The following is a 228,472-nucleotide window of genomic DNA, read 5'->3' on the forward strand; positions in this document are numbered from 1 at the left end:
TCGGGAATGGCCTGAAGCACGCCAGCCACCGCCGGGAACAGGCCCAGCAGCACCAGCATCAGGGCGATCGACAGGCCGATATGGCGGCTGGCGATGCCGGTCAGCTGAATCACGCCGTTGTTTTGCGCGAAGACTGAGCTGGGGAAGGTGTTGAACAGGCCCGCCAGCAGGGAGTTGGCGCCGTTCACCAGCACGCCGCCCTTGATCCGTTGCATCCAGAGCGGACCTTCTACCGGCTGGTGCGACACCTTGCTGGTGGCGGTAACGTCGCCGATGGCTTCGAGCGAGGTGACCAGGTAGATCACCAGCATGGGTACGAACAGCGACCAGGAGAAGCCCAGGCCGAAGTGCAGTGGCACCGGCACCTGCACCAGCGGCGCATCGTGCAGGCCGTTGAAGTCGAGGCGACCCAGCCAGGCGGCCAGGGCGTAGCCCGCCAGCAGCGCGATGACGATGGCGCAGCTGCGCATCCACACCAGCGGAATGCGGTTGAGCAGCAGGATCACCCCCAGCACGGTGCCGGACAGCAGCAGGTTCTCGCCGTTGGCGAAGGTGCCGTTAGCCATGGCGCCAAAGCCACCGCCCATGCTGATCAGGCCCACCTTGATCAGGGTCAGGCCGATCATCAGCACCACGATGCCAGTCACCAGGGGATTGATCAGCCGTTTGACGAAGGGCAGTACGCGGGAAATGCCCATCTCGACGACGGCACCGGCCATCACTACACCGAAGATGGCGGCCATCACGGCTTCCACCGGCGTGCCCTGCTTGACCATCAGGGCGCCGCCGGCGATCAGCGGGCCGACGAAGTTGAAGCTGGTGCCCTGGACGATCAGCAGCCCCGCGCCAAAGGGTCCGAAGCGTTTGCATTGCACGAAGGTGGCGATGCCGGAAACGACCAGGGACATCGACACGATCAGGTTGGTGTCACGGGCGGATACGCCCAGTGCCTGGCAGATCAGCAGGCCGGGCGTGACGATGGGGACGATGATGGCCAGCAGGTGCTGCAGTGCTGCGAGCATGGCCGCCAGCGGGCGTGGCTTGTCTTCAAGGCCGTAGAGCAGCTCGCTACGAGCCTCAAGGACGGGGGGCTTTTCCAGTGAAGTCATGGGAATCGACCGCAAAAAAGCGGCGATTCTACCTGAGTGGTCAGGTTTGGTGAGGGTGCCGGCTGTGCGGTCGGGTGCCTGGTCCTGTTGGGCTTCGCTTCGCTCTGCGCCAACCTTGTATCTCGACTACCACCCTCTCAAGGGGTGATAGTCCCCGACTGATCATCGGGGGAGAGCCAGGAAGCCGTGTCCACCCTTAGGCCTCGAGCCCGACCCGTAGATAGTGCCCTGGCCCTCCACACTCACTCAGATAGCTCGAACGGTATCTAGAGCCCACTTCAAGTGAGAGCTCGCATTCACAAGGCCGGGCCGGGTGCAGTGATGATCACTCTGGATGGATTGAGGAGGTTGCATGTCCAGCATCGTCGGCATTGACATTGCCAAGCACAGTTTCGATATCGCCACCCTGCAGGCCAACGGCAAGTACCGCAGCAAGGCCAAGCTGATCAACGCCGCAGAGGGCTTTCAGGTGTTGCAGGAGTGGTTGAACAAGCACAGCGAACCTGGGGCCTGGATCGTGATGGAGGCGACGGGTACCTACCACGAGGCGCTGGCTGAGCACTTTTACGCGCTGGGCTACCGGATTTGCGTGATGAATCCTGCGCAGATTGCCTATTACGCGCGAAGCCAGTTGCAACGGGTCAAGACGGATCAGGTCGACGCCAAGCTGATTGCCAGCTACGGCGAGCACCATCAAGATGAGCTGCGCGCCTGGCAACCCGAGCCTGCCGCGATCCGCCGTCTGCGTGCCCTGGTGCGGCGCCTGCAGGATCTCAAGGAGATCGAGCAGATGGAGCGCAATCGTCTGGGGGTGGCCGATGCCAGCGTGCAAGAGTCGATTCACTCAGTGCTGCAGCGTGTCGAAGAGCAGATTGCCGAGACCCTGAAAACCATCCGCGACCATATCGATGATGATCCAGACCTGCGGGGTAAACGCGATCTGCTGACCAGCATCGATGGTATCGGCGAGCAGACTGCCGCCCTGCTCCTGGCGGAACTGGGTGATCCGCTGCAGTTCGAGAGCGCGCGAGCGATCACTGCCTTTGCCGGGCTGAATCCGAAGCTACAGGATTCGGGTAAGCATAAAGGGCACGTACGCATTTCCCGTGTGGGCTCAGCGCGGCTACGCGCGGGCCTGTACATGCCGGCGATCACCTCGATGACCCACAACCCCGCGATCAATGCCCTGGCACAGCGCCTGCGCGCCCGCGGTAAGGCCGGAAAGCAGATCGTCTGCGCGGCCATGCGCAAGCTGTTGCATATCGCCTATGGCGTACTGAAATCCGGCCAGCCATTCGATGCCCAACTGGCCCTTGCCCGGGGCTAAACAAGACGGTATCTACGGGGTTTCTGCGCAGTCCTTTCGCCAATGAATTCGCTTCCACAAAAGGAAAGCCCGGCGCAGGGCCGGGCTTCTGGACTGCCGGGACTATCAGTGGTCGAGCATCGCCTTGTTGCGCACCGCGCCCTTGTCGGCGCTGGTGGCCAGCAGGGCGTAGGCCTTCAGGGCGGTGGTCACCTTGCGCGCGCGCGGGGCGGCGGGTTTCCAGCCCTTCTTGTCCTGGGCGTGACGGCGGTGCGACAGCTCTTCATCGCTGACCAGTAGCTGGATGGTGCGATTGTGGATGTCGATGTGGATCCTGTCGCCGTCTTCCACCAGGCCGATGGCGCCGCCGGCGGCGGCTTCCGGCGAAGCATGGCCGATGGACAGGCCCGAGGTGCCGCCGGAGAAACGGCCGTCGGTGAGCAGGGCGCACTGTTTGCCCAGTCCCTTGGACTTCAGGTAGCTGGTCGGGTAGAGCATTTCCTGCATGCCCGGGCCACCTTTCGGGCCTTCGTAGCGAATGATCACCACATCGCCGGCCTTGACCTCGTCGGCGAGGATGCCTTTCACGGCGGCGTCCTGGCTCTCGAAGATCTTCGCGGTGCCTTCGAACACGTGGATCGACTCATCCACGCCGGCGGTCTTCACCACGCAGCCGTCCAGGGCGATGTTGCCGTACAGGACAGCCAGGCCGCCTTCCTGGGAGTAGGCGTGCTCGACGCTGCGGATGCAGCCTTCGGCGCGGTCGTCGTCCAGGGTGTCCCAGCGTGTGGACTGGCTGAATGCAACCTGGGTGGGGATGCCGGCCGGGCCTGCCTTGAAGAAGGTGTGGACGGCTTCATCCCGGGTCTGGGTGATGTCCCACCGGGCGATGGCGTCGGCCATGCTCGGGCTGTGCACGGTGGCCACGTCGGTGTGCAGCAGGCCGCCACGGGCCAGCTCGCCGAGGATGCTGAAGATGCCACCGGCGCGGTGCACGTCTTCCATGTGGTACTTCTGGATGTTCGGCGCCACCTTGCACAGCTGCGGCACCTTGCGCGACAGGCGATCGATGTCGCGCAGGTCGAAATCGATCTCCGCTTCCTGGGCCGCGGCCAGCAGGTGCAGGATGGTGTTGGTGGAACCGCCCATGGCGATGTCCAGGGTCATGGCGTTCTCGAACGCCTTGAAGTTGGCGATGTTGCGCGGCAGCACGCTGTCATCGCCTTCGCCGTAGTAACGCTGGCAGAGCTCGACGGCCAGGCGGCCGGCGCGCAGGAACAGTTGCTCGCGGTCGGCGTGGGTGGCCAGTGTGGAACCGTTGCCCGGCAGCGACAGGCCGAGGGCCTCGGTCAGGCAGTTCATCGAGTTGGCGGTGAACATGCCGGAGCAGGAACCGCAGGTGGGGCAGGCGCTGCGCTCGTACTCGGCGACCTTCTCGTCGGAGCAGGATTCATCGGCGGCGGCGACCATGGCATCGACCAGGTCCAGGCCGTGGCTGGCCAGCTTGGTCTTGCCGGCTTCCATCGGGCCGCCGGAAACGAAGACCACCGGGATGTTCAGGCGCAGGGCGGCCATCAGCATGCCGGGGGTGATCTTGTCGCAGTTGGAGATGCAGACGATGGCGTCGGCGCAGTGGGCGTTGACCATGTATTCCACGGAGTCGGCGATGATCTCGCGGCTCGGCAGGGAATAGAGCATGCCGTCGTGGCCCATGGCGATGCCGTCGTCGACGGCGATGGTGTTGAATTCCTTCGCCACGCCGCCGTGCTTCTCGATCTCGCGGGCCACCAGTTGCCCCAGGTCCTTCAGGTGCACGTGACCGGGCACGAACTGGGTGAAGGAGTTGGCGATGGCGATGATCGGTTTCTTGAAGTCTTCGTCCTTCATCCCGGTGGCGCGCCAGAGGGCGCGGGCGCCGGCCATGTTGCGGCCGTGGGTGGAGGTTTTCGAGCGATAGTCGGGCATGGGGGTTCCTGCGGCTAATACGGTTGCGAGTCCTGCACGACTCGCTGGTAGGAGTCTTGTGCGTATGGAGCCCGGGGCGCGTGCAGGCGCGCTGATGGATGCGCCTGCCGCGTTGCCGGGGTAGCGGGGTCTCCGCGTGCCCGGCAGGGGGCTCGTTCGGCCTGCCGAAGGGTAACTGGCGAGGGATGCCCGATTCTAACCCCGGCCGCTCGGCACTGGAAAGGCGCGGGCGCCCGCCGCTCAGCGGCTGGCGAGGGTGCGCAGGCGTTCCAGCTCGCTGGCCCTGAGGGCGATCCCTTCACTCTCGGCGCGTTCGCGCTGGCGATAACGCCGGTCTCCGGGCTGGCGTTCCTGGCCGGCTTCCACCATGCGCGTGATCAGGGCTTCGCAACGTTCGGCAAAGGGACGAGTGGCGCCGCGGTCGGGGTTGATGAGAATCAGCAACTGGCCGGTCCAGGGTGTTTGCGCACCGGGGTGGCCGGACCAGTCGAACTCGAAGGAGAAGTGGCCGCCGGTCAGCGCCGCAGCCAGCAGCTCCACCATCATCGACAGCGCCGAGCCCTTGTAGCCGCCAAAGGAGAGCAGGGCGCCGCCCTCGAGGACGGCCTTGGGGTCGCGGGTGGGCTGGCCCTGGGCATCCACGCCGTAGCCCTCCGGCAGGGTATGGCCCTCGCGCGCGGCGATCTGCACGTCGCCGTGGGCGATGGCGCTGGTGGCCAGGTCGAACACCAGTGGCTGGCCGTTGCTGCGTGGCGCGGCGAAGGCGATGGGGTTGGTGCCGAACAGTGCGCGGTGGCCGCCGTGGGGCACCACGCAGGTCATGCTGTTGACGAAGCTGAGGGCCACCAGGCCTTCGCGGGCGAAGGGCTCGACGTCGGGCCAGAGCGCGGCGAAGTGGTGGGAGTTGCGGATCGCCAGCAGCGCCATGCCGCTCGTCCGCACCTTCTCCATTACCAGGCTGCGGGCCGCTTCCAGGGCCGGCTGGGCGAAGCCGCCAGCGGCGTCCACGCGCACGAAGGAGGGGCCGACATCTTCCACCACGGGTTCGGCCTGGCCATTGACCCAGCCGCTGGCAAGCGATGACAGGTAGCCGGGGATGCGGAACACCCCGTGGCTGTCCGAGCCGTCGCGCTGGGCCGAGGCGCAGTTCTCGGCGAGGATGACGGCGGTCTTCGCCGAGGTGCCATGACGCTCGAAGATGCGCGCAAGCAAATCGCGCAGCTCGGTGAAGGACAGGTGGACCGTGTCGCTGGAGGCGTTCTGCATGGCGGTGCTCTTGTGGGTGGTCAGTGGTCTCGCATCATAAGAATTGCAAGTTATCTGTCAAATGTTGACTTGATGACAGAAAACAATCATTTTTCTCGCAACCGGAGGTCCTCATGAATCAGTCCCTGAAAGAACGCCTGGAAGTCAGTCTGTCCGCCCGCACCGCGTCGTCGCGGGCGATCGCCAACTACATGCTGGCCAACCTGCAGGACCTGCCGTTCGAGACCTCCGCCGCCGTCGCCGAGAAGCTCGGCATCAGTGAATCTACGGTTGGCCGTTTTTGCCGTGCCCTCGGCTACGCCCATTTCAAGGCGCTGAAGGCCGACCTCAAGGACGACCTGGGTGACAGCCCCTGGCTGATCGGCGACCGCCTGAAGGAGTTCCGCCAGCAGGACGTGGCAGGCGAGGACGCCCTGTCGGTCGGCCTGCAGCGCGAGATGGCCGCCCTGGTGCGGGTCTACGAGCACAGCCGCACGCCCCAGTGGCGCACCGTGTGCGAGCGTCTGGCGAGCATTCCGCGTGTCTATGCGGCCGGCTTCCAGACCGAACGCGGCATCTCCCTGTCCTTCGTCCACCTGCTGCAGTACCTGCGCGATGGCGTGCACCTGGTGGACGGCGCCTCCGGCTACTTCGGCGACGTGCTGCTGTCCGCTCCGGGCCAGGCGGCGCTGGTGGTCTTCGAGGCGCGGCGCTATTCGCGCCATGCCCTGACCCTCTGCCGCCATGCGCGCGAGGCGGGCATCCCGGTGACCCTGGTCACCGACGATTACTGCGACTGGGCCGAGCAGAACGCGGACGAGGTCTTCCGCGTGCCGACGGACCTCAACCTGTTCTGGGAGTCCACCGGCCCCATGCTCAGCCTGGTCAACCTGTTGCTCAACGACGTGTTCAAGTGCCTCGGCCCCGATGTCGAACAGCGCCTGGAGTCCGTCGCCGCCCTGCACAACGAGTTTGTTGGCTACACCTCCTCACCCGGTTCACCCCGCTAGAACAACCCTAATAAGAGGCAGCACCGATGAAACGACTCACCCGTCTGGCACTGGCATCCCTGGCTCTCTGCGGCGTCGTCGCGACCGCCCAGGCCGAAACCCTGCGCATCGCCACCGAGGGCGCCTATCCGCCCTTCAACTACGTGGATTCGAACAACCAGCTGCACGGCTTCGACGTCGACATCGCCAATGCCCTGTGCGCGAAGATGCAGGTGGAGTGCCAGCTGGTGGCCCAGGACTGGGACGGCATCATCCCGGCGCTGCTGGCGAAGAAGTACGACGCGGTGGTCGCTTCCATGGTGATTACCGAGGAGCGCCAGAAGAAGGTGTCCTTCACCGACCGCTACTACCGCACCAAGCTGGCGGTGGCCGTGGCCAGGGGGTCAGAGCTGAAGGACACCCAACCGGAAAGCCTCAAGGGCCGGGTGGTCGGTGCCCAGTCCTCCACCACTCAGGGCATGTACGCCGAGGACATCTACGGTGCCGCCGGGGCCGAGGTGAAGCTCTACCCGTCCCAGGACGAAGCCAACGCCGATCTCAACACCGGCCGTCTCGATGCACTGGTCCACGACAAGTTCCCGCTGCTCGACTGGCTGGCCAAGGACGGTAAGGACTGCTGCACCCTGCTCGGTGACATCCAGGGCACCGACGACGAGGTCGCCATCGCCGTGCGCCAGGAAGACAACGCCCTGCGCGAGCGCCTGAACAAGGCCCTGGCCGAGATCATCAAGGACGGCACCTACCAGCAGATCGCCAGCCGCTACTTCCCCTTCGACATCTACTGATCGATCGCCGCGTGCCCGGCGTCCGCCGGGCACCCCGATGCGAGGCCTGAATCATGTTCGAGCAGTTGGCTCTTCTTTCCCTGGGCGAGGGCGGCTGGGGCATGGCCCTGTTGGCCGGCGCCCTGGTCACCCTGTCCCTGGCGCTGGCCTGCCTGCCGCTGGGGTTGTCGCTGGGCCTGGTGGTGGCGCTCGGCGCCCGTTCCCGGCATGGCACCCGCCGCGCCCTGGCTTCGGCCTTCGCCACCGTGTTCCGTGGCCTGCCGGAGCTGCTGACGTTGCTGATCGTCTACTACGGTTGCCAGATCGGCGTGCAGAAGCTGCTGGCGCATTTCGGCCACACCACCGAAGTCACCATCAACGCCTTCCTCGCCGCGATGGTCGCCTTCAGCCTGGTTTTCGCCGCCTTCTCCAGCCAGGTCTGGCTGGGCGCCTTCAAGGTGATCGGCAAGGGGCAGTACGAGGCAGCCCAGGTGCTTGGCCTGTCGCGCGCCACGGCTTTCTTCAAGGTGATCCTGCCGCAGCTGACCCGGGTCGCGTTGCCGGGCCTGTCGAACAACTGGCTGAGCCTGCTCAAGGACACCTCGCTGGTGTCCACCATCTCCCTGGTGGACGTGATGCGCCAGACCAACCTGGCGGTCAGCGCGACCAAGGAACCGATGCTGTTCTATGGCTGCGCCTGCCTGATCTACCTGTTCTTCTCCGCCCTTTCCGGCCGTGTCTTCAGCTATGCCGAGAAGCGCTACAGCCTCGGCTACCGGAGTCAGCGCGCATGAGCGAGTTCCTGCATTTCTTCGTCGATCCCGAGCTGTTCGAGCGCTACGGCCTGCGCCTGCTCGACGGCCTGCTGGTGACCGCCAAACTGGTGGCCATCTCCTTCAGTCTCGGCCTGCTGCTGGGCCTGCTACTGGCACTGGCACGCAACTCCGGCAACCGCCTGTTGCGCGGCTTCAGTGGGGGCTACATCTACCTGTTCCGCGGTTCGCCGTTGCTGGCGCAGCTGTTCCTGCTCTACTACGGCGTCGGTTCCTTCCGCGAGTTCTGGCAGGACGTCGGCCTCTGGTGGTTCTTCCGCGATGCCTGGTACTGCGCGTTGCTGGCCTTCACCCTGAACACGGCCGCCTACCAGGCGGAGATCTTCCGTGGCAGCCTGCTGGCCATCGCTCCCGGCCAGTACGAAGCCGCCTCGGCGCTGGGCCTGTCGCGCACCACGACCTTCTTCAAGGTGGTGTTGCCGCAGTCGCTGCTGGTGGCCATCGCGCCGCTGGGCAACGAGCTGATCCTGATGATCAAGGCCAGCGCCATCGCCTCCCTGGTGACCATCCACGACCTGATGGGCGTGGCCAAGGCCGGTTTCTCCCGCACCTTCGACTTCCAGCTCTACCTCTGGGCGGCGGTCCTCTACCTGGTGCTGGTGGAGCTTATCCGTCGTGGCCTGCTGCTGGCCGAGGGGCGCCTGGGTCGTCACCTGCACTAGATCACCCCCAATCCAAGCACCGTCAGAGTGCCTTTCGAAGGATCCTTCCATGGACTGCGACATCCTTGTCCTGGGCGCCGGCATCGTCGGCGTCTCCACTGCCCTTCACCTCCAGGCGCGCGGCCGTGACGTGTGCCTGGTGGACCGTGCCGAGCCGGGCTCCGGCACCAGCCACGGCAACGCCGGCCTGATCGAGCGTTCCAGCGTGGTGCCCTACGCCTTCCCGCGGAATTTCGCGGCGCTGCTGCGCTACGGCCTGAACCAGCAGCCGGACGTACGCTACAGCCCGAGCTACCTGCCCAAGCTCGCGCCCTGGCTGGCGTCCTACTGGCACCATTCCGCGGCCCGCCGACTGGAAGAGGCCTCGCGCGCCATGCTGCCGCTGGTGGAGCGCTGCGTGGAGGAGCACGACCAACTGGTGGCGGAGGCTGGTCTTGGCCACCTGATCCGCGCGCAGGGCTGGTTGGACGTCTACCGCAGTCGCGCGGCCCTTGATCAGGCGGCTGCCGAGGCCCGTGCGCTCGACCGCTTCGGCCTGCGTTTCGATGTGATGGACGGCGCCACCCTGCGCCAGCGCGAGCCGCACCTGGGTTCGGTCGCCGCCGGTGGCATCCACTGGCATGACCCGAAGACGGTGCTTGACCCCGGCGCCCTGGTGCGCGGCTACGCCGAACTCTTCGTGCGGCGTGGCGGCCGCGTGCTGCAGGGCGATGCCGCGACCCTGCGTCAGCAGGCCGGTGGCTGGAGCGTGTGCGCCGCTGGCCGTGAACTGCAGGCTCGCGAGGCGGTGGTGGCGCTGGGGCCGCAATCGGGCGCGCTGTTCCGTGACCTGGGCTACCGCATCCCGCTGGCGCTCAAGCGCGGCTACCACATGCACTACGCGGCAGCCGAAGGCGCCGAGCTCTGCCACTCGGTCTGCGACGCCCAGAGCGGCTACGTGCTGGCGCCCATGGCGCGCGGCATCCGCCTGACCACCGGCATCGAGTTCGCCCACCCGGACGATCCGGCCAACGAGATCCAGCTGCGCCGTGCCGAACGCCTGGCCCGCGAGCTGTTCCCCCTCGGACGTCGCCTGGACGCCGAACCCTGGCTGGGCCGCCGTCCCTGCCTGCCGGACATGCGCCCGGTGATCGGCGCTGCGCCGCAGCATCCGGGCCTCTGGTTCAACTTCGGTCATGCCCACCACGGCCTGACCCTGGGGCCGGTCAGCGGCCGCCTGCTGGCGGAGCTGATGACCGGCGCCCAACCCTTCACCGACCCGACTCCCTACAGCGCCCAGCGTTTCCGCTGAACGCCTCGGGGAACACCGACTTGCCGATACGCAACAAAGAGGACAACAAGATGTTATCGAGCATGAAAGCCACACCCAGCCAATCGCCCCACCTCAGTGCCGTGCCGCCAGCCCCGGCGGTGGTGCTCGAGGGCCTGGAAAAGCAGTACGGGGACTTCTCCGTGCTCAAGGGCATCGACCTGGTGGTGCGGCCGGGCGAGCGCATCGTCCTCTGCGGGCCGTCGGGCTCCGGCAAGTCGACCCTGATCCGCTGCATCAATCGCCTGGAGGGCGCCAGCGGCGGACGCATCAAGGTCAACGGCTGCGACCTGATGGCCGATCCACGCCGGGGTGCGGAGGTGCTGCGCGACGTCGGCATGGTGTTCCAGCACTTCAACCTGTTCCCGCACATGAGCGTGCTGGACAACTGCATCCTGGCACCGATGTCGGTGCGCGGCCTGTCCCGCGCCCAGGCCGAGGAGCGGGCCCGCGAGTACTTGCGCAAGGTGGGCATCGAGAGCCATGCGCACAAGTACCCGAGCCAACTCTCCGGTGGCCAGCAGCAGCGCGTGGCCATCGCCCGCGCGCTGTGCATGGAGCCGAAGATCATGCTGTTCGACGAGCCAACCTCGGCGCTGGACCCGGAGATGGTCGGCGAGGTGCTGGACGTGATGGTGAAGCTGGCCGGCAGCGGCATGACCATGCTCTGCGTGACCCACGAGATGGGATTCGCACGGCAGGTGGCGGAACGGGTGCTGTTCCTCGAGGGCGGACGGATCGTCGAAGACAGCCCGCCGGAAACCTTCTTCAGCGCGCCGAAAAGCGAGCGGGCCAGGGCTTTCCTCGCGCAGATCCTGCATTGATCTGTGGGAGCGAATTCATTCGCGAATGAATTCGCATACGGGACCCGACGCCCAAGAATGGGCTTCAGCCAAGGGTGGACCACGCTTCACCGGTCCACCATTCGAGGCTCGGCATAGCGTCGCTGGTGGGTGGAAAAGCGCCATCCATCCTACGAGAGCTGCGGCGTTGACCTGGAGTCTCTCGCAGAGGCCCGGCGAACCTGCCGTCAGGCGTTGGGCAGCAGGCGGCAGGTCAGGCTCTTGATGTAGCGGGTCTCGGCAATGGCCGGATGCACCGGGTGGTCCGGGCCCTGGCCGCCGCGCTCCAGCAGCTGGATGTTGCGGTCCAAGTGGCGGGCGCTGCCGAGCAGGATGTTTTGCAGGTCGTCTTCCGGCAGGTGCATGGAGCAGGAGGCGCTGACCAGGATGCCGTCCTTGTTCAACAGGCGCATGGCCTGCTCGTTGAGGCGGCGGTAGGCGGCCTCACCGTTCTTCAGGTCCTTCTTGCGCTTGATGAAGGCCGGCGGGTCGGCGACGACCACGTCGAAGCGCTCTTCGGCGGCTTTCAGCTCCTTCAGGGCCTCGAACACGTCACCTTCGACGCAGGTGACCTGCTCGGCAACGCCGTTGAGGGTAGCATTGCGCTCCACGCCGTCGAGGGCGAAGCCGGATGCGTCGACGCAGAACACCTCGGTCGCGCCGAAGGCCGCAGCCTGCACGCCCCAGCCACCGATGTAGCTGAACAGGTCGAGTACGCGCTTGCCCTTCACATAGGGCGCCAGGCGCGCGCGGTTCATGCGGTGGTCGTAGAACCAGCCGGTCTTCTGCCCTTCCATCACCGGGGCTTCGAACTTCACGCCGTTCTCTTCCAGGGCGACCCACTCGGGCACTACGCCGAAGGCGGTGTCCACGTAACGCTCCAGGCCTTCGGCCTCGCGGGCGCTGGAGTCGTTCTTCCAGAGCACGCCGCGCGGTTTCAGCACCTGTACCAGGGCGTCGAGCACGGCGTCCTTGTTGCGCTCCATGGCGGCGGAGGCGAGCTGCACCACCAAGTGATCGCCGAAGCGATCCACCACCAGGCCTGGCAGCAGGTCGGAGTCACCGTAGACCAGGCGGTAGAAGGGCTTGTCGAAGAGACGCTCGCGCAAACTCAGGGCGACATTGATGCGATGCACCAGGAGGGACTTGTCGAGGGTGTGCTTGGTGTCACGGGACACCAGGCGGGCGCAGATCAGGTTGTTCGGAGAGAGCGCGACCACGCCCAGCGGCTTGCCGCCGGCCGCTTCGAGAATGGCCTGATCGCCCGGCTGGAAGAGGTTCAGCGGGGTGGCGACCACGTCCACCTCGTTGCTGTAGACCCACAGGTGGCCGGCGCGCAGGCGTCGATCGGCGTTGGCTTTGAGGCGCAGGCTGGGCAGGGACATGTGTCACTCTCCGGAAAAAAGGCGGGGATTATACCCTAGCCGGCACCCACTCCGGGGGCCGCCCGGCGGCGCTTGCGGCGACTTGGCACGGTGGTTGGAAAATCGCTGGAAATCCTGCGCAACTGGCGGATGCAACCGGGTAGACTGTCGCCTCGGTCAGACTTTTCCCTTATTTCCCATGGCTCAAGAACTTTCCGCAGATCAGATTCGTCAGGTCCTGCAAGGCATCAGTGTGCCGCCGCAACCGCAAATCATGGTCGACCTGCAAATGGAGCAGGTCATGCCGTCCCCGGACCTCAAGTCCATCGCTCGCCTCATCAGCCAGGACCCGGGCCTGTCGGGCGCGCTGTTGAAAATCGTCAATTCGCCTTTCTTCGGCCTGACCAATCGCATTGCCTCGATCCAGCAGGCGGTCAACCTGCTGGGCTGCAATACCGTGATCAACCTGATCAACGCGCAGTCGATCAAGGGTGAGATGAGCGATGAAACCATCGTCACCCTGAACCGCTTCTGGGACACCGCCCAGGACGTGGCCATGACCTGCCTGACCCTGGCCAAGCGCATCGGCTACCAGTCCGCCGACGAGGCCTATGCCCTGGGGCTGTTCCACAATTGCGGCATCCCGTTGATGCTCAAGCGCTTCCCGGACTACATGATGGTGCTGGAAGAGGCCTACGCCAGCGCCGGGCCCGAGCGTCGCGTGGTCGACACCGAGAACCGCCTGCTGAACACCAACCACGCCGTGGTCGGTTACTTCACCGCACGCTCCTGGCGCCTGCCGGAGCATCTGTGCGAGGCCATCGCCAACCATCACAACGCCCTGTCCATCTTTACCGACGATTCCGGCCGCGATGCCCAGCTCAAGACGCTGCTGGCGATCCTCAAGATGGCCGAGCATGTCTGCGCCTCGCATCTGGTACTGGGCAACCAGGCCGAAGACTACGAGTGGCAGAGCATTCGTAGCCAGGTGCTGGACTATGTGGGCCTCTCGGAGTACGACTTCGAGAACCTCAAGGAAAGCATTCGCGAGCTTGGCGTGAGCTGAGTACCGAGATACCGATGCCCGAATTGCCTGAAGTCGAAACCACCCGCCGCGGCATCGCGCCCTTCCTCGAAGGCCAACGCGTCAGCCGGGTGATCGTGCGTGAACGGCGCCTGCGCTGGCCAATCCCCGAGGACCTGGATGTGCGCCTGTCCGGCCAGCGCATCCTGCATGTGGAGCGCCGGGCCAAGTACCTGCTGCTGGGGGCCGAGGCCGGCACCCTGATCAGCCACCTCGGCATGTCCGGTAGCCTGCGTCTGGTGGAAGCTGACCTGGCCGCGGCCAAGCACGAGCATGTGGATATCGAGCTGGAGTCGGGACTGGCCCTGCGCTACACCGACCCGCGCCGCTTCGGCGCGCTGCTCTGGAGCGATGACCCGCTGAATCACGAGCTGCTGCGCCACCTGGGCCCGGAGCCGCTGACCGACCTGTTCGACGGTGAGCGCCTGTTCCAGTTGTCCCGTGGGCGCAGCATGGCGGTCAAGCCGTTCATCATGGATAACGCCGTGGTGGTGGGCGTCGGCAACATCTACGCCAGCGAGGCGCTGTTCGCCGCTGGCATCGATCCGCGCCGCGAGGCGGGTTCGATCTCGCGGGCGCGCTACCTGGCCCTGGCCATGGAGATCAAGCGCATCCTCGCCCAGGCCATCGAATGCGGCGGCACCACCCTGCGCGACTTCGTCGGTGGCGACGGCAAGCCGGGCTACTTCCAGCAGGAACTGTTCGTCTACGGCCGTGGCGGGGAGTTCTGCAAGCACTGCGGCTCGACCTTGCGGGAGGTCCGCCTGGGCCAGCGCGCCAGCGTCTATTGTCCGCGCTGCCAGCGCTGATCTCGTGCCGGGCCGCCAGGCTCGGCGCCTGTGCCCCTTTCACCCCATAACGACAAGAAAGAAGACCTGTTCCATGGGCGGGCGATGGGCAGGCCGACCTGCGCCAGTTGCTGGCCTTCTACCGGCCCTGCGTGCCGAAAAAACCGACTACGCTTTCAATGGCGATTGAAGGCCGTCACGCCGCCAATCCACCCCGCGCTGATATAGTTTTCGCACATTCATAGCTGAAGGATCGCTCGCATGAACCTGTTTCGCACAACCGCTGCTGTCCTGGCGCTGACCACTGGCCTGCTGGCGCTGCCGGCCCACGCGGAAGTGGTGCAGGAGAATGCCAGCGGCGACCCCATGTACACCGCTGACGCCCCCAGCGGCTACCGCATGGCCGGGGATATCATCATTGCCCGGCCGCTGCTGCTGGGCGCCACCATTATCGGTACTGGCCTGTTCATCATCAGCTTGCCGTTCTCCGCCCTGGGCGGGAATGTCGGTGAGGCTGCCCAGGAACTGGTGGTCGTGCCCGCCAAGGAAACCTTCGTGCGCTGCCTGGGCTGCACCATCAGTGGCTACAAGCACGACTGAGTCCTTCCTCCGGTTCCAGCGCGACGGCCCCTATTCGGGGCCGTCGGCGTTTCCGGGCACCGTGCGGGTTGCCGGGCGGCCATCGCTTCGGGTATTAGCTGGACCTTCCCTGGTGAAGGAATACCGCCTGTGAAGCCTTACACCCGCATCGTCCTGCTCGTCCTGGCCGCCGTCGGGCTGGCTTGCAGTTTCTGGTTCAGTGCCGGCTGGCTGGAGTTGTGCGCGGGCCTCGCGCTCTTCCTGTTCGGCATGCAGTGCCTGGAGGAGGGGTTGCGCCAGCTGGCCGGCGGCAAGCTGGAAGAGTTGCTGGCACGCAGTACCGCCACGTCGTTCAAGGGCCTGATGTTTGGTATCTGCGGCACGCTGTTGTTGCAGTCCAGCACCCTGGTGTCGCTGCTCACCATCGCGTTCATCAGCGCCGGACTGATCCAGCTGGCCGGTGGCATCGCCATCCTGTTTGGTGCCAACCTGGGCGCCACCAGCGGCATCTGGCTGCTGGCTATGGCAGGGCAGAACCTCAGCCTGAGCCCGCTGGCCCTGCCGCTGCTGGTGTTCGGGGTGCTTGGCGGGTTCCTTGGCGAAAGGAGCAAGGCGGCGGGGCGCATCGTCCTTGGCATCGCCTTCATCTTCTTCGGCATCGATCAGATCAAGGAAGGCTTCTCCAGCTTCGGTGATGGTCTCGATCTCACCGCGTATCAGGCTGACGGGCTGGCTGGCAGCCTGCTGTTCGCCCTGATCGGCCTGCTGGTGACGGTGGTGCTGCAGTCCAGCCACGCGACCCTGATGCTGACCCTCGCGGCCCTGGCCGGCGGCCAGCTGGACCTGGCCCAGGGCTTCGCCATCGCCATCGGCTCCAACGTCGGCAGCAGCGTCACCACCGCCTTTGTCGGTTCGCTTGGCGGCAATCGCAGCGGCCAGCGTCTGGCTTTGGCCCATGTGCTGTTCAACGTGGTCACCTGCACCCTGGCGTTCATCCTGCTCGAGCCGTTGAGCTGGCTGGTGGACCGGATCGCTGCACTCACCGGCCTGGGCGAGAACCCACTGATCCAGCTGGCGATGTTCCACAGCCTGATCAACGCCATGGGCGTGCTGTTGTTCTGGCCGTTGCAGTCGCATCTCGCCCAGTGGCTGGTGCGGTGGTTGCCGGAGCGCGAGGAGCCTCAGGTGCTGATCACCGAACTGGTGGCCGGGCCTGAGGTTCCGCCGCGTACCCAGGCGCGCTACCTCAACGAGCGTGCCCTGGATTCGGTGGACGCCGCCGCCAGCGCGGTGGTGCGTGAGTTGCGCCACCTCGGCCGCCTGAGCCTGGAGGTGATCTGTCACGCGCTCTACCTGCCGGTGGACCAACTCGCCAGGGCCCAGGCCGACGAGCGTCTGCTGCGGGCGCGGCCGGAGCGTCATCAGCTGGATGCCGAGGCGCTATACCAGCGGCATATCAAGGGCGTGTATGGCGATTTGCTCAGCTTCATGGGGCGCCTGGACCTGCCGCTGGATGAGGCCCACCAGCAATTCTGGGTCAGCAGCCAATTGGCTGCGCTGCAACTGGTGGACGCGGTGAAGGATGCCAAGCACCTGCAGAAGAATCTCGGTCGCTTCCTGGACCAGGACCCGTCGCCGATCCGCGACGCCTACGTGGACTTGCGCCGCCATCTGCTGTCGATGCTCCACGAGCTGCGTGAGCTGGGCCGCTCCGACCTGCCGGAAGAGCCCTGGAACGAGCGCCTGAGCGGGTTGGACGGGAAAGCCGCGGCCTTCGATAGCGCCTTCCGCTCGCGCCTGTTCAATGCCGTGCGCAGCGGCGACCTGGACGGCCTTCAGACCAGTTCGCTGATGAACGACCTGGGCTACGCCAGCCGCATTTTCCAGAGCCTGCGCAACGTCCTGATGCTGGGCGAAGGGCAGTTGCTGTTCCGCGAATTGCGGCGGCTGGAGCAGGACGACGAATCGCTGATCGTCCTTTAGCGAGAGAAGAGATCTCCCGTAGGGTGCGCTGTGTGTGCGCACCGCTCTCCGCGCGGGGTACTTGGTGCGCACGGCACACCCCACCCGCATGATCTGTAGCGGCGTAGGGTGGATGGCGCTTTTCCATCCACCACCGTGGGAGTGGCCGGTAGGTTGGCCTATTGTGGGAGCGAATTCATTCGCGATTGACCTTCTCGACTTCGAGCACTTCGGACAGGCCCAGGCCGCGCGGGTCGCTGGCGGCTTTTAGGCTGCCCTTGGCCTTGTTCCAGTACAGCACCTGCTGGTTGCCGTAGTTGCGTTCCAGGGGCTTGAGGCTGTAACCCCGGGCGCGCAGGTCAGCGCTTTCGCTGCTGCTGAAGGCACCCGGCTCGTGCTCGATCTGGTCCGGCAGGTACTGGTGGTGATAGCGCGCGACTGCGGGCCAGCGGCTCACCGGCTGGCCATCCAGATACTCCAGTACCGAGAGCAGCACCATGCTGGGAATCCGGCTGCCGCCCGGCGTACCGAAAGCCGCGAACTCCTGCTCGCTCTCGATGAAGGTGGGGCTCATGGAGGACAGCGGGCGCTTGCCCGCCCCCACCGCGTTGGCCTGGCTGGCGGCCAGGCCGTAAGCGTTGGCGCCGGTCGGGTTGGCGGCGAAGTCGTCCATCTCGTCGTTCAGCAGCACGCCGGTGCCGGGCACAGTGAAGGCGGCGCCGAACGGCAGGTTGATCGACAGCGTGGCGGCCACTGCGTTGCCATGCTTGTCGATCACGGCGAAGTGCGTGGTGTGGTCGCCCTCGCGCCATGGCGGTGATGGCGGCAGGCTGCTGCTGGGCGTTGCGCGGCGGGCATCAATGCCGGCGGCGAGGTTCTTCAGGTAACCGGCATCGAGCAGCCTGGCCTGCGGTACGGCAACGAAGTCCGGGTCGCCCAGCAGGCCGCGGTCGCGGTAGGCGCGGCGCAGGGCCTCGACAACGTAATGGGTGCGCTGCACGCGGTCGGCCTCGCGCCAGGGCAGTTCCTGCAGCATGGCCAGGCTCTGGGCCAGGGCTATGCCGCCTGCCGAAGGCGGTGGCGCGCTGATCAGCTCGCGCCCCTCGGCCAGCCGGAAGCGGATGGGCTGGCGCTCGACGGTGCGGTACTCGGCCAGGTCGCGCAGACTCCAGATACCGCCGGCGGTGTTCACGCCCTGTACCAGTTTCTCGGCGGTGGGACCGCTGTAGAAGCCGGACTTGCCGTAGCGGGCAATGCGTTCGAGGGTGTTGGCCAGTTCAGGCTGGCGCAACAGGCTGAACTCTTCCGGAATCTCGCCTTTGTGGTCGAGGAACAGGCGCGCCGTTTCACGGTCGTCGCGCATGGACGACAAGCGCCAGGAGGCGCGTTCACGGTAGATGCGATCCACCGAGATGCCATCGCGAGCCAGGCGGATGGCCGGGGTCAGGCTGTCGGCCAGCGGCAGGCGGCCATAGCGGCTGGCGAGATCCGCCAGGGCAGCTGGCAGGCCGGGGATGGCGGCGGCCAGGGCACCATCCAGGGACAGTGCCGGGTCGACCTTGCCGTCACGCACGTAGAGCTGTGGGTGGGCCGCCAGGGGCGCACGCTCGCGGGCGTCGAGGAAGCGGTAGACCGGCTTGTCGCCGCCTTGGCGAAGCAGGAAGAAACCGCCGCCGCCCAGGCCAGAGCCATAGGGCTCGGCCACTGCCAGGGCGGCGCTGATGGCCACCGCGGCGTCGAAGGCGTTGCCGCCCTGGGCCAGGGTTTCCAGGCCAGCCACCGTGGCTGACGGATGGGGGGTGGCGACTGCCGCGCGGCCTGGCTCAGCGGCGTGGGTGATGCCCGCGAGCAGGAGCAGCGTCGCGAGTAGCGCGCCACGGTAGGAGCCGCGTAGCGGGCGGCCCATGGGTCAGGCTTTGCCGGTGAGCTTCAGGTATTTCTGCATCAGCTCATCCTTGCTTTCGACATGGGTTTCGTCGAGGGGGATGCAATCGACGGGGCAGACCTGCTGGCACTGGGGTTCGTCGTAGTGGCCAACGCATTCAGTGCACAGGTTCGGGTCGATCACGTAGATCTCCTCGCCTTGGGAAATCGCGCCGTTCGGGCACTCGGGTTCGCAGACGTCGCAGTTGATGCAGTCGTCGGTGATCTTGAGGGACATGGGAACAACTCCTGCCGTCGCCAGGCAGCGGCGGCCTTGTACAGAAATTAGCGGAATTGTGCCGGATTGCCGCGATCGACGCACGCGCCGATCGCGGCGGGGCCGTCCCCTGTGGCCAGATTTACGATCTCGCCGCTATTCCGACGCGCAGCAGATCGCAGGTACTCAGCGTTTGAAGCGCTCGGCTAGCGCTTCAGCCACAGCAGGGTGGACGAACTTACTGATGTCGCCGCCCAGCGCGGCTATTTCGCGCACCAGGGTGGAGGAGATGAAGGAGTACTTTTCCGACGGGGTGAGGAACATGCTTTCCACGTCCGGTGCCAGTTGCCGGTTCATGTTGGCCAGCTGGAATTCGTACTCGAAGTCGGACACGGCGCGCAGGCCACGCAGGAAGACATTGGCCTTCTGCTCCTTGACGAAATGCGCCAGCAGGGTGGAAAAGCCCACCACTTCGACGTTCGGCAGGTGTTTGGTGACTTCGCGGGCCAATTCCACACGCTCTTCCAGGGTGAAAAGCGGATTTTTCTTCGGGCTCGCGGCTACGGCGATGATCACGGTATCGAACAGGCGCGAGGCGCGTTCGATCAGATCGCCGTGACCCTTGGTGATAGGGTCGAAAGTGCCCGGATACAACACTCGGTTCATCGCGACGTCCTGGCAGGGGACCGAAAGGGAATCGGATGGTAGCGCAGCGAAACCCGGCGGCCAAGATTGGGTAGCGTGCGCGGCCGCGTGGCCGGTGCTGTCACGCCTTGCCCAGCCGCTCGGCCAGGCCGCTGGCCAGCTTGGCCGAGAGGCCATAGACCGAAAGCTGCGGGTTGGCGCCGATACTGGTGGGGAATAGCGAGCCATCGTGGATCGACAGGTTGGCGAGCTGATGGTGGCGACCCAGGCTGTCGGTTACTGCCTGCTTCGGGTCTTCGCCCATGGCACAGCCGCCCATCACGTGGGCGCTGCCAAGGCGGGCGCGGTAGAGCGCCATTGGCAGGCTGTCGATCAGGCTGCGGGCTTCGTCCAGGGTCTTCACGTAGTCAGCGTCGTTGTGCATGGGCAGCACGGCGCGGGCGCCTGCCGCAAACTGGATTTCGGCCATGACGTGGAAGGCCCGGCGGATGCCGTCCCAGGTGTAATCGGTCATGCGGTAGTCGAGCACCGGGCTGCCGTCGCCGCGCAGCTCTACCGTGCCTTCGGCGCTGTCCGGGTGGAAGCCGTCGCGCATCAGCGCCAGCATCACGTTGGTGTGTGGCAATTGCTCCATGCGCAGGGCGTTGTCGACGCCGAAGCGGCCCAGCAGGGTGGAGGTGAGCGCGGGATGCAGCGGCGGGACTTCCAGTTTGTAGGACATGCGCCCGGTGGCGCCGTCGTCCCACTGGAAGTGATCGGAATAGATGGATTGCGGCGCGCCGTAGAACGGGTTGATCAACCGGTCGAACTGCGCGGCGGAGAAGTTCACCACATGCAGGAAGGTGCGCTTGCCGGTGCGATCGTGCGGGTCCGGCGCGTTGGAGCGCAGGAGCAGGCCGGGGGTGTTGATACCGCCGCCGGACAGCACATAGTGGCGCGCCTTGACGGTGACCTTGCGGCCATTGGGCGCCACGCAGCGCTCGTCCAGGCCGAGGCATTCGATGCCGGTGACCTTGTCGCCTTCGATCAGGAGCTTTTCGGCGCGGGCCAGGTAAAGCAGCTCGCCACCTTTTTCCAGGGTGGCGGGAATGGTGGTGACCAGCATCGACTGCTTGGCGTTGGTCGGGCAGCCCATGCCGCAGTAACCGAGGTTCCAGCAGCCGCGCACGTTGCGCGGGATCACCTTCCAGTGCAACCCGAGCTTCTCGCAGCCCAGGCGGATCACGTCATTGTTCGGGTTTGGCGGAATCGCCCAGGGCACGACGCCGAGGCGCTGCTCCATCTTCTCGAACCAGGGTGCCATCTCGGCCGCCGACATGCCCTTCACACCGTGCTCGCGGGCCCAGTGTTCCAGCGTCGGGTCCGGGGTGCGGAAGCTGGAGGTCCAGTTGACCAGGGTAGTACCGCCTACGGCGCGGCCCTGGAGGATGGTGACGGCGCCATCCTTGGTCATGCGGCCGATGCCTTCCTGGTAGAGGCTGGGGTAAGCCTCGGCCTCCTGCATCTTGAAGTCGGAACTGGTCTTGAGCGGGCCTTCTTCGATCAGCAGAACCTTGAAGCCGGCGGCGCTGAGGATTTCAGCGGTGGTACCGCCGCCTGCGCCGCTGCCAACGATGGCGATGTCCGCTTCCAGGGTCAGGTCGTTTTCCAGGCGCGAGCCGTTGTGGGTTTTCCAGCCACGGGCCAAGCCCTCGGCAAACAGATCGGGTACAGGCATGTCAGGGTCTCGGGCGAGTTCTTGTCGTTGTCTTGGCTTGCGAAACACCGCGTAGGAGCGAGCTCTGCTCGCGAATGGGTGCTGATCGCGAGCAGAGCTCGCTCCTACGGAATAGGGCCGTGTGAATCAAATGGCAGGCGGGCCGGGATAGCCACAGTGCGCCCAGGATTCCGGGCGTCCATACCAGGCCATCATCACCAGTTGCAGTAGCGAGGCATGGCCCATCTTCAAGAGACCGATGGAACTGTTCTCCCAGCGTTCCAGGAACTCGCGGACAGATTGTGCGCTGGCATTCTCCCAACGGCCCCAGATGCCCGTCAGCGGGCCGCGGGTGATCGGCAGGGCGAGCACGTCGAAGAGTTGCAGGGTCAGCTTGAGCATCTCCGGCGACAGGCGATGCAGGGCGTAATCCAGGCTCTGCAGGGTGCCGTCCACGGCTTGGGCCATCTTCTCGCCGGATACGGCGCCCTCGAGCATTACCGGCACCAGGGCGCGGAGGAAGGGCATGTCGGAGTCGCGCAGCACGGCGAAACCACCGGCCGGCACACTAGCCGAGCAGCCGGTGAGGCTGGCCGTGACCCCGGCGGTAGAAAGGAAGGCCGAGCCGAACAGGCCGACCTTGAGCAGGTTGCGTCGGGAAAGGCCCGGCGTGTCGAGAGTGGTTTCGCTCATTCTTGTTATCTGCCTGCGAAAGCCCGGCTCAGCGGACGAAGAGTTTGTAGACCAGCTTCTGGATGGCCTTGCCGTAGGGCGGGTAGATCATCTTCGCGGCATTGAAGCGCTGCTTGATGAACACGCCCTTGGCCTTGCTGAAGGTCAGGAAACCTTCATGTCCATGATAGTGGCCCATGCCGGAGGGGCCGACGCCGCCGAAGGGCATGTCGTCCTGGGCCACGTGCAGCAGGGTGTCGTTCAGGCACACGCCGCCCGAGTGGGTTTCGTGCAGGACGCGTTGCTGCTCGGCCTTGCCATAGCCGAAGTAGTAAAGGGCCAACGGGCGCGGACGGTCGTTGATGTAGGCAAAGGCGTCATCGATACGGCGGTACGGAATGATCGGCAGCAAGGGGCCGAAGATTTCCTCCTGCATCAGCTTCATGTCGTCCGTGGCATTCAACACCAGGGTATGCGGCAGGCGGCGGTCCTGAGCCTCGGGGAACAGCGGCACCAGATGCGCGCCCTTGGCCTGGGCGTCGGTCAGGTAGCTGTTCAGGCGGCCCAGCTGGCGCTCGTTGATGATGGCGGTGTAGTCCGGGTTGTCGGTGAGCTGCGGGTAGAAGGTCTTCACCGCCTGGCGATAGGCCTCGACGAAGCCTTCGACACGGCCTTCCGGCACCAGCACGTAGTCCGGTGCCACGCAGGTCTGGCCGGCGTTGAGTGTCTTGCCGAAGGCGATGCGCTCGGCGGCGTCGGCCAGGGGGACGTCCGCCGAGACGATGGCCGGCGACTTGCCGCCCAGTTCCAGGGTGACCGGCGTCAGGTTCTCGGCGGCGGCGCGCATCACGTGCTTGCCGATACTGGTGGCGCCGGTGAACAGCAGGTGATCGAAGGGCAGTCGGGAGAAGGCGACGCCTACGTCAGCCTCGCCCAGGGCGACGGCTACCAGGTCCTCGGGGAAGATGCGCGCGAGCAGTTCCTTGACGAGTTGGGACGTGGCCGGGGTGGATTCGCTCATTTTGATCATCACCCGGTTGCCCGCCGCCAAGGCCCCCACCAGCGGACCGACGGCCAGAAACAGCGGGTAGTTCCAGGGCACGATCACGCCGACGACCCCCAGCGGCTGGTAGACCACCTTGGCCGAAGCTGGCTGGAAGGCCATGCCGACGCCGCGGCGGGAGGGTTTCATCCATTTGCGCAGGCGCTTGGCGGCGTAATGGATGCCGTGGAGGCTGGGCATGATCTCGGCGAGCAGGGTTTCATCCGCCGAACGGTTGCTGAAGTCGTGGGAGATGGCGGCGATCAACGCGTCCTGCTCGGCGAACAGCAGCTCGCGCAGGGACTGCAACCATTGGATGCGCTGCTCGGCACTGGGCATGGGGTTGGCGCGGAAGGCCTCGCGCTGGCGCTGGAAGAGGGTTTCCAGCTGGCTGATCTGCTGCTGGGTCTGTTGCAGGTAGGCAATGTCGGCGACCATGACGCGATTCCTCGGAAGCTCCGGGAGAGTTGTCCGTACCCGTTGAGCGGGGGCGGCGGACCTCTGTTGTTGTGTCGCTGGATTTCTAGAGTAATTGCTCTAATTTGTCAAATAGCTTGCCTGCCGGACCGCCCGGCGGCAGCCCAACGAAAAGCTGGGCAACCGGATTCGGGTAACACCGGGTGTTTCCTGGTGTCCGAGCGGTGTACCTTTGCCGTGCCCCACCGATTGCAGGAATTACCGCTCCGATGGCCCAACGACCCAAGACCCGCGACCGAATCGTTCTGGAGAGCCTTGCGCTGTTCAACACCCAGGGCGAGCGCAATGTGACGACCAACCACATCGCTGCGCACCTGGGCATGTCGCCGGGCAACCTCTACTACCACTTTCGTAACAAGCAGGAGATCATCGCCGGGCTGTTCGGCCTTTACGAGGCGCGGGTCGACAGCTTCCTGCGCCTGCCGGAAGGGCGCGACGTGACGGTGGAAGACAAGACCTTCTATCTGGAGTCACTGCTGGCGGCGATGTGGGACTTCCGCTTCCTGCACCGCGACCTGGAACACCTGCTGGAGTCGGACTCGGAACTGGCCGCGCGCTACCGCCTGTTCGCCCAGCGTTGCCTGGACCACGCCCAGGCGATCTATCGCGGTTTCGTCAGCGCCGGAATCCTGCGCATGAACCCCGCCCAGGTCGAAGCCCTGACCCTCAACAGCTGGATTATCGTCACCTCCTGGGTACGCTTCCTCTGCACGACTCGCGGCGATGCTGGCGATCTCAGCCAGGAGTTGCTGCGCCGCGGCATTTACCAGGTGCTGGCGCTGGAAGGGGGCTACCTGGCGCCTGAGGTACAGCCGGCGGTCAAGGCGCTCTACGAGAAGCTGTATGTGCCGCTGGAGCAGGTAGTCCCGAACTAGCGGCAGCTCCCCAGCCAATCCGGAATCCGCCGTTCCAGGTAATACGCGGGTTTCTGTGGTGATCCTTCGATGAAGCCCACGTGCCCGCCCCGGTCATGGAGTTCCATGCGGGTGGTGGCGGAGAGTTCGTGGGCATCCGGCAGGCTGTGGCGGAACACGAAGGGGTCGTCGGCGGCCTGGATCAGCAGGGTGGGCACGCGGATGCCGCCCAGGTAGTAGCGGCTGGATGCGCGCCGGTAGTAGTCATGGGCGTCATTGAAACCATGCAGCGGTGCGGTGATGCGGCCGTCGAAGTCCCAGAAGGTACGCATGTTTTCCAGTGAGCCCAGGCGCGAGAGGGTCGAAAGGTGTTCCGTGTGGCCGTGATGGGCAAAGTGGCGTTGCTTGCCCTTCACATAGGCGACCATCTCGCGCATGAAGTGCGCCTGATAGACCCGCGAGAAGCCAATGCCGATGCGGTCGGCGCACTGGTCCAGGCGGTAGGGCACCGAGACGGCGGCCGCCGCTTGCAACCCGCAGTCGTCGCCCGTCTCTCCCAGGTGCTTGAGCAGCACGTTGCCTCCCAGCGAATAACCCACCGCATAGAGCGGCGCCAGCGGCCGGCTGGCGCGCAGGTGGCGGATGGTGGTCGCCAGGTCTTCGCTGACGCCCGAGTGGTAGCCGCGGGGGAGCAGGTTGGGTTCGCCCGAGCAGCCGCGCCAGTTGATGGCCACGCTGGCCCAGCCGCGTCCGGCCAGTTCTTTCTGCAGGCCCAGCACGTAGAGCGAACTGGAGGAGCCGGTCAGGCCATGCAGGACCAGCACCAGTGGCGCGCTGGCCTCATGCGGGCCGTGCCAGTCCAGGTCGAGGAAGTCGCCGTCCTCCATCCAGAGACGCTCGCGCTGCCGTTCCAGGTGCGGCGGCGTGCGGCAGAAAGGCGACCAGAGTGTCTGCAGGTGCGGGCCGGGCAACCACCAGGCGGGCTGGAAGCTGGTGCGGATGGTCACCGGAGTGTGGAACGCGTTCATCGGCGTGGCCGTTGCTCAGGAGGCGGGACTTTCCCCCACCGAACGCTGCCATAGGGCGTAGTACACCTGCCCGGTCTTCTTCTCCCGGTGCAGGCGCCAGTTGCCCGGCAGGCCCAGCGTCGAAGGCGGGGTCTCGCTTTCGGTATAGACCCAGGCGCGGGGGGTTAGCCAGCCGCGTGTTTCCAGCAGGTTGCAGACAGGTTGCAGCAGCCCTTGGTTGAAGGGCGGATCGAGGAACACCAGGTCGAAGGTGCCAGCTGACTGGGCGTTCAGATAACGCAGTGCATCGCTCTGCAGCAATTGGCCCCGTCCGCAGCGCAGCACATCCAGATGGCTGCGCAGGGCGGCGACCGAGTCGGGGTTCAGATCCAGCGCCAGGGCCTCGGCGGCACCGCGGGACAGTGCCTCCAGATAGAGCGCACCGCTTCCGGCGAAGGGGTCCAGCACCCGCGCGCCCTCCACATAGGGTGCCAGCCAGTTGAACAGTGTTTCGCGCACCCGGTCGGGCGTCGGGCGCAGGCCGGGCCCGTCGGGGAAGGCAAAGCGCCGCGAGCGCCATTCGCCGCCGATGATGCGGAGCTGGCCCTGGCCGCCGTGGCCCGGCTTGGCGGGTTTGGGGTTTGGCTTGCGCATCAGTGCTCCGGTACGCCGCTGGGCATTTCGGCGGGTTTGTCGGTGGGGGGCGGCAGGTCCTTCTGGGGGACGGTCGGGCCTGCGGTGACGATGACGAACTGGTCGGGATTCAGGTGCCTGGCCATGGCGGCCTTGACCTGGGCAACGTCCAGCGCCTGGACCTTCTGCATGAAGTCTTCCAGGTAGTTCAGCGGCAGGCCGTAGAACCCGATGGCGCCCAGCTGGCCGACGATATCGGCGTTGCTCGCGGTGGACAGCGGGAAGCTGCCGGCGAGTTCGCGCTTGGCGTCGTCCAGTTCTTTCTGGGTCGGGCCTTCGGCCAGGTACTGGCGGATGATGTCCTGGATCAGCTTGAGGGTGCCCTGGCTCATCTCGGCGCGGGTCTGCAGGCCGATCATGAACGGACCGCGCACCTGCATGGCGGTGAAGCCGGAGCTGATGCCGTAGGTCAGGCCGCGCTTTTCACGCACCTCTTCCATCAGCCGGGTGCCGAAGCCGCCACCGCCGAGAATCTGGTTGCCCAGGTAGAGCGCGGCGTAGTCCGGGTCGTTCCGGTCGATGCCGAGCTGGGCCAGCATCAGGTGAGTCTGCTTGGACGGAAACTCGATGTGATTCAGGCCGGGCTTCGGCATCTCGGGTTCGGGCAGCTTGGCCAGTGCCGGGCCTTTGGGCAGGGCCCTGGACACCTGGTTGGCGATGGCTTCGGCATCGGCGCGGGAAAGATCGCCGACCAGGGCGATCACCACGTTGCCGGCGGCGTAGGTCTTCTGATGGAAGGCGCGCAGCTGGGCGGCGCTGATGCCGGGGATGGACTGCTCGGTGCCTTCGCTGGGGTGGGCGTAAGGGTGCTTGCCATAGAGCTTGTCGAAGAGTTCCAGGCCGGCGAGCTTGCCGGGGTTCTGCTTCTGGTACTCGAAGCCGGCGAGCATCTGGTTTTTGATCCGCGCGAGGGAATCTTCGGGGAAGGTCGGCGCACCGATGACCTGGGTGAACAGGTCCAGGGCGGGCTGGCGCTGCTCGGTGGCGGTCAGGCTGCGGAGGCTGGCGACGGCCATGTCGCGATAGGCGCCATTACCGAACTCCGCGCCGAGGCCTTCGAAGCCCTCGGCGATGGCGGTGACGTCCTTGCCGGCCACGCCCTCGTTGAGCATGGCGTTGGTCAGGGTGGCCAGACCGGGGATGTCACCATCCTGGCTGCTGCCAGCGGCGAAGGTCAGGCGCAGGTCGAACATCGGCAGCTCGGGGGCGCTCACGAACAGCACTTTGGCGCCTTCGGCGGTCGTCCAGTTCTGGATGTCCAGGGTACGCCGGCTGGGTGCCTTGCTGTCGAGCTCCGCCAGGGATTGCAGGCCCCTCGTCGGCGCCAGGATGGCGGTTTCGGCGATGGCGGTGCTGGCTGGACGACTGACGATGAAACCCAGTACGCCGAGCAGGGCGATCAGGGCCAGGCCGAGCAGGCCATAACGCAGGCCGTTGCGCTCACTCATTGCGGGCCTCCTCGGGCAGGACGTGGGCGACGCTCAAGCGGTCGCGGGTGAAGTAGGTCTTGGCGGCGGCCTGGATATCGGCAGGGGTCACGGCTTCCAGTGCAGCCAGGTCCTGGTCCATCAGCTTCCACGACAGGCCCACCGTTTCCAGTTGGCCGATGGTGGTGGCCTGGCTGGTGATGGAGTCGCGCTGGTAGACCAGGTCGGCGATGGCCTGGGCGCGCACGCGCTTGAGCTCCTCGGCGCTGGGCGGGGTGTTCTTCAGGTCTTCCAGCTGGCGCCAGATGCCGGCCTCGGTCTGCTCCAGGGTCTTGCCCTTCTGCACGTTGGGGGTGGCGCTGATGACGAACAGGCTGTCGCCACGGGGGAAGCCGTCGTACCAGGCGGAGGCGCCGCTGACGAGCTCCTCGCCGCGCTCCAGCCGGCTCGCGAGGCGCGCGCTGTAGCCGCCGTCGAGCAGGGTGGAGATCAGGCGCAGGGCGTGAACCTGGCGGGCGTCCTTGGCGGTGGCCAGGCCCGGCACGTTGAAGCCCATGATCAGGCTCGGCAGCTGGGTGCGTACGTGCAGGGTCAGGCGGCGCTCGCCGGGGGCGGAGAGCTCCAGGGGTTTCTTCGCGGGCGGCACCGCGCGTTTCGGAATACCGGCGAAATAGCGCTCGGCGAGGCCCTTGACCTCGTCCGGGGTGACGTCGCCCACGACCACCAGAGTGGCGTTGTTCGGCGCGTACCAGGACTCGTACCAGTGGCGCAGTTCCTCCACCTTCATGCGGTTGAGGTCGGCCATCCAGCCGATGGTGGGGATGTGGTAGCCGCTGGCCGGGTAGGCCATCGCCTTGAAGCGCTCGAAGGCCTTGGCAGTCGGCTTGTCGTCAGTGCGCAGGCGGCGTTCTTCCTTGATTACCTCGATTTCGCGGGTGAATTCTTCAGGAGGCAGCTTGAGGCTGGCGAGCCGGTCGGCTTCCAGTTCGAAGGCGACGCCCAGGCGGTCGCGGGCCAGCACCTGGTAGTAGGCGGTGTAGTCATCGCTGGTGAAGGCGTTTTCCTCGGCGCCGAGTTCCCGGAGGATGCGCGAGGCCTCGCCGGGACCGAGCTTGCGGCTGCCCTTGAACATCATGTGTTCGAGGGCGTGGGAGAGGCCGGTCTGGCCGGATGTCTCGTAACTCGAACCGACCTTGTACCAGAGCTGGGACACCACCACGGGGGCGCGGTGGTCTTCGCGGACCACGACCTTCAGGCCGTTGTCGAGGGTGAATTCATGGGTTGGCTGATTGTCTGCAGCGAGGGCCAGAGCGGGCAGACAGAGAGCGCAATACAGCAAGCCGGCGGCTTGTCGGGAAATGGCTTTCATCGATGATCTTGACCTGTCGGACGGCCCCGGCGGTCGTACCGCCTGCGGGCGAAGAGGTGCTAGGATACCCCATCCTTTCCCGGGGCGGCGAAGCTGGCCGGCATAGAGCCAGTACGGCCGCTCCCTTGAGATGCAATCGACTCATGTTTGGTTCCAACGACGACAAGAAAGCTCCGGCCCAGGCCGGGGAAAAGAAATCCTTGTTCGGCTGGCTGCGCAAGAAGCCTCAGGAGACCGCTCCCCTCGAGCCGGTGGCTCCGGTCGAGGCTGAGGCGCCGGCCGTCCCCGCGGCCGAGTCCGCGCCAGCAGCCGAACCCCTGGCGGAGAAGGTTGCCGAGCCAAGCCTGGCTCCCGCCCCCGAGGCTGTCCCTGCTCTCGTAGCCGCCCCGGTTGTGGCCGACGCTGCCGAGCCGCTGGTTGAACCTGCACCCGCGCCGGTGATTGCCGAAGCGCCCATGGCAGTCGAGCCTGCTGCACCTGCACCTGCACCTGCACCTGCACCTGTCGTGGCGCAGCCGGTTCCCGCTGCTGAGCCCGAGCCGGCTGCAGTCGCCGTCGCCGTTGCGGCTGCGGCAGGGCCTGCCAAGGGCAGTTTCTTCGCTCGTCTCAAGCAGGGCCTGTCGAAGACCAGCGCCAGCCTTGGCGAAGGCATGGCCAGCCTGTTCCTCGGGCGCAAGGTCATCGATGACGATCTGCTGGATGAAATCGAAACCCGCCTGCTGACCGCCGACGTCGGTGTCGAGGCCACCAGCGCCATCGTCCAGAGCCTGACCCAGAAGGTCGCGCGTAAGCAGCTCGCCGACGCCGACGCCCTCTACAAAGCCCTGCAAGACGAGCTGGCCGCGCTGCTGCGCCCGGTCGAGCAGCCGCTGCAGATCGACGGCAGTCAAGCACCCTATGTGATTCTCGTGGTCGGTGTGAACGGTGTGGGCAAGACCACCACCATCGGCAAACTGGCCAAGAAGCTGCAGCTGGATGGCAAGAAAGTGATGCTGGCCGCCGGCGACACCTTCCGCGCTGCCGCTGTCGAGCAGCTCCAGATCTGGGGTGAGCGCAACAACATCGCGGTGATCGCCCAGCACACCGGTGCCGACTCCGCGTCCGTGATCTTCGACGCCGTTCAGGCCGCGAAGGCGCGGGGTGTCGATGTGCTGATCGCCGACACCGCCGGCCGTTTGCACACCAAGGACAACCTGATGGAAGAGCTGAAGAAGGTGCGCCGCGTGATCGGCAAGCTGGACGAGTCGGCTCCTCACGAAGTGCTGCTGGTGCTGGACGCCGGTACCGGGCAGAACGCCATCAACCAGGCCAAGCAGTTCCACCAGGCGGTCAATCTGTCCGGCCTGGCGTTGACCAAGCTGGACGGCACGGCCAAGGGGGGGGTGATCTTCGCCCTGGCCAAGCAGTTCAGCCTGCCGATCCGCTACATTGGCGTGGGTGAAGGCATCGACGACCTGCGTACCTTCGAAGCCGACGCCTTCGTCAAGGCCCTCTTCGCCGAGCGGGAGTCCGCATGATTCGATTCGAGCAGGTCGGTAAACGCTACCCCAATGGCCACGTTGGCCTGCACGAACTGAGCTTCCGCGTCCGGCGCGGCGAGTTCCTCTTCGTCACCGGTCACTCCGGTGCCGGCAAGAGCACCCTCCTGCGCCTGCTCCTGGCGATGGAGCGCCCAACCACCGGCAAGTTGCTGTTGGCAGGGCAGGACCTTTCGACGATCACCAATTCGCAGATTCCTTTCTTGCGCCGCCAGATCGGCGTGGTCTTCCAGAACCACCAGCTGCTGTTCGATCGCAGCGTGTTCGACAACGTCGCCCTGCCACTGCAGATCCACGGCCTCTCCAAGGCCGAGATCGCCAAGCGAGTGAGCGTGGCGCTGGAGCGCGTGTCCCTGGCGGACAAGGCCGAACTCTACCCGGCCGACCTGTCCACTGGTCAGCAACAGCGCGTGGGCATCGCCCGCGCCGTGGTCCACCGCCCGGCCTTGCTGCTGGCGGACGAACCCACGGGTAACCTGGACCCGCGCCTGGCCGCCGAGATCATGGGCGTATTCGAGGACATCAATCGCTTGGGCACCACAGTGCTGATCGCCAGCCACGACCTGGCGCTGATCGCGCGCATGCGCCATCGCCTGCTCACCTTGCAACGCGGTCGCCTGATCGGCGACGGGGAGGCGGTCTGATGAGCGCCAAGCAGATGCCGCCACCCAAGCCCGCCGAGCGGGTTGGTGCGTCGCCCCGCCACGTCGAGTCGCCGGACAAGGGTGACGAAGGCCCGGATTTCCGCACCCTGCTGCACGCCTGGCTGGAGAGCCATCGCGCCAGCCTGGTGGATAGCTTGCGCCGCCTGGGACGCCAGCCTATCGGCAGCTTCTTTACCTGCCTGGTGATGGCCATCGCCCTCAGCCTGCCCATGGCCTTGTCGCTGCTGCTCAGCAACGTCGAGCGCCTGGGTGGTTCCTGGCAGCGCGCCGCACAGATTTCCCTGTTCATGAAGCTGGACGCCAGTGAGGCCCAGGGGCAGAAGTTGCGCGACGAAATCGCCGGCATGCCGGACGTCGCCGAAGCCGAGTGGATCAGCCGCGAGCAAGCTCTGGCCGAGTTGCAGCAGCAGTCGGGCCTTGGCGAAGCGCTCAAGGACCTGCCGCAGAACCCGCTGCCCGGCGTGGTTCTGGTGACGCCGAGGGAAGTCGACAAGGCCGGCCTGGAAGCGCTGCGCCAGCGCCTTTCGGAGCTGCCCGGCATCGAGCAGGCGCAGTTGGACCTGGTCTGGGTCGAGCGCCTATCGGCGATCCTCAAGCTGGGCGAGCGCTTCGTCTTTGGTCTGGCGGTGTTGCTGATCCTGGCGCTGCTGCTGGTGATCGGTAATACCATTCGTCTGCATATCGAGAACCGCCGTACCGAAATCGAGGTGATCAAGCTGGTGGGCGGGACCGACAGCTACGTGCGCCGTCCTTTCCTTTATATGGGCGCGCTCTACGGCACTGGTGCCGGCCTGCTGGCCTGGCTGGTGCTGGCCTTCGGCCTCGACTGGCTGAACGACGCGGTCGTACGCCTTGCGGGCCTCTATGGTAGCGACTTCGCCCTGGCCGGCGTGCCATTGGCCGATGGTCTATCCCTGCTTCTGGGCGCCGTCCTGCTGGGGTACATTGGCGCCTGGCTGGCCGTCGCCCGCCACCTGAGCGAGCTGGCGCCACGCTAGAAGCGTCAGTATTCGCGGGCCTTGCATTGGGTGTAACGAAACTTTTACGCCCTCTTGCAGTCATATTGGCCAGTGCTACACTGCGCGAGCTTTAGTGAATCGGAGGATTCGCATGACCACTTCCCTGCAACCTGTCTATGCCCTGGCCCCCGGTGCGAACCTGGAGGCTTACGTGCATGCGGTCAACGGCATTCCGCTGCTGTCCGTCGAGCAGGAGCGCGAACTGGCCGAACGCCTCTTCTATGAACAAGATCTGGAAGCGGCACGGCAAATGGTGTTGGCGCACCTGCGCTTCGTCGTGCACATCGCCAAGAGTTATTCCGGCTACGGCCTGGCCCAGGCCGACCTGATCCAGGAAGGCAACGTGGGCCTGATGAAGGCCGTCAAGCGTTTCAACCCCGAGATGGGCGTGCGCCTGGTGTCCTTCGCGGTGCACTGGATCAAGGCCGAGATCCACGAATTCATCCTGCGCAACTGGCGCATCGTCAAGGTTGCGACCACCAAGGCGCAGCGCAAGCTGTTCTTCAACCTGCGCAGCCAGAAGAAGCGTCTGACCTGGCTGAACAACGATGAAGTCCATGCGGTTGCCAATACCCTTGGCGTCGAACCTCATGAAGTGCGTGAGATGGAGAGCCGGCTGACCGGCCAGGATATGGCCTTCGATCCGGCGGCGGATGCCGACGACGATACCGCCTTCCAGGCTCCGGCCCACTATCTGGAAGATCATCGCTACGACCCGGCGCGCCAACTGGAAGAAGCGGACTGGAGCGACAGCTCCACCGCCAACCTGCATGAGGCGCTGGACGGTCTGGATGAGCGCAGCCGCGACATCCTTTACCAGCGCTGGCTTGCCGAGGAGAAGGCGACGCTGCACGACCTGGCGGCCAAGTACAATGTTTCCGCCGAGCGTATTCGCCAGTTGGAGAAGAACGCCATGAACAAGCTCAAGGGCTTCATTCAGGCGTGACGCTGAAACCCCAAGAAAGCCGCACCTCGGTGCGGCTTTTTTCTGTCTGGAGAAAACCATCATGCCCCTGCCGTCTTTGCGCTCCAGCCATTTGTTGCTGTTCGCTGCAGTCGCTGTGCTGTTCTTTTCCATGGCGCTGTGGATGAGCAGGCAGTCGGACCGCGCCGAGCCCTTGCCCTGGCTGGTAGGCTGGCAGGCGGTGGTCATCGAGCCATTGGCGGAAGAGAGCCTGACCTTGCGGCAACTGGCCGAGCAGGCGCCTGGCGAACTCTGGCTGCAGCCGCGCACCGAAGGTCCGCGCCTGGTCTATCGCTCCGAGCAGACGCGCGAGGAGGGCACCTGGCGCCTGGAGGCAGAGCTGCAACTCAGCGACAGCGAGCATGACAGCCTGGCGAACGTCCTGGGCAAGAGCACCGATGAGCAGCCGCTGAGTGGGGAGATGATGGAGCAGTTGGGCGACCACCGCGTGTCGGTGCTGAACATGGTGCCCATGGACGAAGTGTCGGCGGCGCGCCTGGCTGCCAGCATCGGCCCGCCCCGGCTGCGCCTGCGTACAGGAGAGGGAGAGGCCTGGGTCTATCCCCAGCAAGGCTTGAGCGTGCATATGGTGGATGGCCAGGTGCAGTTGCTGCACCTGGTGCCTCGCACGGCGATGAAACAATGATTCGGGCTTTCGTTGCCCCTACTACGGCAAGTCACCGGCTTCAGAGTTGCTGCAGGTAACTGCTGCCGCCCAACTGATTCATCTGCCGACGAATCCAGCCAGCGCGAGTGGCGACATAACCGCTTGGCCGCGAAGGGCTCCATTTGCGCGGGTTGGGCAGTACCGCTGCCAGCAGGGCCGCCTGCTGGCGTGACAGGCGTGCGGCGGAAACGCCGAAGTGCTGGCGAGCCGCGGCTTCGGCGCCGAACACACCGTTACCCCATTCGACACTGTTCAGGTAGACCTCGAGAATGCGTTGCTTCGGCCAGAACAGCTCGATCAGTCCGGTGAACCAGACCTCCAGCCCCTTGCGCAGCCAGTTGCGGCCAGACCAGAGGAACAGGTTCTTGGCCACCTGCTGACTGAGGGTGCTGGCGCCGCGGATCGAACCGCCGCGCTCATTGTGAGCCAGGGCCTTGCGGATGGCGGGGATGTCGAAACCCCAGTGCTCAGCGAATTTCTGGTCTTCGGCGGCGATTACCGCGATCTTGAGGTCGTTCGGTAGCTCAACCCAGGGCACCCAGTCACGCTTGACGTCGATCGGCTTGCCGTCGAACCAGGACTCGATCTTGCGCTCGACCATCACCATCGAGCCCGGTGGCGGTACCCAGCGGAACAGGATCACCAGCAGCACGGACGCCGCCGCGAACCAGAGCAGCAGTTTGAACAGGCGGCGGCGAATGGTACGGAGCATGCTGGCTTGGCCCGGGGAAATTTGCGCGCCATTATAGCGGCCGTCCGTCCTCTGTCTGGAGTCCCCATGGCGCGCCTGTTCCTGCTGCTTTCCGCATTTGCCGGTTTTACCGGCGTAGCACTCGGGGCTTTTGCGGCCCACGGACTGAAGAGCAAGCTCACCCCCGAGTATCTGGCCGTGTTCCAGACCGGTACCCATTACCAGCTGATCCACGCCCTTGCCCTGTTCGGCGTGGCCCTGCTGGCGCTGCACGCGCCGGGGCGACTGGTGAACCTGGCGGGCGGCTTCTTCGCCCTCGGCATCCTGCTGTTCTCCGGCAGCCTTTACCTGCTGACCCTGTCCGGCATCGGCGAGCTCGGCATCATCACCCCCTTCGGCGGCCTGACCTTCCTCGCCGGCTGGCTGTGCCTGGGCATGGCTGCCTGGAGCTCGCTGCCACGCTAACTTGACCGTGGCGTCAAATTGCGGGACGAATGGCGTCCTTTTGCCTTGGTCCCGCGAGGCGATCGGGCTAGAATGCCGTCCCCTTTTCCAGTTGTGACTGATCCGTCATGCGCATTCAGTTGAACGGCGAATCCTTCGAGTTGCCCGATGGCCAGACCGTCGCGGACCTCATTTCCCGCCTGGATCTTACCGGTCGCCGCCTCGCGGTCGAACTCAACCTCGACATCGTGCCGCGTAGCCAGCACGCCGCCACCGCCCTCTCCGAAGGCGACCGCGTCGAGGTCGTGCATGCTATAGGCGGCGGCTAGCCGCGCGGGGCCGAACCCCGTTCAGTACCCGCAGCCGCCGTATCCGTTCCGCGCTTCGCGATTTCCCCTCTGCCCGCAGGAGTCCAGCATGAGCCACACGCCGATCGACAAGCCCTTCACCCTTGCGGGCCGCACCTATGAGTCGCGTCTGCTGGTGGGCACCGGCAAGTACAAGGACCTCGAAGAGACTCGCGTCGCCATCGAGGCCTCCGGTGCCGAAATCGTCACCGTGGCTGTGCGCCGGACCAACATCGGCCAGAACCCTGGCGAGCCAAACCTGCTGGACGTGATTTCCCCGGACAAATACACCATCCTGCCGAACACCGCAGGCTGCTATGACGCTGAAGAGGCGGTGCGCACCTGCCGCCTGGCGCGTGAGCTACTGGATGGCCACAACCTGGTCAAGCTGGAAGTGCTGGCTGACCAGAAGACCCTCTTCCCCAACGTCGTCGAAACCCTCAAAGCTGCCGAACAGCTGGTCAAGGACGGTTTCGACGTCATGGTCTACACCAGCGACGACCCCATCATCGCTCGTCAACTGGCCGAAATGGGCTGCATCGCCGTGATGCCACTGGCCGGCCTGATCGGCTCGGGCATGGGCATCTGCAACCCCTGGAACCTGCGCATCATCCTTGAGGAAGCCAAGGTTCCGGTGCTGGTGGACGCGGGCGTGGGCACCGCCTCCGACGCGACCATCGCCATGGAACTGGGCTGCGAGGCCGTGCTGATGAACACCGCCATCGCCCACGCGCAGAACCCGGTAATGATGGCCGAGGCCATGAAGCACGCCATCGTCGCTGGCCGTCTCGCCTACCTGGCCGGCCGCATGCCCCGCAAGCTTTACGCCAGTGCATCTTCACCGCTGGATGGTCTGATCCGCTGAGAACCGGCTCACGATCAGCTGCGCGTCGGCCCTGCAGCGTTAAAAACAGGCTGGAGCGCCAGCCCGGTCGGAATGCTCATTTACAGCTGTAAACTCCGCTTCCTCGCCTGTTTTTGCCTTGCATAGCGCTAGCTCGCAAGATCGTGAACAGGTTCTGCAAGTTTCACTGACAGGTTTTCGCAATGATTGAAGAACAGGGCTCGCCGGCCGCCGACGAAACGCGCCATCACCGCACCATCAAGAGTTTCGTGATGCGTGCCGGGCGCATGACCGAAGGCCAGCAACGGGGGCTCGACCAGGGCTGGCCGAAGTTCGGCCTGGAGCTGGCTGACGGTGCGCAGGACTTCGATGCCCTGTTCGGCCGTAGCGCGCCGCGCACCTTCGAGATCGGCTTCGGCATGGGGCACGCTACCCTGGAAATGGCTGCGGCCGCGCCTGAGCAGGATTTCATCGGCGTCGAGGTGCATCGTCCCGGTGTCGGCGCGCTACTGAACGGCGCCCTGACCCAGGGCCTGTCGAACATTCGCGTCTACAGCTGCGATGCCCTGGAGGTGCTGCGCGACTGCGTAGCCGACGCCAGCCTGGAGCGCGTCCTGCTGTTCTTCCCCGATCCCTGGCACAAGTCCCGCCACCACAAGCGGCGTATCGTGCAGCCGGCCTTCGCCGAGCTGGTGCGGCAGAAGCTCAAGGTCGGCGGTGTGCTGCACATGGCCACCGACTGGGAGCACTACGCCGAGCACATGCTGGAAGTGATGAGCGTCGCGCCGGGTTACCGCAACCTGGCCGAGGACGGTCGTTACGTCCCGCGCCCGGACGAGCGCCCGGTGACCAAGTTCGAGCGCCGCGGCGAACGCCTCGGCCACGGCGTTTGGGACCTCAAGTTCCAGCGTATCGATTGACCGTGCGCCGCCCTGCGGCGCACCGGTACACCAGACTAGACCGGGACCAACCGGCACCTCACCTGATCCGACGATAGCAACGCCTGCCTAATCAGCGGGCGGCATAAGAATAAGAGCGACGTAGGGCCAACTACGTCGTGAGGAGAAGGCTGTGTTGTTGAAAACATTCGGATATCTATTCCTGGCCGGCTGCGCGTTGCAGGCCCAGGCCAAGGTCGACACTACCCAGGCCGCTCGTCTCGGGCAGGACCTCACTCCCCTGGGCGGCGAGCGCGCCGGCAATGCCGCCGGCACCATCCCGGCCTGGGATGGCGGCCTCGCCACCCCGCCGGCCGGTTACGAGCCGGGCATGCACCACCCCGATCCCTATGCCGGCGAAGCGCCGCGCTTCGTCGTCGACGGCAAGAACCTTGGCCAGTACGAACAACTGCTGACTCCGGGGCAAAAGGCGCTGTTGCAGGGACACCCGGACTACAGGCTGCGGGTTTTTCCGACTCACCGAAGCGCAGCGGCTCCGCAACGCATCTACGACGCCACCCGTTTCAATGCCGTGAACGGCACGCTGATCGCGGGCGGCAATGGTGTGGAAGGCGTGGCTGCGGGCGTTCCGTTCCCGATTCCGGCCAATGGTCTTGAAGCCATCTGGAACCACATCCTGCGTTACCGCGGCGAGCAGGTTCACTTCACCACCAATCAGGCGGCAGTGCTCGCCAACGGCAGCTACAACCTGCTGAAACTGGAGCGGGACATTTTCTTCGTCTACGGTCGCGAGGGCATGACCCCAGGCAACCTCGAGAACACGCTGTTCTATTACAAGTACCGTGTCGTCGCGCCGGCCAAGTTGTCCGGCTCGGCCCTGGTGGTACAGGAAACCCTCGATCAGGTGCTGTCGATCCGCAAGGCCTGGCGCTTCAACCGGGGTGAGCGCCGCGTCCGCCGCCTGCCGATGCTGGCGTACGACACCCTGCAGCCCGACACCAACGGCCTGGCCACCGCCGACGTGGTGGACGCCTACAATGGCGCGCCGGACCGCTACGAGTGGCAATTGATGGGCAAGCAGGAAATGCTGGTGCCCTACAACAGCTACGCCGTGCACCAGAAAGGCATTCCCTACGAGCAGATCCTCAAGGCCAGCTACGTCAACCCCGACCTGCTGCGTTATGAGCAGCATCGCGTCTGGGTGGTGGAGGCGACCCTGCGCAAGGGCTTCAGCCATCCGTATGCCAAGCGCCGCTTCTACCTCGACGAGGACAGCTGGCAGATCCTTGCCGTCGACCTCTACGACAAGGACGGTCGACTCAGTGGCATGCAGGAAAGCCATCCGATCAGCTACTACGATGTGCCCATGTTCGGCAGTACGCTGGAAACCATCTACGATTTCGCGGGTAACCGTTACTTCGTCGATGGCCTCGACAACAACGAACCCATGTATGATTTCAAAGCCCCGCTCAGCCCAAGGGACTTCACGCCCCAGGCGCTACGGCGCGAAGGCAACTGATTCCGGCCTGCCTGGCCATCCCAGCCGCCCCTCGGGGCGGCTTTTTAATGGGTGGGTGTTTTGGGTGGGGGTAACGCCATCGCGAATGAATTCGCTCCCACAAGGTGGTATGGCGTTTCGTAGACCGGCCCGACCATTTCCTCAGTTGATCAACTCGGCCCCGGTCAGGGTCGCCTCCGGCAGGGTCGGCGGTGCGGGGCTGACTTGCAGGTACTTGATGCTTTCCCGCGGAATCAGCAACAGGTCGCCGTCCACTTCGATGCTGAGGAAGGGTGATTCCAGCTGGCGGCGCAGGCTGCGGGCAACTTCAACCGGGTCGGCGGATTGCTGGGGGAAGCGCAGCGCCAGGCGCTGGCCATCCTGGAAGTACAGGTAGAGGTGCTTGATCGGCTTCATGGGCGTGCTCCCGAGGTTGGCGGCCGGGAGCCGCCGATCCTAGTTGCGATCAGCGATCACGCCGATCACAAAGAAGACTAGTAGCAGGACGGGTGCGAGGGTGTAGTTGTTGAAGTAGCCCAGCCCTTTGGCCAGCCAGGGCGTCAGGTAGATCATCGCCAGGCCGTATCCCACCGCGCAGAGCAGCACGAAGAGCAGGGTGCGGAAGAGGAAGTTGAGGCTGCCGATACGCTGCTGCACCCAGGCGTTCAGCGAAGGGCCGAACAGCACCAGAACGGTAGCCATGATGGCCAGGGCAATATCGTGCAAATGGCCACGGCTCCAGCGCGAGAGGGTGGCGATCAGGTCCAGTACGACGTCCATCCAGGGTCCTTAGCGATGTGGTTCGGGGGCAGACGATTCCAAATCCGCAGCCCCTTCGTCAAGGCAGGAAATGCTGCAGCAGGTCGTTGAGGAATAACTGGCCTTCGGCAGTGGCTGCCAGCCGTTGCGGGTCCTTCAGCAGCAGGCCACGGGCCTCGGCTTCGGTGCGCGCGGCGGCGAGGCTGGCCAGCGGCAGGCCGGTGCGCTGAGTGAACAGCTCCGCGGGCACGCCGTCCGTGAGGCGCAGCACATTCATGAGGAATTCGAAGGGCAGTTCGTCCTGGTCCAGGTGGCGTTCACCGGCCTGGAAGCGCTTGGACGGGTCCAGGTAGTCCTTCGGCAGCCGGGTCTTCCAGCTGCGGATGATGCGGCCCTCCGGGCTGCTCAGCTTGGCGTGGGCACCGGCACCGATACCGAGGAAGTCGCCAAACGTCCAGTAGTTGATGTTGTGCCGCGCGCGCAAACCGTTGCGGGCATAGGCGGACACCTCGTACTGGGCGTAGCCCTGTTCGGCGAGCAGGGCCAGGCCGGCTTCCTGGATGTCCCAGAGGGTATCGTCCTCGGGAAGCGTGGGCGGCTGGCTCCAGAACACCGTGTTCGGCTCCATGGTCAGCTGGTACCAGGACAGGTGTGTCGGCCCCTGGGCGATGGCGGTGCGCAGGTCGTCAAGGGCGTCCTCGATCGACTGGTCTGGCAAGCCGTGCATCAGGTCGAGGTTGAAGTTGTCGAAACCGGCCTTGCGCACCATGTCGGCGGCGCGAACCGCTTCCTCGCCGTTGTGGATGCGTCCCAGGGCCTTGAGTTTGGCTTCCTGGAAGCTCTGCACGCCAATGGACAGGCGGTTGATGCCCAGTTGGCGGTAGGCGGCGAACTTGGCCTGCTCGAAGGTGCCAGGGTTGGCTTCGAGGGTGATTTCGATGTCGCGGGCAAAGGGAATGCGCTGCTCCACGCCGTCGAGCAGTCGGCCGATGGCGTTGGCGCTGAACAGGCTGGGGGTGCCGCCGCCGAAGAAGATCGAGGTCAGCTCGCGGCCATGCACATGCCCCAGATCCTGCTCGAGGTCGGCGATCAGGGCATCGATATAGGCTTCTTCAGGCAGCTCCGGGCCCGCGGCGTGGGAGTTGAAGTCGCAGTAGGGGCACTTGCGCACGCACCAGGGAATGTGGACGTAGAGCGCCAGGGGGGGCAGCTGGAAGCCGATGGCCTGGCTTCCCGCCTCCGGGTGCGAGCCAGTGCCTTTCATATCCCCAGCCGCTGCTTGAGCAGGGCCATGGCGCGGGCACGGTGGCTGAGCTGGTTCTTGTCGACAGGAGCGAGTTCGGCGCTGGAGCACTCGCATTCGGGAACCCAGAACAGCGGGTCGTAGCCGAAACCCTGCTCGCCACGGGCCTCGAACAGGATGCGGCCGCGCCACACGCCTTCACAGAGGATCGGCAACGGGTCGTCGGCATGGCGCATCAACGCCAGGCTGCAGATGAACTGCGCGCCGCGTTCGGCCTCGGGCACATCGCACAGGGCCGCCAGCAGCTTGGCGTTGTTCGCCGCGTCGCCCTTGCCGTCGGCGTAGCGTGCCGAATAGATGCCAGGCGCACCGCCGAGGAAGTCCACGGCAAGGCCCGAATCGTCGGCCAGCGCCGGCAGGCCGGACACACGCGCCGCGTTGCGGGCTTTGAGGATGGCGTTCTCGACGAAGGACAGGCCGGTTTCTTCGGGCTCGACTTCGCTGAATTCGGCGATCGAGCGCACTTTCACGCTGCCGCCGAGCATGGCCTGGAGTTCCTTGAGCTTGCCGGCGTTGTGACTGGCCAGCACCAGTTCTTTGAAGGGCATCATTCGTCGGGGAAGAATTCCTGGTCGAAGCTGAAGCTGTGGGGCGCTTCGTCTCCGCGTTGCACATTGAGGGTGAAGTTCAGCATTTCACGCTCGCTGAAAGGGAACTGGGCCAGGTAGTAGATGGCCTCGCCCTCGCTCACCTGTTTGAACTGCAGCGAGATGACCTGGCCGAGCAGGTTCTTCACCTGGCCGCTGACCTGGGCGGTGCTGGCCTTGCCGGCCTTGAGCACGGCGACGTTGACCACGCCCTGGGTCTTGCTGCGGGTCAGGCCCACGGCAGCGGCGATGTCTGGCTGCAAAAAGCTGGAGTTGAAGGCGTTGTAGTGCACGTCCAGATCGCCATAGGTCTGCTTGCGCTCGGCGGCAGCCGGCAGGGCCAGGCAAAGGGCGAAAAGGAACAGGGCTAGACGACGCATGGTGAGTCTCCTCTGGTTCAGACGGCGACGCGGTGGTCGGTAAGGCCTGGTCCGCTGACGCGATAGATACCGATCTCACCCAACAGATTAGGCCAAACCCGGCTGGGCAGGTTGTGCCGGTGCTCATGGTCCACGGCCAGGCGGTCGAGAACTTTCACCTGCATTTCGCGGCACAGCGCCTCGAAGTCCTTGAAGGTGCAGAAGTGGATGTTCGGCGTGTTGTACCAGGTGTAGGGCAAGAATTCCGACACCGGCATGCGCCCGTAGCGCGCCAGGTACCAGCGACAGCGCCAGTGACCGAAGTTGGGGAAGGTGATGATGCACTCGCGGCCGACCCGCAGCATTTCCTGGAGGATGCGGTCGGGGTAGTGCACGGCCTGCAGCGCCTGGGTCATCACCACTACGTCGAAGCTGTTGCTGGCGAAGTTGCCCAGGCCCTTGTCCAGGTCCTGCTCGATCACGTTCACGCCACGGTCGATGCAGTGGGCGATGTTTTCCGGGTCGATTTCCAGGCCATAGCCGGAGACCTGCTTGTTGTCGCGCAACCAGGCCAGCAGTTCGCCTCGGCCGCAGCCGAGATCGAGCACCCGGCTGCCGGCGGGAATCCAGTCCTGGATGATGTCTAGGTCGGCACGCATGGGTTACACCGCAATCCTGTTCATGTAGCTGCTGAAGGCATGGAGATAACGCGGGATCGGTATGAGGAAGGCGTCGTGGCCCTGGGGTGCATCGATTTCCAGGTAGCAGACATTCTTCCGCGCGGCAGTCAGGGCATCGACGATTTCCCGCGAACGGGCCGGGGAGAAGCGCCAGTCGGTGGTGAAGGACATCACGCAGAAGTCCGCCTTGGCCACCGCCAGGGTTCGCGCCAGGTCGCCGTCATGGGCGGCGGCCGGGTCGAAATAGTCCAGGGCCTTGGTCATCAGCAGGTAGGTGTTGGCGTCAAAGCGCCCCGAGAACTCTTCACCCTGGTAGCGCAGGTAGCTTTCTACCTGGAACTCCACGCTGTGAAAGTCGTAGTTGAGCTTCTCGCTCTTGAGGCCGCGGCCGAATTTCTCGCCCATGGCGTCGTCCGACAGGTAGGTGATGTGGCCCACCATGCGCGCCAGCATCAGCCCGCGCTTGGGAATCACGCCCTGCTCCTGGAAGTGGCCGCCATGGAACTCGGGGTCGGTGAGGATGGCTTGGCGCGCCACCTCGTTGAAGGCGATGTTCTGGGCCGAGAGCTTGGGTGCCGAGGCGATGGCCAGGCAATGCCGAACGCGCTCCGGATAGCTGATGGTCCACTGCATGGCCTGCATGCCGCCGAGGCTGCCGCCTACCACGGCAGCCCATTGCTGGATGCCGAGGACATCAGCCAGGCGTGCCTGGCTGTTGACCCAGTCTTCCACCGTCATCACCGGGAAGTCGGCACCGAACGGCGCACCTGTGGCCGGGTTGAGGCTGGAAGGGCCGGTGGAGCCGTTGCAGCCGCCGAGGTTGTTCAGGCTGACGACGAAGAACTTCAGGGTGTCGATCGCCTTTCCGGGGCCGATGCAACTGTCCCACCAGCCCGGTTTGCGGTCTTCCATGCTGTGGTAGCCGGCGGCGTGATGGTGGCCGGACAGCGCGTGGCAGATCAGTACCGCGTTGCTGCGGGCTTCATTCAGCTCGCCGTAGGTTTCATAGACCAGTTCGTAGTCAGCCAGGCTGCGGCCGCAGGCCAGCGCCAGCGGCTCGCTGAAGCGCTGCACCTGGGGGCTGACCAGGCCGACGGAATCTGCGGGAATGGCGGTGGGCATTGCGACCCTGCTCTTAATCTGGGAAGGGCGCCAGTCTAAAGAGCGCCGCCCCCTGCGGCAAGCGCAGGGGGCGGCGGCTAAAACGTTGAATATTCAGGCGCTACGGGCGTTCAGGCGGACTCGCCACCCCGCTGTTTGCGAGCGACCACCGGCAGGTTGACGACTTTGCCCATGCGCTGCATCGGGGAGGGGCGGCGGAAGGTGCGGAGCATCTCGTTGGCCTCGGCGATCTGCTGCTCCAGTTCCCCGGTGTAGTGCTCCAGCTGTCGCCCGCGCTGGCGGGTGAGCTGGGTTTCCTGGGCCAGTGCCTTCAGCCGCAGCATGTGGGTTTCCAGCAACTGCTTGTGCTCCAGGGTGTGCTGCATCAGGGGCATCAGTGCATCGCCGGCCCACTGCGCGACTTCCAGTCGCAGGCGCTGGTGCATGCCGATGACTTCCTGCACCAGGGTTTCGAAGAAGCGCTTGCCGAGCTGGCGCTGCTCGGTCAACAGCGTCTTGGGATGCAGGCGGAACTGATCGGCCTTGGCGCGCAGCTGGCTGACTTCGCGCAGGTAGCGCTGGACGTTGAACTGCGGCGCGTCGACGCCATTCAGCGGGTTTTCTTCGTTATGTCGGCGGTAGATGGCGTCGACCATCTTGTTCGCCATTTCGGCTTCGTGCTCCAGGCTGCGCAGGTCGTGTTCCACCGAGCGGAAGAAATGCAGGATGCTCTGGTTGATGCCGACAGTGGTCCAGCTACCCGTGAGCTCGCGGCGCAGGCGTGCCAGGTGTTCTTCCAGGCGCTCCGCACGGGCCGCGCTCCGCAGCGCGTCGCCCTGGCGCTTGAGCAGGCGCTGGTTGGTTTTCAGGCCAAGCAGGCGGCGGTGGTGCTGCGCGTGGTCTTCCTTGGTGCGCGCGGTCAGCTCGAAGAGCATCTGGCCGTTGTCCTGCTGGTGGCTGTCGAGCATCGATTGCTGCTCGCGGACCTTGTCCAGGCGTAGGTTGAGCACATGCAGGCTGTTCTGCAGCAGGGCCATCATCTGATGGGCCACGTGATCTTCGATCAGGCGTTCCTTCTGGGTCACGATCCGATCGCAGAGCAGCTCCTCCAGCGCGGTGATCTGGCTGCGGGCGAGTAATTCGCCGTCGTTGCGTACCTTGGCCAGCAATGCCTGCTTGGCCGAGAGCGGCAGCACCTCGTCGCTGCGAATGCCCAGCTGGCGAGCGGTGGTTTCCTGGATACGGCGGATGGCGGTCTGCACGAAGTTCTCGCCGGCGAGGTCGTCCCAGAGCACGTCGATCTTGTTCAGCACGGCGAAGAGATGGGACTGGGTGTCCTCGTCGAGCTGGCGGATATGCTGCTGCCAGACATTCATGTCGCTGGCCGTGACGCCGGTATCGGCCGAGAGCAGGAAAATAATGGCCTGCGCGCTTGGCAGCATCGACAGGGTCAGCTCCGGCTCGCTGCCGAGGGCATTCAGGCCAGGCGTGTCGAGGATGCGCAGGCCCTGGCGCAGCAGCGGATGGTCGAAGTTGACCATGGCGTGGCGCCAGGCGGGCACCAGTACTTCGCCGGGGCGCCCGGTCGGGTCGAGCATGTCCGGGTGGAAGCCGAGCTGGATGGCCTGCTCCACTGGCATCGGCTTGGTCCGCGCCACCTGGGTGAAGGCCTGGATCATGTTGTTCGGGTCGCTTGGGTCCAGTGGAATGTTCACCCAGTGCCGTGGGGCGCGCTTGAACTGCGCCACGCTGGCATCAGCCATGCGCGACTCGATGGGCAGCAGGCGGATGTAGGAACGCTCGGAGCGGGGGTCGTAGAACAGCTCGGTGGGGCACATGGTGGTGCGCCCGGCTTGGGACGGCAGCATGCGCTGGCCGAACTCGGAGAAGAACAGGCTGTTGATCAGTTCGGTCTTGCCGCGTGAGAACTCGCCGACGAAGGCCAGGGTGATGTGGTCGGTGCGGAGCAGGCGCTGGGTTCGTTCCAGCTTGGTGGAGAGCGCGTCGGAATTGAGCCGGTTGTGTTCCAGCCAGCTTCTGTAGCGGGTGATCTCCCGCAGCAGCTCACGTTTCCATGCAACGTAGGCGTCGACTTGCTGACTGAGACGCTCCATGCCCATTCAGGCTCTCCTCGCGATCACGCATCCTGCGTACGGGATTGGACGAACTTCGAATCGAGTTGCCGACGGCGCCGTAGGTCGCAGCACGCCGCCCGGGATTATGCCCCGGAGCGAGGTAAAGGCAGAATGCCAGCCGGTCATTGCTCGGCATTATGCGCCTTGGGGGATGGCCGTCAATTGCCGGACAGGCGACGCCCGCCTTAAGGTCGGTCAGGGCTGCCGAGCGGTCAGTCCGGGCAGATCGGGGAGGGTTCGCGGACGCTGGATGCGCACGCGCTTCTGGCGGTTCAGCTCTCCGCTTTCCAGGCTGACCTGGCTCTTGGCGACGCCGAAGGCAACGGCCAGGAAGGCCATCAGGTGGGCGTTGGCCTTGCCTTCCACCGGCGGCGCGGTGAGCCGGATCTTCAGACGCTCGCCGTGCAGCCCGGCGAACTCGTCACGGCTCGCCTTGGGCTGCAGATGGCAGTCGAGGATCAGGTCCTCGCCTGCCCAGCGGTACCAGGTCATGAGGGGATCAGAGGAAGGGGCTGAGGATCTGAGGCATGCCGGTCATGGCGGCCAGGTTGCCGATTACCAGCATGTCCAGCAGTTTCAGGGCAATAAACGCGAAGATCGGGGAAATATCCAGGCCGCCCAGGTTCGGCAGCAGCTTGCGGATTGGCATCAGCAGCGGCTCGCAGATCTGGTTCACCAACTGGGCGCCGGGGTTGTAGCTGCCGGGTGCGACCCAGGACAGGATCACGCTGACGATCAGTGCGAAGAAGAACACCTTCAGGAACAGCGAGGTGACGCCAATGATCGACCAGATCAGCAGCTGCAGCAGGTAGCCGCCGACGCCGTAGCCCATCAGAGTCAGGGTGACGACCATCAGCAGCAGCTGCACGAGGATGGCCAGCGCCAGGGAGGCCAGATCCAGGCCACCGAAGCCGGGGATGATCTTGCGCAGCGGGTTGAGCAGCGGCTTGGTGGCGCGCACCACGAACTGGCTAAGCGGGTTGTAGAAGTCGGCGCGTACCAGTTGCAGGATGAAGCGCAGCAGGACAATCAGCAGGTAGAGGCTGCCGAGGGTCTGGATCACGTAGATGGCAGCGGTGTTGAGTCCGGTCATCGATTACTCCTTATTGGCCCAGTTGTTCGGCCAGTTCAGCCGAACGCCGGTCGGCGGCGTTCAGGGCCTGTTGCACCAGGGCTTCGAAGCCTCCGGCCTGGAAAGTCTTGATCGCCGCTTCGGTAGTGCCATTGGGCGAGGTCACGCGGCGGCGCAGTTCGGCGGCGTCCACGTCGCTGGACACGGCCATGCGTGCAGCGCCAAGGGCGGTCTGCAGGGTCAGTTGCTCGGCGGTGGTGCGGGGTAGGCCAAGCTTCTCACCAGCTGCGGTCATGGCTTCCATCAGCAGGAAGAAGTAGGCCGGGCCGCTGCCGGATACGGCGGTCACGGCGTCGATCAGCCGCTCTTCTTCCAGCCAGAGGGCGATGCCCACGGCCGATAGCAGTTGCTCGGCCTGCTCGCGCTGGGCGGCGCTGACCTCGGTGTTGGCGTACAGGCCGCTAACGCCCTGGCGCAGCAACGCCGGGGTGTTGGGCATGCAGCGCACGATCGGGCGCGGGCCGAGCCAGGCGGCCAGGCTGGCGCAGGTGATGCCGGCGGCAATGGAAACCACCAGTTGGCCATCCTTCAGGCTGGGCGCCAGGGCCTGGCAGACGCTCTTCATGACTTGCGGTTTGGTCGCCAGGACCACCACGTCGGCACCGTCCACGGAGTCGGCGTTGCTTTCGACCACTGTGATGCCGTGTTCGGCGGCGATTTTCGCGCGTTGTTCGACGCCTGGGTCGCTGGCGCGGATATGGTCGGCGGCGACGCCTTGGGCGCGCAGGCCGCCGATCAGGCTGGCGGCCATGTTACCGGCGCCGATGAATGCAATGCGGGGAGTGCTCATGAATGCTTCCTTATCAATGCGGGGGCTGGCCGTAGTCGCGGGCACCGAACAGCGCGGTACCGATGCGTACCCAGGTGGCGCCTTCGGCGATGGCCGCTTCGAGGTCGTGGCTCATGCCCATGGACAGGGTGTCCGGGGAGGGGTTCAGTGCCGCCAGCAACTGGCGCAGGCGTGCGAAGGCGGCGTGTTGCTCCGCCGGGTCTTCCGTCGGTTCGGGGATGGCCATCAGACCGCGCAGGCGCAGGTTCGGCAGCTTGGCCACGGCGGCGGCCAGGGCCGGCAGTTCCTCAGGGGTGCAGCCGGATTTGCTGGCTTCACCGCTGACGTTCACCTGCAGGCACAGGTTCAGCGGCGGCAGATGCGCGGGGCGCTGGGCGGAGAGGCGTTCGGCGATCTTCAGCCGGTCCACTGAGTGCACCCAGTGGAAATGTTCGGCAATGGATTTGGTCTTGTTCGACTGGATCGGACCAATGAAGTGCCAGGTCAGCGCGAGGTCCTGGAGCTCGACTTGCTTGCTCAGCGCTTCTTGCAGGTAGTTCTCGCCGAAATCGGCCACGCCGGCAGCGAAGGCTTCGCGGATGGCAGCAGCGGGTTTGGTCTTGCTCACGGCCAGCAGGCCAATGCTCGAAAATTCTCGCCCAGAGGCTTGCGCCGCCTCACGGATACGCGCGCGAACCTTTGCAATATTGTCTGCTATCGTGGACATTACCTGCGCTCTACAGCCCGGCCTGAGTGGGGTCTGCGGCATTCTAACTGCCGCCGGAAAATGTAGCGAGCGACGGCCAGGCTGATCGGCTTCCATCGCCACGCGGCCCGGTGCAGTGATAATTCAGCGGTCTGCGAACCGTTTGCCTGGAATTGGGGAGCCCCATGGACATTACTGAGCTGCTTGCGTTCAGCGCCAAGCAGGGCGCGTCGGACCTGCATCTCTCGGCCGGCCTGCCGCCCATGATTCGCGTCGATGGCGACGTGCGCCGGATCAACTTGCCGGCCCTGGACCACAAGCAGGTCCACGCGCTGATCTACGACATCATGAACGACAAGCAGCGCAAGGATTACGAGGAATTCCTCGAAACCGACTTCTCCTTCGAAGTCCCTGGCGTCGCGCGTTTCCGGGTCAACGCCTTCAACCAGAACCGCGGCTCCGGCGCCGTGTTCCGGACCATTCCTTCCAAGGTGCTGACCATGGAAGACCTGGGGATGGGCGAGATCTTCAAGAAGATCTCCGATGTGCCCCGTGGCCTGGTGCTGGTCACCGGCCCGACCGGTTCGGGCAAGTCCACCACCCTGGCGGCGATGCTCGACTACCTGAACAGCACCAAGTACCACCACATCCTCACCGTGGAAGACCCGATCGAATTCGTCCACGAATCGAAAAAGTGCCTGATCAACCAGCGGGAAGTGCACCGTGACACCCTGGGCTTCAACGAAGCCCTGCGCTCGGCCCTGCGTGAGGACCCGGACATCATCCTGGTGGGCGAGATGCGTGACCTGGAAACCATTCGCCTGGCGCTGACCGCCGCGGAAACCGGTCACCTGGTGTTCGGCACCCTGCACACCACCTCTGCGGCCAAGACCATCGACCGGGTGGTCGACGTGTTCCCCGCCGAGGAAAAGTCCATGGTCCGCTCCATGCTGTCCGAGTCCCTCCAGTCGGTGATCTCCCAGACCCTGCTGAAGAAGATCGGCGGCGGCCGGGTGGCGGCCCACGAGATCATGATCGGCACGCCGGCCATCCGTAACCTGATTCGCGAAGACAAGGTGGCGCAGATGTACTCCGCCATCCAGACCGGCGGCTCGCTCGGCATGCAGACCCTCGACATGTGCCTCAAGGGCCTGGTCGCCAAGGGGCTGGTCAGCCGCGAGAGCGCTCGGGAAAAGGCCAAGAGCCCGGAAAACTTCTGATCCGCCTGAACGGCGTCGGACCCTCACTGCGAGAACGTCATGGAATTCGAGAAACTGCTGCGCCTGATGGTGGAAAAAGGTGGTTCCGACCTCTTCATCACCGCAGGCGTGCCGCCGTCGATGAAGGTCAACGGCAAGATCATGCCGGTGACCAAGAACGCGATGTCCCCGGAAATGACGCGGGAAACCGTGCTCGGTGTGATGAACGAGCAGCAGCGCCGCGACTTTGCCGAAAACCACGAGTGCAACTTCGCCATCAGTGCGCGGGGCATCGGCCGTTTCCGCGTCAGCGCCTTTTACCAGCGCAACCTGGTGGGTATGGTGCTGCGCCGGATCGAAACCACCATCCCCACCATCGATGAGCTGAAGCTGCCGGAAATCCTCAAGAAGCTGTCGCTGACCAAGCGCGGCCTGGTGCTCTTCGTCGGTGCCACCGGTACCGGCAAGTCCACGTCCCTGGCGGCGATGATCGGCCACCGCAACAAGAACAGCAGCGGCCACATCATCTCCATCGAAGACCCGATCGAATTCATCCACCAGCACCAGAGCTGCATTGTCACGCAGCGCGAAGTGGGCATCGACACCGAGTCCTTCGAAGTGGCGCTGAAGAACACCCTGCGCCAGGCGCCGGACGTGATCCTGATTGGCGAGGTGCGAACCCGCGAGACCATGGACCACGCCGTCGCCTTCGCCGAAACCGGTCACCTGTGCCTGGCCACCCTGCACGCCAACAACGCCAACCAGGCGCTGGACCGCATCATCAACTTCTTCCCCGCCGACCGGCAGCAGCAGGTGTGGATGGACCTGTCGCTGAACCTCAAGGCCATCGTCGCCCAGCAGCTGGTGCCAACCCCGGATGGCAAGGGCCGCCGTGCAGTGATCGAAGTGCTGCTGAACACACCGCTGGCCGCCGACCTGATCCGCAAGGGTGAGGTGCATGAGCTCAAGGCCCTGATGAAGCGCTCCACCGAGCACGGCATGCAGACCTTCGACCAGGCGCTCTACAACCTTTATTCCCAGGGCGAGATCACCTACGAAGATGCCTTGCTCTACGCCGACTCGGCCAACGACCTGCGCCTGTTGATCAAGCTGGGTTCAGAGACCGACGGCGAACACCTGCAGCACATGAGCGACGGCCTGTCGCTACAGGTCTCGGAAGAAGACCCGGGTCGCCGCTTCCGTTAAGCTCGCGCCCGCAAAGAAGCCCGCCTCGGCGGGCTTCTTCATGTCCGCACACATTCGCACCCTGCAGGAGGCAACATGAACTCAACCCAGGACACCCACAGCAAGGCCATCGGTTACCTGCTCTGGATCTTCGGATTCCTCGGCTCCCACCGTTTCTACTACGGCAAGCCGATCACCGGGACGCTCTGGTTCTTCACCCTGGGCCTGTTCTTCATCGGCTGGATCATCGACCTGTTCCTGATCCCATCCATGGACCGCGAGGCGTCACTGCGTTTCAACGCCGGCCAGTACGACTACAACGTCGCCTGGATCCTGCTGACCTTCCTTGGCGTGTTCGGCGTGCACCGCATGTACCAGGGCAAGTGGATCAGCGGCATCCTCTACCTGTTCACCGGCGGCTTCTTCCTCATCGGCGTGCTCTACGATTTCTGGACACTGAACACCCAGGTTTCCGTGCTCAACGCGCGCTGAGCCGAGCATTTCCTTGTGGGGGCGAATTCATTGACTGACTGGACCGCCAGGGCGGGCCTGCGATGCCCTTCGCGAATGAATTCGCTCCCACAGGATCAATTCCCCTCGGTTTGACCCCTTCGTCGGAACCCATGGCGGGTCTCCGGCTCGCGGCCTATGTTCCAGCGTGGGGCGCCTGCTTCGCCCCTGCCTGGTCGCGCAAGGAGGTGACGCCATGAACAGAGTCAAAGATGTCCGTCCCGCGGTGCTCGACCTGATCGGCAACACCCCGCTGGTGCGGGTCACCCGCTTCGACACGGGTCTCTGCACCCTCTTTCTCAAGCTCGAATCCCAGAACCCCGGCGGCTCCATCAAGGATCGCATCGGTGTCGCCATGATCAACAGCGCCGAGCGTGACGGCCGGCTCAAGCCGGGCGGGACCATCGTCGAAGCCACCGCCGGCAACACCGGCCTGGGCCTGGCGCTGGTCGGCCGCGCCAAGGGTTACCGGGTGGTGCTGGTGGTGCCGGACAAGATGTCCACCGAGAAGGTGCTGCACCTCAAGGCCATGGGCGCCGAAGTGCATATCACCCGCTCCGATGTCGGCAAGGGCCACCCTGAGTATTACCAAGACCTGGCGGGTCGCCTGGCGGCGGAGATTCCCGACGCGTTCTTCGCCGACCAGTTCAACAACCCGGCCAACCCACTGGCCCACGAATGCACCACCGGCCCGGAAATCTGGCAGCAGACCGGCCAGGACGTGGACGCCATTGTGGTCGGCGTTGGTTCCGCCGGCACCTTGACCGGCCTGACCCGTTACTTCCGCCGGGTGCAGCCGGCGCTTGAAATGGTCCTCGCCGACCCGGTGGGCTCCATCGTCGCCGAGTACACCCGCAGCGGCACCCTCGGCACGCCGGGCGCCTGGGCGGTGGAGGGCATTGGCGAAGACTTCATCCCCGGCATCGCCGATCTGTCCAGCGTGCGCTGCGCCTATTCCATCAGCGACGAAGAAAGCTTCGGCCACGCCCGCGAGTTGTTGCGCAACGAAGGCATCCTCGGCGGCTCCTCTACGGGCACCTTACTCGCAGCGGCGCTGCGCTACTGTCGCGAGCAGAAGACGCCGAAACGCGTGGTCAGCTTCGTCTGCGATACCGGCACCCGCTACCTGTCCAAGGTCTACAACGACCAGTGGATGACCGACCAGGGCCTGCTGGCGCGCAAGCGCTATGGCGATCTGCGTGACATCATCGCGCGTCGCTACGAGGACGGTCGGGTGATCAGCGTGGGGCCCGACGACACCCTGCTCACCGCTTTTCAGCGCATGCGCCTGGCGGATGTCTCGCAGCTGCCGGTGCTTCGGGACGGGCAACTGGCGGGGGTGGTGGACGAGTCCGACATCCTGCTCGGCGTGCATTCCGACGCCACGCACTTCCGCCAGCCGGTGGCGAGCGTCATGACCACCCGCCTGGAAACCCTGGCGCCGGATGCCAGCCTGGCCGAGCTGCAGGCCGAACTCGACCGCGGCCTGGTCGCCATCATTGCCGACGCCTCCGGCTTCCATGGCCTGATCACCCGTTCCGACCTGCTCAACCACCTGCGGAGGACCCTCGCATGAGTCAGCAGGACGACACATTCCCTCGCGCCTTCGCCACCCGCGTGATCCACGCTGGGCAGGCCCCCGACCCGTCCACCGGGGCCATCATGCCGCCGATCTATGCCAACTCCACCTATGCCCAGCAAAGCCCAGGCGTACACAAGGGGCTGGACTACGGCCGTTCCCACAATCCCACGCGCTGGGCCTTGGAACGCTGCGTCGCGGACCTGGAAGGCGGCGCCCAGGCCTTCGCTTTCGCGTCCGGGCTGGCGGCCATCTCCACGGTGCTGGAGCTGCTCGACAGCGGCTCCCACATCGTTGCCAGCAACGACCTCTACGGCGGCACCTTCCGCCTCTTCGAGCGGGTGCGCCGCGTAAGCGCCGGGCACCACTTCAGCTTCGTCGACTTCAGCGACATCGGCGCGATCGGTGCGGCGCTGACCGACGACACCCGCATGCTCTGGGTGGAAACCCCGAGCAATCCGCTGCTGCGCCTGGCCGACCTCAGTGCCATCGTGGCGCTCTGCCGGGGGCGCGGCATCATCCTGGTGGCCGACAACACTTTCGCCAGCCCCTGGGTGCAGCGGCCGCTGGACCTGGGCTTCGACCTGGTGGTGCATTCCACCACCAAGTACCTCAACGGCCACTCCGACGTGATCGGTGGCATCGCCATCGTCTCCGGTGACATCCGCTGCGAGCCGCTGCGCGAGCGCCTGGGCTTCCTGCAGAACGCAGTGGGTGCCATCGCCGGGCCCTTCGACGCCTTCCTCACCCTGCGTGGGGTGAAGACCCTGGCGTTGCGCATGGAGCGCCACTGCAGCAATGCCCTGGAGCTGGCCCGCTGGCTGGAGCGCCAGCCACAAGTGGCGCGGGTTTACTACCCCGGCCTGGAGTCGCATCCGCAGCACGTGCTGGCGCAGCGGCAGATGCACGGTTTCGGCGGGATGATCTCCCTGGACCTGGCCAGCGACCTGACGGGCACCCGGCGCTTCCTCGAAGCGGTACGCATCTTCACCCTGGCCGAGAGCCTGGGCGGGGTGGAGAGCCTGATCGAACACCCGGCGATCATGACCCACGCCAGCATCCCGGCGGAGATCCGCGCGCAGCTGGGTATCGGCGATTCCCTGGTGCGGCTGTCGGTGGGCGTGGAAGACGTGGAAGACCTGCGCGCGGATTTGGCGCAGGCGTTGGGGAAGGTTTGAAGGCGGCAATCCAGGATCGACCCCGCGCTGGTTGATGGCTTTCCCCCTCGCCCCAACCCTCTCCCTCATGGAGAGGGGGCAGTTTGGCGCGCGTTGGTCGCCTGGATGCAATCCGGGGGCGGCGCTTCAGGAAAACACCGACCTTGCCGGCGTGAGTCACCCCTCTCCCTTCAGGGGCGAAGAGGCACGCCTTTGGAAGCACTGCTTCCGGTGTCGATGAGCGCCTTAGCGCGAAGCGCTAAGGCCGGGGCGCAGAGCGGGGGGCGGGGGTGAGGGCCTCAGCTCCCAGGCACCAGTGTCAGCACCTCACGGCTATTGGCCTTCACTTCATCCTCGGCGAAGTGCATCGGCACGTACTCGCCACGCATGTAGGCCTCGGCCTGGTCCTTGTAGTGGCGGTCGAAGGGCACGCCGCTCTGGCCCACCGGGTTGATGCCCAGCGCATGTCCGGCGTCGGCCATGTCCACCAGGCGACGGGTGGAGGGGCCGTGGAACACTTCCCAAGGGGCCGGGCCGACGCGGTGGGAGAGGTTGTTGGGCACCTCGTGACCACCCGGCGCGGCGAAGGGCCCGACGTTGAACAGCAGGTTCAGCGGCTTCTGCTGGCCCAGCGGATGGCCGTGGGTCAGGGTGTGGCCCTTGCCCCACTGCCATTTAGAACTGTCCTCGCCCAGGGTCTCTTTCAGGTGCGCCAGGCTCGCCTTCCAGGCGGCCTTGACCACTTCCGCGCGGTTTTCCTTTTGCGGCGTATCGCGCTTGTCCCACCAGGGCGAGGTCGGGTCGCCGGTCAGGCGCGGCAGGGCGGCGTCGAGAATGCGCGTCTGCAGCAGGCTGTCGAAGAACGAATCGCCCAGCTCGTCGCGCATCAGTGCATTGGCCAGCTCGTACGTGAGCTGGTTGAACAGCGTGGCGGCGGTGGACTCCAGCGGATGGTCGCCTTGCCAGCTGGCGAGCTGCTCCACCAGGGCGCGCTCGGTGTCGTCCGCCGCTGCCGCACGCAGGTCGCCGAGAATCGGCGCGAGCAGGCGCGGGCCATAGCCGGTGGTGGTATCCAGTTGCAGCGCCTGGCTGTTTTGTACATCCCATTTCACACCGGGTTCGGCCAGGCGCTGGTTCAGGCGCACGCCGCGATCCGGCAGGTTGTAGTAGCCCGGAATGGCCACGCCCGTGGGTGACAACGGCTGGTAGTTGGCCGATACGATGTAGCCGCGCTCCGGGTTTTCTTCATGGGGGTTGGCGCTGAAGGGCAGGTAGCCGGGCTTGTCCGCCTCGCCTGTGCTGCCGTCAAGGATGAAGTACGGGTTCACGCCGTCAGGGCGCTGCGGCAGCTTCGCCGACGCCCACCAGCCGATGTCGCCGCTGGCGTTGACCCAGATCACGTTGAGGCCGGGCGAGTGGATTTTCTCGGCGGCAGTGCGGGCCTTGTCCAGGCTGTCGGCGCGGTTGAGCTGGTAGAAGGCGTCGAGGATCGGGTTCTCGGTTTCCAGGAAGGCCCACCACATGGCAATGGGCGTCTTGCCAGCGGCTGCGCCCAGGGCGTCGTTGATGACGGGGCCGTGGGGCGAGCGGCGCAGGGTCAGCTTGACCGGCTCGCCGTCCTTGACCTGGAGGGTTTCTTCGCGGCTCTCCAGATCCACCCACTTGCCCTGGTACCAGACCTGGTTGGGATTGTCGGGGTTGCTCTTCTCGGCGATCAGGTCGAGGTCGTCATTCTGGAACATGGTCAGGCTCCAGGCGAACTGACGGTTGTGCCCCAGGGAGGCGACCGGGTTCAGGGCCTGGTGGTGGCCGTAGAGTTCGAAGCCCGGATAGCTCAGCTGCGCCTCGTACCACACCGCCGGTACGGCGAAACGGATATGCGGGTCGCCGGCCAGCAATGGCTTGCCGCTGGCGGTGCGGCTGCCGGACACGGCCCAGGCGTTGCTGCCCTCGAATTGTGGCAGTCCGGCGTCGACCAGCGCCTGCTGGCTGAGTTGGGCGAGGCGGCTGAGGTCCTGCCAGTCGCCCTGGGCGAGTGGCTGGCCGATGACGCCTTCGGGGTGCCAGTCGAGGTCGAAGGCCTTGAGATAATCGGCCCCCAGTTCATCGCGCACGTAGGTGATGGCGGGCTCGGTGCGGAAGGCGGCGGCGAAGCTGTAGGCCATGTAGCCGGCCACCGACAGAGTGTCGGCGACGGTGAAGGGGCGCTTCTCGATGCCCAGCAGGTCGAACTCCACCGGTGCCGGGCGGCTGTCCTGGTACTGGTTGATGCCGTCGAGATAGGCCTGCAGGGCCTTGGTGGCCGGGCTGTCCTTGTCCATCTTGCGGGCGTATTCGTCGGCGTGGGCGCGAATCCCCAGGGTGCGGAACAGGCGATCGGTGTCCACCAGACGGGCGCCGAGGATTTCGGCAAGCTCGCCACGGGCCAGGCGGCGCAGCATTTCCATCTGGAACAGGCGGTCCTGGGCATGGACGAAGCCCAGGGCCCGGTACAGGTCGGCTTCGTTGGCGGCCTGGATATGCGGCACGCCACGCTCGTCGTAGCGCACCGTCACCGGGGCCTGGAGATGGGCCAGGGCCAGCTCGCCGTCGCGCAGCGGTTTCTTGCTCTCGCTGTACCAGGCGGCGCCAGCAGCGGCCGAGGCGATGATCACGGCCAGGGCGGTCAGGGTGCGTTTCATGCACGGAACTCCTTGTTGTTAGGGTCGCGGCATTCTCCTCAGCCGGGCCCTGGCAGGCATTGACCAAATACTTGCGAACTGAAAGTCTTCGGTCAATTCCGTGGAGCCTGCCATGACCGATCCCGCCACCTTCGCTCCACTCACCCATTCCGCGACCCTGCGCCGCTTGCTCTACGAGGCGTTGGCGGACCTGGGGCAGGACCCCGGACAGATCTATTTCGGCGTCAGCCAGCATCGGCGCCTGGGGCCGCCGACGCTGGAAGGCCGTCTGCGCCATGACGACGCTCCACAGTTCTGGCTGAGCGCCGATACGCTGATCGGCGACCCCGACATCGGCCTGCACCTGGGGGAGGTGATGAAACCGCGCCTGCTTGATGTCGTCGGCTATCTGCTGCTGGCCAGTCGCGACCTTGGCGAGGCACTGACGAGCTTCCTGCGCTTCCAGCACATCCTGTCCGGCGGTTTCGTTGCCCAGCTGCGGACCGAGGGGCCGCAGGCGCGGCTGGTGATTGACCTCAACTACCTGGGTTTTTCGTCCTTGCGCCAGCAGATGGAGTGCCTGGCGCTCCTGTTCACCAAGCTGCTGGGCTTCATTACCGACGACGAGTTCCGCCTGGAGGGCGTTCAGTTCCGCCATCCCCGGCCGGCACGGGTGAGCGAGCACGTGCGGCTGTTCGGCCTGTTGCCGGCGTTCGGCTGTGAACACGATGCGCTGCTGTTTCCGGCCGCGCTGTTGAAGCGCCCGTCACGTACGGCCAACCCGGACTTGCATCAGGTGCTCTGGCAGCACGCCGAGGCGCAGTTGACGGCACTGGCGGGTAATGACCTGCTCAATCGGCTGCGCTATCTGCTGGGTGTCCGCCTGGGCCGGGCCGACTGCTCGATGGACGCCTGTGCCGCCGAGCTGGGCATGAGCGCCGGAGCCTTGCAGCGCGCCCTGGCCGAGCAGGGCAGCAACTTGCGGCGCATACGCGAGGCAGTGCAACAGGTGCGGGCGGTGGAGCTGCTGCGGGACGGCAAGGCGCTGCGCGAGGTGGCGCGGGACTGTGGCTTCTCAGAGCTGTCGCCGTTTTATCGGGCCTTCCGGCGCTGGTATGGCATGCCGCCGGAGGTCTATCGGGAGCGCATTCGAATCAGCTAGGACGGCTCTCGCCAGGCACAGAAACAGCCCGCCGCCAGCGTGCTGCCGGCGCTGACCGTGCGGTTGCCGATCAGGGCTTCGAGAATCGGCTCGATGAAGCTGTTGGCCGAGTTGCATACGGCGCCCTCGCTGTAGGGGCCGAAGTAGGCCAGGCGACCGTCGCGGTCCCAGATGCCCACGGCAGGCACCGCGGGCAGCTGCTCGGCACCGGGTACCTCGCTCAATGGTTGCAGCGCCTCCAGGCCGGGCGGTAGCTGGCCCTTGCTGCCGGCTTTTTGCAGGGCATAGAAGGCGACGCCCTGCGCGGCGAAGCGCTGGATCAGTTCGGCCAGATGCTGCTGGTTGCCGGCATTGCAGGGGCAGGCAGGGTCCCAGAAATGCACCAGACGAATCGGCCCCGCCCCGGCGAGATTGTCCGGGAGACGCAGTTGCTCACCGGAAAAGACCGTGGCCTGGGCATTGAAGGGGCGGATGTAGCGCGACTCATACCAGCGCAGGGCCAGCAGGATGGCGCTGGCGCAGGCGAGCAGGACGAGGCCGGTGATGAAGGTATTGGGTCTGGGGGCGCGCATGATGGAGGGCCTGTGCGGGGCGCGTAGCTTGCCACGTTGCGCCGGGCAGCAGAATATTGGCAGCCGGCCAGGGACCCAGGCGGTCCTGTGGATATCTTTGCTCCATCCAGGGAAAGCCCGATGCCAGACCCGTTACAGCCCGACCTCCTGCGCTCCCTGTTGCGACCCTTGGCCGCAGGCGCTGCGGACTTGCGCCAGGCGCAGAGCTATCGCGCGTTCTACCGGCTGGATTTCGCTGTGCGCTACCCGGGCCTTTACACCCGCCTGGGTTGTGTCGAGGCGGCTGGGTACACGCTGGTCACGCAGCTCTGGCTGCCGCCCGCGCCGCGCGCCAGCCTGGTGATGCTGCACGGTTACTACGACCATATGGGCCTCTACGGCCATCTGGTGGATTGGGCGCTGGGCATGGGATTCGCGGTCATTGCGTGCGACCTGCCCGGCCACGGGCTCTCCAGCGGCGCACGAGCCAGCATCGGTGACTTCGCCGAGTACCAGTCTGCGCTCGATGCATTGCTGGGCGAGGCCGCCTCCCTCGATCTGCCGAAGCCCTGGCACCTGGCCGGGCAAAGTACCGGCGGCGCCATCCTGCTCGATTACCTGCTGAATGGGACGCCGTGCCCGGGGCTGGGCGAGACGCTGCTCTTCGCCCCGCTGGTACGGCCACGCGCCTGGGGCTGGTCGAAGTTCAGCTACCAGTTGATGCGGCACTTCGTCGAAGTCATTCCCCGGCGTTTCAGCGTCAACTCTGGCGATGCCGGGTTCATCGAGTTCGTCCACCACCAGGACCCCCTGCAGCCGCAGACCCTGCCCACTGCCTGGGTCGGCGCCCTGGCGCGCTGGGTGCCGCGTATCGAGAAGGCGCAGCGCTGCAACCGCCGGCCCCTGGTCATCCAGGGAGATGGCGACATGACGGTGGACTGGCGGCACAACCTCGGGGTGCTGGCCGAGAAGTTCGACCAGCCGGAGGTGCTGATGCTGGAAGGCGCCGGGCACCACCTGGTGAATGAGCTGCCGGCGTATCGGGAGCGGTACTTCGGGTTCTTGCGGGAGCGGCTGGGCTAGATCCGAAGGTTGGTGCCGAGCCCGCGAGGCCCAACAGGCTATGGCCAGGCCGCAACGTGAACTTTACGCAGCCCTGTTGGGCTTCGCTCAGCGCCAACCTACGGTCGATCGAGGGCTTGGTACCGTTCACATTCCTTGCTGCGCCGGCGCCAGGATGGAAGCGTCCTGGCCTACCGCAAGGCCGGCGCGTATGGCGGCCAGGGCTGCCTGGTAATAGGCCTTGCCGTCGGCGGACTGGGCGAAGGTGACGAACTCTTCCAGCTCCGGATCGGACAGCTCGCGATAGACGTAGAGCAGGGTGTTATCCAGGTCGTTGCCGATCTGTTCCATCAGGCGCTGGCGCTGGCCATCGATCATGCCTTGGGCCTGTCCGCCGCCCAGCAGGCCGGGAAGCATCTGGCTCAGGCTGTCGGCGGCGACGCCGGCCAGGGCCAGGCTGACTTCGGCGCCGGCTTCGCGGGCCGGGAGCGCCTGGGCCAGGTGGCGAATCAGCAACCGCCGGGTGGCATCGGCTTCGATGCGGGGCAGGCCGTTGGCGTGCTTTGCCAGTTGGTCGCGGCGAGTGGCCAGGGTTTCGGCCGCGATGATCTTGCGCCCCAGTGCCGACTGGAAGAAGGCCAGGGCGGGGCGCGGGTCGTTCAACTGGCCACGCAGGGCGGTCTGGGCGCGCTGGTCGATGGCCTGGGGCTGGAAGCGCCGGTTGCTGTTGTCCACCAGGGCCTGGTAGACCGCCGGCGGCAGGGTTTTCTGGTAGCGCTGCTGGGCCGCCGTGAGGGCGTCGTTGAAGTGCGCACGCTGCTCCGGCCAACCGGCCGCCTGGTAAAGGTTGGCGTGATCGTCGGCCAGGGCGGGCAAACCGAAGAGGAGGAGGGTGACGGCGAAGAGCAGGCGCATGAAATCTCCTTGATGACGCAGTCCGCTGTTCATATCGGACCCACGCGTACGGCATCGGTTCGGCGGGGGAAAGCGGTGGCGGGCGGGTAGAGCGGGGTTGAGCGTGCGGCTATTCTCTGCGGACTCGGGCTTTATTGTCGAGGTGTCGGAAACTTCGTTAGTCGGTATAAGAAGGTTCTTGTTCGCTGGTAAGATTTCGCAACCATGCACCTACCCGCGACCGCCCCTTTGCTCACCCCCATTCCTGATGACCTGGCCCGCCAGGGCTGGTCCCACCAGCGCTTCGCACTGCCTGCCGAACTCACCGCCGCGTTGGCCGAGGAGTGCCGGGCCCGCGCCGCCTCCGGGCGCCTGGCGCAGGCATCCGTGGGCCGCGGCGAAGGGCAGCAGATCCGCGAAGGGGTACGGGGCGACCGCATCCATTGGCTGGAGCCCGGCCAGTCGTGTGCCAGCGATACCTTTCTGGCGCTGATGGACGAGCTGCGCCAGCAGCTCAATCGCGAGCTGTTCCTTGGGCTGGAAGACTTCGAGTGCCACTTCGCCCTCTATCCGCCAGGCGCTTTTTATCAGAAGCACCTGGACCGTTTCCGTGATGACGATCGCCGTGCAGTGTCGGTGGTGACCTACCTGAATGCCGACTGGCAGCCGGAGCAGGGCGGCGCCCTGCGTCTGCATCTGGACGAGGGCGAGCGAGACATTCCGCCCGAAGGCGGCAGTGTAGTGGCATTCCTGTCTGCGGAACTGCCCCACGAGGTACTGCCGGCCAGTCGCGAGCGGCTGTCTCTGGCAGGGTGGTTCCGGCGGCGCGGTGGCGCGTTCTGACGTCCGGGGCTCAGTGGCCCCAGACTCGGAAATTTCCGCGTAAATCGGTGATGTCGCGGATTTCCAGGCTGCCGAGCCTGCTGTCGCCGATGTGCATGTCGGCCGCCACCCGTACGCGGATGCGCTGGGCTGGAATGAAGCTGGCCTGCAGTTGTTCGTTGATGGTCGTCAGGTCGGGCAGTTCCAGGCGGATTTGCTGGGTGCCCGAAGCGGACTTGACCACATCCAGCTTGAGGGTCGGCTGGTCGGCGCCCAGTGCCGGCACGGTCAGGCCCAGTTGTGCCGGGCCGAGGGCAAAGCTGCCGCCGCTGCCGTTGGGGCAGTCACCGGGTTTGATGCAGCCGTTGTCGACGCGAACGTTGCGTAGCGACAGGCTGCCGCCATCGTCGGTCCAGCGGATGCTGTCGATGCGCGCCATGACATCCAGGCGCAGGTTGATCCCGGCCTGGCCGCTGATCTGGCTGAGGGCCTGGTTGTCCAGGGATTCCAGGGCCGCCTGGCTGGTACCGCTGAGCAGGGCGGTGCCGCAGGCCAGTGCGAGGCGGAGGTTGTTTGTTGTTCTGGGCATGGCACGCTCCTGTGCGGTTGGCGCACAGAGTCTGGCGGGCGGCATGGCCGTCAGCCAGTGGCACTGGGCGTTTCCCGCCTAAGGATGGGGACGGCCGTCGACGTCCTTTGCGACTGGCCTGGCAGTTTTCCGACCGGCGCCCTACCTTCGATCAGGCCTCGGTTCGCGCCGACGTCCGAGGTGTTACTCGGGGTGCCGGGTTCGGTGCCCCTTTGGAGAGCAAGATGCAGAAGATCCTGGTCAGCCGTTGCCTGCTCGGACAGCGGGTGCGATATGACGGCGGTGCCCACGGGCCGTTCGACCTGCTGGAGCGCTGGCAGGCAGAGGGCCGCATCGTGCCGCTTTGCCCGGAAGTGGCTGGTGGCCTGCCGACGCCACGGCCCCCTGCGGAAATTCCCGGTGGCCGGGGCGCGGGTGTGCTAGATGGCGAGCTGCCGGTTCGCACCGACGAGGGGCAGGATGTGACCGAAGCGTTCCTCGCCGGAGCGCGTATTGCCCTTGATCTGGTGGCCGCCCACGGCATCCGTATTGCCCTGCTCAAGGCGCGCAGCCCGTCCTGCGGCAACCGCGAGAACTACGACGGCACCTTCAGCGGTATCCGCATCGCCGGGGAGGGCGTGACCGCTGCGGCATTGCGTCGTGCCGGGGTCGAGGTGTTCAGCGAGGAGGAGCTGGCCGAGGCGGCGGCGCGCCTGGCCGAGCTGGGCGACGATTGAGGTTTAGCGCGAGGCTGCAACCGGTGGTTGGCTGAGGTCCTTGCCCAGCCACTGCTCCGACAGCGAGCCCAGTCGGCTTTCGGCCTTGAGCTTGGCCAGGGCGCGATTGAGGCTGTCGCGGAAGGCCGGGTTGCCCTTCTGGAAGGGAATGGCGAGCGGTTGGACCACGCCGTTATCGCCTTCGGCCTCAGCCAGCGGGAAGGCATAGGGTTCGCTGTACTCCAGGCTGGCGTGCGCGTCACCCTGGGGCGCTTGGCTGAACTGATCCAGCGCGATGTCGTAGCGGCCGGTTTCCAGGCCGTCGAGCAGTTTGCCGTCCTCGTCCACCACGAAGTCCGCTTCTACATTCAGCTCTGCCGCCAGGGCACGTCCCAGTTCCACTTCGAAGCCGGTCAGCTTGCCGTCCTGGCGGTAGCTGTAGGGCGGGCTGTTATCCTCCAGGGCGATGCGCAGGCTGCCGCGTTCCCAGACGTCGTCGAGCAGTTCCGCCTGGGCCAGAGGGGTTAGCAGGGCGATCAGGGCGGGCAGGCAGTACAGCGGACGCATGGGGGACTTCCTCGTTTCGTTATGGTTTCTTCGGCTGGCGCAGGTGGAGCGCCTTGCTCGGACAGCAAGTGAACCGCTCTGGTTGCATCGAGTCTGGTGCGTGGCTCACAAAAACAGGGAGAGGTATTGCGAAGGTTGCAGCTTGTCCAGACCTTGGCGCGTGGGCTGTCCGCGAGCCGGCTGAACGTCAAGTAAAGACGCTGGACACGAAAAAGGGAGGCCGAGGCCTCCCTTTTCCCAACGCAGTATCGCCGACGCGCAGCAGCCCCGTCTTAGAAGAGGACGCGGCTGCGGATCGTGCCATGCACGTGCTGCAGCTTTTCGAGGGCAAGGTCCGAGTAATCGGCATCGACATCGATCACCACGTAGCCGACTTTTTCGTCGGTCTGCAGGTACTGGCCGGAGATGTTGATGCCGTTGTCGGCAAACACCTTGTTGATCTCGCTCATCACGCCCGGCACGTTCTCGTGGATGTGCAGCAGGCGGTGTTTGCCCGGGTGGGACGGCAGGGCCACTTCCGGGAAGTTCACGGAGGAGACTGAGGTGCCGTTGTCGCTGTACTTGACCAGCTTCTCGGCCACTTCCAGGCCGATGTTGGCCTGGGCCTCGGCGGTGGAACCACCGATGTGCGGGGTCAGGATCACGCGGTCCAGGCCACGCAGCGGGCTCTCGAACTCTTCGTCGTTGGACTTGGGCTCGACCGGGAACACGTCGATGGCGGCGCCGATCAGGTGCTCATCCTTGATGGCTTCGGCCAGGGCGTCCAGCTTGACCACGGTGCCGCGCGCGGCGTTGATCAGGATGCCGCCCGGCTTGATGGCGCGGATTTCCTTCTCGCCGATCATCCACTGGGTGGAGGGCAGCTCGGGCACGTGCAGGGACACGATGTCGGACATGCCCAGCAGCTCGTGCAGGTTGCCCACCTGGGTGGCGTTGCCCAGCGGCAGCTTGGTCACGGTGTCATAGAAGAACACCTGCATGCCCAGCGCTTCGGCCAGGACGGACAGTTGGGTGCCGATGGAGCCGTAGCCGACGATGCCCAGCTTCTTACCGCGGATTTCGAAGGAGTTGGCAGCGGACTTGATCCAGCCACCGCGGTGGCAGGACGCGTTTTTCTCCGGAATCCCGCGCAGTAGCAGGATGGCCTCGGCCAGTACCAGCTCGGCGACCGAGCGGGTGTTGGAATAGGGCGCGTTGAACACCGCGATACCGCGCTCGCGGGCGGCACTGAGGTTGACCTGGTTGGTACCGATGCAGAAGCAGCCGACGGCGATGAGCTTCTTGGCGCAGTCGAACACCTCGTCGGTGAGCTGAGTGCGCGAGCGGATGCCGATGAAATGCACGTCGGCGATCTTTTCCTTCAGTTCGTCACCCGAGAGCGCGCCCTTGAGGTACTCGATGTTGGTGTAACCGGCGGCCTTCAGGGTGTCCACGGCGTTCTGGTGGACGCCTTCGAGGAGAAGGAACTTGATCTTGCTCTTTTCGAGAGAGGTCTTGCTCATCTGCGTACCTATGTATCCCGGTAAAAATGACAGAAGCGGGCCGTGGGGGGACTTGGCTGCTACCCGGAAAATCGGCTGGAGAGCGCGATTCGCGGGGTGCGTATGCTAGCATGATCTCCTTTTTCCTTGCTCGGTTGCGACCTGAATCGTTCTCAGGGCGACCATGAATGATTTGAGAGTTCCGCTGATGACCAACGTTGCCCTGATCGAAGAGCTGAAGACCCTGGTTGAGCCCGGCAAGGTCCTGACCGACGCCGCCTCGCTGGACGCCTATGGCAAGGACTGGACCAAGCATTTCGCCCCAGCGCCCAGCGCCATCGTCTTCCCCAAGAGCATCGAGCAGGTGCAGGCCATCGTGCGTTGGGCCAACCAGCACAAGGTGGCGCTGGTCCCGTCCGGCGGCCGTACCGGCCTATCCGCTGCGGCGGTAGCGGCCAATGGCGAAGTGGTCGTCGCCTTCGACTACATGAACCAGATTCTCGAATTCAACGAGTTCGACCGCACCGTGGTTTGCCAGCCGGGGGTGATCACCGAGCAGCTGCAGAATTTCGCCGAGGAAAAGGGCCTGTACTACCCGGTGGATTTCGCGTCCGCAGGTTCCAGCCAGCTCGGCGGCAATATCGGCACGAATGCCGGCGGTATCAAGGTGATTCGCTACGGAATGACCCGTAACTGGGTAGCCGGCCTGAAAGTGGTCACCGGCGCTGGCGACCTGCTGGAGCTGAACAAGGACCTGATCAAGAACGCCACCGGCTACGACATGCGCCAGCTGTTCATCGGCGCCGAAGGCACCCTGGGCTTCGTGGTCGAAGCCACCATGCGTCTGGACCGCGCGCCGAAGAACCTCACCGCGATGGTGCTGGGCTCGCCGGACCTGGATTCCATCATGCCGGTGCTGCATGCCTTCCAGAGCAAGCTGGACCTGACCGCTTTCGAGTTCTTCTCCGACAAGGCCATGGCCAAGGTCCTGGCCCGAGGCGACGTGCCAGCGCCCTTCGAGACCGAGTGCCCCTTCTATGCGCTGCTGGAGTTCGAGGCTGCCAGCGAAGAGATCGCCAACGACGCCCTGGCCACCTTCGAACACTGCGTCGAGCAGGGCTGGGTGCTGGACGGCGTGATGAGCCAGAGCGAGCAGCAGCTGCAGAACCTGTGGAAACTGCGCGAGTACATCTCCGAGACCATCTCCCACTGGACGCCGTATAAGAACGACATCTCGGTCACCGTTTCCAGGGTGCCGGCCTTCCTGCACGACATCGACGCCATCGTCGAAGCCAACTACCCGGACTTCGAAGTGGTCTGGTTCGGCCACATTGGTGACGGCAACCTGCACCTGAATATCCTCAAGCCGGACAAGCTGTCCAAGGACGAGTTCTTCGCCAAGTGCGCCACCGTGAACAAGTGGGTGTTCGAGACCGTGCAGAAGTACAACGGCTCCATCTCCGCCGAGCATGGCGTGGGCATGACCAAGCGCGATTATCTCGGCTACAGCCGCTCGGAGCCGGAGATCGCGGTGATGAAGGCGATCAAGGCGGTGTTCGATCCCAACGGCATCATGAACCCCGGAAAGATTTTTAGTTGAGCAAACAGGCGGTGGAGCGATCCACCGCCTGTTTCGTATGGATACCGTTCAGGAGTCGGTCAATGAGCTACCAGCACCAGTATGTCGATGGCACCCCGATCCACTTTTCCCTAGGCAAGGTGGTTTGCGTCGGCCGCAACTACGCCGAGCACGCCAAGGAATTGAACAACCCCGTGCCCACCGAACCGCTGCTGTTCATCAAGCCGGGTTCCTGCGTGGTACCGCTGGCCGACGGCTTCAGCATTCCGCTGGATCGTGGTGCGGTGCACTACGAGGCAGAGATCGCCGTGCTGATCGGCAAGCCGCTGTCCCGCCACCCGGATGCGGAAGAAGTACGTGATGCCATCTCCGGCTTCGCACCGGCCCTGGACCTGACCCTGCGCGATGTGCAGGCGAAGCTGAAGGAAAAGGGCCTGCCCTGGGAAATCTCCAAGAGCTTCGACGGTGCCTGTGTGCTGGCGCCCTTCGTGCCGGGCGACGCACCGGAAAGCCTCGACGATCTCGGCATCCGCCTGACCATCAACGGCGAGGTTCGCCAGGACGGCAACAGCCGTGACATGCTTAACGCCATCCTGCCGCTGATCCAGCACATGGCTGGCCACTTCAGCCTGCAGCCGGGCGACGTCATCCTCACCGGCACCCCGGTGGGCGTCGGCCCGCTGAACCAGGGCGATGACCTGGTCCTGGAGCTGGTGGGCCACAGCAGTTTCGAAAGTCGGGTCATCTGATCCGACCGACCGGTGGTGAACCATTTCACGGAACTTTCACTGGCACATGGCTATCTCTTAGCCACCCCATCGTCGAGTAGAACCCGATGCTGTTCCGCTTCCCGCAGTTCGTCCGTCGCCGCTGGCTGATGGTGGGATTGGTCGCCGCCGTCGCCGGCACTACCGCACTCACCCGTTACATGCACTGGGATGACCGCGCCCTGGTCTGGCTGGCCGAGCAGCAGCTGACCCAGGAGCAGCGCGCCGACAGCATCTGGCTACCGGGCTACAAGGCCGTGCTGCAAGGCAAGCCGCTGGCTGGCCTGGAGAACGACGAAACCTCCGACCTGGCCTACAACCCCGTTACCGGTACCCTGTTCACCGTCACCGGCAAGTCCCCGACTCTGGTGGAGCTGAGCCGCGAGGGCGAGGTGCTGCGCAAGATACCGCTGAAAGGCTTCTCCAATCCCGAAGGCGTCGCCGTGCTGGAAGGCGGCCATGTCGCCGTGACCGACGAACGCCGCCGCACCCTGTCGATCTTCGAGCTGGACCCGGAAACCCGCGAGCTGAGCGCCGGGAGCACGCCGGAGTTCGACCTGGGCTTCCCGGATTCCGGCAACAAGGGCTTCGAAGGCATCGCCTGGGACCCGGCCAAGGGTCGGCTGATCCTCGGCAAGGAGCGTGGTCCCGTTGCCCTGTTCAGTCTCGGCAGCGATGGCAACGATGCCCTGGATGAAATGCTGCGCCCGCTGCCGAGCTACGGCCTGGGCATGCGCAACCTGTCAGCCCTCAGCATCGATCCGCGCACCGGCCACCTGCTGGTGCTCTCCGCCCAGTCCAACTTGTTGCTGGAACTGGACGAGCAGGGCGAGCCCGTCAGCTTCATCAGTCTGCTCGGCGGCATGAATGGCCTGGAACACGGCATTCCCCGTGCCGAAGGCGTCGCCATGGACGAGACCGGCGACATCTACGTCGTCAGCGAGCCGAACCTGTTCTACGTGTTCCGCAAGGAGCTGGTCGTCAGCGCCGAGAAGGGTTGAGTAGTTCCGGTAGGGTGCGCCGCGCGCACCAAAACCCCGGCATGAGGTCGTTGGTGCGCATGGCGCACACCCGGGCAGTGTCGGTTCTCGCCGTTAAGCTTCGCTTAAGCCGCTTTTAAGCCTCGAAAGTGGAGATTGACGATGAAGACTGGCCGCCCATGTCCATCGATGACAAGGCCACCGTCAAGCTGACCGGCGAAGTGGATCGCGACCTGATGGGCCGCGAAGTGGATGTGGAATTCGTCGAGCGGGTGAACTGAGTCCCGTGATAAACCCTTGTGGGGGCGAATTTCCCCCCTGCACAAGGCCGCCCCCTTTCGCCTGGTCTGGACCGTAGGGTGCGCTGTGTGTTCAGCCGGGATCGGCTTCGGCACCAGGTCAAACCGCCGGTGCGCACGGCGCACCCTACCGGATCGGCTTCATCCTGCCAGCCCGGGCATTCGCATCGTCACAGGCAGAGCCGGTGACTCATGACCACGTCCGCAGGACGTGGTTTCCCAAGCTCAAATGAATTCGCCCCCACATCTGTCTCTCTTGGCGGCCCTCACGCCACGCTATCGAACCCCTGCAGCACATTGATCGCGTTGATGCCGATCTCCTCCACCGCATAACCCCCTTCCATCACGAAGAGCGTCTGCAGGCCGAGCTTGCCGATGATCTCACCCATGCGCAGGTAGTCCGGGCTGTCCAGCTTGAACTGTGAGATGGGGTCTTCCTTGAAGGTATCCACCCCCAGCGACACCACCAGCGCGTCCGGCGCGTACTCGGCGATCTGCCGGCAGGCGTCGGCGAGCGCCAGGCTCCAGACGGACCAGTCGATGCCCGAAGCCAGCGGGTAGTTGAAGTTGAAACCTTCGCCCGCCCCCACGCCTTTTTCGTCTGCGAAGCCCAGGTAGTACGGATACTCGAAGCGCGGATCGCCGTGGATCGAGGTGAAGAGCACGTCGACGCGGTCGTAGAAGATGTCCTGGGTGCCGTTGCCGTGGTGGTAGTCCACGTCCAGCACCGCGACGCGTTTGGCGCCGGCATCCAGCATGGCCTGCACGGCAATGGCCGCGTTGTTCAGGTAGCAGTAGCCGCCCATGTAGTCGGCAGCGGCATGGTGGCCCGGCGGTCGGCACAGGGAGAAGATGCCGCGGGCGCCTTTGCGCAGCTCGGCCTGGCCGCTGAGTGCGACGTTGGCCGAGCTGGTGATGGCTTGCCAGGTGCCGGCGGTGATGGGCGCACCGGCGTCGAAGGAGTAATAGCCCAGACGACCGTCGATATCGGTGGGCTCCACCTGGCGCAGGCGCCGGGTTGGCCAGGCGATGGGCAGCATGTCGTGGCTGCGGCCCTTGGCCTGCCAGTCGCTCCAGGCGTTCTTCAGGAAATTGACGAAACCCTCGCTGTGCACCCGCAGGATGGGCGACAGGCCGAAGTCGACCGGCGCCTGGATGGCGCCCAGGTTCACCGCCCTGGCGCGGTCCAGCACCATGTCGGCACGGCTCGGTTTCTCGAAGCAGGGCGTGAACTGGCCACCGATCAGCTCGTGCTTGCCGTGGTGCAGGTGGTGGTCGTCGGAATAGATCGTCAGCATCAGCGTCTCCTTTCGGCTAGCGGCTCGTTGGACTTACTCGAACTCGGAAAACTGCACCTGCGGTGCCTTGCGGCGGAAACCGCCGGTCAGCACCGCCAGGTAAGCCAGGCCCACGGCGAACCAGCCGAGGCCAATGGCCAGGGTCAGGCCCGACAGGCTGGTCCAGAGCCAGGCGATCAGCGCGAAGCCAATGGCCGGGATCAGGCCGTAGCGCGGCAGGTCGCCCGGCTGGCGCGGGCGGCCATCGAACAGGTGGGTGCGGATCACTGCCAGGTTCACGGCGGAGAAGGCCACCAGGGCGCCAAAGCTGATCATCGAGGCCAGGGTTGCGAGGTCGATGACCACCGCCAGCAACGACACCAGGGACACGATCAGGATGGCGAGGGTCGGCGTCTGGAAACGTCCCGACAGCGTGCCGAACAGGCGACGCGGCAGGATGCCGTCGCGGCCCATGCTGTAGAGGATGCGCGACACCGACGCCTGTGACGCCAGGGCCGAACCGGCGGCACCGGCCACGTAGGTGGCGGTGAAGAAGGCGGCGAGGAACTGGCCGCCGGCCTTGAACATGACTTCATTGGCGGCGGCGTCCACGTCCTGGAAGCTGCTGCCGGGGAACACCAGTTGGGCGACCAGTGCCAGCACGAAGAACAGCACGCCGGCCCCCAGGGTGGTGATGACGATGGCGCGTGGAATGTCGCGTTTCGGGTCACGGGCCTCTTCAGCCAGGGTCGATACCGCGTCGAAGCCGAGGAACGACAGGCAGAGCACCGCCGCGCCGGCCATCAACGGCGCCAGGCCAGGCTGGCTGCCGTCGCCGATGAAGGGTGCGGTGAAGTCGATGGGGGCACCGAACAGGCTCTTGCCGGCCATGGCCAGGAACACCAGGACGAAGATCACCTGCGCGATCACGATCAGGTTGCTCATGCCCGACACCGAGCTGATGCCCAGGACGTTCAGCACGGTAACCAGGCTGATGGCGCTGACCACGAAGACCCAGGCTGGCACTTCGGGGAAGGCGATGTTGAGGAACAGGCCGATCACCAGGTAGTTGATCATCGGCAGGAACAGGTAATCGAGCAGCAGCGACCAGCCGGCAAGGAAGCCCACGCAGGGGCCGAAACTGAGGCTGGCGTAGGAATAGGCCGAGCCGGCAATCGGGTAGCGGCGGACCATGAAACTGTACGAGAGGGCGGTGAAGATCATCGCCAGCAGGGTGGCCACATAGGCGAAGGCGGTGCGCCCGCCGGTCATCTCCGTCACCACGCCGTAGGTGGTGAAGATGGTCAGCGGCACCATGTAGACCAGGCCGAAGAACACCAGGGCGGGCAGCCCGAGTATTCGGCGCAGGGCTGTGCCCTGGGCGCTGTGGGTGTATTCGTTGGGCAGGCTGCCGCTGCTGTCGAGGTTGGCGGAAGGGGTGGTCATTATTCTTTTCTCCAATCTACTGAGCGCCGCTGGGCGGCGCCTGGGTCGCTGTGCGAGCCATCCATACGCGTGCGAGGCCGGGTCCGTTGCGCATCCGGCTGTGCGCGGGCAGTCAGTAAGGGTGGAGGCGGGGTGTCCGCTGGAAGGACGGAGGAAGGGCGGTGTGAAGCGCAAGCGCACGGGACATCTTCATATCTCTCTAGCCATTGTTCTTGTTGGATCGGCACCCGTCTGTGGGGCGCCCGCTAGTTGAATGCGCTTCGATTCTGTCAGTGGAATACCGGGGGCAGAACCCCGCAAAGGGTCAAAAAGGGATCGAGGTGGCCAACATCAATGGCCAGCTGATGGGGTAGGGTGCGCCGTGCGCACCGTGGATTGCGCGCGAACCGACTGGGGCGCGCGGAGCACCCTACTGGCGGGAGGTTATTTCTTCAGCTTGGTCCAGACCTTGCTGCGCAGGCTCAGGGCCTTGGGCGAGCAGAGCTTGAAGGTGCGCAGGCGGTCGAGCTCGTCCTGCGGGGTGTTGATGGCCGGGTCGTCGAAGAGTTCCTTCTCCATGAACTTGTCGGAGCCCTCGATGGTGTTGTTGTACTTGGCGAAGTTGGAGGCGGCGGCGATGTTCTCCGGCAGCATCATCCAGTTGATGAAGGTATGAGCTTCCTCGACGTTCACCGCGTCCTTGGGAATCACCAGGTTGTCGATGAAGACATGGATGCCTTCCTTCGGATAGACGTAGACGAGGCTGTCACGCTGGGCGTGGGCGCGATGGAACGCGCCGTTCCACTGCATGTGCATGGTCACTTCGCCGGCCGCCATGCGCTCGATGGTGCCGTCGCTGTTGTACATGGCCAGCAGCGGCTTCTGAGCCAGCAGCAGGTCCTGGATCTTCTTGGCTTCCTTCGGGTCCTCGGTGCACTGGTCGATGGACAGGTAGTGGGAGGCGGCGATGTAGAGGTCTTCGATCGAGTTCAGTGCCACGACCTTGCCCTTCAGCTCGGCCGGCGGCTCGAAGAAGGGCTTCCAGCTTTCATCCAGCTTGCCGCCCGGAACCTGCTTGCTGTCGTAGCTGTAGCCGGTGGTGCCCCAGAGGTAGGGCACGCTGTAGTCGTGGCCGGGGTCGTAGTCGAGGGTCTGGAAGTTGGCCTTGAGGTTCTTCAGGTTGGGCAGCTTGCTCTTGTCTAATTTCTGCAGCAGTCCGTCGCCGGCCATGATCTGGATGAAACTGTCGGACGGCACCACCACGTCGTAGGCGCCGCCACCGGCCTTGAGCTTGGCCAGCAGGGTTTCGTTGCTGTCGTAGGCATCCAGCGTCGCCTTGATGCCGGTGTCCTTCTCGAACTTCTTCAACAGTTCCGGCGGGTAGTAGTCCGACCAGTTGGCGAAGTGCAGGGTCCCTGCAGCCTGGGCCGAGCCGGCAAGGCCGGAGGCGAGCAGTACGGCGAGTGCGAGCGGGGTACGACGGGTCATGGTCAAGCTCCTTGCTGGTCGAGGACGGGTCAGCGCTTGCGCTGCCCGACGTAGTAGGACAATGCAACGAAGGCTATGGAAATCACGAGGATGATCGAGGAGATCGCATTGATCTTCGGCGAAATGCCCATCCGTATCGAGCTGAAGATGTACACCGGCAGGGTGGTGGCCCCGGCTCCGGCGACGAAGTAGGTGATGACGAAGTCGTCCATGGAAATGATGAAGGCCAGCATGGCGCCGGAGAGGATGCCGGGCATCAGCAGCGGGAAGGTCACTTTCCAGAAGGCCTTCCAGGGCGAGGCGTAGAGGTCGGCGGCGGCTTCGGCCAGGCGCGGGTCCATGCCTTCCAGGCGGGCGCGGATCGGCAGGTAGGCGAAGGGGATGCAGAACACCACATGGGCGATGAGGATGGTGAAGAGCGAAAGCTTGAGCCCGATGAAGGCGAAGAACATCAGGGTGGCGACGGCCGTGACGATCTCCGGCACCAGCAGCGGCAGGCCCAGTACCCCGCTCATCAGCGTCTGCCCACGGAAGGCGCGGCCGCGCATGCCTAGGGCGGCGAGGGTGGCCAGGGCGGTGGAGATCAGGGTGGCGAAGGTGGCGACGATCAGCGAGTTCTTTGCCGCGCGGACGATCTCCGGGTCGTTGGCCACCACCGAATACCACTTGAGGCTGAAGCTTTCCCAGATGGTCGCCGACTGCCCGCCGTTGAAGCTCAGCGCCACCAGCACCAGGATCGGCACATAGAGGAAGGCGAAGAACAGCCAGGCGGTGGGGCGCACACCGGTGAAGCGCCAGAGCGGGTTCTGCATGTTCATGGATGGCCTCCCCCGGCGGCCTGCTTGAAGCGCAGGCTGTAGAGCAGCATCGCCAGCAGCACGAAGCCGAGCAGGGCGAAGGACAGCGCTGCGCCCAGCGGCCAGTTGTGCGATGCGCCGAACTGCAGCTGGATCAGGTTGCCGATCATCAGCGACTTACCGCCCCCCAGCAGCTCGGGAATGATGTAGTTGCCCAGCGACGGGATGAACACCAGGATCGCGCCCGCGACTATGCCTGGCATGGCCAGCGGCACGATGATCCGGCGCAGGGCCTGGATGCGGTTGGCGCCGAGGTCGAACGCGGCTTCCACCAGGCGCCAGTCGAGCTTTTCCAGGCTGGTGTAGATGGGCAGCACCATGAACGGCAGGAAGGTGTAGAGCAGGCCGATCACCACCGCGACATCGGTGTAGAGCAAGCCAAGCGCACCGTCCGACAACCCGAAGACGCCGAGCCCGCTGTCCATCAGGCCGCCATTGCGCAGCAGCAGGATCCACGCATAGACCCGTACCAGCAGGTTGGTCCAGAAGGGCACGGTGACCAGGAACAGCAGCAGGTTGCGTTTGCGCTCGCTCTGCAGCGCCAGGTAGAGCGCGGTGGGGAAACCGATCAGCAGGCAGCCGACGGTGGTCAGCACGGAAAGCCAGAAGGAGCGCTGGAAGATCTGCAGGTAGTCGGTGTTGAACACCAGGCTGTCGTCCAGGTCGCGCTCGTAGAGAAAGTTGATGTACGCCTCCAGTGAGTACTGGTCCCACTTCACACCGCCGTAGTCGCCTGGCGCCAGGACCGACACCAGGAACATGATCCCGAGCGGCAGCACCAGGAACACCAGCAGGGCGAGCATGGCCGGGCTGGTCAGCAGCAGGCGCCGGCGCAGCTGGCGGCTCTCGGCCTGGGCGCGCAGGGTGCTCATTCGACCAGCACCCGGATGGCTTCGCCCGGTACCAGCACCCGCACCTTCTCGCCGGCGGAGTAGCCGTTCAGCGCACCGTTGCGGTTCTGCTGGCGTACGCGGAACCCGCTCTGCCCGGCGATGTTGAGGTGATAGACGGTGTCGGTGCCGACATAGACCACGTTCTCGATTTCGCCGGCCAGGTTGCCCTGCTCGTCGAGGCAGGTGCGCTCCGGCCGGATCGCCAGGGTCACAGGGCCACGACGCGGACTGAAGGCGCTGAGCAGCTGGCCGTCGGGCAGCAGGACGCCACGCTCCAGGGCTTCGCCTTCGAGGAAGTTGGTTTCACCGATGAAGTCCGCCACCGTGCGGTTCAGTGGCGCTTCGTAGATTTCCGTCGGGGTGCCGACCTGGAGGATGCGACCCTTGCTCATCACCGCGATGCGGTCGGACATGGTCAGGGCTTCTTCCTGGTCATGGGTGACGAAGATGAAGGTGATGCCGGTCTCGTGCTGCAGGCGCTTGAGCTCGATCTGCATGTCCTTGCGCAGCTTCTGATCCAGCGCCGAAAGGGACTCGTCCAGCAGCAGCACCTTGGGCTTGTTGGCCAGGGCGCGGGCCAGGGCGATGCGCTGTTGCTGGCCGCCGGAAAGTTGGTCGGCGCGGCGTTTTCCCACGTCCGGCAGCTTCACCAGTTCCAGCATGCGTTGCACCGTCTGCTCGATATCGCTGCGGGATAGCCCTCGCATCTCCAGGCCGAAGGCGATGTTCTGCGCCACCGTCATGTGCGGGAACAGGGCGTAGCTCTGGAACACGGTGTTGACCGGCCGGCGGAAGGGCGGCAGGCCCTGCATGGGCTCACCATAGAGGCGAATGACCCCGGAGCTGGGCTGCTCGAATCCGGCGATGAGCCGCAGGAGGGTTGTCTTGCCGCAGCCGGATGGGCCGAGGAGGGTGAAGAACTCGTTGGCGCGGATTTCCAGGGAAACATCGTCTAGGGCCTTCACGCCCTGCCCCGGATTGCCGAACTCCATGCACACACGGTCGACACTGATCGCGCTAGTCATGCTGATCACAAGCTCTAAGGGTTTGTTCTTATTGGGCTTTTCTTTTTCTGCGGGTGCAGCAGCCCTTGTTTGTCCCGATTCTGTCAGCAGCCTAGTAGGTGCAGAACGATAGATCAGGTCAAAAGGGGATATTTTCGGTCAACTTGTGGGGCGTGATAGAGCGGCGCTGGGCGCCTGCCTGTAGGGGGGATTTCAATCGCCAAGCAGTCCGCAGGTCTGCCCTGCAAGGTCAGCCGGGACAGCTGCGCTGTCCTTGGCGAATGAATTCGCCCCTACAGAAGAGCAGGTCGGAGAGATCGCTAGCGCCGATACAGGCTCGGCGACTGCCCGCTCCAACGCTGGAAGGCATGGCGGAAGCTGGCGGTTTCGCTGTAGCCGAGCTGTTCGGCGATCAGGTAGATGGGCAGGTCGGTCTGTACCAGCAGCTGGCGCGCCTTGTCGTAGCGCACCTCGTCCAGCAGGCGCTGGAAGCTGGTGTTCAGCCGCTGCAGGTGGCGGCGCAGGGTGCGCTCGGAGCGGTGCAGCTGGCGTGCCACGCTGTCCAGGTCGCAGGTCTCGCGCAGGTTGCCGGCCAGGTGCTGGCGGATCTGGTCGAGCACGTCGTGGCGGCTGTTGAGCTGGGCATCCAGCTTCAGGCACTGCTGCTGGCCATAGTGGCAGGTCACCGGGTCGGCCAGCGGCAGGGGCCGGTCGAGCAGGGTGCGGTCGAAGCAGAGGGCGTTGCGGGAGGCGCCGAACTCCACCGTACAGCCGAGTATCTGTTCGTAGGTGGTGGCATGCAGGGGAGGTCGGTAGCTCAGACAGAGGCGGGTCGGCCGGATGCCGGTGCCGAGCAGGTCCTGCACCACGGTGAGGAGCGAGGTCAGGCAAAGTTCACTGTTGAACACCGTCAGCTCCGGCGCATAGCGGTAGCCAATGGCAACCAGGCGGGCTTCCCGGCCATCCTCCTCCAGGCTCAGTTTGAAGTAGGTGCCCAGCAGCGCCGAATGGCCGATGGCGAGGGTCAGGGCATCGCGCAGGGTGCGGCTGGCGAGCATGGTGTAGCCGAGAATGCCGTAGGCCGAAACGTGCATGCGCAGGCCAAGGGACAAGCCCAGGGCTGGGTCCCGGGTACAGGCCAGGGCGTTGGCGAAAACCCGCAGCTCCTGCGCATGGGTGATCAGTTTGTCGGGGGTGTCGAGGTCGGCGCAGGCCACGCCGCTGCCTTCCAGCAGCCGTTCGCGCGCCGTTCCGCTGCTGGCCAGGGTCGCCACCGCCAGGGCGATGGTGTGCAAGGTGGTGAGCGCACGTTCTTCCGGTAGCAGTGAGGTGGCCATTTCCGTCCCCTTTTGTAACGCCTGTCTCGCCCAATGTGCGGGCGTTAAGCTTCAATTCAGGCAGTAGCCCGGTACGCTCTGTATCCTTCGCCGCGTCCTGAACTCCTGAGTCCTTGTCGATGCGCTCTCTTCTGACCCCGTGGCGGCTGGCGGCCGCTCTTTTGCTGCTGGTGCTGCTCCTGCTCGGTATTGCTGCCCAGCAGTTCCGGCTCTTCGAACGGGGCCTGTTCGTCCTGCAAGAATGGCGCCACGCCTCGGAATGGCGGGAACGCTCCATCTGGCTGCCGGACTACCGGGTTGCCATCGAGGCCAAGCCTATCGAGGGGCTGGCCGACGATGTATCCGCGCTGACCTACGACCCTGACCGCCACAGTCTCTTCACCGTTACCAACCAGCATCCGGAAATCATCGAGTTGTCCCTGGATGGCAACCTGATCCGGCGCATCCAGTTGGTGGGGTTCGGCGATCCGGAGGCTATCGAGTACATCAGCAAGGGCGTCTACGTGATTACCGACGAGCGCCTCCAGCGCCTGATCAAGGTGCGTGTCGACGAGGACACCACCTCCATCGATGCCAGCCAATCCCAGCAGCTCTCGCTGGGTATCGGCCTGTCCGGCAACAAAGGCTTCGAGGGGCTGGCCTACGACACGGTTGGCCAGCGCTTGTTCGTGGCCAAGGAGCGCGACCCGGTACGTATCTACGAAATCCATGGCTTCCCCCACACCAACCCGGACAAACCCTTCGCCGTGCACGTGGTCGACGACCCGAAGCGCGATGCCCGCCTCTTCGTCCGCGACTTGTCCAGCCTGCAATACGACGACCGCAGCGGCCACCTGCTGGCGCTCTCGGATGAATCGCGGCTGGTGCTGGAGCTGAACGCCGATGGCCGGCCGATCAGCACCCTGTCGCTGTTTCGCGGCATGCATGGCCTGCAGCGGGCGGTGCCGCAGGCCGAAGGGGTTGCCATGGACAACGATGGCAACCTCTATCTGGTCAGCGAGCCGAACCTGTTCTACGCGTTCCGCAAACAGGCGCGCGAATGATCAGCTCTCGTCGTTGAGGGTGGCGCCGGGGGCGTTGTTCTTCACCGAGTCGATGCCCGCGCTGGCGCTGGCGGCGCTGGCGTACATCTGGCTTTGGCCGATGACCTGGCCGTTGGTGGCCTTGAGCACGAAGTAGAACTTGCCGTTGCTGGCTGTCTTGCTTTCGAAGGCGCCGTCGCGAACGGCGTTCTTGCGCACGGAGTCGATGCCGTTCAAGGCAGAGTCCTTGGCCTTGTACAGCTCGCTGGTGAGGATGGTCTCGCCGTTGCCGGCGTTCAGGTTGAAATGGAACTGGCCATCATTGGCTTTCTTCAGGTGGAATTTCCCGGCCATGGGTCGTCTCCCGGTTCGGTGGCGGTGGACGGCGCCGAAGAGGCGCCCTAGCCATCAAATCTAGACGGTTTGTCAAAGTCCGCAGGCCGGGAGTCCACCGTCAGGCAGTCAGGCTCTTCACGCCGTCCTTGGTGCCGAGCAGCAGCAGGTCGGCCGGGCGGGCGGCGAACAGACCGTTGGTGACCACGCCGACGATGTTGTTGATCTGCTCTTCCAGTTGCACCGGGCTGTCGATGCGCAGGTTATGCACGTCGAGGATGATGTTGCCATTGTCGGTCAGCACGCCTTCGCGGTAGACCGGGTCGCCGCCCAGTTTCACCAGCTGGCGGGCCACGTGGCTGCGCGCCATGGGGATGACTTCCACCGGCAGCGGGAAGGTACCCAGGAGGGGGACCAGTTTGCTTTCGTCGGCGATGCAGATGAAGGTCTTGGCCACCGCCGCAACGATCTTCTCGCGGGTCAGGGCCGCGCCACCTCCCTTGATCAGCTCCAGTCGCTCATTGCTCTCATCGGCGCCGTCGACGTAGAACTCGAGGTCGCTGACACTGTTCAGGTCGTAGACCGGGATGCCGTGGCCCTTCAAGCGCTGGGCGGTGGCTTCGGAGCTGGCCACTGCGCCGTCGAAAGCCATCTTGTGCCGGGCCAGCAGGTCGATGAAGAAGTTTGCGGTGGAGCCAGTGCCGACACCGATGATGCTCTTCTCATCGAGCTTGGGGAGGATGACGTCGATGGCGGCCTGGGCGACGGCCTGCTTGAGCTGGTCCTGGGTCATGCTGTGGAGTCCGAATGGAGGAGTGTCGAGGGCGCGAATTATAGCCGGTCGGCGGGGCAAAACCCCGCATTCTCTGTGGTCGCCCGACGAATCCCTGCGGTAGACTCGGTCCTCCCGTGAAATACCCGCCAGTGAATCCGCGATGCTCGAAGAATACGTGAAGAAGACCCTGACCTCGCGCGTCTACGACGTTGCCGTGGAAACCCCCCTGCAGCCGGCCCGCCAGCTCACCGAGCGCCTGGGCAACCAGATTCTCCTCAAGCGCGAGGACCTGCAGCCGGTCTATTCCTTCAAGATTCGCGGCGCCTACAACAAGATGGCCCAGCTGTCCCGCGAGGAGCTGGCGCGCGGCGTGGTCACTGCCTCGGCTGGCAACCATGCCCAGGGCGTTGCGCTGGCGGCCCGCGAACTGGGCATCAAGGCCACCATCGTGATGCCGCGCACCACCCCCGAGCTGAAAGTGCAGGGGGTGCGCGCCCGCGGCGGCAAGGTGGTACTGCATGGCGACGCCTTCCCCGAGGCCCTGGCCCATTCGCTGAAGCTGGTGGAAGAGAAGGGCTACGTCTACATCCACCCGTACGACGATCCGGAAGTGATCGCGGGCCAGGGCACCGTGGCGATGGAAATTCTCCGCCAGCACCCCGGCCGCCTCGACGCCATCTTCGTGCCGGTGGGCGGCGGTGGCCTGGTGGCGGGTATCGCTGCCTTCGTCAAATACCTGCGCCCCGAGGTGAAGGTCATCGGCGTCGAGCCGGACGATTCCAACTGTCTGCAGGCCGCCATGGCCGCTGGCGAACGTGTGGTGCTGGGCCAGGTCGGGCTGTTCGCCGACGGCGTCGCGGTGGCGCAGATCGGCCAGCACACCTTCGACATCTGCAAGCAGCACGTGGATGAGGTGATCACTGTCAGCACCGACGAGATCTGCGCGGCGATCAAGGACATCTACGACGACACCCGTTCGATCACCGAGCCCGCCGGTGCGCTGGCTGTGGCCGGTATCAAGAAGTACGTCGAGCGTGAAGGCGTGCGCGACCATACCCTGGTGGCCATCGACTCCGGTGCCAACATCAACTTCGACCGCCTGCGCCATGTGGCCGAACGCGCCGAACTGGGCGAGAAGCGCGAAGCCATCATCGCCGTGACCATCCCGGAACGCCCGGGCAGCTTCAAGGCTTTCTGCGAGGCCATCGGCAAGCGGCAGATCACCGAGTTCAACTACCGCTACAACACGGACGCCGAGGCGCACATCTTCGTCGGCGTTCAGACCCATCCGGAAACCGATCCGCGCGCCGTCCTGGTGGAAGCCCTGCGCAGCCAGGGTTTCCCGGTGCTGGACCTGACCGATAACGAGCTAGCCAAGCTGCACATCCGTCACATGGTGGGTGGTCACGCCGCGCGCATCAGCGACGAGCTGGTGTTCCGCTTCGAATTCCCCGAGCGTCCGGGCGCGCTGTTCAACTTCCTCAACAAGTTGGGCGGGCGCTGGAACATCACCATGTTCCACTACCGCAACCACGGCGCTGCCGACGGCCGCGTGGTCGCCGGCCTGCAGGTGCCGGCAGAGGAGCGCGCCCTGGTGCATGCCGCCCTGGACGAGATCGGCTACCCCTACTGGGATGAAAGCGAGAATCCGGCTTATCAGCTCTTCCTGGGCTAATGCAGGCCGGGGTGCTGGACCGGGCGGCTGCTAGGCTTTGTACGAAAAGTCGTCGAGCGAAGGTCAGGCAAGGCGAAATCGGCCGAAGAAGCGCAGTTTACGCGTTGTAAATGAGCATTCTGAGGTCGATTTCAACGCAGCATCACCGAGCGCAGGCACTTTTCGTATAGAGCCTAGGCTTTGACTCAGTCGCCCACGCTGACAAGGACCCGTTCCATGGAAAACTACCTCGTATTCCGCATCCTCCACGGCCTGGCTACCCTGCTGTTCTTCGGCGGGCTGGTGGGGCTGGCCTGGTACGGCTGGCACAATTTCCGCTCCGGCGATGCCTCCGTCATTGGCCGGAGCCTTCGGCGCATCCTGCTGATCGGGGTGCCGATGCTGATCCTCGCCGCCGTATCGCTGCCGGTCAGCGGCTGGTGGATGGTGAACCTGGCAGGGTTGCCACTGGGCCAGACCTGGCTGTTGGGCGGCGCCACCCTCTATCTGTTCGGTTGCATCGCCTGGCTGTTGCTGTTCGGGCGCGTCGCACGACTGCGGGAGCAGTTCCTGGTCGAAGGCGGGCCGGCTTCCGCTCCTGTTCTGCGCAGCCTCAAGTTTGGCGCCGCCTATGGGCTCGTTGGCCTGCTGCTGTTCCTTGCCGTGCTGGCGCTGATGCTGGTCAAGCCACTCTGATGCGTTGCCCGTGCCCGGCATGATCCTGTATTTCCTGCTCAAGATTGCCCACGGCCTGTTGGCTTCCGTGCTGTTCGGTACGGTACTGGGTGGGCTGTTCTTTGCCATTCGGGCCGCCAGGAGCGGCGATGCCGGGCAGATCGCATCCACTTACGCGTCGCTGATGCGCCTTGAACTCTGGTTCATCGCAAGCTCCGCCATCCTGCTGCCGGTGAGCGGCCTGGCTCTTGCCAAGGTGGGCGGCTGGCCGTTGGGGCAGCTCTGGTTGCTGTGGAGTGCAGGGCTCTACCTGCTGGCGGCGCTCTGCTGGTTGCCCCTGCTCTGGCTGCAGATGCGCATCCGCAATCTGGCGCGCCAGGCGCTGAGAGATGGCAAACCTCTCGCACCGCAGGTGATCAGCCATGTGGTACTTCGCAGTGGGCTGGCGGTGGCGGCGCTGGCGCTGTTGGTGGCGGTGTATGTGCTGATGGTGATCAAGCCGCTTTGACCGGCTCGCGCTGGCTTTTCTCGTAGGGTGCGCTGTGCGCACCGAAACCACGGTACGAGGTCGTTGGTGCGCATGGTGTTCCCTACTGTTTCGCCCTAGCGCAGGGATATTACCGGCCAGCCGCGCTGCTCGGCTTCGGTACGCAGCTTCGGGTCTGGGTCTACGGCGATCGGACGGGTCACCTGTTCCAGCAGGGGCAGGTCGTTCAGCGAGTCGCTGTAGAAGCTGCTGTCTTCCAGGTTGAATCCGGTTTCTTCGAGCCAGCGGGCGAGGCGGGTCACCTTGCCTTCGCGGAAGCAGGGCACGTCGGTGGTGCGGCCAGTGTAGCGGCCATCGGCCATTTCGCACTCGGTGGCCAGCAGGGTTTCGACGCCCAGGCGGCTGGCGATCGGCGCGGTGACGAAGCGGTTGGTGGCGGTGATGATCAGCAGCTTGTCGCCGGCTGCCCGGTGCTCGGCCAGCAGGGCTTCGGCCTTGGGCAGGATGATCGGCTCGATGCAGTCGCGCATGAACTCGCGGTGCCACTGGTCGAGTTGCACCCTGTCGGTACGTCCGAGGATTTCCAGGCTGAAGTTCAGGTAGTCCTGAATGTTCAGGCGGCCGGCCAGGTAGTCCTGATAGAACTCATCGTTGCGCGCTTTGTAGGCAATCCCGTCGAGAATGCCGCGTTCGCAGAGGTAATCCCCCCAGGCGTGGTCGCTGTCGCCAGCCAGCAGGGTATTGTCGAGGTCGAAAAGAGCCAGGCGCACGTCGTTATTCCTTGCATCGAAGCGTCGAAGGGCGGCCAGAATAGCCGCTTTGAGCGGAGCTGCCCATCGCGCTAAAGGCTCGCATTGCTGCATTTACGGGCTTTATGGAACAATGCCGTAACATGCGTTTGCGAGGTTGAGTGCCGTGATCGATTCCGATGGTTTTCGCCCGAATGTCGGCATCATTCTCGCCAATGATGCCGGGCAGGTGCTTTGGGCCCGGCGTATCAACCAGGATGCCTGGCAGTTCCCGCAAGGCGGGATCAATCCGCGGGAGACGCCAGAAGAGGCGCTTTACCGGGAGTTGAATGAAGAAGTTGGCCTGGAACAGCAGGATGTGAAGATTCTTGCCTGCACCCGTGGCTGGTTGCGCTATCGTCTGCCCCAGCGCCTGGTGCGCACCAACAGCCAGCCGCTGTGTATTGGCCAGAAACAGAAGTGGTTCCTGCTGCGTTTGCAGTCGGACGAGAACAAGGTACGGATGGACCTGACCGGCAAGCCCGAGTTCGATGGCTGGCGCTGGGTCAGTTACTGGTACCCGTTGGGGCAGGTGGTGACCTTCAAGCGTGAAGTCTATCGCCGAGCCCTCAAGGAACTAGCACCGCGCCTCCTGGCGCAAGACTGACCCGGAGAAAGGCTGCCTAGCCATGCTCAACACGCTGCGCAAGATCGTCCAGGAAGTGAACGCCGCCAAGGATCTGAAGGCGGCGTTGGCGATCATTGTGCAACGGGTAAAGGAGGCCATGGGCAGCCAGGTCTGCTCGGTCTATCTGATGGACCCGGAGTCCAACCGCTTCGTGCTCATGGCCACCGAGGGCCTGAACAAACGCTCCATCGGCAAGGTCAGCATGGCCCCCAACGAAGGCCTCGTGGGGCTGGTGGGCACCCGCGAGGAACCGCTGAACCTCGAACACGCCGCCGATCACCCCCGTTACCGCTACTTCGCCGAAACCGGTGAAGAGCGCTTCGCCTCCTTCCTTGGTGCCCCGATCATCCACCACCGCCGGGTGATGGGCGTACTCGTGGTGCAGCAAAAGGAGCGCCGTCAGTTCGACGAAGGCGAGGAAGCCTTCCTCGTCACCATGAGCGCGCAGCTCGCCGGCGTTATCGCCCATGCCGAGGCCACCGGCTCCATCCGCGGCCTGGGCCGCCAGGGCAAGGGTACCCAGGAAGCCAAGTTCGTGGGTGTGCCTGGTGCGCCTGGCGCGGCGGTGGGCAAGGCCGTGGTGGTGTTGCCGCCTGCCGATCTGGAAGTGGTGCCCGATCGCGCGGTGGATGACATCGAAGCCGAGGTCGAGCGCTTCAAGCAGGCCCTGGAGGCAGTGCGCGAAGACATGCGCCGGCTCTCCAGCAAGCTGGAAACCCAGTTGCGTCCCGAGGAGCGCGCCCTCTTCGATGTTTACCTGATGATGCTCGACGACGCCTCCATCGGCATGGAGGTGAAACGCGTGATCCGCACCGGCCAGTGGGCCCAGGGCGCGCTGCGCCAGGTGGTGATGGAGCACGTGACCCGTTTCGAACTGATGGACGATGCCTACCTGCGCGAGCGTGCGTCCGACGTCAAGGACCTCGGTCGCCGCCTGCTCGCCTACCTGCAGGAAGAGCGCAAGCAGAACCTGGTCTACCAGGAGAACACCATCCTGGTCAGCGAGGAGCTGTCCCCGGCCATGCTCGGCGAAGTGCCGGAAGGCAAGCTGGTGGGCCTGGTCTCGGTGCTGGGTTCGGGTAACTCCCACGTCGCCATCCTTGCCCGCGCCATGGGCATTCCCACCGTTATGGGCGTGGTCGACCTGCCGTATTCCAAGGTCGACGGCATCGAGATGATCGTCGACGGCTACCACGGCGAAGTCTTCACCAACCCGTCGGCCGAACTGCGCAAGCAGTACAGCGACGTGGTGGAAGAGGACCGCCAGCTGGTCAAGGGCCTGGATGCCCTGCGCAGCCTGCCCTGCGAAACCCTGGACGGCCAGCGCATGCCGTTGTGGGTCAACACGGGCCTGCTCGCCGACGTGACCCGTGCCCAGGAGCGCGGCGCCGAAGGCGTCGGCCTGTATCGCACCGAAGTGCCGTTCATGATCAACGAGCGCTTCCCCAGCGAAAAAGAGCAGCTCGCCATTTACCGCGAGCAGCTCGCTGCCTTCCATCCGTTGCCGGTGACCATGCGTACCCTGGACATCGGCGGCGACAAGGCCCTGTCCTATTTCCCGATCAAAGAAAGCAACCCGTTCCTCGGCTGGCGGGGCATACGCGTAACCCTCGACCACCCGGAAATCTTCCTGGTCCAGGTGCGCGCCATGCTCAAGGCCAGCGAAGGCCTGGACAACCTGCGCATCCTGCTGCCGATGATTTCCGGCACCCATGAGCTGGAAGAGGCCCTGCATCTTATCCACCGTGCCTGGGGCGAGGTGCGTGACGAGGGCGTGGACATCCCGATGCCGCCGGTTGGCGTGATGATCGAGATCCCCGCTGCCGTGTACCAGACCAAAGAACTTTCGCGCCAGGTGGACTTCCTTTCGGTGGGTTCCAACGACCTGACCCAGTACCTGCTGGCGGTGGACCGCAACAATCCGCGCGTGGCGGACCTCTACGACTACCTGCATCCGGCCGTGCTGCAAGCGCTGAAGAAGGTGGTGGACGACGCCCATGCCGAAGGCAAGCCGGTGAGCATCTGCGGCGAGATGGCGGGCGATCCGGCTGCCGCCGTGCTGTTGCTGGCCATGGGCTTTGACAGCCTGTCGATGAACGCCACCAACCTGCCCAAGGTGAAGTGGCTGCTGCGCCAGGTCACCATGACCAAGGCCAAGGAATTGCTGGCGCAACTGTTGGCCATCGACAACCCGCAGGTTATCCACAGCTCGCTGCATCTCGCCCTGCGCAACCTGGGTCTCGGTCGGGTGATCAACCCGGCCTCGACCATCCAGACCTGAGGCGCGGCGTAGCGATGCACGCCAGATAGGGTATCGAGTCATTGCTGAAACGTCTGGACGATGGCCTTTACCAGGCCAAGCAGTGGCGTAATTGCATCGCGCCCTGCTGAGTCGTCTTTCGTTCAGCGTTACCCTGAGCAGCACCCGGAATGAAAACGCCCGCCAATCGGCGGGCGTTTTCATGTCGTGTGCATCAACTCTGGAAGATGATTCGGCCGTCCACCAGGGTGTAGCGCACCTGGCCCGGCAGGCAGTGGCCGATGAAGGGGCAGTTGTCGCCCTTGGATTTCCAGGTCTCGCCCGCCAGCGTGGAGGCTTGCGGGTCGAACAACACCAGGTCTGCCGGAGCGCCCACGGCCAGGCGGCCGGCAGGCAAGCGCAGGGCGCGGGCCGGGCCGGCGGTCAGGCGGGCGAGCAGCGTCGGCAGATCGAGCAGGCCGTCCTGCACCAGCGTCATGGCCAGCGGCAGCAGCAGTTCCACACTGCTGATGCCCGGCTCGGTGGCGCCGAATGGCGCGAGCTTGGCATCCGGCTCATGCGGCTGGTGGTGGCTGGCAATGGCCGAGATCACGCCGCTCTTCACCGCTTCGCGCAGGCCGTCGCGGTCGGCACGGGCGCGCAGCGGCGGCTGCACGTGGTAGAGGCTGGAAAAATCGATCAGCGCTTCGTCGGTAAGGATCAGCTGGTACATGGCCACATCGGCGGTCACCGGCAGGCCACGGGCCTGGGCCTGGGCGATCATCTCGGCACCACGGGCGCTGGTGATCTGGCTGAAGTGCGCGCGCACGCCGCTTTGCTCCACCAACAGCAGGTCGCGGGCCAAGGCCACGGTCTCGGCGGTTTCCGGAATCCCGGCCAGGCCCAGGAAGCTGGCGGTCGGGCCTTCATGGGCGAGGCCGCCCTCGGCCAGGGAGGCGTCCAGGGAGTGGAAGACCACAGTGAGGTCGAAGGTAGCGGCGTATTCCAGGGCGCGGCGCTGGACACGGTTGCTGGCGAAGGTGGCCAGGCCGTTGCCGAAGGCCACGCAGCCGACGTCGCGCAGGGCCACCAGTTCGGACAGCTGTTCGCCAGCCAGGCCCTTGGTCAGTGCGCCGATGGGGAAAACCTTGGCGTTACCGGCTTCCTGGGCGCGGTCAAGGATCAGCTCGGCCACGGCCGGGGTATCCAGCACCGGCCGGGTCAGGGGCGGGCAGCAGAGGCTGGTGACGCCACCGCTCACGGCGGCCAGGGTTTCGCTGGCGATGCTACCTTTGCGGCTGTAGCCCGGCTCGCGCAGGGCAACGGAGAGGTCCACCAGGCCAGGGGCGGCCACCAGGCCCGCGGCATCGAGGGTCTTGTCCGCCTGGAAGCCGGCCGGCGCTTGGCCGAGGGCGGCGACCTTGCCGCCTTCGAGGAAGAGGTCGGTGACCTGGTCGTGGCCGCTGGCCGGGTCGATCAGGCGGGCGCCGAGGATGTGGGTACGCATCAGTTCAGCTCCTCGGCGTCCTGGTTGAGTTGGCGTTGCGCGGCCTGTCCGCTCATGGCCATGGAGAGCACCGCCATCCGCACGGCGATGCCGTAGGTGACCTGGTTGAGGATCACCGATTGGGCGCCGTCGGCCACGGCGGACTCGATTTCGACGCCGCGGTTGATCGGGCCGGGGTGCATGACGATGGCGTCCGGCTTTGCCAGTGCCAGGCGCTGGGTGCTGAGGCCGTAGAGCTTGTAGAACTCGCCCTCACTGGGCAGCAGGCCGCCCTGCATGCGCTCGCGTTGCAGGCGCAGCATGATGACCACGTCCACATCCTTCAGGCCTGCGGCGAGGTCGGTATAGACCTTCACGCCATACTGCTCCACGCCCACCGGGATCAGGGTTTTCGGCCCGATCACGCGAATGTCCGGGCAGCCGAGGGTGCGCAGGGCGAGCATGTTCGAGCGGGCTACGCGCGAGTGCAGGATGTCACCGACTATGGCCACCGAGAGGTTCTCGAAGCTGCCCTTGTGGCGACGGATGGTGAGCATATCGAGCATGCCCTGGGTCGGGTGCGCGTGGCGGCCGTCACCGCCGTTGATGATGGCCACGTCCGGGCACACGTGCTCGGCGATGAAGTGGGCGGCGCCGGAGTCGGCGTGGCGCACCACGAACATGTCGGCCGCCATGGCCTCCAGGTTGCGCAGGGTGTCGAACAGCGTTTCGCCTTTGCTGGTGGAGGAGGTGGAGACGTTGAGCGTGATGACGTCGGCGGACAGGCGTTGGGCTGCCAGCTCGAAGGTTGTGCGGGTGCGGGTGGAGTTCTCGAAGAACACGTTGCACACCGTCTTGCCACGCAACAGCGGGACTTTCTTCACCGCGCGGGCGCCGACTTCGAGGAAGGAGTCGGCGGTGTCGAGGATTTCCGTCAGCAGCTCGCGGGGCAGACCGTCGAGCGAGAGGAAGTGGCGCAGCTGGCCCTGGTCGTTGAGCTGCAGCGGGCGCTTGGCGTCTGTCGGCATGGGGCAGGCCCTGAAAGGTTACGAGAATTCGGAAGGGTCAGGCGTGTGAAGCGAGGTCCTGACGCTTGAGGGTGAGCGGCGTGGGGCCGAGCAATTTTACCCGTTCCGTGGCGCCCAGGGACAGGGTTGCACCGACCACGTCGGGGCGGACCGGCAGCTCGCGGGCATTGAGGTCGAGCAGGCAGACCAGCGTCACGCTGGCCGGGCGGCCGTAGTCGAAGAGCTCATTGAGGGCGGCACGTACGGTACGGCCGCTCATGAGCACGTCATCGATCAGCACCAAGTGCTGGCCTTCGACTTCGAACGGTAGCGCGGAGGGGCGCACCTGCGGGTGCAGGCCGCTCTGGGTGAAGTCATCGCGATAGAACGACACGTCCAGGGTGCCCATCGGGCCGGACTCGCCCAGCTGTTCCAGCAGCGCCTGGGCGACCCACACGCCGCCCGTGCGGATACCGATGTAGCGTGGTTCGGCGATGTTGCGGGACTTCAGGTGGGCTTTCAGGTCGCTGGCCATCCTCGGCAGCAGCTCGGCGGGGTTGGGCAGGGTCATCGGCGGTCCTCGCGTTCTGGAATCAGGAAGTTGCGGAGTTTTCGGCCAGCCAGCCTTCCAGCAGCAGGGCGGCGGCCAGGGCGTCCACCGGGCGCTCGCGGTAGCCGTCGCGCTGCCCCTGGGCCAGTCGCTGGCCTTTGGCCTCGAAGGTGGTCAGGCGCTCGTCGTGGGTGAATACCGGGAGATTGAAGCGGCCGTTCAGGCGCCGGGCGAATTTTTCCGCGCGGGCGCTCATCTCGCTGGGGGTGCCGTCCATGTTCAATGGCAGACCGACGACGATGGCATCGGGCTGCCATTCGCGGATCAGGGCTTCGACCTGCTGCCAGTCCGGCACGCCGTTCTGGGCCTTCAGGACTTTCAGCTCGCGGGCCTGGCCGGTTACGGCCTGGCCGACGGCGACGCCGATCTGTCGGGTGCCGTAATCGAAGCCGAGCAGCAGGCGCAGGGGCTTGGGCTCAGCCATCAGGCGTGCCCGGCCTGGGCGGTGAGCAAGCTGAGGTTCACGCCCAGGCGCGCGGCAGCGGCGGCGAGGCGCTGTTCGGACGGGGTGTCGAAGAGAATGGACAGGTCCGCCGGGCAGGTCAGCCAGGCGTTGTCGCTCAGTTCGGCCTCCAGCTGGCCGGCGTCCCAGCCCGCGTAGCCGAGGGCGACCAGGCTTCTCTGCGGGCCGCCGCCATCGGCGATGGCAAAGAGCGCGTCCTGGGAGGTGGAGAGGGCCAGTTCGCCGAGTTCCAGGGTGGCCTGGAAGCTGTGGCCGGTGGGGTGCAGGACGAAACCGCGATCAGTCTGTACCGGGCCGCCGGCGTAGATGGGCAGGCCCTGGCAGCGCGCCGGCGGGGTGATTTCCGGACGCAGCTGCTCCAGCACGTCGCTCAGGCTGAGGCCGTTGGGGCGGTTGATCACCAGGCCCATGGCGCCCTGCTCGTTGTGCTCCACCAGATAGGTGAGGGTCTGGGCGAAGTTCGGATCGGCCATGTGCGGCATGGCGATCAGGAAGTGGTGCTTGAGGTAGCTGGGTGCGCTTTTCATGTCAGCTAGTTTCAGGCTTAAGACGGCAGGCTTCAAGCGGCAAGGCTGCGGCGTGATCACGCGCGTCGCGGGGGCCTTGTTGAAAGCCTAGAGCCTATCCCGGCTCGCCGCTTTCAGTTGCTCGACAGGCGGTCGCCGCGCTCGAAACGCCAGGTGCGAATGATTTCCAGGCGGTCGATGTCCGCCAGGTCGCCGGTGAAGGGGGCGAAGGGGGCGGCGAGCCGGACGATACGCATGGCGCCCTGGTCCAGCACCGGCTGGCCGGAGGACTCCAGTACCTGCACTTCATACAGGGTGCCATCCCGGTTGATCGATACCAGCAGTCGCAGGTTGCCGTAGATGCGCTGGCGGCGGGCTTCATCCGGGTAGTTGAGGTTGCCGACGCGTTCGATCTTCTTGCGCCACTCTTCCTTGTACCAGGCGCCCTTGTCGCGCATGGTCGAGGCCGCGTTGAGGCGATGGATGCGCGGACGCTTGGCGTAGAGCTGGCGCTCCTTGTCCAGTTCGGCTTCCAGGCTGGCGATCTCGGCGGACAGCTGCGAACTGTCGAAGGTCAGCGCCGGCTTACTCTCGGGCTGCGGCTTGGTCTGCTCGCGCTTGATCGTGGTTTTCTGGGGTTGCGGGCTCTTGGTTGCCACCGCGGCCTTGGGTGCCTCCTTCTTCGGCGCCTGGGGCGGCGCGGTGGGCGGCGTGGTCTTGCGGATTTCCTTGTCCTGGAACGGCGCCTGCTCAGTGGTCTTGGGCGTCGCCTTGTGCTCCAGCGTGCCGCTGCCCTGCTGGTTGGCCTGGGCCAGGAAGTCGGCCTTCTTCGGCTTTTCCTCGCTCTTGAAGGTGGCCAGGGTGATTTCCAGTGTCTTGCTGATCTGCTGAGGGTCGGCGACGGTGAAGCCGACTCCGAGGATCAGGGCGACATGCAGCACGGCGGCGACGAACAGGGTAAAGCCCAGCCGATCCGCCGGGCGTACGTCGGCGGACGGTAGGGTGGAGGTATTCACGGCTGCGTTCATCGACAGTCAGCTTGCTTCAGATAGCGGCGCAGTCTGCCGAGCGCCCGCATAAAAGTCTATGAAGCACTCCGCGCCTCGAGCTTGATGGCGATCGCATCCATCAGGCGCTCGCCGATGCGCGTGCCATAGGCGTTATCGATCTCGCGGATGCAGGTGGGGCTGGTGACGTTGATTTCGGTGAGGTGCTCGCCGATCACGTCCAGGCCGACGAACAGCAGGCCTTTTTCCCGCAGGGTCGGTCCGACGATGGCGGCGATCTCGCGGTCGCGTTCGCTCAGCGGGCGAGCCTCGCCCCGACCGCCAGCGGCGAGGTTGCCACGTGTCTCGCCTGCCGCGGGAATGCGAGCCAGGCAATAGGGCACCGGTTCACCATCGATCATCAGGATGCGCTTGTCGCCGTCCTTGATCGCCGGCAGGTAGCCCTGCGCCATGATCTGCTGGTTGCCGTGGGCAGTCAGGGTCTCGAGGATCACCGAGAGGTTCGGGTCGCCGGCGCGGTGGCGGAAGATCGAGGAACCGCCCATGCCATCAAGGGGTTTGAGAATGATGTCACGCTGTTCTTCGGCAAACTCGCGCAGAATGTCCGCTCGTCGGCTGACTACGGTCGGCGGTGTGCACTGGGGGAACAGGGTGGCGAAGAACTTCTCGTTGCAGTCGCGAAGGCTCTGCGGGCGATTGACCACCAGCACGCCGGCACGTTCGGCTTGTTCCAGCAGGTAGGTGGAGTAGACGAACTCGTTGTCGAAGGGCGGGTCCTTGCGCATCAGGATCACGTCCAGTTCCGCCAGCGGGGTGTCGGCTTCGGCTTCCAGCTCGAACCAGTGCCCGGGGTCGAGGAATACCTTCAGTGGGCGCATGCGCGCGCGAGCTTCACCGTTTTTCTGGTATAGGTCCTGCTGCTCCATATAGAACAGTGACCAGCCGCGCTCCTGGGCGGCCAGCAGCATGGCCAGGGAGCTGTCCTTCTTGAAGGAGATTTGCGCAATGGGGTCCATGACGATTCCGAGGCGAACGCTCATGGGGGGTCTCCGCAACAGGTTTCAAGGGGCTCGCGGAACGCGGCGGGCCGGTTGGATAAGGCGCTCAGGGTGGCGCCGGCATTGATTGTGGTCAAGGAAAAAACCTTCCCGAGATTGGGGAGAATCGCAGATGCGGAGGCCGTGTAGCTTGCGTCTGGAGACTGTGCTAAAAAGGCCCGACGATTGGGTCGCAGCCCGTCGGTTGCAGGGCCTCAGGCACATATATAAAGCAGAATAACGACTCACCGAGGCGATGATAGGGCGAACATGGAACAGCATTCCGAGGGTTTGAAAGTCATGGTGATCGACGACTCGAAAACGATTCGTCGCACGGCCGAGACTCTGCTCAAGAAGGTGGGGTGCGAGGTCATCACCGCAGTCGACGGTTTCGATGCCCTGGCCAAGATTGCCGATTCCCACCCGAACATCATCTTCGTCGACATCATGATGCCGCGCCTGGACGGGTATCAGACCTGCGCCCTGATCAAGAACAACAGTGCTTTCAAATCCACCCCGGTGATCATGCTGTCCTCCAAGGACGGCCTGTTCGACAAGGCCAAGGGTCGCATCGTCGGTTCCGATCAGTACCTCACCAAGCCTTTCAGCAAGGAAGAGCTGCTCGGCGCGATCAAGACTCACGTCCCCGATTTCACCCCGGTGGAGCAAGCCTCCTGAAGTCCGGCCTGATGGCCGGTGAAGCCTTTCCGTATGGGGAACACTATGGCTCGTATTCTGATTGTTGATGACTCGCCGACCGAGATGTACAAGCTGACTGCCATGCTCGAGAAGCACGGTCACCAGGTACTCAAGGCCGAGAATGGCGCCGATGGGGTGGCCCTGGCGCGCCAGGAGAAGCCGGACGCCGTCCTGATGGATATCGTGATGCCCGGCCTCAATGGTTTCCAGGCGACCCGTCAACTGACCAAGGACGCCGACACCAGCCACATTCCGGTGATCATCGTCACCACCAAGGACCAGGAAACCGACAAGGTCTGGGGCAAGCGCCAAGGCGCCAAGGACTACCTGACCAAACCGATCGAAGAAGACACCCTGATCAAGACCCTGAATGCGGTACTGGCCGGCTGAATGCCACGCCGGTTGCCGGACGCATAATTATTAGAAACAGGCCAAGGCCGGTCGCCATGTCGGATTCGCAGACTCCCTTCCAGCTCCTATTCGAAATCGACCAGCGCTGTCGCGCGCTGGCGGCGGGTCTGCCTGCGCAAAAGCAGGTGGTGCAGAGCTGGAGCGGCATCGGTTTCCGCATGGGCGAGCGCTTGTTCGTGGCGCCCATGGGCGAGGTCAGCGAAGTGCTGCACGAGCCGCGGCACACCTCGTTGCCGGGTGTGAAAACCTGGGTCAAGGGGGTGTCCAACGTGCGTGGGCGCCTGTTGCCCGTCATGGACTTGTGCGGCTTCTTCGGCAGCGAACTGTCGCCGCTGCGCAAGCAACGCCGTGTCCTGGTGGTGGACTACCAGGAGATCTTTGCCGGCCTGATCGTCGACGAAGTCTTCGGCATGCAGCATTTTCTGGTCGATGCCTTCAGCGAGGCGTTGCCTCCGCTGGAAGCCAGCATCCAGCCCTTCATCCACGGTGTTTTCCATCGCGAGCAGCCCTGGCTGGTGTTCAGCCCGCACGCGCTGGCCCAGCACCAGGCGTTTCTCGAGGTGGCTGTCTAGATTCGACGCGAAGCGCCTGACGCTTCGCGCTGGTCACCGGGACAGCGTTCCCGGGGCCGAGGCTTCAAGGTTGGGCCGGCTCTGCCGGCCCTTTGGCGTTACATGGGAATACAGTGGTTGGTCCAGGCGGGGGCCCGATAATGAAAAGACTGAACGCAGGCAATCTGTTTTCCGGGGTGCGCAGTACGTCGTTGATCGCCGGACTCTTCGTGGTCCTGATCATCGCCATCGTGCTGCTGTTCGCGAACTTCGCGTACCTCAACACCCAGGCTAACTACGACAAGGAATACATCAGCCACGCAGGTGAGCTGCGCGTGCTGTCCCAGCGTATTGCCAAGAACTCCAGTGAATCCGCAGCGGGCAAGGCCGAAGCCTTCGCCCTGCTGAAGGACGCGCGTAACGACTTCGAGACGCGCTGGAACCACCTGGTCAAGGGCGACGCCGCCACCGGCCTGCCTGCCGCACCGGTCGCCGTGAAGGGCGAGATGGATGCCGTGCAGAAAGACTGGGACAGCCTGCGCAAGAACGCCGACGCCATCCTGGCCAGCGAACAGACCGTACTTTCCCTGCACCAGGTAGCCGCTACCCTGGCCGAAACTATTCCGCAGCTGCAGGTCGAGTACGAGGAAGTGGTCGACATCCTCCTCGAAAGCGGCGCGCCCGCCAGCCAGGTTTCCGTGGCCCAGCGCCAGTCGCTGCTGGCCGAACGTATCCTTGGCTCGGTGAACAAGGTGCTGGCCGGTGACGAAGACTCCGTGCAGGCCGCCGACATGTTCGGCCGCGACGCCAGCCTGTTCGGCCGCGTACTGAACGCGATGCTCGAAGGCAACGCGGCGATGGAGATTTCCAAGGTCACCAACACCGAGGCGCTGGAGCGCCTGCAGGAGATTTCCGAACTCTTCGAATTCGTGTCCGGCTCGGTGGACGAGATTCTCGAAACCTCGCCTGAACTCTTCCAGGTCCGTGAGTCCGCCAACACTATCTTCACCGGTTCCCAGACCTTGCTGGACAAGGCTTCCGGGCTGACCAGCGGCTTCGAGAACCTGGCCTCCGGCCGTGGCCTGAACACCCTGGCCGGCTACGTGCTGGGCGCCCTGGCCCTCGGCTCGATCATCCTGATCGGCCTGGTGATGGTGCAGAGCACCCGCAACCGCCTGGCCGAAACCGCTGCGAAGAACGAACGTAACCAGGCTGCGATTCTGCGTCTGCTCGACGAAATCGCCGACCTCGCCGACGGTGACCTGACGGTAGCCGCGACCGTAACCGAGGACTTCACCGGTGCGATCGCGGACTCCATCAACTACTCCATCGACCAGCTCCGCGAGCTGGTGGAAACCATCAACCTGACCGCCGTGCAGGTGGCCGCCGCCGCCCAGGAAACCCAGGCCACCGCCATGCACCTGGCCGAGGCTTCCGAGCACCAGGCCCAGGAAATCGCCGGCGCCTCCGCCGCGATCAACGAAATGGCCGTGTCCATTGACCAGGTATCGGCGAACGCCTCCGAGTCCTCTGCGGTAGCGGAACGTTCCGTAGCCATCGCCAACAAGGGCAACGAAGTGGTGCACAACACCATCACCGGCATGGACAACATCCGTGAGCAGATCCAGGACACCTCGAAGCGAATCAAGCGCCTCGGTGAATCGTCCCAGGAGATCGGTGACATCGTGAGCCTGATCAACGACATTGCCGACCAGACCAACATCCTCGCCCTTAACGCTGCGATCCAGGCCTCCATGGCCGGTGACGCGGGCCGCGGCTTCGCCGTGGTAGCGGACGAGGTACAGCGCCTCGCAGAACGTTCCTCCGCCGCGACCAAGCAGATCGAGGCCCTGGTGAAGACCATTCAGACCGACACCAACGAAGCGGTTATCTCCATGGAGCAGACCACTTCCGAAGTGGTCCGCGGTGCCCGCTTGGCCCAGGACGCCGGTGTGGCCCTGGAAGAGATCGAGAAGGTATCCAAGACGCTCGCGGCACTCATCCAGAACATCTCCAACGCCGCTCGTCAGCAAGCGTCCTCGGCTGGCCATATCTCCAACACCATGAACGTGATCCAGGAGATCACGTCGCAGACCTCGGCGGGTACCACCGCCACTGCGAAGAGCATCGGTAACCTGGCGAAGATGGCAAGCGAGATGCGCAAGTCGGTTTCCGGCTTCAAGCTGCCGGAAACCGAGGAAATAGCCTGACCAGGGGAGGCGCCGCGGCCTGAGGCTGCGGCACGATGGCCATGAATCAAGGGCACGACAGCATGCAGCCAGGCGGCGTCTGGGCCTTGAAACCCCTGGCCGACATGACGACAGCGGAATTCCACGATTGGCAGAAGCTGCTCGAGGAACGCACCGGCGTGGTGGTCAACGAGCAGCGCCGCTCCTTCCTGCAGGCCAATCTCAGTGCGCGCATGCGCGAATTGGACGTGCAGGACTACGCCAGCTACTACCGCCAGGTCACCGACGGCCCGCGGGGCGCGGTGGAATGGTCGACCCTGCTGGACCGCCTGACGGTGCAGGAGACCCGATTCTTTCGTCATGGGCCTTCCTTCGAGCACCTTGCCCACTACTTGCGCGGGCGCGTCGAAGCAGGCCTGGAACGTCCCCTGGAAATCTGGAGCGTGGGCTGCTCCAGCGGTGAAGAACCTTATTCCCTGGCCATGGTGGCGGCCGAGGCGCTTGCCGATACCTGGCAGCCGGATTGCTTCGGCGTGACCGGTACCGATATCAGCCTCAACGCCCTGGCCAAGGCCCGTGAGGGCCTGTATGGCGCCCGGCGCCTGGAACAGCTGGAGGCGCGACTCGCCAAACGCTATTTCCAGGCCCAGGACGATGGCCGTTACAAGGTAGTGCCGAGCCTGGCCGCACGCGTGTGCTGTGCCCGGCTCAATGTGCTGGAACTGGCGAAGGCGCCAATGTCCGGCATGGACGTAATTTTCTGTCAGAACCTGTTGATCTACTTCCGCCGCTGGCGCCGCCGGGACATCCTCAATCGCCTGGCCGAGCGCCTGGCGCCAGGAGGCCTGATGGTGCTGGGTGTGGGCGAAGTAGTGGGTTGGCAGCATCCGGACCTCGAACCGGTGCCCAATGAACAGATTCTGGCATTCACCCGGAAGGGATAGCAGACGGCTATGACTGATCGGCACGACTACGTCGCCCTCGAGTGGGTCAAGGGCGAGATCGCGGAAACCCTGAAGCAGGCACGGCAGGCTCTCGAGGCCTTTGTCGAAAACCCGCAGGACCCGACGCGCATGCGTTTCTGCCTGACCTATATCCACCAGGTCCAGGGCACGCTGCAGATGGTCGAGTTCTACGGCGCGGCTCTGCTCGCCGAGGAAATGGAGCGTCTGGCCCAGGCCCTGATGGAAGGCCGGGCGGCCAACCGGGGCGAGGCCCTGGAAGTGCTGATGCAGGCCATCCTGCAGCTGCCGCCCTACCTGGATCGCATCCAGAGCGCGCGCCGGGACCTGCCGATGGTCCTGCTGCCGCTGCTCAACGACCTGCGCGCCGCCCGCGGCGACAACCTGCTGTCGGAAACCAGCCTGTTCGCGCCGGACCTGTCCAGCGTGATGCCGGCGCTGTCCATGGACAGCCTGGCGCGCATGCGTACGGCCGAGCTGCCGGTGCTGCTGCGCAAGCTGCGGCAAATGCTGCAGACCGCCCTGGTAGGCGTGATCCGTAACCAGGACCTGGCGACCAACCTAGGCTACATGGCGCGAGTCTTCGCTCGCCTCGAATCCCTCTGTCAGGACGCGCCGCTTGGTCCGCTCTGGCAGATCGCCTCCGGTCTCGTGGAAGGCCTGGCCAACGGCAGCGTGGTCAACGGCTCCTCAGTGCGCAACCTACTGCGTCAGGTGGACAAGGAACTCAAGCGCCTGCTGGATCAGAGCGCTGACGGGTTCAACCAGGCCGCCCCGGAAGACCTGGTGAAGAACCTGCTCTTCTACATCGCCAAGGCCCCGGCGCAGTCGCCGCGCATCCGCGCCCTCAAGGAACGCTACCGCCTCGATGAAGCCCTGCCGGACACCGCCGTGGTGGACGAGGAACGCGCCCGTCTGGCCGGCCCCGACCGCGATGCCATGCGTTCCGTGGTCACCGCGCTGTGCGAAGAGCTGGTGCGGGTCAAGGACAGCCTGGACCTCTTCGTGCGCAGCGACCGCAGTGGCGTTGCCGAACTGGACTCCCTGTTGCCGCCGCTCAAGCAGATTGCCGACACCCTGGCGGTGCTGGGTTTCGGCCAGCCGCGCAAGGTCATCCTCGACCAGATTGACGTGATCCACAGCCTGTCCCTCGGCCAGCGTGAGCCGAGTGACGCGGTGCTGATGGACGTGGCCGGCGCGCTGCTTTACGTGGAAGCCACCCTGGCCGGCATGGTCGGCCCGGCGGCGGAGGGCGCGGCCGAAGAAAGCCACCTGCCCACCACCGATGTGGCGCAGATTCACCAACTGGTGATCAAAGAGGCGCGCAACGGCCTGGAGCAGGCCAAGGACGCCATCATCGAGTTCATTGCCTCGCAGTGGAACCACGAACACCTGGCCCGTGTGCCGGAACTGCTGACCCAGGCCCGAGGCGGCCTGGCGATGATCCCGCTGCCGCGCGCCGCTGCCCTGCTGGAAGCGTGCAACCGCTATATCCAGGAGCAACTGCTGGCCCGCAAGGCCGTGCCCAACTGGCAGAGCCTGGACACCCTGGCCGACGCCATCACCAGCGTCGAGTACTACCTTGAACGCCTTTCCGAGGACCACGCCGCCCAGGGCGACCTGATCCTCGACGTGGCCGAGGAAAGCCTGGACGCGCTGGGTTATCCGCTGCAGGAAAAACCCTCCATCCTCGATCGCGAGGACGAGGAAGAACCCCTGGCGCCCCTGGCCGATCCCCTGCAGGAAATCGAAGTCCTGGCCGCTGAAGAGTCGGAACTGAGCCAGCACCTGGATCTGGATGACGCCCCCGAAGCTGCCTTGCCGCAGGCCGAGATGCTGTCCTTCGAAGATATCCCGGCCCTGAGCGAAACTGCGCCGGCCGCCGAAAGCGAGTTGCTGGTGGCCGATGACAACTGGACCCTGGGCGAGCTGGAAGCCGAGCCCGCGTCCGACAGCATCGATTTCAGCCTCGATGCCCCGTTGGAGCTGGCCGCCGTCGCGCCGCAAGTGGAGATCGAGCGGGAACTGCTGGTCTCCGATGACAACTGGAGCCTGGGTGAACTGGAGGCCGAGCCTGCCGCCGAAAGCATCGACCTCAGCCTCGACGCACCGTTGGAGCTGAGCGCGCCGGTCATGCAACTTGCCGAAGGCGAGCCCTTGCCGAGCCTGGACCTGACCGAACTGGACAGCCTGCCGGCCGAGACCGACGTGCCGGTGGCCGGCGATGACGAGCTGCTGGACTTCAGTCTCGACGCGCCGCTGGAGTTCGGCGATGGCCAGCCGCTGCCGAGCTTCGACCTGGCCGATCTGGAAGAGCTGCCGCCAGCGTTGCCGGGGGATCCGGTTGGCCTCGATATGCCGCTGGAGAGCGCCGAAGCGCTGCCGAGCCTGGACCTGGACGAACTGGAAGTTCTGCCCGCCGCCGATCCGGTGGCCGAGCTGGACGCACTGAACCTCGAAGACCTGCCGGCGCCGCTGGAGTGGGACGAAGCTGCCCTGGCAGAGCTTGGTCTGCCGGAAGTGGAACTGCCCAGCGCCCCGGAAACGGCGCCGGTGGAAGCCGCAGCCGCCGAGCGCCCGATGTCCCTGGCCGAAGTCATGTCCGCGCCGATGCCCGCATTCAACCCGCCGGCCCGTGAGGTGCCGCCGAGTCTGTTGCCGCCGCCCGCCGACGAAGAACCCGTGGAAGACGAGTTGCAGGAAGTCTTCATCGAAGAAGCCGGCGAAGTGCTGGAAACCCTGGCCATCTACCTGCCGCGCTGGTATGCCGACAGCCACGACCGTGATGCCCTGGGTGAAGTGCGCCGTGCCTTCCATACCCTGAAAGGCAGCGGTCGCATGGTTCGTGCCCTGGTGATCGGGGAGCTGAGCTGGTCGATCGAGAACCTGTTGAACCGCGTACTGGATCGCAGCATCGAAGCTGGAACGCCCGTGCAGAACGTGGTGCAGGACGTGGTCGACCTGCTGCCCGCGCTGGTCGAGGAGTACGCTGCCAAGGCCCAGCGCCAGCGCGACGACGTCGACCTGCTGGCTGCGACCGCCCATGCCCTGGCCAAAGGGCAAAACCTCCCAAAAACTGACGCCCCGGGTTCAGAGCAGGCCGTCGAGCCCGTGGGCGAGTCGCACGATCCTGTCATCACCGAGTCGGGTGAGGCGCTGGACCCGCAGCTCCTGGAGATATTCCGCAACGAAGCGGAACTCCACCTGGAAACTCTGGCCAGCTTCATCAGGGCCTGCGAACAGGAGCTGCCCCAGTCGGTCAACGACGATCTCCAGCGCGCCTTGCACACCCTCAAGGGCAGCGCGCACATGGCCGGCATCCTGCCGATCGCCGAGATCGCCACGCCGCTGGAGAAGCTGGCCAAGGAGTACAAGACCAACCTCCTCAGCATCGATCTCTCCGAGACTGAGTTGCTGCGCGAGGCGATGAGCCTGCTGCAGCAGGGCGTGGCCCAACTGGACAGCGCGCCGCTGGCGCCCATTCCGGGTACCGAAGCGCTGCTGGAACGCATCCACCGACTGCACCAGGGTCGCCTGGACGCGGCCCATGCCGCGCGCCGTGACGACAAGGGCGAAGCGCGCGACCCGCAGATGATTTCCCTGTTCCTCGCCGAGGGCATGGACATCCTGCTGGATGCCGAGGACTTGCTGCGCCGCTGGCGCGAGCATCCGTCCGAGCGCCAGGAACTGGGCGCGCTGCTGGAAGAGCTGAGCACCCTGGGCCGTGGCGCCGAGATGGCCGAGCTGCCGCAGATCGAAGAACTCTGCGAAGCCCTGCTGGACGTCTATGGTGCGGTGGACGAAGGCAGCCTGCCGGTCAGTGAGCGCTTCTTCAGCGAAGCCGAGGCGGCCCACGAAGCCCTGATCGGCATGATGGATCAGGTGGCCGCGGCCATGGAGGTCAGTCCCTGCCCCGAGCGGGCGCAGGCGCTGCGCAACCTGCTGCAGGAAGTGGTCGACCCCCTCGCCCTGGCGCTGCTGGAGCCCGGCGGCGCCGCCGACCTGGACATCGATGAACTGGATGCCGGCGACGTCGACTGGGCGCTAGCCGAGGACCGTCCGCCGCTGCCTGAGCTGCAGGAAGAGCCGCTGGCCCTGCGGGAGGTCGCGTTGGCGGAACTGGCGGCGTTCGATCCTGAACAGGAACCGGATGCCGCGCCGCTGGACGCGGTCCCGGCTGAGCTGGATGAGGAAATGGTCGCCATCTTCCTCGAAGAAGCGGTGGACATCCTCGATAGCGCCGGCAAGGCGCTGGAGCGCTGGCTCGGCGAGCCGGGCAACAATCCGGCGCTGCTGGCTTTGCAACGTGACTTGCACACCCTGAAGGGTGGGGCCCGTATGGCCGAGATTCGCCCTATTGGCGATCTCGCCCATGAACTCGAGTCCCTTTACGAGGGCTTGGTGGACCGCCGCTACAGCCATTCGCCACGCCTGGCCAAGCTGTTGGAGACGAGCCACGACTGCCTCGCCGGCCTGTTGGAACAACTGCAGGCGCGCCGGGTTCTGATCGATCCGCTGCAGCTGATCCAGGACATTCGCGGCTTCCGCCAGGGCGGCGCGCAAAGCCTTTCGGCCGCCGTTGTGCAGCCGTTGCCGGATCTCGACGCCTTCGATGACGAACTGCTCCAAGACGAAGGGATCGAGCAGGAGGCGGCCATCGAGCTGAACACCCCGTTCGACGCCGCCAACGACGAGCTGGCGGACGAGGTTATCGCAGTGGATCCTGTTGCCGCGCAATCCATAGCCACGGAACCCAATGCCGAAACGTCGCTGGCCGCGTTGCTGGATATCAGCACCGCCGAAGCGTCGGTCGTCCAGGCTGCGCCAGAAGTGCACGCGTTCGACAGCGACCAGGATCCGGAGCTGGTGGAAATCTTCCTCGAAGAAGGTTTCGATATTCTCGACAGCGCCGGCGCCGCCTTGCAGCGCTGGATCGAAGCCCCGGACAACAGCCTCGAAGTCGAGGCCCTGCAACGTGACTTGCACACCCTCAAGGGCGGTGCGCGCATGGCCGAGATCAGCCCCATCGGCGACCTCGCCCATGAACTGGAATTCCTCTACGAAGGCCTTTGTGGCGGCCGTCTGCGTGCCAGCCCGGCGCTCTTTGGCCTGCTTCAGGCCTGCCAGGATCGCCTGAGCGAAATGCTCGAAGCGGTGCGCGCGCGCCGTTCGCTGCCCGATGGCTGCGCGCTGATCGAAGCCATCCAGCGCTGGCGCGCCAACCCCGATGAACAGCTGAGCATGCCCAGCAGCGTGCGCCTGCAGCCGGCCGTGGAAGACAACCTGGAGGCTGTGGCCGAGGCGGATATCCTCGACATCTTCCTGGAAGAGGCCGACGACCTGCTGGAGTCCATGGATGCCGCCATTGGTCGCTGGGAAGAAGAGCGCGGGGAAAATAGCCACTTCGACGAGCTGCTGCGTGTCCTGCACACCCTCAAGGGCGGCGCGCGGCTGGCCGGGCAGAAACGTCTGGGCGATCTTACCCATGACCTGGAACAACACCTGATCGAGGCCCAGCAGCAGGGGGCGCCCTGGCCGGAAAGCCTGTTCCTCGATGTGCAGTCCGGCTACGAAGGCCTTCAGGCCGAACTGGAGGAACTGCGCCAGCAGCTCGATCAGAGCCTGGTAGAAGACCTGCCGGCTGCGGCTCCGGTGCCGAGCCCGGTGGACATGCCGCAGCTCAACAGCCCGATCGTGGCCGCCAGCGTGCAGCCGCAGGCGCTCAGCGAAGAGCGTGTGCTGCCCTTCGTGCTGCGCGCCCGGGAAGCCGCCCAGGAGGCTGCCGCGCGCCGCGCGCCTCAGGAGTTGGTGAAAGTGCCGGCGGAGCTGCTGGAGGGTCTGGTCAACCTGGCGGGCGAAACCTCGATCTTCCGTGGTCGGGTCGAGCAGCAGGTCAGCGACTTCAGCTTCACCCTGAGCGAGATGGAAGCCACCATCGAGCGGGTGCGCGACCAGTTGCGCCGACTCGACACCGAGACCCAGGCGCAGATTCTCAGCCGCTACCAGGCTGAGGCCGAGCGCGCGGGCTACGAGGAGTTCGACCCGCTGGAAATGGACCGCCACTCCCAGTTGCAGCAGCTGTCGCGTGCCTTGTTCGAGTCTGCGTCCGACTTGCTCGACCTGAAGGAAACCCTGGCGGCGAAGAACCGCGACGCGGAAACCCTGCTGCTGCAACAGGCGCGGGTGAACACCGAGTTGCAGGAAGGCCTGATGCGCACCCGCATGGTGCCCTTCGACCGTCTGGTACCGCGCCTGCGCCGGATCGTCCGGCAGGTGGCCAGTGAACTCGACAAGCAAGTCGAATTCATCGTCGGCAACGCCGAGGGTGAAATGGACCGCACCGTGCTCGAACGCATGGTGGCGCCGCTGGAACACATGCTGCGCAACGCCGTCGACCACGGTATCGAACATGCTGAAGCGCGCCGTGCCAACGGCAAGCCGGACACCGGCACCATCCGCCTGAACCTCGGGCGCGAGGGTGGCGACATCGTGCTGACCCTGGCTGACGACGGTGCCGGCATCAAGCTCGACGCGGTGCGCCGCAAGGCCATCGAGCGCGGCATGATGGACTCCGAGTCCGATCTGTCGGACCACGAGGTGCTGCAGTTCATCCTCGAGCCGGGCTTCTCCACCGCCGACAAGGTCACGCAGATTTCCGGCCGTGGTGTCGGTATGGACGTGGTGCATTCCGAGGTGAAACAACTCGGCGGCACCATGAGCATCGACTCCGCGCCGGGCGAGGGCAGCCGCTTCCTTATCCGCCTGCCTTTCACAGTGTCGGTCAACCGCGCGTTGATGGTGCTCTCCGGCGAAGACCTCTACGCCATCCCGCTGAACACCATCGAAGGTATCGTGCGGGTTTCGCCCTACGAGCTGGAAGCCTACTACCAGCCGGATGCGCCGCGCTTCGAATACGCCGGGCAGAACTACGAGCTGAAGTACCTGGGCGACCTGCTGGACAATGGCCAGCAACCCAAACTGGTCGGGCAAAGCCTGCCACTGCCGGTGATCCTCGTGCGTTCCAGCGAGCACGCCGTGGCGGTGCAGGTGGACGCCTTGGTGGGCTCCCGCGAAATCGTGGTGAAGAGCCTCGGTCCGCAGTTCGCCGGGGTCCATGGCATCTCCGGTGCGACCATCCTCGGCGACGGCCGCGTGGTGGTGATTCTCGACCTGCTGGCGACCATTCGTTCGCGCCATGCGCACCTGGTATTGCCCCAACTGCGTTCGGCCAGCGCCAACCTGCTGCCGGTCGATGTGGACGTCGAGCGTCCGCCGCTGGTGATGGTGGTGGACGACTCGGTGACCGTACGCAAGGTCACCAGCCGCCTGCTGGAGCGCAACGGCATGAACGTGCTCACCGCCAAGGACGGGGTGGACGCTATCGCCCTGCTGCAGGAGCAGCGTCCGGACATCATGCTGCTGGACATCGAAATGCCGCGCATGGACGGCTTCGAGGTGGCCACGCTGGTGCGCCACGATGAGCGCCTGAAGGACCTGCCGATCATCATGATCACCTCGCGTACCGGCGAGAAACACCGTGAGCGCGCCATGGCCATCGGCGTCAACGACTATCTGGGCAAGCCCTATCAGGAATCGCTGCTGCTCGAAACCATCCAGCATCTGGTCAAACGGACATGACAGAGAAGACTTCTGCACGCATCGCCGTGCTCGCCGATACCTCGCTGCAGCGCCATGTGCTGCAGCAGGCGCTGACCGGAAATGGCTACCAGGTGGTGCTCAACAGCGACCCCGCCCGTCTCGATGAAGAGGCCCTGGCCGCCTGCGCGGCGGACCTCTGGCTGGTGGACCTGGCGCTTTCCGAAGATTCGCCCCTGGTAGACAGCCTGCTGGAGCACGCCAGCGCACCGGTGCTGTTTGGCGAGGGCCATGCGCCGGAACGTCATTCCGAGCACTACCCACGCTGGGAGCGGCGGCTGTTCGGCAAGCTGAAAAACCTGGTGGGCGATCCGGCGGTGGCGGTAGGCCCGAGCCTGCAAACTCTGCTGGCCGAAGCCCAGCGTCCGGCACGCCTGGAGCTGCCCAAGGCCCTGGCCGACACCCCGCTGGTGGCCGGCGAGCCAGCGCGCCAGGTCTGGCTGCTGGCGGCCTCCATGGGCGGGCCGGCGGCAGTCAAGGCGTTCCTCGATGCCTTGCCGGGTGGCCTGCCGATCGGTTTTCTCTACGCCCAGCACATCGACCCCAGTTTCGAAAGCGTGCTGCCCCAGGCGGTCGGCCGCCACAGCCAGTGGCACGTGAATCCGGCGCGTCCCGGCGACGCCGTGCGTTGCGGCGAGGTGGTGGTTGTGCCGATCAGCCGCGAACTGAATTTCTCCGACGATGGCAGCATGTTGGCCTGCGACCGCCCCTGGCCGGAGCCCTACAGCCCCTCCATCGATCAGGTGATGCTCAACCTGGCCCAGCATTACGGCGCCCAATGTGGCGTCATCGCCTTCAGCGGCATGGGTAGCGATGGCAGTGCCGCCGCCGCCTACCTGCGCCGCCAGGGTGGACTGATCTGGACCCAGAGCGCCGCCAGTTGCGCCTGCCCGAGCATGCCGGACAGCCTGCGCGAAGGCGGCTACAGCAGCTTCAGCGGCGAGCCGCGTGAACTGGCGGCAGCGCTGGTCGAACATCTGGCCGCACAGTGCGGCTAACCCAGGAATTCCCATGAGCGAAGTCGCTACCACCCAGAACACCAGCAACAGCCTTACCGGGCTGTTATTGCCATTGTCCGACCGTACGCTGCTGGTGCCCAACGTGGCACTGGCCGAACTCATTCCCTACCGCGCACCCCAGGCCGCGCAGGGGCTGCCGAGCTGGTTGCTGGGTCAGGTGGCCTGGCGCGACCTGCGCCTGCCGCTGTTGTCCTTCGAAGCCGCTGCCGGCGGCGAGGCCAAGGTCGGCACCGGTGCCCGGGTGGCCGTGCTCAATGCGCTGGGCGGCCGTCCCCATGTGAAGTTCATTGCGCTGCTGCTGCAGGGCATTCCGCGCTCGCTGAAGCTGGAAGCCGACCTCCCACGTGCCGACGCGCCCCTCTCGGTGCTGGAGCTGGAAGCGGTGCAACTGGGCACCGACGTGGCGAAGATCCCTGATCTGATGGCGCTGGAGCAGATGCTGGCAGACGCCGGCCTGATCTGAATGCCGTAGGTTGGTCCGAGCGCAGCGAGGCCCAACATTTCTCCGGTCATCCCGCTCGTTGGGCTTCGCGTAGCTCAGACCAACCTACGGCAGCTAGAAATCGCCCCACAGCTGCTGCGCCACGCTGAGCGCCACGATGGGTGCCGTTTCGGTGCGCAACACCCGTGGCCCAAGGCGCGCGGCGTGGAAGCCTGCCGCCTTCGCCGCCTCCACCTCGGCCTTGGACAGGCCGCCCTCGGGGCCGATCAGGAATGCCAGGGTGCCGGGTCTGGCATGGCTGGCCAGGGGTTCGGCCACCGGATGCAGGACCAGTTTGAGGTCCGCTTCTACCTGGCGCTGCCAGTCGGCCAGGGTCACTGGGGAGTGGATCACCGGCAGCACCGAGCGACCGCACTGTTCGCAGGCACTGATGGCCACCTGGCGCCAGTGGGCCAGGCGTTTGTCGGCACGCTCGTCCTTCAGGCGCACCTCGCAACGCTCGCTGACGATGGGGCTGATCTCGGCCACGCCCAGTTCGGTGGCCTTCTGGATGGCCCAGTCCATTCGCTCCCCACGCGACAAGCCCTGGCCCAGATGCACCCGCAGGGGCGACTCGGCCTGGCCTGCGATGGTTTCGCGCAACTCCACGCGCACCGCCTTCTTGCCCACGTCGACCAGCTCGCCCAGGTACTCCTGGCCGGAACCGTCGAACAGCTGCACGGCGTCGCCGGAGACAAGGCGCAGCACGCGGCCGATGTAGTGGGCCTGGGCTTCGGGCAGCTCGTGCTGGCCGAGGGAGAGCGGGGCGTCGATGAAGAAGCGGGAGAGGCGCATGGGTGTTCGGGGCCAGGGAGGACAGGCGCGCAGTTTAAGGCCTGGCGGCGATGCCGTGTAGGTTGGTGCTGAGCGCAGCGAAGCCCAACAAACGAGTTTTCAGACTGGATCGTTGGGCCTCGCTTAGCTCGGCCCAACCTACGAGAAGGCAGCGCTTAGCCCGGATCGCGGTGGTTAGGGTGCAGGTCGCCGGCCACCTGTACGCTCACCGATTCGCGGGTGGCAATGTCGATGCCTTCGCTGGCCACCTCGGCGAGGAAGTCGATCTGTTCCTCGGTGATCACGTAGGGCGGCAGGAAGTACACCACGTTGCCAAGTGGGCGCAGCAGGGCGCCACGTTCCAGGGCGTGCTGGAAGACCTTCAGGCCACGGCGCTCCTGCCAGGGGTAGGGCGTCTTGCTGGCCTTGTCCTGAACCATCTCGATGGCCAGCACCATGCCGGTCTGGCGTACTTCGGACACCTTCGGATGGCCGGCCAGGTGCGCGGTGGCCGTGGCCATGCGCATTGCCAGCTTGCGGTTGGCCTCGATCACCCGGTCCTCTTCGAAGATATCCAGGGTCGCCAGCGCGGCGGCGCAGGCCAGCGGGTTACCGGTGTAGGTGTGGGAGTGGAGGAAGGCGCGCAGGGTCTGGTAGTCGTCGTAGAAGCCCTGGTAGACGGCATCGGACGTGAGCACCGCCGCCATGGGCAGGTAGCCGCCGGTCAGGGCCTTGGACAGCACCAGGAAGTCCGGGGCGATGCCGGCCTGCTCGCAGGCGAACATCGTGCCGGTGCGGCCGAAGCCGACGGCGATCTCGTCGTGGATCAGGTGCACACCGTAGCGGTCGCAGGCTTCGCGCAGCAGCTTGAGGTACACCGGGTGGTACATGCGCATGCCGCCGGCGCCCTGGATCAGCGGCTCGACGATCACGGCGGCGACCTCGTCATGGTGCTCGGCCAGGGTGCGCTCCATGTGGGCGAACATGGCGCGGGAGTGTTCTTCCCAGCACATGCCTTCGGGGCGCAGGTAGCAGTCGGGGCTGGGTACTTTGAGGGTGTCCAGCAGCAGTGACTTGTAGGTTTCGGTGAACAGCGCCACGTCGCCCACCGACATCGCCGCCACGGTTTCTCCGTGGTAGCTGTTGGTCAGGGTGACGAAGCGCTTCTTGCGTTCCAGGCCCTGATTGCGCCAGAAGTGGTAGCTCATCTTCAGCGCCACTTCGATACCGGAGGAGCCGTTGTCGGCATAGAACACCCGGTCCAGGCCCTTGGGTGTGATCTTCACCAGGCGCTCGGACAGCTCTACCACAGGCGCGTGGCTGAATCCCGCTAGGATCACGTGTTCCAGTTGGTCCACCTGGTCCTTGATGCGCTGGTTGATGCGCGGGTTGGCGTGGCCGAAGACGTTGACCCACCACGAACTGACGGCGTCCAGATAGCGTTTGCCCTCGAAGTCTTCCAGCCAGACACCTTCGCCGCGGCGGATCGGCACCACGGGCAGCCGTTCGTGATCTTTCATCTGGGTGCAGGGGTGCCAGAGCACGGAAAGGTCGCGTTTCATCCAGTCGGCATTGAGGCCCATGAGTCGTTCTCCTGTAGCGATCGGCGAAGCCTATGCAATGCCTTCGCCCTGGACAAGCAGGACGCCGCCTGCTGCCTGGAAGGCACGTCTGTTCCGGCCGACGGGGCTGGCGTATCCTGCGCGCCAATTCAGAATGACGCTGTTTCACCGGGGGAGATTTTCATGCCTGCAGCCTGGCGCGCCTTGGCGCTGATCGTATTGGGAGGGCTCAGCGCAACGGCGCTGGCCAAGGACAAACCGCCGACGGCCATCATCATCGGTGGCGGCATGGCTGGCCTGACCTCGGCCTATGAGCTGCAGCACAAAGGCTGGCAAGTGACCGTGCTGGAGGCCAAACCGAGCATCGGCGGGCGTTCCGGCCTGGCCGCCAGTGAGTGGGTCGGCAGCGCCAAGCTGCAACCCGCCCTGTACCGCTACCTGGACCTGTTCAAACTCAAGGCCGTTCCTGCGCCGGACTACGTGCGCACCCCGGGTTATCTGGTGAGCGGCCGCTACTTCTCCGAGGCTGACCTACTCAAGGAGGCGCCCAGCACCGTCGAGGGCCTGAAGCGCTTCGACAAGAGCCTGGACGACCTGGCCGCCTCCATCGACGATCCGATGAAGCCGCTGGCCAACCACACCCTGCAAACCCTGGACTCCATCTCCGTCGCCCGCTGGCTGGAGAAGCTGAGCCTGCCACCGACGGCCAAGGCCCTGGTCGACCAGCGTATTCGCTCGCGCTACGACGAACCTTCGCGCCTGTCGCTGCTCTACCTCGCGCAGCAGGCCCGTGTGTACCGTGGCTTGCCAGATACCGAGATGCGTGCCGCACGTCTGCCGGGCGGCAGCCAGGGCCTGGCCCAGGCAATGGCCAAGCAGATCAAGACCATCAAGACCAATGCCCGCGTCTCGGCCATCGTCCAGGAGAAGGACGGCGTCACCGTCAAGGTCGGCGGTACCGGCTACAGCGCAGACTACGTGGTGCTGGCCGTGCCGCTGCCGGCGCTGGGCAAGATCAGCCTTACCCCCTCGCTTTCGGCCCTGCAACTGCGCGCCCTGAAGGACATCAACTATGGCTGGCGCGACCAGATGCTGCTGCAGTTCAAGAAGCCGGTGTGGGGCAAGAGCCGGCTTTCCGGTGAGGTCTACAGCGATCAAGGCCTGGGCATGCTCTGGGTCGAACCGGCCCTCAAGGGCGGCGCCAACCTCCTGATCAACCTGTCCGGCGACAATGCCCGCCTGATGCATTCCTTCGGCGACCGGCAGATGGTCGACCAGGTGCTGATCCGCTTCGACCGGCTCTATCCGGGTGCCCGCGAGCAGTTCAAGGGCTTCGAGCTTCGTCGTTATGGCAAGGACGCCCTGGCAGGCGGCGCGTACCTGGCCTACGGTCCGGGTGAGATCAGCCTTTACTGGCGCATGTGGGAGAAGCCCCTGGGCCGCGTGGTGTTCGCCGGCGAGCACACCGACGTGCTCTACCCGGGCACCCTGGAAGGGGCCCTGCGCAGCGGCCAGCGTGCCGCCACCCAGGTGATCGACCTCAAGGCCGGCAAGGCGGTGGGCCCGGTTGAAACCGTGGCCGAGGCCAAACCGGAAGCGGCGCCCAAGGCGTCCAGCAAGGAAGAAAAGAAAGGTTTCTTCTCCCGCCTGTTCAACTGAGTTGCACCTCCGGCGGCGAACCTCCTCGCCGCCGGTCCCCTTCGCCGCACCGTTCGGCCGTGGCTGACGAACTTTCAGGGCTTTCCTTCGACAAACGCCGGCAAAGTCCCATTTGCTGTAAAGATCGTATTACTCGATATTTCAGAGCGAAATTTTCCACTTTAATTCGATAGATTTGCCGCTAGGCTTTATCAACCGCGTTTTCCAGCCTGCGTTGTTCCCAAGGATGTTTCTTCATGCAATGGCGTAATACCCCCTCCCGCTTCGGCCTGGTCAGCATCTTCATGCACTGGGGAGTGGCCCTGGTCTTCTTCGGCCTGTTTGCACTGGGACTTTGGATGGTCGGCCTGAACTACTACAGCAGCTGGTACAAGACCGCTCCGGATATCCACAAGGGCATCGGCATCCTGCTGTTCCTGGTCATGCTGGCGCGCCTGGCCTGGCGCTTCATCAGTCCACCACCGCCGGCCCTGCCCAGCCACGGCGCGATGACCCGCCTGGGTTCTAAGGTCGGCCACCTGGTGCTGTACGCCGGCCTGTTCGCCCTGATGATATCCGGCTACCTGATTTCCACTGCCGAAGGCCGTGGCATCGCCGTATTCGGCCTGTTCGAGGTGCCGGCTACCCTGACGTCCATACCCGACCAGGAAGACGTTGCCGGTGCGATTCACGAATACCTCGCCTGGGGCTTGCTGATTTTCGCCGGTGTCCATGCGCTGGCCGCCCTCAAACACCACTTCATCGATCGCGACGCAACCCTGACCCGCATGCTCGGTCGCGCCGCCAAATAAAGCTGCAACCTCTAAACAAGGAGATTCACCCATGCTGAAGAAAACCTTCGCTGCGCTGACCCTCGGTACCTCGCTCTTCGCTGGCCAGGCCATGGCCGCCGACTATGTGATCGACAAGGAAGGCCAGCATGCCTTCGTCAACTTCGAGATCGGCCACCTGGGTTACAGCTACATCTACGGCACCTTCAAGGACTTCGATGGCAACTTCAGCTTCGACGAGAAGAACCCCGAGGCCAGCAAGATCAAAGTGACCCTGAAGACTGCCAGCGTCGACACCAACCACGCCGAGCGCGACAAGCACATCAAGAGCGGCGACTTCCTGAACGTCAGCAAGAACCCCACTGCCACCTTCGAGTCCACCTCGGTCAAGTCCACCGGTCAGGGTACTGCCGACGTGGCCGGCAACCTGACCCTGAACGGTGTGACCAAGCCGGTGGTTATCCAGGCCAAGTTCGTGGGTGAAGGTGACGACCCCTGGGGCGGCTACCGCGCAGGCTTCAAAGGCACCACCACCATCAAGCTGAAGGACTTCGCCATCCAGAAGGACCTTGGCCCGGCTTCCCAGGAAGCCCAGTTGATCATCTCCTTCGAGGGCGTGCGTTCCTGAACACGCTTTCCCGCTCCAGCAAAACGCCGGCTTCCAGCCGGCGTTTTGCTGTCCGGCCCGGCGTTCGGGACGTGGCGGGCGGACTTCGGGACGTTCGGCCTTGACCGTCGCCGGGGCGAGGCTCAGGGGTAGCGACGTCACGCGTAGCCAGCCCTGGAATATCTCGGCATCGGCAGTGTCAAAAAAAGAAACTGCGGGGGCCATATGCGCTCAATCGATGATGAACGTGCGCGCGGCATACGTTCTCTGGAAATCTGAACGAACTATCCAGACGTTCAACCAGGTCTCTACACAGGATCTCCCGCCCATCAACAAGGAGATTCACCCATGCTGAAGAATACCTTCTCTGCGCTGACTCTCGGCGCCGCGCTGCTCGCCAGCCAGGCCATGGCCGCCGATTACATGATCGACAGGGAAGGCCAGCACGCCTTCGTCAACTTCAAGATCGGCCACCTGGGCTACAGCTACATCTACGGCACTTTCAAGGACTTTGACGGTTCCTTCAGCTTCGACGAGAAGAACCCCGAGGCGAGCAAGATCAAGGTGATCCTGAAGACCGCCAGCGTCGACACCAACCATGCCGAGCGCGACAAGCACATCAAGAGCGTCCTCCTCAACGTCAGCAAGAACCCCACCGCCACCTTCGAGTCCACTTCGGTCAAGTCTACCGGCCAGGGCACTGCCGACGTGGCCGGCAACCTGACCCTGAACGGCGTGACCAGGCCGGTGGTGATCAAGGCCAAGTTCGTTGGCGAGGGCGACGACCCGTGGGGCGGCTACCGCGCCGGCTTCGAAGGTACCACCACCATCAAGCTGAAGGACTTCGCCATCCAGAAGGACCTCGGCCCGGCCTCCCAGGAAGTCGAGCTGATCATCTCCTTCGAGGGCGTGCGTTCCTGAGCACGATTCGATGCGGTAACAGAACGCCGGCCCAGTGCCGGCGTTTTGCTTTCCGTCCAGTGGGGTGCGCAGTGCACCCTACGGCCGATACCCATTGGGCAACAACGAAAACGCCGGCACGAGGCCGGCGCTTTCATGAGCGGGTGAAACTTAGCGGTTGCGGGTCAGCAAGGCCGGTTTCTCGCCACGCGGGCGGTTGCTCTGCTGCAGTTCGTCCAGTTGCTCCGGCGTCGGGAAACGGTCGGTGCGGGACTCCTTCATGATGATTTTCGGTGCCGGCTTGTTGGACCGTGGGTCCTGCACGGCTGGCTCATCACGGCCTCGGGACTGTTGCGAATCATCACGGCGTGGCTCATTGCTACGGCCCTTGGCAGGCTTGCCCTGGCGCTGCTGGCCCGACTTCTGGCCACCCTGTTTCTGGCCCGGATTGCCGCCCTGGCCGCGACCTTGGCCGCTACGGCCCTGACCCTGACCTGAACCCTGGCTCGCCCCTTGTCCCTGGCGCTGACCCTGGCCCTGGCCTTGAGGTTTGCCTTGGCCTTGACCCTGGCCACCGCCGCGGCGCTGGTTCCGGCCCTGGCCCTTGGGTGGATAGGGGCTGATATAGTCGACGCGGTTACCGAAGTTATCCACGTCATCGTCGAGGAACTCTTCGGGGTCACGATTCTGTGCCTGCTGCGGCGCACGCGCCTGCTTGGCCGGTTGCTGCGGTTGCTGCGGTTGCTGCTGTGGACGTTGGCCGCTGGCCTGCTGGCCTGGTTCCTGGCCTTGGCCTTTGCCCTTGCCGCGACGACGGTTGCGACTCTTGCGCGGCTTGCCCTCGGCGCCTTCGACGGTGGCGTCCTTGGCCTCGACAGACGCCTGGGGCGCAGGGGCCTTGCCTTCGCGCTTGGGCTTGTCGGCACGTGGCTGACGCTCGGGGCGCGGCGGACGTGCTTCGGGGCGTTCGACCTCGACGGTGGCCGGGTCGAAGCCCTGGGCATTACCGTCGGGGATATTCTGCTTGGTCAGGCGCTCGATGGCCTTCAGCAGTTTCTCTTCATCTGGAGCTACCAGAGAGATCGCCTCGCCACTACGACCGGCACGACCGGTACGGCCGATGCGGTGTACGTAATCTTCTTCGACGTTGGGCAGCTCGAAGTTGACCACATGCGGCAGTTGGTCGATGTCCAGGCCTCGGGCGGCGATGTCAGTGGCGACCAGGATGCGCACGTCATTGGTCTTGAAGTCCGCCAGTGCCTTGGTGCGCGCGTTCTGACTCTTGTTGCCGTGAATGGCGGCAGCGGCCAGGCCATGCTTGGCGAGGTACTCGGCGAGACGGTTGGCGCCGTGCTTGGTACGGGTGAATACCAGCACCTGTTCCCAGGCACCGACCGTGATCAGATGCGCCAGCAAGGCGCGCTTGTGGCTGGCGGGGAGGCGGAACACGCGCTGCTCGATGCGCTCCACCGTGGTATTTGGCGGAGTCACTTCGATGCGTTCGGGATCGTGGAGCAGCTTGTTGGCGAGGTCGACGATGTCTTTCGAGAAGGTCGCCGAAAACAGCAGGTTCTGGCGCTTGGGCGGCAGCTTGGCAAGGACCTTCTTCACATCGTGGATGAAGCCCATGTCGAGCATCCGGTCGGCTTCGTCGAGCACGAGGATTTCCACGTGGGAGAGGTCGACTTTGCCCTGGCCGGCCAGGTCGAGCAGGCGGCCGGGGCAGGCCACCAGCAGGTCCACGCCCTTGGACAGGGCCTGGACCTGGGGATTCATGCCGACACCGCCGAAGATGCAGGCGCTGGTCAGGCTGAGGTCACGGGCGTAGAGCTTGAAGCTGTCGTGTACCTGGGCCGCCAGTTCGCGGGTCGGGGTCAGGACCAGTACGCGCGCCTGACGCGGGCCATGGCGCTGGGATTTGTCGTGGTGACCGTTAGGGAACAGCAGTTCCAGGACGGGCAGCGCGAAACCGGCGGTCTTGCCGGTACCAGTCTGGGCCGCAACCATCAGGTCGCGACCTTGCAACACGGCGGGAATGGCCCGCTGTTGCACGGGGGTGGGCTGGGCGTAGCCGGCAGCTTCGACGGCGCCGACCAATGCCTCGGAGAGACCGAGGGAAGCAAAGGACATGGGAGATCCTGTGTAGTTCTAAGGGGCTGGCCCGATAGGGTGATCGTGTCTGGCTCGAATCGCGGCGATGGCACGCGATCCCGACCGGTCCTGCTGGCCGAAGGGATGGCTCAGCGTCCGGGCGTATGCCTGACGGAAAGCCGAGTATAACAGCTCCTCGGCAATGTACAGCCATCCCGGCGCTCAACGGTTGCTGGCGCTCGCTTCGATCGGGTCGCGGTAGCGCGCTTCGAGCTGGGCATATTGCGGCTCCTGCTTGAAGCGTCGCAACTCGGCGCTGAAACGTTCGGCCAGGCCTTCCAGGTGCGGCCGGCGACGAAATGCCAGGTACAGGCGGTCGCGGCTTACCACGCGCGAGTGCTGGGCCACCTGCCCGTCGAGCCCCAGCTGCCGGAGCAGGAAATGGCCGGCGCGGCGGTCGTTCACTATCAGGTCGACACGGTCGCGCACCAGCTTGCCGAGGTTGGCTTCATGGGTGGGCGCCGGTTCGCGGATGAACAGGGGCGAGGTGCGGAAAGCCTTGTCGGCGTACCAGTAACCGGGCGAAACGCCGACCTTCAGACCCTGCAGATCGGCCAGGCGCCGGAAGGGGTAGGGGCGTTGTCGCGCGTAGAACAGCACGAATTCGATTTCCGACAGCGGCTCTTTCGGGAAGACCATCTGCGTTTCCCGCTCGTCGGTGTGGAAAATATCCAGCACGGCATCGGCCAGGCCGCTCTCCATCTCCACCAGGCAGCGCTTCCACGGCATCAGGCTCCACTGGACCTCGATGCCCAAGCGCTTGAAGACAATGGCGCTGGCCTCGTAATCCAGACCGCGGGGCTGGCCGTTCTCCTCGAACACATACGGGGCCCAGGGCTCGCTGACAATGCGCAGGGGCTCGGCCCGGGCGGCGAGGTCGAGGCAGGCAAGCAGGACGATGGCGAGGGTTCGGAATGCTGGCATGTAGCCAGATTACGTGGCTGCGGAGGTGATGGGTAGTGCGCTGAAAGTCCAACGCCTTGGGCTGTGACGGCCTTCGCCTCGCTAGAGGCGCAGGCCGTGGAGTCTGCTCGAAGAGTGGGGAGCGCGTTGCGCTTGTGGGGCGGAAAAGGAAAGGCCGGGCGAATGCCCGGCCTGTTCGCCTTCTACGCAGAACTCAACGTGGCAGGTTGAGGTTCTTCCAGATCGCCAGACTCGGTTCGGCCTGGTTCAGGGTGTAGAAGTGCAGGCCGGGGGCCCCGCCTTGGAGCAGGCTTTCGCACATTTCGGTGATCACCTGCTCGCCGAAGGCCTGGATGCTTTGTACGTCATCGCCGTAGGCCTCCAGTTGCTTGCGGACCCAGCGCGGGATTTCCGCGCCGCAGGCGTCGGAGAAGCGGGCCAGTTTGCTGTAGTTGGTGATTGGCATGATGCCGGGCACCACGGGGACATCCACACCCAGCTTGCGCACGCGCTCGACGAAGTAGAAGTAGCTGTCGGCGTTGAAGAAATACTGGGTGATCGCGCTGCTGGCCCCGGCGTTGACCTTGCGCACGAAGTTCGCGAGGTCGGACTCGTAGCTGCGTGCCTGGGGATGCACTTCCGGGTAGGCGGCGACTTCGATGTGGAAATGGTCGCCGGTTTCGCTGCGGATGAACTCCACCAGCTCATTGGCGAAGCGCAATTCGCCGCTGGCGATGCCCATGCCGGAGGGCAGGTCGCCGCGCAGGGCGACGATGCGCCGGATGCCGGCGTCCTTGTAGTGGGCCAGCAGGGCGCGTAGTTCGGCCTTGCTGTCGCCGACGCAGGACAGGTGCGGTGCAGTGGGGATCATCACCTCGCCGTCCAGCTGCAGCACGGTCTGCAGGGTGCGGTCGCGGGTGGAGCCGCCGGCACCGTAGGTGCAGGAGAAAAAGTCCGGCTTGTAGCTGGCCAGGCTGCGAGCAGTGGCCATGAGTTTTTCGTGGCCGGCTTCAGTCTTGGCGGGGAAGAACTCGAAGCTGTAACGGCGTTCTTGCGACATAGGTCTTTCCAGGCTCGAGAGCAGCGGGCGGAAGGCCGCATGCCTTCCGACAGGCGGAAACGGGGGAGGACAAGCCCTGGGGCTCGCCCTCCCGGCACATCAGTAGCGGTAGGTGTCCGGCTTGAACGGGCCTTCCACGGTCACGCCGATGTAGTCGGCCTGCTGCGTGGTCAGCTGGGTGACCACGCCACCGAAGCCCTTGACCATCTCCAGCGCCACTTCCTCGTCCAGCTTCTTCGGCAGCACTTCGACGGTCAGGCGGGCGGCCTTGTCGGCAGCCGACAGGTCGGCGAACTTCTGCTCGAAGAGGTGGATCTGCGCCAGTACCTGGTTGGCGAAGGAGCCGTCCATGATCCGGCTCGGGTGGCCAGTGGCGTTGCCCAGGTTCACCAGGCGGCCTTCGGCCAGCAGGATCAGGTAGTCGTCATTGAGCGGGTCGTAGCCATCGTTGCCGGTGCGGTGAATCTTGTGCACCTGCGGCTTCACTTCTTCCCATGCCCAGGTCTTGCGCATGAAGGCGGTGTCGATCTCGTTGTCGAAGTGGCCGATGTTGCAGACCACGGCGCGCTTCTTCAGCGCCTTCAGCATGCCAGCGTCGCAGACGTTGACGTTGCCGGTGGTGGTGACGATCAGGTCGATCTTGCCCAGCAGCGCAGCGTCGACGCTGGCTTCGGTGCCGTCGTTCAGGCCGTTCTTGTACGGGGAAACGACTTCGAAGCCGTCCATGCAGGCCTGCATGGCGCAGATCGGGTCGACTTCGGAAACCTTGACGATCATGCCTTCCTGGCGCAGGGACTGGGCGGAGCCCTTGCCCACGTCGCCGTAACCGATCACCAGGGCCTGCTTGCCGGACATCAGGTGGTCGGTGCCGCGCTTGATGGCGTCGTTCAGGCTGTGACGGCAGCCGTACTTGTTGTCGTTCTTGCTCTTGGTCACCGAGTCGTTGACGTTGATCGCCGGGACTTTCAGGGTGCCGGCCTTGAGCATGTCGAGCAGACGGTGCACACCGGTGGTGGTTTCCTCGGTGATGCCGTGGATCTTCTCCAGCATCTGCGGGTATTTCTTGTGCAGGATTTCGGTCAGGTCACCGCCGTCGTCCAGCACCATGTTGGCGTCCCACGGCTGGCCGTCCTTGAGGATGGTCTGCTCGATGCACCACTCGTACTCCTGCTCGGTTTCGCCTTTCCAGGCGAAGACCGGAATGCCGGCGGCGGCGATGGCGGCAGCGGCCTGGTCCTGGGTGGAGAAGATGTTGCAGGAGGACCAGCGTACTTCGGCGCCCAGGGCGGTCAGGGTTTCGATCAGCACGCCGGTCTGGATGGTCATGTGGATGCAGCCGAGGATCTTCGCGCCTTTCAGCGGTTGCTGGCCGGCGTACTTGCGGCGCAGGGCCATCAGGGCCGGCATTTCGGATTCCGCGATGATCAGTTCGCGGCGGCCCCAGGCGGCCAGGGAAATGTCGGCGACCTTGTAGTCGTTGAAATCGGCAGGCGTCATGACAGCGCTCATGCGTGAGTCTCCATTCGTAGTGTGCGAATGGGCGCCGTTGATGCGTTTGTCGATCGGCGGGTTGCTGACCGGGTCTACGCCCCTTCCGAGCCTGACAGGCGGAGCCTGATTCGAATCTGGTCGAGTGCCGCAGAAATACTCTGAGGCTCGCAAGATTCGAAACAGGCACCACTTGCTGCAGCGCCCCTCGGACGGGTGGCGGGAAACGGTCGGACTGCGCCGGCCGTTTGAAAAAACCTGCGGATTATAGCGACGCCGACGGGCTAGCCCAAGGTTTTCCGTCGCCCCGGCAGTGCCTATGGGCCCGATTGAGCACCTTGTCGCGACAAGCGGCGGCTCGCCGGTCATGATCTTGCCCTCTCACACCAGGAGAACGCTGCATGAATTTCCATACGCGCAAATGGATCAAGCCCGAAGACCTCAACCCCAACGGCACCCTGTTCGGCGGTAGCCTGCTGAAGTGGATCGACGAAGAAGCCGCCATCTACGCCATCATCCAGCTCGGCAATCAGCGCGTCGTCACCAAGTTCATCTCCGAGATCAACTTCGTCAGCTCGGCCCGGCAGAGCGACATCATTGAACTGGGCATCACTGCCACCGAGTTCGGTCGCACCTCCATCACCCTGTGCTGCGAAGTGCGCAACAAGATCACCCGCAAGAGCATCCTCACCATCGACAAGATGGTCTTCGTCAACATTGGCGAAGACGGACTGCCGGCGCCCCATGGCAAGTCGGAGATCACCTACATCAAGGACCGCTTCAAGGAGTGATCCAGCCGGTCCGGACGGTCAGGGCGATACTCGCAAGCAGGGTCGACGGGGACAGGGGATACGACTGTTCATCGGATTTTCTTCCAGGTGAAATGACGCCGTTCTGGCGGGAAACGCAGGCTGGCGCGGGGTTGATCAGGCCTTCATCGGTCTGCGACAAACTGTCGCCTGGCTTGGCAATTGCCGGGCGGCAGGGAGTACCCTGTCGCCCGCCTTCAGCCTGCCCCGTGATCCTGCCGATGAACGCCAAGAAGTTTTTCATCCTTGCTGCCGCCTGTCTGAGTCTTGCCGCCTGCGGTGGCGTGGACCCCAATTCGCCGCTGGGCAAGCGCCAGGTGATCTTCAAGGAAATGCTGCGCACCAGTGAAGACCTCGGCGGCATGCTGCGTGGCCGCATCAGCTTCGATGAGCAGCGCTTCGCCACGGGAGCGGCCAAGCTCGATCAACTCTCCCGCCAGCCCTGGCAGCATTTCCCGCAGGCCCAGGAAGGCGATGACGACAGCGCCGCGCGCGATGAAGTCTGGCAGCGCCAGGAGCGCTTCCAGCAACTGGTGCGCGAGCTCGAGGCCAGCACCGGCCAGCTTGCCAGTGCCACTCAGGCCCGCCCGCTGACCGCCCAGGGCATGGCGTCCCTGGTGCAGAAGGTGGAAGACAGCTGCGAAGCCTGCCACAAGGAATTCCGCGCTTACTGAGGCGCCCCGAAGCCTGCCACCCCTTCGGCCTGAAGCCGCTCCGCCAGCACCCGTACCTCCGGGTGCTGGAAGAACGCCGCAAGCTGTTCGGCCCTGGCCGGGCCCAGGCCTTCCATCTGTTGCCAATCCGCCGCCGTCCGGCTGCTCAGGCTCGACCAGTCACCTTCCAGCTTTGCCGAGCCTGTCGGCGGAATCCCCAGGGCCTTGAGCCATCGCGCAAAGGGCCTATTTCGGGCTTCGTCGAAGCGTTGCGCCAGTGCCGTTGCGCGGGCAGCGCCGATTCCCGGCCGGGCCGCCAGTCCGGGTGCGTCCAGTGCCAGCCAGTCGAGCAGGCCGTCCAGCGCAAGGCTGGCCCAGGTGCCGCGGCCCACGCCGGCCAATGCCAGGCCTCCGGGTCCGCCCAGCCAGTCCAGGCGTGCGAGGAACTGCGCCTCGCAGCCGGGGCTGCGGCGAAAGCAGCTCAGCGCGTGGTACTGGCGACTGTCGGGCGCCTCCACGGGCAGGCGTTCGGCGGCGCGCAGTACCACTGATTCCAGCCTTGGGATGGTGAGGCCGGCCAGGGCAATGGCCACCTGGTCGCCTGGGCGAACATCCAGTTGCCGCCAGCGTTGCAGGGAGCCGAGCCCGACCCGCTGGATGCGGCGGTCATCCAGCGTCACCGGCTCCAGCTGGAGCAGGGGCGTGACCCGGCCCGTGCGGCCCACCTTGAACTCCACGGCGCGTACTTCCGCCAGTGCCTTGGCGAAGGGGTACTTCCAGGCGATGGCCCAGTTCGGCGGTTGCGGCTTCCACCGTCGTGCCGCAGGCCGGGTGCCCTGGCGAATGACGATACCGTCGCTGGCAAACGGTAGCGGCGACCGGTACCAGTGATCTCGCCAGTGGGCGATTTCGTCGGCGCTTGCGACGGGACGGGTCAGCGCCTCGGCATCGGTGAAACCCATGGCCTGCAGGCCTTGCAGGCGCATTTCCATCTGCACCGGCCCATCCGGCCAGTCCCAGATGAAGAGGCCGATGCCACTGGCATCGCGTCTGGTCAGCTTGCGTCGATTGAGCAGGCCGGCCACCTTTCCGCGTGCCCCTTGGCCGCCACGCTCTGCCTGAACGTGATCTGGCAGGTGCCAGAAAAGTTCGCCCTGCAGCACGCCGTCGCCAATGCCGGCCAGCTTCTGGGGAACTGCCGCGATGCGTCCTGCATGCGGGGTCCAGTCCTGTCCGTGACGGCCATCCCCGCGGCTGATGACTTGCACCAGTCGGCTTTCGCGGTACACCAGCGTCACGGCCACCCCGTCCACCTTGGGCTGTACCCAGAGGTCGCGCCGCTGACCCATCCAGCGGCGCAGTTCGTTTATGTCGCGCAACTTGTCCAGACCGGTCTGGGCCGCGGGATGGCGGACCTTGCCGTCGCTCCCGGCCAGGGGATCGCGAACCGGCAATGCCGCGACGGGAAAGCAGCTGCTCAACCGCGCAAGGCGGGCGCGGGCCTGGTCGTAGAGTTCGTCGTCCACCGCCGAGTGCCCCTCGTGGTGATAGGCGAAGTCCCAGTCGGCGATGCGCCTGGTGAGAGCGTCGAGTTCGGCGTTGGCTCGGTCTGCCGGCCAGTCGGGGCAGGCGTTGGCCAGGGCGAGGCAGGGCAGGAGTAATGGAGCGGAAATCCAGGCTTTCATGGCGAGCCTCCATGCTCGTGGGGGAGGCAGCCAGTCTAGGAACTGGGCGAATAGACGGGCGCTGAATCCCTTGTCCGTTTCGGCGTGGTTCGTTGTGGGGAATGGGGATTGCCGAAGTGCGCCCAACAAAAAGCCCCGCACGAGGCGGGGCTTTCTGCCGATCGGTCAGGGCTTAGAGGCCAGCGGCAATGCGCAGGGCTTCGGCCTTGTCGGTCTTTTCCCAGGTGAACGTGGTGAAGGTGTCGTCACCGTAGGTCATTTCATAGGGATTGCGACCGAAGTGGCCGTAGGCCGCAGTCGGCTGGTACATCGGGTGCAGCAGGTCGAGCATCTTGGTGATCGCGTATGGACGCAGGTCGAAGTGCTCGCGAACCAGCTGCACGATCTTCTCGTCGCTGATCTTGCCGGTGCCGAAGGTGTTGATCGAGATGGAGGTCGGCAGGGCCACGCCGATGGCGTAGGACACCTGGATCTCGCAGCGCTCGGCCAGGCCAGCGGCGACGATGTTCTTGGCCACGTAGCGGCCGGCGTAGGCAGCGGAGCGGTCAACCTTGGACGGGTCCTTGCCGGAGAACGCGCCGCCACCGTGACGGGCCATGCCGCCGTAGGAGTCGACGATGATCTTGCGACCGGTCAGGCCGCAGTCGCCCACCGGGCCGCCGATCACGAAGTTGCCGGTCGGGTTGATGTGGAACTGGGTGTCCTTGTGCAGCAGCTCGGCCGGCAGCACGTGCTTGACGATCAGTTCCATCACGCCTTCGCGCAGGTCGGAGTACTTCACGTCCGGGTTGTGCTGGGTGGACAGTACGATAGCGTCGATGCCGACGACCTTGCCGTTCTCGTAGCGGCAGGTGACCTGGCTCTTGGCGTCCGGACGCAGCCACGGCAGCAGGCCGGACTTGCGGGCTTCGGCCTGGCGCTCCACCAGACGGTGGGAGAAGCAGATCGGGGCGGGCATCAGCACGTCGGTTTCGTTGCTGGCATAGCCGAACATCAGGCCCTGGTCACCGGCGCCCTGGTCTTCCGGCTTGGAGCGGTCGACGCCCTGGTTGATGTCCGGGGACTGCTTGCCAATGATGTTCAGGATGCCGCAGGTGGCACCGTCGAAGCCGACGTCGGAGCTGTTGTAGCCAATGTCGATGATGACCTTGCGCACCAGCTCTTCCAGGTCGACCCAGGCGGAGGTGGTGACTTCACCGGCGATGATCGCAACGCCGGTCTTGACCAGGGTTTCGCAGGCAACGCGGGCGTGCTTGTCCTGGGCGATGATGGCGTCGAGGACGGCATCGGAAATCTGGTCGGCGATCTTGTCCGGATGGCCTTCGGACACGGATTCGGAGGTAAACAGGGAGTATTCGCTCATCTATCGGTTTTCCTATTCGTTACCGGTGGGTGAGTTCGCTTCGTGAGTCCGGTTTGGCGAAGTGCCGCACCTGAATCTGAAAGCCGTTTCGCAAGCCAATGTAGAGGCTCTCGCCGGGCGTGAGCCCCGCGGCATTGGCCCAACGGGCCAGGTCGTCCTGTTCGAAGCCCAACCATAGATCGCCGCAGGCCTCCCTGGCCCAACTCTGGTTGTGGCTGCACAACTCGGTCACCAGCAGTGCGCCGCCTGGCTGCACTCGCTGGGCCAATTGTTTCATCGCATCGGCCGGCGCCGCGAAATGGTGCAGGACCATGTTCAGCACCACGCAGTCGGCGGCCGCCTGCTCGTCATTCAGGGCATCGGTCAGTCGCAGCTCGACGTTGTCGAGGCCTTCTTCGTTGCAACGCATGCGCGCCAGTTCCAGCATGGCCGGGCTGTTGTCCAGCGCCGTGACCTGGCTGAAGCGCCGCGCCAGGTCCGGCAGGAACCCGCCGTCGCCGGGGCCGACCTCCAGTGCAGTGGCGCCGGATTCGAAACCCAGTGCGTCGAGCAATGCCAGCACGCTGTCACGGTATTGCGGCAATCCTGCGATGAGGTCTTGCTGCGCCTGGAATTTTTCCGCCGCACGGGCGAAGAAGTCGCGGCTGACCGCTTCGCGCTGGGCGTGCACTTCGGCAATGCGCCCGGCGATATCGGCCGGCAGCTCCAGGTCGTCCACTTCGGCCAGCAGGGCCGCGTGCAAGATGCCGCCGACCCGTTCGTTCTGCGCCAGGGCGCGGCGGTAGAAGATCGCGTTGCCTTCGCGCCGGGTGGCCACCAGGCCCGCCTGGGACAGCACCTTGAGGTGGTGACTCATGCCGGACTGGCCGGTGGCGAAAATCTGTGTCAGCTCCAGCACGCCGAACGAGTCGTTGGCCAGTACCCGCAGCACGTTCAGGCGCAGCGGATCGCCGCCGGCTTTGCACAGGGCGGCCAGCTCGTCGCTGTCGTCATGGCGGATCTGGGGTACGCGCAGGCTCATAGGTGGCGCAGTCTAGCCCCCGGTCCCGGCCGTCGCAATGCCAATATCAAAAAGTTTTGATATTGGGTGATCGGCGGTCAGCCGGGCTTTTGCGCAACTGACCGGTGAAACTGCGACCATCTGTGATTGCCCGCGACCTGCCGGCTGGGCGAAAATAGCGGCCTTTTTTCGATTAGCCGTCTATTCAGACCTGCAGGAGATAAGCGATGCCCAGCCGTCGTGAGCGTGCCAATGCCATTCGTGCCCTGAGCATGGATGCTGTGCAGAAAGCCAACAGCGGCCACCCCGGCGCCCCCATGGGAATGGCCGATATCGCCGAAGTGCTCTGGCGGGATTACCTGCAGCACAACCCGAACAACCCCGAATGGCCCAACCGTGATCGCTTCGTGCTGTCCAACGGCCACGGCTCGATGCTGAACTACTCGCTGCTGCACCTGAGCGGCTACGACCTCACCATCGAAGACCTGAAGAGCTTCCGCCAGCTCGGCAGCCGCACCCCGGGTCACCCGGAATACGGCTACACCGCCGGCGTGGAAACCACCACGGGTCCGCTGGGGCAGGGCCTCGCCAACGCCGTTGGCTTCGCCATCGCCGAAAAGACCCTGGCTGCCCAGTTCAACCGCGAAGGCCACAACATCGTCGATCACAACACCTACGTGTTCCTCGGCGATGGCTGCATGATGGAAGGCATTTCCCACGAAGTCTGCGCCCTGGCCGGTACCCTCGGCCTGGGCAAGCTGGTTGCCTTCTACGACGACAACGGCATTTCCATCGATGGCGAAGTCCATGGCTGGTTCACTGACGACACCCCGAAGCGCTTCGAAGCCTACGGCTGGCAGGTGATCCGCAACGTCGACGGCCATGATGCCGACGAGATCAAGACCGCTATCGAGACCGCGCGCAAGTCCAGCGACCGTCCGACCCTGATCTGCTGCAAGACCGTGATCGGCTTCGGCTCGCCGAACAAGCAGGGCAAGGAAGAGTGCCACGGCGCGCCGCTGGGCAACGACGAAATCGCCCTGACCCGCGCTGCCTTGGGCTGGAACCACGCACCCTTCGAAGTCCCGGCCGACATCTATGCCGAGTGGGACGCCACGGCCGCCGGCGCCGCCCGTGAGGCCGAGTGGAACGAGCGTTTCGCCGCCTACGCCGCCGCTCACCCGGAACTGGCCGCCGAGTTCCAGCGCCGTATCAAGGGCCAGCTGCCGGCCGACTTCTCCGCCAAGGCCGATGCCTACATCGCTGAAGTTGCCGCCAAGGGCGAAACCATCGCCAGCCGCAAGGCCAGCCAGAACGCCCTGAACGCCTTCGGCCCGCTGCTGCCGGAATTCCTCGGCGGTTCGGCTGACCTGGCCGGTTCCAACCTGACCCTGTGGAAGGGCTGCAAGGGTGTGTCCGCCGAGGATGCTTCCGGCAACTACCTGTTCTACGGCGTTCGTGAGTTCGGCATGAGCGCCATCATGAACGGTATCGCCCTGCACGGCGGCTTCATTCCCTATGGCGCCACCTTCCTGGTGTTCATGGAATACGCCTGCAACGCGGTGCGCATGGCCGCGCTGATGAAGAAGCGCGTGCTGTTCGTCTACACCCACGACTCCATCGGCCTTGGCGAAGACGGCCCGACCCACCAGCCGGTGGAGCAGTTGGCCAGCCTGCGCTGCACCCCGAACCTGAACACCTGGCGTCCGGCCGACGCGGTGGAATCCGCCGTGGCCTGGAAGTCTTCCATCGAGCGCAACGACGGCCCGAGCGCGCTGATCTTCTCCCGCCAGAACCTGCCCCACCAGGCTCGTGACGCCGCCCAGGTGGCGAACATCGCCCGTGGCGGCTACGTGCTGAAGGACTGCGACGGCGAACCGGAGCTGATCCTGATCGCCACCGGCTCCGAAGTGGGTCTGGCTGTCCAGGCCTTCGAGGCGATGACCGCAGCCGGCAGCAAGGTGCGCGTGGTGTCCATGCCGTCCACCAGCCTGTTCGACCAGCAAGACGCCGCCTACAAGCAGGCCGTGCTGCCGGTACAGGTTGGCGCGCGGATTGCCATCGAGGCCGCCCACGCCGACTTCTGGTACAAGTACGTCGGCCTGGAAGGCCGCGTGATCGGCATGACCACCTTCGGTGAGTCGGCCCCGGCTGCCGCGCTGTTCGAGCACTTCGGCTTCACCGTCGACAACATCGTCGCCACCGCCGAAGAACTGCTGGACGTCTGACCCGTTCGTAGGAGCGAGCGCTGCTCGCGAAGCTTTTTGCTTCGCGCAGGGTTCGCGAGCAAAGCTCGCTCCTACAGGGTTTCCTACCCCCAGCCTTGCGAGCGCCCCATGCCTAGCAATCGCCCCTTCAAAGTCGCCCTCAATGGCTACGGCCGCATTGGCCGTTGCGTGCTGCGCGCGCTTCATGAGCGCAGTGGCGGAGCGAGTTTCGAGATCGTTGCGCTCAATGACCTGGCCGACCAGGCCAGCATCGAGTACCTGACCCGCTTCGACTCCACCCATGGCCGCTTCCCCGGTGAAGTGCGTGTGGATGGCGATTGCCTGCATATCAATGGCGACTGCGTGAAAGTGCTGCGCCACGCCGAGCCGGAGGGTATCGACTGGGCCGCCCTGGATGTGGATCTGGTGCTGGAGTGCTCCGGCCAGTACACCCATCGCCAGCAGGCCGAGCGATTCCTGGCTGCCGGCGCGCCCCGGGTGCTGCTGTCGCAGCCAATGAGCAGCGAGGCGGACATCGATGCCACCATCGTCTTTGGCGTCAACCAGGACAGCCTGACCGGCACCGAGAAACTGGTGTCCAACGCGTCCTGCACCACCAACTGTGGTGTGCCGCTGCTGAAACTTCTCAACGAGTCCGTGGGTCTGGAATACGTCTCCATTACCACCATCCACTCGGCGATGAACGACCAGCCCGTGATCGATGCCTACCACCACGAAGACTTGCGCCGCACCCGTTCTGCGTTCCAGTCGGTGATTCCGGTGTCCACCGGCCTTGCGCGGGGCATCGAGCGCCTGCTGCCCGAGCTCACCGGGCGCATCCAGGCCAAGGCCGTTCGCGTGCCCACGGTGAATGTGTCCTGCCTGGACATCACCCTGCAGACCGCCCGCGACACGTCGGCCGCCGAAATCAATCGCGTGCTCCGCGAGGCTGCCGAAAGTGGTCCGCTGAAGGGCCTCCTGGCCTACACCGAGCTGCCCCACGCCAGCTGCGATTTCAACCACGACCCTCATTCCGCCATCGTCGACGGCAGCCAGACCCGCGTGTCCGGCCCACGCCTGGTCAACCTGCTGGCCTGGTTCGACAACGAATGGGGCTTCGCCAACCGTATGCTCGACACCGCGGACCACTATCTGCGCGTTTCCGCTGCTTCTCGTTAACAACCAGCCCCCGTGAAGGACTGACCCCATGACCGTGTTGAAAATGACCGACCTCGACCTCCAGGGTAAGCGCGTGCTGATCCGTGAGGATCTCAACGTGCCGGTGAAGGACGGCGTCGTGAAAAGCGACGCGCGCATCCTCGCTTCCCTGCCGACCATCAAGCTGGCACTGGAGAAGGGCGCGGCGGTAATGGTCTGCTCCCACCTGGGCCGTCCCACCGAGGGTGAGTTCTCCGAAGAGAACAGCCTGAAACCGGTGGCCGACTACCTGAGCAAGGCCCTGGGCCGTGAAGTGCCGCTGTTGGCCGACTACCTGGGTGGCGTCGACGTCGCCCCCGGCCAGGTGGTGCTGTTCGAGAACGTGCGCTTCAACAAGGGCGAGAAGAAGAACGCCGATGAGCTGGCCCAGCAGTACGCCGCCCTGTGCGACGTCTTCGTGATGGACGCCTTCGGTACCGCCCATCGCGCCGAGGGTTCCACCCACGGCGTGGCCAAGTTCGCCAAGGTCGCTGCTGCCGGCCCGCTGCTGGCGGCCGAGCTGGACGCCCTGGGTAAGGCCCTGGGTAACCCGGCCCGTCCGATGGCCGCCATCGTGGCCGGTTCCAAGGTGTCCACCAAGCTGGACGTACTGAATTCCCTGTCGCAGATCTGCGACCAGCTGATCGTCGGCGGCGGCATCGCCAACACCTTCCTCGCAGCTGCGGGCTACAAGGTCGGCAAATCCCTGTACGAGGCTGATCTGGTCGACACCGCCAAGGCCATCGCCGCCAAGGTCAGCGTGCCACTGCCGGTGGACGTGGTAGTTGCCAAGGAGTTTGCCGAAAGCGCCGCGGCTACCGTCAAGGCCATTGCCGACGTAGCGGACGACGACATGATCCTGGATATCGGTCCGCAGACCGCTGCCCAGTTCGCCGAGCTGCTGAAGTCCTCGAAGACCATCCTCTGGAACGGCCCGGTGGGCGTATTCGAGTTCGACCAGTTCGGCAACGGCACCAAGGTCCTGGCCCTGGCCATCGCCGAAAGCCCGGCCTTCTCCATCGCGGGCGGTGGCGACACCCTGGCGGCGATCGACAAGTACGGCGTGGGCGAGCAAATCTCCTACATCTCCACCGGTGGTGGCGCTTTCCTCGAGTTCGTCGAGGGCAAGGTGCTGCCGGCCGTGGAAGTACTGGAACAACGCGCCAAGGCATGAATCACCGGGGGCGTCGCTGCTCCCGGGTGCAGGGAAGGAGATTCGTATGAGAGCCGTATTTGCCCTTGCCGCGATGGCCCTGGTGGCCGGTTGTGCCGGTCAGCAGGCGCCGAGTGATGACTGGACTCGCTGGGTCTGCGACAGCCAGACCGAAGTGCTCTGGCGCTTCGCCGATGCAGGCAAGGAGAGCGTCGACCTGCGCCTGGGCGGTGGCGACATCGTCCACCGCCTGAGGCAGGAGCCCTCCGGCTCCGGCCTGCTCTACAGCGACGGCAGTCTGGCCTTCCACACCAAGGGTGACGAAGGTCTGGTGTACTGGGTGGCGACCGACGATCTGATCGGTCGCGGCTGCAAGGCACCTTGAACGATCTGCTGCGCGTCGGAATAGCGGCGTTGAAAATGGCTTCGGAAAGCCGCTTGCGGCTAACGCGCTTTAGCGCGGCCCGAAGGGCGAGCGGAGCGAGTAATGCTCATTTACAACTTGTAAACTCCGCTTCCTCAGCCATTTTCGCCTTGCTCTTCTCTAGCTCGCGAGATCGTGAGCGGGCACTCTGAAACAGATTGATTCTTCCGGGGCGGATGACCGCTCCTCTCCGGGAACTTGAACCCGGCCTGCCCCTGCGGCAGGCTTTGCAATTTGACAGCCCACCCAATCGGGAGACTGAAACACCATGGCACTCATCAGCATGCGCCAGATGCTGGATCACGCCGCCGAATTCGGCTACGGCGTACCGGCTTTCAACGTCAACAACCTGGAACAGATGCGCGCCATCATGGAAGCGGCCGACAAGACCGATTCCCCGGTGATCGTGCAGGCCTCCGCCGGTGCCCGCAAATATGCCGGCGCCCCCTTCCTGCGCCACTTGATCCTGGCTGCCATCGAAGAATTCCCGCACATCCCGGTGTGCATGCACCAGGACCACGGCACCAGCCCCGACGTCTGCCAGCGCTCCATCCAGCTGGGCTTCTCCTCCGTGATGATGGACGGCTCCCTGCGTGAAGACGGCAAGACCCCGTCCGACTACGAATACAACGTCCGCGTCACCCAGCAGACCGTTGCCTTTGCCCACGCCTGCGGCGTATCGGTGGAAGGCGAACTGGGTTGCCTGGGCTCCCTGGAAACCGGCCAGGCCGGTGAAGAAGACGGCGTTGGCGCCGAAGGCATCCTGGACCACAGCCAGATGCTGACCGACCCGGAAGAGGCCGCCGACTTTGTCAAGAAGACCCAGGTGGACGCCCTGGCCATCGCCATCGGCACCAGCCACGGCGCCTACAAGTTCACCAAGCCGCCGACCGGCGACATCCTCGCCATCGATCGCATCAAGGAAATCCACAAGCGCATTCCCAACACTCACCTGGTGATGCACGGTTCGTCCTCCGTACCGCAGGACTGGCTGGCCATCATCAACGAGTTCGGTGGCGAGATTAAGGAAACCTACGGCGTTCCGGTCGAGGAAATCGTCGAAGGCATCAAGCACGGCGTGCGCAAGGTGAACATCGACACCGACCTGCGCCTGGCATCCACCGGTGCCATCCGCAGCTTCCTGGCCAAGAATCCGGCCGAGTTCGATCCGCGCAAATACTTCGCCAAGACCGTCGAAGCCATGCGTGACATCTGCATCGCCCGCTATGAAGCCTTCGGCACCGCCGGCAACGCCTCCAAGATCAAGCCGATCTCCCTGGATGGCATGTACGCGCGTTACGCCAAGGGTGAGCTGACCGCCAAGGTCAACTGATCCCGTACCGCTTCACGAGGAGCCCCGCAATGCGGGGCTCTTTCGTATCCGGCATAAGGAGTTCCCGATGCGCCTGCCCCTGATGATGGGTATCACCCTGCTGCTCGCAGGCTGTGCCGGCCAAGCGCCGGTGGCACCTGCGCCGCCGCCCGAGCCGATGTCCAGTGATCCGCAGCAGTGCCTGGATCGCACCGACTGCACCACCAAGACCTCCCGCACCTTGATGTTCGTCTTCGACTATGCCGAGGCGGGAGGGGCCCTGGTGCAGCGCAAGGGTGCCTGGCTGTTCACGCCGTCGGCGGCAAAACCGTCCGGTTGGCCGTCGTTGAAGATCCGTCTGGCCGACCCGCCCACCGGGCGCTTCGAGTTCGCCAGCCAGTGCCCGGCGGGGGATTGCCGGATCAGCGAGGGGGACCTGCTCAAGGTGTATCGCAGCTATCTGGGCGGTGATCCCTGCTCGTTGCTCGATCCCAAGGCTCTGGCGCGCTGTGTCGAGCCCGTTACCCTCTCCCCCAGCCCCTCTCCCTGAAGGGCGAGGGGAACTAAACCGTGCCACGATTGAGTGCCTGCCCCAGAAACCACTCCGAACTTGCGGCAGATACAAAAGCTCCAGGCGCGAGTCACCCCTCTCCATCAGGGAGAGGAGCCGGGGGTGAGGGGCTTAGGGTGCCCGATGCTCGATCTTCAGGCTGTAGAAGGTCGCCGCTCCTGCTTCCGTCTCATACCCCTCGTTGTCCTGCGCATACACCCCGGCCTTGAAGTACAGCGGCTTCGGCGCCCAGGCCGTGGAGAGCTGCTGGCTCCACAGGCTGCCGTTGACCATCACGCTGAGCAGGCCCTGCGGTGACAGGTCGATCACGTAGCTGAAACGCTGGTTCAGAGGAATGCTGCTGAGCAACGGGATTACCACGCTGGTTTCGTCGTTGGGTGAGTTGCGCACCTTGGCGACGATATTGGCCGTCTGCGTCTTGGTCTTGAACTGGTACTCCAGCTTGAGCATGGGGCTGCTGCTGCCGTAAGCGTGGATCTGGCCAATCACCAGCTTGCCGGTGGAGGGCACCTGGCTGACAGCGAGGTTGGCGCTGAGCAGGTTGTCGGCGCTGGGGTACGTCCAGTTGCGCAGCGTGCCGTCGGCCCAGGTTTCGCGCAGTTCGCTGCGTGGGTAGATCGCGTTGGCGGTGGTGGTGCCATTGACCGGTACCCAGAAGCGGACGGTGGTACTGTCGTTCTGGAAGTAATAGTCGCGGTAGCCACCCACCAGCAGGGGCGTCTCGATGGTGACGGCGGGCACGCCAACGGGGAGTGTCAGGTTCCAGGTGGAAAGGTCGATCATGACGGAGTTCTCAAGAGGAACTTCCAGTCGGGCGCTGCGAATCCACGTCGCTCTCTGGAGTGGGCGGCATTCCGGCCGGTGGCGCTCGAACCAAAAGTGAGGGTTGCCAGATGGCAGTTGCCTGCCGTGTCGTCCGAAGGCGTTGTGGCCGTCTCGCGAGCGCTTTATACGAAGGTGCTCAGGGCTTGTCAGTTACCGGCCGTCGGCATGTTGACGTCAAAAATATGCCAACAATGCCGATGGCCAGTATTGCGCCATTTCGCCCGATAGCCTGCGGGTGTGCGGCCGGAAATGACTGGCGTTGATCGATAAGGAATTTTTCTCGGGAGGCTGTGCCGGTTTTTTGAAACGCTCTGGCCGGTGCCGCTGGACCTGGCTGCTACGAGCCGACGAAAGGACATGCCGGAAACCTGAACTGGATCTCAATGCGCTGGGCCAGAGGCGTGGCATCGCGATCACGAGCTGGCAAGGCTGCGCTCGGGTAGACTGTCGCCCTTTTCCGCTCCGTGCGTTCCGTCATGTCCCCTCTCAAGTACCTTCGCGGCTACCCGGCCAGCCTCCAGGAACAGATAGCCCAGATGATTGCCGCCGGGCGCCTGGGTGAGTACCTGGAACGCCGTTATCCCGGGCGTCATGAAGTGCAGAGCGACAAGGCGCTGTACACCTACGCCATGTCCCTGAAACAGGAGCACCTGCGCAATGCGCCGGCACCCGACAAGGTGTTGTACGACAACAAGCTCGATGTGGTGCACAAGGCCCTTGGTCTGAACACGGCAATCTCGCGGGTGCAGGGCGGCAAGCTCAAGGCGAAGAAGGAAATCCGCGTCGCCTCGCTGTTCAAGGAGGCCGCGCCGGAGTTTCTGCGGATGATCCTGGTCCACGAGTTGGCGCACCTGAAGGAGCGCGATCACAGCAAGGCGTTCTACCAGCTTTGCGAGCACATGCTGCCCGGCTACCACCAACTGGAGTTCGACCTGCGGGTGTACCTCACCTGGCGCGAGCTGCCGGCCTGAGCTGGCCGTCCCGCGGTCACGCTTCATCGATCCGGCATCGGCGTTTGGCTCGAGCGCGCGGTGGACATGAAAAGCGATGTCCATCCGACTAGGCTCAGGTAAGTAGTCGACCGAGGTCCGCGGACATGCGTCCGAGTTTCCGCACCCTCAGCGTCATTCTCTGGGTGCTGGGCCTGGTCCCCTTCGCCGATGGCCGTGACTTGCTCGCGGTCGGCACCGAGTTCCCTGGCCTCTACGTTCTCGATGCGAAAGGTGAAGCCAGCGGACTGGGCGTTGACGTGATGCGTGCGATCGCCAGCGACCTCGGCGACCAGGTGCGCTTCGAGAGCTACCCGTGGGCCCGTGCGCAGAAGCTGGTGGAGGAGGGCCGCGCCGATGTGCTGATCGGCCCCTATCGCACCGTCGCGCGGGAACGGCGCTTCCAGTTCGCCGAGCCCGGCTTCTATCGCGACAGCGTGGTTTTCTATGCCCGCAGCGACGCGTCCCCTGCCTGGGATGGCAGCCTGGCCAGCCTGATGGGGCAGCGCATCGCGATCATCCATGGCTGGAGCTACGGCGAACGCTTCGACGCCATGCGTGGCCAGCTCGACTTGCACGTCGCGCCGTCGGTGGAGCTGGCGTTCAAACTGCTGATGGCCAACCGTGTAGACCTGGCGGCGAGCAACGAGCGGGATTCCCGGCCGCGTATCGAGGCGCTGGGCATCGCCAGCCAGGTGCGCCGGCTGGAGCCGGTCATCGATACCCAGGTCGGCTACTTCGCACTACCCAGGGGCGAGTCCCACCGCCAACTGCGCGATGACATCGGCCGGGTATTGCGCCAGATGCGTACCGATGGTCGGTTGAAAAAGCTTGCCAGAACCTATGCTGTGCCGCTGCCCTGAGCAGCCCATCCGAATAGATTGACGCGCCCATGGGCGCGGGCGCGGGGCATGGTTACACTGCTGCCACAAAAATGGGGGGGGGAAGCGGATTGAGCGCGCCAGTGTCGGATTACTCGATCTACCGCAAGGTGGTCACGCAGCTGATGAATGGCGAGGAGCAATTGCCCAGCCTGCCGATGATCACCCTGGATATCCGCCGCGCCCTGGCTGATCCGAACGTCACCGTCGTCCGGCTGAAGCAGGTCATCAGCAAGGACCCGGCCCTCAGTGCGCTGCTGATGAAGCACGCCTCCAGCATCATGTTCCGCTCCAGCACGCCGCCCAGGACGCTGGAAGACGTGATCCGACTGCTCGGCCTGCAAGAGGTGGATCGCATCACCCTGGTCCACAGTCTGAAGAGTCTCTTCACCCTCCACAGTGCCGCCCACAAGCAACTGTTCATCGGCGTCTGGGAGCGGCTGACGCGCCAGGCCGCCATCAGCGCCGTGCTCGCTCGCCCCCTGGGCCTGCCTTCGCCGGATCATGCGTTGCTCGCCAGCCTGCTCTGCGACGTCGGCGAACTGGCGATGCTTTCCGCCTTCAAGGACGCCAGCCAGGTTCCGGGTCCGGACGTCTATGCGCGACTGTGCCGTGAATACGGCAAGTCCCTGAGTGTGATCGTGCTGCAGAAATGGGCGGTGGATCAGGGCTACATCGACATCGTACGCAGCGCCAGGCAATGGGAGGCCGACAGCGGCGGCCGGTTCGGCCTGATCGACCTGGTCAATCTCGGGCTCTACCACGCCTTGCGCGCGGAAGGACGCGTGGCGCAGCTTCCGCCCATCGACCAACTGGTTGCCTACCGTAAGCTGGCGCCGCCGCTGGATGCGCTCGATGCCAGTGGCGGGCTGGCGCTGGCGTCCGCCCAGCAGGACGCCATCCAGCGTATGGCTAGCCTGCTGCGTTAGCGGGCGCGCCTTTACTGAAGCGGAGCGCCCGCCGTTGCCGCTAGACCTTCCAGAAGGGTTTCAGGCCTTCTTCAAGCGCCTCGGCGCGGGTCAGCCCGATGTCCCGCAGGGCATGCTCGTCCAGCGCCAGCAGCTGCCGGCGGGTGCGCAGGCGCATCCAGAAACGGCTCCAGCGGTTGCCCTGCGGGGTGGATGCCAGTGCAACAGGAGCGCGCTGCTCCTGTTCCAGTTCCCGTGCGTGGAGAGACAGGCGTACATCGCTCAGGCCGTTCATCGTTGTGTTCCTCATGCCCGGTGGTGGATCGGGGTGGAACCATGATGTCCGTCGGGAAAATCTCAATACAGATCCACGATCTGTATATTTTTTTCATACAGATTGCGTGGTTTCCTATCTGAATCCTCAGTTCAGCACCCATCTGTAATGGTCCTGATGCGTGTTCGCGCCGATCCAGGAGACTGTCATGAAGCTCTATATCAAGCTGGCCGAAACCCTCGGCGAACGCATCGAGCAGGGCTATTACCGCCCCGGCGACCGTCTGCCCTCCGTGCGTGCCCTGAGCCAGGAGCACGGCGTGAGCCTGAGCACTGTGCAACAGGCCTATCGGATTCTCGAAGACGGCGGCCTCGCGGAGCCGCGGCCGAAGTCCGGCTACTTCGTGCCGCCGCGCCGCCAGACGCCGGCTCTGCCAGAAGTGAGCCGCACGCCACAGCGGCCCGTGGACGTGTCCCAGTGGAACGACGTACTCGATCTGGTCAAGCGCAGCGCCAGGGACAACGTGGTGCAACTGGGGCGCGGCATGCCGGACATCACAAGCCCGACACTGAAACCCTTGCTGCGCAGCCTCGGCCGGATCAGCCGGCGCCAGGACGGCAGCGGCCTCTACTACGACAGCATCTACGGCACCCTGGCACTGCGTGAACAAGTGGCACGGCTGGCGCTGGACTCGGGCTGCCAGCTATCCGCGGACGATGTCGTCATCACCACCGGTTGCCATGAGGCGCTGTCGGTGGCGATCCGCTCCACCTGCGAGCCGGGGGACATAGTCGCAGTGGATTCGCCGAGCTTCCACGGCGCCATGCAAACCTTGAAAGGCTTCGGCATGAAAGCCCTGGAACTGCCCACCGACCCGCTCAACGGCATCAGCCTGGAGGCGCTGGAGATGGCGCTGGAGCAGTGGCCGATCAAGCTGATCCAGCTCACCCCGAACTGCAACAACCCACTCGGCTACATCATGCCGGAGGCGCGCAAGCGCGCCCTGCTGACCCTGGCCCAGCGCTACGACGTGCCGATCCTGGAAGACGACGTGTATGGCGACCTGGCCTACCAGTACCCACGCCCGCGCACGATCAAGTCGTTCGACGACGATGGGCGCGTGCTGCTCTGCAGTTCCTTCTCCAAGACGGTGGCGCCAGGTATCCGCGTTGGCTGGATCGCCCCCGGCCGTTACCTCGACCGGGTTCTGCACATGAAGTACATCTCCACCGGCGCCACCGCCACCCAGCCGCAATTGGCGCTGGCTGAATTCCTCGGCAATGGCCATTACGAACCGCACCTGCGGCGCATGCGCAGCCAGTACCAGCACAGCCGCGACCAGATGATCGACTGGGTGATGTGCTACTTCCCCGAAGGCACCCGCGCCAGCCGGCCCCAGGGCAGCTTCATGCTCTGGGTCGAACTGCCCGAAGACTTCGACACCCTGCGCCTGAACCGCGCCCTCTTGCCCAAAGGCGTACAGATCGCCGCCGGCAGCATCTTCTCCGCCTCTGGCAAGTACCGGAACTGCCTGCGCATGAACTACTCCTCCAAGCCCACCCCGGCGATCGAGGCAGCGGTGCGGATGGTGGGGGAGACGATCAGGGAGCTGATGGGGGAAGGGTGACTGTCGTTTTGCAGGGGACCTTTACCTGTAGGGGAAATTCATTCGCCAAGCAGACCAAAGGTCTGCCATTCAGGGTTGCAAGGGGGACGTTTCGCATCCCTTGGCGAATGAATTCGCCCCTACAAGAGATTCGAAGCCATAGGCATCTTCCACAGGTTGGATCAGTCTTTTCGTCGCAACGCTCCGGCCCAGCATTTGTTTGCCGCCCCATAGAGTCATCGCCTTCCGTATCAGGAGGGCAATGGAAATGCCAAGGGATGATCTCCTCAAGGGCCGGGTATCAAGAGCCGGTCAGATCTACCACATCACCACAACCACCGAAGGCCGTCGGCCGTTGTTCAGGGACTTCCATAGCGCCCGCATTGCCGTTGCCGAGCTGCGCCGATTGCACGAGCAGAATGTGGTCAATTCCCTGGCCTGGGTGCTCATGCCGGATCACTTGCACTGGTTGGTCCAGCTCAAGGGTCCCATCGGGCTTTCTACCGTGATCAAGGTGTTCAAGGGGCGCTCCGCCCGGCAGTTGGGTTTGCACGTGGAAACCGCTGGGGCGGTCTGGCAAGCAGGCTTCCACGATCACGCAATGCGGTACGAGGAGGATGTCCGCCAGGTCGCTCGCTACATTGTGGCCAACCCATTGCGGGCCGGCCTGGTGGAACGAATTGGGGATTACCCGTTCTGGGATGTCTGCTGGCTCTGATTCATCTGTAGGGGCGAATTCATTCGCCAAGCAGGCCGAAGGTCTGCTCTTGGAGACTGTCAGGGCAGCTGCGCCGCCCCTGGCGAATGAATTCGCCCCTACAAAGAGCTTGTGCCTCCGGAGCGGGCCTTACGCCACCTTTCGCTCGTTCAGCAGATGCGCCGCCAGGGTCCGCAATGCCCCCAGTTGGCGGCAAATGAGTCCCAGCTCGGTCTGTACCAGGCGCGGGCGGTCGTCCATGTCTTCCGGAAGCTGCTCCAGGGCCTTGGCGAGGGCATCCTCCTCGTCGCGATGGATACTGATCGGGCGGCGGTCGGTCAGGCCCTGGGCGATGCAGTCGAGGCTTTCGGCAATCTGCAGGGCGGCCTGTTCGGAAATCGGCGTAAGCGCTTCGCCGGGCTTCTCGCTGCGGTGCGCACCCAGGGCGGAGAGGTAACTGAGCAGGGTGTGGGACAGCACCAGGAAGCGGAAGCCGATGTCGGCTTCCTTACGGAAGTGGCCGGGCTCCATGAGCATGTTGGAGAGCGTGGTGGACAGCGCCGCGTCGGCGTTATGGGCGTTGCGTCGGGCCAGGCGGTAGGCGAGGTCGTCGCGCTTGCCGCTGGCGTACTGCTGCATGATCTGCCGCAGGTAGCGGCTGTTGCAGGCCAGGGTGTTGGCCACCACCTGGTTGAGCCGGCGGCCTTGCCAGTCGGGTAGCACGAAGATCACCGCCAGGCCGGCGATCAGCGCGCCGAGCAGGGTGTCCACCAGGCGTGGCAGGAACAGGCCGTAGCTGTCGCCGGTCTGGTTGAAGCAGAACAGCACCAGCAGGGTGATGGCGGCGGTGGCCAGGGTGTAGCGGGTGGCGCGGGTGGCGAAGAACACCACCCCGGCAACCACGGCGAAGGCAGACTGCACCAGGGCGCCGGGGAACAGGTCGAACAGTGCCCACCCCAGCGCCAGGCCGAGCAGGGTGCCGGCGATCCGCTGTATCAGCTTACGCCGAGTGGCGCCGAAGTTGGGCTGGCAGACGAATACCGTGGTCAACAGGATCCAGTAGCCCTGTTCGGGGTGGATCAGGTGCAGCACGCCGTAGCCGGTGGCGAGCGCCAGGGCCATGCGCAGCGCGTGGCGAAATATCAGGGACGTCGGCGTGAGGTTCTGCTTGAGGCGTTCCCAGACGTCCTTCAGGCCCTGGGGCGAACGGTCCAGCAGGCTGGCGTCCTGGGCTTCGGCAAGGGCATCGGGGTTGCTGGCATCGATGAGCAGGCGGTCCAGGGTGCCGAGGTTGCGCGCCAGGGCGTTGAGCGAGCGCAGCAGGCCGCGCCAGGCCGGGTTGCTCTGGACGCGCAGGTGTTCCAGGGACTTGTTCAGGTCTTCCAGGGCCTGTGCGCCGTCCAGGTAGTCGAAGGGCTGGCGCATCTGCATGGCGCGGCCCAGGGCCTGGCAGGCGCCGCCTTGCTGGCGCAGCAGGCGTTGGCAGCGGAACAGCACGTCGCTGTGGAAAAAGGCTTCGGCCAGCTCGTTGTAGGGATGGTGGGAGGAGCTGGCGCGTTCGTGGATGTCCTGGGCCAGGAAGTAGAGCTTGAGGTAGCGGTTCACCTTGGGCCCCGGCCGACCGTTGCCGACCCGGTGCAGGATGATCTCCTTGGCCGCATTGAGCGCTGCCACCACCTTGCCGTTCTGCCGGGCCAGTTCCAGGCGCCGGGCTTCCATGTCGAGATGGCGCACCGGTTCCAGCAGGGCGGACTTCAGCTTGAGGTACTGCCCGAGTTCACGGAACAGCCGGGCCAGGCTCTGTTGCACGGGTTGATGGGTGAACAGCGCCTGCCAGAGCACTGAGAGCAGCCCGTACCAGGCGGCGCCGGCCACCAGCAGGACAGGCTCCTGCCAGAGGTTGGTCGGGGCGCCGTCGCGCTGGTCGACGCCGATCATCGTGTAGATGGACAGGATCAGCGTGGCCGACGCGATCGTCGCGTAGCGCTCGCCAAGGGCGCCCAGCATCGTCAGGCCGAAGCTGGCCAGCGCCAGGGCGCTGACGAAGATCCAGGGGTAGGGGAAGAGCAACTCCACCGACAGCGAGGCGACGCTGAAGCAGCCGAGGGTCACCAGCAATGCGGTGAGACGGCCCTGCCAACTGTCGTCGGTTTCCGCCAGGGCACTGGCGATGATGCCGAGGAACAGCGGGATCAGCAGATCCATGCGGTCCTGCTGCCAGCACAGCGCCATGCTCCCGGTCAGGGCGACGAAGACGCGCAGGCTGTAGCTGAACTTGTCCAGCGCCCAGAGGCGGCGCAGCGTTTGAGTGAATCGTGTCGAGGGCATAGGGGCCTTGTGGGCGAATGTCCGGGTACGGCTGAGCGGCCGGTTACAGCCTAAGGGCTGCGAAGGGCGCTGTCAGCCGTCCCGTCGCATTCGATGGTGCCAGCTGGTGGGAGTCACAGGGAGGGAGTGAAAAAAGCCTGTACGGAAGTACCGCATCACGCTGGTTGCGAGTGCGGAATTGGTGCAGGCTAGACCACCCGCTGGCCAAACCTGTTCGCGGATGTCCGTGCATGAGAAAACGCTGTGGTTTTGCCCTGTTCGCCTTGTTGCTCGCTTCGGCGGGTGCCGCTGCTGAAACATTGCGCATCGCCGCGGATGTCTGGCCACCTTTTACCGATGCCAGGCTGCCGGGCAATGGCCTGGCCGCCGAGCTGGTGAGTACCGCGCTCAAGCGCGCCGGGCATCGTCCCGAGTACGTCGAAGTGCCCTGGGCCCGTGCCTTGCGCGGCGTCCAGGTGGGTGACTACGACCTGATCGTCAGCGCCTGGTACAGCGATGATCGTGCCCGCTACGGCCTGTTCTCCAAACCTTACCTGACCAATCGAATTCTCTTTCTCAAGCGCAAGGGCAGTGCCGTCGACTTCCAGGCGCTGGCCGATCTCAAGCGATACAGCATTGCCGTGGTGCGCGGCTACAGCTACCTGCCGAGCTTCGATGCCGACGCCAGCCTCAACAAGGTGCCGGTGAAGGGCTTTCAGATGGGCGCGCGAATGCTGTCTGCCGGAAGGGTGCAACTGACCCTGGAAGACGAACTGGTGGCACGCTTCTACCTGAGCCGAGAGCTGAAAGGGATTCGCGACCAGTTGGTGTTCCTGTCCAGGCCGCTCAGCGAAAACGGCCTGCATATCCTGGTACGCCGCAGCCATCCGCGGCATCAGCAACTGGTGGAGGCGTTCGACCAGGCGATGCAGGCCATGCGCGAAGACGGCACCTATCAGGCGATCTTCGCCCGCCACGGCCTGGCTCAACCTTGAATCAGAGGATGCGCACCTTGTAGGAACGCCCCTTGATCTTCCCGTCGCTGAGGCGCTTGAGTGCCTGCTTGGCGATGCCGCGTTCGACCGCGACGAAGGCCTGGAAGTCGAAGATGGCGATCTTGCCCACCTGGCTGCTGGGTAGCCCGGCCTCGCCGGTAAGGGCGCCGAGGATGTCGCCGGGGCGCAGCTTTTCCTTGCGGCCGCCGTTGATGCACAGCGTGGCCATGGGAGGTAGCAGCGGCTCGCGGCTCTTCACCACCAGTTCGTCGATGCGCTGCCAGTTCAGCGGTGCCTGTTGCAGGCTCTCGATGGCCTGGGCGCGATTGGCCTCGGCCGGCGCCACCAGGCTCAGCGCCAGGCCCTTCTCGCCGGCGCGGCCGCTGCGGCCGACGCGGTGGATGTGCACTTCGGGGTCGCGGGACAGTTCGACGTTGATCACCGCTTCCAGCCCGGCGATATCCAGGCCGCGCGCGGCGACGTCGGTGGCCACCAGCACACTGCAGCTCTGGTTGGCGAAAAGCGCCAGTACCTGGTCACGCTCGCGCTGCTCCAGGTCGCCATGCAGCGACTGGGCGGAAATGCCATTGTCGCTCAGGTGGGCTTCCAGTTCCTGGCACTGCTGGCGGGTGTGGCAGAACGCGACGCAGGACTGCGGGCGGGTGCTCTGCAGCAGGCGCAGAACCGCGTCCATGCGCTGGCGCGGGTCGATCTCGTAGAAGCGCTGCTCGATCTGGTTGTCGTCATGTAGCGCCTCTACCTTCACCTGCTGCGGTTCGCGCATGAAGGTCTTGGCGAGCTGGGCGATACCGGCCGGGTAGGTGGCGGAGAACAGTAGCGTCTGCCGGCGTGCCGGGAGCTGGCCGATGATTTCGGCGATGCTGTCGTAGAAGCCCATGTCGAGCATGCGGTCGGCTTCGTCCAGCACCAGGGTGTTGAGACCATCGAGCACGAGCGTGCCCTTGCGCAGGTGTTCCTGGACCCGGCCCGGGGTGCCGACGATGACATGCGTGCCATGCTCCAGCGAACCCACCTGGGGGCCGAAGGGCACGCCGCCGCAGAGGGTCAGCACCTTGATGTTGCCGTGGCCGCGGGCCAGGCGACGAACTTCCTTGGCCACCTGGTCGGCCAGCTCGCGGGTAGGGCACAGCACCAATGCCTGGCAGCCGAAGAAGCGCGGGTTGAGCGGCTCCAGCAGGCCGATGCCGAAGGCGGCGGTTTTGCCACTACCGGTCTTGGCCTGGGCGATCAGGTCCTGGCCCTTGAGGATCAGCGGCAGGGCCTGGGCCTGGATCGGCGTCATGTCGCGGTAGCCCAGGGTCTCCAGGTTGGCCAGGGTGGCCGCGGAGAGGGGCAGGGTAGAGAAGGCGGTGGTGGTCACGGAGTGGGCCTGCAAGTCGAAATGGCGCGCAGTTTAGCAGGCCCGCGCGTGCTCCCCCCGTCACTCGTCGAGTTCGCGGTCTACCCGGCGCACGGCGCGGCCGCTTTCCCATGGCAGCTGAAAGAAAGTGGCTGCGGCCAGCAAGGCCGTCGGGGATTCGCCTTTCCTGTGGGAGCGATTTCAATCGCGATCGTGCAACGACGTTGTTCCAAGTCGTTTCGCGAATGAATTCGCTCCCACAAGTGGGCTGCCTTACAGCTTGCGTGCCGGCTGGCCGCGCACCGGCTTGTCGCCGGCCACGTAGTAGCTAGCGGTGCTGCGTGGCAGTGGTTTGCGGCCGCGGATTTTGTCGGCGATCTTCTCGGCGATCATGATGGTGGTCGCGTTGAGGTTGCCGGTGATGATCTCCGGCATGATCGAGGCATCGACCACGCGCAGGCCTTCCATGCCGTGTACGCGGCCCTGGCCATCCACCACCGCCATGTCGTCGGTGCCCATCTTGCAGGAGCAGGAGGGGTGGAACGCGGTTTCCGCGTGGGTGCGGATGAACTCGTCCAGCTCGGCGTCGGACTTCAGGTTCGCGCCCGGGCTCAGCTCGCGGCCGCGGTATGGGTCCAGCGCCGGCTGGCCCATGATCTCGCGGGTGATGCGGATGCCGTCGCGGAATTCCTGCCAGTCCTGTTCGTGGGACATGTAGTTGAACAGGATGCTCGGGTGTTGGCGCGGGTCTCTGGATTTCAGGTGAATACGGCCACGGCTCGGCGAGCGCATAGAGCCCATGTGGGCCTGGAAGCCGTGCTCCTTCACCGCGTTGGAACCGTTGTAGTTGATCGCCACCGGCAGGAAGTGGAACTGGATGTTCGGCCATTCGAACTCGGCGCGGGTACGGATGAAGCCGCCGGCCTCGAACTGGTTGCTGGCACCCAGGCCCTTGCCGAGGAACAGCCACTGCGCGCCAATGGCCGGCTGGTTCCACCACTGCAGGGCCGGGAACAGCGACACCGGCTCCTTGCAGGCGTATTGCAGGTAGAGCTCCAGGTGGTCCTGCAGGTTGGCGCCCACGCCCGGCAGGTCATGCACGATCGGAACGTCAAGGTCGCGCAGCACGGCCGCCGGGCCGACGCCGGAGCGCTGCAGCAGTTGCGGTGAGGCGATGGCGCCGCTGCACACGAGCACTTCGCGGCGGGCATGCGCGGTGGTGGGGGTGTCGCTGTTGCCCTTGAGGTAGGCGACGCCGATGGCGCGCTTGCCGCTGAACAGGATGCGATCGCTCAGGGCGTGGGTAACGATGGTCAGATTGGGACGGTTGCGCGCCTGGTCCAGGTAACCGCGACCGGTGGCGGCACGGCGGCCCTCCGGGGTCACGGTGCGGTCCATCGGGCCGAAGCCTTCCTGCTGGTAACCGTTGAGGTCATCGGTACGCGGGAAGCCGGCCTGCACGCCGGCCTCGACCATGGCGTGGAACAGCGGGTTGTTGCCGGTCTTGGGCGTGGTGACGCTCACCGGGCCGTCGCCACCGTGGAAGTCGTTCGGGCCGATGTCGCGGGTTTCCGCCTTGCGGAAGTAGGGCAGGCAGTCGAGGTAGGTCCAGTCTTCCAGGCCCGGTGCCTTGGCCCAGCCGTCGAAGTCCAGGGCGTTGCCGCGGATGTAACACATGCCGTTGATCAGCGAGGAACCGCCCAGGCCCTTGCCACGACCGCACTCCATGCGGCGGTTGTTCATGAAGGGCTCCGGATCGGTCTCGTAGGCCCAGTTGTAGCGGCGGCCCTGCAGCGGGTAGGCGAGGGCAGCGGGCATCTGGGTACGGAAATCCAGGCGGTAGTCCGGGCCACCGGCTTCCAGCAGCAGGACGCTGACCTCGGGGTCTTCGGTCAGGCGGGTGGCCAGCACGTTACCGGCGGAGCCGGCGCCGACGATGATGTAATCGAATTCTTGTGACATTTGACTTACCTGCTAGATGACCCGGATGACTCCGGGGCGCGGCAAACTTCTTTCCCGGATTGCATCCGGGCTACCTGGGCCGGTGCTGCGTCGTAGCCCGGATGAAATCCGGGAGCGCAATGCGCCCCCGAGGTTTCCGTCCTGGCTGGCGTCGGTCAGAACACCGAGTAGTAGTCGCCCATCTCGACCTGCACGGACTTGATACGGGTGTAGTGGGCTAGGGTGGTCAGGCCGTTCTCGCGGCCGACGCCGGATTGCTTGTAACCGCCCACCGGCATTTCGGCGGGAGACTCGCCCCAGGTGTTGATCCAGCAGATGCCGGCTTCCAGCTTGTGGATCACACGGTGGGCGCGGGCCAGGTCGCGGGTGACGACGCCGGCGGCCAGGCCGTACTCGGTGTCGTTGGCGCGGCGGATGACTTCTTCCTCGGTGTCGTAGGCCAGGATGCTCATCACCGGGCCGAAGATTTCTTCGCGAACGATGGTCATGTCGTCGGTGCAGTCGGTGAACACGGTGGCAGCCACATACGCGCCCTTGGCGTAGTCGCCTTCGGTCACGCGCTCGCCGCCAATCAGCAGGCGAGCGCCTTCCTTGCGGCCGGCCTCGATGTAGCCGAGCACACTTTCCATGTGGGCGAAGCTGGTCAGCGGACCGAAGTTGGTGTTGGCGTCCTCCGGGTTGCCCAGGCGGATGCGCTTCACGCGCTCGACCACCTTGGCTTCGAAGCTGGCCTGCAGGGCGCGCGGTACGAAGACGCGGGTGCCGTTGGTGCAGACCTGGCCGGAGCTGAAGAAGTTGGCCATGACGGCGATATCGGCAGCGCGGTCGAGGTCGGCGTCTTCGAAGATGATCAGCGGCGATTTGCCGCCCAGCTCCATGGTCACTTCCTTCAGCGAGGAGCTGGAGGCGCTGGCCATGACTTTCTTGCCGGTGGAGGTGCCGCCAGTGAAGGAGATTTTCTCGATCTGCGGGTGCTCGGTCAGCCACTGGCCGACTTCGCGGCCGCTGCCGGTGAGCACGTTGAACACGCCGTCCGGAACGCCGGCTTCGGTGTAGATCTCGGCCAGTTTCAGGGCGGTCAGCGGGGTGACTTCGCTGGGTTTGAAGATCATCGCGTTGCCGGCGGCGAGGGCCGGGGCGGACTTCCACATGGCGATCTGCACCGGGTAGTTCCAGGCGCCGATACCGGCGACCACGCCCAGCGGTTCGCGGCGGGTGTAGACGAAGCTGGTTTCGCGCAGCGGGATCTGCTCGCCTTCGATAGCCGGAATCAGGCCGGCGTAGTACTCGATCACGTCGGCGCCGGTGACGATGTCCACGGCGCGGGTTTCGGCCAGCGGTTTGCCGGTGTCGAGGGTTTCCAGCTCGGCCAGTTCGTCATTGCGTTCGCGCAGGATGTCGACGGCGCGACGCAGGATGCGCGACCGCTGCATGGCGGTCATGGCGGCCCAGACCTTCTGGCCTTCGATGGCGCTGGCGACGGCGCGTTCGACGTCTTCCTTGCCGGCGCGCTGGACGCTGGCCAGGACTTCACCATTGGCCGGGTTGACGGTCTCGAAGGTGGCGCTGCTGGTGGAGTCGACGTAGCGACCGCCAATGTAAAGCTTCTGTTCTTCGAATCGGGCCATGGTGGTTGTCCTCTCTAGGTCTTGTGTTCGCAAGGCGGGCGGGCGGTTCAAGCCGCCTGCTTGGCCAGTTGTTGATCAAGGAATTCGTACGCGAGCTGGCGCGCCTGCCCGGTATCGAAGGCTTCGCCGGACAGCGCGCCGCGCAACCAGAGGCCATCGATCAGGGCGGCCAGGCCACGGGCGGCGGTGCGGGCGCTTCCAGCATCGAGCTCGCGGCGGAACTGCCAGCAGAGGTTCGAGTAGAGGCGCAGGTCGTTGATGCGCTGCAAACGGCGCAGGGACGGCTGGTGCATGCTGCTGGCCCAGAACGCCAGCCAGGTCTTCATGGCCGGGCCGTTGACCTGGGTCTCGTCGAAGTTGCCGTCGATGATGGAGCGGAGGTAGCCGCGTGCGCTGTCGTCGCGCATGGCCTCGCGGCGCTTGCGCACCGCATCCTGCAGGTCGTTCATGAGGAAGCGCATGGTGGCTTCCAGCAGGCCGTTCTTGTCCTGGAAATAGTGGCTGATGATGCCGTTGGAAACCCCGGCCAGCTTCGCGATGTAGGAAATGCTGGCGTCGCCCATGCCGACCTGATCCACCGCCTCAAGTGTGGCGTGGATCAGCTGGGTGCGGCGCAAGGGCTGCATTCCGACTTTTGGCATTGGGGTTTCCTCGTCTTCCGGGCCTTTCCGGACGGGTTGAAATCCAGCCTACTTTATTTTTATTGAACGTTCAAACAACAAAGAATAAGCTGCGCACCATGGAACGGGATGCGGCAGTTCGCCGCACCTGATTTCAGGCCATCTGCCGGCGGATTCCATTCGTCGCCGGTCGCTGGCGCGGGTCTGTCGTTGCGCCTTTGATGCGCCTGCTTTCACTGCCCTGGAATCTCCAAATGAGTACTGCTTCCATAACAACCAACCATGGGAAGGTGCGCCTGAATCCGGTCGTGTTCTTCGGATCCACTGCGCTCATTCTGCTTCTCACGGTTGCCTTGATCGCGTTCCCCGATAGCGCCGGTGCCTGGCTCGGCAAAGCCCAGAGCTGGCTCTCGCGCAGCTTTGGCTGGTACTACATGCTGGCCATAGGCGCTTACCTGTTCTTCGTTCTCTATGTCGCCTTCTCCCGTTACGGCCATCTGCGCCTGGGGCCCGACGACAGCCGTCCGGACTTCAGCTACGGCGCCTGGGCCGGGATGCTGTTCTCCTCGGGCATCGGTATTTCGCTGCTTTACTTCGCGGCGTCCGAACCCATCGACCACCTCTACAACCCGCCAGAAGGCGAGCCGGGTAGCCAGTCCGCTGCGCGCCAGGCGCTGCAGCTGACCTTCCTCCACTGGGGCGTGCACGGCTGGGCCATCTATGCGCTGGTGGGGCTGGCCGTTGGCTACTTCGCCTATCGCCACAACAAGCCGCTGGCGCTGCGTTCGGCGCTCTACCCGCTGTTCGGCGAGCGTCTGATGAAGGGTTCGGTGGGCAACGCCGTTGATTGCTTCGGCATCTTCGTGACGTTGCTGGGCCTGGTGACCAACCTCGGCATCGGTGCGCTGCAGGTGTCGTCCGGCCTGGAGTACCTGTTCGGCCTGCCCCATAGCCAGGGCGCGCTGCTGGCGGTGATCCTGGTGATGAGTGCGGTGGCCACCCTGGCCGCGGTATCCGGCATCGAAAAGGGCATCCGTCGTCTTTCGAACCTGAACATCATCCTGTTCAGCGGCCTGCTGCTTTTCGTGTTGCTGGCCGGCCAGACGCTGCACCTGCTCAACGGCTTCGTGCAGAACCTCGGCGATTATCTGAATGGCCTGGTGCTGAAGACCTTCGACCTTTACGTCTACACCGGCCAGTCCGGCAAGAGTGAAGAGTGGATGGGCCTGTGGACCCTGTTCTACTGGGCCTGGTGGATTTCCTGGGCGCCCTTCGTCGGCATGTTCGTGGCCCGTATCTCCCGTGGTCGTACCGTGCGCGAGCTGGTCAGTGGCGTGCTGCTGATTCCGCTGGGCTTCACCCTGGCCTGGCTGTCGGTGTTCGGCAACAGCGCCATCGACCTGGTGATGAACCAGAACGCGGCGGACCTCGGCAAGGCGGCGCTGGAGCAGCCGGCCATGTCCATCTACCTGCTGCTGGAGCATTACCCCTGGGCCAAGGCGGTGATCGGCCTGTCGATCTGCGTCGGCTTCGTGCTCTTCCTCACCCCGGCCGACTCAGGTTCGGTGATGCTGGCCAACCTGTCCCGCGAGGAAGGCGACCTGGACGAGGACGCACCCAACTGGCTGCGTATCTTCTGGTCGGTTGTGGTGACCCTGGCGACCATCGGCCTGCTGTTCGCCGGCAACTTCACCGCCATGCAGACGGTGGTGGTGCTGGCCGGTCTGCCGTTCTCGGTGGTGCTGCTGCTTTATATGGTCGCCCTGCTCAAGCAGATGAAGGTGGATGTGGCAGCGCAGGAACTGGCGCCGAGGGCAGTGAACGTCATCCCGCTGCAAGGTGAGGCGGCCTGATCGGCCAACAACCTGCGATGAAAAAGCCCGGTCCATTGGACCGGGCTTTTTCGTCTGTGGGTGGGTTGTTTCCTTGTAGGGGCGAATTCATTCGCCAAGGGCGGCGAAGCTGCCCCTGACGGCCTCCAAGGGCAGCCCTGCGGGCTGCTTGGCGAATGAATTCGCCCCTACAACAAAGCCATCAGCCATCAGCCATCAGCCTTGGCCAGTTGCTGGTCGAGGTAGTCGTAGGCGATGTGCAGCGCGTGCTCGATGTTGAAGGCATCGCCCGACAGGGCGCCGCGCAGCCACAGACCGTCGATCAATGCGGCGAGGCCGCGGGCGGCGGAGCGGGCCTGGTCGCGCGGCAACGTGCGGCGCAGTTCGCAGCAGAGGTTGGAGTAGAGCCGGTGGTCGTTGATCCGCTGCAGGCGGCGCAGGGAGGGCTGGTGCATGCTGGCGGCCCAGAAGGCCAGCCAGGTCTTCATGGCCGGTCCGCTGACCTGGCTGTCGTCGAAGTTGCCAGCGACGATGGCCCGCAAGTGCGCGCGCGGGGTGTCTTCGCGCAGGGCGGCACGGCGTTGGCGCACAGCGCTGCTGAGGGCGGCCATCAGGTGGCGCATGGTGGCTTCCAGCAGGCCGTTCTTGTCCCGGAAGTAATGGCTGATGATGCCGTTGGACACGCCGGCGATGCGGGCGATGTAGGCAATGCTGGCATCGCCGAGGCCGACCTGGTCGACGGCTTCGAGGGTGGCCTGGATCAACTGCGAGCGACGGATCGGCTGCATTCCGACCTTGGGCATCGGGCACTTCCACCATTTTGTGTGGGAATTGGGAGCGCGCAGTCTAGGGGGAATTTGATTGATCGATCAATCGAGGGGGTTGATCGGCGAAAGCCTTGTAGGGGCGAATTCATTCGCCAAGGGCGGCGCAGCTGCCCGCTTCGGGGGCGCAGGGCAGGCCTGCGGCCTGTTTGGCGATTGAAATCGCCCCTACAGAGAATCTGCCCCACAAAAAACAAACCCCCACGGGCCGGAAAGCCGGTGGGGGTTTGGGTGACGCGCGAACGGCTTACTTCAGCCATTCCTCCACGCGCTGCGGGTTCTTGGCGATCCAGTCCTTGGCTGCCGCTTCCGGCTTGGCGCCTTCGCGGATGGCCAGCATCACAGCGCCCACTTCCTCGCCGCTCCAGGAGAAGTTCTTCAGGAACGCGGTGGCGTCAGCAGCCTTGGCTTCCAGGCCAGGGTTGACCACGGTGTCGACGTGCTCGTCATCGCCATAGACCTTTTTCGGGTCTTCCAGGAAGCGCAGCTTCCACTTGGCGAACATCCAGTGCGGAATCCAGCCGGTTACCACGATAGGCTTCTGGGCTTTCTCGGCGCGGGTCAGGGCGGTGGCCATGGCCGGGCCGGAGCTGGGCATCAGCTTGATGTCGAGGTTGTATTGCTTGATCGCGTCTTCGGTGCGGCGCATCACGCCAGCGCCAGCGTCGATGCCGGTGATCTTGCCGTCGAAGTCCTTGCTGTACTTGCTCAGGTCTTCGATGGATTTGGCCTGAACGTAGTCCGGCACGATCAGGCCGATCTTGGCGCCCTTGTAGTTGGAGCCCAGCACCACGACCTTGTCCTTCAGCTTGGCGTAGTACTCGCCGTGGGTGGCTGGCAGCCAGGCCGAGAGGGTGGCATCCAGGTCGCCACGGGCCACGCCCTGCCACATGATGGCCGGCTCAACGGGTTTCAGCTCGACGCCGTAACCGAGTTTTTCCTTGAGGATTTCGCCCGCGACGTGGGTGGCGGCGACACTGTCGTCCCAGCCGTTCACGTAGCCGATCTTCAGGGTCGGTTTGTCAGCGGCGTTGGCCATGCCCATGCCGAGGGCAAGGGTGGCGACGCCGAGCGTCTTGAAACAAAGGGATTTCAACTTGCGCATACGTATTGCTCCATCAGGTGGGATTGGCAGCCAACTACGTGGTCGATGGCCCGTTCTGAGGCGGGTTTCGCGACGGTGCCCCTCGCAGCCCATTGACCGGGCCGCGATTGGCGAATTGCAAGGAAACGGGCTCCGTGCAGAGCCCGGGGCGGGTGTTACAGGCCGAGGTGTTTCTTCACGGCGGCGGCGCCGTCCTGGCCGTCATAGGTGGTAACGCCGGCGAGCCACTTGTCCAGCACGGCCGGGTTGGACTTGAGCCAGCCGGTGGCGACTTTGACCGGGTCTTCCTTCTGCAGGATCTTGTCCATCAGCTGGCTTTCCATCTCGACGTTGAACTGCAGGTTGTTCAGCAGTTTGCCGACGTTGGCGCAGCGCTGTTCGTAGTCCGGCGGAACCACGGTGTAGACCTTGGCGGCGCCGTAGTCCGGGCCGAACACATCGTCACCACCCGCCAGGTAAGTGATGTCGAACTGGGTGTTCATCGGGTGCGGGGCCCAGCCCAGGAACACCACCGGCTCCTTCTTCTTCACCGCGCGCTGCACCTGGACCAGCATGCCGGCCTCGGAGGACTCGACCATGCGGAACTTGCCCAGGTCGAACTGGTTGCCCTTGATCATCTTGTCGATCAGCAGGTTGCCGTCGTTACCCGGCTCGATGCCGTAGATCTTGCCATCCAGCTGGTCCTTGAACTTGGCGATGTCCTGGAAGCTCTTCAGGCCGGCTTCAGCCGCGTAGGTCGGAACGGCCAGGGTGTACTTGGCGCCTTCCAGATTCGGCGTCGGCAGAACCTTCACGCCGTTGTCCTTGGTGAAGGGCTCGATCACCGCGTCCATGGACGGAGCCCAGTAGCCGAGGAAGACGTCGATCTGCTTGTTCTTCACACCGGTGAAGGCGATGGGTACCGAAGCCATGATCTTGCGCGGGGTGTAGCCCAGACCTTCGGTCAGCACCATGGCGACGCCCGTGGTGGCGGAGATGTCGGCCCAGCCGATTTCGGCAAAGCGGACCTGCTTGCAGCTCTGCGGTTCCTGCGCCCAGGCACCCTGGGTCAGCGCGCAGGCCAGCAGGCCCAGTGCAGCGATTTTCTTCATTCTTTTCATTAGCGACTCCCTGACATTGAAAGGTGAAGCGTTCTTATTGCGCTTGCTGCCGCTGCAGTTTTGCACCGAGTCGGCCGAAGATACGACCACGGGGCGAGGTCTGGCGCGTCCCGAAGCTCTCGGTGATGCGGTCGAGGATGATTGCCAGCAGTACCACCGCCATGCCGCTTTCAAAGCCAAGGCCGATGTCCAGGCGCTGGATACTGGCGAGCACGTCGTTGCCCAGCCCGCCTGCGCCCACCATCGACGCGATGATCACCATGGACAGCGCCATCATGATGGTCTGGTTAACCCCGGCCATGATGGACGGCATGGCATTCGGCAGCTGCACTTTGTATAGCAGTTGCCAGCTGTTGCAGCCGAAGGATTGGCCGGCTTCGACGATCTCCTTGTTCACCTGGCGGATGCCAAGAGCGGTCAGGCGCACGGCTGGCGGCATGGCGAAGATCACCGTGGCGATGATGCCGGGCACGCGACCGAGGCCGAAGAGCATGGCCGCCGGGATCAGGTAGACGAACGCCGGCATGGTCTGCATGAAGTCCAGGATTGGACGGATCACGACGGCCACGCGCTCGCTCTTGGCCGCCCAGATCCCCAGCGGGATACCAAGCAACAGGCTGATCAGGGTGGACGAGAAGGTCAGGCCGAGGGTGACCACGGTCTGCTCCCAGAAGCCGGTCATCACGATCAGGATCAGCGAGGCGGCGGTGAAAGCGGCGAACTTGGCGCCAATGCGCCAGAAGCCGAGGCCGACGAAGATCGCGATCAGCACCCAGGCCGGCGGCCACATCAGGAAGCGTTCGATCAGCTCGGAGAAGCCGCTGACCACATTACCGACGCTTTCGAAGGCGCCGCTGTAGTTTTCCAGCAGGTGCTGGACGACATCGTTGACCCAGCTACCCAGGTCCAGTTTCTCGCTCATCGTCATTCTCCCCGCAGGCGGCTCAGCAGGCGGCCTTTGCTGATCGCTCCGCTGTAGCGGCCACTCTGGTCGACCACCGGGATCGGCCCTTCATTGATCACCAGGCGCTGGATGACGCTGTCCAGAGGCAGGTCTTCCGGTACCGGGTCGATGTGCTTGAGCAGGTCCTGCTCCAGGTCCAGGGTGCGACCGCCTTCAACCAGCAGGGCGATCTTTTCCAGGCTGATGGAGCCGCGGAAGTTGTTCTTCTCGTCGACGATGAACGCGTAGTGCTTGTCCATGGACTGCAGCTTCTGGCACACGGTTTGTGCGTCGGGCGCCTTGCCGTTGTGCACGAACAGCGGAACGCTGTCGGACTTGAGCTGGCCGGCGGTGAGGTAGCGGCTGGTATCGACCGTGTTGAAGAAGTTGCGCACGTAGTCGTTGGCCGGGTTTTCGATGATCTCCTGGGGCGTGCCCACCTGGATCAGCTTGCCGCCTTCCATGATGCCGATGCGCGAACCGATGCGCATGGCTTCCTCGATGTCGTGGGAAACGAAGATGATGGTGCGGCTGTGCTTCTTCTGCAGGTCCAGCAAGACGTCCTGCATTTCGCGACGCTTGAGCGGGTCAAGCGCGGAGAAGGCCTCGTCCATGATGATCATCGACGGGTCCACCGCCAGCGCACGGGCCAGGCCGACGCGCTGCTGCATGCCACCCGATAGCTCATGGGGGAACTTGTGGGCGAAGCTGGCCAGGCCAACCTGTTCCAGCACTTCCATGGCCCGCTTCTCGCGTTCCTTCTTGCTCTTGCCGGCCACTTCCAGGCCGAAGGCAGCGTTGTCCAGCACGCTGCGCGAGGGCATCAGGGCGAACGACTGGAACACCATGCTCATGTCGCGGCGGCGCAGGTCGATCAATTGCGACTTGGGCAGCTTGGCAACGTTCTGGCCGTCGATGAAGACATCGCCGGCGGTGGGTTCGATCAGGCGGTTGATCAGACGGATCAGCGTAGACTTGCCCGAACCCGACAGGCCCATCAGCACGAAGATTTCACCTTCGTTGACGCTGAAGGACACGTCGCTGACGCCAATCACGGCACCGCGTTCGGCCAGGATCTTCTCCTTGCTCCAACCCTGCTTCAGTAAATCGATTGCTTCTTGTGGCTGTTGCCCGAAAACCTTGTAAAGGTTTTGAACCACGATCTTTCCAGACTGCATGGGATATTTCCCCTTCAGTAGACATCCAGGTCAGTTACATGGAGCCAGAGCCAGCGCTCGATGACGCTCAGCCTGGTGATGCCGACTGCCTTGCCTGTGTGGATAACATTGTTTCGAGAACCTGACGATCCTCTGGCAGTGTTACAAAACCCATTCCCTGGGCGGGTTCAGCACCTCGACCAGAGGTGCGCGTACTTCCGAAATTTCTTATTAGGCCGGCCTCAACTCGGTGGGGGGCGGCCGCTTGTGTTCTTCGGTCCGGAGCGGAGTGCTCACGGTCTGCCTGTTCACGGGAACCGACAGCGACGAAATCGGGTGTCTCAACGATAAAGCCTTGAGGCCTTGGCAATTGTCGGTTTGCGACGTTCATATGTTGGGCGGCGACATGGCCCATGGATATCGCAAAATGTGCCGCGTCACGGCGCTTTGGCCTGGGCGAGTGTCGCGGGGAGCGGGCCTCCGTCGCGCGAGGTGACGCCCTGCAGCCAGGCGCTCAGCGTGTCGGGGTTGGCCTTCAACCAGGCTTTGGCTTCGCGCCGGCGATTGGTGCTCTCATTGAGTATGGCCTCCATCAGGTGGTTCTCCATGGCCAGGCTGAATTTGAGGTTCTTCAGCAGCTGCCCGAGGTTCGGACACTCCTGGGTGAGGCCCTTGCGCACGTTCGTGTAGACCGTGGCGCCCCCGTAGTCAGGGCCGAACCAGTCATCGCCACCGGCCAGGTAATGCATCTTCAGCTGGTTGTTCATGGGGTGAGGTTCCCAGCCGAGGAACACCGCCCACTGCTCGAGGTGCTCGGCACGCTTGACCTGCGACAGCATGCCGTTTTCGCTGGACTCGACCAGTTTGAAATCGCCGAGGTTGAAGGCGTTCCCCGTGATCATCTTCTGGATCAGCTTGTTGCCGTCGTTGCCCGGCTCGATGCCGTAGATCTTCCCGCCCAACTGCTGCTTGAACTTCGCCAGATCGGCGAAGCTCTTCACGCCGCCATCCCAGGCCGCCTGGTTCACCGCCAGGGTGTACTTGGCGCCGGTGAGGTTGGCGCTGAGGGTTTCCACTGTGCCTTTCTCCCGATAGGGGCGAATGTCGTTTTCCATGCTCGGCATCCAGTTGCCGAGGAACACATCGATCTTGCCGTCGCCCAGCGCCTTGTAGGTGTCGGGCACGGACAGGCGCTTGACCTTGGTGATGTAGCCGAGCTCGCTCAGCACATGGCGCGTGACGGCGGTGGTGACGGTAATGTCGCTCCAACCGACGTCGGCGAAATGCACGGTGGAGCAGCGTTCGGGGTCGGCGGCCAGGACCGGTTGGGTGGCGCAAAGGGAGGCGGCCAGCAGAGACGCGGCCAGCAGGGGAGTGGTGGGTCGAGTCATGGGATGGGGTCCGTCCACAGCAGGATTTATTGTCGTTTCCGGACTCGCGTGGCTGTCGGACTGCTGCAGGCCCCCGCCCCCGGGCGCCGGAATGATGCGGGCCAGACGCATCGCCTGACTACCGACCCGGTCGCACTCAGAACTTATCTGTCGCGGGTAATGCAAGGCAACAGATGGATTGCCTGTGGGAGCGATTTCATTCGCGATTTCAGGCCGCTGGCCTGCCGCTTGTCAGCCCATGGGGCCGCTGCGCGCCCCTTTCGCGAATGAATTCGTTCCCACAAGGAACAGGCCGTTACGCGCATCGACCACGGCGTATTTGGATACGAGCAAGTCGGTGTGGGAAGTCTCCGCTTCGGTGAAATGCCGATCATGTCGCCAAGTGTCATCCTTACCGGAGTTGCCCCGTGGCTATCAGTGTGTTCGACCTGTTCAAGATCGGTATCGGCCCCTCCAGCTCGCACACCGTGGGCCCGATGCGGGCGGCGGCGCTGTTCGCCACGGCGTTGCGCGAGCGCGGCCTGCTGGAGCAGGTGACGCGGGTCGAGGTGCGCCTGTATGGCTCGCTGTCGGCCACCGGCGTCGGCCACGGCACCGACCGCGCGACCCTGGTGGGGCTGATGGGCGAATGGCCAGACCAGGTCGACCCGAAACAGATCGCCCCGCGCATCGAGGCGCTGCAGGCAGCCCGCGAACTGCGGCTGGACGGCACGCACCCGGTGCCGTTCGACTGGCAACGCGACCTGCTGCTGCTCGACGAGAACCTGCCGTACCACCCCAACGCCATGACCCTGATCGTCGAAGGTGAGGCGGGTGAACTGCACCGCGACACCTACTACTCCATCGGCGGCGGCTTCGTGGTCGACGAGGCCCAGGCCAAGTCCGGCCAGCTGGACCAGGACGCCACCGCACTGCCCTACGATTTTTCCAGTGCCGAAGAGCTGCTGGAACTCTGCCAGCGCCACAACCTGCGCATCGCCGAACTGATGCTGGCCAACGAGAAGGCCTGGCGCAGCGAGGCGGAGATCCGCGCCGGGCTGCTGAAGCTCTGGGACGCCATGCAGGAATGCGTGACCAACGGCCTCGGCCACGAAGGCATCCTCCCCGGTGGGCTGAATGTGCGCCGGCGTGCCGCCAAGCTGCACCGCAGCCTGCAGGAGCTGGGCAAACCCAACGTGATCGGCTCGACCATGAGCGCCATGGAATGGGTCAACCTCTACGCCCTGGCGGTGAACGAAGAGAATGCCGCCGGCGGGCGCATGGTCACCGCGCCCACCAATGGCGCGGCGGGGATCATCCCGGCGGTGTTGCACTACTACATGCGCTTCAACCCGGAGGCCAGCGAGGACGACGTGGTGAACTTCTTCCTCGGCGCGGCGGCGGTGGGCATCCTGTGCAAGAAGAACGCCTCGATCTCCGGCGCCGAAGTGGGCTGCCAGGGCGAAGTGGGTTCGGCCTGTGCGATGGCGGCAGCGGGACTGGCGGAAGTACTGGGGGCGACCCCGGCGCAGCTGGAGAACGCGGCGGAGATCGGCCTGGAACACAACCTGGGGCTGACCTGCGACCCGGTGGGCGGACTGGTGCAGGTGCCGTGCATCGAGCGCAACGCGATTGCCGCGGTGAAGGCGATCAATGCGGCGCAGATGGCGCTGCGCGGCGACGGCGAGCACTTCATCTCGCTGGACCAGGTGATCCGCACCATGCGCGACACCGGGGCGGACATGCACGACAAGTACAAGGAAACCTCGCGCGGTGGCCTGGCGGTTAGCGCCATCGAGTGCTGACCCGATATCGTCCAGCGCGTCCGCCGCTGCCCCGTCATGGTGCGCAAGGTGGTGGATAGGCGTATGACTTGCCAGTCATAGTCGGAGCCGTCCGTCTGTTACTGGCAAGTGTGTCCTACGGCGCGGGGTGACATCCGCTGACGCCACCAGTGCTACCTAAGTCCCCAGGCCCCAGCGCGCGCGGGACCTGCCGGTCGTAAACAGAATAATTCTGTCGTTCACGCCTAGGCCCGGTGGCACGGGCCTTGGATGAATTTCCTCATTTTTAATTGAACGATCAATCAACTTAGGCACGACCTTTGCGTAGATTTGGTATTCCCTGGTTTCGCCGTACCAGGCCATAACTAAAAAAGCCTCGAAACGGGGCTCCGCTCCATGCCTAGCCTGAGGATTTCACTGATGTCACAGTTCAACCAAGGGGCTCAACCCCAGAACCGTGTTCCCCAGTCCATCGGTTTCCTGCTGCTGGACAACTTCACCCTGATTTCCCTGGCGTCCGCGGTGGAACCGCTGCGCATGGCCAACCACCTCTCCGGCCGCGAGCTGTATCGCTGGTTCACCCTGAGCCAGGATGCTCGTCCGATCAGCGCCAGTGACGGCTTGCAGATCACCCCGGACAGCGGCCTGGACAACGGCCCGGCCCTGGACGCCGTGATCGTCTGCGGCGGCGTCGATATCCAGCACAGCGTCAGCCGTGAACACGTGCAGTGGCTGCAGTCCCAATCCCGCCAGGGCCGCCAGCTGGGCGCGGTTTGTACCGGCAGCTGGGCGCTGGCCAAGGCCGGCCTGCTCGATGGCTTCGAATGCAGCGTGCACTGGGAATGCCTGGCGGCCATGCAGGAAGCCTTCCCCCGCGCCGGCATCAGCACCCGCTTGTTCTCCATTGACCGTAACCGCTACACCTCTTCCGGCGGCACCGCGCCCATGGACATGATGCTGCACCTGATCGCCCGTGAGCACGGTCGCGAACTGGCGGCGGCGATCTCCGAGATGTTCATCTACGAACGTATCCGCAACGAGCAGGATCACCAGCGTGTACCGCTCAAGCACATGCTCGGCACCAACCAGCCGAAACTGCAGGAAATCGTTGCGCTGATGGAGGCCAACCTGGAAGAACCCATCGACCTCGACGAACTGGCCTGCTACGTCGACGTCTCGCGCCGCCAGCTGGAGCGCCTGTTCCAGAAATACCTGCACTGCTCTCCGTCGCGCTACTACCTGAAGCTGCGCCTGATCCGCGCGCGCCAGTTGCTGAAGCAGACCGCCATGTCGATCATCGAAGTGGCTTCGGTGTGCGGCTTCGTCTCCACCCCGCACTTTTCCAAGTGCTATCGCGAATATTTCGGCATTCCGCCGCGCGACGAACGCGCCGGCCAGAACGCCAACGTGGTCGCCCTGATGCCGGTGCCGGACGAGTTGGTGCGCAACGCACCTTCCACCGCGGGGGTTGCCCTGAGCCGTGCCCAGGGCGAGTCCACCTTCGCCAGCGTGCGAGTGGTCTGAAGTCTCGGGCCTGTGGGAGCGATTTCAATCGCGAATGAATTCGCTCCCACGAAGAGGCTTATGTAGGGTGCGCTGTGCGCACCAAGTATTCCCTGGTGCGCACAGCGCACCCTACGGGAATCAAAAAGGGCGCCATGGCGCCCTTTTTTGTATCCGGGTATCGCAGCTCAGCGCGGTACCAGGGCCGGCAGCAGAGTGCGGGAGATCGCCTCGCGCACATTCGGCAGCAAGGTCGCGCTGCCCCCCAACAACTCTTCCACCAGGCGCCGCAGGGCCAGTGCGCGTTCCGGGCTGAGGCCGCTCACGGCCTGCTCGCAGGCCTGCTCGGCAGTGACACCCGGCGGGATGCTGATACCCAGCGCCACCAGGCGCTCACGAAAATCTTCCTGGTCGATCAGATCGGCATGCATCATCGCGCTATTCCTCCGCATTGGGTGCTGCGCGGTCAGCGCAGCACACCCTCTTCCAGTAACAGTTTGAAGATAGCTTCGGCGCCCGCCTGCGGCGAGACATCCTTGAGTACCTGGCCGCCACCGCCGGATGCCTTGGCGGTCGCCGCCTTCATCCGCTCGGCTCCGGTCTTGGCCTTGATCACCTTGAGCCGCTTGGGCCGTGGGCGAGCCGGTTGCAACTGGGCCTCGGCAAACAATACATCCTCCACCAGCTCCACGTCTTCGGCATCGATACGGCCACGACGGGCCGGACCGAAGGCGCTCTGGCGCGCCGTGGGGGCCGCGTTGTCGACGCTGGCGACGAAGGGCAGGCGCACCTTCAGCCGGCGGCGCTGGCCACGGGGCAGGGCCTGGAGAATCTGGGCCACGCCGTTGTCGACCTTCTCCACCTCGGCCAGGCCCACCACCAGCGGCCAACCCAGGCGCTCGGCCAGCAGGTAGGGCAGCATGCCCGACCCTTCGCCGGTTTCCGCCTGACTGCCCGTGAGCACGAGCTGGGCACCGCTTTCGTGCAGGTAGTCACCGAGCGGGTGCAGCGCATCATCCTGCGGGCCCTGTTCGAGAACGACGAGCTCATCCAGCCCCATGCCCAGGTAAGCACGCAGCGCGTCTTCGTGGGGGTTGCCGGCATGCACCACGCGCAGGTGCGAACCCGCCAGGCGCAGGCCCAGCTCGACGGCGCGGGCGTCCTGGTCGGCACGGCGCGCGCGGCCCGAGGTCGGGTGCGCGCCGATGGAGACCAGGCTGACGATCTTCAGTGCGTCATGCGGCATCGCGTGCCCCTCCCTGACGGTATTCGGTGGCCAGCTGGATCAGCGCGTTAAGCACTGCGCCGGAGTCGCCGATGACCGAGAGATCGGCGCGTTTGATCATGTCGCAGCCCGGGTCCATGTTCACCGCCACCACCTTATCGCAGGCGCCTATGCCTTGCAGGTGCTGGATGGCGCCGGAGATGCCGACGGCCAGATAGACCCGTGCGGTGACCCAGGTACCGGTGGCGCCTACCTGGCGGTTACGCGGCATGAAGCCGTCGTCTACCGCGACGCGGGAGGCGCCTTCGGTGGCGCCGAGGGCCACGGCGGCGTCGTGGAACAGGGCCCAGTCCCTGACCCCGTTACCGCCGGAAAGGATGAACTCCGCTTCGGCCATCGGGATCTGCGCCGGGTCCACGGCCACCGGACCGAGGTCTTCGATACGCGGCAGGCTGTGGGCAATGTTCGCGGCCAACTCCAGCGGGCGGGCTTCGTGGCGGCTTTCGCTGACCGGCTCAGCGCATTCGGCAGCGGCAAGGATCAGGCGCGGTACTGCGCGCACCAAGTCCTCCCGGCCTGCGCCAGCGCGGCCGGTGGCGTGTTCGTTGGCGACCTGCCACACCCGTGTGGCCGGGCGCTCGCCCAGCTTCGCGGCCAGCCGTCGCCCCAGTTCACCGCCGCCGGTGCGGCTGTCGGGCAGCAGCCAGTGGCGCGGCGCCAGTTGGCTTTCCACGGCGCTAAGGGCTAGCACGCGGGCTTCCGGCGCGTAGCCGTCGAATGCATCGCCGGCGATACGCAGGACGCGGTCAACGCCGGCGGTGTCGAAGGCTGCCTCCTTGTCGTCGCCAAACAGCACGGCGACCACCGCACCGTCGCTGCCGGCCAGCTTGTTGGCCAGGCCGAGCAGGTCCTTGTCGTGGCTGGAGAGGCGGCCACCGACCATGTCCGGTACCACACAGATGTGGAAGGCCGGTTGCTCGACGACATGCAGCGGCAGTTGCACCGCTTCGGTGGCGGCGCTGCGCCTGCTGGCGGTGCCTTGCTGGGCGCCGCTGCGGTCGATGCGCTTGAGGCCATTGGGGCCAATGAAACCGGCCGCAGCGGCATGGGGGTTCTTGCGGATCAGGCCATTGGGGCCCATCCAGCTCGTCTGCCCCTGGGTCTGCATGGTGGCATGCAGGGGGTGCAGGCGGTTGCGGGCGATCCACTCGGCACGCGGGTCGCGGCGGATGATGTCGCTCATGCGATGGACTCCTGCTCAGGTACAGAAAGTCCCCTCTCCCCCAGGGGGGAGAGGGTTAGGGAGAGGGGGTAAAGGGCTGGCACGGAGCGGCTGGCAGCCCTCTCCCCCGGCCCCTCTCCCAGAGGGAGAGGGGAGAAAAGCGAGTGGCGAGCGAGCTTCATCACACCACCTCCACGGCAGCTTTAGCCGCTGACGGCTTTTTTGCTTCCACCGGCGCCTCGATCAGCACGTCCGCCACCAGTTCTGCGATGTCCTTGATCTCCGGACGCGGGGCGACCACGCCTTCGAGCATCGCGGTGCACTGCGGGCAACCTACGGCCACCAGTTCGGCGCCGGTTTCCTTGATGTCGACCATGCGCATATCGGGAATCCGCTGCTTGCCGGGGATGTCGGTGATCGGTGCGCCGCCGCCACCGCCACAGCAGCGGGAGCGGAAGCCGGAGCGTTGCATTTCCTTCACGTCGATCCCGATGGCCTTGAGCACGTTGCGCGGTGCTTCGTACTCGCCGTTGTAGCGGCCCAGGTAGCACGGGTCGTGGTAGGTCACGCTGCCGCCCTTGTGCTGGCCGAGGTTCAGGCTGCCGCGTTGCATCAGCTCGTCGATGAAGGTGCTGTGATGCTGGACCTCGTACTGGCCGCCCAGGGCGCCGTACTCATTCTTCAGCACGTGGAAGCTGTGCGGGTCGCAGGACACGATCTTCTTGAAGCGGTACTGGTTCAGCGTGGCGATGTTGCGCTTGGCTAGTTGCTGGAAGGTGGCTTCGTCACCCAGGCGACGGGCCACGTCACCGCTGTCGCGCTCTTCCAGGCCGAGCACGGCGAAGTCGACGTTGGCCGCCTTCAGCACCTTCACGAAGGCACGCAGGGTGCGCTGGTTGCGCATGTCGAAGGCACCGTCGCCGACCCAGAACAGCACTTCGGCCTGTTTCTTCTCGCTCATCAGCGGCAGATTCAGGTCCGCCGCCCAGTTCAGGCGGCCGCCGGGGGCGAAGCCGCCGGGGTTGTCGGTGGCGATCAGGTTTTCCAGCACCTCGGCGCCCTTGTTCGGGGTCGCGCCTTTCTCCAGGGTGAGGTGACGGCGCATGTCGACGATGGCATCGACGTGCTCGATCATCATCGGGCACTCCTCGACGCAGGCGCGACAGGTGGTGCAGGACCAGAGCGTGTCCGCCTCCACCAGGCCCTTGCCGCCCTTGACCACGATCGGCTGGTGCGGGCCGCCGGCGTGTTCGCCCAGCGGAATGCCCGGGTAGGGGCTGCCGGCGAACTTGGCGTCATCACCACCGGCGAGGCCGATGACCATGTCCTGGATCAGCTTCTTCGGGTTCAGCGGCTGGCCGGCGGCGAAGGCCGGGCACACCGCCTCGCACTTGCCGCACTGCACGCAGGCGTCGAAGCCGAGCAACTGGTTCCAGGTGAAGTCGGTGGGTTTCTCCACGCCCAGCGGGGCGTTCGGGTCAGCCAGGTCCAGCGCCTTGAGGCCGGTGGAGCGGCCGCCGCCGAAGCGCTCGGCGCGGCGGTGCCAGGCCAGGTGCAGGGCACCGGCGAAGGCGTGCTTCATCGGGCCGCCCCAGGTCATGCCGAAGAACAGCTCGGATACGCCCCAAGCCACGCCGATGGCCAGGATGCCGGCGAGGAACCAGCCGCCGAAGCCTTCCGGCAGGATACCGGCCACCGGCAGGGTGGCGATGAAGAAGCTCACCGAGAACATCAGCAGGCTCTTCGGCAGGCGCATCCACGGGCCTTTCGACAGGCGTGCCGGCGGGTTGCGGCGGCGCTTGGCGACGAAGAGGGCGCCGACGAACATCAGCACGGTCGCGGCAAGCAGGGCGAAGCCGAGAATCCGGCTGTGCAGGCCAAAGCCATGCACCACGATCGCCAGCAGCGCCGACAGCACGAAACCGCCGGCGGTGGCGACGTGGGTCTTGGACATGTACTTGTCACGCTCGACCACATGGTGCAGGTCCACCAGGTAGCGGCGCGGCATTTTCATGAGGCCACCGATCCAGTCGACCTTCGACGGTCGGCCCCGGCGCCACATGAAGAAGCGCTTCGCGGCGCCCAGCACGGCAAGTGCCAGGGCAGCGAAGAGCAGGATGGGAAGAAGGGTGTTCAGCATTCTGATTGGTCTCCTTGCAGGGACCGAAAGGGGTGCTCCGAACCAGTCCCCTCTCCCTGAGGGAGAGGGTTAGGGAGAGGGGGAGGCCGGAAACGCTGGAGTCGCCGGCTTGCCCTCTCCCCCCGCCCTCTCCCGCAAGCGGGAGAGGGGGCCGTCCGTGTGTGCGCTTAGAAATCCTTGCACAGACGCAGCGCGTCGTAGATCGCCGCGTGGGTGTTGCGTTGGGCCACGCAGTCGCCGATACGGAACAGCAGGTAACCGCTGCCGGACTCGCTGAGGCAGGGCTGCGGCTTGATGGCGAACAGTGCCTCGACGTCGATCTGGCCCTTGTTGCGCGAACCGTCCTTGAGCGCGTAGTACAGGCTCTCGTCCGGGCGCACGCCGTTCTCGATGACGATCTGGTCCACCACACGCTCCTCGCGGGCGCCGGTGTATTCGTTCTCCAGCACCGCCACCACCTTGTCACCCTCGCGGTAGACCTTCTCCAGCGTGAGGTCGCCGGTCATGATCACTTCCTTCGGGTACATGCTGCGGTAGTAGGTCGGGAAGGACGTACCGCCGATGGCGATGCCAGGCTTGATGTCGTCGGTGACGATCTCCACCTGGGCGCCCTTGTCGGCGAGGAAGTCCGCAGCCGACATGCCGCCGAACTCGCAGATGGTGTCGTACACCAGCACGTTCTTGCCCGGTGCCACCTTGCCGTCGAGCACGTCCCAGGCGCTGACCACCAGGCCTTCCGCCGCGCCCCAGTGCTCGTTCTGCTCGATGAACGGGTGGCCGCCGTTGGCCAGCACCACGATATCCGGGCGCAGGTCGAGGATGGTTTCCGGGTCGGCGCCGGTGCCCAGGCGCAGGTCGATGCCGAGGCGGGCGATCTCCAGCTGGTACCAGCGGGTGATGCCGGCGATCTGGTCGCGTTGCGGCGCCTTGGAGGCGGTAGTGATCTGGCCGCCGAGCTGGTCCTTTTTCTCGAACAGGGTCACGTCATGACCGCGCTCGGCGGCGACGCGTGCAGCCTCCATCCCGGCCGGGCCACCGCCGACGACGACGACCTTGCGCTTGACGCCGGTGGTCTTCTCGATGATGTGCGGCACGCCCATGTATTCACGGGAGGTCGCGGCGTTCTGGATGCACAGCACGTCCAGGCCCTGGTACTGGCGGTCGATGCAGTAGTTGGCGCCGACGCACTGCTTGATCTGGTCAACCTGGCCCATCTTGATCTTGGCGATCAGGTGCGGGTCGGCGATGTGGGCGCGGGTCATGCCCACCATGTCCACGTAGCCGCCTTCCAGGATACGGGTGGCCTGGTTCGGGTCCTTGATGTTCTGCGCGTGCAGCACTGGCACGTTGACCACTTCCTTGATGCCGGCCGCCAGGTGCAGGAAGGGCTCCGGCGGGAAGCTCATGTTGGGGATCACGTTGGCCAGGGTGTTGTGGGTATCGCAACCCGAGCCGACCACGCCGAGGAAGTCGAGCATGCCGGTGTCGCTGTAGTACTTGGCGATCTGCTTCATGTCCTCGTGGGACAGGCCGTCCGGGTGGAATTCGTCACCGCAGATACGCATGCCGACACAGAAGTCGTCGCCCACTTCGGCGCGCACGGCCTTGAGCACTTCCAGGCCGAACTTCATGCGGCCTTCGAAGGTGCCGCCCCATTCGTCGGTACGTTTGTTGACGCGCGGGCTCCAGAACTGGTCGATCATGTGCTGGTGCACGGCCGACAGCTCGACGCCGTCCAGGCCGCCTTCCTTCGCCCGGCGCGCAGCCTGGGCGTAGTTGCCGATCACACGCCAGATCTCTTCCACCTCGATGGTCTTGCAGGTGGCGCGGTGCACGGGCTCGCGGATGCCGGACGGCGACATCAGGGTCGGCCAGTTGAAGCCGTCCCAGCGCGAGCGACGGCCCATGTGGGTAATCTGGATCATGATCTTGGCGCCATGCTTGTGCATGGCGTCGGCCAGATTCTGGAAGTGCGGGATGATGCGGTCGGTGGACAGGTTCACCGAGCTCCACCACTCCTGCGGGCTGTCGATGGCCACGACCGAGGAACCTCCGCAGATAGCCAGGCCGATGCCGCCCTTGGCCTTCTCTTCGTAGTACTTCACGTAGCGCTCGGTGGTCATGCCGCCGTCGGTGGCGTAGACCTCGGCGTGGGCGGTGGACAGCACACGGTTGCGGATGGTGAGTTTGCCGATCTGGATCGGCTGGAACATTGCTTCGAATGCCATTTCCCGAGCCTCGCCTTAGAGGGGTTTGACGATGAACAGGCCGTCGTCGTGGCCTTCTTCCGAGCCGCCGTAGACCTGCTCGGCAACGGTGCGGATGCTGCTGCCGCGTGCCTGGAGAATCTGGTCCATGGCGCCGGCGAACCAGCCGGTGAACATGTAATCGACCTTGCGACCGACCTTGCCGTACACGTAGACGAAGGCGGAGTGCTTCAGGCGCACCTCGGCGGTGCCCTTGTCGAGGTCGATCGACTCGATCTGGAACAGGCCCCAGCCACGCTGAGACAGGCGCTTCATGTAATGCTCGAACACCGCTACGCCTTCCAGACCGTGGCATTCGGCTTCCTTCTCGCACCAGTGCCAGGCGGACTTGTAGCCGGCCTTGTAGAGGATTTCGGCGTAGCGCTCCGGGCCCAGCTCGGCTTCGATGCCCATGTGGTTGTTCACGAAGAAGTGACGGGGCACGTACAGCATCGGCAGGGCGTCGGTGGTCCAGACACCGGTTTCGCTGTCGACTTCGATGGGCAGTTCGGGGGCGTGTTTGGCCATGTGGGTAACTCCGAATTCAGGTCAGGTGTAGGGTGGATGGCGCTTCACTCATCCACCGGAAAGGTCGACCACCGCGCGGTGGGCTGGTGGATGAAAAGAGCGTCATCCACCCTACGGATCGTGTGCGGTTCGCTATTGAAAGGGGGGCGTTACTCGCCCCAGACGTCCTTCAGCACGCGAACCCAGTTCTCGCCCATGACCTTGCGCACCACGCGCTCGGGCATGCCGCGTTTGAGCAGGGTTTCGGTGAGGTTGGGGAACTCGCCCACGGTGCGGATGCCCAGCGGGTTGACGATCTTCCCGAAGTTGGTCAGGCGGCGGGCGTAACCCTTGTCGTGGGTCAGCCACTCGAAGAATTCCTTGCCATGGCCCTGGGTGAAGTCGGTGCCGATGCCGATGGCGTCCTCGCCCACGATGTTCATCACGTACTCGATGGCTTCGGCGTAGTCGTCGATGGTCGAATCGATGCCCTTGGCCAGGAAGGGGGCGAACATGGTCACGCCGACGAAGCCGCCGTGATCGGCGATGAACTTCAGCTCTTCATCGGACTTGTTGCGCGGGTGTTCTTTCAGGCCGGACGGCAGGCAGTGGGAGTAGCAGACCGGTTTCTTGGATTCGAGGATGACTTCCTCGGAAGTCTTGGAACCCACGTGGGACAGGTCGCACATGACGCCGACGCGGTTCATCTCGGCGACGATTTCGCGACCGAAGCCGGAGAGGCCGCCGTCACGCTCGTAGCAGCCGGTGCCGACCAGGTTCTGGGTGTTGTAGCACATCTGCACGATGCCCACGCCGAGCTGCTTGAACACCTCGACGTAGCCGATCTGGTCTTCGAACGCGTGGGCGTTCTGGAAACCGTAGAGGATGCCGGTCTTGCCCTGCTCCTTGGCCTTGCGGATGTCGGCGGTGGTGCGCACCGGGATCACCAGGTCGCTGTTCTCGCGGATCAGCTTGCTGCTGGCGGTGATGTTGTTCACCGTCGCCTGGAAGCCCTCCCAGACCGACACGGTGCAGTTGGCTGCGGTCAGGCCGCCCTTGCGCATGTCTTCGAAGAGTTCACGGTTCCACTTGGCGATGATCAGACCGTCGATGACGATGCTGTCGGCGTGCAGTTCGGCTGGGCTCATCAGGCTGTCCCCTGTTATCCATGCGCCGAATCTTCTGCCGGCGCTTTGGGGGGAGCATATCCCTGGGGGATTTGGCGCTATCGCGCAAAAGCGACCGGGGTATTGCCGAAAGCGTCAAGCCAGTCGCGAATGGGTAAGTTGGGTTCGGAAGGGGGGCACGGAGGTTGGACTGAACCTTGTGGGAGCGAATTCATTCGCGAAAGGGCTGCGCAGCGGCCCCATCAGCCAGGGGTAGGCCTTTGGCCTGCAATCGCGATTGAAATCGCTCCCACGATGCTGCCCAGCGGCAACCGCAGGTCCGCCCCTTGCCAACCTTCTGGCAGAAGCACCTATAAAGAAGGAGCGAGCGCCCATTTCCCCGTCGCGCTATCCAAGGTCGGTTTCAGGATGCGCAGCGTCGTTGAGGTGCAATTTCCGAACGGCGGGAATGGCAAGCTCCCTGAATGCCTCGGACTAGTGCGCGCAGACGCCCGGCCGGGACGCTAGAGCGGTCACCAGCAAAGCCACGCTTACGTGACGTGGCGGGTGAGCCGCAGCCGAGACCTCCGGGCGGCGGGCTTCAGCCTGTCGTCCGCGAAGCAGAGGAACGCTGTATGCCTGATGAGATGCTTCACCTGCCTCTGATCCACAGCGTGCTGGAGCGCGAGAAGGACACCCCCGGTGCCCTGCTGCCAATCCTCCACGCTATCCAGGCGGGCGCTGGGTACATCCCCGACGTCGCCATTCCCGAGATCGCCCACGCACTCAACCTCAGCCTGGCCGAGGTGCGCGGGGTGATCAGCTTCTACCATGACTTCCGCACCTCGCCGCCGGCGCGCCACACCCTGCGCCTGTGCCATGCCGAGTCCTGCCAGAGCATGGGCGCCGAGCGCCTGGCCGCGCAGTTGCGCGAGCACCTGGGGCTGGACGACCACGGCACCAGCGCCGACGGCCAGATCAGCCTGCGGCCGGTGTATTGCCTGGGCGCCTGCGCCTGCTCGCCGGCGCTGGAACTGGATGGCCGCTTGCATGCGCGGCTGACACCCGAGCGCCTGCGCGCACTGGTCGAGGGTTGCCTGGAGGACGGGTCATGCTGACGCTGTGCATTCCTTGTGACTCCGTTGCCCGCGCTGTCGGTGCCGATGGTGTGGCAGCTGCGCTCGCCCATGAGGCCGAAAAGCGCAACCTGCCGCTGGAGATCAAACGCACCAGCTCCCGTGGCCTGTATTGGCTGGAGCCGTTGCTGGAGCTGGAAAGCCCCGCAGGCCGTCTCGGGTTTGGCCCGGTGGCGCCGGAAGACGTGCCGGCCCTGCTGGACGCCCTGCAAGGCGACGCCAGCACCCATCCCCTGGCCCTGGGGCCGGTGGAGGAACTGCCTTATCTGAAGAGCCAGCAGCGTCTGCTGTTTGCCCGTGCCGGTATCACCCGGCCGCTTTCGCTGGATGACTACCGCGCCCAGGGCGGTTTCGAAGGGTTGGCTCGCGCCATTGCCCTGAGTGGCGAGGAAACCGTCGCCGCCGTGCTGGATTCGGGCCTGCGCGGCCGGGGTGGCGCCGCCTTCCCGGCTGGTATCAAGTGGCGCACCGTGCGTGAGGCCAGGGCCGAGCAGAAGTATGTGGTGTGCAACGCCGACGAAGGCGACTCCGGCACCTTCGCCGACCGCATGCTGATGGAAGGCGACCCCTTCCTGCTGATCGAAGGCATGGCCATCGCCGGTCTCGCTGTCGGCGCAACCATGGGCTACATCTACGTGCGCTCCGAGTACCCGCAGTCGGTGGATACCCTGCGCGCCGCGCTGCAGATTGCCCGTGACGCCGGCTACCTGGGCACCAATGTCGGTGGCAGCGGCCGTGCGTTCGACCTCGAGGTGCGGGTGGGCGCTGGTGCCTACATCTGCGGCGAGGAAACCGCGCTGCTGGATTCACTGGAAGGCAAGCGCGGCGTGGTTCGCGCCAAGCCGCCGCTGCCGGCGCTGCAAGGCCTGTTCGGCGTGCCGACGCTGGTGCACAACGTGCTGACCCTGGCGTCGGTGCCGGTCATCCTTGCCCGTGGGGCGCAGTTCTACCGCGACTTCGGCATGGGCCGTTCGCTGGGCACCATGCCCTTCCAGCTCGCCGGCAACGTCCGTCACGGCGGGCTGGTGGAGCGCGCTTTCGGTCTGACCCTGCGCGAGCTGGTGGAAGGCTATGGCGGCGGTACCGCCAGCGGCCGGACGCTGAAGGCCGCCCAGGTGGGCGGGCCGCTGGGCGCCTGGGTGCCGCCGTCGCAGTTCGATACGCCGCTGGACTACGAGGCCTTCGCCGCCATGGGCGCGATGCTCGGCCACGGTGGCGTGGTGGTGGCCGATGACCGCCTGGACATGGCGCACATGGCGCGCTTCGCCCTGCAGTTCTGCGCCGAGGAATCCTGTGGCAAATGCACGCCTTGCCGCATCGGCTCGACCCGTGGCGTGGAAGTGGTGGACCGCCTGTTGGCGGCGCCCGATGCCGCCGCGCGGGACGAGCAGGTGATCCTCCTCAAGGACCTCTGCGACACCCTGACGTACGGCTCCCTCTGCGCCCTGGGCGGGATGACCTCCTACCCGGTGACCAGCGCCCTCAAGCATTTTCCCGCCGACTTCGGTCTGGCGACCCCGGAGGCCGACCAATGATCAACATCTTCGACCCCGCCAGCGACATCGACCTCGGCACCCCGGCCCGCGAGAGCGAGGTGCAGGTCAGCTTGAGCATCGATGGCCGCGAGATCAGCGTGCCGGCCGGTACCTCGGTGATGCGCGCCGCGGCGCTGCTCGGCACCACCATCCCGAAACTCTGCGCCACCGACAGCCTGGAAGCCTTCGGCTCCTGCCGCATGTGTCTGGTGGAGATCGACGGCATGCGCGGCTACCCGGCCTCCTGCACCACCCCCGTGACCGAGGGCATGGTGGTGCACACCCAGACGCCAAAACTTGCCACCCTGCGCCGCAACGTGATGGAGCTGTACATCTCCGACCACCCGCTGGACTGCCTGACCTGCTCGGCCAACGGCAACTGCGAGCTGCAGACCGTCGCGGGCCAGGTGGGCCTGCGCGAGGTGCGCTACGGCTACGACGGCGCCAATCACCTGGACGAGCAGAAAGACGTCTCCAACCCCTATTTCGACTACGACCCGAGCAAGTGCATCGTCTGCAACCGCTGCGTGCGCGCTTGTGAGGAAACCCAGGGCACCTTCGCCCTGACCATCAGCGGGCGCGGCTTCGAATCGCGGGTCAGTGCGGCCGGCGGCGAGAACTTCCTCGACTCCGAATGCGTGTCCTGCGGCGCCTGCGTGCAGGCCTGCCCGACCGCCACCCTGATGGAAAAGAGCGTGGTGGAAATGGGCCAGCCGGAGCGCAGTGTCATCACCACCTGCGCCTACTGTGGCGTGGGTTGCTCCTTCCGCGCCGAGATGAAGGGCGACCAGCTGGTGCGCATGGTTCCGGACAAGAACGGCCAGGCCAACCACGGCCACTCCTGCGTGAAGGGTCGCTTCGCCTTCGGCTACGCCACCCACCCGGATCGCATCACCAAGCCGATGATCCGCAAGCACATCGACGACCCCTGGCAGGAGGTCAGCTGGGACGAGGCGGTGACCTATGCCGCCAGCGAATTCCGCCGCATCCAGCTCAAATACGGGCGCGACTCCATCGGCGGTATCACCTCCAGCCGCTGCACCAACGAAGAAACCTACCTGGTGCAGAAGCTGGTCCGCGCCGGCTTCGGCAACAACAACGTCGACACCTGCGCCCGTGTCTGCCACTCGCCCACCGGCTACGGCCTCAAGCAGACCCTGGGCGAGTCCGCCGGCACCCAGAGCTTCGACTCGGTGATGCAGGCCGACGTGGTGCTGGTGATCGGCGCCAACCCCACCGACGCCCACCCGGTGTTCGGTTCCCAGCTCAAGCGCCGCCTGCGCCAGGGTGCGCGGTTGATCGTCATCGACCCGCGCCGCATCGACCTGGTGGATTCGCCCCACGCCCGCGCCGAGCTGCACCTGGCACTGCGCCCGGGCACCAACGTGGCCATGCTCAACGCCCTGGCCCATGTGATCGTCACCGAAGGGCTGGTCAAACAGGACTTTGTCGACGCCCGCTGCGAAGCGACTGATTTCGCCCGCTGGCGAGATTTCGTCAGCCTGCCGGAAAACTCCCCCGAGGCCATGGGGCCGATCTGCGGCGTGGCGCCTGACGATATCCGTGCCGCCGCCCGTCTGTATGCCACCGGCGGCAACGCGGCCATCTACTACGGCCTGGGCGTCACCGAGCACAGCCAGGGCAGCACCTCGGTGATGGGTATCGCCAACCTCGCCATGGTTACCGGCAACATCGGCCGCGAGGGCGTCGGCGTGAACCCGCTGCGCGGCCAGAACAACGTCCAGGGTTCCTGCGACATGGGTTCCTTCCCCCATGAGCTGCCCGGCTACCGCCATGTCTCCAACGACGCGGTGCGTCACCAGTTCGAACAGGCCTGGGGCGTGACCCTGCAGCCCGATCCGGGCCTGCGCATCCCCAACATGTTCGAGGCGGCGCTCGGCGGCACCTTCAAGGCGCTGTACTGCCAGGGTGAGGACATCGCTCAGAGCGACCCCAACACCCAGCACGTCACGGCGGCCCTGTCGGCCATGGAATGCGTGGTGGTGCAGGACCTCTTCCTCAACGAAACCGCCAAGTTCGCCCATGTGTTCCTGCCGGGCAGTTCCTTCCTGGAGAAGGATGGCACCTTCACCAACGCCGAGCGGCGCATTTCCCGCGTGCGCAAGGTGATGGATCCGCTGGGCGGCAAGGCCGACTGGGAAGCCACCCAGCTGCTGGCCAACGCCCTGGGCTACAAGATGGATTACAAGCACCCGTCCCAGATCATGGACGAGATCGCCAGCCTGACGCCCACCTTCACCCGTGTCAGCTACGCCGAACTGGACCGTCACGGCAGCCTGCAATGGCCGTGCAACGACGCCGCGCCGGACGGCACCCCGACCATGCACATCGAGGAATTCGTGCGCGGCAAGGGGCGCTTCATGCTCACCGGCTACGTGCCCACCGAGGAAAAGGTCAACAGCCGCTACCCGCTGCTGCTGACCACCGGGCGCATCCTCAGCCAGTACAACGTTGGCGCGCAGACGCGACGCACCGACAACGTCGCCTGGCACGAGGAAGATCGCCTGGAAATCCACCCCACCGACGCCGAGAGCCGCGGCATTGTCGAAGGCGATTGGGTCGGCGTGGGCAGCCGCGCAGGGCAGACGGTCCTGCGTGCCAAGGTTAGCGAGCGGGTGGCGCCGGGGGTGGTGTACACCACCTTCCACTTCCCCGAATCGGGGGCCAACGTGATCACCACCGACAACTCCGACTGGGCCACCAACTGCCCGGAATACAAGGTCACGGCGGTGGAGGTTTCGCGGGTTTACCAGCCCTCCGAATGGCAGAAACGCTATCAAGAGTTCAGTGACGAACAGCGGCGCCTGCTCAAAGAGCGCCGTCGGACCGAGAAAGCCGAGGTACGTAGATGAGCACCGACAACCTGATCAAGATGGCCAACCAGATCGCCCAGTTCTTCGCCTCGGAACCGGACAAGGAGCAGGCTGTGCGCGGAGTGTGCCAGCACCTGCAGAGCTTCTGGACGCCCGCCATGCGCATCGAACTGATGGCCTGGCAGGTGGAGCATCATGGCGCCAACCTGCACCCCTTGGTGCAGGAGGCCCTGGCCGAGCAGGGGAGGGCGGTGTAGCTCAGCTGGCAATGGGCCGCTGTGCGGCCCTTTCGCGAATGAATTCGCTACAACTGCACGGCGCCCGGGCTTTTCCTGTGGGAGCGATTTCAATCGCGATTGCAGGCGGCAGGCCTGCCTCAGGCCCTGACCTTGGGTGAGTTGTGCTCGCCTTCGCGAATGAATTCGCTCCTACCCTGATCCGGATGCTCATGCCGGTCCTGGCTCGGGCATGTGCTGAAGCGCGCGCGGTAGGCGCGGGAGAAGTAGGACGACGACTCGAAGCCGCAGGCCAGGGCTACTTCCAGCACGCTCATGTCGGTCTGGCGCAATAGCTGGCGGGACTTGTCCAGGCGCAAGCCCAGGTAGAAGTTCGACGGCGTTTCCTTCAAGTGCAGGCGGAACAGTCTTTCCAGTTGGCGCGGTGTGACGTTCACCCGCTCGGCCAGCTCCCGTGAGCTCAGCGGCGCCTCGCTGTGCCGCTCCATTTCCCCGATCACCAGCACCAGCTTCTTGTTATGCACGTTGAAGCGGGTGGCAACCTGCATGCGCTGGTGGTCCTGTTGGGTGCGTATGCGCCCCAGCACGAACTGTTCGGATACCTGCAGCGCGAGGGCCTCGCCATGCCCCTTGGCGATCAGGGTGAGCATCAGGTCGAGGCTGGCGGTGCCGCCGGCACTGGTGATGCGCCGGCCGTCGATCTCGAAGAGTTCCTGGGTGACGCTGAGCGCCGGGTAGCGTTCCTGGAAGGCTTCGATGGCCTCCCAATGCAGGGTCAGGCGCTGGCTGGCAAACAGTTCGGCTTCGGCCAGCACGAAGCTGCCCGTGTCGATGCCGCCGAGCTGCAGGCCATCGCGATCGGCGCGGTTGAGCCAGTGGGCGAGGCGCGGGCTGAAGCTGGCCAGGGGCTCGAAGCCGGCCACCACGAACAGGCAATCCCCCACGAGTGGCGCATCGGGCCCGGCATCGACGTTCAACGACATACCGTTGCTACCCTGAACGGCGCCGCCATCGAGGCTCAGCAGCCGCCAGTGGTACAGGTCGCCGCGGAAACGGTTGGCCACCCGCAGCGGCTCGATGGCCGACATCAGGCCCATCATGGAAAAACCTGGCAACAGGAGGAAGCTGAAGGTCTGGGACATGGCCGCTTTCCACGAAGGCGATAACGCACTAGAAAGCACTGTGCCCGTGAGTGCAAGCAAGGTGGTCGTTCGTGTTCAACAGATGGTCGTTTTAGTTCGAATCGGCGGACGCAACGCTGCGTAGATTTTGCTCATCGGGTTGTAGTGGTGCCCGAAAACGGAGGGAGTCGCCCCCGGCTCCTGAACAACAAATAAATAACCGTTTGGCCGCAAGGGGAGCATCAATGAAACGTCTCACCGCATTTGCTGGTTGCTGTTTGTTCGCCCTCTCCAGTTCCGCCGTATTCGCCGCCGAAGACGCCAGTTGCCAGAAGATCCGCGTCGGCGTGGTGGGCTGGACCGACGTCGTCGCTACCACCGCCGTTGCCAATGAACTGCTCGGCAGCCTGGGTTATCAGACCACCCAGACCCAGGCCTCTCAGCAGATCATCTTCGCCGGAATCCAGAAGAAACAGGTCGATGTCTTCCTCGGGTACTGGAAGCCGATCATGGATGACAACATCAAACCCTTCCTCGAAAGCCAGTCGGTCAAGGTAGCCGCCGAACCGTCGCTCAGTGATGCCATTGCCGTACTCGCGGTGCCCACCTACACGGCCGAACAGGGCCTGCGCACCTTCGCCGATATCGCGAAGTTCAAGGACCAGCTGGACGGCAAGATCTACGGCATCGAGTCGGGTTCCGGCGCCAACACCGCGATCCAGAAGATGATCGACACCAACCAGTTCGGCCTGGGTGGCTTCAAGCTGGTGGAGTCCAGCGAGGCGGCCATGCTCACGGCAGTCAAGCGGGCGGTGAAGAACAACAAACCCGTGGTGTTCTTCGGTTGGAAACCGCACCCGATGAACATCCAGATGCCCATCACCTACCTCACCGGCAGTGAAGATGTGTTCGGCCCTGACGACGGCGCCGCCACGGTCTCCACCGTCACCGCTCCGGACTTCGCCCAGCGCTGCCCCAACGCCGATCGCCTACTGACCAACCTGCGCTTCACCAGCGCGCAGGAGGCCGAGCTGATGCAGCCGATCATGGAGCGCCAGGCCCCGGCCAAGGTCGCCCGCGAATGGCTCAAGGCCAATCCGGACGTGCTCAAGAGTTGGCTCGCCGGGGTCACCACCTTCGACGGCAAGAACGGCGTCGAAAGCGCCCTCGCCTCGCTGAAGTAAAACAACGCAACGCCCAGTGCGCGGGCTTGCCCGCGCACAGTTTCCGATCGCCTCGCAGAAGGAAGTAGAACCGTGAACTACGAAGTCATTGTCACCTGTGCAGTCACCGGCGCCGGCGATACCGTCGGCAAGCACCCGGCCATTCCCGTCACCCCGAAGGAAATCGCCGCGGCTGCCATCGAAGCGGCCAAGGCGGGCGCCACGGTCGCCCACTGCCATGTGCGTGACCCGAAGACCGGCAAGCCCAGCCGCGACGTGGCGCTATACCGCGAGCTGGTAGAACGCATCCGTGAGAGCGACACCGACATCATCATCAACCTCACCGCCGGCATGGGCGGCGACCTGGAGATCGGCAAGGGCGAGCAGCCCCTGGAGTTCGGCACCGGCACCGACCTGGTCGGCCCGCTGGAGCGCCTGGCCCATGTGGAGGAGCTGCTGCCGGAAATCTGCACGCTGGATTGCGGCACCCTGAACTTCGGCGATGGCGACTTCATTTACGTATCCACCCCGGCGCAACTGCGTGCCGGCGCCAAGCGCATCACCGAACTGGGGGTGAAGGCCGAACTGGAAATCTTCGACACCGGCCATCTCTGGTTCGCCAAGCAGATGCTCAAGGAAGGTCTGCTGGAAGACCCGCTGTTCCAGATCTGCCTTGGGATTCCGTGGGGCGCGCCGGCCGACACCACCACCATGAAGGCCATGGCCGACAACCTGCCGGCGGGCTGCACCTGGGCCGGCTTCGGTATCGGCCGCATGCAGATGCCGATGGTCGCCCAGGCCATGTTGCTGGGCGGCAACGTGCGGGTCGGCCTGGAAGACAACATCTGGCTCGACCGCGGTGTACATGCCAGCAATGGCCAGTTGGTGGAGCGCGCCATCGAGATCATCCAGCGCCTTGGCGGCCGCGCCCTGACACCGGCCGAGGGCCGCGAAAAGATGAAGCTCAAGCGTCGCTAGCTTTTCTCCCCTCTCCCTTCAGGGAGAGGGGCCGGGGGAGAGAGTGACCCGCCTTGCGCAATGCCCTCTCCCCAACCCTCTCCCGCAAGCGGGAGAGGGGGGTTGAATCCATTCGTCCCATCAGGAGCCCCACATGCCCTTCGTCACCCAGATCAAGACCTTCGCCGCTCTCGGCAGCGGCGTCATCGGCAGCGGCTGGATCGCCCGCGCGCTTGCCCACGGCCTCGACGTCATCGCGTGGGACCCGGCCCCCGGTGCTGAAGCCGCGCTACGCGCGCGCATCGCCAACGCCTGGCCGGCGCTGCAGAAGCAGGGCTTGGCGCCCGGTGCCGCGCAGGATCGCCTGCGCTTCGTCGAAACCATCGAAGAATGCGTGCGCGACGCCGACTTCATCCAGGAAAGCGCGCCGGAGCGCCTGGACCTCAAGCTCGACCTGCACGCCAGGATCAGCGCTGCGGCGCGCCCGAACGTGATCATCGGCTCCAGCACCTCGGGCCTATTGCCCAGCGAGTTCTATGCCGATGCCAGCCATCCGGAACGCTGCGTGGTGGGCCACCCGTTCAATCCGGTCTACCTGCTGCCGCTGGTGGAAGTGGTGGGCGGTGAAAAGACCGCGCCGGACGCCGTGCAGGCCGCCATCGAGATCTACACCGCGCTGGGCATGCGCCCGCTGCATGTGCGCAAGGAAGTGCCGGGTTTCATCGCGGACCGCCTGCTCGAAGCCCTTTGGCGCGAAGCGCTGCACCTGGTCAATGACGGAGTGGCCAGTACCGGCGAGATCGACGACGCCATCCGCTTCGGCGCGGGGCTGCGCTGGTCCTTCATGGGCACCTTCCTGACCTACACCCTGGCGGGAGGCAACGCCGGCATGCGTCACTTCATGGCCCAGTTCGGCCCGGCCCTGCAGCTACCCTGGACTTACCTGCCGGCGCCGGAACTGACCGACACCCTGATCGACCGGGTGGTGGAAGGCACGTCCGAGCAGCAAGGCTCGCGCAGCATTGCCGAGCTGGAGCGCTATCGCGATGACTGCCTGCTGGCGGTGCTCGGCGCCATCAAGGACACCAAGGCCAATCACGGCTTTGCCTTCGCCGAGTGATCCATTCGTTGGGCCTCGCAGGCTCAGGCTCAGCGCCAACCTACGGGATTGCGGTAGGTTGGCGCTGAGCGGAGCGAAGCCCAACATCCTGTATCGGAGTCATAGCATGCCCACCGCCCTGACCACCTACCGCACTACCATCCTTCCCGACTGGGTGGACTACAACGGCCACCTGCGGGACGCCTTCTACCTGCTGATCTTCAGCTACGCCACCGATGCCCTGATGGACGAGATCGGCCTCGACGAGCAGGGTCGCGCCGCCACCGGCCATACGCTGTTCACCCTGGAGTGCCACCTCAATTACCTGGCGGAAGTGAAGCTGGGGGCTGAAGTGGAAGTCCGCACCCAGTTGCTCGACCATGACGCCAAGCGGCTGCAGATCCACCATGGGCTGTATCTGTGTGGGGGAGAAGAGCTGCTGGCGGCCAGCGAGCAGATGCTGATGAACGTGGATGCCGGGGCTTCGCGCTCGGCGGCCTTTGCCGCACCTGTGGCGGCGAAGGTCGAGACCATTGCGGCGGCTCATTGCGAGCTGCCGCGGCCTCGCCATGTGGGCTGTGTTATAGGGCTACCGCCGCCTCGTTGAGGCGGCGTCGACCTTTGGGGGGGAAGGATGCTCAGGGAGGGGGCATCACGTAACGGCGGGCGAAGTCGATCAGGTCGACCTGATTGCGGGTCTTCAGCTTGTCCATCAAGCGGGATTTGTAGGTGCTTACTGTCTTGTGGCTGATGAACAGCTGCTTGGCGATTTCCTGGTTGTTCTTGCCATTGGCCAGGTTTTGCAGGACCGCCAGTTCACGGTCGGAGAGGGTATCGAGCAGATGGCTGTCGCCGGATTCACCCCCCAGCGAGCTGCATGGCAGGTGCACGGTGCTGGGGAACAGGCTGTAGCCGGACAGCACCGAGCGCACGGCGGAGATCAGGCTCACTGCCTGCTCCTGCTTGGACAGGTAGCCGGTGGCGCCGGCCTGCAGACAGCGGTTGGCGTAGAGCGAGGCGGGCAATGAGGTCAGCACCAGCAGCTTCACGTTGGCGTCCATGCTGTTGAGCCGGCCCAATACTTCCAGGCCATCGAGCTTGGGAATGGCGATGTCCAGTATCACCAGGTCGGGTCGCAGCGAGCGGGCCATGCTCAGGCCTTCGACTCCGTTTTCCGTCTCGCCGACCACGTCGTAGTCTTCGCGCTCCAGCAGTACGCGCGTTGCAAATCGGATCATCGGCTGATTGTCGATCAGCAATACCTTGTTCATCCGTTGGTTCTCCTTGTCAGGTTTCCAATGAGTACGGAGGGCACGCAGGCCTTCTGAAAGATGCCGTTGGGAACGTGCGCTTCCCGGATTTGCGGCGGCCACTTCCACCCGTTGGCGCTGTGTGCTCGCTGCGTTCAGTGCCGAGAAGAGTCAAGTTGGCTTTCGCTGAGAACTTCTTCAGAATCGAGCGACTTGTCTTTCAGACTGATCCGAGTACTTCGTACTAACTTTCACCAAGATCTGAAACTTATTGACCCCATAAGGGGCACTTCGAAGTAATCGGTGAATGTATAAGGCCGGAAGTATATTGGCGGTTTGCCTTTTGATTGGGTCTTTAGGAAGTTTCCTACATAGCGTGTAGGTGGATTTCCTGGCGTGGCCCCAGACCTGATGAAAGCTGCCTGTTTCAACTATTGTTCTGTTCACTCAATTCATCGAGGCAGATTGGTCAGGTGACCCGTATTTCCTTTTTCAGAGCGCTGTCGCGGCCTGTCTGGTTCGTCTTCTGGCTACTGATGGCGGGGATGACAGCCCACGCAGGAGAGGATGCCCGCCTACTGACGCTCTCCAGCCAGTTGGTGGTCGATCAGCAAGAACTCGTCATCAGCGAGGAGGACTGGCACTGGCTGCGACAGAAGCGTGAACTGGTGCTGGGGGTGGCGGCTGATGGCTTCGCGCCGCTGGAGATCGTCGGGCGAGACGGCAGCTACGAGGGGATTGCCGCCGATGTGGTCGCCCTGGTCCAGCAGTTTCTGGGCATGCAGGTCCGGTTGCGCCGCTACGCCGACCGGCCGGCCCTGCTGCAGGCACTGGTTGCTGGAGAAGTCGACCTGCTGATCGGCGATGGCCAGGACGGCACGGGCCTGCCCGTCGTCCGCAGCCTGCCATTCGCCTCCGATCGCCTGGCGATGTTCCGGCGCTACGACGACTCGCGCGCCTTCCCGAAGGACCTCGCCGGCGTCACGGTTGCGCTGCTGCCCGGGCACGACCAGGCGCTTGGTCAGCGCTATCCCGGTGCGCGGCAGGTGGTTGCCGACTCGGTTGAGGATGGTCTGGCGGCAGTGGCGTTCGGTCAGGCCGACCTGCTGCTGGGCGACTTGTTGCCGGTCTACTACCAGCTCAACCGCAGCTTCTACGGCATGGCCAAGTTCGACCGTTTCGTCGACCGGCCGGATGTCGGCATTGCCTTCATCGTCCGCGAGGGTGACCAGCGCCTGCTGCGTGGCCTCGACAGCGCGCTACGCGCGGTCGGCCGGGCGCGGCTGGACGAGACTTCTCGGCGCTGGGTGGGCAGCGGTGTGATTCCGGCGCGAGACCTGCTTCCGTTGTCCCCCGAGGAGACACGCTGGATGGAGCGCCATCCATTGGTGCACCTGGTGATCGACGACGACATGGCGCCGTTGGCGTTCTTCGATGACAACGGCCAACTGCGCGGTACAGTAGCGGACCTGCTGGAAATGGTGGCGCTGCGCACCGGTCTGCGTTTTGAAACGACCAGCCATGCCGGCGGTTTTGCCAGGCAGCTCGAGAGCCTGCAGAACGGTGACGCGGACCTGGCCATCCTGACGGCGAGCAAGGAGCGGGAAAGCCTGCTGCGATTCACCCGGCCGATCGCCAGCGGCCCTTTCGTGCTGGTGGCGCGTGCCAGTGAGGGCGGTGCGGTCGCGCAGCCGGGTGCCATGAGCGGCCAGCGCCTGGCGCTGGGCAAGGGCCATGTCGCGCGGGAGGAGGTGCGCCAGGTCTATCCGGACATGCGCCTGATAGACACCGGATCATCCCTGGATGCGATGAACCTGGTCTATTCGGGCGAGGCTGATTACGCCCTGGTGGCCATGCCCGTGGCGCAGTACTACACCGTGCGCCTGTTCCAGAACAGCCTGAAGATCGCAGCCTTGTTACGGATCGAGCCGGCCCATGCCAGTTTCGCCGTGCGTCGCGCCGATACCGAGCTGTATTCGATCATCGAGAAGGCCCTGGCCAGCATCTCGCCGGACGAGCTCAACGCCACGTCCAACCGCTGGCGCGGCATTCCGGGCATGAGCCCGCAGACTTGGCGGGACTACAGCACGCTGATCCTGCGCATTGTCATCGGCGCCGCTCTCCTGCTCCTGCTGGTGCTGGCCTGGGTCCTGCGCCTGCGTCGCGAGGTACGCCGCCGGCAGACCGCCGAGCGCCAGCTCAACGACGAGCTGCGCTTCATCGAGACACTGACCGACAGCATGCCGCCGCCGCTTTATGTGCGCGATACCGAGGGGCGCCTGCTGTCGTGCAACCGCAGTTACTTGAACAGCCTCGGCCTGCCGCTGGAGCAGATACGCGGCCTGACGGCGCTGGAACTGCCTGCCGAAGCCTTCGAGGCCGCACCGGACTTCCATCGGCTCTATCTTCAGGCCATGGCGGAAGGGCGGATGATCCAGGGCGTCCACTCCGTTCGCCGCGACGGCAGGCTGCTGTGGATCGATCACTGGATCCAGCCCTTCCAGGACTCCAGCGGCAAGGTGAAGGGCGTGATCTGCGGCTGGCTGGACATCACCGAGCACCGTCACCTGGTGCAGGAGCTGGAGGCGGCGAAGAACCTGGCGGACGAGGCCAGCCGCGCCAAGACCACCTTCCTGGCGACCATGAGTCACGAGATCCGCACGCCGATGAATGCGGTGATCGGCATCCTCGAACTGGCGCTGAAGCGCGCCGCTGATCAGCCCATCGAGCGTTCCAGCATCGAAATCGCCTACGGCTCGGCGCGCAGCCTGCTGGTGCTGATTGGCGACATCCTCGATATCGCCCGTATCGAATCCGGCCGCCTCAGCCTGGCGCCGCAACGGGCCAACCTGCGCGAACTGGTCGAGTCGGTGGCGCGAGTGTTCGACGGCCTGGCACGGCAGAAGCGGCTGAACCTGGTGCTCGATATCGACTCCAGCATTCAGGGCGATGTACTGGTGGACAGCATGCGCTTCAAGCAGATCCTGTCGAACCTGGTCAGCAATGCCATCAAGTTCACCCGGGAGGGCAGCGTCCGCCTGCAGATTCACGGCGAAGGCGTGGAACCGGGGCTGTTGCGCGTGAACCTCAGTGTCGAAGACACCGGCATCGGTATTTCCGAGGAGGACCAGGGCTGCCTGTTCCGTCCGTTCGCCCAGGTGGAGCGTGGCTACCGCCAGACGGAGGGCGCGGGGCTGGGGCTGGTCATCTGCCGCTCGCTCTGCGAGATGATGGGCGGGCGCCTGACGCTCACCAGCGCCCCCGGCGAGGGTACGCGGGTCGACGTGGAGTTGCGTCTGCATCGCCTTGACCCGGTTGCCGAACCCGTCGCGGCTGTGGCGGCGCACATGCAGGGGCAGCGCCGGCTGCGGGTACTGGTGGTGGACGATCATCCGGTGAATCGGCAGATCCTCGCCCAGCAGCTGGGTTTCCTGGGACATGAGGTGGTCGAAGCGGAGAACGGTGAGCACGCCCTTGCGTCATGGCGGGCCCGGCATTTCGACGTGGTGGCCACCGATTGCCATATGCCGCAGATGAGTGGCGCAGAGCTCGCGCGTGCCATCCGCGATGCAGAACGCGAGCGTCCCGGTGTGCCGACGCTGATTCTCGGGCTGACTGCCGACGCCCAGCCGGAGGAGGTTGAGCGGGCTCTCCACGCGGGCATGGACGACTGCGTGATCAAACCCATTGGGCTCGATGTGCTGGAAGAGAAGCTGCGTGCCGCGTCGGGGGGCACGCTGGCGGTCCAGGCTGCTGCGCGTATCGAGGGGGAGGCCAACGCCGGCCTGTTCGACCTGGCGCCGCTGGCGCCGTTGACCGGTGGCAATCCGACACTGATCCGCAATCTGGTGAACGAGCTGCTGGAGACCAATCGGCGGGACCTGGAACCGCTGGGAGAACTGGCCAATCAGGGCAATATACCGGGGCTGTTGGAGCTCGCGCATCGGCTCAAGGGCGCTGCCCGGGTGGTCAAGGCCGAGCCGCTGATCACCGCCTGCATCAACCTCGAACAGACCTGTAAGTCTCCGGCACCGGACCCTTTGGCCCTGCAGGAAACCGCCGAAGCGCTGCAGCACGCGATGCTGGAGCTGGAACGCGCGCTGATGGCGCGGATAGCCGCAAGGGATCAGTGAGACCCGGCGCTGCTCGTGCTCGACAGCAGGGCGTAGAAGCTGTGGCGATCCTGCGGTCGGGCAAAGAGGTAACCCTGGGCCACCTGGCAGCCGAGCGACAGCAGGCGTTCGCGCTGCTCGACGGTTTCCACGCCCTCCACCACCAGCGTCATGTCCATTGCGTTGGCCAGCGCGACTGCGCTGCTGATGATGGCGCCGCTGCGGGGCTGGCTCACGAGTTTGCGGACAAAGACGGCATCCAGCTTGACCTGACTGAAGGGCAACTCGCAGAGCCGGTCGAGCGACGAGTAGCCAGCGCCGAAATCGTCCATGGCCAGTCCGCACCCCAGCAGGCGCAATCTCACCAGGCTTTCCAGGCTGGCGGCGGGGGCTTCCAGCAGGCCGGTTTCGGTGAGTTCGAACGTCAGACTCTTGCCAGGTACCCCGGCGTCCGCCAGGGCTTTCCCGACGCGCTCGGCAAGGTCTTGATCGCTAAGCTGCTGGGGCTGGAGGTTGAACGCGAGGTTCACCTGTTGCCCGGCGCGGGCAAGGTCCTGCTGCAATGTCAGGCCTTGCGCGAGGAGCTGCCAGAACAACCGGTCGATCAGGCCATGGGCCTCCATGGCCGGCAGGAACCGGGAGGGCGGGAGTATGCCGTGCTGCGGATGGCGCCAGCGGGCCAGGACTTCAGCGCCCTGCATCTTCTCGCTCTCAAGGTGGAATTTGGGCTGGAACCAGGCTTCGAACTCGCCCTGCCCGAGGCCGCGGAGAATCTCGTCCAGGCCAAGTGGTTCGATGAATTCTCGAATGGGCTTCATGTCGGCCGGCTGTGGCGTGTGCCGCCCGAGCAGGGCCTCGGCATGCTCGATGTTGAAGGGCTTGCCCAGGTCGCCGAGAAAGTGAAATCCAAGGCAACGAATCATGGAAATGGTCGCCTGGCGCAACTCCGGTTCCACTTCGCTGCTGAGAATGACCGAGCGGACGGTACCCGCCTGGCTGGCATGGCGCAGGAAGGCCAGGCCGTCCATGCCGGCCATGCGCAGGTCGCAGAGCACGATGTCGACTCCGCCACAGGCTTCCAGGCGTGCCAGTGCCTCGGCGCCGTCGGCTGCTTCATGGATGCGCTCGAGCCCCAGTTGCCGCAAGGCGGTGACGGCGATCAGGCGCTGGAATGGTTCGTCTTCCAGAACCAGAATGCTGATGTTCTTCATGTTGGGCTCGACAGGGTTTGGGATACCGGCCACGTTACTGAGGGTGGATCGTCCCCGGCTAGGCGACGCTTCCTGTGAGGGTGTAGGAAATTTCATCGGTGGTAGATTAACGGCCACCACTGAGGGCAATGCCAATGGTGCTCGCCCCACTGATATCGAGGTTGCAATGAGAAGTGCCCTGATAGTCGACGATCACCCGGTCATCCGGATGGCCGTCCGCATGTTGCTGGAGCGCAATGGAATCGAGGTCGTCGGCGAAGCGGACAATGGCGTCGACGCCTTGCAACTGATCCGCCAGCACGAACCGGACATTGTCATCCTGGACATCGGGATTCCGCGCCTTGATGGTCTCAATGTCATCTCGCGAATTCGCGCCTTAGGCCTGGACAGTCATGTGCTGGTGCTGACGTCCCAGCCGGCGGAAGGCTTTTCCCAGCGTTGCTTCCAGGCCGGTGCAAAGGGTTTTGTCAGCAAGGAAGAAGACCTGCAGCACCTGCTGACCGCCATCAACGCCATCAGTGCCGGTTTCACCGTTTTCCCTTCCAGCACCTTGAACGGTGGACAATCGCCCGCTCTAAGCGAGGCTGAACTGGTCGAACGGCTCTCCAACCAGGAGCTGATGGTGTTGCAGTACCTGGCGACCGGGTTGTCGAACAAGGACATTGGCGAGCGCATGCTGCTCAGCAACAAGACCGTCAGCACCTACAAGACGCGCATCCAGCAGAAGCTGAACCTGGGGTCCCTGCTGGAGCTGATCGAGTTTGCCCGGCGCAATGAGCTCACCGCCCGGCGGGAAGGCTAGCGACCCGTACCCGTGGAGCCATTCCGCCCGGTCAGCCCTGGCAGGTAAGGCGGTAGCGCTGATAGTTGCTGGGTTTGTCCTGCGGCGGGAGCGAGTAGGCGGCGGAGCACTGCGTGCCGCCCCACTTGATGGTCAGCGTGGCCTGCTCTTCTTCGACTAGCGCCAGCGCCCGGCCGCTGGGGTCGGAGATGGCCAGTTGCTTGCCGCTGGCGTCCTCCAGCGAGGCGCCGAACGGAATAGCCTGCCCCAGACTGTCGAACAGCTCGAACTGGACGCGGCGCCCCTTCTTCCCTTCGTATCGGGCGCGCACCACAGCGCCGCGGCGTGGCACGACCTGTTGCGTGGCATTGTCGATGTCGATGTCGCCGCCGAGGTTGCGCGTGTTCAAGGAGATCCAGTTCACCCGGTAGGGCTGTGCGTTGGGTATCACTGCATAGCCGTTGTAGCCGGTTTTCACGCCAGTGTAGTTGCTGATTTCGACGCCCGGAATGTCGGGTACTTCCACCAGGGCGAAGGTCTCCCCCACCGGCTGCCCCAGGTTTATCCCGCCCGCATGGGCAACCAGGGCGCCGGCCACGGTCAGGTTTTCCGACGTGAAGCCTCGCCCCTTGCTGTAACCCAGGGTGATGTCCGCCATCGAATTGCGGCTGTTCAGGCTAGCCGAGCCCGAGTTGCCGCTGCCACTGCTATTGCTGCCTTGCACCGAGTAGGAGAGGTCATTGTCCTCGGACAGGTAGCCGTTCACCCCGACCTGTGTGCTGTCGCTGTGTTTCTGGCTGGTGGCCGAGACATAGGCTCGTGGTGCGCGCGGTTTTGATCCCAAGGGGAAGGAAACCGAGAGGCTGACCTGGGTGTCGTCGTTCGACTGGCCGTAGGTGCTGGTGTTGCGCGTCTGGCTGACGCTGAAGCTGTAGCTGACGTCCCGCCAGCCATTGGAGTAACCGGCGGATAGGCTGCGCGAGCCGCCGCGATTCCAGTAACGCTCGTCGCTGGCGTTGATGTAGAGGTTGCCGTACTGGCGTTGCCCCAGGGTCTGGTTGACGGTCAGGTCGGTGCGGATCTTCGAGCGGCCACTGGTAGCGGGCAGGCCGCTGCTGAGCTCCTGGACATGCTCGGTGAGTGTCCGGTAGCCCTCGGTGGAGTAGCGGTAGGCCGCCAGGGTGAAGCTGGTATCGGTATCGGTGAAGGTCTTGGCGTACAGGGCTCGCACACTGTTGCCCCGTGCGGACAGCCCTCTTACACGGCTGGCGGAGTGGGTCAGGTCGAGCGATACGGCGCCAATCGAGGTGTTCCGGCCAGCACCGACCGAAACAGCGTTGAAGTCCTGGGTGGCCTGGGCGCCGACAATGCCGGTGAGGTTGCTGCTCACGCCGTAGGCGGCGGTTCCACTGACGAATCCGGGGGTCTTCTGGTCGTCACTGTTGCTGTTGAACTGGCCGGCTGAAAGGCTGTATTTCAGTTGGCCTTCGCGAACCATGGTCGGCAGGCTGGAGAAGGCCTGGCGGGTTACCCGGCGGCGGCCGTCCGCCTCGATGACGGTGATTTCCAGGTCGCCGTTGGACCCGGTCGGGTAGATGTCGCTGATCTCGAACGGACCGGGTGATACGGTCGTGGAGTGGAGGATGTAGTCGTTCTGGCGGATTTCCACCGTCGCGTTGGTTTCCGCGACGCCGCGGATCACCGGCGCATAGCCGCGCTCGCCGTCCGCCCGCATGGCCTCGTCGGAAGCCAGCTTGATACCGCGATAGCGCACGCTGTCGAACAGGTCGGTGTCGGAGTAGATCTCGCCCAGGGCGAACTGCCCCTTGAGGCGGGTGACGTCGTGCTGCAGATAGGTGCGGTTGCTCTTGAAGGTACTCGGGCGACCGGTGCCGGTCCGGTAGTTGGACTCGTTGCGCAGGCGCCAGGAGCCCAGGTTGATACCGTTGCGCAGGCCCAGGTTGCTGGCGGTCTGCCGGCCGTAGTCGTCCCGGCTCCTGTTGGTGTTGAACTGGTAGTTGATGAAGGCCGCGTTGACACCATGGTCCCAGAGCGCTGGGTCAACGTAGCCGCGGCGCCCCCGGAGCATGGCGATCTGTGGAATGCTGGCGTTCAGGCGCAGGCGGGTCGAGTCGAAGCGCAGCACGGCCTGGTCGATCAGGGTCGACAGGTCGTAGCAGGTGTCCACGGCCTCGGGGTCGAGCTTGCCCTGTTCCATCAGCTTGGCCATGTCGATGCCCAGCAGATGCAGCAGGTCGAAGTTCAGGCAGGCCTCGACGATCCCAGTCTGCGGGTTGCGCTGGAAGTCGATGTCCCGGCGGCCGACCAGTATCTCGTTGGCATAGAGGTCGACCCGGTAGTTGCCGGGCAGGACATTGTTACTGCGCAGCAATTGCTGCACGTCCACCGTCCCTGAAGCGCCTTTCAGGAAGGTCGTGTTGAAGGATGCGACCTGCGCGTCTTCCACCGGCAGCGGCTGCGGATACTCGGCAGCGAAAGCTGCTGCGGGAATAGCCAGGGAAATGGCTAGCGCAAGTCTGCTGGGGCGAATCATCGACGGGAGCAGCTGGCTGCCAATGGCCGGCCGCGCGCACTGTCCCGAGGTATGCCTGGGCCAATTGCTCATTTCTGAATGCCTGCAATAAGCCTGGCCCACCTCCGCCGAAAGAGCGGTGTCGCGCAGGCGTGCGTGACGCCCGCTAGAGGTGAGCCAGAGGATTGGGGAGAGCCGTTACGAGGCCCGGTCGGCGCGCTTCGCCGTAGTGCCCGTTGCACCGCTGGCCGAGATACGGGCGGAGTAAGGCACTTGCGCCCCGTAGTCATTGATGCTGGAGAACGACAGATCGACAGCGCCTGCGGAAATCGAACGTGGGACGGTGAAGGTCTTTTCTTCGCCAGGCGCAACCATCGTGGAGTCGACAGCGACCTCGCTTCCCAGCTTCACGTCGCTCATGGACACGTGATAGTTGCCAGGGTTGCGCACCTTGAGTTCGGTCTTGCCGGCCCCTGACACCAGTCGCCATTGCAGTTCCTCTGGAGCCAGGCTGGCCTCGCCGGTCAGCCCCGCCGGGCGGAAGAACACCTTGATGCGCTGACGTACCGCCAGTTGCAACGTGTTCTGGCCGGCGGTGGTCTGGGGGATCTCCTGGACATTCAGCCACACCACCGACTCCCGGTCGCCAGGCATGCCACTACCCTCGAACAGGATGCGCAGTAATTGCCGCTCGTTAGCCGGCAGACGGACGAGGGGCGGGGTTACGGCAAAGGGCGCGGCAGTGTCGGTGTCGTTCCCGCCGTCGATCCAGGACTGCACCAGGACGTCCTGGCCAGCGTTGCGGACCGTGACGCTAGCCTCTTTGTTGGAGCTGTTGAAAACGATGCGGGTGGAGCTGAGGGATATACCCGCGCAAGCGTGTGACGCCAGCACCAGGCTCAGGGCGCCCACGCAGGCAGAGATCGTACGACGGAGCATAGGTATTACCACCAGGTACTAGGGAGGTGGCGAGGCCGGGTGGCCTCGCCTATCTTCAGGGACGCAGTACCTGCTTACTCGTACTCGAGGGTGAACGGCAGGGTCGCGTTACCGTCACCCGCGGTGGCGGACGACGGGTCAGCGGTGGTGACGTAGGCGGCCGCGAAGTTCAGGGTGGCGTCGGAACCCTTCAGGTCGGCCTCGATCTTGGCGGTGGCCGGGGTGCTCAGGTCGACGGGTTTGCCGTCGCTGTCGAGGATGGCGATGCCGACGTTCTTGGCGGTGTTGGTGCCGGGGTTCAGGGCCAGGACCTTCTTGCCGGCAACGACGCCGGAACCGGACGTGGCGTCGAACAGCATGGCGACCTTGGTGCCTGCGTTGCAGTTGATTTTCAGGTTGAAGTCAGCAGCTGCCAGACGGCCGCCGTTCGGAGCTTCGGCGGTGCCGATGTCCTTGATGGAGACGGTGCCCATGTCGACGGTGACGGCCTTGTTTTTGCCCTGGCTGCCTTCGACCGAGCAGGCGTCGTTGTTGATGAAACCAGTGAAGTTGATCTGGCCCTGACCTGCCGGGGCAGCGAAAGCGGAACCGCTGGCCGCGATGACGGACATGGCGATGAACGCGAGGGAAAGCTTTTTCATTCTTTACTCCAAGAGATATTGATCACAAAAAGTGATGCATCGAAATGCCCAGCCACGATAAACATCGATGAGTTCCGGGTATATCAGATGAGGTTCTTGGTTCTGTAAGGAATGACCGCCATGGTCGGTAGCCCGTTTCTGGCCTGAGCCTCAAGACCACAGTTAGCGGGAGTTCGGCCGGATCGGGATTCGACTGATGGATAGCCGCCGTCCACATCCGGACCGGTTGATCGCGAACGAGAACATTTTGTGTTGAAAGGTGCCGTGTTCGCTCACGGGAGCCGCCAGACCCCACCACTTATGCCGGGGAGCCGTGGCGACGCTCCGTGGCGCTTCATCCTTTCAATTGAAGGTCACCACCACCACCTTGCCGCGCGTCGTGGTCCTGGAAGTACCTGCGACTTCATAGGTGCTGATCGAGGATGTATCGCTGATCCCGGCGCACCTATTGCTCGGGGCTGGGACCGCCCCGGCACGATCCGGACTGGAACTGTTGGTGCGACCGGCGTGTTGGTGCCAGGTGGCCGTGGGATATTCACATGGAGCCCTACTTATGCTTCCGACAAAGTGAATGATGCCGTGGATCGTCTTTTCTTCGTTTGAGTAGGAGTCGGCTGAAAATGCAGTCAGCAGCAGAGCGGTAGAAGCAAGGATAATTTTCATGGTGTGACCCTCTATCTGGCTCAGGGTCAGTAAAAATCAGAAGACTCTTACTCGCCACATCTTGGCTGTCCGGTTTTTCTGTAGGAATTCATGGTCTATCTGAAGAGGCTTCTCATCTTTCGGACAATTCCCTGGCAAATTGAGTACTTGTCCTCAATCTGTCTGTATTAGGAAATTTCTTACCCCCACTTGCTTACTGGAACCAGAGATCATTGGAGGTTTTTCCATTGCTGCCTGAAGGCAGCTTCTGTCAGGAGGACGCCCCCGGTGCGCGTGGCGAGGGATCGTTCAGGCAAAAAAAGCCCCCGCCGGGGCCGACATCCCAGCGAGGGCGAGGGTGGTCCTTGAGGGACCTCAGTGTGAACGTTCGGACCAGGCCTTGAGCAGGCTCGAGGCCAGTCCGTAAAACGTCAGGAGGATGGCGAAGCCGAGGCACACGGACATGGCTGTTCCCCCGGCTCCGGGAGGTCGGCCTAGGCCGCCTCGCGGAGCGCCTCGATGCGTTACTCGTTGACCTGGCGCAGCTTGGTGGCCGGGGTATCGCCCAGGTTGTTGAGCATGCGTTCGCTGTACCAGTCGAGGAAGTTGATCACGCCGAACTCGTAGGTCTTGGAGTACGGGCCCGGCTGGTAGGCGGTGGAGTTGATGCCGCGCTGGTTCTCTTCGGCCAGGCGGCGGTCCTGGTCGTTGGTGGCGTCCCAGACTTCGCGCAGGCGCGCCACGTCGTAGTCCACGCCTTCCACGGCGTCCTTGTGCACCAGCCACTTGGTGGTGACCACGGTTTCCTGGGCGCTGATGGGCCACACGGTGAAGACGATCATGTGGTCGCCCATGCAGTGGTTCCAGGCGTGCGGCAGGTGGAGGATGCGCATGGAGCCCAGGTCCGGATTCTTGATGCGGCCCATGAGTTTCTTGCAGCCCTGCTTGCCGTCCATGGTCATGGACACGGTGCCGTCGAGCAGCGGCATGCGCACGATGCGGTTGCGCAGGCCGAAGCTGGCGTGGGCGTAGGGGATCTTCTCCTCGTCCCAGGCCTTGGTGCAGGCGGCAACCTGATCCTTGAACGCCTGGCTGGCGCGCGGGTCGGTGACGTCGTCCCACTCCAGCAGGGTCTTCAGCAGTTCCGGGTGCGAACCGTTGCAGTGGTAGCACTCGCGGTTGTTCTCGATCACCAGCTTCCAGTTGGCGGCTTCCTTCAGGGTGGTCTGCACGGCCACCTTGGTGTTCTCCATGTCGTAGGGCTCCATGTAATGGGCCAGGGTGGAGAGGAAGTCGTCGATGGCCGGCGGGTTTTCCGACAGGTTGACGAAGATGTAGCCGCCGGCGCTCTTCACGTGCACGGGCTTGAGGTTGTAGTCCTTGAGGTCGAAGTCGGCGCCCATTTCGGTGCCGGCGAACAGCAGGCGGCCGTCCAGTTCGTAGGTCCACTGGTGGTAGGGGCAGACCAGCTTGGCGACCTTGCCCTTGTCGCTGACGCACAGGCGCGAGCCACGGTGGCGGCAGACGTTGTGGAAGGCGTGAATCTGACCTTCGGCGCCACGGATCACGATGATCGGGTTGTCGCCGATCTGCAGGGTCAGGTAGTTGCCCTTGGCGGGGATCTCGCAGGTCATGCCGGCGATCAGCCATTCCTTGTGGAAGATCTCCTGCATGTCGATCTGGAACAGGCGCTCGTCGCTGTAGAACGGCTGTGGCAGGGAGAAGCTGTGGTCGCGCTCGCGGAGCATGTCGGCCGTGGCCTTACGTGCGGGTTCAAGCGGGTCGCCCAGACTCAGGGTGGAAGTGACGTCCATCGGTAACTCCTCAATGGCTGGTCGCGCTGGCGACCGCCGCAAATAAGTGGCTGGTTCGGTTTACACGCAAGGCGGCGTGGCCTGCCCTCGCTGTTCGCCTCTGCTGCGAGTGCGAGGGTGGTTCGCTCGGAAGCCTTATGGTTCGGCTGGGACTGAGTGTGCTGGCGCTGTGAGGTACGACCTTGCCCATGGGCGACATGCGAACATCCGTTTCCGACGCGCAAGGCCCGGTGGTTGCTGGCAGGTCGCGATAAGCATGTGAATGTCGCAGACAGGTAAATGGGCCGTTTTTGCGTTATTCACAATCCGTCGCAATAGGCCGATATCCGGCCGCGCGCGGAGCAGCGTCCATGACCAACAACTTCCTCAATCCCATCACGACCCAGACCTGGACCAACGGCCGGCACATGGTTCGCTGCGTCAAGGCGATCCAGGAAACCTGGGACGTGCGCACCTTCTGTTTCATGGCTGACCAGCCGATGGTGTTCTTCTTCAAGCCGGGGCAGTTCGTGACCCTGGAACTGGAGATCGACGGCCAGCCGATCATGCGCTCCTACACCATTTCCAGTTCGCCTTCGGTGCCTTACAGCTTTTCCCTGACCATCAAGCGCGTGCCGGGCGGCAAGGTCTCCAACTGGCTGCACGACAACCTGAAAGAAGGTGATGTGATCCCGGTGCATGGCCCGGTGGGCCTGTTCAACGCCATCGACTTCCCGGCGGAAAAGGTGCTGTTCCTTTCCGGTGGCGTCGGTATCACCCCGGTGATGTCCATGGCGCGCTGGTTCTTCGACACCAACGGTGCGGTGGACATGATCTTCGTCCATAGCGCGCGTACGCCGAAGGACATCATCTACCACCGCGAGCTGCGCCACATGGCCTCGCGCATCAACAACTTCAAGCTGCACCTGATCTGCGAGAAGTACGAAATCGGCGAAACCTGGTCCGGTTATCGCGGCTACCTGAGCCGGGCGATGCTTGACCTGATCGCCGGCGATTTCATGGAGCGCGAGATCTTCTGTTGCGGCCCGACGCCCTACATGGCGGCGATCAAGCGTCTGCTGGAAGCTTCCGGCTTCGACATGAAGCGTTACCACGAAGAGGCCTTCGGCCCGACCCCGCCGGAAATCCGCGCGGAAGTAAATGAGCACGCCGCCGAGGCGGCCGAGGCCGCCGCCGAAGTACCGGCGGGCGCCATGAACCTGGTGGAATTCACCGGCACCGGCAAGAGTATCCGCATCGCCCCCGGAGAAACCGTGCACACGGCTGCCGCCAAAGTCGGCCTGCACATTCCCAAAGCCTGCGGCATGGGCATCTGTGGTACCTGCAAGGTGATGAAGACCGCCGGCGAAGTGGAGATGGAGCATAACGGCGGCATCACCGACGAAGACGTTGCCGAGGGCTACATCCTTTCCTGCTGCAGCATTCCCAAGGGCGATGTGGCCATCGATTACTGATGGTTTTTTGATCAGACTCCGCCGGCCCGCGCCAGTCGCGGGCTGGCGCCATCTATCCACAGCTTGTGGATACGGCGATGCACAGTTGTTGTGTGCAACTCACTGAAATCGCTGGAAAAACCACCAATTCTCGGCAGCGCCCGCAGACCGTGGGCGAGCGGCAGGAACGAACAGCTTGTCCACAGGCTGATCCACGGAATTCGGGGGTAATGCGCAGGCTGACCTTTGGGAGATTGCAGGGTAGGCCTGCGGCCTGCTTTCGCGAGTAAAGATCCACGTTCGTAGAACGTGGACTTGTGTTTGCCCCCTATAAGGGGGCCATCCTCACACGCAGCACCCAGCTGATCTCCGCCACCTTGCCCAACAGTAGGGTGCGCCATGCGCACCGCGGCGATGGTGGCGACTCCGAGTCTGTCTCCCGGTGCGCGCGGCGCACCCTACGGGACTAGCAGTATCCTGCTGGTTCGCTGACTCGAATCGTCACAGGCAGAGCCGGTGACTCATGACCACGTCCGCAGGACGTGGTTTCCCAAGTTCAAATGAATTCGCCCCCACCAAAGACTGAGCAATGGTCCACTGCTCGCGGGGATAATCCCACTATGCTTGTTCCCGTGCCTTTTGCCGGCGTCCTTTCGCGCCGGTTTCCCGTGGCCTGCCAGAGGATCAATCGCGATGAAACTCTTCTATTCCCCCGGAGCCTGTTCGCTCGCCGTACATATCGTCCTGCGCGAGATCGGCAAACCCTTCACCCTGGAAAAAGTCGACCTGGCCGCCCACAAGACGGGGGCTGGCGAGGACTACTACCGCAGCAATCCCAAGGGCTATGTCCCCTTGCTGGAACTGGACGGCGGCCAGGCGCTGACCGAAGGGCCGGTGATCTGCCAGTACCTGTGCGACCAGGCTGGCCGCACCGACCTCATGCCGGCCGCTGGCGAGTTGCTGCGCTACCGCGTCATGGAGTGGCAGGCGTTCATCAGTAGCGAAGTGCACAAGAGTCTCGGCGCGCTGTTCAACCCGATGCTGGATGACAAGGCCAAGGCGACCTACGCCGGCATGGCCCATCGGCGCCTGCAGTGGGTTTCGGAACAGTTGCGCGGCCGGCAGTTCCTCACCGGCGACGACTTCACGGCCGCGGATGCCTACCTCTTCACCGTGGCCGGCTGGGCGCCTTATGTGAAGATGGACCTCTCCGATTGCCCCGAGCTGCAGGCCTTCCAGGGCCGGGTGGCCGCCCGCCCGGCCGTGCAGGAGGCGTTGAAGGCGGAGGGGTTGGTTTGAGGTAGAAGGCCAGTCTCGATCGTGGGAGCGATTTCAATCGCGATTGGCCGGCGCCCGTTTTCGCGAATGAATTCGCTCCCACAAGGAACCGAAGCCACCGGGGCCGCCCGGTGGATCTCCCTCAATCCTCCTCCTGCACTGCCTTGTAGGTCCCGGCGAGCTTCTGCTGCACCTCCTGCGGTGCGGCGCTGTAGTGGCTGAGGACCATGCTGTAGGCACCGTGGCCCTGGGTGATGGCCTTGAGCCGGCCGGCATAGCCATCCAGCTCCGCCAGGGGTACCTGGCCATGGACCAGTGCCAGACCCTGGGAGAGGGATTCGGTGCCGGTGACCTGGCCGCGGCGGCCGATCAGATCGGTGGTGATGTCGCCCAGATTGGTTTCCGGCGCGCTCACCTCGACGGCGACCACCGGTTCCAGCACCACTTCACCGGCGGCGCGCAGGGCGTCCAGCATGGCTTTGCGCCCGGCGGCCTGGAAGGCGATGTCCTTGGAGTCCACCGGGTGGTGCTTGCCGTCGTACAGGGTGACCTTCACGTCCGCCACCGGCAGGCCAGCCAGGGGGCCGCAGCCCAGTACCGAACGCACGCCCTTTTCTACCGAGACGATGAACTGGGACGGAATCACGCCGCCCTTCACCTCATCGGTGAAGGCGAAGCCGCTGCCCCGGGGCAGTGGTTCGATGCGCAGGAACACCTCGCCGAACTGGCCCGCACCGCCGGTCTGTTTCTTGTGCCGGCTGTGGCCCTCGGCGGGGCGGGTGATGGCTTCGCGATAGGGCACCCTGGGCGGGCGGGTTTCCACCTCGAGCTTGTAGGTGCCAGTGATGCGGTCCAGCAGGTAGCGCAGGTGCAATTCGCCCATGCCGCGCAACACGGTTTCCTGGGTGGAGGCCTGGTAGTCGAGCTTCACGCAGGGGTCTTCGGCCTGCAGGCGGCTCAGCACTTCGGCGATGCGCTGCTCGTCGCCGCGGCGCCTGGCCTCGATGGCGAGGCCCTGCATGGGCGCGGGGAAGTCCAGGGGCTTGAGGTGGATCTCGTCCTCGTCATGGGAGTCGTGCAGCACCGCGTCGAACTCCACCTCATCCACCTTGGTGAGGGCACCGAAGTCACCGGGGATAAGCCGGGTCACTTCTTCGTGACGCTTGCCCTGCAGGCGTAGCAAGTGGCCCAGTTTGAAGGGTTTGCGGCCGTCACCGACGAACAACTGCATATCCCGCACCAGGGTGCCCTGGTGCACGCGGAAGATGCCGAGCTTGCCCACGAACGGGTCGATCACCACCTTGAACACATGGGCCAGCACATGCTCCTGCGGGTCCGGCCGGGAGCGGAACGCCCTGGCCTGCGCGCCCTCGCCCTTGAGAAAGAGCGGCGGGTTGCCTTCAGTCGGGTTGGGCGCCAGGCGCGCGAGGATCTCCAGCAGCTCGGCCACCCCGGCGCCGGTGCGTGCGGAGGTGAAGCACAGGGGAATCAGATGCCCTTCGCGCAGCGCCCGCTCGAAGGGCTCGTGTAGTTCCGCCGGGGAGATCTCGCCCTGTTCCAGGTAACGCGCCATCAACTCCTCGTCCACCTCCACCACCTGGTCCACAAGGGCCTGATGCGCGTCGGCCACGGACGAGAAGTCGGCTTCGCCGGCAGGTTCGAAGAAGCAGTCCACCACGCGGCTGGCGTTGTCCGCCGGCAGGTTCAGTGGCAGCACTTCCTTGCCGAAGACCTCGCGCAAGCTGGCCAGCAGGGCAGGGAGGTCGACACGCTCGGCGTCGATCTTGTTCACCACCAGCATCCGGCACAACCCGCGCTCGGCGGCCATGGCCATCATGCGGCGGGTGGTGAGCTCGATGCCGTTCTGCGCATTGACCACCACCAGCGCGGTTTCCACCGCAGCCAGGGCGGCGATGGATTGGCCGATGAAGTCCGGGTAGCCGGGGGTGTCGATCAGGTTCAGCTCGGCACCGGCATGGCTGCAGTGGGTCAGGGCCGTGGCGAGGGAGTGGCGGTACTCGCGCTCCAGTGGGTCGAAGTCACAAACCGTATCGCCGCGCTCCAGGCTTCCGGCGCTGGCAATCGCGCCGCTGCGGTGTAGCAGGGCTTCGGTCAGGCTGGTCTTGCCGCTGTCGCCATGGCCGACCAGGGCGACCGTTCGAATGGATTCCACCGAGTAGTTCGCCATGAGCACCTCCGCGCGCTGGGGTGTTTCCAGTATAGGCAGGCGCCCCATGCCTGCCCCGGAAGCTCAAGGTTTACCACAACCTGTTGATACTGCTCGAAAAATGAACATATCTTGGCAGCCCGCGCCAGCCGTGGCCCTGGCGGGTATCTGTACAGCTTGCCCACAGAAGGTTCCACTGGCTTTGTGAGTAAAAACAGGATTTTCCACCGCTGAACGCACGACCAAGGGCGTGGAGAAGTGGAAAAGTGCGAGTGATCGGTAATTGATCGGTAGGCTGTACAGCCCGTGAATGCTGGGTATGGATAACTTGCCAACGGTTTTTCCACAGGGTTCTTCACGACTTTTGTGCGCAAGTTTTCGGCGAGCGGGATCTCTTGTGCGTGAAATTGGCTGAAAGCCAGGAGCGATGGGGATTTGGCTATACAGCGGCATCAACAGATTTTCCACAGGATTATCCACATGGTCTGGGGGTAATCCGGTTGTCGATGCTTGGAGATCAAAAAACGAACAGCTCGGTGTATCGCAGGTGAGATAAGGGCTGCAGGCTGTTTTCCACAGCTTGTGTACCTTTCGCTGCACAGAATTTGTGTGGAAGAAATTGCAAGTTGTTGAAATGGATCAGAAAATAACCAGTTCGCTGGAGGGCTCGAGCGGCGCGGCCTGCAGCCGTGGCTCTACAGATTGTCCACAGGTTGGTCCACGGAAAACGGGGGTAAGGCGGGGGAGGGGAGAGCGGAAAAACCTGTAGGGGTGATTTCAATCGCCAAGCAGACCGAAGGTCTGCCTTGCTGGGTTTAGCAGGGCAGCTGCGCTGCCCTTGGCGAATGAATTCGCCCCTACAGTGGTTCAGCGGTCAGCGGTGCGAATCAGGCCCCCATCGCCGCCCGGATATCCGCCGCCAGCTCGCGCACGCGGTCCATCTCGGTGTCCCAGGAGCACATGAAGCGGGCACCGCCGGCGCCGATGAAGGTATAGAAGCGCCAGCCCTTGGCACGCAGGTATTCCAGCGCGGGCTCGGACATCTGCAGGAACACGCCGTTGGCTTCCACCGGGAACATCAGGCTGATGCCGGGGACGTCAGCGACCAGTTCGGCCAGCAGTTGTGCACTGGCATTGGCGTGCCTGCCGTAATGCAGCCAGGCGTCGTCCTGTAGCAGGCCGACCCAGGGCGCGGCGAGGAAGCGCATTTTCGACGCCAGTTGGCCAGCCTGCTTACAGCGGTAGTCGAAGTCCTCCGCCAGTTCGCGGTTGAAGAACAGGATGGCCTCGCCGACGGCCATGCCGTTCTTGGTGCCGCCGAAGCAGAGCACGTCGACACCGGCTTTCCAGGTCAGCTCCGCCGGCGAGCAGCCGAGGAAGGCGCAGGCGTTGGCGAAGCGCGCACCGTCCATGTGCAGGTTCAGGCCTAGCTCCTTGCACACCTGGCTGATGGCGCGAACTTCATCGGGGCGGTAGACGGTGCCCACTTCGGTGGCCTGGGTGAGGGTGACCACACGGGGCTTCGGGTAGTGGATGTCCTGGCGTTTCAGGGCAATTTCGCGGATCGCCTCGGGGGTCAGCTTGCCGTCGACGGTTTTGGCCAGCAGCAGCTTGGAGCCGTTGGAGAAGAATTCCGGGGCGCCACATTCGTCGGTTTCGACGTGGGCGGTCTCGGAGCAGATCACGCTGTGATAGCTCTGGCACAGCGATGCCAGGGCCAGGGAGTTGGCGGCGGTGCCGTTGAAGGCGAAGAAGACTTCGCAGTCGGTTTCGAACAACTGGCGGAAATGGTCGGCCGCGCGGGCCGTCCACTGGTCATCGCCGTAGGCGCGCTCATGGCCGCGATTGGCCTCGGCCATCGCGGCCCAGGCTTCCGGGCAGATGCCCGAGTAGTTGTCGCTGGCGAATTGCTGGGTCTGGTCGGTCATATCCTGGTCCTTCTGTCCGTTCGCCTGCAGGCACAGGCGTATGGGGGCTAACTTTACGCCAGGTTGGACGCACGGGATTCGTTCGAGGCGACATCCTTTTCTGCCTTCGGCGCCTGGTCAGGAACAGGGAACTCAATCCTCCCCAGGCATCTCAGAACCCAAGAGCGCGCGTGAATGCGACGCCCCACCCTGGAAGGAGGAACCGACATGCGTTACCCGACCCTGATCGCTCTTTTCGTTCCCGTGCTGATCGGCCTGCCGGCCGTTGCCGCCGAGTGGCCCAGCGGTGAGCGCGACCGCTTCATCCAGGACTGCAAGACCAGTGCACAGGCCAACATCGCTGCGGACAAGCTGCAGCGCTACTGCGGTTGTGCCGCCGATCGGGTCAGCGTGGAGTTCAGCAGCGCCGAGTTGGCCGCGCTGAAAAGCCAGAAGACCCCGTTGCCGGAACAGACCCACCAGCGGTTGATCAAGGTTTCCCAGTCCTGCCTGAGCCAGCTGAACGACTGATCGAAATTTGATCGCCTGACCGTAGCCTGCGCACTGCGCGGGCTGCGTGGCCGACTCCACAGTTTTTCCACAGGGCGGTCCACGGTTTCTGTGGGCGAGGGCGGTGGACAGGTGCATTTTGGGGTCGGATACGGACAGATTTTGCCGATGCCGGATCAGGAGAATCCTGTAGGAGCGAATTCATTCGCGAAAGGGACGCGTAGCGTCTCCAGGCAGAGAAACGAAAGGCCAGGCCTGTGGCCAGTAATCGCGATTGAAATCGCTCCCACAGATGTAGTCGGGGAATCGGCATGGCCATCAGTGTGTTCGACCTGTTCAAGATCGGTATCGGCCCCTCCAGCTCGCACACCGTGGGCCCGATGCGGGCGGCGGCGCTGTTCGCCACGGCGTTGCGCGAGCGCGGCCTGCTGGAGCAGGTGACGCGGGTCGAGGTGCGCCTGTATGGCTCGCTGTCGGCCACCGGCGTCGGCCACGGCACCGACCGCGCGACCCTGGTGGGGCTGATGGGCGAATGGCCAGACCAGGTCGACCCGAAACAGATCGCCCCGCGCATCGAGGCGCTGCAGGCAGCCCGCGAACTGCGGCTGGACGGCACGCACCCGGTGCCGTTCGACTGGCAACGCGACCTGCTGCTGCTCGACGAGAACCTGCCGTACCACCCCAACGCCATGACCCTGATCGTCGAAGGCGAGGCGGGTGAACTGCACCGCGACACCTACTACTCCATCGGCGGCGGCTTCGTGGTCGACGAGGCCCAGGCCAAGTCCGGCCAGCTGGACCAGGACGCCACCGCACTGCCCTACGATTTTTCCAGTGCCGAAGAGCTGCTGGAACTCTGCCAGCGCCACAACCTGCGCATCGCCGAACTGATGCTGGCCAACGAGAAGGCCTGGCGCAGCGAGGCGGAGATCCGCGCCGGGCTGCTGAAGCTCTGGGACGCCATGCAGGAATGCGTGACCAACGGCCTCGGCCACGAAGGCATCCTCCCCGGTGGGCTGAATGTGCGCCGGCGTGCCGCCAAGCTGCACCGCAGCCTGCAGGAGCTGGGCAAACCCAACGTGATCGGCTCGACCATGAGCGCCATGGAATGGGTCAACCTCTACGCCCTGGCGGTGAACGAGGAAAACGCCGCCGGCGGGCGCATGGTCACTGCGCCCACCAATGGCGCGGCGGGGATCATCCCGGCGGTGTTGCACTACTACATGCGCTTCAACCCGGAGGCCAGCGAGGACGACGTGGTGAACTTCTTCCTCGGCGCGGCGGCGGTGGGCATCCTGTGCAAGAAGAACGCCTCGATCTCCGGCGCCGAAGTGGGCTGCCAGGGCGAAGTGGGTTCGGCCTGTGCGATGGCGGCAGCGGGACTGGCGGAAGTACTGGGGGCGACCCCGGCGCAGCTGGAGAACGCGGCGGAGATCGGCCTGGAACACAACCTGGGGCTGACCTGCGACCCGGTGGGCGGACTGGTGCAGGTGCCGTGCATCGAGCGCAACGCGATTGCCGCGGTGAAGGCGATCAATGCGGCGCAGATGGCGCTGCGCGGCGACGGCGAGCACTTCATCTCGCTGGACCAGGTGATCCGCACCATGCGCGACACCGGGGCGGACATGCACGACAAGTACAAGGAAACCTCGCGCGGTGGCCTGGCCGTGAGCGCGGTGGAGTGCTGATGCCATGACCGCCTATCAAGCCCTGCCGCAGTCTGAAACCCGCTTCGAATCCATCGGCTTCCTGCTGTTGGAGGACTTCAGCCTGATCGCCCTGGCCGGCGCACTCGAGCCGCTGCGCCTTGCCAACCAGCTGTCCGGAGCGGGGCTCTATCGCTGGTGCACCCTGACTTGCGACGGCACCCCGGTGCGCGCCGGCAACGGTATGCAGCTGACACCCGAAGGCAGCCTCGCCGAGGCACGCGAACTGGACGCCCTGATCCTCTGCGGCGGCGACGGCGCTCCGCTCGCCGATGCCGGATTGCTCGCACAGCTCCGCGACCTGGCCGCGCACGGCGTGAAGCTGGGCGCGCTGGAATCTGCCCGCGCCGTGCTGGCCGAGGCCGGTTTGCTTCAGGACGGCGAAAGCATCCCGGCCTGGGCCAGCCGCCTGACCCTGCGCGAGGCCCTGGCCAGCGCCCAGCCGAAGCTGCAGGAAGTGATCGCGCTGATGGAGGCCAATCTGGAGGAACCCATCGAACTGGATGACCTGGCCAGCTTCATCGAGTTGTCGCGGCGGCAGCTGGAAAGGTTGTTCCAGAAGTACCTGCACTGCTCGCCGTCGCGCTACTACCTCAAGCTGCGCCTGTTGCGCGCCCGCCAACTGCTGCGCCAGACCGCGTTGCCGGTGGTGCAGGTGGCCTTCGGTTGCGGCTTCCTCTCCGCGCAGAACTTCTCCAAGTGCTACCGCGAGCATTTCGGTATTCCGCCCAGCAACGAGCGACTGGACAAGCCGCAACTCTGCCGCGCCGCCCTGCACTGACACCGAGCGACACCACCTTCGGGCCCGCCCGTGCCTGGCAGCACGGTTCGGGCCTGTTTTTTGGTGGGGTGGGTAGGTGATTCCCGTGTGGGGGCGAATGAATTCGCCCCTACAGAAGAGCTCCGTGTCGGCCTCAACATCCCTCACCCCCGGCCCCTCTCCCGCAGGGAGAGGGGTGACTCAGGCCCACCTTGCGCACGGACAGCTCCCTCTCCCTCTGGGAGAGGGTTGGGCGGGCCGCGTTCGGATGAGGGCAATTGATCCCCGCTCGAGCCCCCACCCCACCCCAGCGGATCTGACCAACTTCGGGTCGGATTCGTACAAAAAGTGGCGGAGGGCTTCTGTTGCAATGCTTTCCAACGGCCCACCAGTCCGGTGTGTCGAGTCAGTGGAAAACAACAAGGGTTCACCGCCATGCAAATGCCCAAGACGCTCCGCATCCGTAACGGCGACAAGGTTCGCTCCACCTTCTCCGCCCAGGAATACGCCAATCGCCAGGCCAAGCTGCGTGCTCATCTGGCGGCGGAGAACATCGACGCCGCGATCTTCACCTCGTACCACAACATCAACTACTACTCCGACTTCCTCTACTGCTCCTTCGGCCGCCCCTACGCGCTGGTGGTGACCCAGGACGACGTCATCAGCATCAGCGCCAACATCGACGGCGGCCAGCCGTGGCGCCGCACTGTCGGCACCGACAACATCGTCTACACCGACTGGCAGCGCGATAACTACTTCGTCGCCATCCAGCAGGCCCTGCCCAAGGCTCGCCGCATCGGCATTGAGCACGACCACCTGAACCTGCAGAACCGCGACAAGCTGGCCGCCCGCTATCCGGATGCCGAGCTGGTGGATGTGGCCGCTGCCTGCATGCGCATGCGCATGATCAAGTCCGCCGAAGAGCACGTGATGATCCGCCACGGCGCGCGCATCGCTGACATCGGTGGCGCGGCGGTGGTAGAAGCGCTGCGTGACCAGGTGCCGGAGTACGAAGTGGCGCTTCACGCCACCCAGGCCATGGTCCGTGCCATCGCCGATACTTTCGAGGACGTGGAGCTGATGGACACCTGGACCTGGTTCCAGTCCGGCATCAACACCGACGGTGCGCACAACCCGGTCACCACCCGCAAGGTGAACAAGGGCGACATCCTCAGCCTCAACTGCTTCCCGATGATCGCCGGCTACTACACCGCGCTGGAGCGCACCCTGTTCCTCGACCATTGCTCCGACGACCACCTGCGTCTGTGGCAGGTCAACGTCGAGGTGCATGAAGCCGGTCTGAAGCTGATCAAGCCCGGTGCGCGCTGCAGCGATATCGCCCGCGAACTTAACGAAATCTTCCTCAAGCACGATGTGCTGCAATACCGCACCTTCGGCTACGGCCACTCCTTCGGCACCCTCAGCCACTACTACGGCCGCGAGGCCGGGCTGGAGCTGCGTGAGGACATCGACACTGTGCTGGAGCCGGGCATGGTGGTGTCCATGGAACCGATGATCATGCTGCCGGAAGGCCTGCCGGGTGCCGGTGGCTACCGCGAGCACGACATCCTGATCGTCAACGAGAACGATGCCGAGAACATCACCAAGTTCCCCTACGGCCCGGAGAAAAACATCATCCGCAAATGATCCAGTCCACGCCCGCGCAGCGCCGACCTCCTGCGCGGGCCGTGGTTTCACGCATCACCACAACAAGAATCGACGCGCGGCATTCACGGGGTCCAGACCCTGCGCACGCGCCGCCCTTTGACTACCCGCTGCCGAACTACACGACATAACAATAGAGGTACAGGCGATGGTCAGGTTTATTGCAGGAACGCTCCTATGGGGAGCGGCCGACAGTGTGTCCTTCAACAACGGTCGGGGCACTCCCGTCCATACTCCAGGCATCCAGGCGCAACTCCCGTATGAAGGGGGTGCCCGATGAGCTCATCCAATCAGACCCTGGCCTACGGCCAGGCCGGAAGCCAGATGGCCAGCAGCGAGCGCAGCACGCTCCGCCGCGCGGCGACCGCCAGCTTCATGGGCAACTTCGTCGAGTGGTTCGATTACGCCGCCTACGGTTACCTGGCGGCGGTGATAGCCGTCGTGTTCTTCCCTGCCACCGACAAGACCACCGGCCTGCTGGCGGCCTTCGCGGTGTTCGCGATCTCCTTCATCGTCCGCCCCATCGGCGGCATCGTCTGGGGCCATATCGGCGACCGTTACGGCCGGCGTAACGCCCTGTCCCTGTCCATCCTCATCATGTCCGGCGCCACCTTCTGCATCGCGTTGCTGCCGACCTACGCCCAGGTGGGCATGTTCGCGCCGCTGCTGCTCCTGCTGATCCGGCTGGTGCAGGGCTTCTCCGCCTCCGGAGAATACGCCGGCGCGGCGGCCTTCCTCGCCGAGTACGCCCCGGACAACAAGCGCGGCTTCTACACCTGCCTGGTGCCGGCCAGCACCGCGGCGGGGCTGCTGTTCGGCTCGTTGTTCGCGGCACTGCTCTATTCGCAGCTGGACACCGAGCAACTGCACAGCTGGGGCTGGCGCATTCCCTTCCTGCTGGCGGCGCCCCTGGGGCTGATTGGCCGCTACATCCGCCTGCACCTGCAGGACACACCCAAGTTCCGCGAAATGGAACAGGCCATGGAGAAGAAGGAAGCCGAGCACAAGGTGCCGATCCGCGAACTCATGGGTGTGCACCGTGTGAAGGTGCTGGTGGCCATTGGCGTCACCTGCCTCAACGCGGTGGCCTTCTACCTGATCCTCAGCTACATGCCGACCTACCTCTCCACCGAGATGGGCATGACCGAAACCGATTCCTTCCTGGCCTCCACCGTGTCACTGGCGACCTACATCGGTTTCATCTTCCTGATGGGCAAGCTGTCCGACCGCTTCGGCCGCAAGACCATGCTGATTGCCGCGTCGCTGCTGTTCCTCGCGCTCACGCTACCGCTGTTCGGCTTGCTGGAAGGCCAGGGCTTCGCCTTCATCCTGCTGATCCAGATCGCCTTCGGCCTGATGCTGGCGATGAACGACGGCACCCTGCCGTGTTTCCTCGCGGAAGTTTTCCCGACGCGGGTGCGCTACAGCGGTTTTGCCTTCAGCTTCAACACCGCCAACGCCCTGTTTGGCGGCACCGCACCGTTCATCGCCACCTGGCTGATCAGCCAGACCGGCGACAAGATGGCTCCGGCCTGGATGCTGGTAGCGGCGGCGGCCGTGGCGCTGCTGGCGATGCTGTGCATCTGCGAGACGGCGCACAAGGCCCTGGCGGACGACTGAGGACTGGCGATCCTGCCAACTTCGGGTCGGATTCGTACAAAAGCCGGGGCGTCGATTTTGCTAAAACGGCCATCAATAGAAGACCGTCTGCGCTCCGCAGAGCCGTCCAGCAGCACCGGCCCCCGGTACATCCGGTGCAAAAACCACACTGATCCACTTCGATGCCTGTCATGCCAACAGACTGGCGGGTTCTCCATGCACGTCAGGAGCAAACCGACGACAAACCAGGAAGGCCAGGAATAACGGCAACACCTTTCCACGCTTCAGGAGAGACAACAATGAAGAACCGTACCGACCTTTCACGCCGTAACTTCATGATCAGCACCGGGGTTCTGGCCGGTGGTGTCGCGCTTTCCAGTCTGCTTCCAATGCGCAGTGCCGCCGCGGCGGAAAAGGAACTGGTGATCCTGGCTTGGGCCGGCCACGCGGAGCCGGATATCGTCGCCGACTTCGAGCGCCAGCATGGGGTCAAGGTCCGCGCCAAGTACTACACCGGTGGCGACAACATGCTCGGGCTGATTTCCCAGTCACCGCCCGGTACCTTCGACCTGATCCTGTCCGACGCCGAATACGTGCAGCAGCTGAAGGCTGCCGAGTACATCGAGCGCCTGGACCCCGCCGACTATCCGTTCGACGACTTCTTCCCGGAATTCCAGCACTTCCCCGGCCACTGGGACGGCAACGCGCTGTATTCGGTGCTGATCCGTTTCGGTTTCCTCGGTATTGCCTACAACACCCAGCTGGTTCCCGAATCGAAGGTACGTAGCTACGGGATGTTCTGGGACGAGTCGCTCAAGGGCAAGGTCGGGCACTTCGACTGGCACCTGCCGAATCTCGGCCAGATCAGCCTGTACAACGGCAACAAGCATCCCTATGACATCGACGCGAAGAGCTGGAAGGGTGTGCAGGAGAAGATGATGACCCTGCGCCCGCAGATCGGCGGGTTCTTTGACTACGGCGGCACCTTCTCGTCGCTGAAGAACGGCCAGATCCAGGCAATGTGCGGTATCGGCGACTGGATCACCGGCGTGCTGCAGCGCTCCGGGGCACCAGTGAAGACAGTGGTGCCGGAAGAAGGCGGCCTGCAGTGGACCGAGTCCTACTGCATCGCCAGGAACGCTCGCAGTCCGGAACTGGCGAAGAAGTTCATCCAGTACATCACCTCGCCCGAAGGCCAGGTGAAGTCGGCGCGGATGCTCGCCTACCCCGCCCTCATCCCCAGCCAGCGCGGTTGGGCGCTGCTCAACCAGGTCGATCCGGCCGAAGCCAGGCGCCAGGGCATGCTGCTCGGCCAGCGCAACGTGATGGACGACATCCGCGAGGGCCGCATTCAGTACCGCCAGCTGCCGATACAGCAGGGCCTGGAGGAGTGGAACGACTTCTGGTCAGAGTACAAGGGCGCCTGAGGGCACTCGGAGGCAACGGCAATGACGCTACACAAGCTGCAAACCGCTCCGCCAGCTGCCGAAATCGAAAGCCCCCGGGTCAGCCCCGGCCGCAAGCGCGGCTACCGGCCCTGGTACGGCCTTGGTTTCTCGCTGCCCATGCTGTTCTGGCAACTGGCCTTCTTCGTTTTTCCGCTGGTGTTCCTGGTCACCATCAGTTTCTGGATGGTGCGCAACTTCCGCATGGTGCCGACCTTCGAGTGGCTGAACTGGAGCTACGTGCTCGGTCGCGGCTACTTCTGGGATGCCTATGCGCACACCCTGGCCATGGCCGCGGGGGCCACGCTGCTGATCAGCCTGCTGGCGTTCCCCTGCGCCTACGCCATCGCCTTCAAGTTCCGCGCCTCGGCCCGGCAACTGGCGATACTGCTGCTGATCACGCCGTTCTTCACCAGCTACCTGGTGCGCACCTACTCCTGGCAGGTGTTCCTCGCCGACAACGGCATCCTCAATGCCTTGCTCGGCCAGTTCGGCATCGGCGCATTGCCAATGTTGAACAGCGTGTTCGGCACCTACGTCGGCTACTTCACCCTGTGTCTGCCGCTGGTGGTGGTACTGCAGGTGTTCAGCCTGATGTACATGGACCGTTCGCTGGTGGAGGCCGCGCACAACCTCGGTTGTGGCCGCCTGCGCACGGTGCTGCGGGTGGTGGTGCCGTCGGCGCGCACCGGCATCGTGGTGGCGGCGTTGTTCTGCTTCATCCTCACTTTCGGCGATTTCGTCAGCCCGCTCTACCTCGGCGGCGGCCAGCCACCGACCCTCAGCACCCTGATCGCCGACACCACCAAAGCCGGCCAGCAATGGCCGCGCGCCGCGGTGATCGCCACGATGATGATCGCAACATTGCTGTTGGTAGCTTTTGCAGCGGTCCGCTTCGCCTACCGGAGGCGCGCATGAACGAGCATCGCCTGATCAACTTCCTGCTGCGTGGCTACGTGGGGCTGGTGTTCCTGTTCATCTTCACGCCGATCCTCGGCAGTATCGTGTTCTCCTTCAATGTGGACCGCTTCCCGTCACTGCCGCTGGGTGGGTTCAGCCTGCACTGGTACCAGACGGTGGCCGGCGATCCGGCGGTGTGGCAGGCGTTCGGCAACAGCCTGAAGGTCGCCGTGGTGGTGTCGCTGGTGTCCACCTTCCTCGGCTTCACCGCGGCCTATACCGACTTCCGCTACCACTTCTTCGGCAAGCCGGTGTACATGGCGCTTGCCCTGCTGCCGCCGACCATTCCGGTGGTGATCATGGGCCTGGCGATGCTGGCGTTCCTCTCCCGCGTCGGCCTGTCCGGCGAAATCCACGCGGTGATGATCGCCCACATCGTGATGTGCGCACCCTTCGCCATGGCTGTGATACGCATGCGCCTGGCGCAGATGGACCCGATCCTCGAAGCCGCCGCCTGGAACCTGGGCGCCAGCCAGTGGAAGGCCATGCGCCATGTGATCCTGCCATTCGCCGCGCCGAGCATCTTCGCCGCGCTGTTCGTGACCATGGCGGTGTCCTTCGACGAATTCGCCGTCGCCTGGTTCGTCTCCGGGCTCAACGAAACGGTGCCGATGCGCATCCTCAGCACCCTGCAGGGCCAGGTCAGCCCGACCATCAACGCCATTGGCACCTTGGTGTTCATCACCACCACGGTCCTGGTGATCCTCGCGCAACTGCTGCTGATACGCCGGCGTAAGCCGGCCTGAGCCCCCGACAACCATTCGAATCACAGGTAACCCCACCATGAGTCAGCCGCTGGTCGTGTTCGATAATGTGGTCAAGCACTTCGGCGAGTTCGTCGCCGTCGAGCGCATGAATCTGGAGATCTACAAGGGCGAGTTCGTCGCGATCATGGGTTCCAGCGGCTGTGGCAAGACCACCACGCTGCGCATGCTCGCCGGGCTGGAGAAGCCGAGCGAGGGCGAGATCCGCCTGAACGGCGAGCGGATCAACGATCTTCGCTCCTGGGAGCGCGATACCCCGCTGGTCTGGCAGAACCTGGCGCTGTTCCCGTTCCTCAACGTGGTCGAGAACGTCGAGTTCGGCCTGAAAATGCGCGGCATGGCCAAGGCCGAGCGACACCGCAAGGCACTCGAATGGCTGGATCGCCTCGGCCTCGCCGAATTCGCCACGCGCGACATCGCCCAGCTCTCCGGTGGCCAGCGCCAGCGCGTGGCGTTGGCCCGTTCGCTGGTCACCGAGCCGCCGATCCTGCTGCTCGACGAACCGCTGAGTGCCCTCGATGCCCATCTCAGTGTGCGTATGCAGGGCGTGCTGACCGGGCTGCAGAAGGATCTGGGCATCACCTTCGTGTATGTCACCCACAGCCAGTCGGAAGCCTTCGCCATGGCCGATCGCGTGGTGATCATGAGCCGCGGCCGGATCGAGCAGGTTGGCACGCCGCAGGCGGTGTTCCGCGAGCCGCACAACCGCTTCGTCGCCGAGTTCGTCGGCGGCAAGAACATCCTCGGCGGTAACGTCGCCGGCTTCGACGAGACCGGGCTGGTGCGCATCGAATCGGAGCACGGCGCTTTCCTGGCACGTCCGCCGAAGGAGCGCACGGTCGTCTCCGGCGATCAGGTGAGCGTCTGTCTGAGCGCAGACCATATCCAGCTTGGCGAACGGGCAGCCCTGCCCAATCGCCTGGAATGCCGCGTGGTCGGCGAGGAGTTCATCGGCTCGATGGTGAACATCCACCTGGAAACCGCTAGCGGACTGGAGCTGCAGGTACAGAAACCGCACGCCGAATACGCCGGTCTTGGCCTGCAGGGCGGGCAGAGGGTATTCGCCGGCTGGGACAGCGCCAATGCGCTGATCCTGCGCGGCGAGTGAACGAATCCCCGGCTCCTGGCCGGGATGAGCAACTGTTGGAGAAGTATCGATGAGCAAGAGCGTTTTCGTGGGCGAGCTGACCTGGAAGGAATACGAAGCCAGGGTCGCCAGGGGGGACTGCGTCATGCTGTTGCCGGTCGGCGCGCTGGAGCAGCATGGCCATCACATGTGCATGAACGTCGATGTACTGCTGCCCACCGCCGTTTGCAAACGAGTCGCCGAGCGCATCGACGCGCTGGTGCTGCCGGGATTGCAGTACGGCTACAAGTCGCAGCAGAAATCCGGCGGCGGCAACCATTTTCCCGGCACCACCAGCCTGGATGGCGCGACCCTGACCGGCACGGTGCAGGACATCATCCGCGAGCTGGCGCGCCATGGCGTGCGCCGCCTGGTGCTGATGAACGGGCACTACGAAAACTCCATGTTCATCGTCGAAGGCATCGACCTCGCCCTGCGCGAATTGCGCTATGCCGGCATCCAGGACTTCAAGGTGGTGGTGCTGTCCTACTGGGACTTCATCAGGGACCCGGCGGTGATCGAGGCACTCTATCCGGAAGGTTTCCTCGGCTGGGACATCGAGCACGGCGGCGTCTTCGAAACCTCGCTGATGCTGGCCCTCTACCCGAACCTGGTGGACATGGACAAAGTCGTCGACCACCCCCCCGCCACTTTCCCGCCCTACGACGTGTTCCCGGTGATCCCCGAGCGCACGCCGGCCTGCGGCACGCTCTCTTCGGCGAAGAACGCCAGCCGCGAGAAGGGCGAGCTGATCCTGCAGGTGTGCACCGAGGGTATCGCCGCCGCCGTGCAGGAGGCGTTCGCGACGCCGTCCTGATCGATTCCACTCCGTTCCGCGAAAGACCCCAGTCCAACAAGAATACGAGGGTAACCACGATGTCCACGCCTGTTTCCACCGGTGGCCCGGCCCTGGCCGCCGAACTCAAGCAGCGCCACGTCACTATGCTGTCCATCGCTGGCGCCATCGGCGCCGGCCTGTTCGTCGGCTCCGGCCACGCCATCGCTTCCGCCGGTCCGGCGGCGATCCTGGCCTATCTGATCTCCGGCACGCTGGTGGTGCTGGTCATGCGCATGCTCGGCGAGATGGCTGTGGCCGCGCCCGATACCGGCTCCTTCTCCACCTACGCGGAACGGGCTATCGGCCGCTGGGCGGGCTTTTCCATCGGCTGGCTGTACTGGTGGTTCTGGGTGCTGGTGATCCCGCTGGAGGCGGTCGCCGCCGCAGCCATCCTCAACGCCTGGTTCCCGGCGGTGGCGACCTGGCAGTTCGCCCTGGCGGTTACTGCCCTGCTCACCGCGACCAACCTGTTCAGCGTGGCACGCTACGGCGAGTTCGAGTTCTGGTTCGCCCTGCTCAAGGTCATCGCGGTGATCGGTTTCATCATCCTCGGCTTCTTCGCCCTCAGCGGCGGGCTGCCTGACCGTGAGGTCAGCGGCGTGATGAGGCTCACCCAGGAGCATGGAGGCTTCATGCCCAACGGTTTCAGCACGGTGCTCGGGGCGCTGCTGACCACGGTGTTCAGCTTCATGGGTACGGAAATCGTCACCATCGCCGCCGCGGAGTCGAAGAACCCGGCGAAGCAGATCACCCGGGCGACCAACTCAGTGGTCTGGCGGATGGGCATCTTCTACATCGTGTCGATCTTCCTGATCATCTCCATCGTGCCGTGGAACGACCCGCTGCTCACCGAGGCCGGCTCGTACCAGCGCGCCCTGGAGATCATGAACATCCCCAACGCCAAGCTGATCGTCGACATCGTGGTGCTGGTCGCCGTGGCCAGCTGTCTGAACTCGGCCATCTATACCGCCTCGCGCATGGTCTTCTCCCTCAGCAAGCGCGGCGACGCCCCGCGCTTGCTGCAGAAGACCTCGCCGAAGGCGGTGCCCTACGCCGCCGTGCTGGCCAGCACCGCAGTGGGCTTCCTCACCACGATCATCAACTACTTCGCGCCGGAGAAGGTCTTCGCCTTCCTTCTCGCCAGCTCCGGCGCCGTGGCCCTGCTGGTGTATCTGGTGATCGCCATCTCGCAGTTGCGGATGCGCCGCCAACTGGTCGCCTCGGGCAAGCCGCTGGAATTCAGCATGTGGCTGTATCCCTGGCTGACCTGGCTGGTGATCCTGTTCATCCTGTCGGTGCTCGGCATCATGCTGGCGATGCCGGACCATCGTGCGGAGCTGCTGGCCACCGGCATGCTAACGGTCGTAATCGTCTGCCTGGGGCTGCTCGACAGCCGCAAGGGGCGGGCGCGGCAGGTGGCACCTGGACTCGCGCAGGCCGATTTGCAGTGAGTGATTCCGGGTTCGAAGGGATTCGATGAGGCTGTGGAAGCCGTACCCCAAGCGGGTACGGCCTTAGAAGTTGTCGCTTCAAAGCAGACCATAGGGTGCGCTGTGTGTGCGCACCGATTGCGGGATTGGCTTCGCGCAGGTGCGCATGGCGCACCCTACTGGATCAGCGGGCTCTGCTTGCGCTCCCCTGCGGCGAGTGGCCGAAGATGTTGTCGCGTAGGGTGCGCTGTGCGCACCGATTGCGGGATTGGCTTCGTGCAGGTGCGCATGGCGCACCCTACTGGATCAGTGGACTCTGCTTGCGCTCCCCGCGCGGTGAGTGGCCGAAGAAGCGGCTGTAGCACTTGGAGAAGTGCGCCGGGGAGGCGAAGCCGCAGGCCAGGGCGATGTCGCGTACCTGGGATTCGCTGCGCAGCAGCAGGTCGCGGGCGCGGTTCAGGCGCAGCTCCAGATAGTACTGGCTGGGGGTTCGGTCCAGGTACTTGTGGAACAGGCGTTCCAGTTGGCGCACCGACACTTCGTTGAGCTGGGCCAGCTCTTCCAGTTCCAGCGGTTCTTCCAGGTTGGCTTCCATGATCGCGACGATCTGGCTCAGCTTCGGTTGGGCGTGGCCGAGCTTCTGTCGCAGCGGAACGCGCTGTTGTTCGCGGGCGCCACGCATGCGGTCGCAGAGCAGCAGTTCGGCGGCGCGGGTGGCGATTTCCACGCCGCCCGGCTCGCGGGCGATCAACTGCAGGGTCATGTCCATGGACGCCGTGCCGCCGGAGCAGGTGTAGCGGTCGCGGTCCAGCTCGAACAGCTGGTTGGAAATGATGATGCCAGGGAACTTGTCCTTCACCTGCTCGATGTCTTCCCAGTGCACGGTGCAGCGGTAGCCCTTGAGCAACTCGGCGCTGGCCAGCAGGTGGCTGCCGGTGCAGATGCCGCCCAGCGCCACGTCGTGCTGGGCCAGCTTGCGTACCCAGTGCAGCATGCGGCGGTCGTAGCGGGTCGGCATGGGGTTGGAACCGACGACGAACAGGGCGTCCAGTTTGGGTGCGTCGTCTAGGCTGTGGTCGGGGACCACGCGCATGCCGTTGCTGGCTTGTACCGGTTCGTGGTCGGCGGCGATCAGCAGGGTACGGAACAGGGTGCGCTTGGCGGCCAGGTTGGCCATGCGCAGGGTCTCGATCGCCGAGGCGAAGCCGATGGTGGTGAAGTTGGGGATCAGCAGGAAACCGAAGGTCTTCACTCCGGCCGGCCGGACCTGGCCTGATGGTTTGTCGACGGGCGGCGCCGCAAGGTTCGCAACAGCCATTGGTTCTTCCTCCACTGCATCGACTGTCGTTTTTGGGTATAGGCGGGTGAGGCAGAAGTCGAAATGCAGTTCTGTCTTTTTATTGTTCTGCGGCGCGGGAGCTGGCCTGCGCCGGGGTTCAGCTTACACCCATTCCAGCCCCGCATCAGCGGCGTCCCTGCGTGATATCCGGGGGCCGGCAGGGAGGTCGCCGCTAATCGAACGGTTTTACTTCGCTGCCTGGGTAGGTTTGGGCATTTACACGTCGCAAACAGGCAAACGGGGTGTCGGGCTATTTCGCACAATCGGTCGCAACAGGCAGGTGCCGACCGTCTTCCAGTCATCGGTGCAGGGCCCCCAAAACAACAGAGACGACAGCGGGTTGTCGCAGGAGATCATCGATGTTCAGCAAGCAAGACCAGATCCAGGGTTACGACGACGAACTGTTCAGCGCGATGCAGGAAGAAGAGCACCGTCAGGAAGACCACATCGAGCTGATCGCCTCGGAAAACTACACCAGCAAGCGCGTGATGGAAGCCCAGGGCAGCGGCCTGACCAACAAGTACGCCGAAGGCTATCCAGGCAAGCGCTACTACGGTGGCTGCGAGTTCGTCGACAAGGTCGAACAGCTGGCCATCGACCGCGCCAAGCAACTGTTCGGTGCCGACTACGCCAACGTCCAGCCGCACTCCGGCTCCCAGGCCAACAGCGCCGTCTACCTGGCCCTGCTGAACGCCGGTGACACCATTCTCGGCATGAGCCTGGCCCATGGCGGCCACCTGACCCACGGCGCCAAGGTGTCGTCCTCCGGCAAGCTGTACAACGCCGTGCAGTACGGCCTGAACACCGCCACCGGCCTGATCGATTACGACGAAGTCGAGCGCCTGGCCGTGGAGCACAAGCCGAAGATGATCGTCGCCGGCTTCTCCGCCTACTCCAAGACCCTCGATTTCCCGCGCTTCCGCGCCATCGCCGACAAGGTGGGTGCGCTGCTGTTCGTCGACATGGCCCACGTTGCTGGCCTGGTTGCCGCCGGCCTGTACCCCAACCCGCTGCCCTACGCCGACGTGGTCACCACCACCACCCACAAGACCCTGCGCGGTCCGCGTGGCGGCCTGATCCTGGCCAAGTCCAATGAAGAGATCGAGAAGAAGCTGAACTCTGCCGTCTTCCCCGGCGCCCAGGGTGGTCCGCTGATGCACGTGATCGCCGCCAAGGCGGTGTGCTTCAAGGAGGCGCTGGAGCCTGGCTTCAAGGAGTACCAGGCCCAGGTGATCCAGAACGCCCAGGCGATGGCCAAGGTGTTCATCGAGCGCGGCTATGACGTGGTCTCCGGCGGCACCGACAACCACCTGTTCCTGGTCAGCCTGATCAAGCAGGGCAAGACCGGCAAGGAAGCGGACGCCGCCCTCGGCCGCGCCGGCATCACCGTGAACAAGAACGCCGTACCCAACGACCCGCAGTCGCCCTTCGTGACCTCGGGCATCCGCATCGGCACCCCGGCCATCACCAGCCGTGGCTTCAAGGAAGAGCAGTCCACCGAGCTGGCTGGCTGGATCTGCGACATCCTCGACCACCTCGGCGATGCCGACGTCGAAGCCCAGGTGGCCAAACAGGTCGCCGGCCTCTGCGTCGACTTCCCCGTCTACCGCTGAGCCAATTCACCCTCTCCCCCGGCCCCTCTCCCACAAGTGGGAGAGGGGAGTAGAACCAGGAGCATTCCATGCAACGTTATTCCGGCTTCGGTCTGTTCAAGCACTCCCTGAGCCACCACGAGAACTGGCAACGCATGTGGCGCAACCCGACGCCGAAGCCGGTTTATGACGTGATCATCGTCGGCGGTGGCGGCCACGGTCTGGCCACTGCCTACTACCTGGCCAAGGAATTCGGCGTGAAGAACGTCGCGGTGGTGGAGAAGGGCTGGCTGGGTGGTGGCAACACCGCGCGCAACACCACCATCGTCCGCTCCAACTACCTGTGGGACGAGGCGGCGCAGCTGTACGAGCACGCGATGAAACTGTGGGAAGGCCTGTCCCAGGACCTGAACTACAACGTGATGTTCTCCCAGCGTGGCGTCTACAACCTCTGCCACACCCTGCAGGACATGCGTGACTCGGCGCGCCGGGTGAACGCCAACCGCCTGAACGGCGTCGACGGCGAACTGCTGGACGCCCGCCAGGTAGCCGAGGAGATTCCCTTCCTCGACTGCAGCAAGAACACCCGTTATCCGATCATGGGTTCCACCGTTCAGCGTCGCGGCGGCGTGGCCCGTCACGATGCCGTGGCCTGGGGCTACGCCCGTGCTGCCGACGCCCTGGGCGTCGACCTGCTGCAGAACACCGAGGTGCTCGGTTTCCGCAAGCAGGATGGCGCGGTGATCGGTGTCGAAACCAATCGCGGCTTCATCGGCGCCAAGCGCGTCGGCGTGGTCACCGCCGGTAACTCCGGCCACATGGCCAAGCAGGCCGGCTTCCGCCTGCCGCTGGAATCCCACCCGCTGCAGGCCCTGGTGTCCGAGCCGATCAAGCCGATCATCCACAGCGTGATCATGTCCAACGCCGTGCATGGCTACATCAGCCAGTCGGACAAGGGCGACCTGGTCATCGGTGCCGGTATCGACGGCTACAACGGCTACGGCCAGCGCGGCTCCTACGGGACCATCGAACACACCCTGCAGGCCATCGTGGAGATGTTCCCGATTCTTTCCCGCGTGCGCATGAACCGGCAGTGGGGCGGCATCGTGGATACCACGCCTGACGCTTGCCCGATCATCTCCAAGACCCCGGTGAAGAACCTGTTCTTCAACTGCGGTTGGGGCACCGGCGGCTTCAAGGCCACCCCGGGTTCGGGCCACGTCTTCGCGGCGAGCCTGGCGCGTGGCGAGATGCACCCGCTGGCCAAGCCCTTCTCCATCGACCGTTTCCACTCTGGCGCACTGATCGACGAGCACGGCGCTGCTGCCGTGGCTCACTAAGGAGAACCGCCATGCTGCACATCTTCTGTCCTTACTGTGGCGAGCTGCGCTCCGAAGAGGAATTCCATGCCAAGGGCCAGGCGCACATCCCGCGTCCCCTGGACCCCAACGCCTGCACCGACGAGGAGTGGGGCGACTACATCTTCTTCCGCGACAACCCGCGCGGCATCCACCACGAGCTGTGGGTGCACGCCGCCGGCTGCCGCAAGTATTTCAACGCCACGCGCCACACCGTGAGCTACGAGATCCTCGAAACCTACAAGATCGGTGAGAAGCCCACTGTCACCGAGGCCAACGTCGGCGAGAAGAAAGCCGCGACCGCAGGAGTAACGGCATGAGCCAGGTCAACCGTCTTCCCAAGGGCGGCCGCGTCGATCGCAGCCAGCCGCTGACCTTCACCTTCAACGGCGAGAACTTCCAGGGGTTCGCCGGTGATACCCTGGCCGCCGCCTTGCTGGCCAACGGCGTCGACATCGTTGGCCGCAGCTTCAAGTACTCCCGTCCGCGCGGCATCGTCGCCGCCGGTGCCGAAGAGCCCAACGCCGTGCTGCAACTCGGTTCCACCGAGAGCGCCCAGGTGCCCAACGTGCGCGCCACCCAGCAGGCGCTGTACGCGGGCCTGGTGGCCAGCAGCACCAACGGCTGGCCGAGCGTGAACAACGACGTGATGGGCATTCTCGGCAAGGTCGGCGGCAAGATGATGCCGCCCGGGTTCTACTACAAGACCTTCATGTACCCGCAGAACCTGTGGCTGACCTACGAGAAGTACATCCGCAAGGCGGCTGGCCTCGGTCGTTCGCCGCTGGAAGTCGACCCGGACATCTACGACCACATGAACCAGTACTGTGACGTGCTGGTGGTCGGTGCCGGCCCGGCGGGCCTGGCCGCTGCCCTGGCCGCCGCTCGCAGCGGTGCCCGTGTGATCCTGGCTGACGAACAGGAAGAGTTCGGCGGCAGCCTGCTGGATACCCGCGAAACCCTGGACGGCAAGCCCGCTTCCGAGTGGGTGGCCAAGGCTATCGCCGAGCTGGAGAAACTGCCGGAAGTGACCCTGCTGCCGCGCGCCACGGTGAACGGCTACCACGACCACAACTTCCTCACCATCCACCAGCGCCTGACCGATCACCTCGGCGAAGTCGCCCCCCGTGGCCAGGCTCGTCACCGCGTCCATCGCGTCCGCGCCAAGCGCGTGGTGCTGGCCGCCGGCGCCCACGAGCGTCCGCTGGTGTATTCCAACAACGACGTGCCGGGCAACATGCTCGCCGGCGCCGTATCCACCTACGTGAACCGCTACGGCGTGGCCCCGGGCCGCCAGCTGGTGCTGTCCACCAACAACGACTACGCCTACCGCGTGGTGCTGGATTGGCTCGACGCCGGCCAGCAGGTGGTGGCCGTGGCCGATGCCCGCAGCAACCCGCGCGGCGCCTGGGTGGAAGAAGCCCGCGCCCGTGGCGTGCGCATCCTCACCGGCAGTGCCGTGGTCGAGGCCCGTGGCAGCAAGCGCGTCAGCGGTGCCCGCATCTGCGCCATCGACCTGAAGAACCACAAGGTCACCAGCCCCGGCGAAGTGGTGGACTGCGACCTGATCGTCAGCTCCGGCGGCTACAGCCCGGTGGTACACCTGGCGTCCCACCTGGGCGGCAAGCCGATCTGGCGTGAAGACATCCTCGCCTTCGTTCCCGGCGAAGGTTTCCAGAAGCGTCACTGCGCCGGCGCCGTGAATGGCGTGTTTGGCCTGGGCGATGCCCTGGCCGACGGTTTCGAAGCGGGCGCCAAGGCCGCCACCGAAGCGGGCTTCAAGGCGGTCGAAGGCAGCCTGCCGAAGACCGAGAAGCGCAAGGAAGAGGCCACCGTGGCGCTGTTCCAGGTGCCCCACGACAAATCCACCTCCCGTGCGCCGAAGCAGTTCGTCGACCTGCAGAACGACGTCACCTCTGCCGGTATCGAGCTGGCGACCCGCGAGGGCTTCGAGTCGGTCGAGCACGTCAAGCGCTACACCGCGCTGGGCTTCGGTACCGACCAGGGCAAGCTGGGCAACATCAACGGCCTGGCCATCGCCGCCCGCTCGCTGGGCATTAGCATCACCGAGATGGGCACCACTATGTTCCGCCCGAACTACACCCCGGTGACCTTCGGCGCCGTGGCGGGCCGTCACTGTGGCCACCTGTTCGAGCCCAAGCGTTACACCGCCATGCACCGCTGGCACCTGGAGCAGGGCGCGGAGTTCGAAGACGTCGGCCAGTGGAAGCGCCCCTGGTACTTCCCCAAGCGTGGCGAAGACATGCACGCCGCCGTGGCCCGCGAATGCAAGGCCGTGCGTGACAGCGTGGGCATCCTCGATGCCTCCACCCTGGGCAAGATCGACATCCAGGGCCCGGATGCGCGCGAGTTCCTCAACCGCGTGTACACCAACGCCTGGACCAAGCTGGACGTGGGCAAGGCCCGCTACGGCCTGATGTGCAAGGAAGACGGCATGGTCTTCGACGACGGCGTGACCGCCTGCGTCGGCGAGAACCACTTCATCATGACCACCACCACCGGCGGCGCCGCCCGCGTAATGGAATGGCTGGAGATCTACCACCAGACCGAATGGCCGGAGCTGAAGGTGTACTTCACCTCGGTCACCGACCACTGGGCCACCATGACCCTGTCCGGCCCCAACAGCCGCAAGCTGTTGGCCGAAGTCACCGACATCGACCTGGACAAGGATGCCTTCCCCTTCATGACCTGGAAGGAAGGCCAGGTGGGTGGCGTACCGGCACGGGTGTTCCGCATCTCCTTCACCGGTGAGCTGTCCTACGAAGTCAACGTGCAGGCCGACTACGCCCTGGGCGTGTGGGAAAAAATCGTCGAGGCCGGCAAGAAGTACAACCTGACCCCCTACGGCACTGAAACCATGCACGTACTGCGGGCCGAGAAGGGCTTCATCATCGTCGGTCAGGACACCGACGGCTCGGTGACCCCGGACGACCTGAACATGGGCTGGTGCGTTGGCCGCAGCAAGGCCTTCTCCTGGATCGGCTGGCGCGGCATGAACCGTGAGGACTGCGTGCGCGAAGACCGCAAACAGCTGGTGGGCCTCAAGCCCATCGACCCGAACAAGGTGCTGCCGGAAGGTGCCCAGCTGGTGTTCGATCCGAAGCAGTCCATCCCGATGAAGATGGTCGGCCACGTCACCTCCAGCTACATGAGCTCGACCATGGGCTATTCCTTCGCCATGGCCGTGGTCAAGGGCGGCCTGAAACGCATGGGCGAGCGCGTGTTCGCGCCGCTGGCCGATGGCAGTGTGATCGAAGCCGAAATCTGCAGCTCCGTGTTCTATGACCCGAAAGGGGACCGCCAGAATGTCTAACGTGAACGTCTACAAACAGCGCCCCGACTCCGCCCACGCCGAATCGCCGCTGTACCACGCCGGCCTCGACGAGGCGGCACGCAAAGGCAAGAGCAGCGCAGGGGTGACCCTGCGCGAGAAGAAACTCCTCGGCCATCTGGTGATCCGTGGCGACGCCAAGGACCCGGCCTTCGCCGGCGGCGTGCACAGCGCCCTGGGCCTTGAGCTGCCGGTGGCACTGACCCTGGTGGCCAGCGGCGACACCTCGCTGCAGTGGCTGGGGCCGGACGAGTGGCTGCTGATCGTGCCGAGCGGCCAGGAGTTCGAGGTCGAACAGCGCCTGCGCAAGGCGCTGGAGGGCCAGCACATTTCCGTGGTCAACGTCAGCGGCGGCCAGACCATCCTCGAGCTCTCCGGGCCCAAGGCCCGCGAGGTGCTGATGAAGTCGACGCCTTATGACGTGCACCCGAGCAACTTCCCGGTGGGCAAGGCCGTGGGCAGCAACTTCGCTAAGGCCTCGCTGGTGATCCGCCACACCGGCGAAGACACCTGGGAACTGCTGATCCGCCGCAGCTTCTCCGACTACTTCTGGCTCTGGCTGCAGGATGCCAGCGCCGAGTTCGGACTGGCGGTGAAGGCCTGAAATAGCCCCTCTCCCCTTGGGAGAGGGGTTGGGGTGAGGGACGCCCCGCAGCACGCGGACCTGCCCTCACCCCCGGCCCCTCTCCCGCAAGCGGGAGAGGGGAGATATGACATCGGAGTCCGCATATGAGCCGCACCCCCGATACCTGGATTCTCACCGCCCAATGCCCGAGCGTGCTCGGTACCGTGGATGCGGTGACGCGCTTTCTCTTCGAGCAGCGCTGCTACGTCACCGAGCACCACTCCTTTGATGACCGGCTGTCTTCGCGCTTCTTCATCCGCGTCGAGTTCCGCCAGCCGGACGACTTCGACGAGCAGGCCTTCCGTGCCGGCCTGGCCGAGCGCCTTGCCCCCTTCGACATGCAGCTGGAACTGACGCCGCCGGGCTATCGCGCCAAGGTGGTGCTGATGGTCTCCAAGGCCGACCACTGCCTGAACGACCTGCTCTATCGCCAGCGCATCGGCCAACTGGCCATGGACGTGGTGGCGGTGGTGTCCAACCACCCGGACCTGGAACCGCTCGCCCGTTGGCACGGCATTCCCTACCACCACTTCCCCCTCGATCCTAACGACAAGCCGGCGCAGGAGCGTCGTGTGCTGCAGGTGATCGAGGAATCCGGCGCCGAGCTGGTGGTGCTCGCCCGCTACATGCAGGTGCTGTCGCCCGAGCTGTGCAAGAAGCTGGATGGCTGGGCGATCAACATCCATCACTCGCTGTTGCCCGGCTTCAAGGGCGCCAAGCCCTACCACCAGGCCTACCAGAAGGGGGTCAAGCTGGTGGGGGCCACGGCGCATTACATCAATAACGACCTGGACGAAGGCCCGATCATCGCCCAGGGCGTCGAAGCGGTGGATCACGCGCACTACCCCGAAGACCTGATCGCCAAGGGCCGCGACATCGAGTGCCTGACCCTGGCCAAAGCCGTGGGCTACCACATCGAACGCCGGGTGTTCCTCAACGCCAACCGCACGGTGGTGCTTAACGCTTGAGGCGTTTCTCCCTCTCCCTTCAGGGAGAGGGCCGGGGAGAGGGTGCGCCTTCTTCCTCCAGAGCAATGGTGCGCACGGCGCACCCTACTTTCACGGAACCCGCCTCTGCCAGGTTTCACCGGCGCGTTCCGGCAACAGATGCAAGCTCCAGTGCAAGGCCGCGCGGCCGTCGGTCGCGCCTTTGTGTTCACAACAACAACGGAGAATTACGCATGTCTGGTAATCGTGGTGTCGTTTATCTCGGTTCGGGCAAGGTCGAAGTCCAGAAGATCGACTACCCCAAAATGCAGGACCCCCGCGGCAAGAAGATCGAACACGGGGTCATCCTCAAAGTCGTCTCCACTAACATCTGCGGCTCGGACCAGCACATGGTGCGCGGCCGTACCACCGCCCAGGTCGGCCTGGTGCTCGGCCACGAGATCACCGGTGAGGTGATCGAGAAAGGCCGTGACGTGGAGAACCTGCAGATCGGCGACTTGGTATCCGTACCCTTCAACGTGGCCTGCGGCCGCTGCCGCTCCTGCAAGGAGCAGCACACCGGCGTGTGCCTGACCGTCAACCCGGCCCGCGCCGGCGGTGCCTACGGCTACGTCGACATGGGCGACTGGACCGGTGGTCAGGCCGAGTATGTGCTGGTGCCCTACGCCGACTTCAACCTGCTGAAACTGCCGAACCGCGACAAGGCCATGGAGAAGATCCGTGACCTGACCTGCCTCTCCGACATCCTGCCCACCGGCTACCACGGCGCGGTCACCGCCGGCGTCGGCCCGGGCAGCACCGTGTATGTCGCCGGTGCCGGCCCCGTTGGTCTGGCTGCTGCCGCCTCGGCCCGCCTGCTGGGCGCCGCCGTGGTCATCGTTGGCGACCTCAACCCCGCCCGCCTGGCCCACGCCAAGGCCCAGGGCTTCGAGATCGCCGACCTGTCGCTGGACACCCCGCTGCACGAGCAGATCGCCGCGCTGCTGGGCGAGCCGGAAGTGGATTGCGCAGTGGATGCGGTGGGCTTCGAAGCTCGCGGCCACGGCCATGAAGGCGCCAAGCACGAAGCCCCGGCTACCGTGCTCAACTCGCTGATGCAGGTCACCCGCGTGGCCGGCAAGATCGGTATCCCCGGCCTCTACGTCACCGAAGACCCGGGTGCGGTGGATGCCGCTGCCAAGATCGGCGCCCTGAGCATCCGCTTCGGCCTCGGTTGGGCGAAATCCCACAGCTTCCACACCGGCCAGACCCCGGTGATGAAGTACAACCGCGCGCTGATGCAAGCGATCATGTGGGACCGCATCAACATCGCCGAAGTGGTGGGCGTGCAGGTCATCAGCCTGGACCAGGCCCCCAATGGCTACCACGAGTTCGATGCCGGCGTACCGAAGAAATTCGTCATCGACCCGCACAAGACCTTCAGCGCGGCCTGAACGACTGCAATACCCCCGACGCCGTGGGTGTGACAGCCGCGGCGTCTGTCCCTCAAGGGGCCCTTCGGGGCCCCTTTTTTTGTTTGTCTCCCCTCTCCCTCCGGGAGAGGGGCCTGGGGTGAGGGAAGTCGGGTCCCGCTGGATGCCACCCTCTCCCCAACCCTCTCCCTGAAGGGAGAGGGGGCAGGCGGTTCATTCCTCCTCCACCTCCACAAACCGCTCCAGATCGACCACCTCCAGTTTGATCCGCCCGACGAAGGCAGAGAACGCCAGCGCGGCCGCCAGGCGGCGCAGGTCGGAAGCCCAGGGCGGTACGAAACGAGGCTGTTCCAGCCAACCGGATTCGAACGGCGGCGCCATACGCACAACATCGCCCGCGCTCATGCGCCCGGCGAACAGCTGGCGCAGCAACTCCGGACGGTTGTCGCGTACCGCGACCCGTAGCAGGGTATGCACGCCGAGCATGCCGATCACGTAGCAGGCGTCCTTGGTGAAGGCGCCGCCGCCATGCACATCGGCGCCACGGAAGACCCGCTGGGTCGAGCGGAAGGACTCCTCTTCCGACTGCCCGGCCTCCAGGAAGCCCTTGAACACCTCGATGAAGTCGGCGCCGTCGAGTGCCTGTTGCACCGCTACCACTCGCAGGGCAACGCGGCGCAGGCGCTGGATGTCGATGCTGCCGGTGAGCAGCTCGGCCAGCATGGCGATGCCTTCCTGGGTCAGGGTGGTGCGCGGCGCGCCCAGGGCCAGGCTGGTCAGGCGCGTCTGGGCGCGTCCGTTCAGCGCTGTGGCGACGTGTACGAAGGCTTCGTGCTGGAGCAGCTGCGCCTTGTCCAGCTCTGAGAAGCGCGCCGAGGCCCGCAGGCGGATGCGCGTGGCACCGGCGATGGCCTTGGACGCGAGGTCCGGGTCCAATACTACGCGCACCTGGCCTGGGCCGAAGAAGGCGTCCACCTCGGTGCGCATCCAGGCGGCGAAGTCCTCGGCCGGGATCGTCGCTTCGGTGGCGGGAATGCAGCGGCTGTCCAGCAGGGCGTCAGTGGTGTCGAGGAAGAAGCGCGCTGCATCCAGCGGAGTCATTTTCTGCCGCTCGTAATAGTGGTCGGGCCGCTGGTAGAGGCGTGCGGAATAGTCGGTGAAGGCCGACGTGCCGATGGCGCCCAGCATGCGCCCGGCGCAGGCATAGCTGCGGGCGGTGGCGGCGAGGAAGGCGCCGGCCGGATGGCCCACGTCGCACTGGTTGGCGAGGGTTTCCAGGGCTACGATCTGCGCACCGTGATCCCGAGGTTTCAACGACACGTCCGGGAGTTTCGGACGACCGGCCCGCCAGTCGGCAAGGAAGCGCTCCTCGATCCCATCCGGCCAGGCGATGGCTTCGAGCACGCGGATCTTGCGCGCAAGGCCGGGGATGGCAGCATCGAGTTCGGCGATGCGGGATTCGTTCATGGCTACGGGCCGGGGAGGGTGGTCTTTGAAGGCTAGTTCACGGCAGGCGTGTGCAGGTCCGGTAGGGTGCGCCGTGCGCACCGAGACTCACGCGCGGGATCCCGGTGCGCACAGCGCACCCTTGTATCTCGACTACCACCCTCTCAAGGGGTGATAGTCCCCGACTGATCATCGGGGGAGAGCCAGGAAGCCGTGTCCACCCTTAGGCCTCGAGCCCGACCCGTAGATAGTGCCCTGGCCCTCCACACTCACTCAGATAGCTCGAACGGTATCTAGAGCCCACTTCAAGTGAGAGCTCGCATTCACAAGGCCGGGCCGGGTGCAGTGATGATCACTCTGGATGGATTGAGGAGGTTGCATGTCCAGCATCGTCGGCATTGACATTGCCAAGCACAGTTTCGATATCGCCACCCTGCAGGCCAACGGCAAGTACCGCAGCAAGGCCAAGCTGATCAACGCCGCAGAGGGCTTTCAGGTGTTGCAGGAGTGGTTGAACAAGCACAGCGAACCTGGGGCCTGGATCGTGATGGAGGCGACGGGTACCTACCACGAGGCGCTGGCTGAGCACTTTTACGCGCTGGGCTACCGGATTTGCGTGATGAATCCTGCGCAGATTGCCTATTACGCGCGAAGCCAGTTGCAACGGGTCAAGACGGATCAGGTCGACGCCAAGCTGATTGCCAGCTACGGCGAGCACCATCAAGATGAGCTGCGCGCCTGGCAACCCGAGCCTGCCGCGATCCGCCGTCTGCGTGCCCTGGTGCGGCGCCTGCAGGATCTCAAGGAGATCGAGCAGATGGAGCGCAATCGTCTGGGGGTGGCCGATGCCAGCGTGCAAGAGTCGATTCACTCAGTGCTGCAGCGTGTCGAAGAGCAGATTGCCGAGACCCTGAAAACCATCCGCGACCATATCGATGATGATCCAGACCTGCGGGGTAAACGCGATCTGCTGACCAGCATCGATGGTATCGGCGAGCAGACTGCCGCCCTGCTCCTGGCGGAACTGGGTGATCCGCTGCAGTTCGAGAGCGCGCGAGCGATCACTGCCTTTGCCGGGCTGAATCCGAAGCTACAGGATTCGGGTAAGCATAAAGGGCACGTACGCATTTCCCGTGTGGGCTCAGCGCGGCTACGCGCGGGCCTGTACATGCCGGCGATCACCTCGATGACCCACAACCCCGCGATCAATGCCCTGGCACAGCGCCTGCGCGCCCGCGGTAAGGCCGGAAAGCAGATCGTCTGCGCGGCCATGCGCAAGCTGTTGCATATCGCCTATGGCGTACTGAAATCCGGCCAGCCATTCGATGCCCAACTGGCCCTTGCCCGGGGCTAAACAAGACGGTATCTACGGGGATGTCCGGGGGCGACGCCAAGCAACCGACGGACTGCCGGGAACACCGTCCCGGTTGCTGCAGTCATAAGGCCGAGTCTCCACTCACAGTCCGGTACGTAGTGTTCCGGCGCGGACTTTTCCTTGAGGTCGACCTATGCACATTCCCCGAAGCCTGACCCTGGCCGCGCTGCTCAGCCTGGCCGCCAGCCCGGTGTTCGCCGTTACCCTGGGCGATGTCGTTGCCGCCGCTGCCAGCGGTGCCCCAACGCCTGGGTGGTCTACGACCTGTTCCATGAGGTGGCCAAATACGGCCGAGAAGTGATCGACCACGTGCGGGCGGATGAGGCCAATCAACTGCGCCACGACAAACCCTCCTCAATGTCAGATGATGCCTAACAAGACCGCTTTGACTGCGGCAGCTGTTCTATTGGTGACATCCATTTTTTGCATGATGCTTACAGCGTGATAGGTGACTGTTCGCTCGGTTATCCCCAGTAACTGCCCTATGACTTCTCCGGTTTTTCCGTCGGCAATCCATTTCAGTATCTCTATTTCCCGCAAACTCAACGCCTCATGAAGACGTGGAGGGTGCGCGGGCATCAGCACCTCCGATACGCAGGCGTGTACCTCTCTGACCAGAGATGACATCCTGGCTTCTTTGCTATCCAGCTCCTTTCTGGAAATAGGGATCGCGCTGCGTGATAACGAAACGAATCCCTTGCTGCATGGGGTTGCCCAAGAGGACTGTGTCCATCCATGACTAAGTCCAAATGCCTTTGCATGCTCGTACAGGGTCCGGTTTGAGCTGAAGCTTTGCTCCGACCAAGTAATTGGGGAATTGGAACTCAGACAGTGCTTGATAATGGGGTCAGATGCGAAATAGTTATTCTGCTCGTACTCCTTGTTCCAAGCCTCGGGGTAGTTATTCAACGTGAAAACGCGGGGGGCGGTGATGGGTATTGAATAGCGCAAGCGGTAGGATATGAACTCGAAATCCAGTGCTAAGGATTTTTTTTAGAGTTTCAACAATGGTCGAGGTGTCCCTTTTTTTGACAGCGTTGTAGAGATCCAAAGTAGATGAAATCATATAACGTCCTGTTATTTGCTGTTGTAAAACCTGGGTTCAGTCTGTGGAGCAGTACAAGATATTTTTAGTGCGGTGGATGGGTTTTAATTGATTTCGTCGTGCTAAAGCACTGGCGGCTGCTCAGCTCGCAGACGATGAAAGGTGGATACCCAGCATGATGAGATCAAAGTCCTGATTCCTCACTTTCGCGACCTTGGGGAAATAGCCCCAGCGCTCGAATCCAAACTTTTTGAACAGGCGGATACTGCCAGTATTGTGTGCAAAAGCAGTGGTGGCAAATGTATCTATACCCAGCGCTGAAGCCTGATTGATTGCGAAATCCAGCAGCAAGGAGCCCACGCCCTTTCCTTGATACTGCGGGTGTATGTACACTCCCATATCCGATGTTCTGAAGTACCCGGGACGTTCGTTCATGAAGTAAGACAGCGCAAGGTAGCCGATTGCCTTAATCCGGCCGTCAGCGGTGTCTTCAGCTACCCACACAGGACGCCGGCTACCGATATGTGCGGCAAGCCAGTCACGCCATTGCTCGGCGGGAATAGGGGAGACATCGCAGGTACTATTGCCCTCGGCAATTGCAAAATTGTAGATCGCAACAATGTCTTCTAGGTCCGACATGAGCGCTGGACGCAGTTGGATATTAGTAGGCATGATCAGTCGTTTTCTCGAAGTCAAGCGAGAAGAAACCGGAACACACCTGTGCAACAGACCCGATCAATGTGCTGCTGCCATCACGGTCCAGAAACAGCGATACGTTGCCGCCGGGCATCTTGATCAGGGCACTATCCTCTACCAAGCCCATTTCGAAGCACACGGCCATGGCGGCACAGGCACCGCCGCCGGATGCTTGCGTAAGCCCCGCTCCAGGCTCCCAGCATGTCAGTTCTATGCAGTTATCCTGAATCGACTTCGCAAGAAGTAGATTGCAACGCGGGGGCAGGATATCCAGCGCGGTAATTTCAGGGACGAGCGTTGACAGTTCAAGGGTATTGGCGGTGCGAGGAATAAAAACGCCGTAGGGATTTGTGATGTTCACGCAGGACAGTGAAAACTCATGACCCGCCAGCATGACCAGCTTATCGAATATCACCTCTGGACGTTGCCCGGTTGATGCGCTCTTTTCGAATTCAAATGAATAACTTCCCATGTTCACCACGAACTGGTTGCCCGCGGAGGTTTTATGAACCTCCACAAGGTGCTTTTCTGGAAGTAGCGCAATGCGTACGGTATTGGATTGGCAGTAATCGTGGTCAATAAGATAGCGAGAGAAAATACGCAAGCCATTACCGCTTCTGGCGCACGTACTACCGTCGGAATTGTAAGTGAACAGGCCAAGGCCTCCCCCTTTCAGGTGAGGGCTATGTAAAATTCCGTCGGCACCAATACCTGTTCTGCGATCGCAGATCTTCTTGATGTTCTCTGGCGTCATCGGGAGGGTTACTCTATTCGGGTCAATGACAATATAATCATTGCCTTGGGCAGCATATTTTATGAAGTCCATGTCTATTGCTCTAGTATGTAATTCCTTGGTTTTCCGGAAGTGCCAGCATGATGTTCATGTTTTGAATGGCTGCGGTCGCTGCGCCTTTACCGAGATTGTCGAGTTTGGCGAGTAGTATCAGTCGACCAGTCTTGTAAAAAGAGTGGTCCGCCAGAACATGCAAATAGATAGTATTGGATCCAACTTTTACCTGGGTGTCGATTGTTGATCCGGCCAGCACTTGGGAGACAGTTACAAATGGCTCGTTGGAATAGTAAGACGTCAGTGTTTGCAAAATATTTAAGGCGCTGGACAAATGTTCCTGATGTAGCGGGATCATGACGACCATGCCCTGGTAGAAACTCCCAACGCTGGGAAGGAACACCGGGGGCTCTTTCAGTCCTGTGTAGAAAATAATTTCCGGCAGGTGTTTATGTGCGAGTTCAAGGCCATAGAAGAGCATATCGCCAGTGCTGTCAGAGGCCTCGTACTTATCGATCATGGTACTACCACCACCGGAATAGCCGGAGACAGCATGGATCGAGATCTGTGCCTCTCGGTCAATCAGTTGGTGTTGGATCAATGGATTGAGCAGCAATATCACGGCTGTTGCAAAACAGCCGGGGTTGGTAACCAGGCGTGCGTTCGCGATCAGCTGCCGTTGGCTTGCGCAAAGTTCTGGTAAACCATATATCCAATTCTCTGCCGTCCGATGGCATGAACTGGCATCAATGATTCGGGTCGCCGTCTCTTGAGCAATCAGAACCGCCTCCCGCGCAGCCGCGTCCGGTAAACACAGTATGCTAATATCAGCCTTGAGCATCAGTTCTCGTTTGGCTGCAGGGTCTTTTTTGTATTTCGCCTCAATACTCAATATTTCCACCCCGGGGTGAGTATCAAGTTGGCTACGGATCCTGAGGCCGGTAGTTCCATGCTCGCCGTCAATGAATATTTTTTTCAACATTTGAAAAGTTCGCTATAGGGCTAATACATCGAGAGTGGAAAACGGAATTGGTTTTTTATTCTTTGTAAGCCCTCTTTTAGCTCTTCCAGAGGCCGCGCGAAGGTCAGTCGCATACCGTGACGTTGCCCAAAGAGTTCAGCGGGCATGGTCAACACGCGTTCCTTCTCAAGTACCCGGCGGCAGAAGGCCAGTGAAGATTCGGAGGTGGTCAAATGCGCCCAGCAGAAGGGCGTATCTTCCGGGGGAACCAACTCGATCATTGGGAAACAATTTTTCGCCCATTGCTCGAGTGTCTCGAAGCCAGCCTGGCAAAGCTCTTTATAGGCTTGGATTCGGTGGTCATGTTCCTCGAGTATCTGAAGAGCGATACGCTCGCACAGCACAGAGTTGGAAATGGTTGTGAAATGTTTGTAATTCATAGCGTTGTCAATGAGCGCTTTATCACCACATATCCAGCCGATTCGAAGCCCAGGCGCACCATGGATCTTTGATATCCCTGAACTGATGATTATATTCACAGCCCGCCCGGCCAACGACTCGCGCGGATCGACCAGATACTCCTCGTCGACAATTACATATATACCTCGTGTGTGGGCTATATCGAGAATGGTCGTGAGTTCTTCGGGTTGTATTTTCTTGCCTGTCGGGTTGCACGGATTGTTCAGAATAATGGCTCTGGTAGTGGCCGTCAGCGCGTGGGTAATCGCATTCGAGGTCACCTTAAGATCACGGTTGTAATCGAGTATGGATACGTCACATGCAATGTCCTGGGGGACTCGCCATGCTTGTTTCCAGCCCGGAGTGAATGTGATGACATGATCTCCTGGACGCAATAATGTGCGGTAAAGGAGGTACAACGCCTCCTGCACACCATGTGCAATGCCAATCGAAGAAATATCAACGCCATAGAGCGCTGCTACTTTATTTCGCAACGCCAGGGCGCCGCGATCTGTACCGTAATCCAGCGCAGTTCTGGCGACAACTGGAAGGAACTGTTCAATGGTTATGCAGGGGGCATTGCTGTCCCCCAAGTCGATATCGTAGTTACCCAGGGCCTCTCGAAAAACCCAGTCTTGCATGCTGTGAGAACGATCCATCGTTGCTATCACCCTGAATGAGTTTATGAGCGTTGGACTTCGTTGAACGCATTTGCCCGCAGGTCGAATTCGTAGCTGTGCGGCACGGGCTTGAGATGGAATTCCATCTTCAGTAACAGCATCAGCGCAATCATCGAGCCGAACGAAGTTGCCATCAGGCAGGTAGCGCTCAGTGACGAGACTTTCCTGGCAGAAAAATCAAGTTGGGGCGAATCAATGTAGCGTTTGTGCAAGGCTGAGGGGGCCAGTGACTCTCCGAATTTTCGCAGTTTGTTTTCTTCGCTTGCCTGAGGGTCAATGCCTGCATAATCTTCGAAGGTCATGCCGTCGGGCATGAAAATGTGCGCCGTTACACCAAAAGCGACCGGGCAGCAGAGTACGACCGGGATATTTCTACGGCGCGCTTCCTGGTAAAGAAGTACACGGGGTTCGATCACGAAAAAGTCCAAGGTGTCACAAATTACGTCGACACCGTCGAGGTATTTATCGACGTTGGATTCACTCAGGAAGTCGACGCTATTCACTTGGATGGCGGGGTTGATGCAAAGGAGTCGCTCGGTAAGCACTTCGGAGTTCTTTCGGCCAATCGTGTGGGTCGAACAGCCGAACTGGCGATTCATGTTCTCAGGACCAAAGGTATCGGCATCGGCGATATTGATAGCGCCCACACCCATCCGGACCAAGCACTCGGCGTAGGTATAACCGGTTCCACCACAGCCCGGAATTGCAACGCGCTTTCCTTCCAGGGTCTGAATGTCAGCTTCGCTCACCAGACCAATCATGCGACTGAAAAGTACGTCACGGCTAAAGATGGTCTCATTACCCATCAGGACATTCCTTGTATTTATACAGTTGTGGATTCAATTACTTTGTTTTCGAACTCTTCTCCGTGCCAGCGCTCGGCCCAGGGAGAGAATGCGACCACGAAGATGTCCCGGTATCCGGTTTCTTCAAGCGCAGTTATTTCGGTGACGTCGTGCAGCAGTGTCTGGTCGTTCAATAAGGCAGCCTGACCTTCCCATACCGTTCCAACATAAAATGGCGTTGTATCCTGGGGGGTTCTGTAGAGTTTCATGACTGCACCCTGAATGCCCTCACGTTTAACCACGCCGATCATCACGAAAGAATGACCGTCGCGGTGGCGCCCCTCAGGTACCGTGATACCTTCCAATGAAGGTGTGACGATAACCCTGTATTGATGGACGTTAATTTGCCAGTCATGTGAAGGATCTAGAGGTATGCAGGTTGCGGCCTGTTCTATATAGGGGGTGAAGTCAACTTCCAGAGGTTCGTAGAATCGCTTGATACCACCGGCAACCGGGTTGTATTTGGAGAACGTCATGTAAGGGCGATGTTCGAGTTTTTCAAAGCTCCAACGTTCGTTGAATGACATTCGGTACTGTGAAAAACGTCTGAATCGGTTTGCATTCCCCATGTAAGGGTCCGCGACCAGGTGCGTGTAGCTTTCAATAATCTCGTTGCTGAACGGGGCCAGTTTGATGATTTGGTGATCATGCTCCATCACAGTCATGTTCTTCTCCGTTCAGACAGTCAGCGGGGTGGTGGTTGAAAGTTTTTTCGTGAGTTCGTCGAGGTAGCGCGCCGACGAGTTGATGCGCATGAGTGCACCTTTAGCGATCTCTTCGCCGATGCGCGGGTCTTGCTCGACCAGTGGTGCGACAACGTTATTGAACCAACCATTGGCGTGTTCGGTATCGATGTAGATATGCAAGTTGTGGTACTTCGCGCCATCGACGGGCAAGTTATTGCGCTTCCAGGCTTTTATTACGTGTTTGAAGCGACGTGGTGCGAGGTATTCGGTCACGCCAAAATACCCAACGGCCTTATAGAAGTGGCGTCGTGACAAGACCAGGCAGGCACTGAGGTTTCCCGACGCAATCGAGTTGGTCAGCATGTTGCGGGAGAAGTCATGGGGTGTGGCGCCGACCGCTTCCAGTGTCTCGAAGAATATTCGGGAATGAACCTCGGCGGCCTGGCCATTCCCCATCTCGTCAAAGTAGTTTTTGGCGAGTTCAATCTTTTGCTCAACGGGAAGTCCGACTTGCATGAAGGCTAGAATGTCGTCAAATCGCGGATCCAGATTTGTTTCTTGGATCAAGTAATACTTCAAGTCTTCGGCGGTAGCGCGCTCACTGAGAAATTCGGTGTAGAACTCATGAACACTGGAAGGGCACTGTGAGATCAGTTTTTTCAACCACTTTACGTACTGTGTGCCTTGTGCTGGATAGTCCAGTGTGTTGGTCGGTCCGATTTCTCGAATCTCATGTTGAAGCATGGCGTCTTCGAGAATTGATAGTATTTCGCTCAGTATCGGGCGTGCTTCAATATCAATGTGGTCGAACTGGGTGCATTCGAATTCGTGACGGTAGATCAGGGACAGACACTGATGAAGCTGTGTCAGGGCATGGTCGTCCTGTTCGCTGTAGGCGCGGATGGCAAGGTTTTTTGCTGCGCGACAAAGTTGCTCGCGTTGCGCATGGTTGTTGTTGGCCGAAAACCATGGTTCTTTCGAATCCCACGCAGTTTTTAACCACGCCTGCAGGTTGATGATTTTTTCGTTCATCAGGATATTCCTTGTTGGTGTTTAGTTAAAATTAATTTCTTAGAGATTTGCAAAGCGCAGGTGCTGACTTGGCCAGTTGCGTATTTATTTTCAGCGAGTCAATGAAGTAGGGGTCTGCCAGGTCAGGAGGCAGAATAGCGTCGACAGGGCATTCAGGTTCGCACACACCGCATTCAATACAGGTGTGCGGGCAAATGACCAATTGCATTGGTACTTCACGGAAT

General features: G+C 64.3%; 200 protein-coding genes, 2 pseudogenes and 1 riboswitch (2 of these 203 cut by a window edge). Of the genes and pseudogenes, 102 read left to right on the forward strand and 100 right to left on the reverse strand.

The genetic code is table 11. The annotated features are described in order from the left end of the window. Positions 1-1,109: the 5' portion of a nucleobase:cation symporter-2 family protein gene (locus THL1_RS01065; protein WP_069081543.1), read on the reverse strand. The gene continues 271 nt to the left of window position 1, outside the view; the window shows 1,109 of its 1,380 coding nt (coding positions 1-1,109); its start codon is at positions 1,107-1,109; the stop codon falls past the left edge of the window. 352 nt (positions 1,110-1,461) lie between these two features. On the opposite strand from THL1_RS01065, the gene THL1_RS01070 reads away from it, so the two are divergent. Further along, complete coding sequence (locus THL1_RS01070) at positions 1,462-2,436, forward strand: IS110 family transposase (RefSeq protein ID WP_069081544.1); 975 nt, start codon at positions 1,462-1,464, stop codon at positions 2,434-2,436. 105 nt (positions 2,437-2,541) lie between these two features. Here THL1_RS01070 and ilvD read toward each other — a convergent pair whose 3' ends face one another. Both ilvD and THL1_RS01080 read right to left on the reverse strand, forming a co-directional pair. After that, positions 2,542-4,380: a dihydroxy-acid dehydratase gene (gene ilvD, locus THL1_RS01075; protein ID WP_069081545.1), complete on the reverse strand. Its 1,839-nt coding sequence runs from the start codon at positions 4,378-4,380 to the stop codon at positions 2,542-2,544. A 240-nt stretch (positions 4,381-4,620) separates the two neighbouring features. Beyond that, positions 4,621-5,646 carry an Ldh family oxidoreductase gene (locus THL1_RS01080; protein ID WP_069081546.1) on the reverse strand — a complete coding sequence of 342 codons (1,026 nt, stop codon included), beginning with the start codon at positions 5,644-5,646 and terminating at the stop codon, positions 4,621-4,623. A 113-nt stretch (positions 5,647-5,759) separates the two neighbouring features. Between THL1_RS01080 and THL1_RS01085 the strand changes: the two genes are divergently transcribed. The 6 genes from THL1_RS01085 (at position 5,760) to THL1_RS01110 (ending at position 11,027) form a co-directional block, all read left to right on the forward strand. Beyond that, complete coding sequence (locus THL1_RS01085) at positions 5,760-6,635, forward strand: MurR/RpiR family transcriptional regulator (RefSeq protein WP_069081547.1); 876 nt, start codon at positions 5,760-5,762, stop codon at positions 6,633-6,635. Between the two features lie 26 nt (positions 6,636-6,661). After that, the gene (locus tag THL1_RS01090; RefSeq protein ID WP_069081548.1) at positions 6,662-7,420 is read left to right on the forward strand and encodes an ABC transporter substrate-binding protein; all 759 of its coding nucleotides are present in this window, start codon (positions 6,662-6,664) and stop codon (positions 7,418-7,420) included. A 53-nt stretch (positions 7,421-7,473) separates the two neighbouring features. Further along, positions 7,474-8,193 (forward strand): ABC transporter permease, encoded by a 720-nt coding sequence (locus THL1_RS01095; protein WP_069081549.1) that lies wholly within the window; start codon positions 7,474-7,476, stop codon positions 8,191-8,193. Continuing rightward, positions 8,190-8,894 carry an ABC transporter permease gene (locus THL1_RS01100; protein WP_069081550.1) on the forward strand — a complete coding sequence of 235 codons (705 nt, stop codon included), beginning with the start codon at positions 8,190-8,192 and terminating at the stop codon, positions 8,892-8,894. Before THL1_RS01095 ends, THL1_RS01100 begins: the two co-directional genes overlap by 4 nt. A 49-nt stretch (positions 8,895-8,943) precedes the next feature. Next, positions 8,944-10,185: an NAD(P)/FAD-dependent oxidoreductase gene (locus THL1_RS01105; RefSeq protein WP_069081551.1), complete on the forward strand. Its 1,242-nt coding sequence runs from the start codon at positions 8,944-8,946 to the stop codon at positions 10,183-10,185. A gap of 62 nt (positions 10,186-10,247) precedes the next feature. Next, entirely contained in the window at positions 10,248-11,027 is a 780-nt protein-coding gene (locus tag THL1_RS01110; RefSeq protein ID WP_069081552.1) for an amino acid ABC transporter ATP-binding protein, read from the forward strand. A 206-nt stretch (positions 11,028-11,233) separates the two neighbouring features. On the opposite strand, the gene THL1_RS01115 is transcribed toward THL1_RS01110, so the two are convergent. Beyond that, the gene (locus THL1_RS01115; protein ID WP_069081553.1) at positions 11,234-12,430 is read right to left on the reverse strand and encodes a class I SAM-dependent rRNA methyltransferase; all 1,197 of its coding nucleotides are present in this window, start codon (positions 12,428-12,430) and stop codon (positions 11,234-11,236) included. A 232-nt stretch (positions 12,431-12,662) separates the two neighbouring features. On the opposite strand from THL1_RS01115, the gene THL1_RS01120 reads away from it, so the two are divergent. From THL1_RS01120 to THL1_RS01135, 4 genes are all read left to right on the forward strand, one after another. Beyond that, positions 12,663-13,475: an HDOD domain-containing protein gene (locus THL1_RS01120; RefSeq protein WP_162493743.1), complete on the forward strand. Its 813-nt coding sequence runs from the start codon at positions 12,663-12,665 to the stop codon at positions 13,473-13,475. Positions 13,476-13,489: 14 nt separating this feature from the next. Continuing rightward, positions 13,490-14,302, forward strand: a complete 813-nt coding sequence (mutM, locus tag THL1_RS01125; RefSeq protein ID WP_069081555.1) for a bifunctional DNA-formamidopyrimidine glycosylase/DNA-(apurinic or apyrimidinic site) lyase — start codon at positions 13,490-13,492, stop codon at positions 14,300-14,302. Between the two features lie 240 nt (positions 14,303-14,542). Beyond that, positions 14,543-14,881: a multidrug transporter gene (locus THL1_RS01130; protein WP_069081556.1), complete on the forward strand. Its 339-nt coding sequence runs from the start codon at positions 14,543-14,545 to the stop codon at positions 14,879-14,881. Positions 14,882-15,010: 129 nt separating this feature from the next. Next, positions 15,011-16,843 (forward strand): Na/Pi cotransporter family protein, encoded by a 1,833-nt coding sequence (locus tag THL1_RS01135; RefSeq protein ID WP_069081557.1) that lies wholly within the window; start codon positions 15,011-15,013, stop codon positions 16,841-16,843. A gap of 175 nt (positions 16,844-17,018) precedes the next feature. Here THL1_RS01135 and ggt read toward each other — a convergent pair whose 3' ends face one another. The 6 genes from ggt to THL1_RS01165 form a co-directional block, all read right to left on the reverse strand. Then, complete coding sequence (ggt, locus tag THL1_RS01140) at positions 17,019-18,728, reverse strand: gamma-glutamyltransferase (protein WP_069081558.1); 1,710 nt, start codon at positions 18,726-18,728, stop codon at positions 17,019-17,021. Between the two features lie 3 nt (positions 18,729-18,731). Further along, the gene (locus tag THL1_RS01145) at positions 18,732-18,983 is read right to left on the reverse strand and encodes a YfhL family 4Fe-4S dicluster ferredoxin (protein ID WP_028629061.1); all 252 of its coding nucleotides are present in this window, start codon (positions 18,981-18,983) and stop codon (positions 18,732-18,734) included. A gap of 165 nt (positions 18,984-19,148) precedes the next feature. After that, entirely contained in the window at positions 19,149-19,628 is a 480-nt protein-coding gene (gene coaD, locus THL1_RS01150) for a pantetheine-phosphate adenylyltransferase (protein ID WP_069081559.1), read from the reverse strand. A 100-nt stretch (positions 19,629-19,728) separates the two neighbouring features. Next, on the reverse strand, positions 19,729-21,324 hold the full coding sequence (locus THL1_RS01155) for a GMC family oxidoreductase (RefSeq protein ID WP_069081560.1): 1,596 nt from the start codon (positions 21,322-21,324) through the stop codon (positions 19,729-19,731). A gap of 126 nt (positions 21,325-21,450) precedes the next feature. Next, the gene (locus THL1_RS01160; protein ID WP_069081561.1) at positions 21,451-21,996 is read right to left on the reverse strand and encodes a twin-arginine translocation pathway signal protein; all 546 of its coding nucleotides are present in this window, start codon (positions 21,994-21,996) and stop codon (positions 21,451-21,453) included. 28 nt (positions 21,997-22,024) lie between these two features. Beyond that, positions 22,025-23,455, reverse strand: a complete 1,431-nt coding sequence (locus tag THL1_RS01165) for a coniferyl aldehyde dehydrogenase (RefSeq protein ID WP_069081562.1) — start codon at positions 23,453-23,455, stop codon at positions 22,025-22,027. Between the two features lie 248 nt (positions 23,456-23,703). Here THL1_RS01165 and THL1_RS01170 point away from each other — a divergent pair, with 248 nt between their 5' ends. After that, positions 23,704-24,369 carry a TetR/AcrR family transcriptional regulator gene (locus THL1_RS01170; RefSeq protein WP_069081563.1) on the forward strand — a complete coding sequence of 222 codons (666 nt, stop codon included), beginning with the start codon at positions 23,704-23,706 and terminating at the stop codon, positions 24,367-24,369. On the opposite strand, the gene THL1_RS01175 is transcribed toward THL1_RS01170, so the two are convergent. Genes THL1_RS01175 through THL1_RS01190 form a run of 4 tightly spaced genes read right to left on the reverse strand, consistent with a single transcriptional unit; the run spans position 24,366 to position 28,844 of the window. Further along, complete coding sequence (locus THL1_RS01175; RefSeq protein ID WP_069086374.1) at positions 24,366-25,349, reverse strand: hydrolase; 984 nt, start codon at positions 25,347-25,349, stop codon at positions 24,366-24,368. The genes THL1_RS01170 and THL1_RS01175 overlap by 4 nt on opposite strands. A gap of 42 nt (positions 25,350-25,391) precedes the next feature. Further along, the gene (gene rsmD / locus THL1_RS01180; RefSeq protein ID WP_069081564.1) at positions 25,392-26,009 is read right to left on the reverse strand and encodes a 16S rRNA (guanine(966)-N(2))-methyltransferase RsmD; all 618 of its coding nucleotides are present in this window, start codon (positions 26,007-26,009) and stop codon (positions 25,392-25,394) included. Continuing rightward, the gene (locus THL1_RS01185; protein ID WP_069081565.1) at positions 26,009-27,496 is read right to left on the reverse strand and encodes a M16 family metallopeptidase; all 1,488 of its coding nucleotides are present in this window, start codon (positions 27,494-27,496) and stop codon (positions 26,009-26,011) included. The genes rsmD and THL1_RS01185 overlap by 1 nt, the downstream gene beginning before the upstream one ends. Next, the gene (locus tag THL1_RS01190; RefSeq protein WP_069081566.1) at positions 27,489-28,844 is read right to left on the reverse strand and encodes a M16 family metallopeptidase; all 1,356 of its coding nucleotides are present in this window, start codon (positions 28,842-28,844) and stop codon (positions 27,489-27,491) included. The genes THL1_RS01185 and THL1_RS01190 overlap by 8 nt, the downstream gene beginning before the upstream one ends. A gap of 143 nt (positions 28,845-28,987) precedes the next feature. Between THL1_RS01190 and ftsY the strand changes: the two genes are divergently transcribed. The 5 genes from ftsY to THL1_RS01215 all read left to right on the forward strand — a co-directional run bounded on the left by ftsY (position 28,988) and on the right by THL1_RS01215 (position 33,676). Continuing rightward, positions 28,988-30,361 carry a signal recognition particle-docking protein FtsY gene (gene ftsY / locus THL1_RS01195; RefSeq protein ID WP_069081567.1) on the forward strand — a complete coding sequence of 458 codons (1,374 nt, stop codon included), beginning with the start codon at positions 28,988-28,990 and terminating at the stop codon, positions 30,359-30,361. After that, positions 30,358-31,026 (forward strand): cell division ATP-binding protein FtsE, encoded by a 669-nt coding sequence (ftsE, locus tag THL1_RS01200; protein WP_069081568.1) that lies wholly within the window; start codon positions 30,358-30,360, stop codon positions 31,024-31,026. The genes ftsY and ftsE overlap by 4 nt, the downstream gene beginning before the upstream one ends. Continuing rightward, positions 31,026-32,045, forward strand: coding sequence for a permease-like cell division protein FtsX (gene ftsX / locus THL1_RS01205; RefSeq protein WP_069081569.1), 1,020 nt, complete (start codon positions 31,026-31,028; stop codon positions 32,043-32,045). The genes ftsE and ftsX overlap by 1 nt, the downstream gene beginning before the upstream one ends. A gap of 112 nt (positions 32,046-32,157) precedes the next feature. Continuing rightward, positions 32,158-33,012 carry an RNA polymerase sigma factor RpoH gene (rpoH, locus tag THL1_RS01210; RefSeq protein ID WP_069081570.1) on the forward strand — a complete coding sequence of 285 codons (855 nt, stop codon included), beginning with the start codon at positions 32,158-32,160 and terminating at the stop codon, positions 33,010-33,012. A gap of 61 nt (positions 33,013-33,073) precedes the next feature. Next, on the forward strand, positions 33,074-33,676 hold the full coding sequence (locus THL1_RS01215) for a hypothetical protein (protein WP_069081571.1): 603 nt from the start codon (positions 33,074-33,076) through the stop codon (positions 33,674-33,676). Positions 33,677-33,716: 40 nt separating this feature from the next. Here the strand turns inward: THL1_RS01215 and mtgA are convergent, their stop codons facing one another. Then, positions 33,717-34,409, reverse strand: coding sequence for a monofunctional biosynthetic peptidoglycan transglycosylase (mtgA, locus tag THL1_RS01220; RefSeq protein ID WP_069081572.1), 693 nt, complete (start codon positions 34,407-34,409; stop codon positions 33,717-33,719). A 66-nt stretch (positions 34,410-34,475) separates the two neighbouring features. On the opposite strand from mtgA, the gene THL1_RS01225 reads away from it, so the two are divergent. From THL1_RS01225 to THL1_RS01245, 5 genes are all read left to right on the forward strand, one after another. Then, positions 34,476-34,853 carry a DUF423 domain-containing protein gene (locus THL1_RS01225; protein WP_069081573.1) on the forward strand — a complete coding sequence of 126 codons (378 nt, stop codon included), beginning with the start codon at positions 34,476-34,478 and terminating at the stop codon, positions 34,851-34,853. 107 nt (positions 34,854-34,960) lie between these two features. Further along, positions 34,961-35,161: a sulfur carrier protein ThiS gene (gene thiS / locus THL1_RS01230; RefSeq protein WP_069081574.1), complete on the forward strand. Its 201-nt coding sequence runs from the start codon at positions 34,961-34,963 to the stop codon at positions 35,159-35,161. An 88-nt stretch (positions 35,162-35,249) separates the two neighbouring features. Further along, positions 35,250-36,044: a thiazole synthase gene (locus THL1_RS01235; protein ID WP_069081575.1), complete on the forward strand. Its 795-nt coding sequence runs from the start codon at positions 35,250-35,252 to the stop codon at positions 36,042-36,044. 182 nt (positions 36,045-36,226) lie between these two features. Further along, complete coding sequence (trmB, locus tag THL1_RS01240) at positions 36,227-36,943, forward strand: tRNA (guanosine(46)-N7)-methyltransferase TrmB (RefSeq protein WP_069081576.1); 717 nt, start codon at positions 36,227-36,229, stop codon at positions 36,941-36,943. 154 nt (positions 36,944-37,097) lie between these two features. Further along, positions 37,098-38,441: a DUF1329 domain-containing protein gene (locus tag THL1_RS01245; protein ID WP_069086375.1), complete on the forward strand. Its 1,344-nt coding sequence runs from the start codon at positions 37,098-37,100 to the stop codon at positions 38,439-38,441. A 141-nt stretch (positions 38,442-38,582) separates the two neighbouring features. Here THL1_RS01245 and THL1_RS01250 read toward each other — a convergent pair whose 3' ends face one another. From THL1_RS01250 to THL1_RS01305, 12 genes are all read right to left on the reverse strand, one after another. After that, the gene (locus THL1_RS01250) at positions 38,583-38,837 is read right to left on the reverse strand and encodes a hypothetical protein (RefSeq protein WP_069081577.1); all 255 of its coding nucleotides are present in this window, start codon (positions 38,835-38,837) and stop codon (positions 38,583-38,585) included. Positions 38,838-38,876: 39 nt separating this feature from the next. Continuing rightward, positions 38,877-39,200 carry a DUF3392 domain-containing protein gene (locus tag THL1_RS01255; protein ID WP_069081578.1) on the reverse strand — a complete coding sequence of 108 codons (324 nt, stop codon included), beginning with the start codon at positions 39,198-39,200 and terminating at the stop codon, positions 38,877-38,879. Between the two features lie 58 nt (positions 39,201-39,258). Next, positions 39,259-40,443, reverse strand: coding sequence for a radical SAM family heme chaperone HemW (gene hemW, locus THL1_RS01260; protein ID WP_069081579.1), 1,185 nt, complete (start codon positions 40,441-40,443; stop codon positions 39,259-39,261). Then, on the reverse strand, positions 40,440-41,033 hold the full coding sequence (rdgB, locus tag THL1_RS01265; protein WP_069081580.1) for an RdgB/HAM1 family non-canonical purine NTP pyrophosphatase: 594 nt from the start codon (positions 41,031-41,033) through the stop codon (positions 40,440-40,442). Before rdgB ends, hemW begins: the two co-directional genes overlap by 4 nt. Next, positions 41,030-41,449, reverse strand: coding sequence for a DUF4426 domain-containing protein (locus THL1_RS01270; protein WP_069081581.1), 420 nt, complete (start codon positions 41,447-41,449; stop codon positions 41,030-41,032). The genes rdgB and THL1_RS01270 overlap by 4 nt, the downstream gene beginning before the upstream one ends. Before the next feature lie 17 nt (positions 41,450-41,466). Continuing rightward, positions 41,467-42,087 carry a methionine biosynthesis protein MetW gene (gene metW / locus THL1_RS01275; RefSeq protein ID WP_069081582.1) on the reverse strand — a complete coding sequence of 207 codons (621 nt, stop codon included), beginning with the start codon at positions 42,085-42,087 and terminating at the stop codon, positions 41,467-41,469. 3 nt (positions 42,088-42,090) lie between these two features. Beyond that, the gene (gene metX, locus THL1_RS01280; RefSeq protein ID WP_069081583.1) at positions 42,091-43,230 is read right to left on the reverse strand and encodes a homoserine O-succinyltransferase MetX; all 1,140 of its coding nucleotides are present in this window, start codon (positions 43,228-43,230) and stop codon (positions 42,091-42,093) included. Between the two features lie 110 nt (positions 43,231-43,340). Continuing rightward, on the reverse strand, positions 43,341-45,329 hold the full coding sequence (locus tag THL1_RS01285; protein ID WP_069081584.1) for a dynamin-like GTPase family protein: 1,989 nt from the start codon (positions 45,327-45,329) through the stop codon (positions 43,341-43,343). Between the two features lie 210 nt (positions 45,330-45,539). Beyond that, positions 45,540-45,836, reverse strand: coding sequence for a DUF167 domain-containing protein (locus THL1_RS01290; RefSeq protein WP_069081585.1), 297 nt, complete (start codon positions 45,834-45,836; stop codon positions 45,540-45,542). A 7-nt stretch (positions 45,837-45,843) separates the two neighbouring features. After that, positions 45,844-46,437 (reverse strand): YggT family protein, encoded by a 594-nt coding sequence (locus THL1_RS01295; RefSeq protein WP_069081586.1) that lies wholly within the window; start codon positions 46,435-46,437, stop codon positions 45,844-45,846. Between the two features lie 10 nt (positions 46,438-46,447). Then, positions 46,448-47,266, reverse strand: a complete 819-nt coding sequence (proC, locus tag THL1_RS01300; protein ID WP_069081587.1) for a pyrroline-5-carboxylate reductase — start codon at positions 47,264-47,266, stop codon at positions 46,448-46,450. 13 nt (positions 47,267-47,279) lie between these two features. After that, the gene (locus THL1_RS01305; protein WP_069081588.1) at positions 47,280-47,972 is read right to left on the reverse strand and encodes a YggS family pyridoxal phosphate-dependent enzyme; all 693 of its coding nucleotides are present in this window, start codon (positions 47,970-47,972) and stop codon (positions 47,280-47,282) included. A gap of 164 nt (positions 47,973-48,136) precedes the next feature. Between THL1_RS01305 and pilT the strand changes: the two genes are divergently transcribed. The 5 genes from pilT to THL1_RS01330 all read left to right on the forward strand — a co-directional run bounded on the left by pilT (position 48,137) and on the right by THL1_RS01330 (position 53,602). Next, positions 48,137-49,171, forward strand: coding sequence for a type IV pilus twitching motility protein PilT (gene pilT / locus THL1_RS01310; RefSeq protein WP_069081589.1), 1,035 nt, complete (start codon positions 48,137-48,139; stop codon positions 49,169-49,171). 39 nt (positions 49,172-49,210) lie between these two features. Beyond that, positions 49,211-50,356: a PilT/PilU family type 4a pilus ATPase gene (locus THL1_RS01315; protein WP_069081590.1), complete on the forward strand. Its 1,146-nt coding sequence runs from the start codon at positions 49,211-49,213 to the stop codon at positions 50,354-50,356. A gap of 75 nt (positions 50,357-50,431) precedes the next feature. Further along, entirely contained in the window at positions 50,432-50,827 is a 396-nt protein-coding gene (locus tag THL1_RS01320) for an NINE protein (protein ID WP_069081591.1), read from the forward strand. A gap of 214 nt (positions 50,828-51,041) precedes the next feature. Next, complete coding sequence (locus THL1_RS01325) at positions 51,042-52,421, forward strand: pyridoxal-phosphate dependent enzyme (protein ID WP_069081592.1); 1,380 nt, start codon at positions 51,042-51,044, stop codon at positions 52,419-52,421. Beyond that, positions 52,418-53,602 (forward strand): trans-sulfuration enzyme family protein, encoded by a 1,185-nt coding sequence (locus tag THL1_RS01330; protein WP_069081593.1) that lies wholly within the window; start codon positions 52,418-52,420, stop codon positions 53,600-53,602. The genes THL1_RS01325 and THL1_RS01330 overlap by 4 nt, the downstream gene beginning before the upstream one ends. Positions 53,603-53,880: 278 nt before the next feature. Here THL1_RS01330 and THL1_RS01335 read toward each other — a convergent pair whose 3' ends face one another. Further along, entirely contained in the window at positions 53,881-56,262 is a 2,382-nt protein-coding gene (locus THL1_RS01335; protein WP_069081594.1) for a penicillin acylase family protein, read from the reverse strand. 112 nt (positions 56,263-56,374) lie between these two features. On the opposite strand from THL1_RS01335, the gene THL1_RS01340 reads away from it, so the two are divergent. Next, positions 56,375-57,403 carry an AraC family transcriptional regulator gene (locus tag THL1_RS01340; protein ID WP_069081595.1) on the forward strand — a complete coding sequence of 343 codons (1,029 nt, stop codon included), beginning with the start codon at positions 56,375-56,377 and terminating at the stop codon, positions 57,401-57,403. Here the strand turns inward: THL1_RS01340 and THL1_RS01345 are convergent. After that, positions 57,400-57,975 carry a DUF6436 domain-containing protein gene (locus THL1_RS01345; protein ID WP_069081596.1) on the reverse strand — a complete coding sequence of 192 codons (576 nt, stop codon included), beginning with the start codon at positions 57,973-57,975 and terminating at the stop codon, positions 57,400-57,402. The genes THL1_RS01340 and THL1_RS01345 overlap by 4 nt on opposite strands. A 120-nt stretch (positions 57,976-58,095) precedes the next feature. On the opposite strand from THL1_RS01345, the gene THL1_RS01350 reads away from it, so the two are divergent. Further along, complete coding sequence (locus THL1_RS01350) at positions 58,096-59,037, forward strand: alpha/beta hydrolase (RefSeq protein WP_069081597.1); 942 nt, start codon at positions 58,096-58,098, stop codon at positions 59,035-59,037. A 126-nt stretch (positions 59,038-59,163) separates the two neighbouring features. Here THL1_RS01350 and THL1_RS01355 read toward each other — a convergent pair whose 3' ends face one another. Next, complete coding sequence (locus THL1_RS01355) at positions 59,164-59,931, reverse strand: hypothetical protein (protein ID WP_069081598.1); 768 nt, start codon at positions 59,929-59,931, stop codon at positions 59,164-59,166. 204 nt (positions 59,932-60,135) lie between these two features. Here THL1_RS01355 and THL1_RS01360 point away from each other — a divergent pair, with 204 nt between their 5' ends. After that, positions 60,136-60,753 (forward strand): 2OG-Fe(II) oxygenase, encoded by a 618-nt coding sequence (locus THL1_RS01360; protein ID WP_069081599.1) that lies wholly within the window; start codon positions 60,136-60,138, stop codon positions 60,751-60,753. A gap of 10 nt (positions 60,754-60,763) precedes the next feature. Here the strand turns inward: THL1_RS01360 and THL1_RS01365 are convergent, their stop codons facing one another. Beyond that, the gene (locus tag THL1_RS01365) at positions 60,764-61,321 is read right to left on the reverse strand and encodes a DUF6160 family protein (RefSeq protein WP_069081600.1); all 558 of its coding nucleotides are present in this window, start codon (positions 61,319-61,321) and stop codon (positions 60,764-60,766) included. Between the two features lie 224 nt (positions 61,322-61,545). Here THL1_RS01365 and THL1_RS01370 point away from each other — a divergent pair, with 224 nt between their 5' ends. Beyond that, on the forward strand, positions 61,546-62,037 hold the full coding sequence (locus THL1_RS01370) for a DUF523 domain-containing protein (RefSeq protein ID WP_069081601.1): 492 nt from the start codon (positions 61,546-61,548) through the stop codon (positions 62,035-62,037). Between the two features lie 3 nt (positions 62,038-62,040). Here THL1_RS01370 and THL1_RS01375 read toward each other — a convergent pair whose 3' ends face one another. Continuing rightward, the gene (locus THL1_RS01375; protein ID WP_069081602.1) at positions 62,041-62,583 is read right to left on the reverse strand and encodes a transporter substrate-binding domain-containing protein; all 543 of its coding nucleotides are present in this window, start codon (positions 62,581-62,583) and stop codon (positions 62,041-62,043) included. 272 nt (positions 62,584-62,855) lie between these two features. Then, positions 62,856-64,085, reverse strand: a complete 1,230-nt coding sequence (gene serA, locus THL1_RS01380; RefSeq protein ID WP_069081603.1) for a phosphoglycerate dehydrogenase — start codon at positions 64,083-64,085, stop codon at positions 62,856-62,858. A gap of 187 nt (positions 64,086-64,272) precedes the next feature. Here serA and THL1_RS01385 point away from each other — a divergent pair, with 187 nt between their 5' ends. The 4 genes and pseudogenes from THL1_RS01385 to THL1_RS01400 all read left to right on the forward strand — a co-directional run. Beyond that, positions 64,273-65,664, forward strand: a complete 1,392-nt coding sequence (locus THL1_RS01385; protein ID WP_069081604.1) for an FAD-binding oxidoreductase — start codon at positions 64,273-64,275, stop codon at positions 65,662-65,664. Positions 65,665-65,726: 62 nt separating this feature from the next. Further along, positions 65,727-66,392, forward strand: coding sequence for a fumarylacetoacetate hydrolase family protein (locus THL1_RS01390; protein ID WP_069081605.1), 666 nt, complete (start codon positions 65,727-65,729; stop codon positions 66,390-66,392). A gap of 86 nt (positions 66,393-66,478) precedes the next feature. Continuing rightward, on the forward strand, positions 66,479-67,411 hold the full coding sequence (locus THL1_RS01395; protein ID WP_069081606.1) for an SdiA-regulated domain-containing protein: 933 nt from the start codon (positions 66,479-66,481) through the stop codon (positions 67,409-67,411). Between the two features lie 125 nt (positions 67,412-67,536). Continuing rightward, positions 67,537-67,671 (forward strand): annotated as a pseudogene (locus tag THL1_RS01400) (NirD/YgiW/YdeI family stress tolerance protein); the annotation flags it as partial. Between the two features lie 284 nt (positions 67,672-67,955). Here THL1_RS01400 and THL1_RS01405 read toward each other — a convergent pair. The 7 genes from THL1_RS01405 to THL1_RS01435 form a co-directional block, all read right to left on the reverse strand. Continuing rightward, positions 67,956-68,987: a histone deacetylase family protein gene (locus THL1_RS01405; protein ID WP_069081607.1), complete on the reverse strand. Its 1,032-nt coding sequence runs from the start codon at positions 68,985-68,987 to the stop codon at positions 67,956-67,958. A gap of 33 nt (positions 68,988-69,020) precedes the next feature. Further along, positions 69,021-70,412 carry an APC family permease gene (locus tag THL1_RS01410; RefSeq protein ID WP_069081608.1) on the reverse strand — a complete coding sequence of 464 codons (1,392 nt, stop codon included), beginning with the start codon at positions 70,410-70,412 and terminating at the stop codon, positions 69,021-69,023. 423 nt (positions 70,413-70,835) lie between these two features. Further along, the gene (locus THL1_RS01415) at positions 70,836-71,879 is read right to left on the reverse strand and encodes an extracellular solute-binding protein (RefSeq protein ID WP_069081609.1); all 1,044 of its coding nucleotides are present in this window, start codon (positions 71,877-71,879) and stop codon (positions 70,836-70,838) included. A gap of 29 nt (positions 71,880-71,908) precedes the next feature. Next, complete coding sequence (locus THL1_RS01420; RefSeq protein ID WP_069081610.1) at positions 71,909-72,697, reverse strand: ABC transporter permease; 789 nt, start codon at positions 72,695-72,697, stop codon at positions 71,909-71,911. Continuing rightward, positions 72,694-73,608: an ABC transporter permease gene (locus THL1_RS01425; RefSeq protein ID WP_069081611.1), complete on the reverse strand. Its 915-nt coding sequence runs from the start codon at positions 73,606-73,608 to the stop codon at positions 72,694-72,696. Before THL1_RS01425 ends, THL1_RS01420 begins: the two co-directional genes overlap by 4 nt. Further along, entirely contained in the window at positions 73,605-74,654 is a 1,050-nt protein-coding gene (locus THL1_RS01430) for an ABC transporter ATP-binding protein (protein ID WP_069086376.1), read from the reverse strand. The genes THL1_RS01425 and THL1_RS01430 overlap by 4 nt, the downstream gene beginning before the upstream one ends. A 299-nt stretch (positions 74,655-74,953) precedes the next feature. Next, positions 74,954-75,970: an AraC family transcriptional regulator gene (locus THL1_RS01435; RefSeq protein WP_069081612.1), complete on the reverse strand. Its 1,017-nt coding sequence runs from the start codon at positions 75,968-75,970 to the stop codon at positions 74,954-74,956. A 119-nt stretch (positions 75,971-76,089) separates the two neighbouring features. Between THL1_RS01435 and THL1_RS01440 the strand changes: the two genes are divergently transcribed. Further along, a complete protein-coding gene (locus THL1_RS01440; RefSeq protein WP_069081613.1) occupies positions 76,090-77,013 on the forward strand; it encodes an SdiA-regulated domain-containing protein in 924 nt (307 codons plus the stop codon). On the opposite strand, the gene THL1_RS01445 is transcribed toward THL1_RS01440, so the two are convergent. After that, positions 77,014-77,346 (reverse strand): YegP family protein, encoded by a 333-nt coding sequence (locus THL1_RS01445; protein ID WP_069081614.1) that lies wholly within the window; start codon positions 77,344-77,346, stop codon positions 77,014-77,016. It abuts the gene before it with no gap. A 100-nt stretch (positions 77,347-77,446) separates the two neighbouring features. Then, positions 77,447-78,118, reverse strand: a complete 672-nt coding sequence (rpiA, locus tag THL1_RS01450; RefSeq protein ID WP_069081615.1) for a ribose-5-phosphate isomerase RpiA — start codon at positions 78,116-78,118, stop codon at positions 77,447-77,449. 142 nt (positions 78,119-78,260) lie between these two features. Between rpiA and ilvA the strand changes: the two genes are divergently transcribed. From ilvA to THL1_RS01465, 3 genes are all read left to right on the forward strand, one after another. Continuing rightward, the gene (ilvA, locus tag THL1_RS01455; RefSeq protein ID WP_069081616.1) at positions 78,261-79,775 is read left to right on the forward strand and encodes a threonine ammonia-lyase, biosynthetic; all 1,515 of its coding nucleotides are present in this window, start codon (positions 78,261-78,263) and stop codon (positions 79,773-79,775) included. A 216-nt stretch (positions 79,776-79,991) separates the two neighbouring features. Then, on the forward strand, positions 79,992-80,450 hold the full coding sequence (locus THL1_RS01460) for a DUF2269 family protein (protein ID WP_069081617.1): 459 nt from the start codon (positions 79,992-79,994) through the stop codon (positions 80,448-80,450). Between the two features lie 19 nt (positions 80,451-80,469). Then, on the forward strand, positions 80,470-80,937 hold the full coding sequence (locus tag THL1_RS01465; RefSeq protein WP_069081618.1) for a DUF2269 domain-containing protein: 468 nt from the start codon (positions 80,470-80,472) through the stop codon (positions 80,935-80,937). A 95-nt stretch (positions 80,938-81,032) separates the two neighbouring features. Here the strand turns inward: THL1_RS01465 and THL1_RS01470 are convergent, their stop codons facing one another. Beyond that, positions 81,033-81,686: an HAD family hydrolase gene (locus tag THL1_RS01470; protein ID WP_069081619.1), complete on the reverse strand. Its 654-nt coding sequence runs from the start codon at positions 81,684-81,686 to the stop codon at positions 81,033-81,035. Positions 81,687-81,831: 145 nt separating this feature from the next. Between THL1_RS01470 and THL1_RS01475 the strand changes: the two genes are divergently transcribed. Both THL1_RS01475 and ptsP read left to right on the forward strand, forming a co-directional pair. Continuing rightward, entirely contained in the window at positions 81,832-82,311 is a 480-nt protein-coding gene (locus THL1_RS01475) for an RNA pyrophosphohydrolase (protein WP_083246036.1), read from the forward strand. 22 nt (positions 82,312-82,333) lie between these two features. Continuing rightward, the gene (gene ptsP / locus THL1_RS01480; protein WP_069081621.1) at positions 82,334-84,613 is read left to right on the forward strand and encodes a phosphoenolpyruvate--protein phosphotransferase; all 2,280 of its coding nucleotides are present in this window, start codon (positions 82,334-82,336) and stop codon (positions 84,611-84,613) included. A gap of 193 nt (positions 84,614-84,806) precedes the next feature. On the opposite strand, the gene THL1_RS01485 is transcribed toward ptsP, so the two are convergent. The 7 genes from THL1_RS01485 to gshB all read right to left on the reverse strand — a co-directional run bounded on the left by THL1_RS01485 (position 84,807) and on the right by gshB (position 90,690). Next, positions 84,807-86,078, reverse strand: coding sequence for a dihydroorotase (locus THL1_RS01485; RefSeq protein ID WP_069081622.1), 1,272 nt, complete (start codon positions 86,076-86,078; stop codon positions 84,807-84,809). Then, complete coding sequence (locus THL1_RS01490) at positions 86,078-87,085, reverse strand: aspartate carbamoyltransferase catalytic subunit (RefSeq protein WP_069081623.1); 1,008 nt, start codon at positions 87,083-87,085, stop codon at positions 86,078-86,080. The genes THL1_RS01485 and THL1_RS01490 overlap by 1 nt, the downstream gene beginning before the upstream one ends. A gap of 37 nt (positions 87,086-87,122) precedes the next feature. Then, a complete protein-coding gene (gene pyrR, locus THL1_RS01495; RefSeq protein ID WP_069081624.1) occupies positions 87,123-87,635 on the reverse strand; it encodes a bifunctional pyr operon transcriptional regulator/uracil phosphoribosyltransferase PyrR in 513 nt (170 codons plus the stop codon). Between the two features lie 22 nt (positions 87,636-87,657). Next, the gene (ruvX, locus tag THL1_RS01500) at positions 87,658-88,098 is read right to left on the reverse strand and encodes a Holliday junction resolvase RuvX (RefSeq protein WP_069081625.1); all 441 of its coding nucleotides are present in this window, start codon (positions 88,096-88,098) and stop codon (positions 87,658-87,660) included. Beyond that, the gene (locus THL1_RS01505) at positions 88,098-88,664 is read right to left on the reverse strand and encodes a YqgE/AlgH family protein (RefSeq protein ID WP_069081626.1); all 567 of its coding nucleotides are present in this window, start codon (positions 88,662-88,664) and stop codon (positions 88,098-88,100) included. Before THL1_RS01505 ends, ruvX begins: the two co-directional genes overlap by 1 nt. 113 nt (positions 88,665-88,777) lie before the next feature. Next, the gene (locus THL1_RS01510; protein WP_069081627.1) at positions 88,778-89,671 is read right to left on the reverse strand and encodes an energy transducer TonB; all 894 of its coding nucleotides are present in this window, start codon (positions 89,669-89,671) and stop codon (positions 88,778-88,780) included. A 56-nt stretch (positions 89,672-89,727) separates the two neighbouring features. Then, on the reverse strand, positions 89,728-90,690 hold the full coding sequence (gene gshB / locus THL1_RS01515) for a glutathione synthase (RefSeq protein WP_069081628.1): 963 nt from the start codon (positions 90,688-90,690) through the stop codon (positions 89,728-89,730). A gap of 267 nt (positions 90,691-90,957) precedes the next feature. On the opposite strand from gshB, the gene pilG reads away from it, so the two are divergent. From pilG to THL1_RS01555, 8 genes are all read left to right on the forward strand, one after another. Continuing rightward, positions 90,958-91,365 (forward strand): twitching motility response regulator PilG, encoded by a 408-nt coding sequence (pilG, locus tag THL1_RS01520; RefSeq protein WP_003455569.1) that lies wholly within the window; start codon positions 90,958-90,960, stop codon positions 91,363-91,365. 45 nt (positions 91,366-91,410) lie between these two features. Next, positions 91,411-91,776 (forward strand): twitching motility response regulator PilH, encoded by a 366-nt coding sequence (pilH, locus tag THL1_RS01525; RefSeq protein WP_069081629.1) that lies wholly within the window; start codon positions 91,411-91,413, stop codon positions 91,774-91,776. A gap of 56 nt (positions 91,777-91,832) precedes the next feature. Continuing rightward, entirely contained in the window at positions 91,833-92,369 is a 537-nt protein-coding gene (locus THL1_RS01530) for a chemotaxis protein CheW (RefSeq protein ID WP_069081630.1), read from the forward strand. Between the two features lie 140 nt (positions 92,370-92,509). Next, positions 92,510-94,558, forward strand: coding sequence for a methyl-accepting chemotaxis protein (locus tag THL1_RS01535; protein WP_069081631.1), 2,049 nt, complete (start codon positions 92,510-92,512; stop codon positions 94,556-94,558). A 62-nt stretch (positions 94,559-94,620) separates the two neighbouring features. Then, complete coding sequence (locus THL1_RS01540; protein ID WP_069086377.1) at positions 94,621-95,481, forward strand: protein-glutamate O-methyltransferase; 861 nt, start codon at positions 94,621-94,623, stop codon at positions 95,479-95,481. A gap of 9 nt (positions 95,482-95,490) precedes the next feature. Next, a complete protein-coding gene (locus tag THL1_RS01545) occupies positions 95,491-103,137 on the forward strand; it encodes an Hpt domain-containing protein (RefSeq protein ID WP_069081632.1) in 7,647 nt (2,548 codons plus the stop codon). Next, positions 103,134-104,153 (forward strand): chemotaxis protein CheB, encoded by a 1,020-nt coding sequence (locus THL1_RS01550; protein WP_069081633.1) that lies wholly within the window; start codon positions 103,134-103,136, stop codon positions 104,151-104,153. Before THL1_RS01545 ends, THL1_RS01550 begins: the two co-directional genes overlap by 4 nt. Positions 104,154-104,166: 13 nt before the next feature. Continuing rightward, a complete protein-coding gene (locus tag THL1_RS01555) occupies positions 104,167-104,637 on the forward strand; it encodes a chemotaxis protein CheW (protein WP_069081634.1) in 471 nt (156 codons plus the stop codon). A gap of 93 nt (positions 104,638-104,730) precedes the next feature. Here THL1_RS01555 and THL1_RS01560 read toward each other — a convergent pair whose 3' ends face one another. After that, complete coding sequence (locus tag THL1_RS01560) at positions 104,731-105,450, reverse strand: 16S rRNA (uracil(1498)-N(3))-methyltransferase (protein WP_069081635.1); 720 nt, start codon at positions 105,448-105,450, stop codon at positions 104,731-104,733. A gap of 155 nt (positions 105,451-105,605) precedes the next feature. Next, on the reverse strand, positions 105,606-107,012 hold the full coding sequence (locus THL1_RS01565) for an adenosylmethionine--8-amino-7-oxononanoate transaminase (protein ID WP_069081636.1): 1,407 nt from the start codon (positions 107,010-107,012) through the stop codon (positions 105,606-105,608). 162 nt (positions 107,013-107,174) lie between these two features. On the opposite strand from THL1_RS01565, the gene THL1_RS01570 reads away from it, so the two are divergent. From THL1_RS01570 to THL1_RS01585, 4 genes are all read left to right on the forward strand, one after another. Continuing rightward, on the forward strand, positions 107,175-108,650 hold the full coding sequence (locus THL1_RS01570; protein WP_069081637.1) for a flavin monoamine oxidase family protein: 1,476 nt from the start codon (positions 107,175-107,177) through the stop codon (positions 108,648-108,650). A 236-nt stretch (positions 108,651-108,886) separates the two neighbouring features. Further along, a complete protein-coding gene (locus tag THL1_RS01575) occupies positions 108,887-109,441 on the forward strand; it encodes a cytochrome b (RefSeq protein WP_069081638.1) in 555 nt (184 codons plus the stop codon). Between the two features lie 31 nt (positions 109,442-109,472). Further along, a complete protein-coding gene (locus THL1_RS01580) occupies positions 109,473-110,048 on the forward strand; it encodes a YceI family protein (RefSeq protein WP_069081639.1) in 576 nt (191 codons plus the stop codon). A gap of 327 nt (positions 110,049-110,375) precedes the next feature. After that, positions 110,376-110,948: a YceI family protein gene (locus THL1_RS01585; protein ID WP_069081640.1), complete on the forward strand. Its 573-nt coding sequence runs from the start codon at positions 110,376-110,378 to the stop codon at positions 110,946-110,948. Positions 110,949-111,098: 150 nt separating this feature from the next. Here THL1_RS01585 and THL1_RS01590 read toward each other — a convergent pair whose 3' ends face one another. The 4 genes from THL1_RS01590 to ahcY form a co-directional block, all read right to left on the reverse strand. Further along, positions 111,099-113,057, reverse strand: a complete 1,959-nt coding sequence (locus THL1_RS01590; RefSeq protein WP_069081641.1) for a DEAD/DEAH box helicase — start codon at positions 113,055-113,057, stop codon at positions 111,099-111,101. A gap of 183 nt (positions 113,058-113,240) precedes the next feature. Continuing rightward, a complete protein-coding gene (locus tag THL1_RS01595; protein WP_069081642.1) occupies positions 113,241-114,002 on the reverse strand; it encodes a substrate-binding periplasmic protein in 762 nt (253 codons plus the stop codon). 193 nt (positions 114,003-114,195) lie between these two features. Next, positions 114,196-115,041: a methylenetetrahydrofolate reductase [NAD(P)H] gene (metF, locus tag THL1_RS01600; RefSeq protein ID WP_069081643.1), complete on the reverse strand. Its 846-nt coding sequence runs from the start codon at positions 115,039-115,041 to the stop codon at positions 114,196-114,198. A 99-nt stretch (positions 115,042-115,140) separates the two neighbouring features. After that, complete coding sequence (ahcY, locus tag THL1_RS01605; protein WP_069081644.1) at positions 115,141-116,550, reverse strand: adenosylhomocysteinase; 1,410 nt, start codon at positions 116,548-116,550, stop codon at positions 115,141-115,143. A gap of 22 nt (positions 116,551-116,572) precedes the next feature. After that, positions 116,573-116,745: riboswitch (S-adenosyl-L-homocysteine riboswitch) on the reverse strand. A gap of 185 nt (positions 116,746-116,930) precedes the next feature. Here ahcY and THL1_RS01610 point away from each other — a divergent pair. Together THL1_RS01610 and THL1_RS01615 are read left to right on the forward strand one after the other, a co-directional pair. Continuing rightward, entirely contained in the window at positions 116,931-117,320 is a 390-nt protein-coding gene (locus THL1_RS01610) for an acyl-CoA thioesterase (protein WP_069081645.1), read from the forward strand. A 239-nt stretch (positions 117,321-117,559) separates the two neighbouring features. After that, positions 117,560-118,012, forward strand: a complete 453-nt coding sequence (locus tag THL1_RS01615) for a c-type cytochrome (protein ID WP_069086378.1) — start codon at positions 117,560-117,562, stop codon at positions 118,010-118,012. Here THL1_RS01615 and ligB read toward each other — a convergent pair. The 3 genes from ligB to THL1_RS01630 all read right to left on the reverse strand — a co-directional run bounded on the left by ligB (position 118,006) and on the right by THL1_RS01630 (position 122,060). Continuing rightward, positions 118,006-119,676 (reverse strand): NAD-dependent DNA ligase LigB, encoded by a 1,671-nt coding sequence (ligB, locus tag THL1_RS01620; protein WP_069081646.1) that lies wholly within the window; start codon positions 119,674-119,676, stop codon positions 118,006-118,008. The genes THL1_RS01615 and ligB overlap by 7 nt on opposite strands. A 172-nt stretch (positions 119,677-119,848) precedes the next feature. Continuing rightward, on the reverse strand, positions 119,849-121,039 hold the full coding sequence (metK, locus tag THL1_RS01625) for a methionine adenosyltransferase (RefSeq protein ID WP_069081647.1): 1,191 nt from the start codon (positions 121,037-121,039) through the stop codon (positions 119,849-119,851). 19 nt (positions 121,040-121,058) lie between these two features. Beyond that, positions 121,059-122,060 (reverse strand): ArsR/SmtB family transcription factor, encoded by a 1,002-nt coding sequence (locus THL1_RS01630; protein WP_069081648.1) that lies wholly within the window; start codon positions 122,058-122,060, stop codon positions 121,059-121,061. A 206-nt stretch (positions 122,061-122,266) separates the two neighbouring features. On the opposite strand from THL1_RS01630, the gene tkt reads away from it, so the two are divergent. From tkt to THL1_RS01660, 6 genes are all read left to right on the forward strand, one after another. Beyond that, positions 122,267-124,267, forward strand: coding sequence for a transketolase (gene tkt, locus THL1_RS01635; protein WP_069081649.1), 2,001 nt, complete (start codon positions 122,267-122,269; stop codon positions 124,265-124,267). Positions 124,268-124,375: 108 nt separating this feature from the next. Then, complete coding sequence (gene epd, locus THL1_RS01640; RefSeq protein WP_069081650.1) at positions 124,376-125,425, forward strand: erythrose-4-phosphate dehydrogenase; 1,050 nt, start codon at positions 124,376-124,378, stop codon at positions 125,423-125,425. Between the two features lie 28 nt (positions 125,426-125,453). Next, positions 125,454-126,617: a phosphoglycerate kinase gene (locus THL1_RS01645; protein WP_069081651.1), complete on the forward strand. Its 1,164-nt coding sequence runs from the start codon at positions 125,454-125,456 to the stop codon at positions 126,615-126,617. 46 nt (positions 126,618-126,663) lie between these two features. Then, entirely contained in the window at positions 126,664-126,981 is a 318-nt protein-coding gene (locus THL1_RS01650) for an MliC family protein (protein ID WP_069081652.1), read from the forward strand. Between the two features lie 307 nt (positions 126,982-127,288). After that, positions 127,289-128,353, forward strand: a complete 1,065-nt coding sequence (fba, locus tag THL1_RS01655) for a class II fructose-bisphosphate aldolase (RefSeq protein ID WP_069081653.1) — start codon at positions 127,289-127,291, stop codon at positions 128,351-128,353. 67 nt (positions 128,354-128,420) lie between these two features. Then, positions 128,421-128,882 (forward strand): hypothetical protein, encoded by a 462-nt coding sequence (locus tag THL1_RS01660; protein ID WP_069081654.1) that lies wholly within the window; start codon positions 128,421-128,423, stop codon positions 128,880-128,882. 132 nt (positions 128,883-129,014) lie between these two features. Here THL1_RS01660 and THL1_RS01665 read toward each other — a convergent pair whose 3' ends face one another. Further along, positions 129,015-129,686: a polysaccharide lyase family 7 protein gene (locus tag THL1_RS01665; RefSeq protein ID WP_069081655.1), complete on the reverse strand. Its 672-nt coding sequence runs from the start codon at positions 129,684-129,686 to the stop codon at positions 129,015-129,017. A 518-nt stretch (positions 129,687-130,204) separates the two neighbouring features. Between THL1_RS01665 and THL1_RS01670 the strand changes: the two genes are divergently transcribed. The 3 genes from THL1_RS01670 to THL1_RS01680 all read left to right on the forward strand — a co-directional run bounded on the left by THL1_RS01670 (position 130,205) and on the right by THL1_RS01680 (position 132,527). Then, entirely contained in the window at positions 130,205-130,699 is a 495-nt protein-coding gene (locus THL1_RS01670; protein ID WP_069081656.1) for a YgjP-like metallopeptidase domain-containing protein, read from the forward strand. A gap of 125 nt (positions 130,700-130,824) precedes the next feature. Then, complete coding sequence (locus THL1_RS01675) at positions 130,825-131,580, forward strand: substrate-binding periplasmic protein (RefSeq protein ID WP_069081657.1); 756 nt, start codon at positions 130,825-130,827, stop codon at positions 131,578-131,580. A 101-nt stretch (positions 131,581-131,681) separates the two neighbouring features. Then, entirely contained in the window at positions 131,682-132,527 is an 846-nt protein-coding gene (locus tag THL1_RS01680) for an HDOD domain-containing protein (RefSeq protein WP_237234753.1), read from the forward strand. Between the two features lie 40 nt (positions 132,528-132,567). On the opposite strand, the gene THL1_RS01685 is transcribed toward THL1_RS01680, so the two are convergent. After that, on the reverse strand, positions 132,568-132,801 hold the full coding sequence (locus THL1_RS01685; protein WP_069081659.1) for a DUF1127 domain-containing protein: 234 nt from the start codon (positions 132,799-132,801) through the stop codon (positions 132,568-132,570). 187 nt (positions 132,802-132,988) lie between these two features. Here THL1_RS01685 and THL1_RS01690 point away from each other — a divergent pair, with 187 nt between their 5' ends. Next, positions 132,989-134,407 carry a PLP-dependent aminotransferase family protein gene (locus tag THL1_RS01690; RefSeq protein WP_069081660.1) on the forward strand — a complete coding sequence of 473 codons (1,419 nt, stop codon included), beginning with the start codon at positions 132,989-132,991 and terminating at the stop codon, positions 134,405-134,407. 241 nt (positions 134,408-134,648) lie between these two features. Further along, positions 134,649-135,104, forward strand: coding sequence for an REP-associated tyrosine transposase (locus THL1_RS01695; RefSeq protein ID WP_083245786.1), 456 nt, complete (start codon positions 134,649-134,651; stop codon positions 135,102-135,104). Between the two features lie 129 nt (positions 135,105-135,233). On the opposite strand, the gene yccS is transcribed toward THL1_RS01695, so the two are convergent. Continuing rightward, a complete protein-coding gene (yccS, locus tag THL1_RS01700) occupies positions 135,234-137,411 on the reverse strand; it encodes a YccS family putative transporter (protein ID WP_069081661.1) in 2,178 nt (725 codons plus the stop codon). A gap of 230 nt (positions 137,412-137,641) precedes the next feature. Between yccS and THL1_RS01705 the strand changes: the two genes are divergently transcribed. Then, positions 137,642-138,385: a substrate-binding periplasmic protein gene (locus THL1_RS01705; protein WP_069081662.1), complete on the forward strand. Its 744-nt coding sequence runs from the start codon at positions 137,642-137,644 to the stop codon at positions 138,383-138,385. A 1-nt stretch (position 138,386) separates the two neighbouring features. Here the strand turns inward: THL1_RS01705 and dbpA are convergent, their stop codons facing one another. From dbpA to betI (THL1_RS01725), 4 genes are all read right to left on the reverse strand, one after another. Beyond that, the gene (dbpA, locus tag THL1_RS01710; RefSeq protein ID WP_069081663.1) at positions 138,387-139,766 is read right to left on the reverse strand and encodes an ATP-dependent RNA helicase DbpA; all 1,380 of its coding nucleotides are present in this window, start codon (positions 139,764-139,766) and stop codon (positions 138,387-138,389) included. Between the two features lie 252 nt (positions 139,767-140,018). Continuing rightward, positions 140,019-141,707, reverse strand: coding sequence for a choline dehydrogenase (gene betA, locus THL1_RS01715; protein WP_069081664.1), 1,689 nt, complete (start codon positions 141,705-141,707; stop codon positions 140,019-140,021). A gap of 155 nt (positions 141,708-141,862) precedes the next feature. Beyond that, complete coding sequence (betB, locus tag THL1_RS01720; protein WP_069081665.1) at positions 141,863-143,335, reverse strand: betaine-aldehyde dehydrogenase; 1,473 nt, start codon at positions 143,333-143,335, stop codon at positions 141,863-141,865. 47 nt (positions 143,336-143,382) lie between these two features. Next, a complete protein-coding gene (gene betI / locus THL1_RS01725) occupies positions 143,383-143,976 on the reverse strand; it encodes a transcriptional regulator BetI (RefSeq protein WP_069081666.1) in 594 nt (197 codons plus the stop codon). A 287-nt stretch (positions 143,977-144,263) separates the two neighbouring features. Here betI (THL1_RS01725) and THL1_RS01730 point away from each other — a divergent pair, with 287 nt between their 5' ends. Beyond that, positions 144,264-145,808: a BCCT family transporter gene (locus THL1_RS01730; protein WP_069086380.1), complete on the forward strand. Its 1,545-nt coding sequence runs from the start codon at positions 144,264-144,266 to the stop codon at positions 145,806-145,808. A gap of 188 nt (positions 145,809-145,996) precedes the next feature. Here THL1_RS01730 and betI (THL1_RS01735) read toward each other — a convergent pair whose 3' ends face one another. The 6 genes from betI (THL1_RS01735) to THL1_RS01760 all read right to left on the reverse strand — a co-directional run bounded on the left by betI (THL1_RS01735) (position 145,997) and on the right by THL1_RS01760 (position 152,307). Next, positions 145,997-146,590 carry a transcriptional regulator BetI gene (gene betI / locus THL1_RS01735; RefSeq protein ID WP_069081667.1) on the reverse strand — a complete coding sequence of 198 codons (594 nt, stop codon included), beginning with the start codon at positions 146,588-146,590 and terminating at the stop codon, positions 145,997-145,999. Positions 146,591-146,858: 268 nt separating this feature from the next. Beyond that, positions 146,859-147,716 carry a glycine betaine ABC transporter substrate-binding protein gene (locus tag THL1_RS01740; RefSeq protein WP_069081668.1) on the reverse strand — a complete coding sequence of 286 codons (858 nt, stop codon included), beginning with the start codon at positions 147,714-147,716 and terminating at the stop codon, positions 146,859-146,861. A gap of 155 nt (positions 147,717-147,871) precedes the next feature. Further along, the gene (locus THL1_RS01745) at positions 147,872-148,816 is read right to left on the reverse strand and encodes a choline ABC transporter substrate-binding protein (RefSeq protein ID WP_069081669.1); all 945 of its coding nucleotides are present in this window, start codon (positions 148,814-148,816) and stop codon (positions 147,872-147,874) included. 34 nt (positions 148,817-148,850) lie between these two features. After that, positions 148,851-149,738, reverse strand: a complete 888-nt coding sequence (locus tag THL1_RS01750) for an ABC transporter permease (protein WP_069081670.1) — start codon at positions 149,736-149,738, stop codon at positions 148,851-148,853. Positions 149,739-149,740: 2 nt separating this feature from the next. Next, complete coding sequence (locus THL1_RS01755; protein WP_069081671.1) at positions 149,741-150,937, reverse strand: quaternary amine ABC transporter ATP-binding protein; 1,197 nt, start codon at positions 150,935-150,937, stop codon at positions 149,741-149,743. A 416-nt stretch (positions 150,938-151,353) separates the two neighbouring features. After that, on the reverse strand, positions 151,354-152,307 hold the full coding sequence (locus THL1_RS01760; protein WP_069081672.1) for a choline ABC transporter substrate-binding protein: 954 nt from the start codon (positions 152,305-152,307) through the stop codon (positions 151,354-151,356). A 407-nt stretch (positions 152,308-152,714) separates the two neighbouring features. On the opposite strand from THL1_RS01760, the gene THL1_RS01765 reads away from it, so the two are divergent. Together THL1_RS01765 and THL1_RS01770 are read left to right on the forward strand one after the other, a co-directional pair. Then, positions 152,715-154,091, forward strand: a complete 1,377-nt coding sequence (locus THL1_RS01765) for an L-serine ammonia-lyase (protein ID WP_069081673.1) — start codon at positions 152,715-152,717, stop codon at positions 154,089-154,091. Between the two features lie 399 nt (positions 154,092-154,490). After that, positions 154,491-155,594 carry a GlxA family transcriptional regulator gene (locus THL1_RS01770; protein ID WP_069081674.1) on the forward strand — a complete coding sequence of 368 codons (1,104 nt, stop codon included), beginning with the start codon at positions 154,491-154,493 and terminating at the stop codon, positions 155,592-155,594. A gap of 167 nt (positions 155,595-155,761) precedes the next feature. Here the strand turns inward: THL1_RS01770 and THL1_RS01775 are convergent, their stop codons facing one another. The 7 genes from THL1_RS01775 to THL1_RS01805 all read right to left on the reverse strand — a co-directional run bounded on the left by THL1_RS01775 (position 155,762) and on the right by THL1_RS01805 (position 164,061). Continuing rightward, entirely contained in the window at positions 155,762-156,007 is a 246-nt protein-coding gene (locus tag THL1_RS01775; RefSeq protein WP_028630518.1) for a hypothetical protein, read from the reverse strand. 32 nt (positions 156,008-156,039) lie between these two features. After that, complete coding sequence (locus THL1_RS01780; protein WP_069081675.1) at positions 156,040-156,819, reverse strand: electron transfer flavoprotein subunit beta; 780 nt, start codon at positions 156,817-156,819, stop codon at positions 156,040-156,042. After that, complete coding sequence (locus THL1_RS01785; RefSeq protein WP_069081676.1) at positions 156,809-158,041, reverse strand: electron transfer flavoprotein subunit alpha/FixB family protein; 1,233 nt, start codon at positions 158,039-158,041, stop codon at positions 156,809-156,811. The genes THL1_RS01780 and THL1_RS01785 overlap by 11 nt, the downstream gene beginning before the upstream one ends. A 160-nt stretch (positions 158,042-158,201) precedes the next feature. Beyond that, the gene (gene dgcB / locus THL1_RS01790) at positions 158,202-160,160 is read right to left on the reverse strand and encodes a dimethylglycine demethylation protein DgcB (RefSeq protein ID WP_069081677.1); all 1,959 of its coding nucleotides are present in this window, start codon (positions 160,158-160,160) and stop codon (positions 158,202-158,204) included. 167 nt (positions 160,161-160,327) lie between these two features. After that, a complete protein-coding gene (gene dgcA / locus THL1_RS01795; protein WP_069081678.1) occupies positions 160,328-162,388 on the reverse strand; it encodes a dimethylglycine demethylation protein DgcA in 2,061 nt (686 codons plus the stop codon). Positions 162,389-162,403: 15 nt separating this feature from the next. Continuing rightward, positions 162,404-162,934, reverse strand: a complete 531-nt coding sequence (locus THL1_RS01800) for a DUF5943 domain-containing protein (protein WP_069081679.1) — start codon at positions 162,932-162,934, stop codon at positions 162,404-162,406. Between the two features lie 149 nt (positions 162,935-163,083). Further along, on the reverse strand, positions 163,084-164,061 hold the full coding sequence (locus THL1_RS01805) for a dipeptidase (RefSeq protein WP_069081680.1): 978 nt from the start codon (positions 164,059-164,061) through the stop codon (positions 163,084-163,086). Between the two features lie 593 nt (positions 164,062-164,654). Between THL1_RS01805 and THL1_RS01810 the strand changes: the two genes are divergently transcribed. The 4 genes from THL1_RS01810 to THL1_RS01825 are packed head-to-tail and all read left to right on the forward strand — an operon-like array spanning position 164,655 to position 169,781. Further along, positions 164,655-165,137: a formate dehydrogenase subunit gamma gene (locus THL1_RS01810; RefSeq protein WP_069081681.1), complete on the forward strand. Its 483-nt coding sequence runs from the start codon at positions 164,655-164,657 to the stop codon at positions 165,135-165,137. Further along, positions 165,131-166,690 (forward strand): formate dehydrogenase beta subunit, encoded by a 1,560-nt coding sequence (locus THL1_RS01815; RefSeq protein ID WP_069081682.1) that lies wholly within the window; start codon positions 165,131-165,133, stop codon positions 166,688-166,690. Before THL1_RS01810 ends, THL1_RS01815 begins: the two co-directional genes overlap by 7 nt. After that, positions 166,687-169,563 carry a formate dehydrogenase subunit alpha gene (gene fdhF, locus THL1_RS01820; RefSeq protein ID WP_069081683.1) on the forward strand — a complete coding sequence of 959 codons (2,877 nt, stop codon included), beginning with the start codon at positions 166,687-166,689 and terminating at the stop codon, positions 169,561-169,563. The genes THL1_RS01815 and fdhF overlap by 4 nt, the downstream gene beginning before the upstream one ends. Then, on the forward strand, positions 169,560-169,781 hold the full coding sequence (locus THL1_RS01825; RefSeq protein WP_069081684.1) for a formate dehydrogenase subunit delta: 222 nt from the start codon (positions 169,560-169,562) through the stop codon (positions 169,779-169,781). Before fdhF ends, THL1_RS01825 begins: the two co-directional genes overlap by 4 nt. A 119-nt stretch (positions 169,782-169,900) precedes the next feature. Here the strand turns inward: THL1_RS01825 and THL1_RS01830 are convergent, their stop codons facing one another. Continuing rightward, a complete protein-coding gene (locus tag THL1_RS01830; protein WP_069081685.1) occupies positions 169,901-170,902 on the reverse strand; it encodes a GlxA family transcriptional regulator in 1,002 nt (333 codons plus the stop codon). A gap of 224 nt (positions 170,903-171,126) precedes the next feature. On the opposite strand from THL1_RS01830, the gene choX reads away from it, so the two are divergent. The 4 genes from choX (at position 171,127) to THL1_RS01850 (ending at position 174,707) form a co-directional block, all read left to right on the forward strand. Further along, entirely contained in the window at positions 171,127-172,065 is a 939-nt protein-coding gene (gene choX / locus THL1_RS01835) for a choline ABC transporter substrate-binding protein (RefSeq protein WP_069081686.1), read from the forward strand. Between the two features lie 72 nt (positions 172,066-172,137). After that, on the forward strand, positions 172,138-173,022 hold the full coding sequence (locus THL1_RS01840) for a 3-keto-5-aminohexanoate cleavage protein (RefSeq protein WP_069081687.1): 885 nt from the start codon (positions 172,138-172,140) through the stop codon (positions 173,020-173,022). A gap of 133 nt (positions 173,023-173,155) precedes the next feature. After that, entirely contained in the window at positions 173,156-174,121 is a 966-nt protein-coding gene (locus THL1_RS01845; RefSeq protein WP_069081688.1) for an L-carnitine dehydrogenase, read from the forward strand. A 106-nt stretch (positions 174,122-174,227) separates the two neighbouring features. Beyond that, the gene (locus THL1_RS01850; RefSeq protein ID WP_069081689.1) at positions 174,228-174,707 is read left to right on the forward strand and encodes a thioesterase family protein; all 480 of its coding nucleotides are present in this window, start codon (positions 174,228-174,230) and stop codon (positions 174,705-174,707) included. Positions 174,708-174,738: 31 nt separating this feature from the next. Here THL1_RS01850 and THL1_RS01855 read toward each other — a convergent pair whose 3' ends face one another. Then, positions 174,739-175,371 carry a response regulator transcription factor gene (locus THL1_RS01855; RefSeq protein ID WP_069081690.1) on the reverse strand — a complete coding sequence of 211 codons (633 nt, stop codon included), beginning with the start codon at positions 175,369-175,371 and terminating at the stop codon, positions 174,739-174,741. Between the two features lie 515 nt (positions 175,372-175,886). Between THL1_RS01855 and THL1_RS01860 the strand changes: the two genes are divergently transcribed. Further along, positions 175,887-179,483 carry a transporter substrate-binding domain-containing protein gene (locus THL1_RS01860; protein ID WP_069081691.1) on the forward strand — a complete coding sequence of 1,199 codons (3,597 nt, stop codon included), beginning with the start codon at positions 175,887-175,889 and terminating at the stop codon, positions 179,481-179,483. Here THL1_RS01860 and THL1_RS01865 read toward each other — a convergent pair. Further along, positions 179,477-180,673 carry an EAL domain-containing response regulator gene (locus tag THL1_RS01865; RefSeq protein WP_069081692.1) on the reverse strand — a complete coding sequence of 399 codons (1,197 nt, stop codon included), beginning with the start codon at positions 180,671-180,673 and terminating at the stop codon, positions 179,477-179,479. The two genes, THL1_RS01860 and THL1_RS01865, sit on opposite strands and share 7 nt — an antisense overlap. Positions 180,674-180,839: 166 nt before the next feature. Between THL1_RS01865 and THL1_RS01870 the strand changes: the two genes are divergently transcribed. After that, entirely contained in the window at positions 180,840-181,475 is a 636-nt protein-coding gene (locus THL1_RS01870) for a response regulator transcription factor (protein WP_069081693.1), read from the forward strand. Between the two features lie 31 nt (positions 181,476-181,506). Here the strand turns inward: THL1_RS01870 and THL1_RS01875 are convergent, their stop codons facing one another. From THL1_RS01875 to gbcA, 5 genes are all read right to left on the reverse strand, one after another. After that, complete coding sequence (locus tag THL1_RS01875) at positions 181,507-184,080, reverse strand: fimbria/pilus outer membrane usher protein (RefSeq protein WP_083245787.1); 2,574 nt, start codon at positions 184,078-184,080, stop codon at positions 181,507-181,509. Positions 184,081-184,185: 105 nt separating this feature from the next. Further along, positions 184,186-184,926, reverse strand: coding sequence for a fimbrial biogenesis chaperone (locus THL1_RS01880; RefSeq protein ID WP_069081694.1), 741 nt, complete (start codon positions 184,924-184,926; stop codon positions 184,186-184,188). A 74-nt stretch (positions 184,927-185,000) separates the two neighbouring features. Beyond that, entirely contained in the window at positions 185,001-185,567 is a 567-nt protein-coding gene (locus tag THL1_RS01885; RefSeq protein WP_069081695.1) for a fimbrial protein, read from the reverse strand. 342 nt (positions 185,568-185,909) lie between these two features. Next, positions 185,910-186,230, reverse strand: coding sequence for a hypothetical protein (locus THL1_RS29415; protein WP_145928244.1), 321 nt, complete (start codon positions 186,228-186,230; stop codon positions 185,910-185,912). A 503-nt stretch (positions 186,231-186,733) separates the two neighbouring features. Continuing rightward, the gene (gene gbcA / locus THL1_RS01890; RefSeq protein WP_069081696.1) at positions 186,734-188,023 is read right to left on the reverse strand and encodes a glycine-betaine demethylase subunit GbcA; all 1,290 of its coding nucleotides are present in this window, start codon (positions 188,021-188,023) and stop codon (positions 186,734-186,736) included. A gap of 350 nt (positions 188,024-188,373) precedes the next feature. On the opposite strand from gbcA, the gene gbcB reads away from it, so the two are divergent. Continuing rightward, complete coding sequence (gbcB, locus tag THL1_RS01895) at positions 188,374-189,477, forward strand: glycine-betaine demethylase subunit GbcB (RefSeq protein ID WP_069081697.1); 1,104 nt, start codon at positions 188,374-188,376, stop codon at positions 189,475-189,477. Positions 189,478-190,149: 672 nt separating this feature from the next. Continuing rightward, positions 190,150-190,755 (forward strand): glutathione transferase GstA, encoded by a 606-nt coding sequence (gene gstA, locus THL1_RS01900; protein ID WP_069081698.1) that lies wholly within the window; start codon positions 190,150-190,152, stop codon positions 190,753-190,755. A gap of 121 nt (positions 190,756-190,876) precedes the next feature. Here the strand turns inward: gstA and fusA are convergent, their stop codons facing one another. Together fusA and THL1_RS01910 are read right to left on the reverse strand one after the other, a co-directional pair. Continuing rightward, positions 190,877-192,922 carry an elongation factor G gene (gene fusA, locus THL1_RS01905; RefSeq protein WP_069081699.1) on the reverse strand — a complete coding sequence of 682 codons (2,046 nt, stop codon included), beginning with the start codon at positions 192,920-192,922 and terminating at the stop codon, positions 190,877-190,879. 866 nt (positions 192,923-193,788) lie between these two features. Then, complete coding sequence (locus tag THL1_RS01910; RefSeq protein WP_069081700.1) at positions 193,789-194,829, reverse strand: low specificity L-threonine aldolase; 1,041 nt, start codon at positions 194,827-194,829, stop codon at positions 193,789-193,791. A gap of 207 nt (positions 194,830-195,036) precedes the next feature. Here THL1_RS01910 and THL1_RS01915 point away from each other — a divergent pair, with 207 nt between their 5' ends. From THL1_RS01915 to gabP, 11 genes and pseudogenes are all read left to right on the forward strand, one after another. After that, the gene (locus tag THL1_RS01915; protein WP_069081701.1) at positions 195,037-195,339 is read left to right on the forward strand and encodes a hypothetical protein; all 303 of its coding nucleotides are present in this window, start codon (positions 195,037-195,039) and stop codon (positions 195,337-195,339) included. Positions 195,340-195,629: 290 nt separating this feature from the next. After that, positions 195,630-197,006, forward strand: a complete 1,377-nt coding sequence (locus THL1_RS01920; RefSeq protein WP_069081702.1) for an L-serine ammonia-lyase — start codon at positions 195,630-195,632, stop codon at positions 197,004-197,006. A 4-nt stretch (positions 197,007-197,010) separates the two neighbouring features. Next, positions 197,011-197,769: pseudogene (locus tag THL1_RS01925) on the forward strand (GlxA family transcriptional regulator); the annotation flags it as partial. A 450-nt stretch (positions 197,770-198,219) separates the two neighbouring features. Beyond that, a complete protein-coding gene (locus THL1_RS01930) occupies positions 198,220-199,431 on the forward strand; it encodes a M24 family metallopeptidase (RefSeq protein WP_069081704.1) in 1,212 nt (403 codons plus the stop codon). 294 nt (positions 199,432-199,725) lie between these two features. Beyond that, positions 199,726-201,069: an MFS transporter gene (locus THL1_RS01935; protein WP_069081705.1), complete on the forward strand. Its 1,344-nt coding sequence runs from the start codon at positions 199,726-199,728 to the stop codon at positions 201,067-201,069. A gap of 278 nt (positions 201,070-201,347) precedes the next feature. After that, positions 201,348-202,475, forward strand: coding sequence for a polyamine ABC transporter substrate-binding protein (locus tag THL1_RS01940; RefSeq protein WP_069081706.1), 1,128 nt, complete (start codon positions 201,348-201,350; stop codon positions 202,473-202,475). Positions 202,476-202,496: 21 nt separating this feature from the next. Beyond that, the gene (locus THL1_RS01945; RefSeq protein WP_069081707.1) at positions 202,497-203,411 is read left to right on the forward strand and encodes an ABC transporter permease; all 915 of its coding nucleotides are present in this window, start codon (positions 202,497-202,499) and stop codon (positions 203,409-203,411) included. Then, complete coding sequence (locus tag THL1_RS01950) at positions 203,408-204,199, forward strand: ABC transporter permease (protein WP_069081708.1); 792 nt, start codon at positions 203,408-203,410, stop codon at positions 204,197-204,199. Before THL1_RS01945 ends, THL1_RS01950 begins: the two co-directional genes overlap by 4 nt. A gap of 37 nt (positions 204,200-204,236) precedes the next feature. Further along, positions 204,237-205,325 (forward strand): ABC transporter ATP-binding protein, encoded by a 1,089-nt coding sequence (locus tag THL1_RS01955; protein ID WP_069081709.1) that lies wholly within the window; start codon positions 204,237-204,239, stop codon positions 205,323-205,325. 49 nt (positions 205,326-205,374) lie between these two features. After that, positions 205,375-206,160, forward strand: a complete 786-nt coding sequence (locus tag THL1_RS01960; protein WP_069081710.1) for a creatininase — start codon at positions 205,375-205,377, stop codon at positions 206,158-206,160. 59 nt (positions 206,161-206,219) lie between these two features. Next, the gene (gabP, locus tag THL1_RS01965; RefSeq protein ID WP_069081711.1) at positions 206,220-207,632 is read left to right on the forward strand and encodes a GABA permease; all 1,413 of its coding nucleotides are present in this window, start codon (positions 206,220-206,222) and stop codon (positions 207,630-207,632) included. Positions 207,633-207,909: 277 nt separating this feature from the next. Here the strand turns inward: gabP and THL1_RS01970 are convergent, their stop codons facing one another. Continuing rightward, entirely contained in the window at positions 207,910-208,929 is a 1,020-nt protein-coding gene (locus tag THL1_RS01970) for a GlxA family transcriptional regulator (protein WP_083245789.1), read from the reverse strand. Between the two features lie 380 nt (positions 208,930-209,309). Here THL1_RS01970 and glyA point away from each other — a divergent pair, with 380 nt between their 5' ends. From glyA to fdhA, 7 genes are all read left to right on the forward strand, one after another. Beyond that, the gene (glyA, locus tag THL1_RS01975) at positions 209,310-210,563 is read left to right on the forward strand and encodes a serine hydroxymethyltransferase (RefSeq protein ID WP_069081712.1); all 1,254 of its coding nucleotides are present in this window, start codon (positions 209,310-209,312) and stop codon (positions 210,561-210,563) included. Positions 210,564-210,631: 68 nt separating this feature from the next. Then, positions 210,632-211,882, forward strand: coding sequence for a sarcosine oxidase subunit beta (locus THL1_RS01980; protein ID WP_069081713.1), 1,251 nt, complete (start codon positions 210,632-210,634; stop codon positions 211,880-211,882). A gap of 11 nt (positions 211,883-211,893) precedes the next feature. Beyond that, a complete protein-coding gene (locus THL1_RS01985; RefSeq protein WP_069081714.1) occupies positions 211,894-212,220 on the forward strand; it encodes a sarcosine oxidase subunit delta in 327 nt (108 codons plus the stop codon). Next, the gene (locus tag THL1_RS01990; RefSeq protein ID WP_069081715.1) at positions 212,217-215,234 is read left to right on the forward strand and encodes a sarcosine oxidase subunit alpha; all 3,018 of its coding nucleotides are present in this window, start codon (positions 212,217-212,219) and stop codon (positions 215,232-215,234) included. Before THL1_RS01985 ends, THL1_RS01990 begins: the two co-directional genes overlap by 4 nt. Further along, positions 215,227-215,856 carry a sarcosine oxidase subunit gamma gene (locus tag THL1_RS01995; RefSeq protein ID WP_069081716.1) on the forward strand — a complete coding sequence of 210 codons (630 nt, stop codon included), beginning with the start codon at positions 215,227-215,229 and terminating at the stop codon, positions 215,854-215,856. The genes THL1_RS01990 and THL1_RS01995 overlap by 8 nt, the downstream gene beginning before the upstream one ends. Before the next feature lie 125 nt (positions 215,857-215,981). Beyond that, positions 215,982-216,845, forward strand: a complete 864-nt coding sequence (gene purU, locus THL1_RS02000; protein ID WP_069081717.1) for a formyltetrahydrofolate deformylase — start codon at positions 215,982-215,984, stop codon at positions 216,843-216,845. A 212-nt stretch (positions 216,846-217,057) separates the two neighbouring features. Then, positions 217,058-218,257 carry a formaldehyde dehydrogenase, glutathione-independent gene (gene fdhA / locus THL1_RS02005; protein WP_069081718.1) on the forward strand — a complete coding sequence of 400 codons (1,200 nt, stop codon included), beginning with the start codon at positions 217,058-217,060 and terminating at the stop codon, positions 218,255-218,257. Positions 218,258-218,449: 192 nt separating this feature from the next. Here the strand turns inward: fdhA and THL1_RS02010 are convergent, their stop codons facing one another. Next, positions 218,450-219,703, reverse strand: a complete 1,254-nt coding sequence (locus THL1_RS02010; RefSeq protein WP_069081719.1) for a flavohemoglobin expression-modulating QEGLA motif protein — start codon at positions 219,701-219,703, stop codon at positions 218,450-218,452. Between the two features lie 358 nt (positions 219,704-220,061). Between THL1_RS02010 and THL1_RS02015 the strand changes: the two genes are divergently transcribed. Both THL1_RS02015 and THL1_RS31540 read left to right on the forward strand, forming a co-directional pair. After that, positions 220,062-221,036 (forward strand): IS110 family transposase, encoded by a 975-nt coding sequence (locus tag THL1_RS02015; RefSeq protein WP_069081544.1) that lies wholly within the window; start codon positions 220,062-220,064, stop codon positions 221,034-221,036. A gap of 154 nt (positions 221,037-221,190) precedes the next feature. Further along, positions 221,191-221,358 (forward strand): hypothetical protein, encoded by a 168-nt coding sequence (locus tag THL1_RS31540; protein ID WP_422662523.1) that lies wholly within the window; start codon positions 221,191-221,193, stop codon positions 221,356-221,358. Positions 221,359-221,417: 59 nt separating this feature from the next. Here the strand turns inward: THL1_RS31540 and THL1_RS30955 are convergent, their stop codons facing one another. The 9 genes from THL1_RS30955 to THL1_RS28645 all read right to left on the reverse strand — a co-directional run. After that, positions 221,418-222,035 carry an autoinducer binding domain-containing protein gene (locus THL1_RS30955; protein ID WP_083245791.1) on the reverse strand — a complete coding sequence of 206 codons (618 nt, stop codon included), beginning with the start codon at positions 222,033-222,035 and terminating at the stop codon, positions 221,418-221,420. 208 nt (positions 222,036-222,243) lie between these two features. Continuing rightward, complete coding sequence (locus THL1_RS02025) at positions 222,244-222,774, reverse strand: GNAT family N-acetyltransferase (protein WP_069081720.1); 531 nt, start codon at positions 222,772-222,774, stop codon at positions 222,244-222,246. Further along, positions 222,764-223,624, reverse strand: a complete 861-nt coding sequence (gene dapF / locus THL1_RS02030) for a diaminopimelate epimerase (RefSeq protein ID WP_069081721.1) — start codon at positions 223,622-223,624, stop codon at positions 222,764-222,766. Before dapF ends, THL1_RS02025 begins: the two co-directional genes overlap by 11 nt. A 10-nt stretch (positions 223,625-223,634) precedes the next feature. Beyond that, the gene (gene argC, locus THL1_RS02035; RefSeq protein WP_237234755.1) at positions 223,635-224,567 is read right to left on the reverse strand and encodes an N-acetyl-gamma-glutamyl-phosphate reductase; all 933 of its coding nucleotides are present in this window, start codon (positions 224,565-224,567) and stop codon (positions 223,635-223,637) included. Between the two features lie 20 nt (positions 224,568-224,587). After that, a complete protein-coding gene (locus THL1_RS02040) occupies positions 224,588-225,646 on the reverse strand; it encodes a pyridoxal phosphate-dependent aminotransferase (RefSeq protein ID WP_237234756.1) in 1,059 nt (352 codons plus the stop codon). Between the two features lie 41 nt (positions 225,647-225,687). Further along, complete coding sequence (locus THL1_RS02045) at positions 225,688-226,491, reverse strand: ThiF family adenylyltransferase (protein ID WP_069081723.1); 804 nt, start codon at positions 226,489-226,491, stop codon at positions 225,688-225,690. A 17-nt stretch (positions 226,492-226,508) separates the two neighbouring features. Beyond that, positions 226,509-227,195: a 2OG-Fe dioxygenase family protein gene (locus THL1_RS02050; RefSeq protein ID WP_069081724.1), complete on the reverse strand. Its 687-nt coding sequence runs from the start codon at positions 227,193-227,195 to the stop codon at positions 226,509-226,511. A 12-nt stretch (positions 227,196-227,207) separates the two neighbouring features. Continuing rightward, on the reverse strand, positions 227,208-228,248 hold the full coding sequence (locus THL1_RS02055) for an iron-containing redox enzyme family protein (protein ID WP_069081725.1): 1,041 nt from the start codon (positions 228,246-228,248) through the stop codon (positions 227,208-227,210). Between the two features lie 31 nt (positions 228,249-228,279). Further along, positions 228,280-228,472, reverse strand: partial view of a ferredoxin family protein gene (locus THL1_RS28645; protein WP_335721235.1) — the 3' portion only. 122 nt of this gene lie beyond the right edge of the window; 193 of the gene's 315 nt are visible here — the last part of the coding sequence; the start codon falls outside the window, past its right edge — the gene reads right to left on this strand; it ends in the stop codon at positions 228,280-228,282.

Source organism: Pseudomonas sp. TCU-HL1 (genome assembly GCF_001708505.1).
Lineage (GTDB): Bacteria > Pseudomonadota > Gammaproteobacteria > Pseudomonadales > Pseudomonadaceae > Metapseudomonas.

Bases quoted from the DNA above. Each gene is read 5' to 3' on its own strand.
- fba (WP_069081653.1), top strand. From the start codon at position 127,289: ATGGCACTCATCAGCATGCGCCAGATGCTGGATCACGCCGCCGAATTC.
- pilH (WP_069081629.1), top strand. From the start codon at position 91,411: ATGGCTCGTATTCTGATTGTTGATGACTCGCCGACCGAGATGTACAAG.
- THL1_RS01345 (WP_069081596.1), bottom strand. From the start codon at position 57,975: ATGCGCGCCCCCAGACCCAATACCTTCATCACCGGCCTCGTCCTGCTC.
- mutM (WP_069081555.1), top strand. From the start codon at position 13,490: ATGCCCGAATTGCCTGAAGTCGAAACCACCCGCCGCGGCATCGCGCCC.
- THL1_RS01485 (WP_069081622.1), bottom strand. From the start codon at position 86,078: ATGCGTACCCACATCCTCGGCGCCCGCCTGATCGACCCGGCCAGCGGC.
- gstA (WP_069081698.1), top strand. From the start codon at position 190,150: ATGAAACTCTTCTATTCCCCCGGAGCCTGTTCGCTCGCCGTACATATC.
- THL1_RS01090 (WP_069081548.1), top strand. From the start codon at position 6,662: ATGAAACGACTCACCCGTCTGGCACTGGCATCCCTGGCTCTCTGCGGC.
- THL1_RS01415 (WP_069081609.1), bottom strand. From the start codon at position 71,879: ATGACCCGTCGTACCCCGCTCGCACTCGCCGTACTGCTCGCCTCCGGC.
- THL1_RS01885 (WP_069081695.1), bottom strand. From the start codon at position 185,567: ATGAAAAAGCTTTCCCTCGCGTTCATCGCCATGTCCGTCATCGCGGCC.
- metX (WP_069081583.1), bottom strand. From the start codon at position 43,230: ATGCCCACCGCCATTCCCGCAGATTCCGTCGGCCTGGTCAGCCCCCAG.
- THL1_RS01930 (WP_069081704.1), top strand. From the start codon at position 198,220: ATGCAAATGCCCAAGACGCTCCGCATCCGTAACGGCGACAAGGTTCGC.
- THL1_RS01970 (WP_083245789.1), bottom strand. From the start codon at position 208,929: ATGGCTGTTGCGAACCTTGCGGCGCCGCCCGTCGACAAACCATCAGGC.
- THL1_RS01490 (WP_069081623.1), bottom strand. From the start codon at position 87,085: ATGCCGACAGACGCCAAGCGCCCGCTGCAGCTCAACGACCAGGGCCAG.
- THL1_RS01830 (WP_069081685.1), bottom strand. From the start codon at position 170,902: ATGTCCCAGACCTTCAGCTTCCTCCTGTTGCCAGGTTTTTCCATGATG.
- THL1_RS01660 (WP_069081654.1), top strand. From the start codon at position 128,421: ATGCGCCTGCCCCTGATGATGGGTATCACCCTGCTGCTCGCAGGCTGT.
- THL1_RS01115 (WP_069081553.1), bottom strand. From the start codon at position 12,430: ATGTCCCTGCCCAGCCTGCGCCTCAAAGCCAACGCCGATCGACGCCTG.
- THL1_RS02015 (WP_069081544.1), top strand. From the start codon at position 220,062: ATGTCCAGCATCGTCGGCATTGACATTGCCAAGCACAGTTTCGATATC.
- pilG (WP_003455569.1), top strand. From the start codon at position 90,958: ATGGAACAGCATTCCGAGGGTTTGAAAGTCATGGTGATCGACGACTCG.
- THL1_RS01250 (WP_069081577.1), bottom strand. From the start codon at position 38,837: ATGAAGCCGATCAAGCACCTCTACCTGTACTTCCAGGATGGCCAGCGC.
- THL1_RS01530 (WP_069081630.1), top strand. From the start codon at position 91,833: ATGTCGGATTCGCAGACTCCCTTCCAGCTCCTATTCGAAATCGACCAG.
- THL1_RS01365 (WP_069081600.1), bottom strand. From the start codon at position 61,321: ATGCCCAGAACAACAAACAACCTCCGCCTCGCACTGGCCTGCGGCACC.
- THL1_RS01510 (WP_069081627.1), bottom strand. From the start codon at position 89,671: ATGAACGCAGCCGTGAATACCTCCACCCTACCGTCCGCCGACGTACGC.
- THL1_RS01330 (WP_069081593.1), top strand. From the start codon at position 52,418: ATGAGTCAGCAGGACGACACATTCCCTCGCGCCTTCGCCACCCGCGTG.
- THL1_RS01610 (WP_069081645.1), top strand. From the start codon at position 116,931: ATGAATTTCCATACGCGCAAATGGATCAAGCCCGAAGACCTCAACCCC.
- THL1_RS01880 (WP_069081694.1), bottom strand. From the start codon at position 184,926: ATGCTCCGTCGTACGATCTCTGCCTGCGTGGGCGCCCTGAGCCTGGTG.
- THL1_RS01105 (WP_069081551.1), top strand. From the start codon at position 8,944: ATGGACTGCGACATCCTTGTCCTGGGCGCCGGCATCGTCGGCGTCTCC.
- fdhA (WP_069081718.1), top strand. From the start codon at position 217,058: ATGTCTGGTAATCGTGGTGTCGTTTATCTCGGTTCGGGCAAGGTCGAA.
- ftsX (WP_069081569.1), top strand. From the start codon at position 31,026: ATGAGCGCCAAGCAGATGCCGCCACCCAAGCCCGCCGAGCGGGTTGGT.
- THL1_RS01980 (WP_069081713.1), top strand. From the start codon at position 210,632: ATGCAACGTTATTCCGGCTTCGGTCTGTTCAAGCACTCCCTGAGCCAC.
- THL1_RS01085 (WP_069081547.1), top strand. From the start codon at position 5,760: ATGAATCAGTCCCTGAAAGAACGCCTGGAAGTCAGTCTGTCCGCCCGC.
- THL1_RS02055 (WP_069081725.1), bottom strand. From the start codon at position 228,248: ATGAACGAAAAAATCATCAACCTGCAGGCGTGGTTAAAAACTGCGTGG.
- THL1_RS01780 (WP_069081675.1), bottom strand. From the start codon at position 156,819: ATGCCGCATGACGCACTGAAGATCGTCAGCCTGGTCTCCATCGGCGCG.
- THL1_RS01235 (WP_069081575.1), top strand. From the start codon at position 35,250: ATGAGCCACACGCCGATCGACAAGCCCTTCACCCTTGCGGGCCGCACC.
- THL1_RS01225 (WP_069081573.1), top strand. From the start codon at position 34,476: ATGGCGCGCCTGTTCCTGCTGCTTTCCGCATTTGCCGGTTTTACCGGC.
- THL1_RS02045 (WP_069081723.1), bottom strand. From the start codon at position 226,491: ATGGGTAATGAGACCATCTTTAGCCGTGACGTACTTTTCAGTCGCATG.
- THL1_RS31540 (WP_422662523.1), top strand. From the start codon at position 221,191: ATGCACATTCCCCGAAGCCTGACCCTGGCCGCGCTGCTCAGCCTGGCC.
- THL1_RS01855 (WP_069081690.1), bottom strand. From the start codon at position 175,371: ATGAACAAGGTATTGCTGATCGACAATCAGCCGATGATCCGATTTGCA.
- THL1_RS01570 (WP_069081637.1), top strand. From the start codon at position 107,175: ATGCCTGCAGCCTGGCGCGCCTTGGCGCTGATCGTATTGGGAGGGCTC.
- yccS (WP_069081661.1), bottom strand. From the start codon at position 137,411: ATGCCCTCGACACGATTCACTCAAACGCTGCGCCGCCTCTGGGCGCTG.
- THL1_RS01690 (WP_069081660.1), top strand. From the start codon at position 132,989: ATGAAGCTCTATATCAAGCTGGCCGAAACCCTCGGCGAACGCATCGAG.
- THL1_RS01100 (WP_069081550.1), top strand. From the start codon at position 8,190: ATGAGCGAGTTCCTGCATTTCTTCGTCGATCCCGAGCTGTTCGAGCGC.
- THL1_RS01360 (WP_069081599.1), top strand. From the start codon at position 60,136: ATGCACCTACCCGCGACCGCCCCTTTGCTCACCCCCATTCCTGATGAC.
- THL1_RS01585 (WP_069081640.1), top strand. From the start codon at position 110,376: ATGCTGAAGAATACCTTCTCTGCGCTGACTCTCGGCGCCGCGCTGCTC.
- THL1_RS01630 (WP_069081648.1), bottom strand. From the start codon at position 122,060: ATGAGCCTGCGCGTACCCCAGATCCGCCATGACGACAGCGACGAGCTG.
- THL1_RS01705 (WP_069081662.1), top strand. From the start codon at position 137,642: ATGAGAAAACGCTGTGGTTTTGCCCTGTTCGCCTTGTTGCTCGCTTCG.
- THL1_RS01395 (WP_069081606.1), top strand. From the start codon at position 66,479: ATGCTGTTCCGCTTCCCGCAGTTCGTCCGTCGCCGCTGGCTGATGGTG.
- gbcA (WP_069081696.1), bottom strand. From the start codon at position 188,023: ATGGACGTCACTTCCACCCTGAGTCTGGGCGACCCGCTTGAACCCGCA.
- rpiA (WP_069081615.1), bottom strand. From the start codon at position 78,118: ATGACCCAGGACCAGCTCAAGCAGGCCGTCGCCCAGGCCGCCATCGAC.
- THL1_RS01645 (WP_069081651.1), top strand. From the start codon at position 125,454: ATGACCGTGTTGAAAATGACCGACCTCGACCTCCAGGGTAAGCGCGTG.
- THL1_RS01990 (WP_069081715.1), top strand. From the start codon at position 212,217: ATGAGCCAGGTCAACCGTCTTCCCAAGGGCGGCCGCGTCGATCGCAGC.
- THL1_RS01915 (WP_069081701.1), top strand. From the start codon at position 195,037: ATGCGTTACCCGACCCTGATCGCTCTTTTCGTTCCCGTGCTGATCGGC.
- thiS (WP_069081574.1), top strand. From the start codon at position 34,961: ATGCGCATTCAGTTGAACGGCGAATCCTTCGAGTTGCCCGATGGCCAG.
- rdgB (WP_069081580.1), bottom strand. From the start codon at position 41,033: ATGATGCCCTTCAAAGAACTGGTGCTGGCCAGTCACAACGCCGGCAAG.
- mtgA (WP_069081572.1), bottom strand. From the start codon at position 34,409: ATGCTCCGTACCATTCGCCGCCGCCTGTTCAAACTGCTGCTCTGGTTC.
- gabP (WP_069081711.1), top strand. From the start codon at position 206,220: ATGTCCACGCCTGTTTCCACCGGTGGCCCGGCCCTGGCCGCCGAACTC.
- THL1_RS01335 (WP_069081594.1), bottom strand. From the start codon at position 56,262: ATGAAACGCACCCTGACCGCCCTGGCCGTGATCATCGCCTCGGCCGCT.
- THL1_RS01865 (WP_069081692.1), bottom strand. From the start codon at position 180,673: ATGAAGAACATCAGCATTCTGGTTCTGGAAGACGAACCATTCCAGCGC.
- THL1_RS01350 (WP_069081597.1), top strand. From the start codon at position 58,096: ATGCCAGACCCGTTACAGCCCGACCTCCTGCGCTCCCTGTTGCGACCC.
- THL1_RS01430 (WP_069086376.1), bottom strand. From the start codon at position 74,654: ATGACTAGCGCGATCAGTGTCGACCGTGTGTGCATGGAGTTCGGCAAT.
- betI (WP_069081666.1), bottom strand. From the start codon at position 143,976: ATGCCAAAAGTCGGAATGCAGCCCTTGCGCCGCACCCAGCTGATCCAC.
- THL1_RS01295 (WP_069081586.1), bottom strand. From the start codon at position 46,437: ATGACCGGACTCAACACCGCTGCCATCTACGTGATCCAGACCCTCGGC.
- serA (WP_069081603.1), bottom strand. From the start codon at position 64,085: ATGAGCAAGACCTCTCTCGAAAAGAGCAAGATCAAGTTCCTTCTCCTC.
- THL1_RS01985 (WP_069081714.1), top strand. From the start codon at position 211,894: ATGCTGCACATCTTCTGTCCTTACTGTGGCGAGCTGCGCTCCGAAGAG.
- THL1_RS01910 (WP_069081700.1), bottom strand. From the start codon at position 194,829: ATGACCGACCAGACCCAGCAATTCGCCAGCGACAACTACTCGGGCATC.
- THL1_RS01285 (WP_069081584.1), bottom strand. From the start codon at position 45,329: ATGGGCATGGAGCGTCTCAGTCAGCAAGTCGACGCCTACGTTGCATGG.
- THL1_RS01545 (WP_069081632.1), top strand. From the start codon at position 95,491: ATGACTGATCGGCACGACTACGTCGCCCTCGAGTGGGTCAAGGGCGAG.
- ilvD (WP_069081545.1), bottom strand. From the start codon at position 4,380: ATGCCCGACTATCGCTCGAAAACCTCCACCCACGGCCGCAACATGGCC.
- ftsY (WP_069081567.1), top strand. From the start codon at position 28,988: ATGTTTGGTTCCAACGACGACAAGAAAGCTCCGGCCCAGGCCGGGGAA.
- THL1_RS01590 (WP_069081641.1), bottom strand. From the start codon at position 113,057: ATGTCCTTTGCTTCCCTCGGTCTCTCCGAGGCATTGGTCGGCGCCGTC.
- THL1_RS01750 (WP_069081670.1), bottom strand. From the start codon at position 149,738: ATGAGCGAGAAACTGGACCTGGGTAGCTGGGTCAACGATGTCGTCCAG.
- ligB (WP_069081646.1), bottom strand. From the start codon at position 119,676: ATGAAAGCCTGGATTTCCGCTCCATTACTCCTGCCCTGCCTCGCCCTG.
- THL1_RS01185 (WP_069081565.1), bottom strand. From the start codon at position 27,496: ATGAGTGAGCGCAACGGCCTGCGTTATGGCCTGCTCGGCCTGGCCCTG.
- metF (WP_069081643.1), bottom strand. From the start codon at position 115,041: ATGTCGCAAGAACGCCGTTACAGCTTCGAGTTCTTCCCCGCCAAGACT.
- THL1_RS01815 (WP_069081682.1), top strand. From the start codon at position 165,131: ATGCTGACGCTGTGCATTCCTTGTGACTCCGTTGCCCGCGCTGTCGGT.
- fdhF (WP_069081683.1), top strand. From the start codon at position 166,687: ATGATCAACATCTTCGACCCCGCCAGCGACATCGACCTCGGCACCCCG.
- coaD (WP_069081559.1), bottom strand. From the start codon at position 19,628: ATGAACCGAGTGTTGTATCCGGGCACTTTCGACCCTATCACCAAGGGT.
- THL1_RS02050 (WP_069081724.1), bottom strand. From the start codon at position 227,195: ATGACTGTGATGGAGCATGATCACCAAATCATCAAACTGGCCCCGTTC.
- THL1_RS02010 (WP_069081719.1), bottom strand. From the start codon at position 219,703: ATGAACGAATCCCGCATCGCCGAACTCGATGCTGCCATCCCCGGCCTT.
- betB (WP_069081665.1), bottom strand. From the start codon at position 143,335: ATGGCCCGATTCGAAGAACAGAAGCTTTACATTGGCGGTCGCTACGTC.
- THL1_RS01095 (WP_069081549.1), top strand. From the start codon at position 7,474: ATGTTCGAGCAGTTGGCTCTTCTTTCCCTGGGCGAGGGCGGCTGGGGC.
- ilvA (WP_069081616.1), top strand. From the start codon at position 78,261: ATGCTCGAAGAATACGTGAAGAAGACCCTGACCTCGCGCGTCTACGAC.
- THL1_RS01955 (WP_069081709.1), top strand. From the start codon at position 204,237: ATGAGTCAGCCGCTGGTCGTGTTCGATAATGTGGTCAAGCACTTCGGC.
- THL1_RS01305 (WP_069081588.1), bottom strand. From the start codon at position 47,972: ATGTCCACGATAGCAGACAATATTGCAAAGGTTCGCGCGCGTATCCGT.
- gbcB (WP_069081697.1), top strand. From the start codon at position 188,374: ATGACCAACAACTTCCTCAATCCCATCACGACCCAGACCTGGACCAAC.
- THL1_RS01775 (WP_028630518.1), bottom strand. From the start codon at position 156,007: ATGATGCATGCCGATCTGATCGACCAGGAAGATTTTCGTGAGCGCCTG.
- THL1_RS01290 (WP_069081585.1), bottom strand. From the start codon at position 45,836: ATGACCTGGTACCGCTGGGCAGGCGAGGACCTGATCCTCGACTGCCAT.
- ptsP (WP_069081621.1), top strand. From the start codon at position 82,334: ATGCTCAACACGCTGCGCAAGATCGTCCAGGAAGTGAACGCCGCCAAG.
- THL1_RS01670 (WP_069081656.1), top strand. From the start codon at position 130,205: ATGTCCCCTCTCAAGTACCTTCGCGGCTACCCGGCCAGCCTCCAGGAA.
- THL1_RS01420 (WP_069081610.1), bottom strand. From the start codon at position 72,697: ATGAACATGCAGAACCCGCTCTGGCGCTTCACCGGTGTGCGCCCCACC.
- rsmD (WP_069081564.1), bottom strand. From the start codon at position 26,009: ATGCGCAAGCCAAACCCCAAACCCGCCAAGCCGGGCCACGGCGGCCAG.
- THL1_RS01190 (WP_069081566.1), bottom strand. From the start codon at position 28,844: ATGAAAGCCATTTCCCGACAAGCCGCCGGCTTGCTGTATTGCGCTCTC.
- THL1_RS01860 (WP_069081691.1), top strand. From the start codon at position 175,887: ATGGCGGGGATGACAGCCCACGCAGGAGAGGATGCCCGCCTACTGACG.
- THL1_RS02025 (WP_069081720.1), bottom strand. From the start codon at position 222,774: ATGCCTACTAATATCCAACTGCGTCCAGCGCTCATGTCGGACCTAGAA.
- dgcB (WP_069081677.1), bottom strand. From the start codon at position 160,160: ATGCTGAACACCCTTCTTCCCATCCTGCTCTTCGCTGCCCTGGCACTT.
- THL1_RS01805 (WP_069081680.1), bottom strand. From the start codon at position 164,061: ATGAGCCCAGCCGAACTGCACGCCGACAGCATCGTCATCGACGGTCTG.
- THL1_RS01920 (WP_069081702.1), top strand. From the start codon at position 195,630: ATGGCCATCAGTGTGTTCGACCTGTTCAAGATCGGTATCGGCCCCTCC.
- THL1_RS01565 (WP_069081636.1), bottom strand. From the start codon at position 107,012: ATGGGCCTCAATGCCGACTGGATGAAACGCGACCTTTCCGTGCTCTGG.
- THL1_RS01435 (WP_069081612.1), bottom strand. From the start codon at position 75,970: ATGGCCACCTCACTGCTACCGGAAGAACGTGCGCTCACCACCTTGCAC.
- ggt (WP_069081558.1), bottom strand. From the start codon at position 18,728: ATGGGCCGCCCGCTACGCGGCTCCTACCGTGGCGCGCTACTCGCGACG.
- THL1_RS01560 (WP_069081635.1), bottom strand. From the start codon at position 105,450: ATGCGCCTCTCCCGCTTCTTCATCGACGCCCCGCTCTCCCTCGGCCAG.
- THL1_RS01440 (WP_069081613.1), top strand. From the start codon at position 76,090: ATGCGCTCTCTTCTGACCCCGTGGCGGCTGGCGGCCGCTCTTTTGCTG.
- fusA (WP_069081699.1), bottom strand. From the start codon at position 192,922: ATGGCGAACTACTCGGTGGAATCCATTCGAACGGTCGCCCTGGTCGGC.
- THL1_RS01390 (WP_069081605.1), top strand. From the start codon at position 65,727: ATGAGCTACCAGCACCAGTATGTCGATGGCACCCCGATCCACTTTTCC.
- THL1_RS01165 (WP_069081562.1), bottom strand. From the start codon at position 23,455: ATGGTCGCCGACATTGCCTACCTGCAACAGACCCAGCAGCAGATCAGC.
- THL1_RS01155 (WP_069081560.1), bottom strand. From the start codon at position 21,324: ATGCCTGTACCCGATCTGTTTGCCGAGGGCTTGGCCCGTGGCTGGAAA.
- THL1_RS01940 (WP_069081706.1), top strand. From the start codon at position 201,348: ATGAAGAACCGTACCGACCTTTCACGCCGTAACTTCATGATCAGCACC.
- THL1_RS01800 (WP_069081679.1), bottom strand. From the start codon at position 162,934: ATGGCCAAACACGCCCCCGAACTGCCCATCGAAGTCGACAGCGAAACC.
- THL1_RS01615 (WP_069086378.1), top strand. From the start codon at position 117,560: ATGAACGCCAAGAAGTTTTTCATCCTTGCTGCCGCCTGTCTGAGTCTT.
- THL1_RS01845 (WP_069081688.1), top strand. From the start codon at position 173,156: ATGCCCTTCGTCACCCAGATCAAGACCTTCGCCGCTCTCGGCAGCGGC.
- ruvX (WP_069081625.1), bottom strand. From the start codon at position 88,098: ATGGCTGAGCCCAAGCCCCTGCGCCTGCTGCTCGGCTTCGATTACGGC.
- ftsE (WP_069081568.1), top strand. From the start codon at position 30,358: ATGATTCGATTCGAGCAGGTCGGTAAACGCTACCCCAATGGCCACGTT.
- THL1_RS01270 (WP_069081581.1), bottom strand. From the start codon at position 41,449: ATGCGTCGTCTAGCCCTGTTCCTTTTCGCCCTTTGCCTGGCCCTGCCG.
- THL1_RS01740 (WP_069081668.1), bottom strand. From the start codon at position 147,716: ATGCGCAAGTTGAAATCCCTTTGTTTCAAGACGCTCGGCGTCGCCACC.
- trmB (WP_069081576.1), top strand. From the start codon at position 36,227: ATGATTGAAGAACAGGGCTCGCCGGCCGCCGACGAAACGCGCCATCAC.
- pyrR (WP_069081624.1), bottom strand. From the start codon at position 87,635: ATGACCCTGCCCAACCCCGCCGAGCTGCTGCCGAGGATGGCCAGCGAC.
- THL1_RS01745 (WP_069081669.1), bottom strand. From the start codon at position 148,816: ATGAAAAGAATGAAGAAAATCGCTGCACTGGGCCTGCTGGCCTGCGCG.
- THL1_RS01325 (WP_069081592.1), top strand. From the start codon at position 51,042: ATGAACAGAGTCAAAGATGTCCGTCCCGCGGTGCTCGACCTGATCGGC.
- THL1_RS01760 (WP_069081672.1), bottom strand. From the start codon at position 152,307: ATGACTCGACCCACCACTCCCCTGCTGGCCGCGTCTCTGCTGGCCGCC.
- THL1_RS01535 (WP_069081631.1), top strand. From the start codon at position 92,510: ATGAAAAGACTGAACGCAGGCAATCTGTTTTCCGGGGTGCGCAGTACG.
- THL1_RS01685 (WP_069081659.1), bottom strand. From the start codon at position 132,801: ATGAACGGCCTGAGCGATGTACGCCTGTCTCTCCACGCACGGGAACTG.
- THL1_RS01385 (WP_069081604.1), top strand. From the start codon at position 64,273: ATGACCAACGTTGCCCTGATCGAAGAGCTGAAGACCCTGGTTGAGCCC.
- choX (WP_069081686.1), top strand. From the start codon at position 171,127: ATGAAACGTCTCACCGCATTTGCTGGTTGCTGTTTGTTCGCCCTCTCC.
- THL1_RS01080 (WP_069081546.1), bottom strand. From the start codon at position 5,646: ATGCAGAACGCCTCCAGCGACACGGTCCACCTGTCCTTCACCGAGCTG.
- THL1_RS01875 (WP_083245787.1), bottom strand. From the start codon at position 184,080: ATGAGCAATTGGCCCAGGCATACCTCGGGACAGTGCGCGCGGCCGGCC.
- metK (WP_069081647.1), bottom strand. From the start codon at position 121,039: ATGAGCGAATACTCCCTGTTTACCTCCGAATCCGTGTCCGAAGGCCAT.
- argC (WP_237234755.1), bottom strand. From the start codon at position 224,567: ATGTTGAAAAAAATATTCATTGACGGCGAGCATGGAACTACCGGCCTC.
- THL1_RS01950 (WP_069081708.1), top strand. From the start codon at position 203,408: ATGAACGAGCATCGCCTGATCAACTTCCTGCTGCGTGGCTACGTGGGG.
- rpoH (WP_069081570.1), top strand. From the start codon at position 32,158: ATGACCACTTCCCTGCAACCTGTCTATGCCCTGGCCCCCGGTGCGAAC.
- THL1_RS01785 (WP_069081676.1), bottom strand. From the start codon at position 158,041: ATGAGCGACATCATCCGCCGCGACCCGCGTGCCGAGTGGATCGCCCGC.
- betI (WP_069081667.1), bottom strand. From the start codon at position 146,590: ATGCCCAAGGTCGGAATGCAGCCGATCCGTCGCTCGCAGTTGATCCAG.
- THL1_RS01870 (WP_069081693.1), top strand. From the start codon at position 180,840: ATGAGAAGTGCCCTGATAGTCGACGATCACCCGGTCATCCGGATGGCC.
- THL1_RS01375 (WP_069081602.1), bottom strand. From the start codon at position 62,583: ATGCGTCCGCTGTACTGCCTGCCCGCCCTGATCGCCCTGCTAACCCCT.
- metW (WP_069081582.1), bottom strand. From the start codon at position 42,087: ATGCGTGCCGACCTAGACATCATCCAGGACTGGATTCCCGCCGGCAGC.
- THL1_RS01850 (WP_069081689.1), top strand. From the start codon at position 174,228: ATGCCCACCGCCCTGACCACCTACCGCACTACCATCCTTCCCGACTGG.
- THL1_RS01370 (WP_069081601.1), top strand. From the start codon at position 61,546: ATGCAGAAGATCCTGGTCAGCCGTTGCCTGCTCGGACAGCGGGTGCGA.
- THL1_RS01315 (WP_069081590.1), top strand. From the start codon at position 49,211: ATGGAATTCGAGAAACTGCTGCGCCTGATGGTGGAAAAAGGTGGTTCC.
- THL1_RS01445 (WP_069081614.1), bottom strand. From the start codon at position 77,346: ATGGCCGGGAAATTCCACCTGAAGAAAGCCAATGATGGCCAGTTCCAT.
- tkt (WP_069081649.1), top strand. From the start codon at position 122,267: ATGCCCAGCCGTCGTGAGCGTGCCAATGCCATTCGTGCCCTGAGCATG.
- THL1_RS01935 (WP_069081705.1), top strand. From the start codon at position 199,726: ATGAGCTCATCCAATCAGACCCTGGCCTACGGCCAGGCCGGAAGCCAG.
- dgcA (WP_069081678.1), bottom strand. From the start codon at position 162,388: ATGGCATTCGAAGCAATGTTCCAGCCGATCCAGATCGGCAAACTCACC.
- THL1_RS29415 (WP_145928244.1), bottom strand. From the start codon at position 186,230: ATGAAAATTATCCTTGCTTCTACCGCTCTGCTGCTGACTGCATTTTCA.
- THL1_RS01170 (WP_069081563.1), top strand. From the start codon at position 23,704: ATGGCCCAACGACCCAAGACCCGCGACCGAATCGTTCTGGAGAGCCTT.
- THL1_RS01945 (WP_069081707.1), top strand. From the start codon at position 202,497: ATGACGCTACACAAGCTGCAAACCGCTCCGCCAGCTGCCGAAATCGAA.
- THL1_RS01215 (WP_069081571.1), top strand. From the start codon at position 33,074: ATGCCCCTGCCGTCTTTGCGCTCCAGCCATTTGTTGCTGTTCGCTGCA.
- hemW (WP_069081579.1), bottom strand. From the start codon at position 40,443: ATGAAAGGCACTGGCTCGCACCCGGAGGCGGGAAGCCAGGCCATCGGC.
- THL1_RS01405 (WP_069081607.1), bottom strand. From the start codon at position 68,987: ATGCTGACGATCTATTCCGACGACCACCACCTGCACCACGGCAAGCAC.
- THL1_RS01825 (WP_069081684.1), top strand. From the start codon at position 169,560: ATGAGCACCGACAACCTGATCAAGATGGCCAACCAGATCGCCCAGTTC.
- THL1_RS01460 (WP_069081617.1), top strand. From the start codon at position 79,992: ATGGAAAACTACCTCGTATTCCGCATCCTCCACGGCCTGGCTACCCTG.
- pilT (WP_069081589.1), top strand. From the start codon at position 48,137: ATGGACATTACTGAGCTGCTTGCGTTCAGCGCCAAGCAGGGCGCGTCG.
- THL1_RS01130 (WP_069081556.1), top strand. From the start codon at position 14,543: ATGAACCTGTTTCGCACAACCGCTGCTGTCCTGGCGCTGACCACTGGC.
- THL1_RS01505 (WP_069081626.1), bottom strand. From the start codon at position 88,664: ATGAAAAGCGCACCCAGCTACCTCAAGCACCACTTCCTGATCGCCATG.
- purU (WP_069081717.1), top strand. From the start codon at position 215,982: ATGAGCCGCACCCCCGATACCTGGATTCTCACCGCCCAATGCCCGAGC.
- THL1_RS01575 (WP_069081638.1), top strand. From the start codon at position 108,887: ATGCAATGGCGTAATACCCCCTCCCGCTTCGGCCTGGTCAGCATCTTC.
- THL1_RS01340 (WP_069081595.1), top strand. From the start codon at position 56,375: ATGACCGATCCCGCCACCTTCGCTCCACTCACCCATTCCGCGACCCTG.
- THL1_RS01995 (WP_069081716.1), top strand. From the start codon at position 215,227: ATGTCTAACGTGAACGTCTACAAACAGCGCCCCGACTCCGCCCACGCC.
- gshB (WP_069081628.1), bottom strand. From the start codon at position 90,690: ATGAGCGTTCGCCTCGGAATCGTCATGGACCCCATTGCGCAAATCTCC.
- THL1_RS01540 (WP_069086377.1), top strand. From the start codon at position 94,621: ATGCAGCCAGGCGGCGTCTGGGCCTTGAAACCCCTGGCCGACATGACG.
- THL1_RS01145 (WP_028629061.1), bottom strand. From the start codon at position 18,983: ATGTCCCTCAAGATCACCGACGACTGCATCAACTGCGACGTCTGCGAA.
- THL1_RS01650 (WP_069081652.1), top strand. From the start codon at position 126,664: ATGAGAGCCGTATTTGCCCTTGCCGCGATGGCCCTGGTGGCCGGTTGT.
- THL1_RS01580 (WP_069081639.1), top strand. From the start codon at position 109,473: ATGCTGAAGAAAACCTTCGCTGCGCTGACCCTCGGTACCTCGCTCTTC.
- betA (WP_069081664.1), bottom strand. From the start codon at position 141,707: ATGTCACAAGAATTCGATTACATCATCGTCGGCGCCGGCTCCGCCGGT.
- THL1_RS01355 (WP_069081598.1), bottom strand. From the start codon at position 59,931: ATGCGCCTGCTCTTCGCCGTCACCCTCCTCCTCTTCGGTTTGCCCGCC.
- THL1_RS02040 (WP_237234756.1), bottom strand. From the start codon at position 225,646: ATGCAAGACTGGGTTTTTCGAGAGGCCCTGGGTAACTACGATATCGAC.
- THL1_RS01960 (WP_069081710.1), top strand. From the start codon at position 205,375: ATGAGCAAGAGCGTTTTCGTGGGCGAGCTGACCTGGAAGGAATACGAA.
- THL1_RS01550 (WP_069081633.1), top strand. From the start codon at position 103,134: ATGACAGAGAAGACTTCTGCACGCATCGCCGTGCTCGCCGATACCTCG.
- THL1_RS01555 (WP_069081634.1), top strand. From the start codon at position 104,167: ATGAGCGAAGTCGCTACCACCCAGAACACCAGCAACAGCCTTACCGGG.
- epd (WP_069081650.1), top strand. From the start codon at position 124,376: ATGCCTAGCAATCGCCCCTTCAAAGTCGCCCTCAATGGCTACGGCCGC.
- THL1_RS01665 (WP_069081655.1), bottom strand. From the start codon at position 129,686: ATGATCGACCTTTCCACCTGGAACCTGACACTCCCCGTTGGCGTGCCC.
- dapF (WP_069081721.1), bottom strand. From the start codon at position 223,624: ATGGACTTCATAAAATATGCTGCCCAAGGCAATGATTATATTGTCATT.
- proC (WP_069081587.1), bottom strand. From the start codon at position 47,266: ATGAGCACTCCCCGCATTGCATTCATCGGCGCCGGTAACATGGCCGCC.
- THL1_RS01695 (WP_083245786.1), top strand. From the start codon at position 134,649: ATGGAAATGCCAAGGGATGATCTCCTCAAGGGCCGGGTATCAAGAGCC.
- THL1_RS01160 (WP_069081561.1), bottom strand. From the start codon at position 21,996: ATGAGCGAAACCACTCTCGACACGCCGGGCCTTTCCCGACGCAACCTG.
- THL1_RS01410 (WP_069081608.1), bottom strand. From the start codon at position 70,412: ATGACCACCCCTTCCGCCAACCTCGACAGCAGCGGCAGCCTGCCCAAC.
- THL1_RS01770 (WP_069081674.1), top strand. From the start codon at position 154,491: ATGTCACAGTTCAACCAAGGGGCTCAACCCCAGAACCGTGTTCCCCAG.
- THL1_RS01810 (WP_069081681.1), top strand. From the start codon at position 164,655: ATGCCTGATGAGATGCTTCACCTGCCTCTGATCCACAGCGTGCTGGAG.
- THL1_RS01425 (WP_069081611.1), bottom strand. From the start codon at position 73,608: ATGAGCACCCTGCGCGCCCAGGCCGAGAGCCGCCAGCTGCGCCGGCGC.
- THL1_RS01675 (WP_069081657.1), top strand. From the start codon at position 130,825: ATGCGTCCGAGTTTCCGCACCCTCAGCGTCATTCTCTGGGTGCTGGGC.
- THL1_RS01070 (WP_069081544.1), top strand. From the start codon at position 1,462: ATGTCCAGCATCGTCGGCATTGACATTGCCAAGCACAGTTTCGATATC.
- THL1_RS01255 (WP_069081578.1), bottom strand. From the start codon at position 39,200: ATGGACGTCGTACTGGACCTGATCGCCACCCTCTCGCGCTGGAGCCGT.
- THL1_RS01110 (WP_069081552.1), top strand. From the start codon at position 10,248: ATGAAAGCCACACCCAGCCAATCGCCCCACCTCAGTGCCGTGCCGCCA.
- THL1_RS01595 (WP_069081642.1), bottom strand. From the start codon at position 114,002: ATGCCAGCATTCCGAACCCTCGCCATCGTCCTGCTTGCCTGCCTCGAC.
- THL1_RS01755 (WP_069081671.1), bottom strand. From the start codon at position 150,937: ATGCAGTCTGGAAAGATCGTGGTTCAAAACCTTTACAAGGTTTTCGGG.
- glyA (WP_069081712.1), top strand. From the start codon at position 209,310: ATGTTCAGCAAGCAAGACCAGATCCAGGGTTACGACGACGAACTGTTC.
- ahcY (WP_069081644.1), bottom strand. From the start codon at position 116,550: ATGAGCGCTGTCATGACGCCTGCCGATTTCAACGACTACAAGGTCGCC.
- THL1_RS01320 (WP_069081591.1), top strand. From the start codon at position 50,432: ATGAACTCAACCCAGGACACCCACAGCAAGGCCATCGGTTACCTGCTC.
- THL1_RS01465 (WP_069081618.1), top strand. From the start codon at position 80,470: ATGATCCTGTATTTCCTGCTCAAGATTGCCCACGGCCTGTTGGCTTCC.